The organism is Paraburkholderia acidisoli, from assembly GCF_009789675.1.
In the GTDB taxonomy this organism is placed as follows: Bacteria; Pseudomonadota; Gammaproteobacteria; order Burkholderiales; family Burkholderiaceae; genus Paraburkholderia; species Paraburkholderia acidisoli.
The window spans coordinates 631234-861919 of record NZ_CP046913.1 but is presented as its reverse complement, the minus strand read 5'-3'; the positions used below and the strand labels follow the sequence as shown (position 1 = coordinate 861919).

General features: G+C 66.3%; 190 protein-coding genes, 1 other RNA gene and 1 pseudogene (2 of these 192 running past the window's edge). 82 read left to right on the top strand and 110 right to left on the bottom strand.

The genetic code is table 11. The features are described 5' to 3' along the window. Together glnK and FAZ98_RS03680 are read right to left on the bottom strand one after the other, a co-directional pair. Nucleotides 1-90, bottom strand: the start of a protein-coding gene (gene glnK, locus FAZ98_RS03685; RefSeq protein WP_158948883.1) for a P-II family nitrogen regulator. 249 nt of this gene lie to the left of the window's left edge; only the first 90 of its 339 coding nucleotides appear in the window; the start codon lies at nt 88-90; its stop codon lies off the left edge, out of view. A gap of 75 nt (nt 91-165) precedes the next feature. Beyond that, complete coding sequence (locus tag FAZ98_RS03680; protein ID WP_158951857.1) at nt 166-2289, bottom strand: NAD(+) synthase; 2124 nt, start codon at nt 2287-2289, stop codon at nt 166-168. A gap of 179 nt (nt 2290-2468) precedes the next feature. Between FAZ98_RS03680 and FAZ98_RS03675 the strand changes: the two genes are divergently transcribed. Beyond that, nucleotides 2469-3638, top strand: coding sequence for a GNAT family N-acetyltransferase (locus FAZ98_RS03675; RefSeq protein WP_158948881.1), 1170 nt, complete (start codon nt 2469-2471; stop codon nt 3636-3638). An 81-nt stretch (nt 3639-3719) separates the two neighbouring features. Here FAZ98_RS03675 and FAZ98_RS03670 read toward each other — a convergent pair whose 3' ends face one another. The 3 genes from FAZ98_RS03670 to FAZ98_RS03660 all read right to left on the bottom strand — a co-directional run bounded on the left by FAZ98_RS03670 (nt 3720) and on the right by FAZ98_RS03660 (nt 7715). Beyond that, nucleotides 3720-5555: a M48 family metalloprotease gene (locus FAZ98_RS03670; RefSeq protein ID WP_158948879.1), complete on the bottom strand. Its 1836-nt coding sequence runs from the start codon at nt 5553-5555 to the stop codon at nt 3720-3722. Beyond that, nucleotides 5552-5980, bottom strand: coding sequence for a hypothetical protein (locus tag FAZ98_RS03665; RefSeq protein ID WP_158948877.1), 429 nt, complete (start codon nt 5978-5980; stop codon nt 5552-5554). The genes FAZ98_RS03670 and FAZ98_RS03665 overlap by 4 nt, the downstream gene beginning before the upstream one ends. Nucleotides 5981-6095: 115 nt before the next feature. Beyond that, nucleotides 6096-7715, bottom strand: coding sequence for a CHASE2 domain-containing protein (locus FAZ98_RS03660; RefSeq protein ID WP_158948875.1), 1620 nt, complete (start codon nt 7713-7715; stop codon nt 6096-6098). Between the two features lie 292 nt (nt 7716-8007). Here FAZ98_RS03660 and FAZ98_RS03655 point away from each other — a divergent pair, with 292 nt between their 5' ends. Beyond that, a complete protein-coding gene (locus tag FAZ98_RS03655) occupies nt 8008-8319 on the top strand; it encodes a GIY-YIG nuclease family protein (RefSeq protein ID WP_158948873.1) in 312 nt (103 codons plus the stop codon). A gap of 142 nt (nt 8320-8461) precedes the next feature. Beyond that, the gene (locus FAZ98_RS03650; protein WP_158948871.1) at nt 8462-11515 is read left to right on the top strand and encodes an EAL domain-containing protein; all 3054 of its coding nucleotides are present in this window, start codon (nt 8462-8464) and stop codon (nt 11513-11515) included. Between the two features lie 78 nt (nt 11516-11593). Here FAZ98_RS03650 and ppa read toward each other — a convergent pair whose 3' ends face one another. Further along, entirely contained in the window at nt 11594-12121 is a 528-nt protein-coding gene (ppa, locus tag FAZ98_RS03645; protein ID WP_158948869.1) for an inorganic diphosphatase, read from the bottom strand. Nucleotides 12122-12531: 410 nt separating this feature from the next. On the opposite strand from ppa, the gene FAZ98_RS03640 reads away from it, so the two are divergent. From FAZ98_RS03640 to FAZ98_RS03630, 3 genes are all read left to right on the top strand, one after another. Then, nucleotides 12532-13971 (top strand): aldehyde dehydrogenase family protein, encoded by a 1440-nt coding sequence (locus FAZ98_RS03640; RefSeq protein WP_158948867.1) that lies wholly within the window; start codon nt 12532-12534, stop codon nt 13969-13971. A gap of 91 nt (nt 13972-14062) precedes the next feature. Further along, nucleotides 14063-14821: an SDR family oxidoreductase gene (locus tag FAZ98_RS03635; RefSeq protein ID WP_158948865.1), complete on the top strand. Its 759-nt coding sequence runs from the start codon at nt 14063-14065 to the stop codon at nt 14819-14821. Nucleotides 14822-14967: 146 nt separating this feature from the next. Further along, nucleotides 14968-16287, top strand: coding sequence for an MFS transporter (locus tag FAZ98_RS03630; RefSeq protein WP_158948863.1), 1320 nt, complete (start codon nt 14968-14970; stop codon nt 16285-16287). Between the two features lie 122 nt (nt 16288-16409). Here FAZ98_RS03630 and FAZ98_RS03625 read toward each other — a convergent pair whose 3' ends face one another. The 3 genes from FAZ98_RS03625 to hemC are packed head-to-tail and all read right to left on the bottom strand — an operon-like array spanning nt 16410 to nt 20884. Next, nucleotides 16410-17609, bottom strand: coding sequence for a heme biosynthesis protein HemY (locus FAZ98_RS03625; protein WP_158948861.1), 1200 nt, complete (start codon nt 17607-17609; stop codon nt 16410-16412). A 3-nt stretch (nt 17610-17612) separates the two neighbouring features. After that, entirely contained in the window at nt 17613-19817 is a 2205-nt protein-coding gene (gene hemDX / locus FAZ98_RS03620; protein WP_158948859.1) for a fused uroporphyrinogen-III synthase HemD/membrane protein HemX, read from the bottom strand. Beyond that, complete coding sequence (hemC, locus tag FAZ98_RS03615) at nt 19814-20884, bottom strand: hydroxymethylbilane synthase (protein WP_158948857.1); 1071 nt, start codon at nt 20882-20884, stop codon at nt 19814-19816. Before hemC ends, hemDX begins: the two co-directional genes overlap by 4 nt. Nucleotides 20885-21391: 507 nt before the next feature. Here hemC and ppc point away from each other — a divergent pair. Continuing rightward, nucleotides 21392-24739: a phosphoenolpyruvate carboxylase gene (gene ppc / locus FAZ98_RS03610; RefSeq protein WP_199272290.1), complete on the top strand. Its 3348-nt coding sequence runs from the start codon at nt 21392-21394 to the stop codon at nt 24737-24739. A 97-nt stretch (nt 24740-24836) separates the two neighbouring features. Here the strand turns inward: ppc and FAZ98_RS03605 are convergent, their stop codons facing one another. From FAZ98_RS03605 to FAZ98_RS03590, 4 genes are all read right to left on the bottom strand, one after another. Continuing rightward, on the bottom strand, nt 24837-25307 hold the full coding sequence (locus FAZ98_RS03605; protein ID WP_158948855.1) for an Hcp family type VI secretion system effector: 471 nt from the start codon (nt 25305-25307) through the stop codon (nt 24837-24839). Next, on the bottom strand, nt 25297-25563 hold the full coding sequence (locus tag FAZ98_RS03600) for a hypothetical protein (RefSeq protein WP_158948853.1): 267 nt from the start codon (nt 25561-25563) through the stop codon (nt 25297-25299). The genes FAZ98_RS03605 and FAZ98_RS03600 overlap by 11 nt, the downstream gene beginning before the upstream one ends. Next, nucleotides 25560-26042 carry a DUF2778 domain-containing protein gene (locus tag FAZ98_RS03595; RefSeq protein WP_199272289.1) on the bottom strand — a complete coding sequence of 161 codons (483 nt, stop codon included), beginning with the start codon at nt 26040-26042 and terminating at the stop codon, nt 25560-25562. The genes FAZ98_RS03600 and FAZ98_RS03595 overlap by 4 nt, the downstream gene beginning before the upstream one ends. Before the next feature lie 103 nt (nt 26043-26145). Then, the gene (locus FAZ98_RS03590; protein ID WP_158948849.1) at nt 26146-26910 is read right to left on the bottom strand and encodes a class I SAM-dependent methyltransferase; all 765 of its coding nucleotides are present in this window, start codon (nt 26908-26910) and stop codon (nt 26146-26148) included. Between the two features lie 154 nt (nt 26911-27064). Between FAZ98_RS03590 and FAZ98_RS03585 the strand changes: the two genes are divergently transcribed. From FAZ98_RS03585 to FAZ98_RS03575, 3 genes are all read left to right on the top strand, one after another. After that, complete coding sequence (locus tag FAZ98_RS03585; protein WP_158948847.1) at nt 27065-27877, top strand: helix-turn-helix transcriptional regulator; 813 nt, start codon at nt 27065-27067, stop codon at nt 27875-27877. Nucleotides 27878-28016: 139 nt separating this feature from the next. Next, a complete protein-coding gene (argH, locus tag FAZ98_RS03580; protein ID WP_158948845.1) occupies nt 28017-29423 on the top strand; it encodes an argininosuccinate lyase in 1407 nt (468 codons plus the stop codon). Between the two features lie 361 nt (nt 29424-29784). Next, the gene (locus FAZ98_RS03575) at nt 29785-30753 is read left to right on the top strand and encodes a bestrophin family protein (protein ID WP_158948843.1); all 969 of its coding nucleotides are present in this window, start codon (nt 29785-29787) and stop codon (nt 30751-30753) included. A gap of 94 nt (nt 30754-30847) precedes the next feature. Here FAZ98_RS03575 and FAZ98_RS03570 read toward each other — a convergent pair whose 3' ends face one another. From FAZ98_RS03570 to apbC, 5 genes are all read right to left on the bottom strand, one after another. Continuing rightward, a complete protein-coding gene (locus FAZ98_RS03570) occupies nt 30848-31564 on the bottom strand; it encodes a lysozyme inhibitor LprI family protein (protein WP_158948841.1) in 717 nt (238 codons plus the stop codon). 17 nt (nt 31565-31581) lie between these two features. Further along, a complete protein-coding gene (locus FAZ98_RS03565; RefSeq protein WP_158948839.1) occupies nt 31582-33861 on the bottom strand; it encodes an arginine/lysine/ornithine decarboxylase in 2280 nt (759 codons plus the stop codon). Nucleotides 33862-33950: 89 nt separating this feature from the next. Further along, the gene (gene dcd / locus FAZ98_RS03560) at nt 33951-34520 is read right to left on the bottom strand and encodes a dCTP deaminase (protein ID WP_158948837.1); all 570 of its coding nucleotides are present in this window, start codon (nt 34518-34520) and stop codon (nt 33951-33953) included. 141 nt (nt 34521-34661) lie between these two features. After that, entirely contained in the window at nt 34662-35228 is a 567-nt protein-coding gene (locus tag FAZ98_RS03555) for a superoxide dismutase family protein (protein WP_158948835.1), read from the bottom strand. Between the two features lie 293 nt (nt 35229-35521). Next, the gene (gene apbC, locus FAZ98_RS03550; protein ID WP_158948833.1) at nt 35522-36610 is read right to left on the bottom strand and encodes an iron-sulfur cluster carrier protein ApbC; all 1089 of its coding nucleotides are present in this window, start codon (nt 36608-36610) and stop codon (nt 35522-35524) included. Nucleotides 36611-36949: 339 nt separating this feature from the next. Between apbC and FAZ98_RS03545 the strand changes: the two genes are divergently transcribed. Continuing rightward, complete coding sequence (locus FAZ98_RS03545) at nt 36950-37600, top strand: OmpA family protein (protein ID WP_158948831.1); 651 nt, start codon at nt 36950-36952, stop codon at nt 37598-37600. Between the two features lie 555 nt (nt 37601-38155). Next, nucleotides 38156-40306 (top strand): methionine--tRNA ligase, encoded by a 2151-nt coding sequence (metG, locus tag FAZ98_RS03540; RefSeq protein ID WP_158948829.1) that lies wholly within the window; start codon nt 38156-38158, stop codon nt 40304-40306. A 101-nt stretch (nt 40307-40407) separates the two neighbouring features. On the opposite strand, the gene FAZ98_RS03535 is transcribed toward metG, so the two are convergent. Beyond that, nucleotides 40408-44937: a translocation/assembly module TamB domain-containing protein gene (locus FAZ98_RS03535; protein WP_158951855.1), complete on the bottom strand. Its 4530-nt coding sequence runs from the start codon at nt 44935-44937 to the stop codon at nt 40408-40410. A 35-nt stretch (nt 44938-44972) separates the two neighbouring features. Continuing rightward, nucleotides 44973-46895 (bottom strand): autotransporter assembly complex protein TamA, encoded by a 1923-nt coding sequence (locus tag FAZ98_RS03530; RefSeq protein WP_456093741.1) that lies wholly within the window; start codon nt 46893-46895, stop codon nt 44973-44975. 531 nt (nt 46896-47426) lie between these two features. Between FAZ98_RS03530 and FAZ98_RS03525 the strand changes: the two genes are divergently transcribed. The 4 genes from FAZ98_RS03525 (at nt 47427) to panD (ending at nt 50203) form a co-directional block, all read left to right on the top strand. Further along, nucleotides 47427-47612 (top strand): DUF3460 family protein, encoded by a 186-nt coding sequence (locus tag FAZ98_RS03525; RefSeq protein WP_158948827.1) that lies wholly within the window; start codon nt 47427-47429, stop codon nt 47610-47612. After that, nucleotides 47612-48523, top strand: a complete 912-nt coding sequence (locus FAZ98_RS03520) for a segregation and condensation protein A (RefSeq protein ID WP_158948825.1) — start codon at nt 47612-47614, stop codon at nt 48521-48523. The genes FAZ98_RS03525 and FAZ98_RS03520 overlap by 1 nt, the downstream gene beginning before the upstream one ends. Before the next feature lie 287 nt (nt 48524-48810). Further along, nucleotides 48811-49653 carry a pantoate--beta-alanine ligase gene (gene panC / locus FAZ98_RS03515; protein WP_158948823.1) on the top strand — a complete coding sequence of 281 codons (843 nt, stop codon included), beginning with the start codon at nt 48811-48813 and terminating at the stop codon, nt 49651-49653. 163 nt (nt 49654-49816) lie between these two features. Then, complete coding sequence (panD, locus tag FAZ98_RS03510) at nt 49817-50203, top strand: aspartate 1-decarboxylase (protein ID WP_158948821.1); 387 nt, start codon at nt 49817-49819, stop codon at nt 50201-50203. Between the two features lie 121 nt (nt 50204-50324). Here the strand turns inward: panD and FAZ98_RS03505 are convergent, their stop codons facing one another. Continuing rightward, nucleotides 50325-50951 (bottom strand): ParA family protein, encoded by a 627-nt coding sequence (locus tag FAZ98_RS03505; RefSeq protein WP_158948819.1) that lies wholly within the window; start codon nt 50949-50951, stop codon nt 50325-50327. 281 nt (nt 50952-51232) lie between these two features. On the opposite strand from FAZ98_RS03505, the gene FAZ98_RS03500 reads away from it, so the two are divergent. Beyond that, on the top strand, nt 51233-51652 hold the full coding sequence (locus FAZ98_RS03500) for a PaaI family thioesterase (protein WP_158948817.1): 420 nt from the start codon (nt 51233-51235) through the stop codon (nt 51650-51652). 86 nt (nt 51653-51738) lie between these two features. On the opposite strand, the gene FAZ98_RS03495 is transcribed toward FAZ98_RS03500, so the two are convergent. Beyond that, nucleotides 51739-53463 carry a cobyric acid synthase gene (locus FAZ98_RS03495; protein WP_407672049.1) on the bottom strand — a complete coding sequence of 575 codons (1725 nt, stop codon included), beginning with the start codon at nt 53461-53463 and terminating at the stop codon, nt 51739-51741. 117 nt (nt 53464-53580) lie between these two features. Here FAZ98_RS03495 and cobU point away from each other — a divergent pair, with 117 nt between their 5' ends. Genes cobU through FAZ98_RS03475 form a run of 4 tightly spaced genes read left to right on the top strand, consistent with a single transcriptional unit; the run spans nt 53581 to nt 57068 of the window. Beyond that, entirely contained in the window at nt 53581-54144 is a 564-nt protein-coding gene (gene cobU, locus FAZ98_RS03490; RefSeq protein ID WP_158948815.1) for a bifunctional adenosylcobinamide kinase/adenosylcobinamide-phosphate guanylyltransferase, read from the top strand. Further along, nucleotides 54144-55079 carry an adenosylcobinamide-phosphate synthase CbiB gene (cbiB, locus tag FAZ98_RS03485; protein ID WP_158948813.1) on the top strand — a complete coding sequence of 312 codons (936 nt, stop codon included), beginning with the start codon at nt 54144-54146 and terminating at the stop codon, nt 55077-55079. Before cobU ends, cbiB begins: the two co-directional genes overlap by 1 nt. Continuing rightward, nucleotides 55072-56130 carry a threonine-phosphate decarboxylase CobD gene (gene cobD, locus FAZ98_RS03480; RefSeq protein WP_158948811.1) on the top strand — a complete coding sequence of 353 codons (1059 nt, stop codon included), beginning with the start codon at nt 55072-55074 and terminating at the stop codon, nt 56128-56130. Before cbiB ends, cobD begins: the two co-directional genes overlap by 8 nt. Beyond that, the gene (locus tag FAZ98_RS03475) at nt 56130-57068 is read left to right on the top strand and encodes a cobalamin-binding protein (protein WP_158948809.1); all 939 of its coding nucleotides are present in this window, start codon (nt 56130-56132) and stop codon (nt 57066-57068) included. The genes cobD and FAZ98_RS03475 overlap by 1 nt, the downstream gene beginning before the upstream one ends. A gap of 6 nt (nt 57069-57074) precedes the next feature. Here FAZ98_RS03475 and cobC read toward each other — a convergent pair whose 3' ends face one another. From cobC to FAZ98_RS03450, 5 genes are read right to left on the bottom strand one after another with little or no spacing between them, the layout of a single operon-like run. Next, nucleotides 57075-57671 (bottom strand): alpha-ribazole phosphatase, encoded by a 597-nt coding sequence (gene cobC, locus FAZ98_RS03470; protein ID WP_158948807.1) that lies wholly within the window; start codon nt 57669-57671, stop codon nt 57075-57077. Continuing rightward, nucleotides 57656-58432 (bottom strand): adenosylcobinamide-GDP ribazoletransferase, encoded by a 777-nt coding sequence (locus FAZ98_RS03465; RefSeq protein ID WP_158948805.1) that lies wholly within the window; start codon nt 58430-58432, stop codon nt 57656-57658. Before FAZ98_RS03465 ends, cobC begins: the two co-directional genes overlap by 16 nt. Before the next feature lie 19 nt (nt 58433-58451). Then, nucleotides 58452-59528 (bottom strand): nicotinate-nucleotide--dimethylbenzimidazole phosphoribosyltransferase, encoded by a 1077-nt coding sequence (cobT, locus tag FAZ98_RS03460; protein WP_158948803.1) that lies wholly within the window; start codon nt 59526-59528, stop codon nt 58452-58454. A gap of 49 nt (nt 59529-59577) precedes the next feature. After that, entirely contained in the window at nt 59578-60399 is an 822-nt protein-coding gene (locus FAZ98_RS03455) for an ABC transporter ATP-binding protein (RefSeq protein ID WP_158948801.1), read from the bottom strand. After that, entirely contained in the window at nt 60396-61397 is a 1002-nt protein-coding gene (locus FAZ98_RS03450) for a FecCD family ABC transporter permease (RefSeq protein ID WP_158951852.1), read from the bottom strand. The genes FAZ98_RS03455 and FAZ98_RS03450 overlap by 4 nt, the downstream gene beginning before the upstream one ends. Nucleotides 61398-61787: 390 nt before the next feature. On the opposite strand from FAZ98_RS03450, the gene FAZ98_RS03445 reads away from it, so the two are divergent. The 5 genes from FAZ98_RS03445 to FAZ98_RS03425 all read left to right on the top strand — a co-directional run bounded on the left by FAZ98_RS03445 (nt 61788) and on the right by FAZ98_RS03425 (nt 64220). Then, entirely contained in the window at nt 61788-62141 is a 354-nt protein-coding gene (locus FAZ98_RS03445) for an RND family efflux transporter (RefSeq protein ID WP_158948799.1), read from the top strand. Continuing rightward, complete coding sequence (locus FAZ98_RS03440) at nt 62138-62452, top strand: cell division protein ZapA (RefSeq protein WP_158948797.1); 315 nt, start codon at nt 62138-62140, stop codon at nt 62450-62452. The genes FAZ98_RS03445 and FAZ98_RS03440 overlap by 4 nt, the downstream gene beginning before the upstream one ends. A 96-nt stretch (nt 62453-62548) precedes the next feature. Then, a non-coding RNA gene (gene ssrS, locus FAZ98_RS03435) (6S RNA) lies at nt 62549-62729 on the top strand. Nucleotides 62730-62855: 126 nt separating this feature from the next. Next, nucleotides 62856-63314, top strand: a complete 459-nt coding sequence (locus FAZ98_RS03430) for an EVE domain-containing protein (RefSeq protein ID WP_158948795.1) — start codon at nt 62856-62858, stop codon at nt 63312-63314. Nucleotides 63315-63479: 165 nt separating this feature from the next. After that, nucleotides 63480-64220 (top strand): SIMPL domain-containing protein, encoded by a 741-nt coding sequence (locus tag FAZ98_RS03425; RefSeq protein WP_158948793.1) that lies wholly within the window; start codon nt 63480-63482, stop codon nt 64218-64220. A gap of 123 nt (nt 64221-64343) precedes the next feature. Here the strand turns inward: FAZ98_RS03425 and lgt are convergent, their stop codons facing one another. Together lgt and FAZ98_RS03415 are read right to left on the bottom strand one after the other, a co-directional pair. Continuing rightward, complete coding sequence (gene lgt / locus FAZ98_RS03420) at nt 64344-65270, bottom strand: prolipoprotein diacylglyceryl transferase (RefSeq protein WP_158948791.1); 927 nt, start codon at nt 65268-65270, stop codon at nt 64344-64346. Between the two features lie 246 nt (nt 65271-65516). Continuing rightward, nucleotides 65517-66506: a LysR family transcriptional regulator gene (locus FAZ98_RS03415; protein ID WP_158948789.1), complete on the bottom strand. Its 990-nt coding sequence runs from the start codon at nt 66504-66506 to the stop codon at nt 65517-65519. A 165-nt stretch (nt 66507-66671) separates the two neighbouring features. Between FAZ98_RS03415 and ilvD the strand changes: the two genes are divergently transcribed. Together ilvD and FAZ98_RS03405 are read left to right on the top strand one after the other, a co-directional pair. Beyond that, nucleotides 66672-68345 (top strand): dihydroxy-acid dehydratase, encoded by a 1674-nt coding sequence (ilvD, locus tag FAZ98_RS03410; protein ID WP_158948787.1) that lies wholly within the window; start codon nt 66672-66674, stop codon nt 68343-68345. A gap of 216 nt (nt 68346-68561) precedes the next feature. Then, nucleotides 68562-68954, top strand: coding sequence for a c-type cytochrome (locus FAZ98_RS03405; protein ID WP_158948785.1), 393 nt, complete (start codon nt 68562-68564; stop codon nt 68952-68954). A 39-nt stretch (nt 68955-68993) separates the two neighbouring features. On the opposite strand, the gene FAZ98_RS03400 is transcribed toward FAZ98_RS03405, so the two are convergent. The 3 genes from FAZ98_RS03400 to FAZ98_RS03390 all read right to left on the bottom strand — a co-directional run bounded on the left by FAZ98_RS03400 (nt 68994) and on the right by FAZ98_RS03390 (nt 71420). Next, complete coding sequence (locus tag FAZ98_RS03400; protein WP_158948783.1) at nt 68994-69389, bottom strand: DUF2486 family protein; 396 nt, start codon at nt 69387-69389, stop codon at nt 68994-68996. A 74-nt stretch (nt 69390-69463) separates the two neighbouring features. Continuing rightward, on the bottom strand, nt 69464-69880 hold the full coding sequence (locus FAZ98_RS03395) for a DNA polymerase III subunit chi (RefSeq protein WP_158948781.1): 417 nt from the start codon (nt 69878-69880) through the stop codon (nt 69464-69466). Nucleotides 69881-69908: 28 nt separating this feature from the next. Beyond that, entirely contained in the window at nt 69909-71420 is a 1512-nt protein-coding gene (locus FAZ98_RS03390; RefSeq protein ID WP_158948779.1) for a leucyl aminopeptidase, read from the bottom strand. A 134-nt stretch (nt 71421-71554) separates the two neighbouring features. Between FAZ98_RS03390 and lptF the strand changes: the two genes are divergently transcribed. Genes lptF through FAZ98_RS03375 form a run of 3 tightly spaced genes read left to right on the top strand, consistent with a single transcriptional unit; the run spans nt 71555 to nt 74234 of the window. Continuing rightward, nucleotides 71555-72655 (top strand): LPS export ABC transporter permease LptF, encoded by a 1101-nt coding sequence (gene lptF, locus FAZ98_RS03385; RefSeq protein ID WP_158948777.1) that lies wholly within the window; start codon nt 71555-71557, stop codon nt 72653-72655. 15 nt (nt 72656-72670) lie between these two features. After that, the gene (gene lptG / locus FAZ98_RS03380) at nt 72671-73819 is read left to right on the top strand and encodes an LPS export ABC transporter permease LptG (protein ID WP_158948775.1); all 1149 of its coding nucleotides are present in this window, start codon (nt 72671-72673) and stop codon (nt 73817-73819) included. 37 nt (nt 73820-73856) lie between these two features. Beyond that, nucleotides 73857-74234, top strand: a complete 378-nt coding sequence (locus FAZ98_RS03375) for a sirohydrochlorin chelatase (RefSeq protein WP_158948773.1) — start codon at nt 73857-73859, stop codon at nt 74232-74234. 129 nt (nt 74235-74363) lie between these two features. On the opposite strand, the gene cobA is transcribed toward FAZ98_RS03375, so the two are convergent. The 6 genes from cobA to FAZ98_RS03345 all read right to left on the bottom strand — a co-directional run bounded on the left by cobA (nt 74364) and on the right by FAZ98_RS03345 (nt 80592). Next, nucleotides 74364-75125 (bottom strand): uroporphyrinogen-III C-methyltransferase, encoded by a 762-nt coding sequence (gene cobA, locus FAZ98_RS03370; RefSeq protein WP_158948771.1) that lies wholly within the window; start codon nt 75123-75125, stop codon nt 74364-74366. Between the two features lie 47 nt (nt 75126-75172). After that, nucleotides 75173-76501: a sulfate adenylyltransferase subunit 1 gene (locus tag FAZ98_RS03365; RefSeq protein ID WP_158948769.1), complete on the bottom strand. Its 1329-nt coding sequence runs from the start codon at nt 76499-76501 to the stop codon at nt 75173-75175. Nucleotides 76502-76526: 25 nt separating this feature from the next. Continuing rightward, complete coding sequence (cysD, locus tag FAZ98_RS03360) at nt 76527-77489, bottom strand: sulfate adenylyltransferase subunit CysD (protein ID WP_158948767.1); 963 nt, start codon at nt 77487-77489, stop codon at nt 76527-76529. Nucleotides 77490-77574: 85 nt separating this feature from the next. After that, a complete protein-coding gene (locus tag FAZ98_RS03355) occupies nt 77575-78351 on the bottom strand; it encodes a phosphoadenylyl-sulfate reductase (protein WP_158948765.1) in 777 nt (258 codons plus the stop codon). Next, on the bottom strand, nt 78348-78881 hold the full coding sequence (locus FAZ98_RS03350) for a DUF934 domain-containing protein (protein ID WP_158948763.1): 534 nt from the start codon (nt 78879-78881) through the stop codon (nt 78348-78350). The genes FAZ98_RS03355 and FAZ98_RS03350 overlap by 4 nt, the downstream gene beginning before the upstream one ends. Before the next feature lie 31 nt (nt 78882-78912). After that, a complete protein-coding gene (locus FAZ98_RS03345; protein ID WP_158948761.1) occupies nt 78913-80592 on the bottom strand; it encodes a nitrite/sulfite reductase in 1680 nt (559 codons plus the stop codon). 252 nt (nt 80593-80844) lie between these two features. On the opposite strand from FAZ98_RS03345, the gene FAZ98_RS03340 reads away from it, so the two are divergent. Together FAZ98_RS03340 and FAZ98_RS03335 are read left to right on the top strand one after the other, a co-directional pair. Next, nucleotides 80845-81786, top strand: a complete 942-nt coding sequence (locus tag FAZ98_RS03340) for a CysB family HTH-type transcriptional regulator (RefSeq protein ID WP_158948759.1) — start codon at nt 80845-80847, stop codon at nt 81784-81786. A 137-nt stretch (nt 81787-81923) separates the two neighbouring features. Continuing rightward, the gene (locus FAZ98_RS03335; protein ID WP_158948757.1) at nt 81924-83117 is read left to right on the top strand and encodes an ABC transporter substrate-binding protein; all 1194 of its coding nucleotides are present in this window, start codon (nt 81924-81926) and stop codon (nt 83115-83117) included. A 22-nt stretch (nt 83118-83139) separates the two neighbouring features. Here the strand turns inward: FAZ98_RS03335 and FAZ98_RS03330 are convergent, their stop codons facing one another. From FAZ98_RS03330 to FAZ98_RS03300, 7 genes are all read right to left on the bottom strand, one after another. Then, nucleotides 83140-83292: a hypothetical protein gene (locus FAZ98_RS03330; RefSeq protein ID WP_199272287.1), complete on the bottom strand. Its 153-nt coding sequence runs from the start codon at nt 83290-83292 to the stop codon at nt 83140-83142. Beyond that, entirely contained in the window at nt 83289-84434 is a 1146-nt protein-coding gene (locus FAZ98_RS03325) for a Gfo/Idh/MocA family protein (RefSeq protein WP_233272653.1), read from the bottom strand. The genes FAZ98_RS03330 and FAZ98_RS03325 overlap by 4 nt, the downstream gene beginning before the upstream one ends. 29 nt (nt 84435-84463) lie before the next feature. Then, nucleotides 84464-85519: a sugar phosphate isomerase/epimerase family protein gene (locus FAZ98_RS03320; RefSeq protein WP_158948753.1), complete on the bottom strand. Its 1056-nt coding sequence runs from the start codon at nt 85517-85519 to the stop codon at nt 84464-84466. Between the two features lie 42 nt (nt 85520-85561). Then, nucleotides 85562-86530, bottom strand: coding sequence for a substrate-binding domain-containing protein (locus tag FAZ98_RS03315; RefSeq protein WP_158951850.1), 969 nt, complete (start codon nt 86528-86530; stop codon nt 85562-85564). Nucleotides 86531-86632: 102 nt separating this feature from the next. Next, complete coding sequence (locus FAZ98_RS03310; RefSeq protein ID WP_158948751.1) at nt 86633-87652, bottom strand: ABC transporter permease; 1020 nt, start codon at nt 87650-87652, stop codon at nt 86633-86635. Then, nucleotides 87633-89120 carry a sugar ABC transporter ATP-binding protein gene (locus tag FAZ98_RS03305; protein WP_158948749.1) on the bottom strand — a complete coding sequence of 496 codons (1488 nt, stop codon included), beginning with the start codon at nt 89118-89120 and terminating at the stop codon, nt 87633-87635. The genes FAZ98_RS03310 and FAZ98_RS03305 overlap by 20 nt, the downstream gene beginning before the upstream one ends. Before the next feature lie 145 nt (nt 89121-89265). Continuing rightward, the gene (locus tag FAZ98_RS03300; RefSeq protein WP_158948747.1) at nt 89266-90327 is read right to left on the bottom strand and encodes a LacI family DNA-binding transcriptional regulator; all 1062 of its coding nucleotides are present in this window, start codon (nt 90325-90327) and stop codon (nt 89266-89268) included. Nucleotides 90328-90638: 311 nt separating this feature from the next. On the opposite strand from FAZ98_RS03300, the gene FAZ98_RS03295 reads away from it, so the two are divergent. The 14 genes from FAZ98_RS03295 (at nt 90639) to ureG (ending at nt 103584) form a co-directional block, all read left to right on the top strand. Beyond that, a complete protein-coding gene (locus FAZ98_RS03295; protein WP_158948745.1) occupies nt 90639-91292 on the top strand; it encodes a protein-L-isoaspartate O-methyltransferase family protein in 654 nt (217 codons plus the stop codon). Nucleotides 91293-91324: 32 nt separating this feature from the next. Further along, the gene (locus FAZ98_RS03290) at nt 91325-91648 is read left to right on the top strand and encodes a rhodanese-like domain-containing protein (RefSeq protein WP_158948743.1); all 324 of its coding nucleotides are present in this window, start codon (nt 91325-91327) and stop codon (nt 91646-91648) included. Between the two features lie 466 nt (nt 91649-92114). Then, on the top strand, nt 92115-93416 hold the full coding sequence (urtA, locus tag FAZ98_RS03285) for an urea ABC transporter substrate-binding protein (protein WP_158948741.1): 1302 nt from the start codon (nt 92115-92117) through the stop codon (nt 93414-93416). A gap of 104 nt (nt 93417-93520) precedes the next feature. Further along, nucleotides 93521-95140 carry an urea ABC transporter permease subunit UrtB gene (urtB, locus tag FAZ98_RS03280; protein WP_158948739.1) on the top strand — a complete coding sequence of 540 codons (1620 nt, stop codon included), beginning with the start codon at nt 93521-93523 and terminating at the stop codon, nt 95138-95140. 2 nt (nt 95141-95142) lie between these two features. Then, nucleotides 95143-96324 carry an urea ABC transporter permease subunit UrtC gene (urtC, locus tag FAZ98_RS03275; RefSeq protein ID WP_158951849.1) on the top strand — a complete coding sequence of 394 codons (1182 nt, stop codon included), beginning with the start codon at nt 95143-95145 and terminating at the stop codon, nt 96322-96324. Continuing rightward, entirely contained in the window at nt 96321-97211 is an 891-nt protein-coding gene (gene urtD / locus FAZ98_RS03270; protein WP_158948737.1) for an urea ABC transporter ATP-binding protein UrtD, read from the top strand. The genes urtC and urtD overlap by 4 nt, the downstream gene beginning before the upstream one ends. Nucleotides 97212-97235: 24 nt before the next feature. Beyond that, nucleotides 97236-97931 (top strand): urea ABC transporter ATP-binding subunit UrtE, encoded by a 696-nt coding sequence (gene urtE, locus FAZ98_RS03265; RefSeq protein WP_158948735.1) that lies wholly within the window; start codon nt 97236-97238, stop codon nt 97929-97931. Nucleotides 97932-97997: 66 nt separating this feature from the next. Further along, the gene (locus FAZ98_RS03260; RefSeq protein WP_158948733.1) at nt 97998-98918 is read left to right on the top strand and encodes an urease accessory protein UreD; all 921 of its coding nucleotides are present in this window, start codon (nt 97998-98000) and stop codon (nt 98916-98918) included. 251 nt (nt 98919-99169) lie between these two features. After that, complete coding sequence (gene ureA, locus FAZ98_RS03255; protein WP_158948731.1) at nt 99170-99472, top strand: urease subunit gamma; 303 nt, start codon at nt 99170-99172, stop codon at nt 99470-99472. A gap of 19 nt (nt 99473-99491) precedes the next feature. Then, a complete protein-coding gene (locus FAZ98_RS03250) occupies nt 99492-99797 on the top strand; it encodes an urease subunit beta (RefSeq protein ID WP_158948729.1) in 306 nt (101 codons plus the stop codon). A gap of 44 nt (nt 99798-99841) precedes the next feature. After that, a complete protein-coding gene (gene ureC / locus FAZ98_RS03245; RefSeq protein ID WP_158948727.1) occupies nt 99842-101548 on the top strand; it encodes an urease subunit alpha in 1707 nt (568 codons plus the stop codon). Nucleotides 101549-101557: 9 nt separating this feature from the next. Beyond that, nucleotides 101558-102253, top strand: a complete 696-nt coding sequence (gene ureE, locus FAZ98_RS03240; RefSeq protein ID WP_158948725.1) for an urease accessory protein UreE — start codon at nt 101558-101560, stop codon at nt 102251-102253. Continuing rightward, nucleotides 102240-102920, top strand: coding sequence for an urease accessory protein UreF (locus tag FAZ98_RS03235; RefSeq protein ID WP_158951848.1), 681 nt, complete (start codon nt 102240-102242; stop codon nt 102918-102920). Before ureE ends, FAZ98_RS03235 begins: the two co-directional genes overlap by 14 nt. A 22-nt stretch (nt 102921-102942) precedes the next feature. Further along, nucleotides 102943-103584, top strand: a complete 642-nt coding sequence (gene ureG, locus FAZ98_RS03230) for an urease accessory protein UreG (RefSeq protein WP_158948723.1) — start codon at nt 102943-102945, stop codon at nt 103582-103584. A gap of 80 nt (nt 103585-103664) precedes the next feature. Here the strand turns inward: ureG and waaA are convergent, their stop codons facing one another. The 5 genes from waaA to FAZ98_RS03205 form a co-directional block, all read right to left on the bottom strand. Further along, entirely contained in the window at nt 103665-105002 is a 1338-nt protein-coding gene (gene waaA / locus FAZ98_RS03225; protein ID WP_158948721.1) for a lipid IV(A) 3-deoxy-D-manno-octulosonic acid transferase, read from the bottom strand. Next, complete coding sequence (locus tag FAZ98_RS03220; RefSeq protein ID WP_158948719.1) at nt 104996-105133, bottom strand: hypothetical protein; 138 nt, start codon at nt 105131-105133, stop codon at nt 104996-104998. Before FAZ98_RS03220 ends, waaA begins: the two co-directional genes overlap by 7 nt. Beyond that, nucleotides 105130-106014 carry a Kdo hydroxylase family protein gene (locus tag FAZ98_RS03215; RefSeq protein ID WP_158948717.1) on the bottom strand — a complete coding sequence of 295 codons (885 nt, stop codon included), beginning with the start codon at nt 106012-106014 and terminating at the stop codon, nt 105130-105132. The genes FAZ98_RS03220 and FAZ98_RS03215 overlap by 4 nt, the downstream gene beginning before the upstream one ends. Nucleotides 106015-106278: 264 nt before the next feature. Continuing rightward, complete coding sequence (gene waaC, locus FAZ98_RS03210; RefSeq protein ID WP_158948715.1) at nt 106279-107274, bottom strand: lipopolysaccharide heptosyltransferase I; 996 nt, start codon at nt 107272-107274, stop codon at nt 106279-106281. Nucleotides 107275-107548: 274 nt separating this feature from the next. Further along, nucleotides 107549-108946: a phosphomannomutase/phosphoglucomutase gene (locus FAZ98_RS03205; RefSeq protein WP_158948713.1), complete on the bottom strand. Its 1398-nt coding sequence runs from the start codon at nt 108944-108946 to the stop codon at nt 107549-107551. Nucleotides 108947-109213: 267 nt separating this feature from the next. Here FAZ98_RS03205 and FAZ98_RS03200 point away from each other — a divergent pair, with 267 nt between their 5' ends. Both FAZ98_RS03200 and FAZ98_RS03195 read left to right on the top strand, forming a co-directional pair. Continuing rightward, on the top strand, nt 109214-110476 hold the full coding sequence (locus FAZ98_RS03200) for an oligosaccharide flippase family protein (RefSeq protein WP_158948711.1): 1263 nt from the start codon (nt 109214-109216) through the stop codon (nt 110474-110476). Between the two features lie 29 nt (nt 110477-110505). Continuing rightward, on the top strand, nt 110506-111330 hold the full coding sequence (locus tag FAZ98_RS03195; RefSeq protein ID WP_233272652.1) for a glycosyltransferase: 825 nt from the start codon (nt 110506-110508) through the stop codon (nt 111328-111330). A 137-nt stretch (nt 111331-111467) separates the two neighbouring features. On the opposite strand, the pseudogene FAZ98_RS03190 reads toward FAZ98_RS03195, so the two are convergent. The 8 genes and pseudogenes from FAZ98_RS03190 to FAZ98_RS03155 all read right to left on the bottom strand — a co-directional run. Next, a pseudogene (locus tag FAZ98_RS03190) lies at nt 111468-111691 on the bottom strand (DDE-type integrase/transposase/recombinase); the annotation flags it as partial. 30 nt (nt 111692-111721) lie between these two features. After that, entirely contained in the window at nt 111722-112396 is a 675-nt protein-coding gene (locus FAZ98_RS03185; RefSeq protein WP_158948707.1) for a CmcI family methyltransferase, read from the bottom strand. A 398-nt stretch (nt 112397-112794) separates the two neighbouring features. Beyond that, on the bottom strand, nt 112795-114735 hold the full coding sequence (locus FAZ98_RS03180; RefSeq protein ID WP_158948705.1) for a glycosyltransferase family 87 protein: 1941 nt from the start codon (nt 114733-114735) through the stop codon (nt 112795-112797). 475 nt (nt 114736-115210) lie between these two features. Further along, nucleotides 115211-116848 carry a hypothetical protein gene (locus tag FAZ98_RS03175; RefSeq protein WP_158948703.1) on the bottom strand — a complete coding sequence of 546 codons (1638 nt, stop codon included), beginning with the start codon at nt 116846-116848 and terminating at the stop codon, nt 115211-115213. Between the two features lie 126 nt (nt 116849-116974). Then, the gene (locus FAZ98_RS03170) at nt 116975-118177 is read right to left on the bottom strand and encodes an acyltransferase family protein (protein WP_158948701.1); all 1203 of its coding nucleotides are present in this window, start codon (nt 118175-118177) and stop codon (nt 116975-116977) included. 81 nt (nt 118178-118258) lie between these two features. After that, nucleotides 118259-119401: an acyltransferase family protein gene (locus tag FAZ98_RS03165; protein ID WP_233272688.1), complete on the bottom strand. Its 1143-nt coding sequence runs from the start codon at nt 119399-119401 to the stop codon at nt 118259-118261. A 123-nt stretch (nt 119402-119524) separates the two neighbouring features. Then, on the bottom strand, nt 119525-120256 hold the full coding sequence (locus FAZ98_RS03160; protein ID WP_233272687.1) for an LrgB family protein: 732 nt from the start codon (nt 120254-120256) through the stop codon (nt 119525-119527). A gap of 2 nt (nt 120257-120258) precedes the next feature. Beyond that, complete coding sequence (locus FAZ98_RS03155) at nt 120259-120630, bottom strand: CidA/LrgA family protein (protein WP_158948697.1); 372 nt, start codon at nt 120628-120630, stop codon at nt 120259-120261. Between the two features lie 254 nt (nt 120631-120884). On the opposite strand from FAZ98_RS03155, the gene FAZ98_RS03150 reads away from it, so the two are divergent. From FAZ98_RS03150 to FAZ98_RS03130, 5 genes are all read left to right on the top strand, one after another. After that, complete coding sequence (locus FAZ98_RS03150; protein ID WP_199272285.1) at nt 120885-122057, top strand: glycosyltransferase family 4 protein; 1173 nt, start codon at nt 120885-120887, stop codon at nt 122055-122057. 29 nt (nt 122058-122086) lie between these two features. Further along, complete coding sequence (gene galE / locus FAZ98_RS03145) at nt 122087-123127, top strand: UDP-glucose 4-epimerase GalE (protein WP_158948695.1); 1041 nt, start codon at nt 122087-122089, stop codon at nt 123125-123127. A 276-nt stretch (nt 123128-123403) separates the two neighbouring features. Then, nucleotides 123404-123820 carry a GtrA family protein gene (locus FAZ98_RS03140; RefSeq protein WP_158948693.1) on the top strand — a complete coding sequence of 139 codons (417 nt, stop codon included), beginning with the start codon at nt 123404-123406 and terminating at the stop codon, nt 123818-123820. Beyond that, nucleotides 123817-125154 (top strand): FAD-binding oxidoreductase, encoded by a 1338-nt coding sequence (locus FAZ98_RS03135; RefSeq protein WP_158948691.1) that lies wholly within the window; start codon nt 123817-123819, stop codon nt 125152-125154. Before FAZ98_RS03140 ends, FAZ98_RS03135 begins: the two co-directional genes overlap by 4 nt. A gap of 1 nt (nt 125155) precedes the next feature. After that, entirely contained in the window at nt 125156-125905 is a 750-nt protein-coding gene (locus FAZ98_RS03130; protein WP_158948689.1) for an SDR family NAD(P)-dependent oxidoreductase, read from the top strand. Between the two features lie 105 nt (nt 125906-126010). Here the strand turns inward: FAZ98_RS03130 and FAZ98_RS03125 are convergent, their stop codons facing one another. Both FAZ98_RS03125 and FAZ98_RS03120 read right to left on the bottom strand, forming a co-directional pair. Then, nucleotides 126011-127435 carry a UbiA family prenyltransferase gene (locus tag FAZ98_RS03125; RefSeq protein WP_158948687.1) on the bottom strand — a complete coding sequence of 475 codons (1425 nt, stop codon included), beginning with the start codon at nt 127433-127435 and terminating at the stop codon, nt 126011-126013. 253 nt (nt 127436-127688) lie between these two features. Then, on the bottom strand, nt 127689-128954 hold the full coding sequence (locus tag FAZ98_RS03120; RefSeq protein ID WP_158948685.1) for a methyltransferase domain-containing protein: 1266 nt from the start codon (nt 128952-128954) through the stop codon (nt 127689-127691). 185 nt (nt 128955-129139) lie between these two features. On the opposite strand from FAZ98_RS03120, the gene cysC reads away from it, so the two are divergent. The 3 genes from cysC (at nt 129140) to FAZ98_RS03105 (ending at nt 132190) form a co-directional block, all read left to right on the top strand. Next, entirely contained in the window at nt 129140-129700 is a 561-nt protein-coding gene (gene cysC, locus FAZ98_RS03115) for an adenylyl-sulfate kinase (RefSeq protein ID WP_158948683.1), read from the top strand. Between the two features lie 380 nt (nt 129701-130080). After that, nucleotides 130081-130971 (top strand): hypothetical protein, encoded by an 891-nt coding sequence (locus FAZ98_RS03110; protein WP_158948681.1) that lies wholly within the window; start codon nt 130081-130083, stop codon nt 130969-130971. A gap of 145 nt (nt 130972-131116) precedes the next feature. Beyond that, nucleotides 131117-132190, top strand: a complete 1074-nt coding sequence (locus tag FAZ98_RS03105) for an NAD-dependent epimerase/dehydratase family protein (RefSeq protein ID WP_158948679.1) — start codon at nt 131117-131119, stop codon at nt 132188-132190. A 51-nt stretch (nt 132191-132241) separates the two neighbouring features. On the opposite strand, the gene FAZ98_RS03100 is transcribed toward FAZ98_RS03105, so the two are convergent. Continuing rightward, the gene (locus FAZ98_RS03100; RefSeq protein ID WP_158948677.1) at nt 132242-136093 is read right to left on the bottom strand and encodes a rhamnan synthesis F family protein; all 3852 of its coding nucleotides are present in this window, start codon (nt 136091-136093) and stop codon (nt 132242-132244) included. Nucleotides 136094-136763: 670 nt separating this feature from the next. Here FAZ98_RS03100 and FAZ98_RS03095 point away from each other — a divergent pair. Further along, nucleotides 136764-137963 carry a glycosyltransferase family 61 protein gene (locus FAZ98_RS03095; protein ID WP_158948675.1) on the top strand — a complete coding sequence of 400 codons (1200 nt, stop codon included), beginning with the start codon at nt 136764-136766 and terminating at the stop codon, nt 137961-137963. A 47-nt stretch (nt 137964-138010) separates the two neighbouring features. On the opposite strand, the gene FAZ98_RS03090 is transcribed toward FAZ98_RS03095, so the two are convergent. The 5 genes from FAZ98_RS03090 to FAZ98_RS35540 all read right to left on the bottom strand — a co-directional run bounded on the left by FAZ98_RS03090 (nt 138011) and on the right by FAZ98_RS35540 (nt 144565). Next, the gene (locus tag FAZ98_RS03090) at nt 138011-139891 is read right to left on the bottom strand and encodes a polysaccharide biosynthesis protein (protein WP_158951845.1); all 1881 of its coding nucleotides are present in this window, start codon (nt 139889-139891) and stop codon (nt 138011-138013) included. Further along, a complete protein-coding gene (locus FAZ98_RS03085) occupies nt 139881-140909 on the bottom strand; it encodes an MraY family glycosyltransferase (RefSeq protein ID WP_158948673.1) in 1029 nt (342 codons plus the stop codon). Before FAZ98_RS03085 ends, FAZ98_RS03090 begins: the two co-directional genes overlap by 11 nt. 5 nt (nt 140910-140914) lie before the next feature. Beyond that, complete coding sequence (locus FAZ98_RS03080; protein WP_158948671.1) at nt 140915-141892, bottom strand: UDP-glucose 4-epimerase family protein; 978 nt, start codon at nt 141890-141892, stop codon at nt 140915-140917. Further along, on the bottom strand, nt 141889-142710 hold the full coding sequence (locus tag FAZ98_RS03075) for a glycosyltransferase family 2 protein (RefSeq protein WP_233272651.1): 822 nt from the start codon (nt 142708-142710) through the stop codon (nt 141889-141891). The genes FAZ98_RS03080 and FAZ98_RS03075 overlap by 4 nt, the downstream gene beginning before the upstream one ends. A gap of 208 nt (nt 142711-142918) precedes the next feature. After that, a complete protein-coding gene (locus FAZ98_RS35540) occupies nt 142919-144565 on the bottom strand; it encodes a glycosyltransferase family 9 protein (protein ID WP_233272650.1) in 1647 nt (548 codons plus the stop codon). Here FAZ98_RS35540 and FAZ98_RS35535 point away from each other — a divergent pair. Beyond that, entirely contained in the window at nt 144512-144940 is a 429-nt protein-coding gene (locus FAZ98_RS35535; RefSeq protein ID WP_233272649.1) for a hypothetical protein, read from the top strand. The genes FAZ98_RS35540 and FAZ98_RS35535 overlap by 54 nt on opposite strands. Here FAZ98_RS35535 and FAZ98_RS03065 read toward each other — a convergent pair. Genes FAZ98_RS03065 through rfbB form a run of 10 tightly spaced genes read right to left on the bottom strand, consistent with a single transcriptional unit; the run spans nt 144874 to nt 157076 of the window. Further along, nucleotides 144874-148203 carry a glycosyltransferase gene (locus FAZ98_RS03065; RefSeq protein WP_158948667.1) on the bottom strand — a complete coding sequence of 1110 codons (3330 nt, stop codon included), beginning with the start codon at nt 148201-148203 and terminating at the stop codon, nt 144874-144876. The genes FAZ98_RS35535 and FAZ98_RS03065 overlap by 67 nt on opposite strands. Nucleotides 148204-148235: 32 nt before the next feature. Further along, complete coding sequence (locus tag FAZ98_RS03060) at nt 148236-150113, bottom strand: glycosyltransferase family 2 protein (RefSeq protein ID WP_233272648.1); 1878 nt, start codon at nt 150111-150113, stop codon at nt 148236-148238. Between the two features lie 16 nt (nt 150114-150129). Continuing rightward, a complete protein-coding gene (locus FAZ98_RS03055; RefSeq protein WP_158948662.1) occupies nt 150130-150879 on the bottom strand; it encodes an ABC transporter ATP-binding protein in 750 nt (249 codons plus the stop codon). A gap of 9 nt (nt 150880-150888) precedes the next feature. Next, nucleotides 150889-151671: an ABC transporter permease gene (locus FAZ98_RS03050; protein WP_158948660.1), complete on the bottom strand. Its 783-nt coding sequence runs from the start codon at nt 151669-151671 to the stop codon at nt 150889-150891. 59 nt (nt 151672-151730) lie between these two features. Further along, the gene (locus FAZ98_RS03045; RefSeq protein WP_158948658.1) at nt 151731-152651 is read right to left on the bottom strand and encodes a glycosyltransferase family 2 protein; all 921 of its coding nucleotides are present in this window, start codon (nt 152649-152651) and stop codon (nt 151731-151733) included. A gap of 1 nt (nt 152652) precedes the next feature. After that, a complete protein-coding gene (rfaD, locus tag FAZ98_RS03040) occupies nt 152653-153639 on the bottom strand; it encodes an ADP-glyceromanno-heptose 6-epimerase (RefSeq protein WP_158948656.1) in 987 nt (328 codons plus the stop codon). Between the two features lie 30 nt (nt 153640-153669). Beyond that, nucleotides 153670-154566 carry a dTDP-4-dehydrorhamnose reductase gene (gene rfbD, locus FAZ98_RS03035; RefSeq protein WP_158948654.1) on the bottom strand — a complete coding sequence of 299 codons (897 nt, stop codon included), beginning with the start codon at nt 154564-154566 and terminating at the stop codon, nt 153670-153672. 7 nt (nt 154567-154573) lie between these two features. Next, nucleotides 154574-155125, bottom strand: a complete 552-nt coding sequence (gene rfbC / locus FAZ98_RS03030) for a dTDP-4-dehydrorhamnose 3,5-epimerase (protein ID WP_158948652.1) — start codon at nt 155123-155125, stop codon at nt 154574-154576. Then, nucleotides 155110-156003, bottom strand: coding sequence for a glucose-1-phosphate thymidylyltransferase RfbA (gene rfbA / locus FAZ98_RS03025; protein WP_158948650.1), 894 nt, complete (start codon nt 156001-156003; stop codon nt 155110-155112). The genes rfbC and rfbA overlap by 16 nt, the downstream gene beginning before the upstream one ends. Nucleotides 156004-156014: 11 nt before the next feature. Further along, entirely contained in the window at nt 156015-157076 is a 1062-nt protein-coding gene (gene rfbB / locus FAZ98_RS03020) for a dTDP-glucose 4,6-dehydratase (protein ID WP_158948648.1), read from the bottom strand. Nucleotides 157077-157442: 366 nt separating this feature from the next. Between rfbB and FAZ98_RS03015 the strand changes: the two genes are divergently transcribed. Further along, entirely contained in the window at nt 157443-158294 is an 852-nt protein-coding gene (locus FAZ98_RS03015) for a symmetrical bis(5'-nucleosyl)-tetraphosphatase (protein WP_158948646.1), read from the top strand. Nucleotides 158295-158315: 21 nt separating this feature from the next. Here FAZ98_RS03015 and FAZ98_RS03010 read toward each other — a convergent pair whose 3' ends face one another. From FAZ98_RS03010 to FAZ98_RS02975, 8 genes are all read right to left on the bottom strand, one after another. After that, on the bottom strand, nt 158316-159122 hold the full coding sequence (locus tag FAZ98_RS03010; protein WP_158948644.1) for a lysophospholipid acyltransferase family protein: 807 nt from the start codon (nt 159120-159122) through the stop codon (nt 158316-158318). 55 nt (nt 159123-159177) lie between these two features. After that, nucleotides 159178-160467: a dihydroorotase gene (locus FAZ98_RS03005; protein ID WP_158951843.1), complete on the bottom strand. Its 1290-nt coding sequence runs from the start codon at nt 160465-160467 to the stop codon at nt 159178-159180. Between the two features lie 17 nt (nt 160468-160484). After that, the gene (locus FAZ98_RS03000; protein WP_158948642.1) at nt 160485-161525 is read right to left on the bottom strand and encodes an aspartate carbamoyltransferase catalytic subunit; all 1041 of its coding nucleotides are present in this window, start codon (nt 161523-161525) and stop codon (nt 160485-160487) included. Nucleotides 161526-161653: 128 nt separating this feature from the next. Continuing rightward, a complete protein-coding gene (gene pyrR / locus FAZ98_RS02995; RefSeq protein WP_158948640.1) occupies nt 161654-162175 on the bottom strand; it encodes a bifunctional pyr operon transcriptional regulator/uracil phosphoribosyltransferase PyrR in 522 nt (173 codons plus the stop codon). Further along, on the bottom strand, nt 162172-162603 hold the full coding sequence (gene ruvX / locus FAZ98_RS02990) for a Holliday junction resolvase RuvX (RefSeq protein WP_199272316.1): 432 nt from the start codon (nt 162601-162603) through the stop codon (nt 162172-162174). The genes pyrR and ruvX overlap by 4 nt, the downstream gene beginning before the upstream one ends. A gap of 59 nt (nt 162604-162662) precedes the next feature. Then, nucleotides 162663-163241: a YqgE/AlgH family protein gene (locus FAZ98_RS02985; RefSeq protein WP_158948636.1), complete on the bottom strand. Its 579-nt coding sequence runs from the start codon at nt 163239-163241 to the stop codon at nt 162663-162665. A gap of 339 nt (nt 163242-163580) precedes the next feature. Beyond that, complete coding sequence (locus tag FAZ98_RS02980) at nt 163581-165062, bottom strand: hypothetical protein (protein ID WP_158948634.1); 1482 nt, start codon at nt 165060-165062, stop codon at nt 163581-163583. Nucleotides 165063-165578: 516 nt separating this feature from the next. Beyond that, complete coding sequence (locus FAZ98_RS02975; protein WP_008342674.1) at nt 165579-165749, bottom strand: rubredoxin; 171 nt, start codon at nt 165747-165749, stop codon at nt 165579-165581. A 281-nt stretch (nt 165750-166030) separates the two neighbouring features. On the opposite strand from FAZ98_RS02975, the gene FAZ98_RS02970 reads away from it, so the two are divergent. Continuing rightward, nucleotides 166031-166912, top strand: coding sequence for a hydroxymethylpyrimidine/phosphomethylpyrimidine kinase (locus FAZ98_RS02970; protein ID WP_158948632.1), 882 nt, complete (start codon nt 166031-166033; stop codon nt 166910-166912). Nucleotides 166913-167077: 165 nt separating this feature from the next. On the opposite strand, the gene groL is transcribed toward FAZ98_RS02970, so the two are convergent. Both groL and groES read right to left on the bottom strand, forming a co-directional pair. Next, nucleotides 167078-168718 (bottom strand): chaperonin GroEL, encoded by a 1641-nt coding sequence (groL, locus tag FAZ98_RS02965; protein WP_158948630.1) that lies wholly within the window; start codon nt 168716-168718, stop codon nt 167078-167080. A gap of 45 nt (nt 168719-168763) precedes the next feature. Beyond that, entirely contained in the window at nt 168764-169054 is a 291-nt protein-coding gene (groES, locus tag FAZ98_RS02960) for a co-chaperone GroES (RefSeq protein WP_137333599.1), read from the bottom strand. Between the two features lie 793 nt (nt 169055-169847). Here groES and FAZ98_RS02955 point away from each other — a divergent pair. The 7 genes from FAZ98_RS02955 (at nt 169848) to FAZ98_RS02925 (ending at nt 188245) form a co-directional block, all read left to right on the top strand. Further along, nucleotides 169848-170741, top strand: a complete 894-nt coding sequence (locus tag FAZ98_RS02955) for a cupin-like domain-containing protein (protein WP_158948628.1) — start codon at nt 169848-169850, stop codon at nt 170739-170741. 70 nt (nt 170742-170811) lie between these two features. Beyond that, nucleotides 170812-171663, top strand: coding sequence for a methyltransferase, TIGR04325 family (locus FAZ98_RS02950; RefSeq protein WP_158948626.1), 852 nt, complete (start codon nt 170812-170814; stop codon nt 171661-171663). A 600-nt stretch (nt 171664-172263) separates the two neighbouring features. Further along, the gene (locus FAZ98_RS02945; protein WP_158948624.1) at nt 172264-173010 is read left to right on the top strand and encodes a methyltransferase, TIGR04325 family; all 747 of its coding nucleotides are present in this window, start codon (nt 172264-172266) and stop codon (nt 173008-173010) included. Nucleotides 173011-173321: 311 nt separating this feature from the next. After that, nucleotides 173322-174056, top strand: coding sequence for a 4'-phosphopantetheinyl transferase family protein (locus FAZ98_RS02940; protein ID WP_158948622.1), 735 nt, complete (start codon nt 173322-173324; stop codon nt 174054-174056). A 461-nt stretch (nt 174057-174517) separates the two neighbouring features. Beyond that, complete coding sequence (locus tag FAZ98_RS02935; RefSeq protein WP_199272284.1) at nt 174518-184585, top strand: non-ribosomal peptide synthetase/type I polyketide synthase; 10068 nt, start codon at nt 174518-174520, stop codon at nt 184583-184585. A gap of 2 nt (nt 184586-184587) precedes the next feature. Beyond that, complete coding sequence (locus tag FAZ98_RS02930; protein WP_158948620.1) at nt 184588-187068, top strand: condensation domain-containing protein; 2481 nt, start codon at nt 184588-184590, stop codon at nt 187066-187068. A gap of 19 nt (nt 187069-187087) precedes the next feature. Then, complete coding sequence (locus FAZ98_RS02925; RefSeq protein ID WP_233272647.1) at nt 187088-188245, top strand: SGNH/GDSL hydrolase family protein; 1158 nt, start codon at nt 187088-187090, stop codon at nt 188243-188245. Between the two features lie 163 nt (nt 188246-188408). On the opposite strand, the gene FAZ98_RS02920 is transcribed toward FAZ98_RS02925, so the two are convergent. Both FAZ98_RS02920 and FAZ98_RS02915 read right to left on the bottom strand, forming a co-directional pair. Next, nucleotides 188409-189485, bottom strand: coding sequence for a glycosyltransferase (locus FAZ98_RS02920; RefSeq protein ID WP_158948618.1), 1077 nt, complete (start codon nt 189483-189485; stop codon nt 188409-188411). Nucleotides 189486-189513: 28 nt separating this feature from the next. Further along, complete coding sequence (locus FAZ98_RS02915) at nt 189514-190608, bottom strand: glycosyltransferase family 4 protein (RefSeq protein ID WP_158948616.1); 1095 nt, start codon at nt 190606-190608, stop codon at nt 189514-189516. A 315-nt stretch (nt 190609-190923) separates the two neighbouring features. Here FAZ98_RS02915 and FAZ98_RS02910 point away from each other — a divergent pair, with 315 nt between their 5' ends. Beyond that, entirely contained in the window at nt 190924-192405 is a 1482-nt protein-coding gene (locus tag FAZ98_RS02910) for a flippase (protein ID WP_158948614.1), read from the top strand. A gap of 249 nt (nt 192406-192654) precedes the next feature. Continuing rightward, complete coding sequence (locus FAZ98_RS02905; RefSeq protein WP_158948612.1) at nt 192655-193710, top strand: acyltransferase family protein; 1056 nt, start codon at nt 192655-192657, stop codon at nt 193708-193710. A 65-nt stretch (nt 193711-193775) separates the two neighbouring features. Here FAZ98_RS02905 and FAZ98_RS02900 read toward each other — a convergent pair whose 3' ends face one another. From FAZ98_RS02900 to FAZ98_RS02860, 8 genes are all read right to left on the bottom strand, one after another. Continuing rightward, on the bottom strand, nt 193776-194870 hold the full coding sequence (locus FAZ98_RS02900) for an acyltransferase family protein (protein WP_158948610.1): 1095 nt from the start codon (nt 194868-194870) through the stop codon (nt 193776-193778). A gap of 46 nt (nt 194871-194916) precedes the next feature. Continuing rightward, on the bottom strand, nt 194917-195825 hold the full coding sequence (locus FAZ98_RS02895; protein ID WP_158948608.1) for a glycosyltransferase family 2 protein: 909 nt from the start codon (nt 195823-195825) through the stop codon (nt 194917-194919). Between the two features lie 177 nt (nt 195826-196002). After that, the gene (locus FAZ98_RS02890; RefSeq protein ID WP_158948606.1) at nt 196003-197406 is read right to left on the bottom strand and encodes a hypothetical protein; all 1404 of its coding nucleotides are present in this window, start codon (nt 197404-197406) and stop codon (nt 196003-196005) included. Between the two features lie 94 nt (nt 197407-197500). After that, nucleotides 197501-198727: a glycosyltransferase family 4 protein gene (locus FAZ98_RS02885; RefSeq protein ID WP_407672048.1), complete on the bottom strand. Its 1227-nt coding sequence runs from the start codon at nt 198725-198727 to the stop codon at nt 197501-197503. A gap of 98 nt (nt 198728-198825) precedes the next feature. After that, entirely contained in the window at nt 198826-199929 is a 1104-nt protein-coding gene (locus FAZ98_RS02875; RefSeq protein ID WP_158948602.1) for a glycosyltransferase family 4 protein, read from the bottom strand. A gap of 266 nt (nt 199930-200195) precedes the next feature. After that, nucleotides 200196-202442 carry a polysaccharide biosynthesis tyrosine autokinase gene (locus FAZ98_RS02870; protein WP_158948600.1) on the bottom strand — a complete coding sequence of 749 codons (2247 nt, stop codon included), beginning with the start codon at nt 202440-202442 and terminating at the stop codon, nt 200196-200198. 57 nt (nt 202443-202499) lie between these two features. Next, entirely contained in the window at nt 202500-203756 is a 1257-nt protein-coding gene (locus FAZ98_RS02865) for a polysaccharide biosynthesis/export family protein (protein WP_233272646.1), read from the bottom strand. 128 nt (nt 203757-203884) lie between these two features. After that, complete coding sequence (locus tag FAZ98_RS02860; protein ID WP_158948596.1) at nt 203885-204973, bottom strand: sugar transferase; 1089 nt, start codon at nt 204971-204973, stop codon at nt 203885-203887. Nucleotides 204974-205426: 453 nt separating this feature from the next. Here FAZ98_RS02860 and FAZ98_RS02855 point away from each other — a divergent pair, with 453 nt between their 5' ends. From FAZ98_RS02855 to FAZ98_RS02845, 3 genes are all read left to right on the top strand, one after another. Beyond that, complete coding sequence (locus FAZ98_RS02855; RefSeq protein ID WP_233272645.1) at nt 205427-206815, top strand: calcium-binding protein; 1389 nt, start codon at nt 205427-205429, stop codon at nt 206813-206815. A gap of 83 nt (nt 206816-206898) precedes the next feature. Continuing rightward, the gene (locus tag FAZ98_RS02850; protein WP_158948594.1) at nt 206899-208005 is read left to right on the top strand and encodes an MraY family glycosyltransferase; all 1107 of its coding nucleotides are present in this window, start codon (nt 206899-206901) and stop codon (nt 208003-208005) included. Nucleotides 208006-208184: 179 nt separating this feature from the next. Continuing rightward, the gene (locus FAZ98_RS02845) at nt 208185-208319 is read left to right on the top strand and encodes an entericidin A/B family lipoprotein (protein WP_158948592.1); all 135 of its coding nucleotides are present in this window, start codon (nt 208185-208187) and stop codon (nt 208317-208319) included. 102 nt (nt 208320-208421) lie between these two features. Here FAZ98_RS02845 and FAZ98_RS02840 read toward each other — a convergent pair whose 3' ends face one another. Continuing rightward, nucleotides 208422-209069 (bottom strand): pyridoxamine 5'-phosphate oxidase family protein, encoded by a 648-nt coding sequence (locus FAZ98_RS02840; protein WP_158948590.1) that lies wholly within the window; start codon nt 209067-209069, stop codon nt 208422-208424. 349 nt (nt 209070-209418) lie between these two features. On the opposite strand from FAZ98_RS02840, the gene FAZ98_RS02835 reads away from it, so the two are divergent. After that, on the top strand, nt 209419-209874 hold the full coding sequence (locus tag FAZ98_RS02835) for a host attachment protein (RefSeq protein ID WP_158948588.1): 456 nt from the start codon (nt 209419-209421) through the stop codon (nt 209872-209874). 83 nt (nt 209875-209957) lie between these two features. Here FAZ98_RS02835 and FAZ98_RS02830 read toward each other — a convergent pair whose 3' ends face one another. From FAZ98_RS02830 to FAZ98_RS02820, 3 genes are all read right to left on the bottom strand, one after another. Next, nucleotides 209958-210134, bottom strand: coding sequence for a DUF1427 family protein (locus FAZ98_RS02830; protein WP_158948586.1), 177 nt, complete (start codon nt 210132-210134; stop codon nt 209958-209960). Nucleotides 210135-210157: 23 nt separating this feature from the next. Then, entirely contained in the window at nt 210158-211126 is a 969-nt protein-coding gene (locus tag FAZ98_RS02825) for a quinone oxidoreductase family protein (RefSeq protein WP_158948584.1), read from the bottom strand. A gap of 157 nt (nt 211127-211283) precedes the next feature. Beyond that, nucleotides 211284-212159, bottom strand: a complete 876-nt coding sequence (locus FAZ98_RS02820; RefSeq protein WP_158948582.1) for an MBL fold metallo-hydrolase — start codon at nt 212157-212159, stop codon at nt 211284-211286. 134 nt (nt 212160-212293) lie between these two features. Between FAZ98_RS02820 and FAZ98_RS02815 the strand changes: the two genes are divergently transcribed. Both FAZ98_RS02815 and FAZ98_RS02810 read left to right on the top strand, forming a co-directional pair. Beyond that, nucleotides 212294-212671: an ArsR/SmtB family transcription factor gene (locus FAZ98_RS02815; protein ID WP_158948580.1), complete on the top strand. Its 378-nt coding sequence runs from the start codon at nt 212294-212296 to the stop codon at nt 212669-212671. 45 nt (nt 212672-212716) lie between these two features. Continuing rightward, entirely contained in the window at nt 212717-213952 is a 1236-nt protein-coding gene (locus tag FAZ98_RS02810; RefSeq protein ID WP_158948578.1) for an NAD(P)/FAD-dependent oxidoreductase, read from the top strand. Nucleotides 213953-214109: 157 nt separating this feature from the next. Here FAZ98_RS02810 and FAZ98_RS02805 read toward each other — a convergent pair whose 3' ends face one another. After that, nucleotides 214110-214490: a DUF5594 family protein gene (locus tag FAZ98_RS02805; RefSeq protein ID WP_158948576.1), complete on the bottom strand. Its 381-nt coding sequence runs from the start codon at nt 214488-214490 to the stop codon at nt 214110-214112. 258 nt (nt 214491-214748) lie between these two features. After that, the gene (rarD, locus tag FAZ98_RS02800; RefSeq protein WP_158948574.1) at nt 214749-215642 is read right to left on the bottom strand and encodes an EamA family transporter RarD; all 894 of its coding nucleotides are present in this window, start codon (nt 215640-215642) and stop codon (nt 214749-214751) included. A gap of 289 nt (nt 215643-215931) precedes the next feature. Between rarD and FAZ98_RS02795 the strand changes: the two genes are divergently transcribed. Beyond that, the gene (locus FAZ98_RS02795; protein WP_158948572.1) at nt 215932-216720 is read left to right on the top strand and encodes a sulfite exporter TauE/SafE family protein; all 789 of its coding nucleotides are present in this window, start codon (nt 215932-215934) and stop codon (nt 216718-216720) included. Nucleotides 216721-216899: 179 nt separating this feature from the next. Here the strand turns inward: FAZ98_RS02795 and FAZ98_RS02790 are convergent, their stop codons facing one another. After that, nucleotides 216900-217160, bottom strand: a complete 261-nt coding sequence (locus FAZ98_RS02790; protein WP_158948570.1) for a hypothetical protein — start codon at nt 217158-217160, stop codon at nt 216900-216902. A gap of 332 nt (nt 217161-217492) precedes the next feature. Then, nucleotides 217493-217846: a BON domain-containing protein gene (locus FAZ98_RS02785; protein ID WP_158948568.1), complete on the bottom strand. Its 354-nt coding sequence runs from the start codon at nt 217844-217846 to the stop codon at nt 217493-217495. Nucleotides 217847-218575: 729 nt separating this feature from the next. Between FAZ98_RS02785 and FAZ98_RS02780 the strand changes: the two genes are divergently transcribed. From FAZ98_RS02780 to FAZ98_RS02765, 4 genes are all read left to right on the top strand, one after another. After that, a complete protein-coding gene (locus FAZ98_RS02780) occupies nt 218576-220063 on the top strand; it encodes a TAXI family TRAP transporter solute-binding subunit (RefSeq protein WP_158948566.1) in 1488 nt (495 codons plus the stop codon). A 99-nt stretch (nt 220064-220162) separates the two neighbouring features. Continuing rightward, nucleotides 220163-220816 (top strand): 2-hydroxychromene-2-carboxylate isomerase, encoded by a 654-nt coding sequence (locus tag FAZ98_RS02775; RefSeq protein WP_158951840.1) that lies wholly within the window; start codon nt 220163-220165, stop codon nt 220814-220816. A 179-nt stretch (nt 220817-220995) separates the two neighbouring features. Then, complete coding sequence (locus FAZ98_RS02770) at nt 220996-221985, top strand: LysR substrate-binding domain-containing protein (RefSeq protein WP_158948564.1); 990 nt, start codon at nt 220996-220998, stop codon at nt 221983-221985. Between the two features lie 121 nt (nt 221986-222106). After that, entirely contained in the window at nt 222107-222304 is a 198-nt protein-coding gene (locus tag FAZ98_RS02765; RefSeq protein ID WP_158948562.1) for a hypothetical protein, read from the top strand. A 15-nt stretch (nt 222305-222319) separates the two neighbouring features. Here FAZ98_RS02765 and xdhC read toward each other — a convergent pair whose 3' ends face one another. From xdhC to FAZ98_RS02745, 4 genes are all read right to left on the bottom strand, one after another. Continuing rightward, nucleotides 222320-222937, bottom strand: coding sequence for a xanthine dehydrogenase accessory protein XdhC (xdhC, locus tag FAZ98_RS02760; RefSeq protein ID WP_407672047.1), 618 nt, complete (start codon nt 222935-222937; stop codon nt 222320-222322). A gap of 17 nt (nt 222938-222954) precedes the next feature. Beyond that, the gene (gene xdhB / locus FAZ98_RS02755) at nt 222955-225330 is read right to left on the bottom strand and encodes a xanthine dehydrogenase molybdopterin binding subunit (RefSeq protein ID WP_158948560.1); all 2376 of its coding nucleotides are present in this window, start codon (nt 225328-225330) and stop codon (nt 222955-222957) included. A gap of 43 nt (nt 225331-225373) precedes the next feature. Further along, on the bottom strand, nt 225374-226921 hold the full coding sequence (gene xdhA, locus FAZ98_RS02750; RefSeq protein ID WP_158948558.1) for a xanthine dehydrogenase small subunit: 1548 nt from the start codon (nt 226919-226921) through the stop codon (nt 225374-225376). Between the two features lie 162 nt (nt 226922-227083). Continuing rightward, a complete protein-coding gene (locus FAZ98_RS02745) occupies nt 227084-227326 on the bottom strand; it encodes a hypothetical protein (RefSeq protein WP_158948556.1) in 243 nt (80 codons plus the stop codon). A gap of 44 nt (nt 227327-227370) precedes the next feature. On the opposite strand from FAZ98_RS02745, the gene FAZ98_RS02740 reads away from it, so the two are divergent. After that, complete coding sequence (locus FAZ98_RS02740) at nt 227371-228618, top strand: MFS transporter (protein ID WP_158948554.1); 1248 nt, start codon at nt 227371-227373, stop codon at nt 228616-228618. 151 nt (nt 228619-228769) lie between these two features. Here the strand turns inward: FAZ98_RS02740 and FAZ98_RS02735 are convergent, their stop codons facing one another. Together FAZ98_RS02735 and aspT are read right to left on the bottom strand one after the other, a co-directional pair. Continuing rightward, nucleotides 228770-230437: a bifunctional aspartate transaminase/aspartate 4-decarboxylase gene (locus FAZ98_RS02735; protein ID WP_158948552.1), complete on the bottom strand. Its 1668-nt coding sequence runs from the start codon at nt 230435-230437 to the stop codon at nt 228770-228772. A 62-nt stretch (nt 230438-230499) separates the two neighbouring features. Continuing rightward, nucleotides 230500-230686 carry the 3' portion of an aspartate-alanine antiporter gene (gene aspT, locus FAZ98_RS02730; RefSeq protein ID WP_158951838.1) on the bottom strand. 1499 nt of this gene lie beyond the right edge of the window, so the window shows 187 of its 1686 coding nt (coding positions 1500-1686); its start codon lies beyond the right edge, outside the window; it ends in the stop codon at nt 230500-230502.

Here is a 230686-nt window from a genome sequence, read left to right as displayed (position 1 = left end):
GACGGTCAGGCCGGTGAGGCCGACTTCGGCGAGCGCCTCGCGCACTTCGTCGAGCTTGAAGGGTTTGATGACGGCAGTAATGCGTTTCATGGCGATCCTCGTCTCGTAATTGGATTGATCCGGTTTAGCGGAAAACTGGCGAAAAATTCAGAACGTAAGGTGATTTTACGCTGCGGGAGGCGCGGCCGCCGCAGCGGGCGCCGCAGTGGGTGCCATTTCGGGTACGCCGTCCAGCTCCGCGAGCCAGACCGTCGACTCGGAATCGCTCGGCGCGCGCCAGTCGCCGCGCGGCGAGAGCGAGCCGCCCGTGCCCACCTTCGGCGCGTTCGGAATGCAGCTGCGCTTGAACTGGCTCTGGCGGAAAAAGCGGTCGAGGAAAATGCGCAGATTGCGCTTGATGGCCGTGAGATCGTAGGCGTTGCGCGCCACCCTGGCGTTTTCCGGCCACGCGCCCTGCTCGCGGTCGCCCCACGCGTGATGCGCGAGGAACGCGACCTTCGAAGGCGCAAAGCCGAAGCGCAGCGTGTAGTAGAGGTTGAAGTCCTGCAATTCGTACGGGCCGATGGTGCTTTCGGTCTTCTGCTCCGGCGCGCCGTCCGATTTGCCCGGAATCAGCTCCGGGCTGATGTCGGTGGCGAGAATCGCCTCGAGCACGTCGCTGCCGCTCTCGCCGTTCTGGCCGATCTGGCCGGTTTCCGCGACCCAGCGCACGAGGTGCGTGATAAGCGTTTTCGGCACGCTCGCGTTCACGTTGTAATGCGACATGTGATCGCCCACGCCATACGTGCACCAGCCGAGCGCCAGTTCGGACAGATCGCCCGTGCCGATCACGATCGCGTGATTGAAGTTCGCGAGCCGGAACAGGTGATTCGTGCGCTCGCCGGCCTGCACGTTCTCGAAGGTGATGTCGTAGGTTTCCTGGCCTTGCGCGTACGGATGGCCGAGATCGGCGAGCATCTGGCGGCAGCTTTCGCGTATGTCGATCTCGCGCGCCGTGCAGCCCACCAGCGCCATCAGTTCGCGCGCCTGGCGCAGCGTGCGCTCGCTGGTGGCGAAACCGGGCATGGTGTACGCGAGGATGTTGGCGCGCGGCAGCTTGAGCCGGTCCATCGCCTTTGCGCACACCAGGAGCGCGTGCGTGGAATCGAGCCCGCCCGAGACGCCGATCACCACCTTCTTGAGGTTCGCCTGCGACAGCCGCTGCACGAGCGCCTGCACCTGAATGTTGTAGACCTCGTTGCAGCGCTCGTCGCGCCGCTTCGGGTCGGCGGGCACGTAGGGGAAACGCTCCACGCGGCGCGACAGCGCAAGCGTCTCGCGCGTCCACGCGCCCGTTTGCGGCAACTCGCACGTCACCACGCGGAACTTCGCGATTTCGCTGGCATGACGGCGGATCGAGTCGCCGAACGTGGTCTGGCGAATGCGCTCCTGTTGAAGCCGCGCGACGTCGACATCGGCATAAATGAGGTGCGAGTCGTCGAGAAAACGTTCGGACTGCACGAGCAGTTCGCCGTTCTCGCACACCAGCGCCTGGCCGTCCCACGCGAGATCCGTGCTCGATTCGCCCTGGCCCGCCGAGGTGTAGAGGTACGCGGCGAGGCAGCGCGCCGACTGCTGCGAGACGAGTTGCTGCCGATACCCCGCCTTGCCGACCACGACATTCGACGCGGAGAGATTCACCAGCACCGAAGCGCCCGCGAGCGCCGCGAACGACGAAGGCGGGATGGGCACCCAGACGTCTTCGCAGATTTCCACGTGAAAGCGCAGCCCCGCGACCTGCGGCACGTCGAACAGCAGCGCGGCGCCGAACGGCACATCCGCGCCCGCGAGGCGCACGCTCGTGACGCTCGCCGGGTCGGCGCAAGCGGCCGGACTGAACTGGCGCGCTTCGTAGAATTCGCCGTAGTTCGGCAGATAGCTCTTCGGCACGACGCCCGCCACGCGCCCGCCCGCGACCACCGCCGCGCAGTTGAAGAGCGAATGCCCCACGCGCACCGGCAAGCCGACGAGCAGCGCGAGCGGCAGCGTGGCCGAGGCTTCGACGATTTGCGCGAGCGCCTGTTCGCACGCGTCGAGCAGCGCCTGCTGATGGAACAGGTCGTCGCAGGTGTAGGCCGAAAGCCCGAGTTCGGGAAAGGCCACGAGCACCGCGCCCTGCGCCGCCGCCTCGCGCGCGAGCGCGAGCGTGGCGTTCGCGTTGAAGGCGGGATCGGCCACCCGGCAGCGCGGCACGCCGACAGCCACGCGCGCGAAACCGTGCGTATAGAGATTGAAGAAGCGCTCTTTCATTTCGATAACCGGTGACGACGGATGACGACCGTTGGTCTGGAGGGCGGGCGGCGCGGACATTGCGCGGCACGGCGCGCGCGTAGCGTTTGCTTTACCATGACCGCTTGCCGCAAGCGCCGGCGTCGCCGATCCACCGAAAGGCCGATGCCGGGATGCCGCCTTCACGCCAACGGGCACGCATGAATCAGGAACCTATCGATTATCGCACGGGCATTCTCGCCTCACCGTCCGAGGTCGACGCCGCCGAATGGAACGCGTTGCTCGCCAGCCAGGCGCAGCCCACGCCGTTCCTGCGCCACGAATTTCTCGCGGCGCTCGACGCCACGCGCTGCGCCGCGCCCGACGCGGGCTGGGGCGCGCAGTTCGTCACGCTCACCAACGCGCGCACGGGCCGCCTCGCCGCCGCCGCGCCGGTCTATCTCAAAGGCCATTCGTACGGCGAGTACGTGTTCGACTGGGCCTGGGCCGACGCCTACAAGCGCAACGGCCTCGAGTACTACCCGAAGCTGCTGTGCGCCGTGCCGTTCACGCCCGTGCAGGGCACGCGCCTCATGGCCGAAAACGCCCACGCGCGCCGCCATCTCGCGGCCACGCTGCTCGCGTTCGCGGAACAGGCGGATGTCTCCTCGCTGCACGTGCTGTTTCCGACCGAAGAAGACGCCGCCACGCTCACCGACCTCGGCATGATGGAGCGCGAAGGCGTGCAGTTCCACTGGCTCAACAACGGCTATCGCGACTTCGACGAGTTTCTCGCCACGCTCGAACAGAAGAAGCGCAAGAATATTCGCGCCGAACGCCGCAAGGTGCGGGAAGCCGGCGTGACGATGCGGCGCGTGCGCGGCGAGGAGATCAGCGACGCCGAGTGGCGCTTCTTCAGCAAGTGCTATCGGCAAACGTACCGCGAGCACTTTTCGTCGCCGTATCTGAATCTCGACTTCTTTCGCCGGATCGGCGAAACGATGCCCGAGAACCTGCTGCTCGTGATCGCCGAATACGAAGGCAAGCCCATCGCGAGTTCGCTCGTGGTCTGGCAGCGCGGCCCCGGCGGCAAGGGCGGCACGCTTTACGGCCGCTACTGGGGCGCCATTGAACACGTGCCCTGCCTGCACTTCGAGACCGCGTATTACCAGCCGCTCGAATTCTGCATCGAGGAAAAACTCGACGTGTTCGAAGGCGGCGCGCAGGGCGAGCACAAGATGGCGCGCGGCTTTCTGCCCACGGTCACGCGCTCGGCGCACTGGCTCGCGCACCCCGCGTTCGCCGACGCCGTGGCGCGTTTTCTCGAAAGCGAGACGAACCACATCCACGCCTACGTGCACGAGCTGAACGAGCGTAATCCGTTCCGTTGAGCCGGGGCGCAAGCGGCGTTGAGATTGCGTCGATGCGGGCGGCGCGCCGTGCGAGGCACGCCGCCCGTCATCGTCGCGCGCTCACTGCCTGAACAAGCGATGCGACACGTTATCGACGATCATCTTCGCGTGCGCGTCGGTTTTCGCCTTCATCTCCGCCAGCTCGGCGGGCGTCATGCTCGCGTTGCCGCACGCGCTCCGATAGTCGGCGTACTTCATGCCGCACGTGAGCGCGAGCTGCTTGCCGCGCTGCACCTCGCCCGTGTCGCGATAGAACGCGATCATGTCGGGCCACGTCTTCGGCGCCTCGCCGAAATACGCGAACTGGCTTTCGAGGAAACTGCGCGCCTGCGCGCGGTTGCTCGTCTGCATGGCCTCGGCGAGCGTCACCTGCAAGCGCCATGAGCGTTCCGGCGACTTGAGGTTGCGTGCGAGCACCTGCGCGGGCGCCTCGTTCGAGCGGGCGTGCGCGAGCGACTGCGCGTTGGCGAGATAGAAGTCCGGCGCGGCGTCGTTGGCGGTGGAACCCGAAGCGGCCTTCTGCGCGAGCTTGTACGCCTCCGGATAGCGGCGCTGCGCCTCGAGCATGTCGATGTCGCTCAGCATTGCGTAGTGCGCGAGCACCTCCTTCGTGTGCCGCTGGTTGCGCGCGGCGTCCCACGGCGCGGTGGTCGCGTCGGGGCGCTTGCCCGCGGTCAGGCTCGCGACCGCCTTGCTCAGATCGTCCTCGCGCGCCGCGCCCTCGGGGTGCGTGTCGCGCAACGAAGCCATGCCCTTCGCCACCGCCTGGTCGAGCATGCGCTGCGCGTCGAAGGCGCCGGTATTCAGGCTCACCTGCCCTTGCGCGACGCCCGCGTTGAGCTTCGCGAGCGCCTCGTCGATACCCTGAAACGCCTGCGCGATGCTCGACGGCTGTTGCGGCGCGGCGGCACCGCTCGCGGCCACCGGAGCCTGCGCCACCGTGGCCGACGCCCCGCTCGCGGGCGTGGCCGAAGCCGCCGCCAGCGCCTGCGCCTGGTTCTTCGGCAGCTTCGCGATGGTGTCGGCGCGGATCTTCGCGCGCGCCGCGTCGTCCTGCGCCTGTTGCAGCTTCTGGTCGCGCTCCTTCGCGGCGGTGTCGTAGCTGTCGATGCGTTCGAGAAACGCCTTGAAGCCGTAGAAGTACGAGTAGCCGCAGCGCAGGCTCACCGTCGCGCCGAACAGGTCGGCCTGTTCCTCGATACTGCGCTGCCAGGCCGGAATCAGCACCGAGGTGCCGATGCTCTGCACGAGTGCGATCTTGTCGAGACCGTTCCAGCCGCGATCGACCACGTGGCGATTCACCACCGACCACGTCACGCTCGCGAGTATCGCCGAGGCGTCGCCCGCATTGCGCACGTCGTACACGGCGTAGTGATTCAGATAGATATGGCCGTACTCGTGCGAGAGGATCGCGAAAATCTCGTCTTCCGATTCCGCCGACATGATCCAGCCGAGCGACACGTAGATGTGGCCCGCCGCCGTCGAGCTGCCGTTGAGCGCGGTGTCCGAGGTCACGTGCACGCTCACGGGCCAGTCGGTCGTGCCGGTGGCCACCTGGATCTTGTGCAGCAGGCCGTTGAGGTACTGCTCCATCTCGGGCATCGCCACGAGGCCCCAGCCGTCGGCGCGATGATCGTTGAGATCCTGCTTCGCGTCGGGCCACGTATGCGGCGGAGGCGGCGGCAGCTCGCCCGCCGTCTTCACCACGGGCTTGTCCGGACCGCCGCTGAGCGACGAAGACAGCGAAGAGATCGACGAAAGCGAATTGGGCATCGTCGCGCACGACGACAGCGCCAGCGCGACGGCGCCCGCGAGCACGGCGGTCGCGGCGCGCAGCAACGGCGGCCGGCCCTGCCTTGCCCGGCGCTCGCCCGGGCGTTGTGCGCGCGCGCTCATTGGCAGCGGTTCGTCGACGCCCCGAGATCGGCCGCGTTGATCGCGCCGCCCGCCGACTTCTCGCACTTCGCCTTGACCGCGCGGCTCAGATGCACGCTCATGCCGTCGACCCAATAGTTTTTGCCGTCGAGCTTCACGCGGAAGAACTGCTTCTGCGATTCGAGCACGTCCCACGGCAGGCCGGCCACGTGCGTCGTGGTCACGGGCTGCGCGTCGCCGGGCGCGGCGTACAGCGGCAGCGGATCGCTCTTCGCGCTCGTGATCTGCACGGTCTCCGCGGGGTTCGACGTGACGGTGGCCGCGGCCGCATCGCGCGCGCCGAGCGTGGCCGTCGCGCCGAGCAGCGCGAGCGCGAGCGGCAGCGCAACAGTCGCGCCGCGGCGCAGGCGTGTCGACAGCGGCTTCGTGGTGTGGCGAGTCTTCATGGTCATTCCCCGGTTGCTGGCTCAGTGGTGGTGGTCGTCGCAATGGACGCCGGTTCGTCGTGCGCCTTCGCTGGCTCGCGGGCGCGCGTTTTGTTCGTGTGCGGGTGCGCTTTTTTCAGGCGCGTTCCTGGTTCGCTTCCTGGTGCGCTGCTTTTTTGTTCGAGGCTGCTGTATTCGGGTTTTCGTCCGCGTCGTTTCGCGCTTCGTCTTCCGGCCCGAGCAGCCAGTCGACGAGCTTCTCGTTCCATTCGAACCATTCGGCCGCGAGCGCGAACACCGCGATATCGACCACGCTCAGAAAGCCGATGTTGAACACCGATTGCCCGATGGCGAGCAGGATGCCGACGAGCGCGATCGACGCAACGATTTCGATCAGGCTCATGCCAACCCAGACGATCGCTTCGCGCGTGCGCTGTCCGGCCCATGGCCAGCTCAATTCGAAGCGATCGCGCTCGCGCCGCTCTTCGTTACGCAGGCAGTTTTTCGCCACGCGCACCAGCACCACGGCAAGCAGCCCGCCGAACACGAGCACGAACAGGCTGCGGTGATCGCGGTCCAGGCTCGGCGCGAGCGCGGCCACGTGCTTGTACTGGTCGCCGAACGTGTCCAGGTTGTCGAGCGCCATCGCGTGCAGATACACGCCGGGAATGCGCCCGTGGATTGGTGAATTGACGTAGTCGTTCGAATAGCTGCGCGCGGTGCCGATCATGACCACACGGTTCGTGAGCGCGCGCTTGAGCATCGCTTCGCCTTCGTCGTCATCGTTGGCGAGGTCGTAGGCGTAGACGGTTTCGTGGAAAACACAGACGGGTTTTTCGGCGTCGTGGAAAAGCCATTGATGCGGCCCAAACGGCAGGATCTCCGCGAAACCGTGGTCGGTGCGGCAATACGGTTCGGCGGCTTCGGGCGCGCCGTCCTCGTTCGCCGCATTGGCTTCGCCGCCTTCCGCGGGCGCCTTGGGCGCGGGCGCCGCATCGCTCTCGCGCGCCTCCGGTTGCGCGAGCAGGCGCAGGCCGTCGGCGGCGGGCTCGAGGCCCCAGAGCAGCGCCATCGGCGTGCGGGCATCGGCGAGCGGCCGCTTCGCGAAATCGTCGTGGATGGCGAGCGCCGCGCTGCGTTGCGCCGGCCCCTCGCCCGTGCGTTGTTCGAGCGGATAGCTCCACGCGAGTTTGTCGATTTCGTCGGGCGAGTACGACACGGCCACGAGATCGAAGCAGCGCCCCGCGTATTGCGCGAGGCCGTCGCGTACGCGAAGCTTGCCGTGCGCATCGGGCGTGGCCGCGAGATAGACGCGCGTGCCGGCCTCGCGCAGCGCGCATAGCCCCTGAACGAACGGCGCCAGCGCGGGATCGGGCCGCGCGTCCTTGAACACGATGTCGAAGAACACCGCGCGCGGGTGATAGCTCTGCATCCCGCGCAACAGGCGCGCGTAGTAGCCATAGCTCGCGGGCCAGGTCTGCCCGGCCTGCGAGAGCGCGGCGTCGTCGATCAGCATCACGGAGATACCGTCGCGCGAGCCTGTGCCGTAAATCTGGCCGGCGACCGGCGCATAGACGCGCGCCGCCTTGCGCGTGGCGAATTCTTCGCCGAACACATGCGGCAACACGAGCGCCGCCACGATGCCCAGCACGATCGCGAGCAAGGCCTGCAGAATCGTGCGCTTCGACAGCGCTGCGCCGAGCTTGCGCTTGCGCTTGCGCGTGGCCCCGGACGCACCCCGTATACGTGCATTCATTATTCGTTCTTGTCGCTTTTACCGCGCCTGGTCCGTGCTCGTTACGGGCTCGGTCCGCGCTTGTTCTATGCAGATTGCATGTCGATACGGGCCGTTATGTGCTGAAGCCGGCGCGCTGCATATCTCATGGCTTTCGTCGGCTTAACGGCGGCTTTCATGCAAACTTGAGACCCTAATTTGCATACCATGCGCGGTCTGTGCGGGACTTAGCACAACAGGCGTCTTGTGGGACACTCACGCACGCGCTTCCCGCGCGCCCTGTTCGCCCTGTTCGCCCTGCAACGATCGCCTCATGCCCTGGTTTCTCTATCTGCTCGAATGCGCCGACGGCAGCGTCTACACCGGCATTGCCGTGGATGTCGATGCGCGCTTCGCCCAGCACGCGAGCGGCACGGGCGCGCGCTACACGCGCTCGCGCAAGCCGCTGCGCGTGCTCGCGCAATTCGAGCTGAGCGATCGCGCCAGCGCCTCGCGCGCCGAGTACTGGGTCAAACGCCTCACGCCGCGCGGCAAACGCGCGCTGGCGGCCGGCGAACGTACGCTCGAATCGGTCTTGCCCGCGCCCGCCGATACAGCGCCCGCTGAAGACGTCGCCGCCGAATAATGCGCGCCGCATCGCCGGAAGTCCGCGCGGCAAGCCTGCGCGAAATCATGCCGAATCCGCGCTAAAGCCCCCTGCCGCCACGCCGTTATTGCGCTCAACACGCCGCCTCCCCTGACGCGGCACACCGCCCCCGGTGAAGCGCATGAGACCCATTACCACGGAGACGACTGGCCATACCCCCGAGCCGCATCGCGCGCGACGCACCACCGTCGTGTTGCTGCCGCTCTGGCTGCTGGCGGCCGTGATGGCCGCGATCGCCTCGATCAGCGTGGCGATCATGGCGATCCTGCTCGCCTATGTGGCCGGCGAAAGCGACTGGTCGAAGGGCCAGAAGGACGCCGTGCACGCGCTCGAACGCTACGCGCGCACGGGCGCCGACGCCGACTGGCGCGCCTTCGAGGCGGGCATCGCGATTCCGCTCGGCGACCTCGCGGCCAAGCGCGAAATGAATCGCCCCACGCCCGACGACGTGGCCATGCGGCGCGGCTTCGCGCAAGGCCGCGTCGCGCCCGCCGACATCGACGGCATGATCTGGGGTTACCGCACGCTCAAGAACACGCCGTGGATGCGGCCCGCCATCGCGTTCTGGGACACGGGCGACACCTATATCCTGCGGCTCGCCGAAACGGGCGCGCGCCTGCACGCGCTCGCCGGCGCGGGCCGTCTCGGCACGCCCGAAGCCGCCGCGCTCGTGCGCGAAATGCAGGCGATCGACAGCGAGCTCGCGCCGATCGAAAGCGGCTTTTCGCGCGCGCTCGACGACGCGGCGCGCAACACGCGCTCGACGCTGATGCTCGTGCTGGCGTTCGCGGCGTGCGTGCTGCTCGGCGTGTTCACGCATTTCATCCGCCGCGCGCTCGCGCGCAGCGACCGTCTCGAAGCCGAAGTGCGCAAGAACGAGGAGCGCCTGACACTCGGCTTCGAAGGCATCAACGCGGGGCTCTGGGACTGGGAAATCGCGCGCCGCCAGTGCTACTTCTCCGACTGGCTCTATGCGCAACTCGGCTACGACGCGAACACGCCGTTCGACACCGCAACGGGCCTCGAGCCGCTCGTGCACGCCGACGACCTGCCGCGCGTGCAGCACGCGCTGCGCCGCCATCTGTCACGCGCGACGGCGTTCGACGTCGAATTCCGCCTGCGCACGCTCGCGGGCGGCTACCGCTGGTGCCGCGCACGCGGCCAGGCGCTGCGGGACGCGCGCGGACGCGCCGTGCGCATGGTCGGCTGCCTGTTCGACATCTCCGAGCTGAAGAGCGCCGAAGCGATGGCCTGCAACGAGCGCGAACTCGCCGAAGTCACGCTCGCCTCGATCGGCGAAGCCGTGATCCGCACCGACGCCGCCGCGCGCGTGACCTACTGCAACGCCGTGGCCGAACGCATGCTCGGGCGCCGCGCGGACAGCATGCTCGGCCAGCCGTTCGACGCGATCTGCGCCCTCTATTGCGACGGCGGCAGCGGCGGGAATGCCGGGAACGGCGGCAACGTCCATCACGGCGAGCATGGCGATTGGGGCGACCCTGGCGGCGAGGAAGGCGCGGCACGGCGCAACGCGCGGCGCGTCGACGTGTTCTCGGGCACGCACGCGGCGGGCAACGACGCGGCCGCCGATCTCCACGTCGTGCGTCCGGACGGCTCGCGCCTCGCGGTGGATTACTCGGTGTCGAATCTGACCGACGCGCGCGGCCAGCGTGGGCGTCCCGGCGCCGATCACGCGCAGGCGCGCGACAGCATCGGCCGCGTCGTCGTGCTCTACGACGTGAGCGCGCTGCGCGAGCACGCCGCGCGTCTCGCGTATCAGGCCACGCACGACGAACTCACCGACATCTACAACCGCCGCGAATTCGAGCGCCGGCTCGCCGCGCTGATCGACGAAGGCACGCGCGCGCCGTGCGAGATCGCCGCACATGGCGACGCGACGGGCCGCTGCGGCCATTCGGTCATGTTCCTCGATCTCGACCAGTTCAAGGTCGTCAACGACACCTGCGGCCACTCGACCGGCGACGAACTGATCCGCCAGGTCTGCGCCGCGTTGAAGAGCACGCTGCGCCCCGGCGACATCGTCGCGCGGCTCGGCGGCGACGAATTCGCCGTGGTGCTGCCGCACTGCGGCGGCGCGCTCGCATGGCGGCTCGCGGAGAATCTGCGCGAGGCGATCGCCGCGATCCGCTTCACGGGCGCGGGCCGCGTGGTGCAGACGAGCGTGAGCATCGGGCTCGTTGGCGACGCGGCGGGACTCGCCTCGGTCAAGGAAGTGATGAAGGCCGCCGACGTGGCCTGCTACATGGCGAAGGAAAAGGGCCGCAACCGCGTGCACCGCTTCCGTTTCGACGACGAGGAACTCTCGCAGACCCACACGCAGATGTCGTGGGTCGCCGACATCAAGGCCGCGCTCGAAAACGACCAGTTCTGCCTGTACGGCCAGCAGATTCTCGCGCTCGCGGGCCAACGCACGCGCGCCGTGCATACCCACGCGCATGACGCCGAAGCCGTGCACGTCGAACTGCTGCTGCGCATGCGCTCGGCCTCGGGCGCGCTCGTGCCGCCTTCGGCGTTCATCGGCGCGGCCGAACGCTTCGACCTGATGCCCGCGATCGACCGCTGGGTGATCGCGCGCGCATTCGCGCTGATCGCCACGGGCACGCATCGCTTCGAAACCTGGGCGATCAATCTCTCGGGCGCCTCGCTCGGCGACGAGCGGCTCGCCGACTACATCGAGGAACAGCAGCGCCGTTTCGCGATCCCGTTCGCGCGCGTGTGCTTCGAGATCACCGAAACGGCCGCGATCACCAACCTGCGCGGCGCGATCGCGCTGATCGAGCGGCTGCGCGCGCAAGGCTGCCGCTTCGCGCTCGACGACTTCGGCGCGGGCATGTCGTCGCTCAATTATCTGAAGCATCTCAACGTCGATTACCTGAAGATCGACGGCAGCTTCATTCGCGGCATTCTCGACAACCCGCTCGACCAGGCCATCGTGCGCGCGATCAACCAGGTCGCTCACGCGGCGGGCAAGCTCACGATCGCCGAGTTCGTGGAAAACGCGGCCATCGTCGACTGCATGATCGCGATGGGCGTGGATTTCGCGCAGGGTTACGGCGTCGGCCTGCCCGTGCCGCTCGACGAACTCGACACGGCCGAGGGCGCCAGAACGCCGCCGCACGCGCGCGCCGACGCCATCGCCATCGACGTAACCTGATTCACCGCACTCGGGCAGGCATGAAAAAACCGCACGGGCCTCGCGGCGCGTGCGGTTCTCGTGCGGCGGGAAACCGGCTTACTTCTTCGCGTTCGCGAAGCCTTCCGTGATTTCCTTGTGCGCGGCTTCGATGCCGACCCAGCCTTCGACCTTGACCCACTTGCCCTTTTCGAGCGCCTTGTAGTTCTCGAAGAAGTGCTTGATCTGGTCCTTGAGGTACTCGGGCACGTCGTCGAGCGACTTGATGTTCGCCGTCATCGGGCAAACCTTGTCGTGCGGCACGGCGATCAGCTTGGCGTCGACGCCCGACTCGTCGGTCATCTGCAGCATGCCGAGCGCGCGCGAACGGACGACCGAGCCGGCCAGCAGCGGGAACGGCGTGATCACGAGCACGTCGACGGGGTCGCCGTCGCCGGAGAGCGTTTGCGGAATGAAACCGTAGTTCACCGGATAACGCATGCCCGTGCCGACGAAACGGTCGACGACGAGCACGCCCATTTCCTTGTCGGCTTCGTATTTCACCGGATCGCTTTGCGCGGGAATCTCGATGATCACGTTGAAGTCGTGCGGCAGATCCTTGCCGGCGGGGACGTTTGCAAAGCTCATGAGCGCTCTCTGTTGAGAAGGGAAAAACGACGGCCGCGCGCTTGAGGCCAACCGCGCGCGAAACCGGACGATGGAGGATGGTCGCCATTATAGCCAATCGGTCGCGGGGTTCCGCCGGGAGGCCGCCGCGCCGATCCCACCCTTTGAAGCGTCTCCTGAAATCGCGCGCGCGGGCGTGAAACGGCGCGATAATGATTTGCGGCGGGCTTCGGGCGACCGGCTTCGGGCCTCGGGCGACCGGCTTCGGGCGACCGGCTGCGGGCATCGGGCATCGGGCAACCGGCTTGGCGTTGCCCCGGCCACGAGCGTCACACGCCGTGCCGCGTCTGACCTCTGCTGTTAGTAGCGTAAGTAGCGATTCGTCTTGCATTCCCCTTCCCTCGTTTCACCCAACTTTACGAGGCGCATGCATGGAAGAAGCGAAGCACTTCATCGACGGCGAGTGGTGCCCGCCCGCCAGCGGCGAGACGATCGCCGCGATCGATCCCTCCACCGGCCAGCCTTTCGCGCAACTCGCGCGCGGCAACGCCGCCGACATCGACGCGGCCGTGCACGCCGCCCGCCGCGCCTGTGAAGGCGCATGGGGCGCGACGAGCGCCGCCGAACGCGGGCGCCTGCTGCTCAGGCTCGCCAATCTCGTGAGCGCGCATCAGGAGGAACTCGCGCAATACGAGGCGCAGGACACGGGCAAGCCGCTCAAGCAGGCGCGCGCGGATGCCGCCGCGCTCGCGCGCTACTTCGAGTTCTACGGCGGCGCCGCCGACAAGCTGCACGGCGAAACCCTGCCCTACCAGAACGGCTACACGGTGCTCACGCTGCGCGAGCCGCACGGCGTGACGGGCCATATCGTGCCGTGGAATTATCCGATGCAGATCTTCGGGCGCAGCGTGGGCGCGGCGCTCGCCACGGGCAACGCGTGCGTGGTGAAACCGGCCGAGGACGCCTGCGTCTCGCTGCTGCGCGTGGCCGAACTCGCGCGCGAGGCGGGCCTGCCGCCGGGCGCGCTCAATCTCGTCACGGGCTTGGGCGAGGAAGCGGGCGCGGCGCTCGCCGATCACCCCGGCATCGACCACATCTCGTTCACGGGCTCGCCGCAAACCGGCAAGCTCGTCGCGCAACTGGCCAACGAACACCACGTGCCCGTCACGCTCGAACTCGGCGGCAAGTCGCCGCAAATCGTCTTCGCCGATGCCGATCTCGACGCCGCGCTGCCCGTGCTCGTGGCCGCGATCGTGCAGAACGCCGGGCAGACCTGCTCGGCGGGCAGCCGCGTGCTGATCGAGCGCGGCATCTACGAACCGTTGCTCGACCGGCTCGCCACGGCGTTCGGCAAGCTGCGCGTGGGTCCCGCGCAAGCCGACCTCGACTGCGGCCCGCTCATCAGCGAAAAACAGCGGCGGCGCGTGCGCGGCTTTCTCGACGAAGCGGCCCAAGCCGGCATTGCCACCGCCGCGCGCGGCCAGCTCGCCGCCGAAGCCCCCGAAGGCGGCTTCTACGAACTGCCCACGTTACTGCGCGACGTGCCGCCGCAAAGCCGTCTCGCCCAGGAAGAAGTGTTCGGGCCGGTGCTCGCCGCCATGCCTTTCGACGACGAAGCGCAGGCGCTCGCCCTCGCCAACGGCACGCCCTACGGGCTTGTCGCGGGCATCTGGACACGCGACGGCGCGCGCCAGTTGCGGCTCGCGCGGCGCGTGCGCGCGGGCCAGGTGTTCGTCAACAACTACGGCGCGGGCGGCGGCGTGGAACTGCCTTTCGGCGGCACGCGGCAGTCGGGGCACGGGCGCGAGAAAGGCTTCGAGGCGCTCTACGGCTTCACCGTGCTGAAGACCATCGCGATACGTCACGGCTGAGCGAGCGGCAAGGCTCATCGGCAAAAACAGCGGCAAAAACAGCGGCAAAAGCAGCGGCAAACACAGCGACAAACACAACAACGGAGACAGCATGCGACTCACCGGCAAGACGGCCGTCGTCACGGGCGCGGGCTCGGGCTTCGGCGAAGGCATCGCCAGAACCTATGCGCGCGAGGGCGCCAACGTCGTGATCAACGACCTGAACGGCGACGCCGCCGAGCGCGTCGCAAGCGAGATCGCGCACGCGGGCGGCAAGGCCATCGCCGTGCAAGGCGACATCACGCGCGAAGCCGACTGGCAGGCGCTGCGCGAAGCGGCCATCGCGGGCTTCGGCAGCGTGGAGGTCGTCGTCAACAACGCGGGCACCACGCATCGCAACAAACCCGTGATGGACGTCACCGAAGCGGAGTTCGACCGCGTCTACGCCGTCAACGTGAAAGGGCTCTACTGGAGCGTGCGCGCGTTCGTGCCGCATTTTCGCGCGCAAGGCGGCGGCGTGTTCGTCAATATCGCCTCCACGGCGGGCATCCGGCCGCGCCCCGGACTCGTCTGGTACAACGGCAGCAAGGGCGCGATGATCGTCGCGAGCAAGGCGCTCGCCGCCGAACTCGGCCCCGACCAGATTCGCGTGAACTGCGTGAATCCCGTGATCGGCGACACGGGTCTCACCGCCGACTTCATGGGCGTGCCGGATACGCCCGAGAATCGCCAGCGCTTTATCGCCACCATTCCGCTCGGGCGATTTTCCACGCCACAGGACATCGCCAACGCGTGCCTCTATCTCGCCTCCGACGAAGCGAAATTCATCACGGGCGCGTGTCTCGAAGTGGATGGCGGGCGCTGCGTCTAGGCGCTAGTCGCACGCACCTAAGTCATTGAAGCACTGGTGTTTTCCCCGATCGATACGCGCCGCCGCGGCCGGGCGGCGCGGTTAGAATGAGCGGACTGCTTACGGGCAGCTTCCTGCAAAAAATCAGAAACGATTCAGGAGACACCATGGCCAGTCCAGCGAATCACTTGCCGCAGGCGGGCGCGGGCGCGCCGCCCTCGGCCTTCGAGGAAGCCACGTATCGCAAGGTCGCGTGGCGGCTCATTCCGCTCTTGATGCTCTGCTACGTGGTCGCGTATCTCGACCGCGTGAACGTGGGCTTCGCGAAGCTGCAAATGAGCACGGCGCTCAATCTGTCCGATGCCGTCTACGGCTTCGGCGCGGGCATTTTCTTCGTCGGCTATTTTTTGTTCGAAGTCCCAAGCAATGTGATCCTGCACCGCGTGGGCGCGCGCGTGTGGATCGCGCGCATCATGGTCACGTGGGGCCTGGTGTCCATGCTGACGATGTTCGTCACCACGCCCACCATGTTCTACGTGATGCGCTTTTTGCTCGGCCTGTGCGAGGCGGGCTTCTTCCCCGGCATCATCCTCTATCTCACCTACTGGTATCCGGCGCAGCGGCGCGGCCGCATGACCACCTGGTTCATGACGGCCATCGCGCTCTCGGGCGTGATCGGCGGGCCGGTGTCGGGCTGGATCCTCAAGTCCTTCGACGGCGCGAACGGCTGGCAAGGCTGGCAGTGGCTGTTCCTGCTCGAAGGGCTGCCTTCGGTGATCGTGGGCGTGCTGGTGTTCTTCCGGCTCGACGACCGCATCGGCAACGCGCAATGGCTCACGGCCGAAGAACGCGCGCTGCTCGAACGCAACATCGCCGCCGAGGACGCCACCAAGGAAGACCCGCCGCTCATGACCGTGCTCACGAGCCCGCGCGTGCTGCTGATGAGCCTCACCTACTTCTCGTTCGTGATGGGCCTCTACGGCGTGAGCTTCTGGCTGCCGACCATCATCAAATCCACAGGCGTGAAGGACGCGCTCGCGATCGGCCTGCTTTCCGCCATTCCGTTCGCGGCGGCCGTGGTGGGCATGGTGCTGGTGGCGAAAAGCGCCGACCGCACGCGCGAACGGCGCTGGCATATCGCGATTCCGGCGGCGATCGGCGCCATCGGGCTCGTGCTCTCGGTCACCTGGGCGCACGACACCACGCTGGCCATGACGGCGCTCACCATCGCCACCTTCGGCATTCTCACCACGCTGCCGCTGTTCTGGAGCCTGCCCACCTCGTGGCTCGCGGGCGCGGGCGCGGCGGCCGGCATCGCGCTCATCAACTCCATCGGCAATCTCGCGGGCTTCCTGAGCCCCTATATGGTGGGCTGGCTCAAGCAGGTCACCTCGGCCAACGACTCGGGCATGTACATGCTCGCGGCGTTCATGATTCTGGGCGGTTTGCTCGCGCTCTCCGCGCCCGCGAAGCAGGTGAATCGCTGAGCGCTTCTTGCCGGATCGCCGCCCCAAAAGCAAACGGCCGCTCTTTCGAAGCGGCCGTTTTTTCATGTCGATGCGCGGAGTTGGCGCAATCCACGCGCCATCGACGCATCAGATCACCGGCATCACACCACGTTCATCGCCAGCGCGCTTTCGCGGTAATGCGTGGCGGCTTTCTCGCCGTCGCCGAGCTGCTCGTGCAGACGCGCGAGCGCGCGATGCGAGCGGATCTTGAGCGGTTCGTTGTCGTGCGCCTGCGCCGACTTGACGGCCGCTTCGAGGAACGACTGCGCCTTGCCCCACAGCTGTTGCTTGAGGCACAAACGGCCGAGCGCGAACAGCAGGTCGCCGTCTTCGGGGCGTTCCTTGCGCCACGCTTCCGCCTTCTGGATGAGCGGCAAGGCGTCGGGGCCCGCGGTGTCGGGATAGCGGCGCAGCAGGCGCGCGTCCCAGTTCTGCGCGAGCGCTTCTTCCACGATCTTGCGCGCGTCGGCCTGGCGTTCGAGCGCGACGAGCAGCTCGGCGGCGCAGTCGGCGAGACGCGGCGAATGGCGCTCGACCGGCGAGAGCGTGCCCCACAGTTCGAGCAGCGCGTCGGCGTTGTGACGGCGCTCGCGCAGCAGGTTTTCCGCCGCGAGCTGACGCAGGCGCACGGCCACGGCCGGGTGCAGCGCCTCGCGCTTTTCGAGCGTCTTCACGAGCTTGAGCACTTCGCCCCAGTTCTTGAGCTGCTGCTGCGCGCGCAGCGCGATCTGCTGCGCGTGAATGCGGCGGCCGCCTTGCGTGCGCATTTCGGTGAGCGCGGCGAGCGCGCCGTCGGCGTCGCGGCCGTCGGCGCGCATGTCGGCGGTCGCCATCAAGCGCGCTTCCTGCAGGTCGGCGTCATCCACCTGCGCGAGCCATTCGTCGCGGCGCGCATATTCATGCAGACGATGCGCGGCGTTCGCGGCGATCAGGCCGGCGGCGCCCTGATTTTTCTCGTCGGCGAGCGAATCGCGCGCGGCTTTTTCAGCGCGCGAGAAGCGGCCCGCATAGAGATTGCCCACGGCGTCGCGCAGCGCCGAGTTGGCCTTTTCCGTGCGCATGCGCGCGCGATAGGCGGCCACACGGCGCGGCATCGTCACGATATTGCGCACGAAACGCAGGATCGCGTAGAGCAGCAAAAACGCCACGACGATCCCCACCACGAACAGGTTCAGCGAAACGTCCACGCGATACGGCGGATAGACGAGCAGCACCTGCCCCGCGTCGAAGCGGCCGACCGTCGCGAGCGCGACGGCAATCACGAAGAGGAGCGCGAGCCAGAGAAGTCCACGGATCGCCATGTCTTACCCCCGGCTCCGGAATTGCTGGATCGCCTGCAGGCTCGTGTCGAGCGTGGGCAGCGCGACGGCAGCGGAGCCGGCGTCGACTTCCTTGAGCAGTTCGCGCACGGTCTGCACGTTCTTCGAGTTGGCGTCGAAGTAGCGCGCGAGCGTGGCGTCGGCGGTGGCGAGATCGGACTTGAGCGTGGCTTCGTTGCGCGAGAGCAGCGAGAGGCGCGCGGAAAGCAGGCGCAGCTTCAGGTTCTCGCGCACGAAGTAGCCCTGGTCGGGCGAGACGAGCATGGCGTCGGCGTTGTCGATGCGGCGCACCTGCACGAGGCTCGCGACCTGCTGGCCCACGCCCGCGACGAAGGTGTTCAGCCACGCTTTCCACTTCGGCTCGTTGGCGGCGGCGGCCGTCTTGCCGATGTCGGCGGGCTGCGGCGCTTCGGGCTTCGTGTGCGCGACGATGGCCTCGCCGGCAAGCGGCAGCGCGTCGATCTGGCCGAGCGCGGTGTCGAGCTTGATGGCCATGCCCGAGAGGTCGGTGGACGGCGCGGCCTTGAGCTTGTCGATGTCCTGCGCGATGGCCTTGCGCACGGCCAGCGCCTGCGGCGCGCTCGAGGCGGCGAGACGCGTGTCGGCGCTTTGCAGCGCGAACAGCGCGAGCTGCGTGTTGCCCGTGAGTTGCAGTTGCTCGCTCGCGCTGGACAGCATCTGGCCGACTTCGGCGAGCGACCAGTCGTCGCGATTCTTGGCGAGATCGGCGTACTGCTGCGAGAGCGCCTGCTGCGAGGTCTGCGCGTCGGCGATCTTGCCTTCGAGTTGCGCCATCTGCTTGTCGAGCTGCTGCGCGCCCTGGGCGGCCTGATCGGCACGCGCGCGCAACGCGGCGGTCTGCTGATCCGCCGCCTGCTGGCGCTGCACCAGTTGCGTGTCGAGCCGGTCGAGCTTGCGGTTGATCACGTAGCCGCCCGCGCCCGCGCCGGCCGCGACCAGCACCACGACGAGCCACAAGAGCGCCGTGCCCGCGCCGCCGCGGCGCGCGCCGGTGTTGTTCGGCGTGAGATTGCCGGTGCCGCCCGACGACGCGTATGTGGGCCGCGACGCCGCGCTGGCGCTCGCGCCGCTGCTGGCGTTACCGGCCGTGCCGGCCGAAGCGGCCGCGCTGCCGCCGCTGTTTTCCGGGGCGGCCGTGACGGCGCCTGAACGGGTCGTGCTGCTGGAATTGTTCGAATCAGTCATGCGAGAGTGAACCGGCGTTGCGGCCGGAGTGTTCTGAACCGGTTGAACAACGGGATCTGCGGCGGGACGGACCTGCGAGGAAACGAGACCCAGCAGCGTCTCGACGATGCGTTCGTCGCCCGCGCCGGACACCGTCATCCTATCAAAACCCATTGAGCGCGCCGTCTCGGCGATCCGCGGATGCGGCGCCACGAGCGGCGCGTGATGCAGCTCGACGACTTCGCCCGCCGTGAGATGCTCGCGCGCCAACTCGTCGAGATTGCGCACGCCTTCGGAACTGGTGACGAGCCACGCGTGCGGCGCGCCCTCGAGCAGCGCATGCACGCGCGTCCACGCGGCGATGGGCGGCTCCGGCACGACGCGCCGGTAGGCCGCGACGGTGTCGATTTCGGCGCCCGCTTCGCGCAGACGCTCGGCGAGCCATTCGCGCCCGCCGTCGCCGCGCACGATCAGCACGCGCTGGTCGGCGAAGCCGTTCGCGCCAAAGTGCGCTTCGAGCGCCGCGTAGAGCGATTCGGAGTCGAACCGCGCCGGTTCTTCATCGGCGGCGCCGGTCGGGCTGATCACCGTGTGGCCCGGCGTGGCGACGCCGTGGCGCGCGAGCGCGGCCACGCTGGCCGGGCCGACCACGGCCACCGGCAGCGCGGGCGGCCAGATCGACGAGATCGACGTATAGGCGGCGAAAGCGCGGTCCACGGCGTTCGGCGAGACGAACACCACGAACGCATAGCGTTCGAGCGCGTTCAGCGCGGCGCGCAGCGGCGCTTCGTCGGCGACCGGTGCAATGGCGATGAGCGGGAAGTCGAGCGTGGCGACGCCCGCCTGCGCGAGTTGCGCCGCGAGCGCTTCCGACTGACCGGCCGGTCGCGTGATGACGACGGTGAACGGCGCATTCGCGGACGCGCCCTGCGACGCGTCGGCGGGACCGCCCCACTCGTCGGGCTGCGCCTTGCCACCGGCGCGCGGCTGCCAGGGGGGCGTCATTGCAGCGAAGCCGGGTCGCCGCCCGGACGTGGTGCGGCATGGTTTTCGGCCGCTGCGCCGGCCGCGCCCGTGCGACCCGGCGCGACGTTCGGGCCTTCCGTGGCCGCGGCTTCGGCGAGCGCGCGCACGATCTCCAGCGCGCCCTGCGCGATCAGGTCGTCCGCGACGCGGCGGCCGAGCGCCACGGCTTCATCGACAGTCGATGCCGCCGTGACTTCCTGCGCGGCGAGCACGCGGCTCGCGTCGGGCGTGGCGATCGTGCCGCGCAGCGCGAGCTTGCCGTCCTGCCAGTGCGCGTAGGCCGCGAGCGGCACCGTGCAGCTGCCGCCGAGCGCGCGCGAGACCATGCGTTCGGCTTCCACGGCCTTCGCGGTGGCGTCGTCGTGCAGCGGCGCGAGCCATGCGGCGAGATCGGCGCGATCGCTGCGAATCTCGATGCCGAGCGCGCCCTGACCCGCCGCCGGCAGGCTGTCGGCCGGTTCGAGCAGCGCGCGGATGCGTGCGCCCAAACCCAGGCGCTTCAAACCCGCCGCCGCGAGGATGATGGCCGCGTAGTCGCCGCGATCGAGCTTGGACAGACGCGTGTCGAGGTTGCCGCGCAACGGCTTCACGTCGAGGTGCGGATAGCGCGCGCGAATCATCGACTCGCGGCGCAGGCTCGAAGTGCCGACCACCGCGCCCGCGGGCAACGCGGCGAGCGAGTCGTAGTCGTTCGACACGAACGCGTCGCGCGGATCTTCGCGCTCCATGATGGCCGAGAGCGTGAAACCCTCGGGCAATTCCATCGGCACGTCCTTGAGCGAATGCACGGCGAGGTCGGCGCGGCCTTCGGCGAGCGCCTGCTCCAGTTCCTTCACGAACAGCCCCTTGCCGCCGACCTTCGAGAGCGTGCGATCGAGAATTTGATCGCCGCGCGTCGTCATTCCGAGGATTTTCACCTCGCAGGATGGATATAATTTGTGCAGCGCAGCTTGCACATGCTCCGCCTGCCACATCGCAAGGCGGCTTTCCCGCGAAGCGATCACGAGTGTGCGGGGCATGGGCGCGGATAACGTCTCGGAGTTCATGGCAAGGACATCGAATGACGGGATGAAAAGCAGAATCGGATAACAGGCAATGTTAGCACGCGCCCCTTTTACGGCCCTTCCGGGCGTCGGCGGGGAGCGCGTGCGGCGGCAAGGAAGAGACCCGGGGCCGGCGGCGGCCTGGCATCGCGCCAGTTGGCAACGGCATGGTCCGGCTCGGTCCGTATACGTCATATGGATGAGCGTCATACGGACGAGGGGCCAGCGGCGACGTTCGCAGCAGCGACCGATCGCCCGCGTTGACCATGATTCGCCGCTCGCGGCGGCGACTTCCTTAGCAAGACCTGCACCCGGCGCTCCGCTTACGGCGGCACGCGCACGAACCGGGTGGCACGCGCGCACGAGGCGGCAGATCGGCGCGATGTGACACCTTCCGCCCTCTCGCGGTTGCACTGCGCTCAGGCCCGGCTCGCGCCGCGGCCACGCAGTTTCGTGCTGTTTGGCAGTTCCGATCAACATGCCCTCGCGGCTTGCTTTAAGGAAATCACCGTGAAGTCTTCAGGCTCGGCGCGCGCAGAGCGCCGCAACAACGCATCGCAGAACGCTGTTTCGAAGGCCGTCGACAAGACGTCCGCACCGTCCGCGAAACCGGCCAAAAAACCGCAGGCCACGAAGACCACGATAGCCTCGACGATCGAATCGACCGGGTTCGTTGCGCACTCGGGCGCGGACGTCGCCGCGAGCGGGCTGCTGGGCACGGCGCCGGTGGCCGCCGCCGATGCCGGGGCGAAGCCCGCGAAGGCCGCGAAGGTGGGCAACCCGGCCAAGGCGGCAAAGCCGTCCAAGGCCGAAAAGACGGAAAAGGCCGCGAAGTCGGACAAACCCACCAAGGCCGATAAAGCCGCGAAGCCCGCCAAACTCGAGAAAGCCGACAAGGCCGGCAAGCCCGTGAAAGCGCAGAAAGCCGCCAAGGCCGCGAAGGCCGGGCAAGCCGCCGCCGTCGACGAGACACCGCACACCGAAACGGCCGCGAAGCCGGTTAAAACCGCCAAGGCCACCCGGCCCGCGAAAGCCGCCGCCCGCGACGACAAGGATCAGCCGCTCTTCGAAGACATCCGCTATCTCGGCCGGCTGCTCGGCGACGTGGTGCGCGAGCAGGAAGGCGACGCCGTGTTCGAGGTGGTCGAGACCATCCGCCAGACGGCCGTGCGCTTTCGCCGCGAAGACGACAACGCCGCCGCGCTCGCGCTGGAGAAGCAGTTGCGCGCGCTCTCGCCCGAGCAGACCGTGAGCGTCGTGCGCGCGTTCAGCTACTTCTCGCATCTCGCGAACATCGCCGAAGACCGCCATCGCAACCGCCGCCGCCGCATCCACGATCTGGCCGGCTCGGCGCCGCAGGCGGGCACCATCGCGCATTCGCTCGAACGCCTCGCGCAAGCGGGCGCGGCCGCGACGCCCGTGCTGCAGCAGTTCTTCAACGACGCGCTGATCGTGCCCGTGCTCACCGCGCACCCGACCGAAGTGCAGCGCAAGAGCACGCTCGACTCGCAGCACGACGTGGCGCGCCTGCTCGCCGAACGCGACCAGCCGCTCACGCATCGCGAGCTGGAGCACAACGAAGCGCTGCTGCGCGCGCGCGTGACCTCGCTCTGGCAAACGCGCATGCTGCGCGACGCGCGCCTCACCGTGGGCGATGAAATCGAAAACGCGCTGTCGTACTATCACACGACCTTCCTGAGCGAGATTCCCGCGCTTTACGGCGAGATCGAAACCTCGCTGAAGGAGCACGGCATTTCGGCGCGCCTGCCCGCGTTCTTCCAGATGGGCAGCTGGATCGGCGGCGACCGCGACGGCAATCCGAACGTGACCGCCGCGACGCTCGAAGAAGCCAGCGAGCGCCAGGCGCAGGTGATTCTTCAGCATTATCTCGATCAGGTGCACCGTCTGGGCGCGGAGCTTTCCGTGTCGAACCTGCTCGCGGGCGCGAGCGACGAACTCAAGGCGCTCGCCGAAGCGTCGCCCGATCAATCGCCGCATCGCGTGGACGAGCCGTACCGGCGCGCCTTGATCGGCGTGTACACGCGGCTCGCCGCGAGCGCGCGCGTGCGGCTGGGCGAAGGCGTGGTCGCCGTGCGCAGCGCGGGCCGCAACGCCGCGCCCGTGCGCGCCCAGCCTTATGCCGATGCGGGCGAGTTCTCGCGCGATCTGCATGTCCTGCTCGATTCGCTCGGCGCGCATCACGGCGCCTCGCTGGCCACGCCGCGCCTCGCGCCGCTGTTGCGCGCGGTGGAAGTGTTCGGCTTCCATCTCGCGAGCATCGACTTGCGCCAAAGCTCGGACATTCACGAAGCCGTGATCGGCGAACTCCTTGCTCGCGCGGGCGTGCACGCCGACTACGCCGCGCTCTCCGAGGAAGCGAAGCAAAGCGTGCTGCTCGCGCAACTCGCCGATCCGCGCGCGCTGCGCTCGCCGTATCTCGACTACTCCGCGCTCGTGCAGAGCGAGCTGGGCGTGCTGGAGATGGCGCGCGTGACGCGTGAGAAGTTTGGCGCGCGCGCGGTGCGCAACTACATCATCTCGCACACGGAAACCGTGTCCGATCTGCTCGAAGTGATGCTGCTGCAGAAGGAAACGGGCTTGCTCGCGGGCCGCCTCGGTCCCGCCGACGATCCCGCGCAAGCCGCGCTCATGGTGATCCCGCTGTTCGAGACGATTCCCGACTTGCGCAACGCGCCGCACATCATGCGCGACCTGCTCGCGCTGCCGGGCATCGACAGCATCGTCGAGCATCAGGGCAACGAGCAGGAAATCATGCTCGGCTACTCGGACAGCAACAAGGACGGCGGCTTCCTCACGTCGAACTGGGAGCTGTATCGCGCGGAACTCGCGCTGGTCGCGCTGCATCGCGAACGCGGCATCACGCTGCGCCTCTTCCACGGCCGCGGCGGCACGGTCGGCCGCGGCGGCGGTCCGACCTACAACGCGATCCTGTCGCAGCCGCCGGGCACCGTCGACGGTCAGATCCGCCTGACCGAGCAAGGCGAGGTGATCGCCAGCAAGTTCGGCAATCCCGAGATCGGCCGGCGCAATCTGGAAACCGTGATCGCGGCGACGCTCGAAGCCACGCTGCTGCCGATGGGCCAGGCCGCGGGCAACGTGCCCGCCGAACTGCCGGAGTTCGAAGCGGCGATGCAAACGCTCTCGGACGGCGCGATGGCCGCGTATCGCTCGCTCGTGTACGAAACGCCGGGCTTCACCGACTACTTCTTCGCCTCGACGCCGATCACGGAAATCGCCGAACTCAACATCGGCAGCCGGCCGGCCTCGCGCAAGCTGCAAGACCCGAAGAACCGCAAGATCGACGACCTGCGCGCGATTCCCTGGGGCTTTTCGTGGGGCCAGTGCCGTCTGCTGCTCACCGGCTGGTACGGCTTCGGCAGCGCCGTGGCGGCGTATCTCGACGAAGCGGGCAGCGACGCCGAGCGCACGCGCCGTCTCGCGATGTTCCGCAAGATGTACAAGACCTGGCCGTTCTTCTCGAACCTGCTCTCGAACATGGACATGACGCTCGCGAAGACGGACCTCGCGGTGGCGTCGCGCTATGCGCAACTGGTGGCCGACAAGAAGCTGCGCAAGCATGTGTTCGAACGCATCGTGGCCGAGTGGGAGCGCACGACGCGCGTGCTCGACGAGATTACCGGTTCGAACGGCCGTCTCGCCGACAACCCGCTCCTCGCGCGTTCGATCAAGAACCGCTTCCCGTATCTCGATCCGCTCAATCACTTGCAGGTGGAACTGATCAAGCGGTATCGCGCGGGCGACCCGAGTCCGCGTGTGCGGCGCGGGATTCATCTGACGATCAACGGGATCGCGGCGGGGTTGCGCAATACGGGGTGAGGGTTTTGATGCACTGTTGACGCGTTTGCGTTGACGAAAACGGCGTCGTGTCTTCGGACACCGACGCCGTTTTTTATTTCGCTATTTTGTTCGAAAGCTAAGCGTTCACGCTGAAATTCGCCTTGATGTCGAAGGTGCCAGTGACGACGCCTTTGCTGCCGCCGAGTGCATTCTGCACGATGTACTCCTGCTTCACCTTCGCAAACGAGAGCCGGACCTGTTCATAGCTCGCCGACATTTCGACCGATGTCACGATCACATCGGACATCGTGATGCGCAGGAAATCGAGCGGCACGCCACCTGCCTTGCGCATCGTGAGCACGGCTTGTGAAACGTGCTTGCCGGTCAGGCAATACGACATCAGATTCGGGCTGGCGCGGTCCACCTCGTGAAAGAACACGAGGTCCTCGACCGTTGCCTTGGCCGCGCCGCCGCCGGCTCCGGACATCATTGCAGCGCGTTGCGACATTTTCCAGTTCCAGTTCACGACCTGAATTTCGCCGGGATGCGCGGCGTCCTCGGATTCGCCGGTGATGCCGTCGATTTTGATGAAGACGTCATTGGACATGGAGAGGCTTCCTTCGGTGGCGTTTCAAAAGCGCATTGGCAAGCGCAACCATCGCCAGTGCGAGGAGCAACGAAACCAGCAATACGGAATCGACGAGCGCATCGCCCGGTTCGCCGTCGCGGTCAAGTCCGACCCAGAACGCGGCGCGCGCAACGGCAGTCGCAACAGGCTCGATAAAAATCAATCGTCCGACCGGATACACCAGCGCAAGGAACAGCAGGATCGATGCGGCAGCGTTCACGAAGGCCTTTCTCATTGGACTTCCACGGTGCCGTAGGCAAACCCTTTCCCGCCTGGCAGCGCGATCGTCGGCGCGTGCAGCAGGCGTTTTCTCAGGCGATCGAAAGCAGCGGGATCGGCGAGTGTGATACAGCCTTCACTCACATTCGCGCGGCCATGCGGATGAAGCCGAAAGTGGCCGCGACCGACCCCGTTGACGAAGGTCCAGTCGTCGATCTCGCCATCGTCGCGATACAGCGCAAACCATTGCTCGCGATCGGTGTCGTTGACGAGATCCATGAGGCGATCGCGGATGTGCGTGAAAAGGCCGCCCGAGCCGCGATCGACGATGAAATAGCGGCCCGGCGGCAACGGCCCCGCATTGGGAATCGCCACGGCGGCGGGATCGTTTCGCAACCGATCCCTGCCTGAGAAAGCCGCGAAATCGCCCACTCCTTCGCAATACAAAACGGACATGGGCCGATGATTGAGACGAAATGTGCACTGAACAGGCATATCGATCGGGGGGGGATTCGATTGAAGCCTGTATCAGTACCACGCGCCCCATTCCTCCGGGTTGCGGCACGTCAATCTCATCGACGCCCGCGCGGGTAAGCCCTCACCCCCGCCGCGTCCCCTCCAGCATCAGCGCGTCCAGCTTGAAAGACAAATCGCTTTGCACGTCGAAGTATTGGCGCACTTCGTCGGGCGCGCGCTCCCACATCGAGCGGATCGCCGTCACGCGTTCGGGCGGCGTGCGCATGCGCGCGACCCACGAGTCGAAGTCCAGCGTGATGCGCCAGCGTTCGCTCACCTTCGCGTCGATACCCGCGGCGTCGAGCATCGCGAGCCATTCGTCGGCGCGATAGTCGCGAATATGCGAGGCGTCGCGCAACAGTTCGATCGCCTGAATATGCGTGTCGTAGAGCGGATCGTCGATGCCCGCGATATCGATGAACTTGATGCGGCCGCCCGGCTTGAGCACGCGCTGCACCTCGGCGAGCGCGCGCGGCACGTCGCGCCAGTGATGCGCGCTCATGCGGGTCACGACCCAGTTGAAGCTCGCGTCGGCGAACGGCAAGGTTTCGGCGGCGCCCTGCTGCGTGCGCACCGTCGCGAGCCCGCGCTCCTTCGCGGCGGCCTCGACCGTGGCGAGCATCTGCGGGGCGATGTCGTAGGCGACCACTTCGCGCACGTGCGGCGCGACGGCAAAGCTCGCGTGGCCCGCGCCGCAACCCATGTCCAGCACCGTCGCATTGCCGCAGGTGGCCGCGAAGGTCGCGGCGAGGTTCTCCAGGTCCGCGCCGCTCGCGTGGACCTGACTCGTGAGATAGGCGGCGGCGGTCGAGCCGAATGCGTCGGCGACCTGATCGTGATGCTTCATCGCGTGCTCCTTGTGCGGCGTTCGTGGGGAAAAGCTTCGTGTTCGTGGCGTTCGACGCGCGGGAACGGCCGCGTCTGCCGCTACAATAGAGGCCCGCTTGTACCAGTACAAGTTAAGCAATTATTCTGGTATCGCCAGCACCAGCCCACGTCCCATGCGCCACGATTCCGCCGATTCCAGCGAGACCACCCTCGACGCCACGCCCGCGCGCGCGCTCGGCGACTTCATCCGCGCGCATCGCGAACGGCTTTCGCCGCAGGAAGTCGGCCTGCCGCCCGGCCCGCGCCGCCGCACGCCGGGGCTGCGCCGCGAGGAAGTCGCGCAGCTGTGCGGCGTGAGCCCGACCTGGTACACGTGGATCGAACAGGGCCGGCCCGTTTCGGCCTCGGCGGACGCGCTCGCGCGCATCGCCGTCGCGCTGCGGCTCTCGCGCGCCGAACGCGCCTACCTGTTCGAACTGGCCGCGCAGCGCGACCCGGCCGAACCCGATCCCACCGCCGCCGACGCGCCCGCCACGCTGCTGCAAACCGTGCAGCTCGTGAACGCGCCCGCCTACGTGCTCGACCGCCAGTGGACCGCGCTCGCCTGGAACGAACCCGCCGCCGATCTCTTCACGGGCTGGCTCGACGGCGATCACGACCGCAATCTGCTGCGCTTCACCTTCACGGAGCCGCTCGGGCGCGAGTTGATCGTCGACTGGGAAACCCGCGCGCGCCGTCTCGCGGCCGAATTTCGCGCCGACTCGATCCGGCACCTGAGCGACGCGCCCACCCGCACGCTGATCGACTCGCTGATCGCCTCGAGCGACGAATTCGCGCGTTTCTGGGCCTCGCAGGACGTCTTCGAGCGCGAAGGCGGCCGCCGCGAGTTCCATCATCCGCGCCACGGCCGCATTGCTTACGACCAGATCACCTTCAAGCCCGCGCATCGCGAGGATCTGAAGCTGGTCGTGCTCGTGCGCCTTTGAGCGCCGGCGGTCCCTCGCCTGACGGGCGACGAGGAGCCGCGCCGGGCGCGGGTGGTAAAATCGTCAACTTTCTTGCCGCGCCGGCCCGCGCCAACGCGCCCGCGCGCGGCCCGCTTTCCATCGCCCACGGCCCATCATCATGACGTCCCAACTGCACAAAAAAGGCGAAGCCTGGTCGGCTCGCTTCTCCGAGCCCATGTCGGAGCTGGTCAAACGCTATACGTCGTCGGTGTTCTTCGACAAGCGTCTCGCGCTCGTCGACATCGAAGGCTCGCTCGCGCACGCGTCGATGCTGGCCGCACAAAAGATCATCTCCGCCGACGACCTCGCCGCCATCCAGGGCGGCATGGCACAGATCCAGGGCGAAATCGAGCGCGGCGAGTTCGAGTGGCAACTCGACCTCGAAGACGTGCACCTGAACATCGAAGCGCGCCTGACCGCGCTGATCGGCGACGCGGGCAAACGCCTGCACACGGGCCGCTCGCGCAACGACCAGGTCGCGACCGACATCCGCCTGTGGTTGCGCGGCGAAATCGACCGCATCGGCGGCCTGCTCGGCGACCTGCGCGGCGCGCTGCTCGACCTCGCGGAACAGCACGCGGGCACCATCATGCCGGGCTTCACGCACCTGCAGGTGGCGCAGCCCGTCACCTTCGGCCATCACCTGCTCGCCTACGTGGAAATGTTCTCGCGCGATGCCGAGCGCATGGCCGACTGCCGCAAGCGCGTGAACCGTCTGCCGCTCGGCGCCGCCGCGCTCGCGGGCACGAGCTACCCGATCGACCGTTTCGCCGTGGCGAAAACGCTGGGCTTCGACGGCATCTGCGCGAACTCGCTCGACGCCGTCTCCGACCGCGACTTCGCGATCGAATTCACGGCCGCCGCCGCGCTCGTGATGACGCACGTCTCGCGCTTCTCGGAAGAACTCGTGCTGTGGGTCAGCCCGCGCGTGGGCTTTATCGACATCGCCGACCGCTTCTGCACCGGCTCGTCGATCATGCCGCAGAAGAAGAACCCCGACGTGCCCGAACTCGCGCGCGGCAAGACCGGCCGCGTGAACGGCCATCTGATGGGCCTGCTCACGCTCATGAAGGGCCAGCCGCTCGCGTACAACAAGGACAACCAGGAAGACAAGGAGCCGCTGTTCGACACCGTCGATACGGTCGCGGACACGCTGCGCATCTTCGCGGAAATGGTCGCCGGCATCACGGTCAAGGCCGAGGCGATGCGCGCAGCCGCGCTGCAAGGCTTCTCCACCGCCACCGACCTCGCCGACTACCTCGTGAAGAAGGGCCTGCCGTTCCGCGACGCGCACGAAGCCGTGGCGCACGCGGTGCGGATCTGCGTGGACCGCAACTGCGATCTCGCCGACCTCTCGCTCGACGAAATGCGCGCGGAACTGCCGGCGGTCGCGCATCTGCTGGCCGAAGACGTGTTCGCAGTGCTAACGCTCGAAGGTTCGGTGTCGGCGCGTAACCATCCGGGCGGCACCGCGCCCGAGCAGGTTCGTGCAGCCATCGCGGCGGCGCGTGCGGCGCTGAAGTAACGGCACCGGCAGCCGGGCGGCGGCAATTTCGGCATAGCGGGAAGACGCCACCGCCCATCGGCACAAAAAAACAGTGCGATAGAAAGCGCGCGACGTTCCTCACGTCGCGCGCTTTTTCTTTTCGCCGATGCCGTGCGCCGCGCGTGCGGCCCGCGCGGCCTGGGCGGCCTCGGCGCGCCGCGCTGTATCCGCCGCGAAATGCCGCAGCTGTGCGCCCGCCCGACTCGCGCCATCGTCTACGATCTCGCGCGATACTGACGGAATGTCCTGTCGGTGTCCGGCGCCAGGCTGAGTTTGCCGACTCGTCTTGCCGCGCCGCCGCGTTTTTTGCTCACGCCCACGCTCCAGACCGTTCGCCCCGATGATCGTCCGCCCCCATCTCCACTGGTTCCGCATGCTGCTCGCGTGGCGCGGTTCCGTGCTGCCGCAACTGCTGCCGCGCCTCTTTCTCGTGCTGTGCCTCTCGCTCGTGGCCGTGGCCGCGCACGATCACATCTTCCGCGTCACGGTGAGTCTGAGCACCGTGCCGTTCTCGCTGATCGGCATCGCGCTCGCCGTGTTTCTCGGCTTTCGCAACAGCGCGAGCTACGACCGCTACTGGGAAGGCCGCAAGCTCTGGGGCGCGCTGCTCAACGACTCGCGCTCGCTCGCCCGCGAGGCGCTCACGTTGCCGCGCCCGGCTGCCGGTACCGCCGATGCCGCTGCCGATGCCGATGACGGCGACGGGCGCGCCGCGCATGAACGCGCCCGCGCCTTCGTGCAACTGCTGTGCGCACTGCCGCACGCGCTGCGCCATCAACTGCGCAACACCGACCCGCACAGCGATCTCGCCGCGCGCCTGCCCGCCCCAGTGCTCGAACGCGTGATGGCCTCGCGCTACCGCTCCGCCACGCTCATGCTGTGCGCGGGCGAATGGGTGCGGCGCGAGGCGCGCGAAGGCCGTCTCGACGGCTACGGCGTGCTCGCCTTCGAGCGCAATCTAAACGGCATTTCGGACGTGATCGGCGGTTGCGAGCGCATCGTCTCCACGCCGCTGCCGTTCGCCTACACGGTGATGATCCATCGCACCGTGTACTTCTTCTGCGCGTTGCTGCCGTTCGGGCTCGTCGACAGCATCGGCTGGCTCACGCCGATCTTCGCCGTGTTCGTGGCCTACGCGTTCATGGCGCACGAGGCGATCGCCTCGCAGATCGAGGATCCGTTCGGCACCGAGGACAACGACCTTGCGCTCAACGCGATGTCGGTGAGCATCGAAACCGCGCTGCGCGACCTGCTCGGCGAACCGACCTCGCTGCCCGCTCGCGCGCCGGAGCAGTTCATTCTCGACTGACGCCGCTCGAGGGACGCACAAAGCAAAACAGGCGCGAAGTTCGCGCCTGTTTCGTTTCGACATCGACATCGACAGAATTCGCCGCTGCCGAAGCTCAGCGGTTGTTCACCGTTTCGGCGAGCCGCTTCAAGGTGGCGAGCCGCGCGCCGAGCAGATCGAGCCGCGCATGATCGTCGATCAGCGGCGTGGTCGCGTCGCGATACGCGCGCCACGCGCTTTGCGCGCGCGACACCGTGAGGCGCGCGTGCCTGGGCATGCGCGCATACAGCTGGCGATAGTAGCGGTTGAGGTCGTAACTCACGTGCTCGCAACGCGCGTCGGCGCTGCACGCGCGGCCGCGCGGCAGCTTGCCGCCATTGTTGCCGGCGTAGCGGGTGGCCTCGTTGCGCAGCGCGAGCGCGCGGTCGCGCACGGGTTGCAGCCGCATGTCGGCTTCGTAAAGCTGATACTGGCTGCCGCTCGTGGTCGCGAACGCCGCGCCGAGCATGGTGTCCTCGGCGTCGCGCCACGCCACCCACTTCTGCTGGCTCAGGCGCCAGCGCTTTTGCTGCGCCGCCGGCACCTTCGCGAGCAGTTGCGTGAACGCCGCGTCGGCGGCGCTGCGCCACGCCGTGCGCGACTCGTCCATGCACTGGATCTGCCCCGCCGTCGACGACCGGTCGGCGCGCGCGAGACAGGTGCGCATGGCCGTGTCGATGGGGTCCGCCGCCGCGACTTCGGCGCGCGCGGGCGCACCGGCCGCCAGCATCAGCACGGCCGCCGCCGATAGCGCCGCCCTGCTTGCGAACCCGCGCAGACTCCGCACCGTCATACCGGCCGCCCCCACGCTCAGCCGCGCACGCAATCCACGAAATACTCGACGCGGCCGTTGATCATCTCGCCGACGAGTCCGTGGATATCGGTGTGGAAGCCCGGGAAGCGCTCGTTGAATTCGCGCGCGAACTTGAGGTAGTTCACGATCGTCTTGTTGAAGCGCTCGCCCGGAATCAGCAGCGGAATGCCCGGCGGGTACGGCGTGAGCAGGATCGACGTGACACGGCCTTCGAGTTCGTCGATAGGCACGCGGTCGATCTCGCGGTGCGCGAGCTTGGCGAACGCGTCGGACGGCTTCATGGCCGGTTCCATCGTCGACAGATACATCTCGGTCGTGAGACGCGCGATGTCGTTGGCGCGGTAGACGCTGTGGATCTGCTGGCACAGATCGCGCAGGCCCATGCGCTCGTACATCGGGTGCTGCGCGACGAACTCGGGCAGCACGCGCCACAGCGGCTGGTTGTTGTCGTAGTCGTCCTTGAACTGCTGGAGTTCGGTGACCATCGAGTTCCAGCGGCCCTTGGTGATGCCGATCGTGAACATGATGAAGAACGAGTACAGGCCCGTCTTCTCCACGATGATGCCGTGCTCGGCCAGGTACTTCGTGACGATGGCGGCCGGAATGCCCGAGTCGCCGAACTCGCCGTCCACGTCCAGACCCGGCGTGACGATGGTCGCCTTGATCGGGTCCAGCATGTTGAAGTTCTCGGCCAGCGCGCCGAAACCGTGCCAGTGATCGTTCGGGCGCAGCATCCAGTCGTCGCGCGAACCGATGCCTTCCTCGGCCAGCTCGTCCGGGCCCCACACCTGGAAGAACCAGTCTTCGCCGTATTCGGCGTCGACCTTGCGCATGGCGCGGCGGAAGTCGAGCGCTTCGGCGATCGATTCTTCCACGAGCGCGGGGCCGCCCGGCGCTTCCATCATCGCCGCGGCCACGTCGCACGACGCGATGATCGCGTACTGCGGCGAGGTGGACGTGTGCATCAGGTACGCCTCGTTGAAACGATGGCGGTCGAACACGCTGTCTTCGCTGTCCTGCACGACGATCTGCGAGGCCTGCGAAATGCCGGCGAGCAGCTTGTGCGTGGAGTGCGTGGCGAACACGAGCGCCTTGGTGCGCGGCCGGCCCGCGCCGATCGCGTGCATGTCCTGGTAGAACTCGTGGAACTCGGCGTGCGGCAGCCAGGCTTCGTCGAAATGCAGCGTGTCGAGCATGTCGCCGAGCAGGTCCTTGATCATCTCGACGTTGTAGACCACGCCGTCGTAGGTGCTCTGCGTGATCGTGAGAATGCGCGGCTTGAGGTTCGGATTCTTCGCGAGCGCTTCACGGGCGAACGGGTTCGCCTCGATCTTCTTGCGGATGTTCTCCGGCTTGAACTCGTCGCGCGGAATCGGGCCGATGATGCCGAAGTTGTTGCGCGTGGGCGTGAGGAACACGGGAATCGCGCCCGTCATCGTGATCGCGTGCAGGATCGACTTGTGGCAGTTGCGGTCCACCAGCACGATGTCGCCCGGCGCCACGGTGGCGTGCCAGACGATCTTGTTCGACGTGGAGGTGCCGTTGGTCACGAAGAACACGTGGTCCGCGCTGAAAATGCGCGCCGCGTTGCGCTCCGAAGCCGCGACCGGGCCGGTGTGATCGAGCAGCTGGCCGAGTTCTTCCACGGCGTTGCACACGTCCGCGCGCAGCATGTTCTCGCCGAAGAATTGGTGGAACATCTGGCCGAGCGGGTTCTTCAGGAACGCCACGCCGCCCGAGTGGCCGGGGCAGTGCCACGAGTACGAGCCTTCGTCGGCGTATTGCACCAGTTCCTTGAAGAACGGCGGCGCGAGCGCGTCCAGATACACCTTCGCTTCGCGAATCACGTGACGCGCGACGAACTCCGGCGTGTCCTCGAACATGTGGATGAAGCCGTGCAGTTCGCGCAGGATGTCGTTCGGCAAGTGGCGCGAGGTGCGCGTTTCGCCGTACAGGAAGATGGGGATGTCGGCGTTGCGCTTGCGCACCGCTTCCATGAACGCGCGCAGCGCGACGATGGCGGGCGCGTGCTCGGGCGCGTCGCCGTCGGTGCCTTCCACGTAGGGCAGCAGCTCGTCGTCGTCGATCGAGAGAATGAAGCAGGAGGCGCGGCTCGACTGCTGCGCGAACGACGTGAGATCGCCGTAGCTCGTCAGTCCGAGGACTTCCGCGCCCTCTTTCTCAATGGCTTCGGCGAGCGCCCGGATGCCGGAACCCGAGATGTTCTCGGAGCGAAAATCTTCGTCGATGATGACGACGGGAAAGCGAAACTTCATGGGCGAATCTCCAAAAGAAACGACCGCTGCATGTAACGCGCAGCGGTCCCCGTATGTCTTGAATCCAGTGGGTTAAGTGCGCTCGAACGTCAGGTCTTCGGCAAGGTCACGCCGTGCTGACCTTGATACTTGCCGCCGCGATCGGCGTAAGACACTTCGCAAATCTCGTCGCTCTCGAAGAACAACACCTGCGCGACGCCCTCGTTCGCGTAGATTTTCGCAGGCAAAGGTGTCGTATTCGAGAATTCGAGCGTCACGTAGCCTTCCCACTCGGGTTCGAACGGCGTCACGTTGACGATGATCCCGCAGCGCGCGTACGTGGACTTGCCGAGGCAGACGGTCAGCACGTTGCGCGGAATGCGGAAATATTCGACCGTGCGCGCGAGCGCGAACGAGTTGGGCGGGATGATGCAGACGTCGCCCTTGAAGTCGACAAACGACTTCTCGTCGAAGTTCTTCGGATCGACGATCGTCGAGTTGATGTTCGTGAAGATCTTGAATTCGTCGGCGCAGCGAATGTCGTAGCCGTAGCTCGAGGTGCCGTAGCTGACGATCTTGCGGCCGTCTTCCGAGGTGCGGACCTGGTCGCGCACGAACGGCTCGATCATCTTGTGTCCTTCGGCCATGCGCCGGATCCACTTGTCGGATTTGATTGCCATGTGTCGCTGCTAACGAAAAAAACGGGTCGGGAAAGCCGGCGGCAACGCGCCGCCGCTTGCGAAAGGCGCCTATTTTACGCGATTACGCGCGGGGGATCGCAGGTGTGCAAGGAACGCCAGCCACGGCGGCCGTGGAACGCCTCACTGGGCGCGAATCTGCCCGCAGGCGATGGCCGGGCCGGTGCCGCGCTGCGGGTAGGCGTACGGGTCGATGGCGTCGCGATGCACGACCACGGCGCGTTGCAGCACGGAGCGCACGCCGTCGAGCGAGACGTCGGGGGCAACGAGAAAGCCGGTGGCCACGCCGTTGGCGTCCGCGTGAATATTGCCGATGTCGCCTTCCACGCGCGCACCGTGCTTGAGGTGCTCGGCGGCGGGCGCGAACACGGCGCCGGCGCTGGACGCGTCGGTCGCGTAGCAGTCGCCGCGCTCGTGAATCTGCAGGGCGTGATCGCTGTCGGGCGGCAGGCCCGCGAGGTTGTAGCTCACCTGCACGCCGTCAGAGTGCTCGACGAACGACACGGTACCGCGCACCTGGCTGCCCACGGTGGGCTGGAGTTGCGCGCTGGCGCGCTTGTCCTGCTGGCCCATGAAACTCGTGCAGCCCGCGAGCAGCACCAGGCCGGCGAGCGCCAGCGCGCCCGCGCCATGCCCCACCCCGCGCGCGATCTGCCAATTCCCCGCTTGCCTGCCGTGTCCTCTTTCCATGCGATCCTCTTGCCAACCCGTCCCCGCCCGCTGCGGCCGCCGGGCCAGACCCGATGAAGCCCACATGATACCGCGCACGCGGCGCAGGGCGCGGCTATCTGTCCCCAAGCGCATGACGGGCTTCGAGCGGCTCCGGCCGGGATTCGCGGTGGCGTTCACCGTGCCTCAGCGCGTATCGAGACATCGGCACCGCGCGACAGGCGCGAGGAGACTCGCGACGGGACGCAGACCGCATGCCCGCCGCCGGGATGCCCGCTGCGGGCGGCCCCGCGCGCCTGCGCTGCGCAGACGACTCAGGTGTTCTGCACGACGATGGTCGGGAATTTCGACGTCATGTCGCGCGCGCGCTCGGCGATCTGGATCGCCACGCGGCGCGCGACCGCGCGATAAATGTCCGCCACGGGGCTGTCCGGCGCGGCGGCCACGGTGGGCTTGCCCGAGTCGGCCTGCTCGCGAATCGCGATGTCGAGCGGCAGGCTGCCGAGCACTTCCACGCCGTATTCCTTCGCCATGCGCTCGCCGCCGCCCGCGCCGAATACATGCTCGGCATGACCGCAGTGCGAACAGATGTGCACCGCCATGTTCTCGACGATGCCCAGGATCGGAATGCCCACCTTCTCGAACATCTTGAGACCTTTCTTCGCGTCGAGCAGCGCGATGTCCTGCGGCGTCGTGACGATCACGGCGCCCGTGACCGGCACGCGCTGCGAGAGCGTGAGCTGGATGTCGCCCGTGCCCGGCGGCATGTCGACGACGAGGTAGTCCAGCTCGCGCCAGTTGGTCTGGCGCAGCAACTGTTCGAGCGCCGAGGTCGCCATCGGGCCGCGCCACACCATCGGGTTGTCCTGCTCGACCAGAAAGCCGATCGAATTCGCCTGCACGCCGTGGCCTTCGAGCGGATTCATCGACTGGCCGTCGGGCGACTCGGGGCGGCCTTCGATGCCGAGCATCATGGGCAGCGAGGGACCGTAGATGTCGGCGTCCAGAATGCCAACCGAAGCGCCTTCCGCCGCGAGCGCGAGCGCCAGATTCACGGCGGTCGTGCTCTTGCCCACGCCGCCCTTGCCCGACGCCACGGCGACGATATTTTTCACGTTAGGCAAGAGTTTCACGCCGCGTTGCACGGTATGCGCGGCGATCTCGCTCTTCACGTCGACCCGGCTCGCGGCCACGCCCGGCACCGCGGCGAGCGCCGCCTCGACCTGCGCGCGCACGGCGGCGAACTGGCTTTTCGCCGGATAGCCGAGCACGATCTCGACGCCCACCGTCGCGCCGTCGATCGTGACGTTGCGCACGCCCTTGGCCGCCGCGTACGGCCGGCCCGTATTCGGATCCGTCAAGGCCGCGAGCGCGGCATCGACCGTAGACCGATCTATGCTCATTGAGACTCCGTGGGGAGATCCCGGCGGCACGCGCGGTTCCCGAAAGCCGGGGCCGGTCGCGCTAACGCCGGAAATCGAAAGAAATTGTTAAGCTGGATTGCGTAAAAGGGTCCAGCAAGGCACGCTTTGCGCCGATGCCGCGTCGACCGCCTGCGTCGACACCAAGACGTCAGGCGACACGCGCACGATTCATGCTGATGGCACCACGCTGTACGCCGTCATTGTAGTAGCTGCCGCCGCGCACCGTCCGAAGACCCTGAGATCAGTCGGCAGAATCGACACCCCAGGGCGATTTCGAACTCGCGCGCGCCGTCCGTTCCACTCAAGAGAGGAAAGCAAATGAACACAAGAATCCTGACCCGTCTGTCCGTCTTCGCCGTGGCCGGCGCACTCGTCGCCGGTTGCGCCACGCAACAAGGCACCAACACGGCCGTCGGCACGGGCGTGGGCGCGGGCACCGGCGCCGCGCTGGGCGCGATCTTCGGCGGCGGCAAGGGCGCGGCGATCGGCGCCGGCGCGGGCGCGCTGGTGGGCGGTATCACCGGTTACAACTGGCAAGCCATCCACAACAAGCTCTCGGGCGCCACCAAGGGCACGGGCACGCAGATCACGGAGCAGCCGGACGGCTCGCTCAAGCTCAACATCCCGAGCAACGTGACGTTCGATACGAACAGCTACGCGATCAAGCCGTCGTTCGCGCCGGTGCTCGACCAGGTCGCGCAGACGCTCCAGCAGAACCCGGAAGTCGTCGCCCAGGTCGTGGGCCATACGGATAACACCGGCCAGCCGGCCTACAACCAGACGCTGTCGGTCAACCGCGCCCAGAGCGTGGTGAACTACCTGGCGAGCCGCGGCATCCCGATGCAGCGCATGGCCGCCGAAGGCCGCGGCGACACCCAGCCGATCGCCGACAACAGCACGGAAGCGGGCCGCACCGCCAACCGTCGCGTGGAAATTTACCTGCGCGCCACGGCACAGCACGCACAGTAATAGCGTCTGACCTGCAACGACGCAGCGAGTGACGAAATTGCAGGAAGAAGGCGCCGGATCGCGTAGATTCGGCGCCGGATCGGCCGTGAAGGCGCACAGCGTGGATGCGAAACGGGTGACAAAACGGGTGGCAAAACGGTGAAAGCGCGGGCTGGATACAGTCCGAAACCCTGCCCGGCACCGGCTTTCGAAAGAATCGAAAAAATTTTCGAACTCTCCGAAAAAGCTGCTGTCTGTCTTTACGGTACGTGGCTGGCGATGCCGCCGCGTCACCATTCTCCTCTTGTCGTTGTTGCTCCGGGGCCATCTTCTTGCCCCGGTTTTTTTTGCCTGGCGATTGTGCATTGCAGCATGCATGTGCCACGCATTTGCCACATGCATTTGCCACATGCCGCGGCAACTAGCATTCGCGGTTCTCGCGGCGCAGCGCGTGCCGGCTCCTGCGCGCCCGCGTGCCGCCGCGCATTCGCGCCTCCATCCCCTGGCCGGGCGACGGGCCAGGCGCCCTGTTAAAATCGCGCTTTCGACCTCCCGCAACACCGGAACCCCCACTCTATGTCAGCACCCGCCACCGACCTCGTTGCCGCCGGCGCGTCTGCCGTCAACAGCGGCCGCCGCCAGATCCTCGTCACGTCTGCCCTGCCCTACGCCAACGGGCAAATCCACATCGGCCATCTGGTCGAGTACATCCAGACGGACATCTGGGTTCGCGCGCTGCGAATGCACGGTCACGAGGTCTACTACGTCGGCGCCGACGACACCCACGGCACGCCCGTCATGCTGCGCGCCGAGAAAGAAGGCCTCACGCCGCAGCAGTTGATCGCGCGCGTCTGGCAGGAACACAAGCGCGACTTCGACAGCTTCGGCGTGTCGTTCGACAATTACTACTCGACCGATTCCGACGAAAACCGCGTGCTCTCCGAGTCGGTGTATCTGGCGCTCAAGGAAGCGGGTTTCATCGAAACGCGCGACATCGAGCAGGCCTACGATCCGGTCAAGAACATGTTCCTGCCGGACCGCTTCATCAAGGGCGAGTGCCCGAAGTGCGGCGCGAAGGACCAGTACGGCGACAGCTGCGAAGTGTGCGGCTCGACCTACGCGCCCACGGACCTGAAGAATCCGTACTCGGTGGTCTCGGGCGCCACGCCCATCCGCAAGACCTCGACGCATTACTTCTTCCGCCTCTCCGACCCGCGTTGCGAGCAGTTCCTGCGCGGCTGGGTGGCCGGCCTCGCGCAGCCCGAGGCAACCAACAAGATGCGCGAATGGCTCGGCGACTCGGGCGAATCGAAGCTCGCCGACTGGGACATCTCGCGCGACGCGCCGTACTTCGGCTTCGAGATTCCGGGCGCGCCGGGCAAGTACTTCTACGTGTGGCTCGACGCGCCGGTGGGTTACTACGCGAGCTTCAAGAACCTGTGCGAGAAGCGCGGCCTGAACTTCGAAGACTGGGTGAAGGCCGGCTCGAAAACGGAGCAGTACCACTTCATCGGCAAGGACATCCTGTATTTCCACACGCTGTTCTGGCCGGCCATGCTCGAATTCTCGGGCCATCGCACGCCCACCAACGTGTTCGCGCACGGCTTCCTCACGGTGGACGGCGCGAAGATGTCGAAGTCGCGCGGTACCTTCATCACGGCCGAAAGCTACGTGACGACGGGCCTGAATCCCGAGTGGCTGCGCTACTACTTCGCCGCCAAGCTCAACAGCACGATGGAAGACCTCGACCTCAACCTCGAAGACTTCCAGGCGCGCGTGAACAGCGACCTCGTCGGCAAGTACATCAACATCGCGAGCCGTGCGGCGGGCTTCCTCATCAAGCGCTTCGACGGCCGCGTGCAGGACAGCGCGATGAAGCACCCGTTGCTGGAGCAGCTGCGCGCCGCCATTCCGCAGATCGCCGCGCATTACGAGGCGCGCGAATACAGCCGCGCGCTGCGTACGACGATGGAACTCGCCGACGCCGTGAACGGTTATGTCGATACGGCCAAGCCGTGGGAACAGGCGAAAGACGCGGCCAACGCGGTCGCGCTGCACGAAACCTGCAGCGTGAGCCTCGAAGCGTTCCGCCTGCTCTCGCTCGCGCTCAAGCCGGTGCTGCCGCAACTCGCGGAAGGCGTCGAGCAGTTCCTCGCGATCGAGCCGCTCACGTGGGCCGACGCGAATAACGCAATCTCGTCGCAACGTCCGATCAACGCGTACAAGCACTTGATGACGCGCGTGGACCCGAAGCAGATCGAAGCGCTGCTGGCCGCGAACCGCGACTCGCTGCAAGCCACGGCGGAAGCCCCCGCCGCCGAGGCGAACACGAAGTCGAAGGCCGCGAAGGAAGCGAAGAAGGCGGCCGCCGTGGACGAAACGCCGGGCGTGATTTCCATCGACGACTTCGCGAAGATCGACCTGCGCATCGCGCTGATCGTCGACTGCACTATCGTCGAAGGCTCGGACAAGCTGCTGCAACTCACGCTCGACGTGGGCGAGGAAAAGACCCGCAACGTGTTCTCGGGCATCCGCTCGGCGTACAAGCCGGAGGACCTGAAGGGCAAGTACACGGTAATGGTCGCGAACCTCGCGCCGCGCAAGATGAAGTTCGGCATGTCGGAGGGCATGGTGCTCGCGGCCTCTTCGGCAAACGAAAAAGCCGAACCCGGCCTCTACATCCTCGAACCGCATAGCGGCGCGAAGCCGGGCATGCGCGTGCGCTAAGCTTCTTCGCCGCGTTCGGCGCCAGTCAAAAAGCACACCCCCGGGTGTGCTTTTTTTTCGCCGACGCTACGGCGCGCGCGCCGCCGGCCCGCGCTCTCGCGCTACCAGCGAATGCGGTCGAAGCGCCGCGTGTAGAGAATGTCGGCGCCGTAGAACGTGCCGCCGTACGTGGCCACCGACCAGTAGCGCGAGAGGTTGAGCGTGGCCTTGATCGCGTTCGACGCGGATTGCAAGCCCTGCTCGTAGCCGATCACCAGCCGCTCGTTGATGGCCTTGGAGAGCATCACCACCTGCGGGTCGGTCAAGCCCACCTCGCTGCGCCCGATCGAGAATTCGTCGAGCCCGATGGACTGCGCGATGCGTTTGCCGCTCGTGCTGCCGAGCAGCGCGAGCGCCGTGGTCATGGCGCTCTGCTGCCCGAGGTTGTTGCCCTGGTCGGTGCCGTGACCGAACAGCAGCCACGAGAGCTTTTCGTTGTCGGGCACGTTCGGCTCGGAAATGAGCTTCGCAACCGGCGCCTGCACCGTGCCCGTGACCTGCACGCCCGCCTCGACCTGCTGGTTGCGGCGCATGGCGAGAATGTTGATGCCCGGGTTGCCCACCGGCCCGTTGAACGTGAAGAAGCCATTCTCGATGTTGAGCTTGCGGCCGAACGCCGAGTACGACGAGCCTTCCGTCACGCGCACGTTGCCCACCGCGCGCAGCGGCGTGTCGGGCGCGCTGGTCGCGGTGATGGTGCCCGCGAGGCCTAGGTCCGCGCCCTGGCCACGGAAGCGGAAGTCGCGGCCCAGATTGATGTCGATGTTGGCGCGCGGCGCGAATTTCGGCGCCGGTTTGGTCGACGCCGTTTCCTCGATGGGCGGCGGCACCCCGCCGCTCGTCGTGCCGTCCGGGCGCACGATCACCACGTCGTCGCCGAGCGAAGGCGCGGCCGACTCCGGCATGTCGAACAGCGCGTGATCGACGGTGAACTTGCCGTCGATCTGCATGCCGCCGAGCTTGCCGCCGTTCGCCACGCTCGCGCTGCCCGAGAGCGACAGGCGCCGGTCGGGCGAGGCGAACAGCTCGAGCTTGTCCGCGACGATGCTCGCCGTGAGGTCGGGCTCGTCGTTGTCGAGCCGCACGCGGCCCTGCGCGCGCAGCGTGCCGCTCGTCGCGCCGTGGAACTCGACCTGCTGGAAGTCGACGAGATTCTGCGAGAGCGCGATGCGGATCACGCCGTCTTTCAGCTGCACGCCCTGATCGACCATGGTGGCCGAAATACCGTCGCCGATCACCGAGCCCGTGAGGTTCGGCTTCGCGACCGTGCCGCCCAGCGCGAGGTTGAGCGCGATATGGCCGTCGAGCAGATAAGTCGGCCCGAGCAGCCCGCCCGTGGTACGCAGCGACGGCACGTTCGCCTTGATGGTGCCGCCGAGCGGCGATTCGTCCGCCACGGTGAGCATGCCGTCGCGCGGCGCGAGCGTGGTGTTCGCGTCGACATCGAGCACGCCCACGCGGCTCGCCTGCGCGTGCGCCGTGAGCGTGAGGCGATTGCCGTTGCTGAACGCCGCGCGCGCGTCGAGCGCGGAGATGCCGAGCGAGGCGAGACCGCGGCCGATTTCCGTGGTGATGTCGCCCGAGCGGCGCTTGATCTGCGCGTAGCCGGTGGCGGTCTGGCCCAGGGAGAAGTTCCAGTCGCCGTCGAAGATCAGGTCGGTGCGCAGCGTGGACGGCTCGCCCGTGAACTGCTGGCGCACCTGCATGAGGCGCGCGACCGAGACATTGGTGAGCGCGCCCGCCGACTGGATGCGGCCGTGATCGAGATCGAACGATTTCAGGTCGAGCGACATGCCTTCGGCCACGAGCCGCGTCGCGCCGAGCGTGACCTTGCCCGCGCCCGCGCTGACCTTGAGCGGCGCTTCGAGCTTCAGGTCCGGCGTGCCGCGATTCTCCAGTTGCGTGACGGTGCCGTCCCAGCGCGAGCCCTCGCGCGTGTCGGCGAGACCGCCGTTCGCGGCCACGGCGAAGTCGATCGGCTGGCCCTGCACCTTGCCCTTCGCGTTGGCCGTGAGCGTATGTTTCGCGCGCGTGCCGTTCAGACGCGCCGTGAGCGTGGCGATCTCGACGCCGCCCGCGGCGATGCCGCTCGCGTCGGTGCTGAAGGCGAGCGCGCCGTTCGCGCCGTCGCGCGCGAGCGCATGGCCTTCCGCGTGACCGACGCGGTTCTCGCCGAACGCCACGTGGTCCGCCTTGTAGTCGAGTTCGACGTTGGGATGCGCGAACGAGCCGGTCACGTCGCCGTTCGCCGCGAGCAGGCCCGCGACGCCGAAGCCGAGCCGGTCGAGTTGCGGCGCATCCACACGGAACCGCAGCCGGTCGCCCGGCGCGCCGAAGCTGCCTTGCAGATCGACGACGTTGCCCGCCACGGAAAGATTCGCGCGGCTCGGCAGGATGCGCGAACCGGCGAGCTGGATCAGCCCCTGCCCCGTGAGCGGCAGGTCGTCGTAGACGCTCGGGCCGAGCTTGAACTCGGCCTTCGTCGTCAAGGTGGGCGCGAGCATGCCGCTCGCGCTGAGCGTGCCGTTCACGCGCGCCTCGATGCGGCGCGCGGGCGCGGCCTTCGGCTTGGCGCGCGGCGGCGGCGCGGCGCTCGACTCGGTCTGCTTCGCGGTTTCGACACGCTTTTGCGCCTGCGCCTGCTCGCCCGTTTGCGCCGGGTTGAGCGACGGATTCAGCGCCGGATTGAGCGCGAGATTGCGTTTGGGATTGAGCGCGTCGCTGGTCGCCGCGTTGGACGTGCTCGCGCGCGGCGGCGTTTTGCGTGCGGGCCGGGACGTGGCCGAAGCAGCCGCAGCGGCAGGCTTCTTCTCGATCAGCTGCGAGGTGAGCGACAGCGGATCGAAGTTCGTCAGCGCCGCCTTCAACGTATAGGTGGAATTGGCGTCGTGCTTGAGCGCACCGGAAAGGTCGATGCGGCCCGCGCCCGAGGTCACGCGCACGTCGTTGAACGAGAGCCGCGCGGGGTCTTGCGTGACCTTGCCCTGCACGCGCAGCGCGGCTTTCGGATCGGCGAGGTCGAGCGTGACGCTTTGCACGTCGCCGTTCAGACGCACGCCGATCGGCCCCGCGAACTGCGTCGCGCGCACGCTCGACTGAATGGCGTTGAGGTCGAGCGCCGCCACGTGCAGGTCGAAGCGGCCGTCGTGTCCGCTGATCGTGCCGCCACCCGTGACCGTGGCGTTTTTCACGAGCCGCACGGCGAGCTTCGGGATGCGCTGGGTTTTGGCGTCGAGCACGACGTCGGCGTGAGCGTCCACGAGCGGCAGCAGTTTGTCGTCGATACGGCCCGGCTTCGCGTTGACGATCGAGACGTTGCCGGCCACGGTGAAGCCGGCCGCGTCGCTGTGCGCGGTGGCGGCGTTCGCGGTCTTCGCGGCCGACGCCGGGGACGCGCCCGAGGCCGCCGATGAAGCCGAAGCCATCGACGCAACCGCAACGGGCGCCGAAGCCGCCGCAGCCGCCGATCGCCTCGAAGCGGAAGCCGCCGAAGCCACGGGAACCACGGAAGACGCCGAAGCCGCCAGCGCCGCCGATGCGCCCGAAGCCGCCGCGGCCAGCGCCGCCGGCACGCCCGCCGCGCCGCCCGGCACGGGCTGCAACTGCGCACGCACGGCGAGATCGGCGAACGGCGCGCCCGGCGCGAACGCCTGCGGATTGACGTGATCGAACGCGAGCGTGGCGCGCTGCAACGGCACCGCGGCGAACGGCGTGGCTTCCACATGCGCGCGGCCCGTGAGCTTCATGCCGCTCGCGTCGATGTCGGCCGTGAGCGCTTCGAGCGAACCGCCCAGGGTGCCGTTCACCTGCACGCTCTCGCCGTTGACCTTGCCCGCGTAGCCGAGATTGCCCGCCAGCGCGAACGGCCGCACGCCGTCGAGCTTCGCCTGTGCGCTCACCGCGCCGAACGGCGTGTCGAGCCGCTCGACGGCGGCCTCGTGGTGCCGCCCGTCGCTGCGGCCATGGAACAGCAGGCGCGAAAACTCCGTGACCGACGTACCTTGATGCAGCGTGAGCTTGTCCACCTGCAAGTCGCGAATCTCGAGGCCGAGCGGCAATTGCAGGTTCCCGGGCAACGTCATGGGCTTGGACGGCGCGTTCGACGGCACGGCGCGCACATCGACATCGCCGATATGCAGATAGTCGACCACGAAGCGCCACGGCGCTTTGCCGAAGCCTTGCAGCGCCCACTGCCCGCTCACGCGGTCGACCTTGACCGTGGTGCCGTCCGAACCGCGCCAGCTCACGTCGCGAAAACGCACGCCAGTGGCGAGCGCGCCGCCTTCGAGCTTGCCCGCGAGCTGGCCGCCGAGCAGCTTGACCGCCGCCTGCCACGCGTACGCGGTGCCGCGCCCGGTCGTGAGCACGCCGTACAGCGCGCCGCCGGCGAGCACGACGAGCAGCACGAGCACGGCGGCGAGCCACGCGAACGCCTTGAGCCACCGATGACGGCGGCGCGGCGGCGGCGTACGGCCTTCGCCGCGCTCGTTGTCGCCGGCATTGCCACCGTCGTTGCCACGCCCGCCGCCATCGTTGGAAGACGCGCCCGGCGAGGCCTCGGGCGGCACGGCATGCGCACACGCCCACGACATCGGCGAAACGAAACGGAGAAAAGCGCGCGTGCCCATCAGAAAGCGATCCCGAGAGTCAGATACGGCCGCACGCTATGGTTGCGGAAGCCATAGGCGAGATCGACGTTGACGGGGCCGACCGGGCTGCGCCAGCGCGCCCCGATGCCCGCGCCCGGATCGAACTGCTTTTCGCCCCAGGTGTCGGTGGCGGTGCCCACGTCGAAGAACGCCGCGCCGCCCCAGTCGTGGCTGAACCAGTGCTGATACTCGGCCGAACCGGTCACGAGGTATTTGGTGGGCAAGATCGAGCCCGCGACATTGTTGCCGATGCTCTCGAAGCCGTAGCCGCGCACCGAGTTCGAACCGCCCGCGCGGAACAGCAGCGAGGCCGGAATCTCCGACGACGACCCGCTCGTGAACACGCCGCCCAGTTCGGCGCGGAACAGCATGATGTCGCTGCGCCCGATCGGCAGATATTGCTGGCCGCGCGCGTAACCGCGCACGAAGGTCTGGTCGGAGCCCGCGCCCTTCACGCCGAAACCGGCCTCCACGCGAATCAGGTTGCCGGAGCGCGGGAACAGCGGGTCGTCCACGTTGCGGCGCGTCCATGACCACGACGGCACGAGCGCATGCGCGCGCGTTGCCTCGCCGACGTTCTGCGTGATGCGGTCGTCGTAGAACATCAGCGAATAGGCGTAGTCGATGTTCTGCGAGGTGCGCGTGCGCTGCACGCCCACACGGGCGCTGTAGATGGTGGTGTCGGACACGTCCGTGGTGGTGTACGACGCGAGCACGCTGTTGGTCCACGCGCGCGGGCCCGGCGGCATCGACAACTGCACCTGGCCGTACTTCTGGATCTGGTCGAGGCGGCCCTGCATCTGGAACGGCCACGCCTTGCCGAAGGTGTCGAGATACGTGTAGCCGCCCTGCACGTGCGCGCCGGTGTCGGTCGAATAGCCCACGCCGCCGCGGAAGTTGTTGTACGGATACTCGCTCACCTTCACGTGCACGGGCGTTTCGTTCGGTTTTTGCGTGTTGTCGTCGATGTCGGTCGCCACGCTCGCGTAGTACGGCGTGTTCTGCAACTGGCGCTGCAGTTCGGTCACGCGGTTCACGTCGTAGATTTCGCCTTCGGTGAGCGGGTTGACGTTGTCGACGATCCACGCCGGATAGCGCCGCGTGCCCGACACGTCGAGCTTGCCCATCGTGAAGGTCGGGCCGCTGTCGAACGTTACGGAAAGTTGCGCCTCGTGCTTGAGCGGATCGACGCGCGCCTCGGAACGCGCGATTTTCGCGCCCAGATAACGGCGCGCCTGCAGCGCGCGCAGCGCGGCGCTCTTGGCGTCGTCCCAGCCCGATTGCGTGAACGCGTCGCCGTCGTGCAGCGAGAACGCGAAGCGCGCGGCGTTTTCCTGCGCGCGATCTTCGGTGAGCACGGGGCCGCGGAACGTGAGCTGCACCGAGGCGATCTGCGTGCGCGGTCCGGCGTCCACGCTCACCTTGACGTGGCGCTTGCCGTCGACGGTCTGCACGTCGGTACGCACGACCGGCGAAAAATAGCCGTCCGTCGAGGCGAGATCGCGCACCTGCTGGGGCGTGGCGGTCACGAGAAAGTCGAACTGGTCTTCGCTGACGTCGGCGCGCGTGGCGAAGCGCGCGATGTCGAGATGCGCCTCCAGCAGCTTGCGCAACTCGCGCGGCTCCGTGGCGATCTCGACGTTGTAGTAGGTCTTGGCGTGCGACCACGGCCAGAGGCTCGACAGGTCGGCGTGCGCGGGCGTGGCGGCGACCAGCCCGAACAGCGGCCCGGCGACGCAGCTCAGGAGAAGCGTGGAAACAAGGCGGCCGCGCGCGCCGGCAGCCGCTGGCTCGCGGTGCTCGAGGAACCCGGGACGGCCCGCGGTTGCGGCGTGCCGTGGCCGCGCCGCACGCGTGGTGCGGCGCCATGCGCGCAACGCTTCGATCACCCATCCCGCCAAACAAGACCTCCGGCTGTCGTAGAACTGGTTTCGCCGAAGGCGCCGGCGTCATCGGCTGGCGCGCAAGGCGGCGGCGAGCGAGGACACGGGCGCGCACGAGCGCAAACGCGATATTTCACCACATCATCGCGTGATTACCCCAGGACGCTGCGCAAAGTTGAGGACGATGCCGACGCGGGCGCCGGTGCGGCCGCCCGCTGTGGCCACCCTGCGTCACCGGAATGTCATGCGCGCGCAACCGGGTCGTAAGCCCGGCGCGGCGCTTGCGGCGCTTGCGGCGCGAGTCCGGCGCGAGTCCGGCGCGGAGCCACCGTGGACGCGGTGCCTATCGCGCCCGGAATCAGACTGGAGCCCGCCCGGATCGATTCCGGATCGATCCCGGAGCAATCGGGGCGCGATTGACCGACGGCCGTGTTGCACGGCCCCGCCCGCGCGGATGTTCCGCCGCCTTGCCTTGCGGTAAAATTGCCGCCGACAGAATTCGCGGCGCGGCGCCAGCCCGCGCGCCGTCTCACCAACCGGACGTCAGCCATGTATCAGTCGGACATCACGCAATTCATCGCCCAGCTCAAGCAGCAGAAGCCGCAGCTCGAAGAGCAGCAACGCAAGGGCCGCTCGCTTCTGTGGGACAAGCAGCCGATCGACCTCGACGAACGCGAGCGCCAGCAGGCGTCGCGCGTGAACCAGACGTCCTACGTCTACTACCAGAACTTCTGATGGCCGAGGCCGACGGAGCCGGCGCGCCGCCGCAAGGCGAGCACGCGGCGGGTCCCGCCAGAGCCGCCGGGCCGACGCCCGGCGAGGCTCTGACCACGCCCGCCACCGACTCGACGCCCGACACCGTCGACGGCGTGGCCTTCGCACGCCTGTACGGCGAGCCGCTCTTCAAGCTGCCGCAGGATCTGTACATCCCGCCGGACGCGCTCGAAGTCTTTCTCGAGACCTTCGAAGGGCCGCTCGACTTGCTGCTGTACCTCATCCGCAAGCAGAACTTCAACGTCCTCGACATCCCGATGGCCGAGGTCACGAACCAGTATCTCGGCTACGTCGAGCAACTGCGCAAGACCAATCTCGAACTCGCCGCCGAATATCTGCTGATGGCGGCCATGCTTATCGAGATCAAGTCGCGCATGCTGCTGCCGGTCAAGAAGGCCGACACCGGCGAGGAAGCCGAGGACCCGCGCGCCGAACTCGTGCGCCGCCTGCTGGAATACGAGCAGATGAAGCTCGCCGCCCAGCGCCTCGACCAGTTGCCGCAGCTCGGCCGCGACTTTCTGCGCGCCGAGGTCTTTATCGAGCAGAGCATCACGCCGCGCTTCCCCGACGTGGACAGCATCGACCTGCGCGCCGCGTGGGCCGACGTCATCAAGCGCGCGAAGCTCGTGCAGCATCACAAGATCTCGCGCGAGGAACTCTCGGTGCGCGAGCACATGAGCACGATCCTGCGGCGGCTGCAGGGCGAGCGCTTCATGGAGTTCTCGGAACTCTTCGACGTCACGCGCGGTGTGCCGGTCGTGATCGTGAACTTCATCGCCATGCTCGAGCTGTCGCGCGAATCGCTGATCGAAATTACCCAGGCCGAACCGTTCGCGCCAATCTACGTGCGCCTCGCCTATCTGCCGGCCTGAACGCGCCGGCGCCTGTCTATTCGTTCCACATCGCCACGAACCGGCGGCGATCCGCACAGCGGAACCTCGGGATAAACCCCCACCCGACACGGCTGCGCCACGCTCACAAATCCACTACAATCGCCGCGCCTGCCCGGCTAGAGCGCGTCACGCGCGGCCGGGCGCGCCCCGTCCGCACGCCGCCCACACGGGATGTTCCCCGGAATTCGCGCCTGCGGCCGAGCAACCGGCTCGCCGGTTGCTGCAACCTTAGTCTTGCGATTTTGCGAGACATCAAGCATCCGATCATGAAAGTCATCAGCTCGATTCAGGAATTGCGCGACCAGTTGCGCGGCCAAAACCGCACCGCGTTCGTGCCGACCATGGGCAACCTGCACGAAGGCCATCTCTCGCTGATGCGCCTCGCGCGCCAGCACGGCGACCCGGTCGTGGCGAGCATCTTCGTGAACCGCCTGCAGTTCGGCCCGAACGAGGACTTCGACAAATATCCGCGCACGCTCCAGGACGACATCGAGAAGCTGCAAAAGGAAAACGTCTACGTGCTGTTCGCGCCAACCGAACAGGAGCTGTACCCGCAGCCGCAGGAGTACCGCGTGCGCCCGCCGCACGATCTCGGCGACATTCTCGAAGGCGAGTTCCGCCCCGGATTCTTCGAGGGCGTGTGCACCGTCGTCATGAAGCTGATGTCGTGCGTGCAGCCGCGCGTGGCCGTGTTCGGCAAGAAGGATTACCAGCAGCTGATGATCGTGCGCGCGATGTGCCAGCAGTTCGCGCTGCCGACCGAGGTGATCGCCGCCGAAACCGTGCGCGATGAAGACGGCCTCGCGCTCAGCTCGCGCAACCGCTATCTTTCCGCGCCCGAGCGCGCCGAGGCGCCGCAACTGGCGGGCGCGCTGCGCGAGATTCGCGAGGCCGTGCTCGCGGGCCGCCGCGACTTCCAGCAGCTCGAACTCGAAGCGATGGCAAAGCTCGCCCAGCGCGGCTGGAAACCCGACTACATCGCGATCCGCAAGCGCGTGAACCTGCTGCCGCCCGCGCCGGGCTCCGACGCCGACGCCCAGGCGCCGCTCGTGGTGGTGGCCGCCGCGAAGCTCGGCGCCACGCGCCTCATCGACAATCTCGAGATCTGAGCGCGCGCCGATCGCCGCTTTTGCCTCCGTTTTTGCCGCCGCTTTTACCTCTTTCGCCGCGTGCTGGCCGCCGACTGCGCGGCCGCCGGTCACGCCGCCTTACCGTATTGAAGCGCCACGCGCCGCCGGCCCCGCCGCGCGCGTTGCGCAAAAGGAGAACGCCATGCAACGCCATATGCTCAAGTCGAAGATCCACCGCGCCGCCGTCACGCACTGCGAGCTGCATTACGAAGGTTCGTGCGCCATCGACGAAAACCTGCTCGAAGCCGCCAATATCGTGGAAAACGAGCGCATCGACATCTGGAACATCAACAACGGCGAGCGCTTCTCGACCTATGCGATCAAGGGCGAGCGCGGCAGCGGCATGATCTCGCTGAACGGCTCGGCGGCACGCCGCGCGCAACTGGGCGACCTCGTGATCATCGCGGCGTTCGCCAACGTGGAAGAAGAAGAACTGAAGGCCGGCTGGAAGCCCGACCTCGTGTTCGTCGACGAAAACAACCGCATCAAGGGCAGCCGCGACCACGTGCCGACGCAAAGCTGGACCTGAGCGCTCGCGCAGCCCGACGGCGGCTTCGTCTCACGGCGCGCGCCGTATTGCGCGACGCGCGCCGCCACGAGCCAGCGGGGTTTTTTACTGATTTCCCGCGGGAGCGTCGCGCGTTTCCCGCTTACTTCTCGTTAAGCCAGTCGATGATCGACTGCCACTGATCGAGATCCTTCTCCACGCGGCTCTTCGCCACGTCCCAGAGCGTGAGGCCGTGCGCCGCGAGCTGCACGTAATTCTGCGTGTCGCGCAGCCAGCCCAGCACGGGCAGGTCGAGCCCTTCCACGAAGCGCTGCAACTGCTCGGCCGAGCGCGTGCGGGCATCCACGCGCATGCCCACCACGCCCACCTTGATCGCGCCCTTGCGCACCGCCTTTTCCTTCGCCAGACGGTCGAGGAAGTCCTTGGTCGCGAGAATGTCGAACATCGATGGCTGGAGCGGCACGACCACGCGGTCGGCCAGCTCGATGATCGCGCCGAGGCGATTGCCGTGCAGGCCCGCCGGCGTGTCGATGACGGCGTGCTCGAGGCCCTTGGGCGGCTTCACCGGATTGTCCAGATCGACCTTCCAGCTTTCGATGGGCGGCAGCGTTGCGGGCCGCATGTCGAGCCACGCGTGCGCCGACTGCTGCCGGTCGAGGTCAGCGAGCGCGACCCACTCGCCTTGCGCGGCGAAATAGCCCGCCAGATTGGTGGACAGCGTGCTCTTCCCCACGCCGCCTTTGGGATTCGCCACCACGATTACCGTCATGAATGCTCCCGTCAGGATGGCTGGCGCTCGGCCAGCCGGATTGCCGTGTTCTTGATGCCAGGTGTTGCTCGATGCTTCGTGTTGCTCGATGCCTGGTGTTGCTGACCGACCGACGCCCTTCGCGCGGTTTCCCTTCGGAGTTCGAAGCGCGATTCCGCCGGATTTCGCACCCGGGATCCTGCATACGAGCCGGCGCCAGGCATCGACCGTCCGATATTATCGGCGAATCGCGCGAGATCGCAGCGCAATCATCCCCAACGACGACAAGGAGATCCCCGACCATGAGCACGTTACGCACCGACGTCACGATCGAAACGCTGCTGGAGCGCCAGCGCGGCCGCCTGCCCGACCTGCTCGGGCTGCGCCCCATCGCCCTCGAACAGGGCCAGTTGCGCGCCGAACTCGACATACGCAGCGAACTGCTCGCGCCCAACGGCTTCCTGCACGCGGCCACCGTAATCGGCCTCGCGGATACTGCCTGCGGCTACGCCTGCCTCGCGCATCTGCCGCCCAACGCGAAGAATTTCACGACCATCGAGATCAAGAGCAACCATCTCGGCACCGCGCGCGAAGGCACGATTTCGGCCGTCGCCACGGGCGTGCATCTCGGCCGCAGCACGCAGGTCTGGGACGCCACCGTGACGGGCCCGGACGGCAAGACCATCGCCCTGTTCCGTTGCACGCAGATGGTGTTGTACTAACGTACTAACGCCGCAGGGCCACGCGGCACCGAACGCGCCCGGGCGCAAGCGGCCAACGGCCGGCGCGCATCCATAACCCGCCACACTCAGCCGCGCGCCTCGCGAATCGCGCCGAACAAGCGCGGCAGGTCGAGGCTGGCCGCCAACGTGTCGGCGAGTCGGTCCAGCGAGGCTTCGCGCAGCGCCGGGTAGTCGACCGCGGTGGCACCCGCCAGCCCCGCCCAGCGCAGCAGCGCCGCGCAGGCTTCGGGCGTGTCGAACAACCCGTGCACGTAGGTCGCGAGAATCTGTCCGTCCGCCGAACGCGCGCCGTCGGCACGGCGGTCATTGCGCCGTTCGCCCGGGTTATCGGCAAGACCCGGGGTATCGGCGAGATACAGCGCGGGTGTTGCCAGCGCCGGCCCGCGCGTTTCGCCCATGTGAATCTCGTAGCCGCTCACGCGCGCCGCGCCCCCGCCTTCCGCCGAAGCGTCCAGGGCGAGCGCGCCCGTAACGTTTTTCAGCGTTTTCTCGCGCGTGAGCTCGGTCTCGTAGTCGAGCCAGCCGAAGCCCGCCACCGCGCCGGGCTCGCCCTCCACGCCGTGCGGGTCGGTAATCGAGCGCCCCAGCATCTGCATGCCGCCGCAAATGCCGATCACACGGCCGCCGTAGCGCAGGTGCCGCGCGAGCGCCGCTTCCCAGCCCTGCGCGCGCAGCCAGGCAAGGTCGTCGCGCACGTTCTTCGAGCCGGGCAGGATCACGAGGTCGGCGGCGGGCGGCGTCTCGCCCGTGCGCACGTAGCGGAAATCGACCTGCGCGTGCGCCCGCAGCGCGTCGAAATCGGTGTGATTGCTGATGTGCGGCAGCGCGGGCACCACCACGCGCAGGATCTCGCCCGCGGCGCACGCGCCGCTGTGCGCGACGCCGGGCAGCATGTCCTCGGCGTCGAGCGTGAGGCCGTGCAGGTACGGCACGACGCCGAGCACGGGCTTGCCCGTTTGCGCTTCGAGCCAGTCGAGGCCGGGCTTGAGCAGCGCGGGGTCGCCGCGAAACCGGTTGATGACAAAACCCGCCACGCGCGCGCGCTCGCTTTCCGAAAGACACGCGAGCGTGCCGAGCAGATGCGCGAACACGCCGCCCCGGTCGATGTCGGCGACCAGCACGACGGGGCAATCCACGGCTTCGGCAAAACCCATGTTGGCAATGTCGTTGGCGCGCAGATTGATCTCGGCGGGACTGCCCGCACCCTCCACGAACACGGTTTCGTAGCGCGCGCGAAGCCGCCCGTACGATTCGAGCACGGCCACGCGCGCGAGCGGCTTGTAGTCCTGATAGGCACGCGCGTTGAGATTCATGCGCGCCTTGCCGTGGATGATGACCTGCGAGCCGAGGTCGCTATTGGGCTTGAGCAGCACCGGGTTGAGGTCGGTGTGCGCCTCGATGCCCGCCGCGATGGCCTGCAGCGCCTGGGCACGGCCGATCTCGCCGCCGTCCACGGTCACGGCGCTGTTGAGCGCCATGTTCTGCGGCTTGAACGGCGCGACGCGCACGCCCGCGCGGCGCGCGAGCCGGCACAGCCCGGCGACGAGCGTGCTCTTGCCCGCGTCGGACGTGGTGCCCTGGATCATCAGCGCGCCCCGGGGAACGGCGGGGATCGAGGCCGAGGCAGGAGCAGGCGCGGCAGTTGGCGTGGCGGTCATGAAGCGCGAAACCCGGTGAATACGAGTGCGCATTATCCCATTGCCCGGCGCGGCTTCGTGGCACGCGGCGCGAACGTTAGCCGTCCGGATAAGGCCCATTCGCGCGCGATCCGCACGCGGCGCGGGCCGGATCGGCTTGTCATCCACGGGGTTTCAACGGGTATTCCACGCACGAACGCGACGAGATCGGCCCGCGATAGCGGCGCCAGCGACCCGCGAACGACATCCCGCAGCCGTTACAATCACGCGATGATTTCGCGCGATCTCACCTTCATCGTCGGCGGCGCGCGCTCGGGCAAGAGCGCTTACGCCGAGCGCCTCGCGGCCGAAAGCGGCCTCGCCGTCACCTACGTCGCCACGGCACGCACGAGCGACGACGCCGAATTCGCCGCGCGCATCGCTCATCATCGCGCGCGCCGGCCCGCGCAATGGGGCTTCGCGGCCGCGCCGCTCGACCTCGCGGGCGCGCTCGACGCGGCCGCCGCGCCCGGCCGCTGCGTGCTGATCGACTGCCTCACGCTCTGGCTCGCCAACCTGCTCTGCGCGCCCGATTCCGTCGATGGCGCGACGCCGCTGCCCGACTGGCGCGAGCGTATCGACGCCTTCGCCGCCGCCTGCGAGCGCGCGCGCGGCACCGTGCTCGTGGTGAGCAACGAGATCGGCATGGGCGTCGTGCCGATGGGCGCGGCCACGCGGCTTTATGTCGACGAACTCGGCCGCCTGAACCAGCGCATCGCCGCGCTCGCCGACCGCGCCATGCTCGTGGCCGCCGGGCTGCCGCTGGTGCTCAAGGCGCCGCTCAAGGATTCCTGATGCTTTCGCTGACTGTCACCGCCGCGCTCGCCGTGGCCGGCTTCGCGGCGGACCGCCGCTTCGGCGAGCCGCGCCGCGCGCATCCGCTGATCGCGTTCGGCCAGTTCGCCAACCGCGTCGAGGCGCGTTTGAACACGGGCCGCCGCGGCCGTCCGCTCGGCCTGCTCGCGTGGTTCGCCGTGGTCGGGCCGCCGGTGCTGCTCGCCGCGCTGCTGTGCGCGCTGCTGCCCTGGCCGCTCGCGTGGGCGCTGCACGTCGCGCTGCTGTGGTTCGCGCTCGGCGCGCGCAGCCTCGCCGAACACATCGCCCCGATCGGCGCGGCGCTCGCGCGGCGCGATCTCGCCGCCGCGCGCACGCTGACCGCGCGCATCGTCTCGCGCGACACCGCCGAGGCCGACGCCACCGCGCTCTCGCGCGCCGCCGTCGAGTCGGCGCTCGAAAACGGCAACGACGCGATCTTCGGCGCGCTGTTCTGGTTCGCCATCGCGGGCGGCCCCGGCGCGCTCGCGTTCCGCCTCGCCAACACGCTCGACGCGATGTGGGGCTACCGCACGCCGCGCTTCCTGCGCTTCGGCTGGGCGGCCGCGCGTATCGACGACGTGCTCAACTGGATTCCCGCGCGCCTCACGGCCGCGAGCTATGCGCTGCTCGGCGACACGCGCTGCGCGCTGCGCTGCTGGCGCGATCAGGCGCGCCGCTGGGACAGCCCCAACGCCGGCCCGGTGATGGCGGCGGGCGCGGGCAGTCTCAACGTGCTGCTCGGCGGCGCGGCCGTCTACCACGGCGCGATCGAGGAGCGCCCGACGCTCGGCGCGGGCGCGCCGCCGCGCGCGCAGGACGTGGACGCCGCGCTGCGGCTGGTCGAGCGCACCACCATTCTCTGGCTCGCCGCGCTGCTGGCGCTGGCTTTCGTGAGCGTAGCGACGCATGGCTGAATCGACGCACCGCAACCCGCACGCGCTCGTCGCGCACGGCGGCAACCTGCACGAGGCGGCAGAGCGCTACGGCATCGCGTGGGACGACTGGATCGATCTCTCGACCGGCATCAATCCGCACGGCTATCCGGTGCCGCCGGTGCCCGCGGCGGCATGGCGGCGCCTGCCCGACGAAGGCGACGGTTTCGCCGCGTGCGCCGCGCGCTACTACGGCGCCCCCGACGCGCGGCACGTGCTGCCGGTCGCGGGCAGTCAGGCGGCGATCCGCGCGTTGCCCGTGCTGCTGCCGCGCGCGCGCGTGGCGATCGCGCCGCTCACCTACGGCGAGTACGCGCCCGCGTTCGCGCAGGCCGGGCACGAGGTCGTGTCGCTCGATCTGGCCGATGAAGCGTTCGCCGAGGCCTTGCCCGACACCGTCACGCATGCCGTCGTCGTCAATCCGAACAATCCGACCGCCACGCGCCTCGACGCCGCGCGGCTGCGGCGCTGGCATGCGCAACTCGCGGCGCGCGGCGGCAGCTTGATCGTCGACGAAACCTTCGCCGATGCCTTCGAGACCTCGCCGGATCGGCACGACGCGACGCTCGCCGCCGCCACGCATCTGGCCGGGCTCGTGGTGCTGCGCTCGCCCGGCAAGTTCTTCGGCCTCGCGGGGGCGCGCTGCGGCTTCGCGCTCGCCGCGCCCGGCTGGCTCGCCACGTTGCGCGCGCAACTGGGCGCGTGGACCGTGAGCGGCCCCGCGCGTCACGCGGTCACGCACGCGTTCGGCGACGTGGCATGGCAAGCCGCCATGCGCACGCGTCTCGCCGCCGAAAGCGCGCGCCTCGCCGCGCTGCTGCAGGCGAACGGCTTCGCGCCGCACGCCACGCCGCTGTTCGCGTGGATCGTCGATGCGCGCGCGAGCGCCTTGCAGGACGCGCTCGCGCGCCAGGGCATCTGGACGCGCCGCTTCAGCGCGCCCGAGAGCCTGCGTTTCGGCCTGCCCGCTTCGGCGCCCGAATGGCAGCGCTTCGAACACGCGCTCACGCAAGCAATCCAGGAGATCGGCTGATGCGTCCTGCGGCACTCACGCGTGCGGTGTCGGCCCCGGTCGTATCGGTGCTCGTAGCCGCGTTCGTGGCGAGTTTCGCGGGCGCGGCCAACGCCACGGTTTCCGCCGTCGACGACACGGGCCAGACCGTCACGCTCGCCGCGCCCGCGCAGCGCGTGATCAGCCTCGCGCCGCACGTGGCCGAATTACTCTACGCGGCGGGCGGCGGCGCGAAACTCGTCGGCGCGGTGAGCTATAGCGACTACCCGCCACCCGCGCAAAACGTGCCGCGCGTGGGCGACAACCGCGCGCTCGACCTCGAACGCATCGTCGCGATGAAGCCCGATCTCATCGTGGTCTGGCGTCACGGCAATGCGCAGCAGCAACTCGACCGGCTGCGCGCGCTGCACATTCCGCTGTTCTTCAGCGAGCCGCGCCAGCTCGACGACGTGGCGACCTCGCTCACGCGTCTGGGCACGCTGCTCGGCACCGAACCCGCCGCGCAGGCCGCGGCCAACGCGTATCGGCACGACATCGCGCAACTGCGCGCGACCTACGCGCAACGTACGAGCGTGAGCGTGTTTTACGAAGTGTGGGATCAGCCGCTGATGACGATCAACGGCACGCACATGATCAGCGACGCGATCGCGCTGTGCGGCGGCCGCAACGTGTTCGCCGCGCTCGATCCGCTCGTGCCGACAATCTCGACCGAAGCCGTGCTCGCCGCGAATCCCGACGCGATCGTCACGACCTCGCAAGGCGCCACGGCGCCGGATCGTCCTTTGCCAAGCCTCGAGCGCTGGCGCGCGTGGCCCGCGCTGCATGCGGTCGCGCGCGGCAACCTGTTCGCCATCGACGGCGATCTGCTCACTCGGCCGGCGCCACGGCTCGCGCAAGGCGCGGCGCAACTGTGCAAGGATCTCGATCTTGCGCGCACGCGCGACGCGGCCGCGCGCTAAACCACGTCAAACGTTCCAGCGCGCGAGCAGCCATTGCGCGCTCGCGAAGTCGTAACGCAGCCAGACAATCGCCGCCATTTCCAGCGGCCAGCGCACGCAGTTCGCGAGCGGCAAGCCCAGCGCGCGCGCCGCGATCGCGCGGATCACGCCCGCATGCGCGACGGCCCACGTCGTGGTTTTTTCATCGGCGGCTTTCATGTCGAGCGTCGCGAACCACGCGCTCACACGCGCATCGAACTGCGCGACGCTCTCGCCGCCATGTTCGCGCGCATGCTCGAAATTCGCGGCCCAGGCGTCGATCTGCGCGCGCTCGATTGCCTCCCAGCGCTGCATTTCCCACGCGCCGAAATCCATCTCCGCGAGACGCGCATCGACCGAAGCCTGCTGCCGATGTCGCGCCGCGAGCGCATCGGCAATGCTCGCGCAACGCGACAGCGGACTCGTGAAGATGCGTTGCGGCGCGCGCACCTGCAAGGCCTCGAGCCGCGCGGCGATCGACGCGGCTTCGTGCGCGGCATCGCCCTGCAACGCGACATCGCTCGCGCCGTAACACACGCCCGCCTCCACGGCCACGGCGGCATGACGAATCAGTACGAGATCCACGCGAGCCCCACGAGATAGAGGGCGATTTCGAAAACCTGCTGCGCGAAGCCGAGGCAATCGCCCGTATAACCGCCAATACGCCGCACGAAGTAACGCCCGAGCGCGAAGCGCAGCACGGCGAGCACCGCGAGCATCGTGGCGCCCAGCCGCCAGTCGGCTGCGCCCTGCCACGTGGGCCAGAACAGCCACGGCAAGCCGAACACGCACGCGCACAACCAGGCGCCCACGCTCATGCGTTGCGCGACGGGCTTCGCCTTGCCCTCGGCGCGCACGTAGTCGAGCGTGACGAGATAGCTGATGGCCGCGGCGCGGCTCGCGGCGTGGCCCGCGATCATCAGCAGCGCGGCGCGCGCGGGCGGCAGCGCGGCGAGCGTCTGCCACTTGAGCGCGAGCGCCACGACCAGCGCGATCGCGCCGAATGCGCCAATACGCGAGTCGTGCATGATGCGCAGCACGTCCTCGCGCTGGTACGCGCCGCCGAAGGCATCGCAGCAATCGGCGAGACCGTCTTCATGGAACGCGCCCGTTGCGAGCAGCGTGACCGCCATCGACAGCAACACGGCCACGCCCGCTGGAAACACGTGCAGCGCGGCAACATAGACGAGCGCCGCAAGCGCGCCGATCAACGCACCGACGAGCGGAAAATAGCGCGCCGCCGCGTTGAGCCACGCGGGATCGAAACCGACCCAGCGCGGCACCGGCACGCGCGTGAAATAGCCGAGCGCCGTGAAGAAGTAACGCAGTTCCGCGAGCGGATTCATGGGCGATGTGCGGTGAGCTTCACGCGTGGCGAGGTTGATCGCCGCTGGCGCGATCGTCCACGCCCGCCTGCTCGAAGCTCGCCATCTCGTTCACGAACGCGGCGGCCGCGCGCAGCAGCGGCACCGCGAGCGCCGCGCCCGTGCCTTCGCCGAGACGCAGATCGAGCGCGAGCAACTCGCGCGCGCCGAAATACTCGAGCATGCGCCGATGCCCCGCCTCGTTCGACGCGTGCGCGAACACGCAGTACTCGCGCACGTTCGGCGCAAGCGCGTGCGCGACGAGCAGCGCGGACGTGGCGATGAAACCGTCGACGAGAATCGTCATGCGCGAGCGCGCCGCCTGAAGGAACGCGCCCGCCATCATCGCGATCTCGAAGCCGCCGAACGCGGCCAGCACGTCGAGCGGTTCGCGCGCGTCGGCGTGCAACGCGAGCGCGGCCGCGAGCACGGCGCGCTTCTTCGCGAGGCCCGCGTCGTCGAGGCCGGTGCCGCGCCCGACGCATTCGTCGATCGGCACGTCGCACAGGCGGCTCATGAGGCACGCCGCCGCCGAGGTATTGGCGATCCCCATCTCGCCGAAGCCGATCACGTTGGTGCCGAGCGCCGCGTGATGACGCACGCGCGCCGCGCCCGCTTCGAGCGCGGCCAGCGCTTCGTCGCGCGTCATGGCGCGCTCGCGCGCGAAGTTGCGCGTGCCGCGCGCGACGGGCACGTCGACCAACGCGTTCGACGGCGGCAACGGCGTCGCCACGCCCGCGTTGACGATTTCGAGCGTGAGCCCGGCCACGCCGCTGAACGCGTTGATGGCCGCGCCGCCCGCGAGGAAGTTGGCGACCATCTGCGCGGTCACCGCTTGCGGGTACGGGCTCACGCCTTCGGCGGCAATGCCGTGATCGCCCGCGAACACGATCATCACGGGACGCTCGACGCGCACTTGCGTGCCGCGCTGGATCAGCCCGAGTTGCAGCGCGAGCGCTTCGAGACGGCCGAGGCTGCCGGGCGGCTTCGTCTTCGTGTCGATGAGATGTTGCAGCGTGTCGCGCAACGCCAGATCGAGCGGGTCGACGGTGAACAGGTCGGAAAGCGGTGACGTCATGATGATTTCGATTCGATAGGAAGCAGGTAACGGCGCGCGAAGTATCGCATTAGCGCGCCGTATCGGCGGACAGCGCGGGCACGAGCGCCTCATGCGCGCCCTCGCGGATCAGCACGAGCGGATGACCGAGGGCGGCGCTCGCGCGCTCGGGCGTGAGCACCTCGCGCACGCGACCCGCGTGATGACCGCCGCGGCCGTCGAGCAGGAGCGCATGCGTGGCGTAACGGCGCGCGAGATTGAGATCGTGGCACGAGAACACGATCGCGCGCCGTGCGGCTTCGGCTTCGGCGCGAACCCATTGCGTGAGCGCTTCGAGGCACGCAATCTGATGATGCAGATCGAGATGCGCGAGCGGTTCGTCGAGCAGCAACAGCGGCGCGGCCTGGCACAGCGCGGCCGCGAGCGCGACCCGCTGGCGTTCGCCGCCCGAGAGCGAAAGCACGTCGCGCGCGGCGAACGCTTCGAGGCCCAGCGTCGCGAGCGCGGCGTGCGCGGCGGCGCGGTCGTCGGCGCCTTCCCAGCCCCAGCCCGAAAGATGCGGATAGCGGTTGAGCAGCACGGTGTCGAGCACGCTCGCGCTGAACGCGTCGCGCACGTCTTGCGGCATGAGCGCGCGACGCCGCGCGAGTTGCACGGGCGACCAGTCGCGCAGCTCCACGCCATCGACCTCGACCTGTCCCGCCGCGCCCGCATGCAGACCCGCGAGCGCGCCGATCAGCGTGGTCTTGCCCGCGCCGTTCGCGCCTGCCACGCACCAGATCTCGCCCGCGTGAACACGGTGCGTGAGCGAATCGACGAGCGTGCGCGCGCCCGCTTTCAACGTGAGCGCGCGGGTGGCGATGAGCGGCGGATTTCGTGAGTCCGGCTTCATCGCGCGCGCCTGCCGAGCAGCATCCACAGGAACACGGGCACGCCCGCGAGCGCCGTCACGACGCCCACCGGCAATTGCGCGGGCGCGGCCACGGTGCGCGCGGCGAGATCGGCGGCCATCACCGCGACGCCGCCCGCGAGCGCGGAGGCCGGCACGAGCATGCGCTGATCGTTGCCGAACGCGAGCCGCAACATGTGCGGCACGACCAGCCCGACGAAGCCGATGGTGCCGCCCGTCGTCACGGCGGCGGCGGCGGCGAGCGAGGCCGCGAGATAGATGCCCACGCGCAGGCGCAGCACCGGCACGCCGAGCGCGTGCGCGGCGGCGTCGCCACGCAGCAGCACGTTGAGCATGGGCGCGATGGGCACGACGCCCGCGAGCACGAACGCCAGCGCGGCCAGCGCGGGCCACGGCATGGCCGCGCCGTTGAGGTCGCCGGTGAGCCAGAACAACATGCCGCGCAGGCGCGTGTCGGGCGCGAGCGTGAGCAGCAGCGTGATGAGCGCGCCCCAGCCCGCCGCCGTGACCGCGCCGGTGAGCAAGAGGCGCGGCGAGCTGTCCTGCGGTTCGCCGCGCCAGAGTTCGCGGCGCGCGAGACCGAGCACGAGCAGGATCGAGACGAACGCGCCCGCGCAGGCGCTCGCCTGCACGCCCCACCACGCGACGCCCGCGATCATCGCCACGAGCGCGAACGCGGCCGCGCCGCCGGAGACGCCGAGCACGTAGGGTTCCGCGAGCGGATTGCGCAGCAGCACTTGCAGCAACGCGCCCGCGAGCGCGAGCAGTCCACCGCAAGCGAAGCCCGCGAGCGCGCGCGGCAGGCGCAATGTACGCACGATTTCGGTGGCCATGTCGCTCGCGCCGTGCGCGGGCACGAGCGCATGCAGCGCCTGCGCGAGCGTCACGCTCACACTGCCGCTCGCGAGCGACGCGACGAACACGACGAATGCGGCGCCCGCCAGCACGGCCCAGATCGCACTCGCGCGACGCGCGTTCATCGAACGGCGCGGCACGCCGTGCGTCTCGCGCACGTCGTGGCGTTCATCGCGGCTTGCGGCGCGCATCGCGGCAACGCACGAGGCGCGGCATCGGCAAAGAGAAGGACATAGCGCTGAAAATACGAGAGATTCGTGGAATGCGAGATGTTATAACGCGCGGCCCGCTTGCGGATTTCGCACGCGGCGCGCGGGCGGCAAATTGCGTTCCCGCCGCGCGATATTGCGTTTTGCAACCTGCCGATGACATTCGCGTTGAAGCCGGCATTCGGAAAGCCCGCAATAACGCACACGAAGCGCACACGAAGCCGGGTTGTTACGTCTGGAAACGACACAATTACCTAAATACGTCGTAATCCGCGCTAGAATGCCTGTCTTTAGAGGACGCAGCCCATGCTCAACGAACTCGAAACACTCTCACAGAATATCGGGCGGCTGATCGAGATCAATCAGCGCCAACACGAAGCGCGCCTCGCACTCGAAGAGCAACTTGCGCAACTGCGTACGCAATGCAGCGCCACGCAAACGGACCTCGACCAGATGCGCGAGGAACGCAACGCGCTGCAAGCGGAACGTGACGCGCTCTCGGCCAAGATCGACGACGCCCAGGTGCGCCTGAACGCCATCCTCGAAAAGCTGCCGCGTGCTCGCGCCAACGCCGAACGCGACAACCAGCTCGATCTGCTCGAACCGTCGCCCGCCAGCGACGACGACAGCAACGCGGCCCGCCACGGAGAAAATGCATGACCACCAAGCAGATCGAAGCGACGATACTCGGCCAGACCTATCGCCTCGTCTGTTCGCCGGAAACGGAGCAGGCGTTGCTCGACGCGGTCGCGCGCGTCGACAACGAAATGACCAGGATCCGCGACCACAGCAACGTGCGCGGCACCGATCGCATCGCGGTCATGGCGGCGCTCTCGCTCGCTTCGGAACTGCTGCGTTTGCAGACGAGCGTGCGTCATGGGGAAGCATTCCCAGCGGAAGAAATCCGTCGTACAATGCGCCAAATGAACGAACAACTCGGCACCGTCATCCAGCAGTACGGCGTGCAGTGAGCGAGCGGTTCGAGGAAATGCAGTGAGGCGTGAATGATTCCGCTCCAGCGTTTCCAAACGAGTTAAGTTAAAGCGATTTACGTACAAGTTAAGTCAGCTTCCCTGCCTGGTTCGCCAAGGTCATATATTCCTTGAACCAATGCCATGTGCACGGTTGCGGAAATTTGTAGCACGGGTGTGCGCGTCACTAGTCTGATGTACCCGAAGTGCTGCTAACTGCGACCAATTCTGAACCTTCGGTTCAGGATGCCGGCCTAGCGGCTAAGGCGGGGACCTATACCAAAACGGCATCGGACCAACGTCCGGTGCCGTTTTCCATTTGGGGCGGCGTTCACGCGCTTTGCACGCGTTTTGCACTGATCGTGCGCGCCACGCCGCTCCCCTACCGCGTCATCTTCGACTCATGCGCTACTGGCTGATGAAGTCCGAACCCGACGAAGCAAGCATCGACGATCTCTCGAAGGCGCCGCATCGCACCTTGCCGTGGACCGGCGTGCGCAACTATCAGGCGCGCAACTTCATGCGCGACATCATGCAGATCGGCGACGGCGTGCTCTTCTATCATTCGAGCTGTCCCGAACCGGGCATCGCGGGGCTCGCGCAGGTGTCGTCCACGGCGTATCCCGATCCCACGCAGTTCGACGCCAAGAGCCCGTACTACGACGCGAAATCGACGCAGGAGAATCCGCGCTGGATGCTCGTCGATGTCGTGTTCGAGAAGAAATGCCCGCTGATCCCGCTTGCGGCGTTGCGCGAGCATGAAGAACTTGCCGATATGCGCGTGCTCGCCAAAGGCAATCGTCTTTCGATCACGCCGGTCACGCCGGCCGAGTGGAACTTCATCACGAAGCAACTCATGTGATACGCGCACATCGCGAGCGTCTGGATGCGTGATGCGATGCGCGCGAGTTTCACAACACCTTACAGATGCGGGAACCATCCGCGCGGCACGCCCGCCTAAAGGGCACGCGCGCGACGTCATGGCGAAGCCCGTTCGCGCGCGAATCCCGTTCTGCAAGGAGCCACAATGAACAAGAAGACCGCCGTCACGCTCGCTGCCGCGACCGCCACCGCCATTGCCGCCGCCGTGCCGCTCGCCCTGGCCGTCGCGCCGCAAGCCGCTTTCGCGCAGAGCGACTCGCACTATCAGCCCGCGGGCGTGCTTTCGCTTTCCGCGCAGGCGAGCGCCGAGGTACCGCAGGACGTCGTCACGATCACGCTGTTCTACGAGCAGGAGGCCAACGATCCGGCCACGCTCACGAACACGCTCAACCAGCGCGCCGACGCCGCGTTGCAAAAGGCGCGCGGCACCTCGGGCGTGACCACGCGCTCGGGCCAGTTCTCGATCTATCCGTCCACCGACCGCGACGGCCGCATTTCCGCCTGGCGCGGTCGCACGGAGATCGTGCTCGAATCGCACGATTTCGCGGCGGCCTCGAAGCTCGCGGGCGATCTGTCTTCGGTGATGCAGGTCGGCAACGTGCAGTTCTCGCTCTCGCCCGAAGCGCAGCGTGCCGCCGAACAGAAGCTCTCGGGCCAGGCGATCGCCTCGTTCCGCGATCAGGCCACGGCCGCCGCGCGCGCGTTCGGCTACAGCAGCTATTCGATCCGCGACGTCAGCGTGGGCCACTCGGGCGTGCCGCCGCGTCCGATGATGATGATGGCCGCGCGCGCCTCGGTGGACGCGAAAATGTCCGCGCCGGTCGCGCTCGAAGGCGGCACGTCCACGGTCACCGTCAACGTGTCGGGTTCGGTGCAGATGAAGTAACGCGGCCAACGCGCCGCGGGCCGCGCTTCATGCGGCACCGCTCTCCATCGACGCCAAACAAAAAGGCCACGGTATTCGCCGTGGCCTTTTTCATGCGGGGCGCGACACCGCGCGGCCGCGGGTTCAGCTCTTGACGCCCGCTACCTGCGCGTCGCCGTTGCCGTTCTTGCTGCCCTTCTTCGCGCGGCGATACGACCATGCCATCAGGCCGATCCCGGCGATGATCATCGGCAGCGAGAGCCATTGACCCATGGAAAGACCGAGCGCGAGCAGGCCGAGGAAGTCGTCGGGTTCGCGCGCGAATTCCACCGTGAAACGCGCGAGACCGTAGCCGATCAGGAACATCGCCGAGATCGCGCCCACCGGACGCGGCTTGCGCGAGAACAGGATCAGCACGAGGAACAGCGTGATGCCTTCGAGCGCGATTTCATACAGCTCGGACGGATGGCGCGGCAGCAGGTGATACTGCGCGAACACTTCGTTGAGATGCCATTGCGCGGCGAGCTGCGGATGCGCGACGAGCCACGCGGCGTCGTCGTTGGCGGCGCCCGGGAACAGCATCGCCCACGGCGAGTCGGGCGAGGTCACGCGGCCCCAGAGTTCGCCGTTGATGAAGTTGCCGAGGCGGCCGGCGGCGAGGCCCGTGGGCACCATCGGCGCGACGAAGTCGGTGACTTGCAGCCACGTGCGGCCTCGCTGCCACGCGAACAGCACCATCGCGAAGGTCACGCCGAGGAAGCCGCCGTGGAACGACATGCCGCCTTCCCACACCTTGAAGATGTCGAGCGGGTGCGCGAAGTACCAGCTCGCCTTGTAGAACAGCACGTAGCCCAGGCGGCCGCCCAGGATGGTGCCGAGCACGCCGTAGAACAGCATGTCGTCGATGTCCTTCGCGGTCCAGCCTTGCGCGGCGACGTAGGGCAGGCGCAAGCGCAGGCGGCCGATCACGATCGCGAGAATGAAGCCGACGAGATACATGAGACCGTACCAGCGCACGGCGAGCGGCCCCAGATGAATGGCGACGGGGTCGAAGTTCGGGTGGATGAGCATCGTTCGTGGAAGTGAGTCGTAGCGGCGATGGGGTGAAATCGAATGAAATCGGCGTGTCATCGACAACGCCTCGGGGGCGTCGTGGCGTGACATTATCGCCGACGCGCGGGCCCGCGAGCCAAAACGCACCGAAATGCCTTGTTTTCGCGCGCTCGAGCCGGGCCGCCGGCGGGGTTGGCGGCCGGGTTGCTGCCCGCCCGGCCGCCGCAGTCTAACGGTGCCAGATGAAACGCCGCTTTACCGGCGCTACCGGCGCGTCACGGCGCTGTCCGGCGGCGCCACGTTGACCGCATGCGCGCGCACGATCTCGATGAACGCCGCGAGCACCGGGCTCACCTCCTCCGTGCGCCACACGAGCCCCGTTTCGACGGCGCGCACCGCTTCGGCGAGCGGCCGGTAGCTCACGCCGGTGCGGCGCAGATGCGTGAGCGACTGGGGCACGAGCGCCACGCCCATGCCCGCGGAGACGAGACTCACGATCGTCTGCATCTGGATCGCCTCCTGGCCGATCTGCGGCACGAGCCCGGCCGCGCCGTAGCAATCCATGATGGTGTCGTAGAAACCCGGCGCGAGCTGGCGTGGAAACACGATCAGCGGCACGCCGGCGAGTTCGCGCAGGCTGACGGGGCGCGCGTCCCGATCGGCGTCGGCCTCGAAATCGGCGCCGCTCGCGGGCGTGCCCAGGCGCGCCGCGAGTGCGCCCGGCATGGCGATCACGAGCGGCTCGCGCGCGATCGGCAAATACGCGAGCTGCGCGGCATGGCGCGGCGGCAAGGGCGCGATCACGAGGCCCGCGTCGATGCGCCCCGCGATCAGCTCGTCCACCTGCACGTCGCTGGTGGCCTCGGTCAGCTGCAAGCGCACGCGCGGATACCGGGCGCCGAAGTCGCGCAGCAACAGCGGCAGCAGCCCGTAGTCGGCCGTGGACACGAACGCGAGCGCGAGCACGCCCGCCTCGCCGCGCGCGAGGCTCTGCGCCAGCGGGCGCAGCGCTTCTGCGCCCGCCAGCAGGCGCCGCACCTCGGGCAGCAGGTCCGCGCCCACGGGCGTCAACTCCACCGAACGGCGCGTGCGCGCGAAGAGCGCCACGCCGAGCGTGTCTTCCAGCGCGCGGATCGCCTGCGAGAGCGGCGGCTGCGTCATCGAGAGGCGCGCGGCGGCGCGGCCGAAATGCCGTTCCTCGGCGACGGTCACGAAATAGCGCAGCTGGCGCAAGTCGGGCATCGACGAACTCATGCGGCCCCTCCCGAGTGACGGATTGATATGTTTTTCGACTCAATAAGCCACGAATAATATATTGGACATTCGCTTCGCAGGCTCGCATTCTGTGCCGACATGCCGGCACGTTCGCGCAGAAAAACTTCCAGGCCCGGCATCGAGACAAATCCCCACGGAGGTCCCATGCCCCACAACCGTCGTTCGAAGCACATCACGCAAGGCATCGCCCGCTCGCCGAATCGCTCGATGTATTACGCGCTCGGCTACGAGAAGGCCGACTTCGACAAGCCGATGATCGGCATCGCCAACGGTCACTCCACCATCACGCCGTGCAACGCGGGCCTGCAGCGCCTCGCCGACGCCGCCGTGACCGCCGTCAAGCGCGCCGACGCGAATCCGCAGACCTTCGGCACGCCGACGATCTCCGACGGCATGTCGATGGGCACCGAAGGCATGAAGTACTCGCTCGTCTCGCGCGAAGTGATCGCTGACTGCATCGAGACCTGCGTGCAGGGCCAGTGGATGGACGGCGTGGTCGTGATCGGCGGCTGCGACAAGAACATGCCCGGCGGCATGATCGCGCTCGCGCGCATCAACGTGCCCGGCATTTACGTGTACGGCGGCACGATCCGCCCCGGCAACTGGAAGGGCACGGACCTCACGATTGTTTCGGCGTTCGAGGCCGTGGGCGAATTCACGGCCGGGCGCATGAGCGAAGAGGACTTCGAGGGCGTGGAGAAGAACGCGTGCCCGTCCACGGGTTCGTGCGGCGGCATGTACACGGCGAACACGATGAGCTCGTCGTTCGAGGCGCTCGGCATGTCGCTGCTCTATTCGTCGACGATGGCGAACCCCGACGAGGAAAAGGTCGACTCGGCGGCCGAGTCGGCGCGCGTGCTCGTCGAAGCCGTGAAGCAGGACCTGAAGCCGCGCGACATCATCACGAAGCAGTCGATCGAGAACGCCGTGGCGCTCATCATGGCGACGGGCGGCTCGACCAACGCCGTGCTCCACTATCTGGCCATCGCGCACGCGGCCGAGATCGAATGGAGCATCGACGACTTCGAGCGCATCCGCAGGAAGGTGCCGGTGATCTGCGACCTGAAGCCGTCGGGCCATTACGTGGCGACCGATCTGCACAAGGCCGGCGGCATTCCGCAGGTGCTGAAGATTCTGCTCGACGCGGGCCTGCTGCACGGCGACTGCCTCACCATCACCGGTAAAACGCTTGCCGAGGAACTCAAGGACGTGCCGTCGAAGCCGCGCGCCGACCAGAAGGTGATTTTCCCGATCGACCAGGCGCTGTACAAGCAAGGCCATCTCGCGATCCTCAAGGGCAATCTCGCGCGCGACGGCGCCGTGGCCAAGATCACGGGCCTGAAGAATCCGGTGATCACAGGCCCGGCGCGCGTGTTCGACGACGAGCAGAGCGCGATGGAAGCGATCCTCGCCGACCGGATCCGTGCGGGCGACGTGGTCGTGCTGCGCTATCTCGGGCCGAAGGGCGGACCGGGCATGCCGGAAATGCTCGCGCCCACTTCGGCCATCATCGGCAAGGGGCTGGGCGAGTCGGTGGGTCTCATCACCGACGGGCGCTTCTCGGGCGGCACGTGGGGCATGGTGGTCGGCCACGTGGCGCCGGAAGCGTACGAAGGCGGCACGATCGCGCTCGTGCAGGAAGGCGATTCGATCACCATCGACGCGCACAAGCTGCTGCTGCAACTGAACGTGGACGACGCCGAACTCGCGCGCCGCCGTGCCGCGTGGCAACAGCCGGCGCCGCGCTACACGCGCGGCGTGATGGCGAAATACGCCACGCTCGCGCGGCCCGCGAACGAAGGCGCGGTGACGGGCTGAAGCCGGAGCCCGGCCACTCGCCGGGTGACCGGGTTAGGTGCGGGTTGCGTGCGGGTTGCGTGCGGGTTGCGTAGGGGTTCCGGCGCGCACGCTCGCACGTTACGTGCGCCGCCGCACCCGCCGCACCAAAGCCAAAGGGCGCACGGCAAGCCGTTGCGCCCTTTGCTCTTATAATGCGTCGACATACAGCCGGCGCCCACGCTGGCGGAGACCAGCATGAAACGGAAGTCGCAAGCGAACAACAAGACAGCGACGCTCACCGTGGCACGCCTCGTCCTCGCGACGATCGGCGCGGCCGCCTTGAGCACCGCGCAGGCGCAGAACCCGCAGAACGCACCGGGCGCCGCCAACGCCGCCAGCAGCGGCCTCGCGCTCGCCCAGCAGCAAAACTGCATGAGTTGCCACTCGGTCACGCGCACCTTCATGGGCCCGGCCTTCCACGACGTGGCCGCGAAATACGCGGGCAAGCCCGAGGCGCAGAGCTATCTCACGCGCAAGATTCTCGAAGGCAGCACCGGCGTGTGGGGCATGGTGCCCATGCCGGCCAACACCCAGCTCAACCCGGCGCAGGCGGCCTTGCTGGCAAGCTGGGTGCTGTCGCTGAAATAACGCTCGAGTCGAACTGGAATGAAGCCTGGATAACGCGGCTCACGCCGATGGCGCCTGACCCGCGCGCGCGGCGAGTTCCTCGCGCACCGCCGACTTGACCCACGTCTTCAATTCCGTTTCGAGCGCGAGACCGATCTCGCGCGAGACCTGGCCCACGAGCCAGTTCGAATGCTCCTGCATCGCGGCGGCGCAGCGCGCCTCGATCACGGCGCGGCCTTCCCCCGTCAGCCAGTTCAGGCAACGTCCGCGCAGGCGCTCCACGAGCGCGTCGGCGTCGTGCGCGTACAACCCTTCCGGCTCCGAGACGGCGGCCATCACGGCGGCGGCCGTGACGCTCCTGGCCTGCGCGCCGTCGTGACCGTGCAGCGGATTGCCCGGCTTGAGCACGTCGCTCAGAACCGGAATCGAAGTATCTTCGTCATGCAAGCTCGACATTACGACCTCCCGTCGATCGACAGCGGCAGGAACGCAGGCGCGCGCCGAGGCTAGGCCCCGGCGCACGACCGGCTCTAGCCGCCCTGCTTGTAGTTGTTGAGCGCGTAACCGCGGTCGCGGTAGAAGCGATAACGCTCGCGGCCCGCGGCGAGTTCCTCGGGCGCATTGCCGATCACCTCGAGCAGGCGCTCGAAGCGCGCGAACTGCGGCGGCACGCTCGCGCCCAGATTGAGCAGCACGCGATGATGCGGCGTACGTTCGAGACTCGCCGCAAGCACGATGGGCGTTTCGCCCGCGTGCGCGCTTTCGGCCATGCAATGCGGCACGAAGTCGAGCGGCGAGAACGTCCACAGCATCTCGTCGAACGCGCGCAGGCGCGCGGCCTCGGCCAGCACGACCGCCTGCTGGCCCGCCTGATACGCCTTGCGCACGAGGCGGCACGCGTACAGCAGCGAGTCGCCGACGTTGGTGTGAAAGTCGATGCGCGTCATGCCCGCACCACCGCGAACGGCTTGCGCATCATGCGCTGGCGCGGTCGATCAGGAACTGCGCGAGCAGCGGCACGGGACGGCCCGTTGCGCCCTTCGCCGCGCCGCTCTTCCACGCGGTGCCCGCGATGTCGAGGTGCGCCCACGGGTAGCTTTCCGTGAAGCGCGACAGGAAGCACGCGGCCGTCACGCTGCCCGCCGGACGCCCGCCGATATTGGCGAGATCGGCGAAATTCGACTTGAGCTGATCCTGATACTCGTCGTCGAGCGGCAGGCGCCAGGCCGGGTCGCCCGCTTCGCGCGAGGCGTCGAGCAACTCGCCCGCGAGCGCGTCGTCTTTCGAGAACAGGCCACTGTTGTGATGGCCGAGCGCGATGATGCAGGCGCCCGTGAGCGTGGCGATGTCGATCACGGCGGCCGGCTTGAAGCGTTCGGCGTAGGTGAGCGCGTCGCACAGGATCAGGCGGCCTTCGGCGTCCGTGTTCAGCACTTCGACCGTGAGGCCGGCCATGGTCGTGACGACGTCGCCCGGTTTCGTGGCGTTGCCCGACGGCATGTTCTCGCAGGTCGGGATGATGCCGATGACGTTGAGCTTGAGCCCCATTTCGGCAACCGCGCGCAGCGTGCCGAGCACCGAGCCCGCGCCGCACATGTCGTACTTCATCTCGTCCATGCCCTCGCCCGGCTTGAGCGAGATGCCGCCCGTGTCGAACGTGATGCCCTTGCCGACCAGCACGATGGGCGCGGCCTTGGCGCTGCCGCCCTGATAGTGCAGCACGATGAATTGCGGCGGCTCGACCGAGCCTTTTGTTACAGAAAGAAACGATCCCATCTTGAGCGCTTCGATCTGACGCTGGCCCAGCACTTCGGCCTTGAGCTTCCAGTCGCGCGCGAGCTTCTTGGCGGTGGCGGCGAGGTAGGTGGGCGTGCAGACATTGCCCGGCAGATTGCCGAGGTCGCGCGTGAGGTCCATGCCGTTGGCGAGCGCGACAGCCTGCTTCGCGGCGAGCTTCGCGGGCTTGTCGTCGGCGGCGTCGACGCTGAACACGACGCGCTTGAGCGCGCGCGGCGTGACGTCGGGCTTGCTCTTCATCTGCGTGAAGCGATAGGTCTCGTTGCGCAGCGCGAGGATCGCGGCGCGCACGCCCCAGTCGCTCGTGCGCTCCTTGACCGGCAGTTGCGCGAGCGAGAACGTTACTTGCGCAATGCGCGTGCCGAGAATGGCGCGCCACACCGCGCGCACCGCGTCGCCATAGGCCTTCTGGCCGAACGCATCCTGCTTGCCGAGTCCCACGAGCAGCACGCGCGAAGCGCCGATTCCGGTGACTTCCGGCAGGAACAGCGTGGAACCCGCCTTGCCGTCCATGTCGCCGGCCTTGACGACGCGCGCGATGGCGCCGCCGATGGCGTTGTCGATTGCAAACGCCGCGCCGGAGAGGGTTTGCGCCTCGAACACGCCGACCACGACGCAGTCCGATTTGCCGGTCAGGAAGGAGCCCTCCCCGCCTTTGCTCCAATCACAGGCTTTTATGCTAAAGTCCATCGCGCTTGTCCTCGGATAAAATCAGGGCTTAGGATGAAAGCCGCAATTATCCGCTATTTTTCCCGCGGCGGCTCCAGGGCGGATGCGCGAGGCGCGCGCCCGCCGGCACAGGCCGCCCGCCCTGCCCATCTAGAATGATCTTCGAACGTTCCCTGCAGCGCGAACTCGCGTACACGGCCGGCGCCGTGTTCATGGTTCTGCTCACGATCATGCTGACGACGATGATGATCCGCATCGTCGGTTTCGCCGCGTCGGGCCAGGTCGACCCGCGCGACGTGCTGGTGCTGATCGGGCTCACCGTGATCGGCTACATGGCCGTGATGCTCATCGTCACGCTGTTCGTGTCGATCCTGTTCGTGCTCACGCGCTGGTACAAGGATTCCGAAATGGTCGTGTGGCTCGCCTCCGGCGTGAGCCAGACGCGCCTCATCAAGCCCATCGGCCTGTTCGCGGCGCCCATCATCATCCTGATCGTGTTCTTCGCCTTCGTCGGCTGGCCGTGGTCGAACGCGCAGAGCAAGCTGATTCGCGCGCGCTTCCAGCAGCGCGATGAAGTGTCGCTGCTCGCGCCCGGCCAGTTCCGCGAATCGCCCACCACGCACCGCGTGTTCTTCATCGAAAGCATGAGCCCCGACCAGGGGCGCGTGGAGAACGTGTTCGTCACGAGCACGGAAAACGGCAAGGTCAACGTGATCGTGTCGAAAACCGGCCACACGGAAACAATGAAAGGCGGCGACCGCTTCGTCGTGCTCGAAAACGGCCGCCGCTACGACGGCGAGCCCGGCCACCCCGACTTCCGTATCAGCGAATTCGCGCGCTACGGCGTGAAGATCACGAGCCAGCCCGTGGTGAACACGCCCACCTCGAGCACCACGTCCACGCCGGGTCTGCTGCGCAACCCGACCAACGACAATCTCGGCGAACTCGCGTGGCGCGCCGGCCTGCCGCTCATCGCGATCAACCTGATGCTGCTCGGCATTCCGCTCGCGTACCAGAACCCGCGCCGCAGCCGCACCATCAATCTGGTGATGGCGGTGCTGATCTATCTGACCTACTCGAACCTGCTCAACGTGGTGCAGTCGCAGATCGAGCAAGGCAAGATGTCGTTCGGTGTCGGCCTCGTTTCGCTGCACATCGTGGTGTTCGCGCTCGTGGTGTTCATCTTCTGGCTGCGCGTGCGCAACCGCCCGCTCTTTTCGCGCGCGATGTTCCAGCGCGCCTCTCAAAGCCGCTGAGAGGACCCCTGACCGATGCGCATCTACGAAAAATATTTCGCTCGCCAGGTTTACCTGACGTTCATCTTCATCCTGTTCGCCTTCTCCGGCCTGTTCTTCTTCTTCGACCTCATCAACGAGCTGAATTCGGTCGGCCACGGCAACTACAAGTTCCAGTACGCGGTGCTGCGCGTGGCCCTGCAGGCGCCCTCGCGGCTCTACGAAATCATTCCGGTCGCGGCGCTGATCGCGGCCATCTACGTGTTCGCGCAAATGGCCGCGAACTCGGAATACACGATCTTTCGCGTCTCGGGTCTCGCGACCAACCAGGCGCTGCGCTCGCTGCTCAAGATCGGCGTGCCGCTCGTGCTGCTCACCTATCTGATCGGCGAAGTGATCGGGCCTTACACGGACCAGCTTTCCGAGCGCGTGCGGCTGGAGGCGCTCGGCTCGGCCGTGTCGTCGAACTTCCAGTCGGGCGTGTGGGTGAAGGACACGCTCACGGCGCGCGCGGACGGCGAACAGGTCACGCGCTTCGTCAACGTGGGCGAGCTGGCGCCGGACGCGACCATCACGAACGTGCGCATCTACGAGTTCGACTCGCAGTTCCGCCTCTCGAACGTGCGGCTCGCCAAAAGCGGCAAATACCAGCCGCCGGGCCACTGGCTGCTCAAGGACGTGACGGACACCGAGCTCATCAGCGTGCCTCCGCCGCAGAACCAGCCCGCCGACGCGCTCAACCCGGTCTATCGCGCGCAGCAGAGTTCCGCGCCCGAATATTCGCTGCGCTCCGAACTCACGCCGCAGATTCTCTCGGTGCTGCTGGTTTCGCCGGACCGGATGTCGATGTTCAACCTGTTCCGCTACATCCAGCATTTGACCGAGAACCATCAGGACACGCAGCGCTATGAAATCGCGCTGTGGCGCAAGCTGCTCTACCCGTTCGCGGTGTTCGTGATGCTGGTGCTCTCGCTGCCGTTCGCGTATCTGCATACGCGCGCGGGCGTGGTGGGCGTGAAGGTGTTCGGCGGCATCATGCTCGGCATGAGCTTCCAGCTCGTGAACACGCTGTTCTCGCACGTGGGCAACCTGAACACCTGGCCCGCGCCGCTCACGGCGGCAACCCCGGGGCTCATCTATCTGGCGCTCGGGCTCATCGGCCTCAAGTGGGTCGACCGGCACTGACGCCGCCCGGTCCAGTCATACGCGGGAGATCGCACGCATGGGCACGCACGGCATGATTCTGTTCGGCCACGGCGCGCGCGACGCGCGCTGGCAGGAGCCGTTCCAGCGGCTCGCCGCGAAGCTCGGCGCCGCCCGCGGCAATGCCGGTCCGGTCAGCCTCGCGTTTCTCGAACTCATGACGCCGAGCCTGCCCGACGCCATCGACGCGCAGATCGCCGGCGGCTGCACGGCCATCACGGTCATTCCCGTGTTCTTCGGCCAGGGCGGCCACGTGCGGCGCGACCTGCCCGCGCTCATCGACGCCTGCCAGGCGCGGCATCCCGGCGTGACGCTGCGTTGCGCGGGCGCCGTGGGCGAGGACGACGCGGTGCTCGACGCCGTCGTGCAGTTCTGTCTGAGGAATGACGCCGATTAAGCACGGCAGTACGCGCTACCCGCACCGCAAAGCAAAAAGGCCGCTGACTCGAAATCAGCGGCCTTTTGCTTTTGGCGAATTTTCGTCGACAGATTCCGTGGATAAAACCGGTCGATACCCGCGCGGCGTTCAGGCCGCCGCGCGTCGCGTGGTTCCCTCTTCATCGCTCGAAGCCTGCCCCGCTCGCTCGGCGAACGCGTCGCCGATCATCAGCAGGCTCGGCTGCGCCGGATCGAGCCAGGCCTGCGCCTCGCCCGCCGCCAGACCCGCCAGCGTGAGCGTGAGCGTGCGTTCGCGCGCGGTGCTGCATGCCTCGACGATCGCCACCGAGGTCGCGCCCGCGCGGCCCGCGTCGATCAATTGCCGCGCGATCTCGGGCGCGCTGTCGCGGCCCATGTAGAACACCAGCGAGTCGGCGTTCACCTGCTCGCGGATCGCCTCGGTGTCCGGCGCGCGCGACCAGGTGGCGAGCGCGACGCTGCGCGACACGCCGCGCAGCGTGAGCGAGCGTTGCAGCGTGGCGGCGCTCGCGAGCGCCGCCGTGATACCCGGCACCACTTCGAACGCGATGCCGGCCGCTTCGAGCGCGCGCATTTCCTCGTCGGCGCGGCCGAACAGCATCGGATCGCCGCCCTTCAGGCGCACGACCACGGCGTGTTCGCGCGCCGCGTCCACGAGTTGCTTGTTGATGAAGTGCTGCGCCGTGGAACGCTGGCCGCAACGCTTGCCGACCGCGATGAACTTCGCGTCTTTCGGCGCGTAGTCGAGCATCGCGGGCTCGACGAGCGCGTCGTGCAGCACGACGTCGGCGCGCTCGAGCAACCGTGCGCCGCGAACCGTGATGAGGTCCGCCGCGCCCGGTCCGGCGCCGATCAGATAAACCTTGCCCATGTGTTTCCGAATCCCTGTTGCCGGCGCGCCCGGCCTGCCCATCAACTTCAGGCCGGGAACGCGCGGATCATGCCCGCGGCCACCGTGTGATGCGTTGCTTCGTCGATGAGAACGAACGCGCCGGTGCCCGGATTCGCATCATACAGGTCCGCGACGAGCGGCTTCTGCAGCGAAAGCGTCACGCGGCCGATATCGTTCATCGCGAGGTCGTGGCGGTCGGTCGCGTGCGAAAGCGTATGCACGTCGAGCACTTCCTTGATCGCGCCGATCTTCGCGAACACCGTGCTCGTGGTCTGCTTGAGCAGATACTTGCGCTGCGGCGAGAGCGGCTCGTCGTCGAACCAGCAGAGGTCGGCTTCGATCTTCTTCGCCGGTTGCGCGGCATCCGCCGCCGGCACGAAGGTGTCGCCGCGCGAAACGTCGACGTCTTCCGTGAGGCGGATCGTGACCGTCTGGCCCGCGAACGCGCGGTCGACCTGCGCCGTGCCGCCCGGCACCGGCGCGATGATTTCCGCGACCGTGGCTTTGCGGCCCGCCGGCAGCACCGTGATGGCGTCGCCGACCTTCACTTCGCCCGACTCCACGCGGCCCATGTAGCCGCGGAAGTCGTCGGCGCTCGAACCGTCCTGACGCGCGACCCACTGCACCGGGAAGCGCAACGCTTCCGCGGTGGCCTGCGCGACCGGCAGTTGCTCCAGCACGTCGAGCAGCGGCTCGCCCGCGTACCACGGCATGCGCTCGCTTGCCGAGACGATGTTGTCGCCCTTGAGCGCCGAAACCGGCACGAAACGCACGTCCTGCAAACCGAGCTGGCGCGCGAGTTCGACATACGCCTTGCGGATCAGGTCGAAGGTCGCTTCGCTGTAATCGACCAGATCCATCTTGTTGATGGCGACGATCACGTGCTGCAGGCCGAGCAGCTTGACGATGGCGCTGTGGCGCTTGGTTTGCGGCAGCAGCTGCGTCACGCCGTTCTCGACCGTCACGCGCGTGGGGTCGATCAGGATGATCGCGGCATGCGCCGTGGAAGCGCCCGTGACCATGTTGCGCGTGTACTGCTCGTGGCCCGGGGTATCGGCGATGATGAACTTGCGCTTGGCCGTGGCGAAATAGCGGTACGCCACGTCGATCGTGATGCCCTGCTCGCGCTCGGCTTCGAGGCCGTCGGTGAGCAGCGAAAGGTCGATTTCGTCGCCCACGGTGCGCTTGTTCTTCGCGCGCGAGAGCGCCGAAAGCTGGTCGCTCAGCACCGCCTTGCTGTCGTACAGCAGGCGGCCGATCAGCGTGCTCTTGCCGTCGTCCACGCTGCCCGCGGTGATGAAGCGCAGCACGCCGAGGTCTTCAGGTTGGTGCGCAGTTGCGTCGATGCTAACCATGTTCAATCTTTCCTCTGCGTGCTCTTTAGAAATAACCTTGCTTCTTGCGCTGTTCCATCGCGGCCTCGGACGTCTGGTCGTCCATGCGCGTGGCGCCGCGTTCCGTGATTTCCGTCACGGCGGTTTCGGCGATGATCTTCTCGACGTTGTCGGCATCGCTTTCCACCGGGCAGGTGCAGCTGATGTCGCCCACCGTGCGGAACCGCACGAGCGCCATTTCGCTGACATCGCCATCCTTCTTCGGCGTGAGCGGCGTGACCGGCACGAGCAAGCCGTTGCGGCGCACGATCTCGCGCTGGTGCGCGTAGTAGATCGACGGCAGTTCGAGCTTCTCGCGCTCGATGTATTGCCACACGTCGAGTTCGGTCCAGTTCGAGATCGGGAACACGCGCAGGTGTTCGCCGTTGTGCAGGCGCGCGTTGTACAGGCTCCAGAGTTCCGGGCGCTGCGCCTTGGGATCCCACTGGCCGAATTCGTCGCGGAACGAGAAGATGCGCTCCTTCGCGCGGGCCTTCTCTTCGTCGCGGCGCGCCCCGCCGATCATGGCCGTGTAGCCGTATTGCTCGATGGTTTCGAGCAGCGTGACCGCTTGCGCGGCGTTGCGCGAATCGGTTTCGCGGCGCAGGCGCACGGTGCCGCGCTTGATCGAATCTTCCACGTGACCGACCACGAGTTCCGCGCCGATTTCCTTCGCGCGGCGATCGCGGAAGTCGATCACTTCGTCGTAGTTGTGGCCCGTGTCGATGTGCACGAGCGGGAACGGCAGCGAGGTCTTGCGGTTCGCGCCCAGGCCGAACGCCTTCAGTGCGAGCGCGAGCACGACCACCGAATCCTTGCCGCCCGAGAACAGCAGCGCGGGCTTGCTGCATTCGGCGACCAGTTCGCGCAGGATATGGATCGACTCGGCTTCGAGCCAGTCGAGATGGTCCATGCGGTTGGCGGTGACCTTGAGCGGTGCGTTCACTGCGGTATCGAGCGTGGTGCTCATGTTCGGATCCTTCGTTGATTCGCGCCCCGGGAGGCGCGGTACTCGGTATTCGATGCGTGCCCGCCTTGAGCGAACACGCCAGACTTCAGGCCGGCTTCTGGCCGATGGGCGACGACAACGCCGACGCTTCCACCACCGGAATCGCCGACACCGACGTGATGTGCAGACCGCACTCCTTCGTGTCGCGCGACTCCCACCACCAGCGGCCGGCGCGGCTGTCTTCGCCGGGGCGAATCGCGCGCGTGCACGGCTCGCAGCCGATGCTCGGATAACCGCGCGCATGCAGCGGATTCACCGGCACGTCGAACGCGCCCAGGTACGCCCAGACGTCGGCTTCGGTCCAGTCCGCGAGCGGATTGAACTTGTCGATGCCGCGCGCTTCGTCGCGTTCCTCTTCGTGCAGCTCCGCGCGCGTGACCGACTGCTCGCGGCGCTGGCCCGTGACCCACGCCGACACACCCGAGAGCGCGCGGTTGAGCGGCTCGACCTTGCGAATTTCGCAGCAGCGCTTGCGCAGGTCGACGCTCTCGTAGAACGCGTTCAGGCCGTGCTTTTCGACGTATTCGTCCACCGCATCCTGCTGCGGAAGGAACTGCTCGATCGCATAGCCGTAACGCTCGCGCACCGTGTCGATCATGCCCACGGTTTCCGCGTGCAGACGGCCCGTGTTCAGCGAGAAGATGCCGATTTGCACGTTGCGCGACAGGATCGCGTGCGTGAGCAGCATGTCCTCGGCGGCGAGGCTGCTGGCTAGCTTCACCGCGGCGTGACGTGCGGCGATCGAATCGAGCAGCGCGTCGAGGCGCTCGATCTTCGCCTGCAGGTCGGCCGTGATTTCGCTGGCTACGTTGGGCGTGCTCATGCGGCGGCCTGGGCAGCGCGGCGGCGGAACAGCGGCGACGGCTCGTCGTACGCGCCCTGATATTGGACCGTGAACTCGGTGAACGCCTTGAGCGCGTCGTCGAGATCTTTATCGGCGCGCACGGCGTACGAGTCGAACCCGCAGCGCTCGTAAAAGCGCAGCTGGTCGCGCAGCACGTCGCCGATCGCGCGCAGTTCGCCCTTGTAGCCGAAGCGCTCGCGCAGCAGGCGCGCGCTCGAATAACCGCGGCCGTCGCGGAACACGGGGAAGTCGATGCCGATCAGCGCGAGCTTCTCGAAGTCGGCGGCCAGTTCGGCCGGTTCGCTGTCCGGCGCGAGCCACACGCCGAGTTCGGCCTTGGCGCGCGAGGCGACCAGCGCGTCGCGGTGGACTTGCCACAGCGCGAGCGGCACCAGCACCTTGCCGGCCGGCAGCGCGTCCAGTTCGGGCAGCGAGCCGTCTTCGGCGGCGCGCACGACGTGCCAGGTGTCCTCGACGATTGCGCGTTTCCTGATGATCAAAGAAGCCATGTTTGCTTAACTCTCGTATCTCGTTGCGGACTCAGGCGTGGGCCGGCTGGCGCGAGGCGTACACGCGCTCCTTGAACGGGGCCATGCCGATGCGGTCGTAGGTGTCGATGAAACGCTCGCCGTCGATGCGATGCTCGACGAACGTGTCGATCACCTTCTGTACGACGTCCGGCATTTCCTCGGCCGAGAACGACGGTCCAATCACGCGGCCAAGGCGCGCGCCGTTGGCGCCGGTGCCCTGCTCGCCGCCGAGCGTGACCTGGTACCACTCCGAACCGTCCTTATCCACGCCCAGCACGCCGATATTGCCGACATGGTGATGACCGCACGCATTGATGCAGCCCGAGATGTTGAACGTCAGGTCGCCGAGATCGAACACGAAGTCGAGGTTGTCGAAACGCTCCTGGATCGCCAGCGCGATGGGGATCGACTTCGCATTCGCGAGCGAGCAGAAGTCGCCGCCCGGGCACGCGATGATGTCGGTCAGCAAGCCGATGTTGGCCGTGGCGAAACCTTGCGCCTTCGCCTTTTCCCACAGCGCGAACAGGTCGCGCTTCTTGACGTCGGCGAGAATCAGGTTCTGCTCGTGCGAGACGCGGATCTGACCGAACGAGTATTCGTCGGCCCAGTCGGCCACGGCTTCCATCTGCGCGTCGGTGGCGTCGCCCGGCGCGATGTCGCGCGGCTTGAGCGAGAGCGTGACCGAGGCGTAGCCCGTCACGCGGTGCGGGCGCACGTTGCGCTGGACCCAGCGCGCGAACGCACGGTTTTCCAGCAGATGCTTTTCGTAGGACGCGTCGGTGTCGGCGAGCTTCTCATAGGCCGGCGGCGCGAAGTACTGCGAGACGCGATCCACTTCGGCCTGGGTCAGCGTCGAAGGACCGTCCTTCAGGTGCTGCCATTCTTCCTCGACCTGCTCGGCGAACTTCGCCGGCGAGAGCGCCTTCACGAGAATCTTGATGCGCGCCTTGTAGAGGTTGTCGCGGCGGCCGTAGCGGTTGTACACGCGCAGGACGGCTTCGCAATAGGTCAGCAGATGCTGCCACGGCAGATCGCGCTTGATGATGGCGCCGACGATCGGCGTACGGCCGAGACCGCCGCCCGCGAGAATGCTCGCGACGACTTCGCCCTGCTCGTTGCGCTCGAGATACACGCCCAGATCGTGGATCTGCACGGCCGCACGGTCTTCCTTCGAACCCGACACGGCGATCTTGAACTTGCGCGGCAGCCACGCGAATTCGGGGTGGAACGTGGACCATTGACGCATGATCTCGGCCCACGGACGCGGGTCGATCACTTCGTCGGGCGCGACGCCCGCGAACTGGTCGGCGGTGATGTTGCGGATGCAATTGCCCGACGTCTGGATGCCGTGCATCTGCACCGACGCGAGCTTGCGCAGGATTTCCGGCGTTTCTTCGAGCTTGATCCAGTTGTACTGGATGTTCGAGCGCGTCGAGAAATGGCCGTAGCCGCGGTCGTGCTCGCGCGCGATCTGGCCGAGCATGCGGAGTTGGTCGCTGCGCAGATTGCCGTACGGAATCGCGATGCGGTGCATATAGGCGTGGCGCTGGTAGTACAGGCCGTTTTGCAGACGCAGCGGACGGAATTCTTCTTCGCTCAATTCGCCCGACAGGCGGCGGCGAACCTGGTCGCTGTATTGCGCGACGCGTTCGTCGACGATGGTCTGGTCGTACTGATCGTATTGGTACATTCGGGGACCCCAGGGTTGGTTCATCGCGGCGTTCCGGTTACGCCGCGCTCCGACTACTTCGCACTCTTCTGACTACGCACTTCCTGTTCCGGCCTGCCTGACAGACCCGCGGCCTTCAACCCGCCGGTCATTTGCTAATGACCAAAACAGATATCCATATTGGAAAACTTGCTGGAATGGTAATAAACTCGCTATATATTTCAAACGACTCAAAAATCAGGTCGATATGCAAACAGGTTATAAGGATTTTCCATGAACCTGCACCAGTTCCGGTTCGTGCGCGAGGCCGTGCGCCAGAACTTCAATCTGACGGAAGCGGCTAAAGCGCTGTATACGAGCCAGCCGGGCGTCTCGAAAGCGATCATCGAGCTGGAAGACGAGCTTGGGGTCGAAATCTTTACTCGACACGGCAAGCGCGTGCGCTCGCTCACGGAGCCGGGCCGCATCATCCTCGCTTCGGTCGAACGCATTCTCCAGGAAGTGGAGAGCCTGAAGCGGGTGGGCAAGGACTACGCGGCGCAGGATCAGGGCAATCTCGTGATCGCCGCCACGCACACGCAGGCGCGCTACTCGCTGCCGGGCGCCATCGCCGAATTCAAGCGGCGCTTTCCGAAGGTGCATCTGTCGATCCTGCAGGGCAGCCCCACGCAGGTCGCGGAAATGGTGCTCCATGATCAGGCCGATCTCGCCATCGCCACGGAAGCTATCTCTAATTATAAAGAGCTAGTCTCGCTGCCGTGCTTCACCTGGCATCACCTCGCCGTGATGCTGCCCGACAATCCGCTGCTCGAACGCAAGCCGCTCTCGCTCGACGATCTGGCCCAGGTGCCGCTCATCACCTACGACGCCGCGTTCGCGGGTCGCAGCAAGATCAACGAAGCGTTCCGCCTGCGCGGTCTTTCGCCGGACATCGTGCTCGAAGCCATCGACGCCGACGTCATCAAAACCTACGTGGAACTGGGCATGGGCGTGGGCATCATGGCCGACATCGCCTTCAACGCCGAGCGCGACCGGCACCTGCGCGCGCTGCCCGTGGGGCATCTGTTCGGCAGCAACGTGACGCGCGTGGCGCTCAAGCAAGGCGCGTATCTGCGCAGCTATGTGTATACGCTCGTCGAACTGCTTTCGCCGAGCCTGAACCGCAAGCTGATCGAGCAGGCGCTCAAGGGCGAGCACGAATCTTACGAGCTGTAAATTACGCGCAGTCCATCACGAGCAGAAGCGCGGCGCGTGCCGCGCGGCCGCCCGGTTGTCGTAAACAAGCAAGAACGAAGAACGAACGCATCACAACAATCACTTCCCGCGTTACTTTTTGCCTGGAGACTCATCGGATGAAGCCGTCGTTTGTGTTCACTCGCTTTGGGCGCGCGTGGCGCCCGCTCGCCACCTCGGCCGCGGCCGCGCTCGCGTTCGCCGCGTTCGCGCCCGCCGCGCACGCCGACCTCAAGGTCGGGATCGACCTGTCCGGCACGGGGCCGGCCGCCGCCATCGGCATCACGAGCAAGAACGCCATGCTGATGTGGCCCGCGACCATCGCCGGGCAAAAGGCCGATTACATCTTTCTCGACGACGGCTCCGATCCGGGCGCTGCCGTGCGCAATATCCGCAAGCTCATCAACGAAGACCACGTGGACGTGATCGTCGGGCCGAACGTCACGCCGGCGGCGCTCGCCGCGCTCGACGCCGTGGCCGAAAGCAAGACGCCGATGATCTCGCTCGTGGGCTCCGGCTCCGTGGTCGAACCGCAGCAAGGCGCGCGCGTGTGGGCGTTCAAGATGGCGCAGACCGACGCCGCCATGGCCGACGTGCTCACGCGCTATATGGCCGCGCACGGCGTGAAGACGGTGGGCTTCATCGGTTTCGCGGACAGCTACGGCGACAGCTGGCTCAACGAATTCACGAAATTCGCGAAGGAACGCAACATTCAGATCGTCGCCACCGAGCGCTTCAACCGCACCGACGCGAGCGTGACGGGCCAGGCGCTCAAGCTGATCGCCGCCAAACCCGACGCCGTGCTGATCGCGGGCGCGGGCACGCCGACCGTGCTGCCGCAGCGCACGCTGGTCGAGCGCGGCTACAAGGGCGCGATCTACCAGACGCACGGCATCGCCACGCCGGAATTCATCAAGCTCGGCGGCAAGGACGTGGAAGGCACGCTGTTCCCCACGCAACCCGTGGTGGTGGCGCGCACGCTGCCCGCCGACCAGCCCTCGCAGAAGGCGGCACTCGCGTTCGTGGACGACTACGAGGCGAAGTACGGCGCGGGCACGGTCACGCAGTTCGCGGGCGACGCGGCCGGTGTGTACCCGCGCCTCGCCGACGCCGTGGCGCGCGCGCTCAAAACCGCGCAGCCGGGCACCGAAGCGTTCCGCGTGGCACTGCGCAGCGAGCTCGAGCACGCGCACGAAGTGGTCGTGCCCAACGGCGTGGTCAACACCACACCGCAGGACCACGTGGGCCTCGACCAGCGCGCGAGCGTGATGGGCACCGTGCGCGGCGGCAAGTTCGTGTATCTGGGGCAGTGAGGCCGGGCCAACGCAACTAGCGCTATTCGATCCTGCGCGGCCAGCGGCGGGCGCCGTGCAGAATGCGCAGGATCGTAAGCGCGGCGTCACCCCAGGACGCCTTCAGCCGATAGACGACGATGAACGGCGTGCCCTCCACCCGGCCAACGTGGCCGAGTTCGGGAAACGCCGTCAACGCCCGATCTCCCGCCACGCCCCATTCGCCGCGCTACTCGCCAGCACGGCTTCGATAAAGCGCAAACCCTCCACGCCGTCGTCGACCGTCGTCAGCAAGCGGCTCTCGGGCGGGACCGGTTCGCCCGCGTCCCGCGCGCGGATCTGCGCGGCCGCATCGCGATACAGCTGCGCGAACGCCTCGAGATACCCCTCCGGGTGCCCGGCCGGCACGCGCGTCGCATCGCGCGCCGCCGCGCCGTTCACGCGTGCGCGCGTGAGACGCAGGGCCTCGCCGCCTTGCGGCGTGAACCACAACTCGTTGGGCGCTTCCTGGTCGAACGCCAGCGACGCCTTCGTGCCGTACACGCGCAACCGCAGCGCGTTTTCCGCGCCGCTCGCCACCTGGCTCGCCCACAGCATGCCGCGCGCGCCGTTCGCGTAACGCAGCATCGCCTGCACGTGATCGTCCACGCGCCGCCCCGGTACGAAGGTGTGCACTTCCGCGGCGAGCGCCTGTGGCACGTGCCCGCTCACGAAGGCCGCCAGCTGATACGCGTGCGTGCCGATATCGCCGAGACAACCCGCCGGGCCCGCCAGCGCGGGATCGGTGCGCCAGTTCGCCTGGCGGTTCGCGCCGTCCTGCTCCACGGGCAGCGCGAGCCAGTCCTGCGCATACTCGACCTGCACGACGCGCACCTCGCCGATCTCGCCCGCCGCAACCATCTCGCGCGCGTGCCGCACGAGCGGATAGCCCGAATACGTGTGCGTGAGCGCGAACACGCGTTGCGTTTCGCGCGCGCGCCGTGCGAGCGCCTCGCTCTCCGCCAGCGACACCGCGAGCGGCTTGTCGCAAATGATGTGGATGCCCGCGTCCATGAACGCGTGCGCGACGCTCGCATGCAGATGATTGGGCGTGACGATCGCCACGGCGTCGATGCCCTCTTCGAGCGCGCCTTCCACGCGCGCCATCTCGCGCCAGTCATCGTAGCTGCGCGCGAGGCCCAGCGCCTCGGCGCTCGACCGCGCGCGCAAGGCGTCGGACGAAAGCGCGCCCGCCACGAGTTCGAACGCGTCGTCGAGCCGCGCGGCGATCCGGTGCACCGCGCCGATAAACGCGCCCTCGCCGCCGCCGACCATGCCGAGCCGCAATCTCCGTGTCATGTCGATGTCCTCGTGCGTAGCATCGTGAGTTATCGCGACAAACCCAGCACGCGCTCGACCTGCGCCGCGTCCACGCCGCTGCCCGCGAAGTCGTCGAACGCATGCTCGGCCACGCGAATCAAGTGCCGCTTGATGAATTCGGCGCCCTCGCGCGCGCCGTCGTGCGGATGCTTGAGCGCGCATTCCCACTCCAGCACGGCCCAGCCCGGATAGTCGTACTGCGTGAGCTTCGAGAAGATCGCGCCGAAGTCGATCTGGCCGTCGCCGAGCGAGCGAAAGCGCCCCGCGCGCTCGACCCAGCCGCTGTAACCGCCGTACACGCCCTGCTTGCCCGTGGGGCGGAACTCGGCATCCTTCACGTGAAAGGCCTTGATACGCGCGTGATAGATGTCGATGAACGCGAGGTAGTCGAGCTGTTGCAGCACGAAGTGGCTCGGGTCGTAGAGGATGTTGGCGCGCGGATGATCGCTCACGGCCGCGAGAAAACGCTCGAACGTCACGCCGTCGTGCAGGTCCTCGCCCGGATGCAGCTCGTAGCAGACGTCCACGCCCGCCGCGTCGAACGCGTCGAGAATGGGCCGCCAGCGCTTCGCGAGTTCGTCGAACGCCGCCTCGACGAGACCCGCCGGCCGCTGCGGCCACGGGTACACGTACGGCCACGCGAGCGCGCCCGAAAACGTCACGTGCGTGTTCAAGCCGAGGTTCTTCGAGGCGCGCGCCGCCAGCATCAACTGCTCGACGGCCCACGCCGTGCGCGCCTCGCGGTCGTTGCGCACGTGCGGCGGCGCGAAGCCGTCGAACAGCGTGTCGTACGCGGGATGCACGGCCACGAGCTGCCCTTGCAGATGCGTGGACAGCTCGGTGATCGTCACGCCCGCGTCGTCGGCCTGCTGGCGCAGGTCGTCGCAATACGCCACGCTCGACGCGGCTTGCGCGAGATCGATCAGCCGCGCGTCGGTGGGCACCTGGATGCCTTTGTAGCCGAGCTGCGCGGCCCATTCGGCCATGTGCGCGAAGCTGTCGAACGGCGCGTCCTCGCCGAGGAACTGCGCGAGAAAAATCGCCGGACCCTTGATCGTTTTCATCGGCTCTTGCCTCCCGGTGCGCTGGCTATGAACAGGTTTCGATCAGAACGGCGAATCCGGGAAATAGAACTGCTTCGCGTTGTCCTTCGTGATGAGCACCGAAGGAATGATCGTCGTCGCGGGCAGCGGCTTGCCCTGCAGGCGCGCTTCGGCCGTGAGCTTGATCGCGTCGTAGATGAACTTCGGCGAATACGACACATCGGCCTTCACGAGCGGATCGCCGTCCATCACGCGCTTGACCATGTCTTTCGAGCCCGCGCCGCCGAACACGATCTTGACGTCGGTGCGTTTGGCCTGGTCGATGGCCTTCATCACGCCCACGGCCATGTCGTCGTCGGCGGCCCACACGGCGTCGATATGCTTGAAGCGCGTGAGGTAATCCTGCATGGTGCGGAACGCGTCGTCGCGATTCCAGTTCGCGTACTTCGCGTCGAGAATCTTGATGTTCGGATAACCCTTCAACACGTTCGTGAACGCGGTCCAGCGCTCGTTGTCGAGCGTGGTGGGAATGCCGCGCAGCGCGACGATATCGCCTTTGCCGTTCAGCTGCTTCGCGAGATATTCGGCTGGAATCTTGCCGAACGCCGTGTTGTCGCCGGCTACGTAGGCATCTTGCGCGCTGGTGTCGGTCAGGCCGCGATCGACCACGGTCACGTACACGCCCTTCTTCTTGACCTGCGCCACCGGCTGCGTGAGCGAAGCCGATTCGAACGGGAAGATCACGAGCGCGTTGATCTTGTTCACCGTCACGAGATCCTGCAACTGGTTCGCCTGGTCGGGCGCGTTGGCGGCCGTCTTGACGATCACCTTGAGGTCCGGGTGCGCCTTCTCCAGTTCCTTCTTCGCCTCGTTGGCCCACCACACGATACCGCCCGTGAAGCCGTGATCGGCGGTGGGAATCGCCACGCCGAGCGTGACCTTCTCGTCCGCGCGCGCCACGCCCGCACCGAAGGTTGCCGCCACGCCGAGCGCCAGCGCGCCCGCACTCATTGCCCGCAGTACCGTCTTGATCGTCGTCTTCATGATGCCGTCTCCTTGCCGCTTTCGCGTTGATTGTGGGTCATGCGAGGTTATTTCGTCATCCGAATCAAAAGCCGAACTGCCATCGAATCCTTACCGCCTGCCACGCTGCAGGAACGCCACGGCGATGATCGCCACGCCCTGCACCGCCGCATTCAGATACACGCTGATGATGCTCGTGAGATTGAGGATATTGGCGATCACCGAGAGCAGCACCGCGCCCACCACCGTGCCCGCCACGCGCCCCTCGCCGCCCTTGAGCGCCGTGCCGCCCACCACCACGGCCGCGATCGCTTCGAGTTCCCAGAGCAGCCCGGTCGTGGGCGTGGCGGAACCGAGGCGCGGCACGTAGAGCACGGTCGCCACGCCCACGCACATGCCTAGCAGCACGTAGGTCGCGCACTTCACGCGATCGACGCGGATGGCCGCATAACGCGCCACGAGTTCGTTCGAACCGATCGCCTGCACGTGCCGCCCGAACGCCGTGCGATTGAGGATGAGCGCGCCGCCCGCCGCCGTGAGCGCGAACACCCACACGGGCACCGGAATGCCGAACAGGCTCGCGTAATACACGGGCCCGTACAGATCGGCGAGATGGTTCTGCAGCGTGAGCGCGCCGCCGTCGGCGAGCCACGTGAGCACCGAGCGGAAGATGCCGAGCGTGCCCAGCGTGACAATGAACGGTTCGATGCGCCCGCGCGTGATGAGCAAGCCGTGCGCGAGGCCGAACACGGCGCCCAGCACCAGCGCGATGACGATGCCGAGCGCGACGATCGCGAACGGCGCCAGCGCATTGGCGTTGGCGAGCGTGTTCATCGTCCAGATCATCACGCCCGCGATGAGCGCGGCCATCGAGCCCACCGAGAGATCGATGCCGCCCGAGATGATCACGAAGGTCATGCCCACCGCGATGATGCCGATGAACGAGGTGCGCGTGAGCACGTTGAGCAGGTTGTCGACGGTCGCGAAGTCGCGGTTGAGCAACGTGCCGAGCACGCAGAGCAGGATCAGGCCGATGAGCGGCCCGATGCTCGCGAGCCGGTGGACGAAGCGCGCGGCGGCGGCGCGCGCCCCGCGCGCTTCGGGCGTCGCTTCAGTGGGTGCCGGTTGCATGGGCGATCAGCTCCTCTTCGTTCAGGTGCTCGCGGCCGAGCGTGGCGACGAGCGTGCCCGCGCGCATCACGGCCACGCGGTGCGCGAGGCCGATCAATTCGATCAGCTCGGACGAAATCACGACGACCGCGCGCCCCGAGGCCGCGAGCCGCTGGATCAGGAAATAGATGTCGCGTTTCGCGCCCACGTCCACGCCGCGCGTGGGTTCGTCGAGCACGATCACGCGCGGGTCCGGTTGCAGGAACTTGGCGAGCGCGAGCTTCTGCTGGTTGCCGCCCGAGAGCATGCGCGCGCGGGCGTCGAGGTTGCCCGTGCGAATGCCGAAGTCGCGCACCGCTTTTTCGAGCGCGCGGCGCGCGGCCTTGAGGTCGAGCAGCGGGCGCCCGTAGTGTTCGAGCGTCATGAGCGTGAGGTTGTCCTGCAGGCTCAGGTTCATGTGCAGGCCGCGCCCCTTGCGGTCCTCGCTCAGATACGTGAGGCCGTGGCGCATGGCGTCGCGCGGGTGGCGCAGCGTCACCGCGCGCCCCTCGATTTCGATCTCGCCCGCGAGCTTGCGCCGCAACCCGACGATCGCCTCGAACGCCTCGCTGCGCCCCGCGCCCACGAGTCCCGCGAAGCCGAGAATCTCGCCCGCGCGCACCTCGAAGCTGAGATCCTCCACCCAGTCGGGCACCGAGAGCTGCTTCACGCGTAGCGCCACGGGCGCGCTCGCGCTCACCTCGGTTTTGTCGGGGAACATGTCGGAGACGTCGCGGCCCACCATCAAGTTGGCCATCTGCTGCCGCGCGAGCCCGGCGGTCGCGCTCGCGGCCACGAAGCGGCCGTCGCGCATCACGATCACGTCGTCGGTGATGCGCTCGACTTCGTCGAGCTTGTGCGAGATGTAGACGAGCGTGGTGCCGCCCGCGCGCAGCTTCGTCATCAACGCGAACAGGCGCGCGGTTTCGGACGGCGTGAGCGTGGCCGTGGGCTCGTCCATGATGAGCAGGCGCGCGTGCCGCGAGAGCGCCTTGGCGATTTCCACGAGCTGCTTTTCAGCGACGATCAGCTCGCGCACCTTCGTGTCGGGGTCGCGCGCGAGGCCGACTTGCGCGAGCAGCTCGCGCGCTTCGCGGCGCATCGCCGTATCGTCGACGAGCAAGCCTTTGCGCTTCTCGTGACCGAGAAAGATGTTCTGCGCGATGCTCAGGTGCTCGGCGAGATTGAACTCCTGATGGATCAGCACGATGCCCGCGGCTTCGGCGGCGCGCGAACCCTCGAAGTCGCGCGCCACGCCGTCGACGAGACACTCGCCCGCGCTCGCGCGCTCGTAGCCCGCGAGGATCTTCATGAGCGTGGACTTGCCCGCGCCGTTCTCGCCGAGCAAACCGTGGATGCGGCCGGGCGCGAGCTCGAAGCTCACGCCGTGCAGTACGCGCACGGGACCGAAGTCCTTGCGGATGTCGTTGAACTTCACGGCGACGCTCATGGGCGTGCGCTCCTCCTCGAAGTTGTCGGCTAGCAGTGCGAGGCGGATGGCTCGCCGGCCACCCGCCCTGCCACACCACGGGTCTCCACCGCTAATTCACCTGCTCCTTCACCTGCTTCTTCATTCACCTTCGTCATCGCCTTCCTCAGCCGCTCGCGCGCACCACGAGCCGATGCGGCAGCAGCACGCCCGGCACCCTGGCGCGCGGCTCGGCGAAGCGCCGCAGCAAGAGCCGCGCGGCCGTCTCGCCGAGTTCGCGCATGGGCTGCGCGATGGTCGTGAGCGGCGGATCGATCTGCGCGGCCAGCGCGAGGTCGTCGAAACCCACCACGGCCACGTCGTGCGGCACGCGCCGGCCCACGCCGCGCAGGCCGTTGAGCACTCCCACGGCGAGCGTGTCCGAGACCGCGAAGATCGCGTCGGGTGCCTCGGTCGCGGGCAACTGCATGAGCGCGGCGGCCGCCTGCGCGCCCGCGTCGTAGTCGAGACAGTTCACGTTCACGCGCCACGCGTCGCGCGCGGCGATGCCCGCTTCGGCGAGCGCGTCGCGCCAGCCGTCGCGGCGCTGCTGCGCGTACCCATAGTGTTCGTCGGAATTGATGAGCGCGACGCGGCGACGCCCCCGCGCGATCAAGTGCCGCACGGCGTCGTGCGCGGCGCGGTAATTGTCGATGCCCACATACGGCACGCCCATTGCCGGGTCGTACTCGCAGCACGCGACCCACGGCAGCGCCGTGGATTCGGCCGCGAGCGCGTGCTGGACCGTGGCCGGATCGAGACAGATCGCGCCGTCCGCGCGATGGCGGCGCAGCAGGTCGAAGTAGCTGCGCTCGCGGCCCGCGTCGGCGCCGGTGTCGCACAGCAACATGAAATAGCCGTGCTGACGCGCGACGCTGTCGATGCCGCGCACGATCTCGGCGTAAAACGGATTGCCGAAGTCGGGCACCATCGTCAGCAACAGGCGGCTTTCGGCCGTGCGCAGGTTGCGCGCGAGTTCGTTGATGCGGTAGCCGCTCGCCTCCACTTCGGCGAGCACGCGGGCGCGGGTGGCGTCGCGCACGTTGGCGTGGCCGTTGAGCACGCGCGAGACCGTCGCCACCGAAACGCCCACGCGCTGCGCGACCGCCGCGATGGAGTCGGCGCGCACCGCGCCCTCCCCGGCGGCCTCGGGCGTATGGTCTGACGATTGCGGCGATGACAGCGGCATGTCGGCGATCGAAGCCTCGGATGTAATCGATTACATTTTTGGTGCTTCCTGCGCAAAACCGCAAGGCGTTCGTGGCCAGGATAAACACCGAGTCGGCGCCTTGGCGACATCGGCAAACCGCGTCCGAGGCGAATCCGGCCCCAACCCGCCGCCGCAGGTCATGGAATCCGCTCATTTGCCCTGTTAGCGGCAAGGCGCGGCCCAAAGCCGGTTTGCTACAATTCTGCGGTTGCCCGGCGGCGTTCCGCATGCCGCGCCGGGCGCCGGAATCCCCGCTCTCGAACCGATTCGAACCATAACGCCGAGTGACCATGAACATCGAACAAGCGCGTTTCAACATGATCGAACAGCAGATTCGCCCCTGGGACGTGCTCGACCAGGACGTGCTGAACCTGCTTTCCATCGTCAAGCGTGAGCATTTCGTTCCCGCGGCCTATACCGAGATTGCGTTCGCCGACCTCGAACTGCCGCTGCCCAACGGCCAGCACATGCTGGCGCCGCGCGTCGAGGCCCGCGTGCTGCAGGAACTCGCCGTGAAGAAGCACGAAAGCGTGCTCGAGATCGGCGCGGGTTCCGGCTACATGGCCGCGCTGCTCGCGCACCGCGCGCAGAAGGTGCTGACGGTGGAGATCGACACGGAACTCGCCGAGTTCGCGCGCGCCAACTTCGTGAAGAACGGCGTGCTGAACGCCGAAGTCGTGGCCGGCGACGGCGCGCGCGGCTGGGCCACGAACGCGCCCTACGACGTGATCTGCGTCTCGGGCGGCCTGCCCGTGGTGCCGCAGGAACTGCTGGAACAACTCAAGGTGGGCGGCCGGCTCGCCGCGTTCGTGGGCGGCGCGCCGGTCATGGAAGCGCAGATCATCACGCGCATCGACGAAAAACAGTTCCGCATTGCCGCCGTGTTCGAAACGTATGTCGAGGCGCTGCAAAACGCCGTGCAACTGCCGCGCTTCAAGTTCTAATCTTTCGCCTGACTTCATCGACCGAGTTTGCCATGCAGAATCTGACCGCCCCCGCCCTCGCCGAATGGCTCGCCGATTCGTCCCGTCCCGCGCCCGTCCTGCTCGACGTGCGCGAGCCCTGGGAAATCGAAACGGCGAAGATCGAAGGCAGCGTCTCGATCCCGATGCGCGAGATTCCCGCGCGCAGCGAAGAACTCGACGACGAAGCGCAGATCGTGTGCGTCTGCCACCATGGCGCGCGCAGCGCCCAGGTCGCGATGTTCCTGGACTCGCGTGGCTTCACGAAGGTGTTCAATCTGCAAGGCGGCATTGACGCGTGGTCGAAACAGGTCGACCCGAAGGTGCCCACCTACTGATCGTCGCCAACAAGCTGATCGGCGGGACGTTGCGCCCGCAACGAACACGCTGATTGAGTCCGACTAAGCGCAGGGCGCGGTTTCACGACCGCGCCCTGCGTCATTTCTACGCCCATCCAATCGCAAGCCTCGCCGCGCGCCGCATGCACAACGATGCAGCGCGCGCTCGCGCGCCGCTTGCGCCCACGCGCCATCCTTGCGCGCCCATTACGCACTGAGACGAGGCAACGCGCCCGAACATGCGTCGCCCTGCACCACGATCGCACCGCCTTCGTGCGACGGCGCATGCTCGCCGCATCGCTTGACGCCTGATGGGGCAAGCGCGGCCCCTTGCGTGTGAACTGGCATCAAGCTTGCAGAAGAGGACGCGCAAGACTGGCCATACCAACGGGCGGCGCGCGACTTCCGGCTTCCAGGCGGCGCGCCCAGACCCACGACTGAATACTTCCACGCAAGGGGCAGATACATGAAACGTCGCAGTCTGTTGAAACTCGGAACGATGTCGGGCGCACTCGCGGTGGCGGGACGCGTGCCGTTCGCGCAGGCCGCGGACGCCGGCACCGGCCCGATCAAGGTCGGCATTTTGCATTCGCTCTCGGGGACCATGGCCATCTCCGAGACGTCGCTCAAGGACACGGCGCTCATGACGATCGCCGAAATCAACAAAAACGGCGGCGTGATGGGCCGCCAGCTCGAACCGGTCGTGGTCGATCCGGCTTCGAACTGGCCGCTGTTCGCCGAAAAGGCGCGTCAGCTCATCACCCAGGACAAGGTCGCGGTGGTGTTCGGCTGCTGGACCTCCGTCTCGCGCAAGTCGGTGCTGCCCGTGTTCGAGGAACTCAACGGTCTGCTGTTCTACCCGGTGCAGTACGAAGGCGAGGAAATGTCGCGCAACGTGTTCTACACGGGCGCCGCGCCGAACCAGCAGGCGCTGCCCGCCACCGAATATCTGATGAGCGCCGAAGGCGGCGGCGCCAAGCGCTTCTTCCTGCTCGGCACCGACTATGTGTATCCGCGCACGACCAACAAGATCCTGCGCGCGTTCCTGCACTCGAAGGGCGTGCAGGACGCCGATATTCAGGAGGTCTACACGCCGTTCGGTCATAGCGACTATCAGACCATCGTCGCGAACATCAAGACCTTCGCGCAGGGCGGCAAGACCTGCGTGATCTCGACCGTGAACGGCGACTCGAACGTGCCGTTCTACAAGGAACTCGGCAACCAGGGCGTGAAGGCGACCGACGTGCCCGTGGTCGCGTTTTCGGTGGGCGAAGAGGAGTTGCGCGGTATCGACACGAAGCCGCTCGTGGGCAACCTCGCGGCGTGGAACTACTTCATGTCGCTGCGCAATCCCGAGAACACGAAATTCAAGGCGATGTTCGCCGACTGGGTGAAGAAGAACAATCTGCCCGGCGGCTCGAAGCGCGTCACCAACGACCCGATGGAAGCGACCTTCGTTGGCATGCACATGTGGAAGCAGGCCGTGGAGAAGGCGAAGAGCACCGAGGTGGACAAGGTGCGCGTGGCGATGATCGGCCAGAAGTTCGCCGCGCCTTCGGGCTTCACGCTGGAGATGGACGGCAACCACCATCTGCACAAACCGGTGATGATCGGCGAAGTGCGCGCCGACGGCCAGTTCAACGTCGTGTGGCGCACCAAGACCACGATTCGCGCGCAGCCGTGGAGCCCGTACATTCCGGGCAACCAGGGCAAGCCGGACGTCGTGAGCTCGATTCCCGAGTTCCTGCGCCGCCGCCGCGTGGCGTAACGCGCACGCCGGAAAAGCCGGGCACGGTTTCATGGGCCGTGTGCGGCTTTCCGGCACCGCAGTTTCATCGCAGGTCTGACACTGAAGTACTACCGGCTTCGAACATGACACTACGCCACTGCCTGCGCGCCTTATGCGCGAGCGCGCTGCTCGCCTGCCTCAGCTCGACGGCGTTCGCGCTCGATGCCGCCGATGTCGCGCCGCTCGGCGCCGACGACTTCGACGCGAAGTCCGCCGCCATCGACAAGCTCATCGCCACGCACGACGCCGCCTCGCTCGCGCTGTTGAAGGCGCTCTCCGAAGAGAACGTCACCGCCACCGATTCCGGCGAAGTGCTGGTGCAGGACGGCGACACCGCGAAAGACGCAGCGACCGGCAAACCCGTTTCCGCCGATGTCGCCTCCAGCGCGCAACCCATCACGCTCAACAACCTGCTGCGCTCGAAAGTGGCCGGCGCGCTCTCGGGCCTGCAACTCGGCTCGCCCGATCTGGAAACGCGCCGCGCGGCCGTGGCGGCGCTGCTGAAGAATCCCGATCCGTCGATGAAACCGCTGATCGACGCCGCCCGCGCGAAGGAAACCGACGCCGCGCTCAAGCGCCGCCTCGACACGCTCTGGGCCATGACCGCGCTGCGCGACCCCAACGCCGACACGCGACTCGAAGCCACGCAACTCGTGGCCGCGCGCCACGATCTCGACATGTACGAGCTGCTGCGTCCGCTCGTCGCGAAGAACGCGAGCGGCGCGTTCAACGAACCCGACGCGCGCGTGCGCGCCGCCGCGCAAGCCGGCATCGATTCGCTCGACTCCATCCAGCGCCGCAGCGAGATCGCGGGCACGCTGTTCGCCGGTCTCTCGCTCGGCAGCGTGCTGCTGCTCGCCGCGCTCGGCCTCGCCATCACCTACGGTTTGATCGGCGTGATCAACATGGCGCACGGCGAGTTTCTGATGATCGGCGCGTACGCCACCTACGTCGTGCAAACGCTCGTGCAACGCTATGCGCCGGGCGCGTTCGACTGGTATCCGCTGTTCGCGATTCCCGCCTCGTTCGTGGCCGCCGCGCTGGTGGGCGCCGTGATCGAGCGGCTCGTGATTCGCCATCTCTACGGCCGCCCGCTCGAAACGCTGCTCACGACCTTCGGCATCAGCCTGATCCTGATTCAGGCCACGCGCATGATCTTCGGCGCGCAGAACGTGCAGGTGCAAAACCCTTCATGGATGAGCGGCGGTCTCACCGTGCTGCCCAACCTGATCCTGCCGTACAACCGCCTCGCGATTCTCGCGTTCGCGCTGATCGTCGTGGCGATCGCGTGGGGCGTGCTCACCAAAACGCGCCTCGGCCTGTTCGTGCGCGCCGTCACGCAGAACCGCCGCATGGCCGCCTGCGTGGGCGTGCGCACGGCGCGCGTGGATGCGTGGGCGTTCGCGTTCGGCGCGGGCATCGCCGGTCTCGGCGGCTGCGCGCTCTCGCAGATCGGCAACGTCGGACCCGACCTCGGCCAGAGCTACATCATCGACTCGTTCATGGCCGTGGTGCTCGGCGGTGTGGGCCAGATCGCGGGTACGGTGATCGGCGGCTTCGGCCTCGGGCTCGTTTCCAAGGCGATCGAGCCGTTCTGGGGCGCGGTGCTCGCGAAGATCGCCGTGCTCGTGCTGATCGTGCTGTTCATCCAGAAGCGTCCGCAGGGCCTGTTCGCCCTCAAGGGCCGTAGCGCGGAGGCTTGATGATGACGCTCGCGACTTCCACTTCTCCCGCGCGTCACGCGCCCGACGGCGCCCCCGACGATCGCGCGGAAACCTTCGCGCTCGGCCTGCCCGCGCGCCCCGCCCTGCTCTCGCCGCGCGCGTGGCTCGCGCTGATCGTGCTGATGCTCGTGATGGCGATCGGCGTGCCGCTGTGCGCGCTGGTGCTGCCGCAATCGAGCGCGCTGCATCTTTCCGCCTACGCGATGACGCTCGGCGGCAAGTTCATGTGCTACGCGATCGCCGCCCTCGCGCTCGATCTGGTGTGGGGCTACTGCGGCATCCTGAGCCTCGGCCACGGCCTGTTCTTCGCGCTGGGCGGCTACGCGATCGGCATGTATCTGATGCGCGCGATCGGCCACGAAGGCGTGTACGGCAGCAATCTGCCCGACTTCATGGTGTTCCTGAACTGGCACAGCCTGCCGTGGTATTGGGAAGGCACCGACCATCTCGCGTATGCCTTGCTGCTGGTCGTGCTGGTGCCTGCCGTGGTCGCGTGGGTGTTCGGCTTCTTCACGTTCCGCTCGCGCGTGAAAGGCGTGTATCTGTCGATCATCACGCAGGCCATGACGTTCGCGGCCATGCTGCTGTTCTACCGCAACGAAACCGGCTTCGGCGGCAACAACGGCTTCACGGACTTCAAGCGCATCGCCGGCATGCCCATCACGCATCCGGGCACGCGCGCGACGCTGTTCCTGCTGACCTTCGCCGTGCTCGTGGCGGCGTTTCTCGCGGCGCGCGCGATCGTCACGTCCAAGCTCGGCCGCGTGGTCACCGCCGTGCGCGACGGCGAAACGCGCCTCATGTTCCTCGGCTACAGCCCGCTCGGCTACAAGCTGTTCGTGTGGACGCTTTCGGCGGTGCTGTGCGGCATCGCGGGCGCGCTTTACGTGCCGCAAGTGGGCATCATCAACCCGAGCGAGATGTCGCCCGCGAACTCGATCGAAATGGCGATCTGGGTGGCCGTGGGCGGACGCGGCACGCTGATCGGGCCGATCATCGGCGCATTCGCCGTGAACGGCGCGAAGAGCTTCTTCACCGCCTACTTCGCCGAATACTGGCTGTTCTTCTTAGGCCTCATGTTCGTGCTCGTGCCGCTCCTGTTGCCCAACGGCATCATGGGATTGTTCGAACTCCTCAAGCGCCGCCGGAGCCCACGCCAATGAACGGCCATTCGATCCTCAACGATCCGCTCAACCACAATCCGTTCGACAACGCGGATAACGCCGAAGACGGCGAAGCGCTCACGCTCTCGGGCGTGGCGGGTCTCGGCCACGTGGTCGAGCCCGGCGCCATCGACATCTCGCATGGCACGATCCTCTACCTCGAAGACGTGACCGTGAGCTTCGACGGTTTTCGCGCGCTCAACCAGCTTTCGCTCACGATCGACGTGGGCGAGCTGCGCTGCATCATCGGCCCGAACGGCGCAGGCAAGACCACGATGATGGACGTGATCACGGGCAAGACCTCGCCCGATTCGGGCAAGGTGTTTCTCGGCCAGACGCTCGACCTCACGCGCATGAACGAACCGTCGATCGCGCGCGCGGGCATTGGCCGCAAGTTCCAGAAGCCCACCGTGTTCGAGCAGCACCCTGTGTGGGAAAACCTCGAACTGGCGATGAAGGCCGACAAAGGCTGGTTCGCCACCTTGCGCGCGCGCCTCGGCCGCGAAGCGCAGGCGAAGATCGAGGAGACGCTCGAAGTGATCCGGCTCGAGAGCGACGCGCGGCGGCTCGCGGGCGAACTCTCGCACGGCCAGAAGCAGCGCCTCGAGATCGGCATGCTGCTGATGCAGAAGCCGCAACTGCTGTTGCTCGACGAACCCGCCGCGGGCATGACCGACGACGAGACGATGGAACTCGCCACGCTGCTCAACCGCCTGCGCGGCAGTTGCTCGATGATGGTGGTCGAGCACGACATGGAGTTCGTGGCGGCGCTCGCGGGCGAGACGGGCCGCGTGACCGTGATGGCCGAAGGCAGCGTGCTCGCGCACGGCACGCTCGACGAGGTGAAGCGCGACGAAACCGTGATCGAATCGTATCTGGGCCGCTAGCCCCCTCTTGCCACTTATTTCGCCATGCTAACCATCGAATCGCTGAATCAATACTATGGCGGCAGCCACATCCTGCGCAATGTCTCGATGACGGTGCCCGAAGGCGAACTGACCGTGCTGCTCGGCCGCAACGGCGTGGGCAAGACCACGCTGCTGCGCTGCCTGATGGGCGTCGTGCCGACGAAGAACGGCGCGATCGCGTGGCGCGGCGAGACGCTCACGAAGCTGCCCACGCATGCGCGCGTCGCGCACGGCCTCGCCTACGTGCCGCAGGGCCGCGACATCTTCCCGCGCCTCACGGTGGAAGAAAACCTGCTGGTGGGCGCGGCGAGCAAGAAGCGCATGCCCTCGGGCGTGCCCGCGCACATCTACGAACTCTTTCCCGTGCTCAAGGACATGAAGTCGCGGCGCGGCGGCGATCTCTCGGGCGGCCAGCAGCAGCAACTGGCGATCGGCCGCGCGCTCATGAGCGACCCCACGCTGCTGATTCTCGACGAGCCGACCGAAGGCATCCAGCCGTCGATCATCCAGGACATTGGCCGCACGCTGCGCCGCCTCGTGGAAGAGATGCAGATGACGGTGCTGCTCGTCGAGCAGTACTACGACTTCGCGAAAGCCATTGCGGACCGCTACTGGGTGATGAGCCGCGGCGAGATCGTGGCGGGCGGCACGGGCGCGAGCATGGACACCGACGGCGTGCGCGAGATGATCGCGGTGTAACGCACGAGCGGCGTTTTTTCGCGTGGTATTCTCCCGGCCACGAATCGCTCCGCCCACACTGCCCGCATGTCGCTTCACGAAGATCACGCCGCACTCGCCCGCACGACCGCGGCTGGCACGCCTCGAACGGCGGCTCAACCCGAATGGGCCGCGAAGCTCGAACTCGGTTTCGAGCAGCAGGCGAGCGGGCGCAGCGCGCTCACGCACAAGCGGCACGTGGGGCCGCTGCGCGTGCAACGCCCGCTCTACCCCGAAGGCGACGCGATCTGCCATACGGTGATCGTGCATCCGCCGGCGGGCATCGCGGGCGGCGACCGGCTCGACCTCGACGTGAAGGTGGGCGAGCGCGCGCATGCCGTGCTCACCACGCCCGGCGCGACCAAGTGGTACAAGTCCAACGGCCGCGTGGCGCGCCAGCGCATTCATATTCACGTGGGCGAGAACGCGAAACTCGACTGGCTGCCGCAGAACAATCTCGTGTTCGATCACGCGCACGCGGAACTCGAATTCGCGCTCACGCTGGCCGAAGGCGCGACCGCCATCGGCTGGGACGCCACGCAACTGGGCCGCCAGGCCGCGGGCGAGCGCTGGTCGGCGGGCATGATGCGGGCCGTCACACGCGTGATGCGCGCGGCATCGAATAACGAAGACGCTACCGACCTCCTCTGGTTCGAACGCGCGCTGATCGACGCCGCCGACCCGCTGCGCGACGCGCCGCAAGGTCTCGCGGGCTATCCGTCGTTCGGCGTGCTGTGGGCGATCGGCCCCGCTTGCACGGATGCGCTCGCGCAGGATCTCGCGGCCACGCTGCCCTTCGACGACGCGTTGCGCTCCGGCGCGAGTTGCGTGGCGCCGGGCGTGCTGCTCGTGCGCGTGGTGGCGCGTTCGATGGAACCGTTGCAGCACACGCTCACGCAATGCTGGTCGCAACTGCGGCCGTTCGTGCATGGCGCGAAGGCCGCGCCGCTGCGGCTGTGGAATACCTGACAAGGCGCGATCACGCACCAACACAAGGCGCGCACGCACCACGTTGCGCCGCAGCATGTTCGCCATGGCGCATGACCTGCACGAACACGGTGCACATCAAGCCACTTCCCCTACTGTCCCCATCATTGGCATATAGCTTGCTGTGAGCTTGCACGCGCGAGCACCGCGAATGCACGCTCGCGCGCGCCCGAAATGCGTCCGTAAATTGGCTCCGCTATGCTGGGCCGATCGTCTCCCACCGACACCACACGATGAAGCTCACGCCACGCGAGAAAGACAAGCTCCTGATCTTCACCGCCGCGCTGCTCGCCGAAAGGCGCCGCGCGCGCGGCCTCAAGCTCAACTACCCGGAAGCGGTCGCCTTTATCAGCGCCGCGCTGATGGAAGCGGCGCGCGACGGCAAGACCGTCGCCGAGGTCATGCACTACGGCACCACGCTGCTCGCGCGCGAAGACGTGATGGAAGGCGTGCCCGAGATGATCCCCGACATTCAGGTGGAAGCGACCTTCCCCGACGGCACCAAGCTCGTCACCGTCCATCACCCGATTCCGTGAACAGGCAACGCACCCGACCATGATCCCCGGCGAAATGCTCATCGACGATGGCGAAATCGAACTCAACGCGGGCCGCGAAACCGTTAGCGTGACGGTCGCGAACACGGGCGACCGCCCCGTGCAGATCGGTTCGCACTACCACTTCTACGAAGTCAACGAAGCACTCGCGTTCGACCGCGAAGCCGCGCGCGGCTTCCGCCTGAACATCGCGGCGGGCACGGCCGTGCGCTTCGAGCCCGGCCAGGAGCGCACGGTCGAACTCGTCGCGCTCGCGGGCGATCGTGCCGTCTACGGCTTCAACGGCAAGGTGATGGGTCCGCTCTAGGCGGCCGCCTTGCGCCCACGCTTCGAATTCATCAGGAATCCGACATGACATTGAAGATCGGCCGCCGCGCCTACGCGGAGATGTTCGGCCCCACGACCGGCGACCGCGTGCGTCTCGCCGACACCGAGCTCCTCATCGAAATCGAGCGCGACTACACCGTGTACGGCGACGAAGTGAAGTTCGGCGGCGGCAAGGTGATCCGCGACGGCATGGGCCAGTCGCAGCGCGTGCACGCCGAAGTCGCCGATACCGTGGTCACGAACGCCGTGATCGTCGATCACTGGGGCATCGTGAAGGCCGACATCGGCATCAAGGACGGCCGCGTCTGGAAGATCGGCAAGGCCGGCAATCCCGACGTGCAACCGGGCGTGACGATTCCCATCGGCGCGGCGACCGAAGTGATCGCGGGCGAAGGCCAGATCGTCACGGCGGGCGGCATCGACACGCACATCCACTTCATCAGCCCGCAGCAGATCGACGAGGCGCTCGCCTCGGGCGTGACCACCATGCTCGGCGGCGGCACCGGTCCCGCCACCGGCACCAACGCCACGACCTGCACGCCGGGACCGTGGCACATGGAGCGCATGCTGCAAGCCGCCGACGGCTGGCCGATCAACCTGGGCTTTCTCGGCAAGGGCAACGTGAGCCTGCCGAAGCCCGCCGAGGAACAGATCGCCGCGGGCGCGATCGGCCTGAAGCTGCACGAAGACTGGGGCTCGACGCCCGCCGCGATCGACAACTGCCTCACGGTGGCCGACGCCACCGACACGCAGGTGGCCATCCACACCGACACGCTCAACGAAGCGGGCTTTCTCGAAGCCACCGTCGGCGCGTTCAAGGGCCGCACGATCCACACGTATCACACCGAGGGCGCGGGCGGCGGCCATGCGCCCGACATCATCGCGGTGTGCGGCGAGCCAAACGTGCTGCCCTCCTCGACCAATCCCACGCGCCCGTACACCGTCAACACGCTCGACGAACATCTCGACATGCTGATGGTGTGCCATCACCTCGATCCGTCGATTGCCGAAGACATCGCGTTCGCGGAGTCGCGCATTCGCCGCGAAACCATCGCCGCCGAGGACATCCTGCACGATCTCGGCGCGCTTTCGATGCTTTCTTCGGATTCCCAGGCAATGGGCCGCGTGGGCGAAGTCATCATCCGCACGTGGCAGACCGCGCACAAGATGAAGGTGCAGCGCGGCGCCCTGCCCGAAGACAGCGGGCGTCACGACAACTTCCGCGTGAAGCGCTACGTGGCGAAGTACACGATCAATCCCGCGCTCACGCACGGCATCGCGCACGAAGTGGGCTCGATCGAGCCGGGCAAATGGGCCGACCTCGTGTTCTGGGATCCGGCGTTCTTCGGCATCAAGCCTTCGCTGATCCTCAAGGGCGGCATGATCGCGCTCGCGCAGATGGGCGACCCCAACGCGTCGATTCCCACGCCGCAGCCCGTGCACTATCGCGAGATGTTCGCCACGCGCGGCCGCGCGCTCGCGCAGACCTCGCTCACGTTCGTCTCGCAGCTCGCGCTCGACAAGCGTGTGACCGAGCGCTACGGGCTGCAAAAGCGCGTGGTCGCGGTGCGCAACTGCCGCAACGTGACGAAGGCCGACATGATCCACAACGCGTGGCAACCCAATATTCGCGTCGATCCGGAAACGTATCAGGTCGTTGCCGACGGGCAGTTGCTCACGTGCGAGCCCGCCACCGTTCTGCCGATGGCGCAACGTTACTTTTTGTTCTGATGGTTTGATATGCGCACGATCGACAAACGACTCAACGCCAGGCTCGCGGACGTGCTCGTCAAGCGCGCGCCCACGCTCACGCTGGCGTACGACGCGCGCTGCAAGAGCCGCTTCGCGGCCACGCTCGACAGTGGCGAGGAAGTGGGTGTCGTGCTGCCGCGCGGCACGGTGCTGCGCGACGGCGACGTGCTCGTGGCCGACGACGGCGGCCTCGTGCGCGTGATCGCGGCGGCCGAAAGCGTGCTGCTCGTGCGCGCGCCCGATCGCCTCACGCTCATGCGCGCCGCGTATCACCTCGGCAATCGCCACACGCCCGTGGAAGTGGGCGTGGACGCGCTCAAGCTCGAAGCCGATCCCGTGCTCGAAGACATGCTCAAGCGCCTCGGCGCGCAGGTCGAACGCGCCGAGCTGCCGTTCCAGCCCGAAGCGGGCGCTTATGGCGGCGGGCATCGGCATGGTCACGACGCAACCTTCGCGGAAGACTACGCGCTCGCGCAAAGCGTGTACGACGAGCATCACGGGCATGCGCATTCGCACGATCATGGTCATGCTCATGCGCATGACCACGGACATTCGCACGACCACGCGCACGCGCACGCTCACGATCACAATCACGACGATCACGACCACCATGATCACGAATGCGGTCACGACCACGGCCATTGCGACGGTCACGCGCACGACCACAGCCATGAACATCGCTGAACTCACGGCGCTGCTGCACCTCGCTTCGCCGGCGCTGCCGATTGGCGCGTTCAGCTACTCGCAGGGACTCGAAGCGGCCATCGAAGCGAACCTGATCGCCAACGCCGAAGACGCTTCACGCTGGATCGCCGCCGGTCTCGACACCGTGCTCGCGCCCGGCGAACTGCCGTTTCTCGCGCATCAGCTCGAACGCTGGCGCGCGCACGACGCCGCGGCGCTGATCGAGGCGAACGCGGAATTCGTCGCGAGCCGCGAATCGGCGGAACTGCGCCGCGAAACTTCGCAGATGGGCTGGTCGTTGCGCCAGCTATGCGCGCAGCTCGAATGGGGCGATACCGAACGCCGCGCCACGCTCGATCGCATGACGCCCGTGGCGCAGCCCACGGCGTTCGCGTTCGCGGCCTTCGCGCACGACGCCGCCGCCGATGCCACGCTCGCCGCCTACGCGTTCAGCTGGGTCGAGAACCAGACCGCCGCCGCGCTCAAGGCCGTGCCGCTCGGTCAGGTCGCCGGGCAGCGCATTCTCGTCGCGCTGCGGCCCGCGATCGAACGCGCCGTGGCGCGCGCGCTCGCCACCCCGCCCGACTCGCTCAACACGTTCGCGCCGCAGCTCGGCATTTTGTCGTCGCGGCACGAATCGCAGTACTCCCGACTGTTCCGCTCCTGAATCGCTTCGCCACTGACACACCATGAATTCGCACGCACCCAGCAAACGAACCAAGAAACTGCCGCCGCTGCGCGTCGGCGTCGGCGGCCCGGTCGGCTCCGGCAAGACCACGCTGCTCGAAATGCTCTGCAAGGCGATGCGCGAGCGCTACGACCTCGTCGCCATCACCAACGACATCTACACCAAGGAAGATCAGCGCTTGCTGACGGTGGCGGGCGCGCTGCCCGCCGAGCGCATCATGGGCGTGGAAACGGGCGGCTGCCCGCACACGGCCATTCGCGAAGATGCGTCGATCAACCTCGAGGCTGTCGACCAGATGCTCACGCGTTTCCCCGACGCCGACATCGTGTTCATCGAGTCGGGCGGCGACAATCTCGCGGCCACCTTCAGCCCGGAGTTGTCGGACCTCACCATCTACGTGATCGACGTGGCGGGCGGCGAGAAGATTCCGCGCAAGGGCGGCCCCGGCATCACGAAGTCGGACCTGCTCGTCATCAACAAGACCGACCTCGCGCCGCTCGTGGGCGCGAATCTCGACATCATGGCGTCGGACGCGAAGAAGATGCGCGGCGAGCGGCCCTTCGTGATGTGCAACCTGAAGGCGCTCGACGGGCTCGATCAGGTGATGGGCTTCATCGAAAAGAAAGGGTTGCTGGTCGGCTGAGTTTTTTTCCGCCGATTGAGTCGAGATTTCGGCGAGATTTCGTCGATAACGCGCGGCACGCAAGCCTGCGTGCCGCCGTTTCAGATCAGCGCGGAGAGCACGTCCACCGTGCGCGCGGTCGCGCCGCGATGGCGTGCCGCGAAGGCCGCCGCCGCCGCGCCCATGGCGACGCGGCGCGACTTGTCCTCGAACAGTTCGCGCAAGGCGCGCGCGAGGTCGGCCGGGTCCTGCACCTGTTCGCAGGCACCGGCCGCTTTGGCGTCGGCGGTGGCTTGCGTGAAGTTGAACACGTGCGGGCCGATGAGCACCGGCACGCCCACCGCGCACGCTTCGATCAGGTTCTGGCCGCCCAACGGCAGCAAGCTTCCGCCGATGAACGCGAGATCGGCGGCGGCGTAGTACGCGCCCATTTCGCCCATCGAATCGCCGAGCAATATGTTCACGTCGTGCGGCAAGGCGTTGAGCGCCGCCGACGCCGCTACGGATACCGCCGATGCCTGTGACGAGCCGCCTTGCGCGTTCTTGCCCGGCGCCGCCGGTGCCCATTTCGAGCGCCGCGCGAGCTTCAAGCCCTTGCGTTCGACCAGCGCCGCCACTTCGTCGAAGCGCTGCGGATGGCGCGGCACGAGAATCAGCAGGGCGTCCGGCATCTTCAGCGCCTCGAACGCCTGCAACACGAGTTCTTCTTCGCCCTCGCGGGTGCTGGCCGCGACCCACACGGGCCGCGTGCCGATTGCGCGACGCCAGTCGCGGCCGCGTGCGATCAGCGCGGGCGGGCTCGCCATGTCGAACTTGAGATTGCCGAGCACGGCCACGTTGCGCGCGCCGAGCGCGCTCAGGCGTTCGGCGTCGGAAGGACTTTGCGCGAGCACGCGCGTGAAGCCGCCGAATACCTCGCGCGCGCCCGCGCCGAACTTCGCCGCGCGCTTCGCCGAACGGGCCGACATGCGCGCGTTGGTGAGCACGAGCGGCACGTCGGCGTGCTTGCATTCGTCGATGAGCGTGGGCCACACCTCGGTTTCCATCACCAGGCCGAGCGAGGGGCGCCACGCGCGCAGAAAGCGCCGCACCGCGTGCGGCATGTCGTAGGGCAGATAGCAGCGCAGCACGCGGTCGCCGAACAGCTGCTCGCCGGTGGCGCGGCCGCCCGGCGTCATGTGCGTGAGCAGGATGCGCGCGTCGGGGCGTGCGGCCAGCAGCGCGTCGACGAGCGGTTGCGCCGCGCGCGTCTCGCCCACGGACACGGCGTGCACCCAGATCAGCGGCGTGTCGTCCTCGGGCAGGCGCCCCGCCGAATAGCCGAAACGTTCGCCGATATGCTCGCGATAACCGCGCTCGCGCCGCGAACGGATGTAGAGCCGCAGCACCGCGAGCGGCGCGATCAGCCACCAGGCCGCGCGATAGATCGCTCTCAGCATCGGGCCTCCGCGCGCGCGGCGGCAATGGCAGGAGCGGCGGCATCGACATCGACGACATCGACATCGACATCGACGTAAAAAATCGGCGCCGCCGCGCGAACGGCGGCGGCCATCGTCACGCGCGCGCTCAAACCAGTTCCTTGCCTTTGAGGCGTTCGAGAATGCCGAGCGGCGCCCATTGCGGATGCACCATGTCTTTCGCGGGCAGGAAGAAGGTCTGTTCCATCATGAACTGCCCGGACATCACGGCGTGCGAGGTGTGATCGGAGAAGCAAACCCACACGCTGCCCGGCGGAAACCCGATGGTCTCCTGCGGGCACACCTTCTGATAGTCGAGGTCGGCCTTCATGCCGTCGTGCAGGTTCAGCATGAGATGGTCGTACTCGCTGCGCGCCGACTTGGTGATGTGCAGCAGATGCTGGAGCCACGCGGAGCCCGGCAACTGCGGCTTGATGTTGGGCAGGAAGCGCTTCGCCATGTCTTCGAACGGCTCGCCCACGCGCCACACGCGCGGCACGCCGTGCGGGTTCACGTTGGTGAAGACGCGCAGGATGCGCTCGCCGTAGTTGGGCCGCGACGGAAACGCATCCACGTGCAGACGCGAATCGTCCTTGCGCCACGAGGTCTGGCGCGTTTCCACCTGATGCAGACGCAGGCTCGTGGGCGCCACGCGCAGCTTGCCCGTGTACTCGGGAAAGAGGCCGTCCACCAGCGTGCGCGCGTTGGTCTGGTAACGCGCGATCAGCGCGCGCACGGCGGCCTGCGCGTTGGCGTCGCCGAGCACGCCGTGCAGCGCGCCGCCGTTCGGGTCGAGGCTGATGTTCTTGCGCTTGGGATCGGCGATAGCCGGGTCGAGCAGCGCGCGCTCATGACCTTCGATCGCGAAGGCCAGGTTCGGGAAGTACAGCACCTTGCCCTGCTCGACGGCGTCGAGGAGCGTCTCGCGCGGCTGCGAAAGCTGCTGGCCGTGCCAGTCGCCGGAAGTGATTTCGATGATCTGGGATTCGTTCATGGTCGCCCCTGGAAGCGATGGACCGGCATGGGTCCGCTTTGATCTGTGATCTGAATGCACGCGTGGCGCGTCGGCCTCGGGGCACAACGTGCCGTGTTGCGTCGTTGCGTGTTGCCTCGGCGCGTGTTGCGTCGTTGGCTACGCGCTGACTCGCGTGCGCGAGCCGATTTTTATACCCGCAGGTTCCGTGCGCCGCCTTGATACTTCGCAGCCGGTTTCGTCGCCGAAGCCGCCGCCGGTCAAGGCGCGCGCGATTCCCGCCGGTCAGAGCAGGCCGAAGCCCGCGAGCGCGCCCTTCACCTGCGCGAGCGTCGGCGGCTGGCCGGCCGTGCCCAGATTGACCACGTTCGGCGACCAGTAGCCGCCCGTGCGCCAGGCGGTCGCGAAATTGTACAACTCGACGGTCGGCCGCTTGAGCGCCGCCGCAATGTGCACGAGGCCCGTGTCCACGCCCACGGTGGCCGCCGCGCCCTCGATCAGCCCGACCACGGCGGGCAGCGACAGCCTCGGCGGCACGATTGCCGCTTCGCCGAATTCGCGCGCGAGCCGCTCGCTCGTCGCGCGCTCGGCCTCGCTGCCCCACGGCAGCACCAGCGAGGCGCCGCGCCGCACGAGCGCCTGCCCCAGCTCGATCCAGTTGGCGTCGGGCCATTGCTTGTCGGCGCGCGAGGTCGCGTGCACGAACACCACGTAAGGCACCGGCAGATTCAGCCCGACGCCCGCGAGCGCCTGCGCCGCGCGGAACGTGTCGATACCGAAGTCGATCTCGTCGCCGGGCGTGGGCGCCGGCAATTCCAGCGCGCCCGCCACCAGCTGGCGCGTGCGCTCGACCACGTGCGTGCGCGGCTCGATGCGGATCGCGCGGTCGTAGAAGAAGCGCACCGGCCACTCGTAGCCCGCGCCGTCGGTGCGATTGCCGAGGCCGACCAGCGGCCCGCGCGCCCAGCTCGCGACCCACGCGGTCTTGATGAGCCCCTGGCAGTCGATCACGAGGTCGTAGTTTTCGGCGGCCAGCGCCCGGCGAAACCCGCCAATCTCGCGCCAGTTCGCGCCCGAGAGCAGGCCCTTGCGCCAGCGGCGCAGCGAAAACGGAATCGCGCGGCGCACGCCGTGCACCAGCTCGACGAGCGACTGGAAGCTCTCTTCGACGAGCCAGTCGATCTGCGCGTCGGGATAGCGCCGGCGGATGTCGGCGATGGCGGGCATGTTGTGGACGACGTCGCCTAACGACGACACGCGCACGATGAGAATCTTTTGCACGCTCAAGCTCAAGGGGCGGACAGAGGAAAAAGGTCCGCAATTTTAGCGCGCCGGGCGCAGGCGCCGCAGGGAAAAGACGGAATGCGGCGAAAAGCGCGACGAAATGCGCGGTATTGGCAGCGAATTCACGCGTGAAAGCGGGCGAATTGCGTGCAGGATCGGCGCCCGGATGAAAAAACGGCGCCGCGCGAGCGGTGTCGCGCGGCGCCGTTTGATCCACGGATCAGCCGCCGGGCAGTGCAAAACGCGGCGGCAAACCCGGTGGCGAACGCCCTTAGAACGGCAGCTTCGCGTCCGGCTTTTCGGCGAGAATCACGCGCTTGAAGTCGGCCTGGATGCGCGCGAGCGCGGCGTCGTTGTCGGCTTCGAAGCGCATGACCACGACCGGCGTGGTGTTCGACGAACGCGCGAGGCCAAAGCCGTCCGGGTATTCCACGCGCAGACCGTCGATGGTGATGACTTCGTCGGCGCCCGTGAACTGGGCGTTCTTCTGCAGCTTGCCGATCAGCTCGAAGTTCTCGCCTTCTTCGAGCTTCAGTTGCAGTTCCGGCGTGGCGTGCGAGTTCGGCAGATCGTTGAGCAACTGGCTCGGATCCGGCACGCGCGAGAGGATTTCAAGCAGACGCGCGCCCGTGTACAGGCCGTCGTCGAAACCGTACCAGCGGTCCTTGAAGAACACGTGGCCGCTCATTTCGCCCGCCAGCGGCGCGCCGGTTTCGCGCAGCTTCGCCTTCACGAGCGAGTGGCCCGTCTTCCACATCAGCGGCTCGCCGCCCTTTTCCTTCACCCACTTCGCGAGGTTACGCGTGCACTTCACGTCGTAAATGATCTGCTTGCCCGGATTGCGCGAGAGCACTTCCTCGGCGAACAGCATGAGCTGGCGATCCGGGTAGATGATCTGGCCGTCCTTCGTGACGACGCCCAGGCGGTCGCCGTCGCCGTCGAACGCGAAGCCCACTTCGGTGTCCGCGTTGTCTTGCAGCGCGCGAATCACGTCCTGGAGGTTTTCCGGGTGCGCCGGGTCCGGGTGATGGTTCGGGAAGGTGCCGTCGACTTCGGTGAAGAGTTCGACGAGGTCGCAGCCGAGCGCCTTGAACAGACGCGGCGCGAGACCGCCCGCCACGCCGTTGCCCGTGTCGACGACGATCTTCATCGGGCGCGCGAGCTTCACGTCGCCAACGATGCGATCGACGTAGGCGTCGACGATGTCGTACTGCGTGTAACTGCCCTCGCCCGCGTCGAAGCGCTCGGCCACGATGCGTTCGTAGAGCGCCTGGATCTGCTCGCCGTAAATGGCCTTGCCGCGCAGGACCATCTTGAAGCCGTTGTAGTCGGGCGGGTTATGGCTGCCCGTCACGACGATGCACGAGTCGACGTTGCGCTCGCCGCCCGCGAGCTTGAGCGGCACGCTCGCCGCGAAGTAGCCCACGGGCGTGGGCACCATGCCAACGTCGACCACGTCGACGCCCGCTTCGCACAGGCCGTCGGCGAGCGCGTGCGAGAGTTCGGGGCCCGAGAGACGTCCGTCGCGCGCGATCACCACCGCGTCGCCGCCCTGTGCACGCACCTCGCTGCCGAATGCGCGGCCGATGGCGCGCGCCGTATCCGCGTCGAGCGTCTTGCCGATCACGCCGCGAATGTCATATGCCTTGAAAATCGATCTGGAAGTCATGTTGAGGCTCACCGTGCAGATGGAGGGATTCGAATTCGGGGTCTATTCGTAACACAGCCGCGTGACGCAACCTGCCTGCCGTTACGAAAAGTGGGATCCGTTACAAACTATAATTGCGGTCTTTCGGCCGTGGTATGTACCTATTTTAATGCGTCGCCGCCCCCTTTCATCGCCATTTTGTCCGCCAAACGGGGCGGAGATAGCACGCACGCCGCGTGCCCGGGATTTTTTATGCGCGACGCTTCGTCAGGCGCCTCACGAGGCGCAATGCTGAGCCTCAAACGCTTCACCAACCCCGACGTCGCGCGCGCGTTCGCGAACATCGTGTGGCTCGGGCTCGAACGTCTCACGCAGATCGCGGTGGCCATCGTCATCAGCGGGGTGCTCGCGCGCTATTTCGGCCCCGATGTGTTCGGCAAATGGCAGTACGCCAACACGCTGCTGCTGGTGCTCTCGCCCATCACCTGGGTATGCGGCGCCGAGATTCTCGTGCCAACCATCGTCAACCGGCCGCCGCAGGAACTCGGCACCGTGCTCGGCAGCGCGTTCGCGTTGCGCATCGGTGTCTCGGCGGCGGCGCTCGTGCTCACGTGGATCGGCATTGCGCTCGGCGCGACCGACCCGCTCGTGGGCGCCATGCTGGCCGGGCTTGTCGTGACGATGCTGTTCCGCGAGCCGTTCGTGGGCGTCATCAACGCGTGGCTGCAGAGCATGACGTACAGCAAGCCGCAATTGCTCGCGAGCATGACCACGGCCGCGATCAAGGCGTTGCTCGTGTTCCTGCTCGCGCGTGCCGCGTTCGCACCGGCGGCGTTCGGCTGGCTCTGGGCGCTCGAATCGGCGGCCATCGGCGCGGTGCTGCTGCTGTATTTCCGGCGCCGTCACGGCGGCAAGCTAGGCTGGCATGTGGACCGCGCGCTGTTCAGGCATTTCGCCACGGCGGGCACGGTGTTCTGGCTCGGCCTGATCTGCATGTACCTCTTTCTCAAGCTCGACCGGCTGATGCTCGAGCGCACCATTTCGTTCGCCGATCTCGGCCGCTACTCGGCCGCGCAGCAGCTCAACGAAAACTGGATCACGCTCGCGCTGATGCTCTCGCAGACCATTGCGCCCGCCTTCGTGTATCGCGTGCAAGAGACCGCGCAACTGCGCCGCAATCTCGTGCGCCTCTTCGCGCTCACGGCGCTCGTGATGGTCGCGGGCGCGCTGCTGCTCGACGCGCTCGCGGGCTTTATCATCGGCCGCGTGTTCGGACCGGCGTACGAAGGCGCGATCGGCATATTCCGCTGGGCCGTGTGGCTTTCGGTGCCTGCGGGGCTCGAAGCGATCGGTAATCTCGTCGTGCTCAAATATCAGGCGAAGTACGTGCTGCTCGCGAAATGGCTGCTCGCGCTCGCGGTGGCGTTCGCCGTCAATCTCGTGGCGATCGCGCGCTTCGGCGCCTATGGCGCGCTGCTGGGCCTCGCCGCCGGTTATCTCGCGGCGGCCTGCGTGAACCTCTACTACATCCGCTTCAAGCTCGCTTCATGACGAATTCCGTTGCTGGGTCGCCTCCTCAGATGTTTGCCCAGGTGTCCGGCCGCCAAGGCGCGCTCGCCGACGTTGCCGTGCTCATGCCCGCCTACAACGGTCAGGCCGATGTCGAGCGCACGCTTGCTTCGTTCGCGGAAGACGCGCCCCTCTACGCGCTGATCGTCGACGACGGCAGCGCGCCGCCGATCGTCGCGCCGAACGTGCCGGGCATGCAGGTGGAAGTCGTGCGGATGGCGCAAAACGGCGGCATCGAGCGCGCATTGCAGGCCGGCATCGAGGCGCTGGCCGCGCGCGGCTTTCAGTACGCGGCGCGTATCGACGCGGGCGATCTGGCCGTGCCGCACCGGCTCGCGAAGCAGCGCGCGCGCATGGAAGCCGAGCCCAGACTCGCGGCACTCGGCACCTGGACGCAGGTCGTAAATCAGGCGGGCGAGCCGCTATTCATGCTGCGCCCCGCCGCCGACGCGCTCACATTGCGCCGCACGCGCCTGCTCATCGCGCCGCTCGTGCATCCTTCGGTGATGCTGCGTGTGGCGGCCGTGATCGACGTGGGCAACTATCGCGTGCAGTATCCGGCCGCGGAAGACCTCGACCTGTTCCTGCGCCTCATGGAGCGCTACGACTGCGGGAATCTGCCAGAACTCGGGCTTTATTACGAGTTGAACGAAGGCGGGATCAGCGCGACGAAGCGGCGCAAGCAGATTACGTCGACGTTGCGGTTGCAACTGCGTTACTGGAATGTGCTGAACTGGCGGGATTGGGCTGGCATCGCGAAGACCTTGCTGCACTTCGTGACGCCGTATCGGATGTTGCAGAAGGTGAAGCGGGCGTGGTTCGGGCGGGGCGTTTAGGCTGAAACGTTCAAGCGCATCGAGCCACTCTTGCGGCTTACCAACTTCGTGTCCGGCGTCGAGGTGTTCGAGCCGCGCGACTGCAACGCGGCCGCCTACGCGAGCGCTCGCCGATAGCGACGCAGGTACGCAGCCGCGATCAAGGTTTCGTCGTCGCGTGGGCGTCGTGCGTAAAGCGCCCGTTCAAGTGCATCCGGAACGAAGCCCTGGTCATCGAACGGCTGACTCGCCAACCGACGATACGGCGAGCGAACACATCGATCACGAAAGCCACATACGACCCGCCCGGCTACGTCGAAACGTAGGTGAAATCCGAAACCCAGAGCGGGTTCGGCCGTGCCGTCTTCTCGGGCCGTGTTACGAGCCGAACCAAGGTGGTACCGCTAAAAAATCAAGCCCCGCCCTGCCACTCCGTAATACTTTGCGTGATTGGCGCCTGCCGCATTCCCTGTTGCCTGCGCTCGAAAACCACGACGCTGTCATAGCACACGATCGAATCAGTCGATTTCGTAAAATTCGAGATCGGCACCGCGCCTCTTGAATGAATTGCATTTAATTCATCCATTTTATTTTTTGTAAATTCCATAAAACTTCCCGGCTCGCGAAGACCACCTTGATATTCCGGCCAGTAACACGTATGCGTGTCCTCGACAATATAAACGCCATTCCGATCGACTCTTTCGTACATCAAATCGAATGAAGTTGTCATATGCCGCATCATATGGCTTCCATCATCCAGAACAATATCGACATGTGGATATTTTTTGAATATCTGGTTGATGAGATCCGGATCATCTTGGCTTCCAATAAAAATCTCGATGCCTTCCGCTTCATGGGCCTTGCAATCGGGATTGATATCAATCCCGATTATTTTACAATCCTGCCCGAAAAACTCCTTCCACATGGCAAGCGACCCTCCTCCGAAAACACCTATCTCGATCATGACCGGCGCCTTACCTCTGAAACGAGCTAAATGTCGCTCATAAATATCAAAATAATGAACCCATTTATGAAGTCGTTTATGGGAATTATTCAGAAAGTATTTATGCAGAAACCCGTCAGTCATGCACGTCACCTTTATCAAAGATAGCCAGTGGAGTGTTTAAACGACAAGAACCATCATATACCATGCTTCGCGATCGAAGCGTTTTAACCAAGGCCCGGCTCGCTCAACGCCTCGAAAGAACAGGCGTCACCTTCATTGAGGTTGCCACGGGTTTCGTGTATCTGCCTGCCATTCTCGCTGCCTGCAGCCGGAATACCCGGCTATGCCGTCTCCCAGCGGATTGACACTGGCTTACGCTCGCTGCGTTGAGTGCTGCGAGGCACGACGTATCCTCCAATCAACTGAAATGACTCTGACCGCGCCGTTCAGCCTCTGGGGTTCACTCCACTTACGTATCTGCGTTCTGTTGACTCGCATACGGTGACACGCCCGACGCGTCACCGTATGCAGCATTCATCTCATTGGGACACCATGATCGTTTGTTTGGCCGCGCAAACGAATCCTTGATTTCCAGACTGAACGATAACGCTGATCCCATACTGCCCGGGAGTCAACGAGCTAAGGTTCGTACGTGCCTCATAGCCGGCGTCGGCAAGCGTGGACGGCAACTTCAGGCCCTCGGGTATATCCGGCCGATAAAGTCCAAGCTTTGCGTTTGCGAAATATGACTTGCCGTTTGAGGATTCGAGTCGAATGAAAACCGCGTCCGGCAAACGCACGTTCTTTGCGTCGATGGCCCAGCCGGTCAGCGATATCGTATCCCGCGTCGAGACGGTGGGCACGCCCACGTAGCCCCGATTGTTAAGCATGTCAATGCTGCAAATTCCGGGACTCTCTGTCTGCGCCATCGTGAAACCCGTTGGCACTTGCGCCGAGGCGGGTGCGGGCGGCAAATATCGCTGGCAGTCGACGAGCGACTTGCAACTGGTCTTGACAGGGAATACCACGCCACTGATTTGGCCTACCACATCTTTTCGCGCGTACACGGTATAGAAGTAGTTTCCCAGGTCCGCGAAGGTGCGGTCGAAGATTTTGACCGGCACGTAGTCAGGGCTGTAGTTGTACGGCGTCATTGGCGTGGTGCCAGGCGCGTTCTCGAGAATCACGATCTCGGGATGATATTTCTCGAGCAGCGGCGCAGACTCGTACTTTCTATTCAGGAACGATGCGTCATACACATATCGATGTGAAAAATACGCAGGGTTGCCCCACATCGTGAGAACCCGGAAGGAAGGCGGAGTATGCTCCGCCACCCATTTACCCGCATCGGTTCGATCTCGCTCTTGATATGCCAGGAACAACTTGTAATCTTGAGCACGAGCCATTTGCGGCTTAACCTGAATACCCACTGTCAGCAGCAACATCAGCGCGACCAGTATGGCCGCGGGAAATGCCGCCGGACGGCGCTGCCACCGGCTGAACGCGTTGGCGATTTCCGCTACGCCCACGCTTCCAAGCAGGAAGAGCGTGTAGAGCGACGGCATGCTGTACCAATCGTACGGTTCGAACGGATGTTTCGCCGTGTACGCAATGACATGCGTCACGAGAGTGCCGAGCGCAAAGATCGTCAAAGACGCGCGCTGCCGTCCACACCGCAGTATCCCGAAAGCGGCGAACGCCGTGACTATCCAGTGGCCGGTCCCCCAAAGAACCAACTTCGAGAACCAGCCCGTGCCGATGATTTGCGGCATGTCCTCTTGATGGAGCGCTTTGGTCAGAAAAGAGTTGGGGACCGGTGCGCCGAAATAGATCCACGCGAACAGATACCAGGCGAGCGCGATAATGGCCGCGATTACGAGCGACCGAACGGGTATGCGCAGCCGTTGATTCTGGAGAGCGTGCGCGATAATAAGCAGTGCACCGAGGGGAATAAGGTCCAGCTTGTGAATCATTAGCAAGCCGGCCGAGATGCCTACGGCTACATCACCACGCCGATTGAGAATGCAGTCCAGCGCCAACGTCATGAGCGCGAAGGTCAGCGGCGTCTCAAGTCCGTTTCCCGCGTAGAACATCGCGCTGGAATCCAACGCGAAAAAAACGACGAATGCCGTGGCCGCCACCCAATCTAACCGTCTCAGCAGCAACGTCGACGTGTAAGCGAGACTCACTACTGACAGCGCCACGCTGCCCGCGACGAGTGCAACGGTAGGCTCGACGCCCAGTCGAATCGGCAACGCGAGAAGCAGAGCGAAAAACGGTGCGCTGGCTCCCCAGATTGGCTTTTCACCCGGATTCCAGACCCAAAACTCACCGTGGGCCATGTTTTCCGCGTATCGCAGGAAAAAGGCCGCGTCATCGGGAATCTCAACGCCCAGGCGTATTTTTATGGCGAATAGAAATATCGCGGCCACGGCCACAAAGAAAATCACGTCCCGCCTGGTGTGGCTTTGAATATCCACGTTTGAGCCCCTCTGATCGATTCTGGAGAAGATGAAATTTTTGCGGCGCATTGGGCGCTACGACGGGTAGCGGCGCGGGTCGCCCGTAAGATTTCCCGCGCTACCCGAAAACGGACCACGGCATTATACGGTAGCGAAATGGTGCATCCCGCGCCGGGCACGCGATGGGCTTCAGGCCACCAGGCCGCTGAAAATGGACGGCGGGACGATGTCGCGGATTCAACTGCATAGCCTCTCCTGACGATCGGCCAAGAGGGCCAACTCAAGGGGAAGCTTCGTAACCGGGGCGCGCTTCCCCCGCGCCTGGCAATTCATCGCCGCGCTTGTCGATTCGCGGTGCGCAACGTTTCATGAGCGCTCGATAAAGCGCGAATCGTGCGCAAGCTATTACCGGCGTGGCATCGGAGTGGCGACCCGCGCCACGCCCATTTTGGACGGAAACGCCTCCCGCCTCGTCTTCGGATCGAAGGCCCCCTCAGTCGCTGGAGACGCGGCAGAACCGTCCGGTGCGATAGACGAATGCCTGAAGTCCGTGCGCTCCGGGCCGCGCGAAACCAATCCAGCCGCTCTCCGACCCCGAGCCCTTCATGATGGCCGCCACGTCCGGGCGCTTACGGCCAACCAGCCCGTAGCCTACGGTTTTGCCGCTGCCGTCCGTCAAAACGATCAGGGTGTCGCGTTTCGCGAGGACCCAACCGGACGCCACCTGGACGCCATCCGCATCGGTCGTCGATCGATCGAAGTGGCCCACGCAATCGGTCGCGAGCTTCTGCGGATCGAACCGTACGACACCCGCGTCTTGCAGCCATGCCTGGCTAAAGATTCCGAATCGGTGCGCCGCAGCCCACTTCGTATAGTCGACAAAGCGGGTTCGCCACGGCTCCGCTTGCGGGAACGAGAGCAGCAGATACCCCTCGCGGTCCAGACCGATCTTGTTGCTCAGCAGCCCCAGTTTGCGCTCGTAAATATACGAATTGTCGGCGAACGCGCCTTTTTGCGAGACCGCCGTCACGGCGGCCAGAAGCAGCATGAGCACTGTCACAATGCGTCGCGGCCGCAGCGGCAGCACATCATAGGCCAGCATGGCGAACGCGAACCAGACCAGCAGCGAGCCCGTGGCGTAGCGGCTCAGCACCGCTTGAGAGTAGCCGCCGCCCGAACGGCCGAGCGTCACCATCACCACGCACGCCACGGCAAAAAGCCAGACGCCGATCAGAAAACCGCGGTACCAGGTGACCCGCTTCCTCAACCAGAGCCACGCCACCAATACGAGGCTCGCGACAAACGTCATGGCGCCGACCAGCATGCTCACCGAGATTGCCGCGTTAATCTGGCAGAGCGGGTTTCCCAGTGTCAACGCGAAAAATTTCAGCAAAAACAGCAGATGCGAACCCGCTTCCGATTCCGGCCGCGGGCCGTCGGCGGGCGCCAGGTGATAGAAGTACGGCGGAATGGTGACGACAGCGATGAGCAGCGCCGCAAGGCCCTCCTTCAATGGACGTCGCAATACCACTGTCAGCGCCAGTAGAACGAGCGGTACGCCGAGACCGTTTCCCATCGACAATTCGGAAAGGATCGACATGACCAGCGCAATGCCGAATCGCCTGTATGCAGACCATTCTTCGCGCGTAAAAGCGTATATCGACCAGACAGCGAAAAAATACGCCGACGTAACCTGAAAAACAAAACCCCAGGTCAGCGATTCCGATTGCGACCAGGAATACAGCAATGCGGCGCCAAGGCCGATTGCCAGCACGCGAGCGGCACCGGCACTCCGTTTAGCGATGAAATACACGACGCCGCCCAGTGTGACCAGTTCACCGATAAACAGAATGGCATGGCTGCCGTGAAACAACGTGATATCCAGCCATGCGAGCACGCGCGTCGTGAAAATGCGGTGCTGAACGTGATTCTCGAACCACGGGCTGACGCCACCCACTTCGTGAATGCGGCGATAGAAGCCGAGGTAGCCGTCCCACTCGTCCCAGAAAATGGTGGCCGAGCCGAAACGCCAGACGCCCACACAGGTCGTCACCGTGACGAATGCCCCGAGTAACAGGGCGAAAAGTGTGATCGTCCGATCGATGCCGACGCCGTTTTTTGCTTGAGTCATCTTGTTCCCACGAAAGGCGGAACGATAACACGCCCTATCTGCCGCTTTGGCGAACGCGGCTTGCGAATCTGGAGCGCCGCGCGGCCCGGCCTTGAGCGAACGAAGCACGCGTTACGCAGGAATCCACTACCGCGCCGAACCCGACATGGCCGCAGGCGAGGCACTTTCCGTGCGCTCCCCGGGTACCCGCATTTTCAGGAACGGATATTCAACGAAACGATACGTCACGGCGGACAACCCGATCACCACGACGGCAACGCTACCGGTAATGACCCAGAACACGTGGACAGGCAAAGTCTGCACATCCCGGAAGTGATTGACCAGCCGGAACGTGAGATACAAAAGATAGTTGTGCGTCAGATAAACGCTATAACTGATCATCCCGAGAACACGCGCAGCCCGCGAAGTGAGAATGCCAAAGAACGAATTCCCGGATGCGACCACGAGAAAAATGCCAAAGAATAGCGGTGCATATCTGGGATCATAAGCCGTTGGTGTTTCATGCAGAATCGCCGCACTCATTACGACAATGAGCAATGAACCCACTACGCCGCGCAAGACATTCTTGATTTGCGGAAACTGAAAGAGCAGCGTTGCGGTCAGCGCGCCATAGAGGAAATACCACTCGACGTTATTGACCGAATGCCAGGCGATCAGCAACGCCGAAACCACAAAGAGAATCCAGCTTCCTCGACGGTTCGCGAAGAACATCATCAACGGAAAAAGCAGATAGAAGTCCCACTCGTACACCAGCGACCAGTACACCGTGTTGATGTATTTTGTGTTCACCATGCCGTTCACATCGGGTTGCCCCGGAAGCGTGAACAGCAGCCAGGACGTGATATCCCTGAAAAGCTGCATCAGCGGGTAATTCAGGCGGAAATGCGTGAGCGCCAACGCCGTGACGATCAATGCACCCGACGACACCACGTACATCGGCACCATGCGGGTAATGCGCGACCAGAAGAACCGCCGCAGATCCATGCGGCCTTGCGCCTTGAGCGCGCGCGTCCAGAACAGCAACGCCGTCACCATGAAGAACATCGCGACGGCGCCTTGACCGAGCAAGGTGCCGAGTCTCGAAGGAGGCACGTCCCAACGGCCGGTCGCATAGTAAAAATAAGTGATCACCGCGTGGTGATACATGACGGCAATCGCCAGGAATCCGCGCAGTCCGTCGATGGAATGAAAGCGCGTGGCCGACAACTCCTCGTCGACCTGTTGCCGATAAAACGACGATCTTCTATCAATGACTTTCGCGATCAGAAACAGGAGCGCCGTGACAATCAGCGTGGGCAAGACGAGCCCAGGAAAACCGGCAAGAGGCATCGATTCCTCAGAATGAATAGGGCAGCAGACAGGTAGCGCACTTCGAACGCGCAGACCGACGTAACAGGCGAGACGCGCGGGCTACGGCCGACCCTTTGTTTCAGAGGCGGCCGCGCGCGAGGGGTTCAGCACGCCAACGTCACGCGCGAGACAAACCCGGGAGAACCATCGCGACAGGCGTATCGAAGCGGATTCGACAGGCAGAAATGCGATGGCGCCCAGAAGACAAAGCGGCACGGTTGCCATGACCACATAGTTGGCCGCCGCCTGCTTGCCGAGACCATGCGACTCGAGGGTCAAGAAGAACCATGACGTGAAGCTCAGCAACACAAACATGTGCGTCAGGTAAAGCGGAAAGGAAATATGTCCGAGGGAGCGCGATATCGGCCACTCGAACACACGCCGGGCTGGCGCGCAGAACGAGACGGACAGTACCGAGAACGCCGCTAGCATCGAAAGAAAACGCGCGTCGCGGGGATAAGGCGTGTAGATCGATGCGGCGACACAGCCGATCAACGTGAGCACGGCGAGATACGGTGCGACCGACTCCAGCACGGAACGCAACCGGCTGCGCGCGTGATACGTGTCCGCAATCACAATGCCAAACACAAAGGCGAGCAACGGACTGTTGATCAGCGCGCAAACCAGCGCGGCGCCCAGATAGGCAATCACACGGTTCGACACACCGAATACGGCGAGCAGACCGACCACCAGCATCGAACCATACAGCTCGATACTCATCGTCCAGAGCACGCCGTTATACGAATGCTGCGGATCGTAGTTGAAGAACACGTCGAACAGCGCGAACTTCAGGCAATCGACAAAAGACGCAGTGAAGCCGTAGGCCGAATCGAGCCACGGACTATTGACCGCCGCCGCCGCCGCGTGATTGAACATGAGCCCCGAGCGCCACACGAGAAAGCCGATCAGTGACGATGCGAGAATCGGCAGCGTCAAGCGCGGATAGCGCTTTACCGCCAGCGACGTGAGTGATTTGACGCTTTTCGTCGAAAAGTATTGCCAGGACAGGGCAAAACCCGACACCACGAAAAAAACGTACACGGCGAAGTCGCCGTCGGTCGGAAACAGCAAAAACGGCTTGTTCAACGCGGGCGCCGCCGTGGATGCCACGCCTCGAATCAGATGCGCCAGCAGAACCATGATCGCAGCCCAACCGCGCAAGCCATCCAGGAAGCCATTTCTCTGCGTGGTCGGGCCGTTCATCTCGGACACATTGAGTCACCTTTCTGGACGAAGCGGACATCATAACCGCTCGTCCTTGGCGGGTCGGCAGTTTCGAGGAGCAGCGGCCGCTGAGACGATGCCAACCTGTTTTCAAGCGCGCCCTCAAATCCACCGCAACAGCACGGGCAGCAACACGGGCACGACGAACGCCGTGAACACGCCGTTCAGCCCCATGCCGAGCCCCGAGAACGCGCCCATTTCCTCGCTGACCTGAAACGCGCGCGCGGTGCCAATGCCGTGCGACGCCACGCCGATCGCGAAACCGCGCACCTCGGTTTCTTTCACGCGAATCGCGTTGAGAATCCAGCGCGCGGTGACCGCGCCGAACACGCCCGTCGAGATCACCAGCACCGCCGTGAGCGAGGGAATGCCCCCCACTTTTTCGGCAACCGCCATGGCGATGGGCGTGGTCACCGACTTCGGCGCGAGCGAGGCCAGCGTCTGATGCGAGGCGCCGAACAGCTTCGCCACGGCCACCGCCGAAACGATGGCCGTGAGCGAACCCGCCACGAGCCCGCCGAGCAAGGGCAGCGCGCCGCGCTTCAGCTTGTCCCACTGGCGATACAGCGGCAACGCAAGCGCGACCGTCGCCGGGCCGAGCAGAAAGTGCACGAACTGCGCGCCTTCGAAGTAGGTGCGATACGGCGTGTCGGTGAGTTTGAGTGCCGCCACGACGAGCGCCACCGCGATCAGCACCGGATTCGCGAGCGGATTGTGCTTCGCGCGCGCATAGACGTTGATGGCGACGAGGTACGCGACCAGCGTGAGCGTGAGCCCGAGCAGCGGGGACGCGGCGAGATAAACCCAGATGGCGTCGAGTTTCGTCAGCGGCAGATTCACGATGCGCTCTCCACGTCGGTCATGCCGCGCCGTTGACGGCGCAACAGCGCACGCGTGACGAGCGCCGTCACGGCGATACCGAGCGTCGTGCTGACCACGAGGCTCGCGATCACGGCCAGCGCCTCGCCGCGCAGCGCCTGCGCCGACACCATGATGCCCACGCCCGCCGGAATGAACAGCAGCGAAAGGTGGCGCAACAATTCGAGCGCGGTCGGCTCGATGGCCTCGGCGGCGGCGGGCCGCATCATCGCGAAGGCGAACAACAGCAGCATGCCGATCACGGGACCGGGCACGGGCAGCGAGAACACGTAGGACACGCTCTCGCCGAGGCACTGGAAAATCAGCAGGGCGGCAAGGGAACGAAGCATCGGCGGAAAAAGGCTGCGATTCAAAAAAGGGGCGCGGGCAGTGTAGCCGAGACACGCTGCCCGTGCAGCCCGACATCTTACGCCGCGAGCCGGGGCCGCCAATGCAGTGCAGGAACGGCGTCCAAGCCGCAACGGGCCGCCCGAGCGGCCGCGCGCGCGTGGCCGTCGGCTAAAATGTGCGCCCGGCCCGACCCGCCGCGCCTTGTTCGCGCCGCACGACCCGGCTTCCCGTAACGACGACGCCCTGCCCTTTCGTGAACTCATCGCCCGACCGCACCGCCGCCGCGCCTGCCTCCCGTCACTCGCCGCTGCACATCGCCCTCGTATGCAACACCGCGTGGGCGATCTACACCTACCGGCGTGGCCTGCTGCGCGCACTCACCCAGGCGGGCGCGCGGGTCACCGTGATCGCGCCGCGCGACCGCACGTTCGAGCCGCTCACGGAAATGGGCTGCCGCTGCGTGGCATTGCCCGTGGCCTCGAAAAGCACCAATCCGCTCGACGATCTGCGCACGCTGCGCGATCTGCTCAAGCATTACCGCGCGCTCCGGCCCAACGTGGTGTTCCATTACACGATCAAGCCCAATATTTACGGCTCGATCGCGGCGTGGCTCGCGCGCACGCCTTCGGTCGCGGTCACCACGGGCCTCGGCTACGTGTTCATCCAGAAGAGCCGCGCCGCGCAGATCGCCAAGCGGCTCTACCGCTTCGCGTTCCGCTTCCCGCGCGAAATCTGGTTTCTCAATCGCGACGACGAAACCGCGTTCCGCGAAGAAAACCTGCTCGCGCATCCCGAACGCGCGCGCCTCTTGCACGGCGAAGGCGTCGATCTCGACGACTTCCCGTTCACGCCGCTGCCCGCGCGCGACTCGTTTACCTTCGTGCTGATCGGCCGGCTGCTGTGGGACAAGGGCGTGGGCGAATACGTCGAAGCCGCGCGCGCGCTGCGGGCGCGCTATCCGCACGCGCGCTTCCAGTTGCTCGGCCCGGTGGGCGTCGATAACCCGAGCGCGATCTCGCGCGACGAAGTCGCCGCATGGGAACGCGAAGGTGTGATCGAATACCTGGGCGAAACCGCCGACGTGCGCCCCTATATCGCCGCCGCCGACTGCGTCGTGCTGCCCTCGTACCGCGAAGGCGTGCCGCGCACGCTGATGGAAGCGAGCGCGATGGGCCGCCCGATCGTCGCCACCGACGTGCCGGGCTGCCGGGAAGTGGTCGCCGAGGGCGTGAACGGCCTGCTCTGCGCGGCACGCGACGCGGCTTCACTCACCGATGCGCTCGCGCGCATGCTCAACCTCGGCAACGCCGAACGGGCGGCTATGGCCGGGCGCGGACGAAAAAAAATCGAAAAAGAATTCGATGAACGCGTTGTGGTACAACGCTACCGGGAACTGATCCAGGGCATTGCCGGATCGACGTTTTAATGCTTCCAACGTTTGCACGGGACCATCGCATGAGCGCAACGAATACGAAAAGCACGAAAGGCACCATTCTCGTCACCGGCGGTGCGGGCTTTATCGGCTCGCATACCTGCGTCGAGCTGCTGAACGACGGCTACGACGTGATCGCCGTCGACAACCTCGTCAACAGCCGCAGCGAGTCGCTCAAGCGCGTGGAGCGCATCGCAGGCAAGGCCGTCACGTTCTATCAGACCGACGTGCGCGACGCTGCGGCGCTCTCGAAAATATTCACCACGCATCAAATCGACGGCGTGATCCACTTCGCGGCGCTCAAGGCCGTGGGCGAATCCGTCGCGAAGCCGATCGAGTATTACCTCAACAATCTCGACGGCCTGCTCGTCGTGCTCGACGTGATGCGCAAGCACGACGTGAAGCAGTTCGTGTTCAGTTCGTCGGCCACGGTATATGGCGTGCCGCAAAGCTCGCCCATCGACGAAAACTTCCCGCTTTCGGCGACCAACCCCTACGGCCAGTCCAAGCTGATCGCCGAGCAGATCCTGCGCGACGTCGCGATCTCGGACCCGTCGTGGCGCATTGCCGTGCTGCGCTACTTCAACCCGGTGGGCGCGCACGAAAGCGGGCTGATCGGCGAAGATCCGGCCGGCGTGCCGAACAATCTCATGCCGTACGTCGCGCAAGTGGCCGTGGGCAAACTCGAGAAGCTGCGCGTGTTCGGCGGCGATTACCCGACCGTGGACGGCACGGGCGTGCGCGACTACATCCACGTGGTCGACCTCGCCAAGGGCCACCTGAAGGCGCTCGACGCGCTCGCGGCGCGCGGCGAAGGCTTCATCGTCAATCTCGGCACGGGGCGCGGCTACAGCGTGTTGGAAGTCGTGAAGGCGTTCGAAGCGGCGTCGGGCCGGCCGGTGCCGTACGAGATCGTGGCGCGGCGCCCCGGCGACATCGCCGAGTGCTACGCGAATCCGGCCACGGCGGAAAAACTGATCGGCTGGAAGGCGCAGTACGGGATCGAGCGCATGTGCGTGGATCACTGGCGCTGGCAGGAGCAGAATCCGCGCGGATTCGAGTAACGCCCCTCTAACGGCACAGGACGGTTTTCGGGCCGTCCTGTGGCGCGCATCGCACGCATCGCCGCACATCGCCACATAACGCGTTTTGCGCAAAAAATCAGGGCCGCATTGCCGTTTCGCGCGCCCGTAAGGGATTCAATCCACGACGGCGGTCGATCGCCCGGCTCACGGGCCCCAGCGCGAAAAACCGCGCCAACCGTCATCCGCGGCACCGTTCGGGCGAGCCACATACAGTATGATTGCCGGTCTCCCCTTTCCGGCACCGCCCACTTCACGATGCTTTTCGCCACCACCCGGCTCGCGACTGTCTATGCCGTGCTCGCGCTCATCGCGACCGCGGCCAATATCGGCGCGCAGGATCTCTTTGTGCGCGCGTGGTCCGGTCCGTACGCCATTGCGCTTTCGGTGATCGTCGGCACAGGTGTCGGGCTTGTCGTGAAGTACGTGCTCGACAAGCGCTATATCTTCCGCTTTCGCGCGAACAATGCGGCGCACGACCTCCAGACGTTCTTTCTCTACACGGTGATGGGACTGGTCACGACCGTCATCTTCTGGGGCTTCGAATTCGGCTTCGAGCATCTGTTCCACACCAGCACGATGCGCTATGTCGGCGGCATCATCGGTCTCGCGTTCGGCTATGTCGCGAAGTATCACCTCGACAAGCGCTTCGTTTTCGGGGCGCGCGCCGCATGAGACCCGTCAACTCGTGGGGACGCCTGAGCGCCGACGCGCACGACGTCATCCCGCTCACCGACCTGAACAGCGCGCCCGTTGCCCTGCGCGGCGAGCCCGGGCGCGATCCGCACGATCCGAACGCGGCGCGCGGTCTCGCCCACGGCATGGGCCGCAGCTACGGCGACGCCTGCCTGAATCCCGGCGGCGTGCTCTGGACGACCACCGGGCTCGACCACCTGATCGCATTCGACGCCGAAACCGGTCGTCTTGTCTGCGAAGCGGGCGTGTTGTTACGCGATATCCAGCGGCTATTTATCGCGCGCGGCTGGATGCTGCCGGTCACGCCCGGCACGCAACTGGTGACGGTCGGCGGCGCGATCGCCAACGACGTGCACGGCAAGAACCATCACGCCGTGGGTTCGTTCGGCGACCACGTGCTGCGCCTCACGCTCGCGCGCACGAACGGCGAGCTCATCGAATGCGGCCCCGACCTGAACCGCGAGTGGTTCGCGGCAACGGTAGGCGGACTCGGGCTGACGGGTGTGATCCTCAAGGCGGAACTGCAATTGCGCCGCACCGCCGGTCCCTGGCTCGACACTGAAACGCTGCCCTTTGCCAGCCTCGCTGAATTCTTTCCGCTCGCCGATGCCTCCGAGGCCGATTGGGAACACACCGTGGCATGGATCGACTGCGTGGGCAGCGCGGCGGGACGCGGCCTTTTCATGCGCGCGAATACGGCTGCGGTGCAGGCGACCGAGCGGCGCGTCGAACCGCGCGCGAAAAATCTGCCGATGCCGCTCGTGCCGCCGGTTTCGCTCGTCAACCGGCTGACGCTGCCGCCCTTCAACGCCGCGTACTTTCATTTGAAGAAGTGGCGCGCCGGACGGGCACTCGCGCATTACGAACCGTTCTTCTATCCGCTCGACAGCATCAGCGACTGGAACCGCATGTACGGCCCGAAGGGCTTCTATCAGTATCAGAGCGTCGTGCCGCGCGCGGCCGGTTTCGAAGCCACCCAGGCCATGCTCGGCGAAATCGCGAAAAGCGGCAACGGCTCGTTTCTCGCGGTGCTGAAAACGTTCGGCAACCGCTATCCGGTCGGCATGCTGAGCTTTCCGCAGCCGGGCGTGACGCTCGCGCTCGACTTTCCGAATCAAGGCGCGAGCACGCTTGCGCTGTTCGAGCGGCTCGACGCCATCGTGCGCGAAGCCGGCGGCCGCATCTATCCCGCCAAAGACGCGCGCATGCCGCGAGACCTCTTCGAAGCAGGCTATCCGGCACTCGCCGATTTTTCGACATTCCGCGACCCCGGCATCAGTTCCGGGCTGTCGCGACGCCTCATGGGGAGCTAACTTGAGCGGCAAGAAAATAGTCATCGTCGGGGCAACGTCCTCGATCGCCCAACATTGCGCGCGCGCGTGGCTCGCCGCCGGCGCGGCGGAACTCGTGCTGCTCGGCCGCGACGCCGCCCGACTCGAACGGGTTGCCGCCGACCTCGCGGTGCGTGCGCCGCAAGCCGCCATCCGCGTGGCCACCACCGATTTCGTCGATCCGGCCGCCATTCAGGCGACGGTGGACGGTATCGCGGCGGCCGGCCTGCCCGACATCGTGCTGATCGCGCACGGCTCGCTGCCCGACCAGTCCACCTGCCAGAACGACCTGCAGGCCAGCCGCGAAGCGCTCGAAGTCAACGCGATCTCGCCCGTGCTCTATGCGGAAGCATTCGTGCAGCACATGGCGCGCGCGAACCGCGGGACGATCGCCGTGATCGGCTCGGTGGCCGGCGATCGCGGCCGCAAGTCGAACTACGTCTATGGTTCGGCGAAGGGTCTGGTCACGCGCTACGTGCAAGGCTTGCAGCATCGGCTCGCCGGTACGGGCGTGGCCGTGTGCCTCATCAAGCCCGGCCCGACCGACACACCCATGACCGCGCACATGAAGGGCACGGGCGCCAAGCTCGCCCCGGTGGAACAGGTGGCCACGCAGATCGTGAGCGCCGTGGACCGCAAGCGGCCCGTGGCTTATGTGCCGGGCAAGTGGGCGATCATCATGATGATCATCCGGCATTTGCCTGCGTTCGTTTTCAACAAGATGAATATTTGAGTTGGGCGGCCTCTGGCGGAATTTGCCGCGCCCCGTACGGCTGCACCGTCAAGGCCAACCGCGCGTGAACGGATCGAGCAGCGCGCGCAGCTTCTGGCGACGAGATTAGATCGCCGCCCAGAAGACCAGGCCGCACAGCGCAACCACCGCGAGACTCACGCGGTCGCGCGCCGCGAACACGATGGGATCGTCATGCATCTGGCCGCGGTGCGCGATGATCCACGTGCGGCTCACCCAGTAAAGCAGCAGCGGGCACGCGAGCCAGATGACCTGGGTGTGACGATAAAGCTTCGCCGTGGCGCCGTCCTGGATGTACATCGCGAGCACCAGTACCGCCAGATAGCCGGCCGCCGTGCCGAGCGACGAGATCAGCGGCAGATCGTCGGCGAGATAACCGCGACCGCGCGTCTTGACCTGGCCGCGCGCCTGCATCGAATGCAGTTCCGCGTAGCGCTTCACGAGCGCGAGGCTCAGGAAGATGAACATCGAGAACGCCAGCAGCCAGAACGTGAGATGCGCGCCGATCGCCGCAGTGCCTGCCACGATGCGGATCGTGTAAAGCATCGCGAGCACCACGACATCGACCATCACCTGGCGCTTCAAAAACATCGAATAGGCCAGCGTGAGCGCGTAATAGCCGAGCAGCACGATGCCGAACCGCACGGGTAGATACAGCACGGTCAGCGCGAAGGCCGCGAGCAGCAGCACCGGAAAGATGCCGATCCCCCACGTCAGCGGCAACGCCCCCGAAGCGAGCGGACGCCGGCGTTTGGTCGGATGGTGGCGATCGTCTTCGAGATCGAGCAAGTCGTTGAGCAGATAGACGCTCGACGCACACAGCCCGAACGCGAAAAACGCGAGCAGCGCCATCACGATGAGGGCGGGATCGGTGATCCGGTGCGCAGCCAGCAGCGGCACGAAAATCAGCAGATTCTTGAGCCATTGATGCAGCCGCAACGACTTCATCCACGTCTTGAGCGTGGGCGGCCGCGTCTCGATCACACGCTCGACGTTGCCGAGCTTGCGCGCCGCGCGCTCCACGCCGCTGTCCGGATTGACGACATAGGCCCGCCCCGCCGCTTCCCAGACCGCGACGTCGTCGCGCGAGTTGCCGGCGTAGTCGAAATTCTTCTCGCCGAATTCGGCTACGAGCTTGTCGCGCTTGCGGCGCGCGGAGAGATTCACGCCGTCGGCGGTCGCGAAAGTGGCGTCGAACAGACCCAGGTGGTCGGCGATCGCATGCGCGTAACGTTCATGGCTGGCCGTCGCGAGTACGATCTCGCGCCCCGCCGCCCGCTCCTCCTTGAGCCATTCGACGACCGTCGCGTCATACGGAAGCACGGTGACGTCGACGTTCGTGTGTTCGGCGAGGCCCGCCTTGAGCGCGGGCTTGCCGCCGCGCGCAAGCCACAGAAACGGCTTGTAGAAGCTGAGCGGCGCCGATTTCAGGAACGCGAATCCCGATTCGACCAGCACGTCGGAACGGATCAAAGTACCGTCGAGGTCGACAACGAGCGGATTTCGACGCATGGTTTGGACAGCAGAGACCAAAGTGATGAATTAACCGGGCAGGAAGGTGCGCCAATGGCAAGGCGCCACTTTACAGTTTATGGATTGTGCCCACAACCGCGGCACGGCCGGAACGGCGCGGGCATGGACCGCGAGTTCCGCTACCCGCTGCAATGAGGAACGCCCGGAAGCGGGATCTGTGCGAAGAAGCCAGCGTTAATCGTGTGAACATTTGAGGAAATGTCTAACGCCTGGCTTCCCGCCCACTTCACGCTCAGTTCATGGGCGCCTTTTTGCTCAAGGCCTGCTTGACCTTGCGAATTGGCGCGGTGATACGCCAACTGGTCGATTCTCTAAGATCCGCTATCGACGCATTCAAATGGCGCTCTTTCTCGCGGCTTTCGGCCACTTCGCGCTGCAACGCGAGCCGCTCGGAACGCGCGTAACTGGCCGCGCGTTCGGTTTCGCCGAGCTGGGCCTGGAGCGCGCTCACCTGGGCACGAAGTTCGTTGGACTCGCGCTGTAGCTGCGCCAGCGCGTCGGCGTCGGCGCTACCGGCATCGCGGCCGGCCTGCACCATGCGCTCGACCTGCTGCTGATCGAGCCCGCCCAGCAGGTGGCCGATTTTCGACGTCTGCGCGGCTTCCTCGAGCACGCGGTGCAGCAAACGCTCGCGTATTGCCGGGTAGTCGGCCGGCCGCGCATCTTCGACACTCCGCAACCGGCGCAGATGAACAAAGATATCCACGCCCGGCGAGTGATAGATCTCGACGACTTCGAAGGGAATGAGCCCGAGCCACGCACTGTCGCGCAGAAGCAATTCGAGCGAGGCCGGCGTGAAGACCGAGCAATGCGCGTCGTGGTATTCCGCGTCGTTCGCTTTCAAACGATCGCGCCACATCGCGAAGTCTTCCTCGAACGTCATGGCCGCCGTAATGAGTGCCGGGTCGGCGCCCTGGAAGAAACTGCCGTAGGGCACGCCGTGATGATCGTAACTGGCCCGCACCCAGCGCTCGTCGAAGGATTGCGCATAGGTGGGTCTATGCCGATCGGTCAACCATGCGTCGAGCCAGTCGGCGAGCCGCGTCACCGGGCGAAAATAATCGTAGCAGGCGCGCCGATCGGGAATCGCCATCGAAATGATCCCCTCGGGCTTCAGCACTCTTGCGCAGCCCTGCAGGAATCGCAGCGGATTGGGGAGATGTTCGAAATTGTGTGAGGAAACGATGTAATCGAACTCGCCGAGACGGCCTTCGCGCTCGATGACGTCGTCGATCAGCGTGCTGGAACCCACGAGGTCGATGTCCTCGATGCCCGCCAGAACCTCGGCGGTGAAGGTCGGGTTCTCCGCCGCCCGCGCCCTCGTGGTCGCCGTATCGAATACGTCCATGACGAGGCACCGGTAGCCGTCGCGCTTGGGCGTGAGCGGCCAGCAGTACGGGCCGATCTCGATACCGAGCTGTTCTTTCCCGATGTATTTCAAAATCTGATCGCGTCGATCCATTTTGCATCTCATCCCAAGGAACGTGACGCCCATCATATAACGCATTGGAATTTCAATAATGCGAACTGCATCAGGGTCGAAATAATGTGAGCGATTGTTCCAATGTAAACAACGGCTCGCGGGCAGTTGTTGCGGTTTATTTCAGAAAGGTGTCAGCTTGCCGATTGAAGCTAGAATGAAAAATCAAACCGATTTTTTGCGTCGCTCGCGGGGATTTTTCAATGGAAATGCGAACTGGCGTCGTGGTGTGGATGACGGGTATGTCGGGTGCCGGCAAGTCGACCATTGCGCGTGAACTGGTCGTCAAATTGCAGAACGAAGGTGTGCGCGCCATCGCGCTCGACGGCGATGTGCTTCGGGCCGGACTCAATTCGGATCTGGGTTTCAGCGCGGCGGACCGCAGTGAAAATCTGCGTCGTGTCGCGCACGTCGCCGCGCTCTTTTGCGATGAAGGATACGCCGTCATTACGGCCACCATTTCTCCCGAGCCCGAACATCGGCAAAATGCGCGGCGCATTGCGGGTAGCAAAAGATTTATTGAAGTTTTTGTCGACACACCGCTGTTCATCTGCGAAAGCCGCGATCCGAAGGGGCTCTATAAACGTGCGCGCGGTGGCAGTATCGCCGGCTTCACCGGCATCGACTCACCCTATCGCGCGCCCACGAACCCCGACATCGTGCTTCGCACCGCCGACCGCAGCGCCGAGGAATGCGTGCAACAACTCTACGCGGCGCTCCCGCTCCAACGCTGCCTTGCCCAGGTTGAACGATCGCCATGCTAGCCGCAACCGCCCCTTTTCCCGCCCTCGCCACGCGCACGCTGATCATCGTGCTGGGAATGCACCGCAGCGGCACGAGTGTGGCAACGCGAATGATGGAAGCCATGGGCGCGAGCCTCGGCAACACGCTCTGGCCCGCCGGCCCCGACAACCCGAAAGGCTTTTTCGAAGACAGCGACATCATCCGGTTGAATATGGAGCTGATGGAGGCAGCGGGCGTGGATTGGCAGGCGCTGCCTTCGCCGCACCTCGATCGTTTGAGCCGAGACCAGCTCGGCGCTTTCGAGCAACGCGCGCTCGCGCTGCTCCAGGCCAAATGCGCGAACGGCACGTTTGCGTTGAAAGATCCGCGTATCGGCCGCCTGCTGCCATTCTGGCAGCGCGTGTTCGACCGCTTCGGCGCGAGCATGCGCTACGTCGTGCCCTTCCGCCATCCGCTCAGCGTGGCGGACTCGCTGGCCAGCCGTAATAAGATCCCGCGCGGCAAATCGCACATGCTTTGGCTCGCGCACGTGGTGCCCGCGCTGCGCTTTACCGAGGCGCAACCGCGTGTGCTGCTAGACTACGACCGGTTGATGGAAGCTCCGGGCGCCGAATTGCGCAAACTCGCGCAAACGTTTGCTCTACCGGTGGACCCGGCCAAAGCGCAAATCTTCGAGCAGGACTTCCTGGAACAGGGCCTACGTCACTCCGCTTACGGAATCGACGATCTCGAGCAGGACGACGCCGCGCCCGCGCCGATGAAAACGCTTTTTTCGGCCATGGTGGCGGCCGCTCGAACGCCAACGCCGGTTCGCCGGGCGGCGCTCACGGAAGCGCTGGATATCGCGGAACGGTTCTTGCTCAGCTCCGAGGCTTTGCTTACTTATGGCTGGGACCTCGAGCTCGATATCCGCAAACTGCACGTTGCGCTGGACATCGAGCACAAGCAGTCCGTTGCCTTCGAGCAAGCCGTGCTCAACGCCGCTAACCGCGAAGCGCAACTGCACGCCGAACTCGAGCAAGCGAACGCGCGCAGCGCGGCGGTGGCCGAAACGCACGCGCGGGAAATCGCCGCGCGCGATGCCGCCATGCAACGCAGTCAAGCAACGATTCGCGAGTACGAAACCCGGCTCACGACCTGTGGCAGTGAACTGGCTTCCCGCGAAGATCAAATCGCGCAGCTCAACTCACAGGTGACGGCTCGCGACGCGGAAATCAGCTCGTTCGTCAACTCCACATCATGGCGCGTGACGGCGCCGCTGAGGTTCGCGCGCCGGTGTTTTCGCCGCTAGCCGTGCGATCGTCGTGGAAAGCAGTACGTTTAATGGAAGTCAAAAATGAATCTCGTGCAAAATGGTTTGACCTCGACGCAGCAGTGCGGCGCAAAGCGCCCGCGGTCAGCCTCGCACCTCAATCTGTCCCCATGGGCGCACCGATTTGTCCGCATGGCGCCACGCCACAGCGGCCGATCCGCCTGAACGCTCCGGATACCTAATGGAATCTCAATACGCCACGCAATCGCGCCCCAACGACGTTCTCGCGCCGCGCACGGGACGGCCGGCTTCGCAGCGCACGTTTCTGGTGACGGGTAGCACGGGCTTTCTGGGCCGGGCATTGATCGCGCGCCTTTTGTCTGAGGGACACACCATTCGGACCGCAGGGCGCCCGGTGGACGCGGCCAACGCCAGCGCATCGGCCTCGATCCGTCTCGACGCGAGCGTTGAAGAGTGGCGCGATGCGATCGATGGCTGCTCCGGCATCTTCCATTTCGCCTGGTCTACCGTGCCCGGCACGGCCAACGCCGACCCGCTCGGCGATCTGGACACCAACATGATGGGCACGGTGCGCTTGCTGGAAGCGCTTCGTTCCTCGCCGCAAGTGCCGGTCGTGTTCGCCTCGTCGGGCGGCACGGTCTACGGCGCGGCGGAGACGCTGCCCATCGCCGAACACCATCCGCTGCGCCCGCTCACCGCTTACGGCGCATCGAAAGTGGCGGCGGAGCAATACATGCTGCTCTATCGGCGCACGTGGGGTGTGGACGCGCGCATCGTTCGTCTGAGCAATCCCTTTGGCCCCGGCCAAAACACCAATGGCCAGCTGGGTGCCGCCTCCATTTTCGCGGCGCGTGCGCTCAATAACCAACCCATCGAGATTTGGGGAGACGGCAGCGCGATTCGCGATTACATCTATATCGACGATGCCATCGCGGGATTCCTGGCGGCCATGCAGGCGCCGCGCAGCCGCTTCGGCGTTATCGAACCCATCATCAATATCGGTGCGGGGCGCGGCATCTCGTTGCGAGAAATCGTGAGCTTTTTGAGCCATATTCTCGAACGGCCGGCAAACGTTTCGTTCACGCCGGGCCGAGGCTTCGACGTACCCGCCAGCGTGCTCGACATCACGCGCGCGCGCAGTATTCTCGGCTGGTCGCCCACCGTTAGCTTCGAAGAAGGCATGTCGCGTTACATCACGTATCTCAAGGAACTGCCCGGAATACGCGGGGAATGGTGACGCGTTACGCGGTTCGCTGGCGAGTAAGCAAGCGAACCGCGATAGCGAGGGTTACCGGGTGAATTCCGGCAGGTAGGTCGTTGCGATTCCATACCCGGCATGCACGACCGCGCAGGGAATCAGCCGTTCGATTGCGTGCAGGATCGTGCCGTCGGTGGGCACCGGCTCCTCGGGATAATCCTCGTCGGACAGTCCAAGCGCCAGCAAGTCGCGCAAAGCCTGAGGACGCGCCCAGAACATCGTTCCAACCGGGAAATCCAGCGTAGCCGGCAGCGGCGACTGCCAGCCCATCTTCGCCGCAAGCTCTGCCGCGACTTCCGTATTCTCTTCCCAGCCGATCAAATGCGGGTCTTCCGGAAACACGAGACCCAAACGCGAATCGTCGGCAAACGCATGCATGACGTGATCGATCATCGGTGCGCTGTCGCCGATCAGATGCTGCCAGAGGAACGTGCGCCAGCGTTCACCAAAATCGGAGGCCACGTTTTCCGTCGTCAGGCTTCGCTTGCCGTGCACGTGGCCAATCACGTCATATTGATCGCCGATTTCGCTCAACACCTTCAGGAACGGCCCCACGTCGCGCCCGCGATTGGCGACCACCTTCACGTCAGCGGGCACGCCGTATCGTTCGGTCAGCAAATTGATTTCCGCCGCCTTTTCCAGCGAGTCGGTCGTGAGAATGAGGCGACAAGGCTGCGCATTCGCGGCCACGGCATCCAGCAACTCGCTCACCAGCTCGGTGTAGAAAATATGCGCGTGCAACGCGACCTTCAGTGCGGTCGCCGGGCGTTTCGTTTTTGCGTCTTCCGCTGACGCGTCCACGCGAATGACCGGATGCGCCCAGGCTCCCGCCGGCTTTCCCGAGCGCAGCCAGCGCGCGAACGGCTCGCCGCGCTCTCGCTCGCCGGCCGCGACGCCAGCGCGCCCGTACGTGTAAGGGTTGAAGCCCGCGGCCGGCCGGCGCGTGTACGCGCCCGATACGGGCAAAGCCGCATAGTCGAGCTTCGCCGCCTGCGCGACGTATCGGCGTACCGCCCGCTCGAGCGGCACCTGGCTCGCGCTCGCGCCGAGGAACTGCGGCGCGTCGAAGGCGCCTGATTCGAGAATGGTCTGGACGTCGGCTTCCGCCTGCTCCATCGCCGAACGTGCGCCGCTCCCCAGCGCATCGATCGATTGGACGTAGCGCTCCATGTCGAAGCGCTCGCGCGCCAGCGTTTGCACCGCGTCGCCAAGCGCCTGCAACTGGTTGCGGTCTTCCGCGAGCCTCGCGATGACATCGGCCGCGGCGCCCGCGTCGAGGTGAGGGACCACGAGCGAGCGCGTGGTTTCCGAAGCGGCGAGGATTTCGGCCGTACCGCTCGCATCGGCGAAACAGACGACGGGAATGCCGCGCAATGCCGCGTCGATCGAAACGTTGGGCAGCGGATCGAGACGCGAACTCAGGAACAAAACGTCGGCCTGTTCGTAGATGTCTTCGACGTTCTCCACCGCATCCACGAACGCGAAGCGATTTCCCACGCCCGAGCGTTCGACCTGCTCCGCCAGATACGACGCGATATCCAGTGCGTCGGACACCTTGAAGCCGTGCCCCACCCAGACGAAACGCACGTTCGCACGGGGGTAGCGACCCACCAGCGAAGTGAGCGCGCCCACGAAAAGATCCACGCCCTTCCGCCAGTCGACGAACCCCATGCCCACGACGAGCAAGGCTTCTTCCGCACCCGGCGGACGCAGCCTGGCTCGCACGTCGACAACCTTCGACGCCGACGCGGTCTTCGTTTTTTTCACCGCGGCCTTGGGGACTTCGGAAGGCCCTTGAGGCAGCACGTGCGCGTGACGCAACCGCAGGATCGGATAGTCGGCCTCTGACGAGCGGCGCACGATGTCCGCGGGAAACACGACTTCGGCCGCATGTTCGTAGAGCGCCTGCAGGCTGCCGACCGGTTTGGTATAACCCGAAAACTCATGGACGAGCGCCACCGTGGGCACACCGCGATCGGCAAGCCCCGGCACGAGCGAACGGGTTTCGACGCTGTTGGCGATCACATAGCGCAGCCCGTACACCTCGGCGAGGCGGGCTCCGAAATGAAACCCGTCAATGGCATTGAACAGGTCCACCTTTTTTTCGCCGGCCACCGAGCCCACCACGACGTTCGCCACCTCGGCGAACGACGACTCCAGCGCGCCGCCGGGTCGCAGCACCACCGCCACCACATTGAAGCGCTGCTTCAGCACTCGCACGATATTCCAGCCGAGAATCGGCGCGCCCGTGCGAGAAGCTTCGTGCACGACGACCGCCACCGTCGGCCTGGCCGGGTCGATGTTGTCGACGGGCATCGGAATGGTCGCGGTCAGGGACATGCCGTCACGACCTTCGGTGCGGCCTCGCTCTATGTAGTGGCCAAGCCGGTTGCCGCCCCACGCCACGATGTCCGGATAGCGGTCGCCGTAATAGCCGGGATCGAAGCGGTCCGAGGGGGCGAGGCCCTGCGCTTCTCCGTACAGAACGTAGTGCAGCGCCGGCTCGATGCCGCTCGCACTGGCACCGCTGAGCGCGTCGTAGCGCGCTTCGTCGAAATATTCGCTATGCCGGATAACCTGCGCGAGACGCAATTGTTCGGGACTCGCCTTCGGCGCGCCAACACGGGCCGGCGGGTTGATCGCCGCGCTATTCGGGCTTTCCTGCTTCACCGGCTCCGCGACGGTCTCGACCGCGCGCGCATCGAGCGCGCTGCGCTGCGCCAGGATGCGCCGTTGCGCGTTGCGCCACGGCGTAAGCGTGCGCCAACCGAAGCGCGCCGTGCGGCTCAAGCCGCTGCGCAGATCCGCAGGCAGCGCGCGGCCGATCACGCGCAACGGAGCACTGACGCGCCAGCTCATCGACGAGTAGACGAGTTGCACTTGCGCGCGCGCATCCGCGAGTTGCACCGACGCTTCGCGCAGCGCTCTCGACAGTTCGCGCCCGCGTGCGTCTTCGCCCGATGCCTGGTCCGAACGCAGCTTGAGAAGCGCTTCGTTGGCGCGCCGCGTGTCGTCGCTCATCGCCACGTTTTCAAGCCGCAAGCGGGCGACTTCGCGCTCGACATCGGCCAGACTTTCCTGCTTGCGGTGGAGGTCGCCCTGAAGCTGACCCACGTGCTGTTCGAGTTGCGCAACGTGCTTCGCGCGGCTCGCGACTTCGTCGCGCAACGAATGCGCTTCCCGCTCGACATCTTCGACGCGCTGATGCTCGGCTTCGTAACGCGCCGACGATTCGCGCAGAATCGAATCGCGTTCGTTGAGCGCCTCGCTAATGCGTTCGAGGTTGGATTCGAGCCGGCGGTCGGCGTCTGTATCAACGGCTGAGCCAACGGCTTGCGACAGCTCGGCGCGCACCGCGTCGAGCGCCTCCTGCGCGGCGCGATCGTCGGGATTCCTCACCAGGGCGAGCGCCGCCCGCCACGCGCGGCTCGCCAGTTCGCCCAGCTTATCGTCGCCGTGTGGCTCGAACGCATCGGAGGCTCGCGAACGCGCGCCCAGCAATACGCGCGCGGCCATGGCGTGCTTCGCTTCGTCGATGGGCGGAAACGGCACATCGAGTCGCGTTGCGATAGCACGCAGCGGCGCCTGCCAGTCGGCGAGCAGATCGTGATGGCGCACCCACACGCGCGGACGGCCACGCGACGCCAACTCGGCGCTCAGCAACGCATCGAGCCACACCGCAAGCGCCAACGGACGCGCTAGCGCGTCGCGCAGCCAGCACGAGGTGAGCGTGTCTTCGGGATGTCGCAGCGCGATGACGGTGAGCGTATCGCTGTGCAGCAGCTGCGCCGCCTTGTACCAGAGCGGCAAGGTTCGGGCGAGTCCCGCTTGTTCGACGACCTGCGTTCCGCCTCTTGCCGTCTCGACGAGCAGGGTCTGCACAGCGCGCGGAAATGTTGCGCTTTCTGCCGTTCTTTCGAAACGGATTGCCGGAATCGGACGCGGATCGTCCCATGACGAGTCGAGCGCAGCGAACATATGACGCTGGAAAACCTCGGACTCGCCGGCATTCGATCCCACTGACACATCGTCCAGTGCTCCGGAATCCGGGGACGCTGTCACGAGCCTGAGCAGACTCGCCAACTCTTTATTTCCACCTCGCGGCGGCCCCGCCACCAGAATGAGAATCCGATGTTGTTCCGGTAAGTTCATAAGCCTCTTGCTCAGGGAATTGTCTGGATAGAGAGTACGTTCGCTCGAGCCTGACTCGACTCGACGACCCGCGCGTCATCACGTACCCGGTTGACCCGAATCACAGCAGTATAAATGCGCCCTGGCGGCGGCAGGCCCAAGGCGTGCGAAACGCGGATACACAGCGAGCGCCAATGCAGGGCGCGCGGGCCGTGCGCAACGCCAGTAACGGACTTCGACACACCAACGGGATGACGTGCCCCAAACGCAGGCAAACCTACCTGTTGTGCTATATTTTTTTACCACCTGCTTCACGGCAGCGCGTCTTGCCGCATCGACACTCTCACGACATCTTCATCGATCGCCGCTCGCAGTCGTAGCCCATTCCCGGTTCATTCAAGGCGAGCAATCAAGGACTGCCATGACGATCAACACCTATCGCTTTCGCGACCCGCTTTCGTATCCGCACATCAGCGCAAACGCGCTCGCGAGCGGCGAAGAAGGCGTCTGGATCGAGCCGCCCGGCACGCCGTCGACGCGACTTCGCATTCCGCCGGTCTTCCACGACGTGCCCGCGGCGCCGAGCATCTTTCCCGATCTCAGCACGCGCCCGCCTATTGTCTATCCGCCGGTGTTTGCGCTGGCGCGCAACGCGGTCACGCTCACCGGGTATCGCACGGTACTCGGTCCGGACGGCACCTTCTGCTCGGACGTGGCTTTCGTCGATGACCGGACCCGCGTCAACGCCTTGGAGCGCCTCGCCTCGCCCGACGATTTCCACAACGAATCGACCGGCCTCGTGCGAGTAGAAGGCAGCAGCGACGAATTCCGCTTCGAGCCGCGCGAGCGCCCCGTGATCGCTCATAACGAGCCCGTCGCGATTCTCTCTTCGACCGAGCCGTCGAACTATGGCTCGTTTTTGTTTCGCGCGCTGCCCAAGCTTCGCTCGCTGCAGGAAGCGGGCCTCGATCTTCCCGTGCTCGCGCCGGTGTACGCGAAGTCCATGCAGGATCTGCTCGTGCTCGCCGGCATCGATCCGTCACGAATCATTCCGCACTACGCCAACGCCATTTACCACCTCGACCGCGCCGTCATCCTGAGCCTGCGCAATCACGAAGGTTTTCTCGACGACGCCACCCTCGCCTTCTACGCCGAGATGCGCGCGAAACACGGCGTTGCGTCTCAAGGCCGGCGCCTGTACATCACGCGCCGGAACATGGACCGTCCTTCGATGGCGGCAGGCGGGCGCCGCATGCGCAACGAGGAAGAACTCATTCACGCGCTGGAGGCGCACGGCTTCGAAATCGTCGAACCGTCGAGAATGACCGCGGTGGAACAGATTCGACTTTTCTCGTCGGCCGGCACGATTGTCGGCCCGTCGGGTTCCGCGATGTTCAACGCCGTGTTCTGCCATCCCGGCACCACGCTCGTCGACATTGAATCCGAGCCGCACTGGATTCACGCGCATATGTCGCTGTTCGGCTCGCTGGGACTGCGCTATGGCATCTTCGAAGCCAGCGCCGACGACCGCGATTTTCGCGCCGCGCACAAGCCGTTCACGGTGGATGTCGAAGCGCTCATGGAGCGCGTTCTCGCGCGGGAGCCGCAGTCGGCCCAGTGATATCGCCGTGACGCAAGACACGGCCGGCGCACTGCGCCGCGCCGTCTTCAGCCTGCTGCCCGCCCTACCTCGGGAACACTTTGCAGAACCGGCACCGTGGCCGGGCTGTAGTCGGGCACCCAGCGTCGCAAGTCACGCCGCACTTCGTCGTCGCCGGGAATGCGGTGCTGCATCAGCCAGGGCAGCAATTCGTCGAGAAGATTGTTGGGCACTTCGCGCGCGCGCGCGATGCGCAACTTCGGATGCGGCGTGCGCGTGGTCGTTTCGTCGTCCGCGAGCAATTCTTCGTAGAGCTTTTCGCCAGGCCGAAGCCCCGTGAAGGCAATGTGAATCTGATCTTCGTTGAAGCCATACAGGCGGATCAGATCGCGCGCGAGGTCGACGATCTTCACGGGCTGCCCCATGTCCAGAATAAAGATCTCGCCGCCGTGCCCCATGCTCGAAGCCTGCAACACGAGTTGCGACGCCTCCGGAATGGTCATGAAGAAGCGCGTGATTTCCGGGTGCGTGACCGTTACCGGCCCGCCCTTCGCGATCTGCTGCTGGAACTTCGGGATCACACTTCCGGCGCTGCCCAGCACGTTGCCGAAGCGGACCGTCTCGAAATGCGTATGGTCATTCGTCTGCTGTAATGCCTGGCACGCCATTTCCGCGAGGCGCTTGCTCGCGCCCATCACGTTCGTCGGGTTGACGGCCTTGTCGGTCGAAATCAGGACGAAGTGGCGGACCTTATGTTTGATCGCCGCGCGCGCCACGCGATACGTGCCCAGGACGTTGTTGCGAACCGCCTGCCACGCATTCAGTTCCTCCATGAGCGGGACGTGCTTGTAGGCCGCCGCATGAAACACGATGTGCGGCGTGTAGCGCGCCATGACCTGGTCGAGCAACAGCGCGTCTTTGGCATCGCCCACCACGGGCACCAGCGAAAGCTCGGGGAAGCGCTCCCGAATTTCTTCGGTGAGCTTGTACATGGAATATTCGGAAAGATCGAGCGCCACGAGCTGCGCGGGCGCGAAGCGGAGAATCTGGCGGCACAGTTCGGAGCCGATCGAGCCGCCGGCACCCGTCACCATGACCACGCGGCCACGCAACAGCGCTTCGACGTGCGGCGTGTCGATCTTGACCGCGTCGCGGCCGAGCAAGTCCTCGAGGTCGATGTTGCGCACCTGCGAGAGAAAGCCCGCTCCCGGCAAGAGCTCTTTCAATGCGGGCAGGACGAGCGCCTTGACGCCCGCGCGCACACACTGGGTGGCCGCGCGGCGCTGCGCTTCGGCCGATGCCGACGGTATCGCGATAATGGCGAAGTCGCACCGGAGCGCCTGCGCCCAGTGCGCGACGTCGCCGATCGCGCCCAATACCTTGTAGCCGTAAATCTCGCGCCCTTGCTTGGCCGGGTCGTCGTCGAGCAAGCCGACAAGACGCCACTCGGCGGAGCGCGACAGTTCGCGCGCCAGGCTCGCACCGGCGCCGCCGGCGCCGATCACGATCACGGGCTTACCTTGCGCAACCAATGCGCCGTACAGGTAAAACTCCTTGGTCGCGCGATAAAGCGCCCGGGAGCCGCCCATGATGAAGAAAACGAGGAGCGGCGAGACGATCAACACGGAGCGCGGAATGATCGGGGTCGGTTGCAGCATGACCGACACGATCATGGACAGCAGCGCGGCCGAAGCAATCGCTTTGGTAATGCGCATCAGGTCGGGCAGGCTCGCGAACACCCACATGCCGCGATACAAGCCGAAGCAGCGGAACATGACCGCGTAGATGGGCAGCACCCAACGCAGCGTGTCGATTGCGCCACGCCAGAAGTCCGTGGGAACCGAGGCGTTGAAGCGCAGCAGATAGGCGACCAGCCACGCAGCGGCCACCGCGCTGATGTCGAATAGAAACGCGCCGAACGATAGCCATCCGGCCTTATTACGGAGCATCAGCATTCACCTCACGTTGTCTTGCTGGGGATTGAAAACTCCGCCAGCGAACGTCAATTGCCAAGCCCATCACCACAAGGATGGCTACCCAAGCCCCGACGATTGCCCACTGCAGAGCGGGCGAACGCCCAAGAGACCAGACAGCAAGCGCCGTGCCCAGTCCCATCACCACGTACCATATCAGCGCCGTGGCGGCATGGCCAGTGCCGGAGCGGACCATACGCTGATAATAGTGTTCGCGATGGGCCTGCCAAAATTTTTCGCCACGCGCGAGACGCTTCAACAGCGTGGCGGAGGCGTCGGCGATGAACGGCGAAAACACCAGCGCCGGGAACCAGATCGCCCAGACGCCGGTACGCCACCCCCAATAGCCGAGTGCTCCGGCCAGAAAACCCGTGGGAATGGAGCCGGCGTCGCCGAGAAATACTTTGGCCGGATGGAAGTTGAACAGCAGAAATCCCGCCGCCGAGCCCGCGATCGCGGCGGCGGCCCAGCCTAGCGCGGGAAGCGGATGCGGCCCGGCGAGCGCCGCGAGCGCGTAACCGCCGAAGCCGAAGAGCGCCATGCCTCCCGCGAGGCCGTCCGAGCCGTCCATGAAGTTGTAGAGATTGACGAGCCACAGCATCAGGAACGCCACCACGGCGGCGCACCACCATGGCACCGGCGCGGGATACACCAGGACCAGCGCGCCCACGGCGACGAAATGCGCGGCGAAGCGCACGCGCGCAGGCAAACCGCGGCGGTCGTCGATTTGCGAAATACCCATCAGCAGCAGCGTGCCGAGCGCGATCAGCCAGAGCGACGGCGCCAGCAGAAGGATCGCGGCGACGGCGACGGGCATCATGCCCCAGCCGCCCACGCGCGGCGTTGGCCGAACGTGCAGCGACCGGTCATTGGGGATGTCGGTCGCGAGCCGCCACGCCAGCCCGCTTTTCAGCAGAACGGCGAGAATGGCCGCGCATAACGAAGCGCAAACCAGGGCGATCAATACGGCAACTGCCGGTATGGAAACATGCATGGTCGTTACGTGTGTGAATGGCGCGTCGCTTGCGTCTCACGATACCAGCGCGCGGTTTTCGCAAGTCCCTCTTTGGCCGTGAACGGCGGCTGCCAATCCAGCTTCTCGCGAATCAGCGAGGTGTCGAGCCGCAAGTCGGACGTCAGCCGCTGGATCTGCGCCGAGCGCCCCGTCAACCTGCCCGCCACGCTCAGCAGACCAGGCGGAACCGGAATCAGGCGCGCGGGTTTGGCCAGGTCGTCGGCGAGTACGCGCAGCAATTGGGAGACCGAAAGATCGTCGGTATCGGCCACATGGAAGCACGCGTTCGCGGCGCGGGCGTCGGTCGCGCATCGCATGAGCGCATCGGCGAGATTCTCCGCGTAGACCATGCTGCGCCGCGCGTCGATGGCGCCGAGCGGCAGCGGCATACCGCGCCACAATGCACTCATCATCTGCAAGAAGTTCGCGCGCACGCCCGGTCCGTACACGAGCGGCGGTCGCACGACCACGATCTCCAGCGAAGTCTGGGCGCCCAGCGCCCAGAGCGCGTCTTCCGCCTCGCGCTTCGAGCGGCCGTACGGGTCGAGCCAACCGGGCGCCGCCGACTCGGCGAGCGGCGTTCCGCCGTCCGTCTCGCCAACCGCCTTGATGCTGCTCGCGAACACCAGCCTTCGCACGCCGCGCGCGTGAGCGGCGCGCGCCACGCGCAACGTCCCTTCGACGTTCGTGGCATGGAACGCCTTCCCGGGATCGGGCGACTCGTCGCGCATCACGTGCACGCGCGCGGCAAGATGAACGACGCAATCGGGCGTCAGGTCGTCAGGCCAGGCTTCGAGCAGGCCAGCGAAGTCGGGCGCATCGTGGCGCCATTCGCGCACGCCCGCCATACCCAGCGTGCCGCGCCGCACCAACGCCGTGACATCGTGGCCATGACGCACCAGCGTTTCGCACAATGCGCGGCCCACGAAGCCGTTCGCGCCCGTCACCAATATCCCGCTCACAGCCACTTCCATCCAAACCGGTTATAAAACTTGCACGCGGACGAAAGGAACATCCGGATATGCGCGAAGCCCTTGCGCGCGGCGCCGCCGCCGTGATGCAGCACCCGCACGGAGGGCATGTAGACGACGCGCGCCAGTTCATGCGCGCGCAGGCTGAGATCGTAGTCCTCGAAATAGAGGAAATAGCGGTCGTCGAAGCCGCCGAGCTTTTTGAGCACCGCGGTCTGGAACAACATGAAACAGCCACTGATGATCGGCGGGTCCCACAACGTATCGCGCTCGTTGATCTGCGCGCGCATTTCATAGCGCGCCAGCCGCCGGTCGAAAAGACGCCGCGCCGCACGCGGGAGAAAGCCGCGCACGAACAGGTCGACCAGCGTCGGATACTGACGGCACAAATACTGCAACCGCCCACGGTCGTCGACGATAGCGGGCGCCAGCAATCCGGCTTCCGGATGCTGGTCGAGAAACGAGATCGCCTCGATCATCGCGCGCGGTTCGAGGTCGACGTCGGGATTGAGCACCAGGTGATACCGGCTTTGCGCCTGCTGGATCGCGAGATTGTGTCCGCGCCCGTACCCGACATTGCCGTGACCGCTGATCACGGTGTACGCGATGCCCGCGGCCGACAACATGGCAAGGTCGCGCCGCAAGTCGGGCATGCCGCCGTTATCGACGAGATAAAGGCTTGTTGAGGCGCCTGGACGCTCACGCGCCAGTTCCACGGCCGCCCGCGCCAGGCTCTCGAAGGTGCGGGAAAGCAACGCCGCATCGGGATAAAAAAACACGACCGATACGGACAACGTGCCGTGATCCATGCCAGCTTCCGCACTCGAGGTCATAGAGGAATCGAAACGATCCGGCGCCGATATCAAGCGATCTGCTGAAATCGGGGCCGATGGGTTAGTGTGCAAAAAATGCGCCGCGCCGGCAATCAGGTTTGCGCTTTGTTACCCGGGGGTCGGGTCGTCGTTACGACGAACACCGACGAATCCGGCGTGCTGCCTTTCCGCGCCTTTCACGCCATTACGAAGCCTTCCTCAGCTCCGGTTCGCGTGCCGCGGTGCCGGTGAGAAAATCGGCAAGCGCCGCGCGATCGATGGCGTAGCCCGTGCAGTAGTTGCGCTCGGGCCACGCCACGCAGCTCAGCGAATTGCAAGGCGAGCAATTGACGATCGGCCCGAGATTCAGGCAGGGGTTTTCCTGATCCTGAAACCAGCGCTTGGAACTCACATGAACGGGATTCGTCGATCCGTACAGGCAGATCTGCGGGGTATCCAGAATCGCGCCAAAGTGCGAAGTCCAAGAGTCCACGCCAACCAGCGCGCGACCGAGCGCCAGAATCGCCCGCCACTGCGACGGCATGAAGTTCTGCAGAATCGCACCGTCCGTGTGCTCGACGCGGCGGTCGTTCGCGGCGCCGATCTGGACGAGCTTGAACCCGGCGCCGCGCATCTCGTGCGCGAGTTCCGCCATGATGTGAGGCGGAATGGACTTGAGATGCCAGCCGCCCAGCGGATGAACGAAGACAATCTTTCCGCCGATCGCGTCCACCAGTTCGCGCGCGATGCGGCGCTGCTCGTCGCTGCTCTCGGGCCGAAGATTCGCCAGCCGCGTGTCGGGCGGCAAGCCGACCTCTTCCAGCATGTAGTCGACGAGATTGCGCCCCGTCTCGGAAAGGCTGCGACTCGGATGACAGCGGGCGATGCGCGGCGCGCCATCGCTGCGCAAGCACACGTACTGGTAAGCATCGAGCAAGACGGGATAGGTGTCCTGCGCCGCCGCGACCGGCACGGGAACGGCGTGGACCTCGATACCGCCGCCGAACTCCTGCGCCCAGGCGACCAGCGCTTGCGCCACATGCAAACGGACGCGCTTGCCGGCCGACGCCGCGCGCGCGGCGACCTGAACCGCGAGGATCACGTCGCCGCGATGGAACGGGCACACGATATCGATGAGTTCGGACGCGTCATCCGGCAGCGCCGGGACCGGCTCATCGAGGCGCCGCAAATCGTGAATCGCCTCCCATGCGGGACCGCCGTCGGTCAGCCGGTGGAGTATCGACCGCGAGAACGCGATACCGCTGCGCACTATGGGCACGCCCCGCCGCCCGAGCCGTCTCGACCATTCCGTGACGGACAGGTTCGTGATCAAGCGCGTATCGAATCCGCAGGCGCTTTCATCCAGCAAACCGGTTCGCGGGCCGCCGAATATGCCTTCGGCAAATTCGCTCACCGCCTCGCTGGGCGGCAGCGCGCCGCGGCGCACGGTGGTGGCGCGCACGGCGGCCGCGAGCAACGCCTCGCTCTGTTCCCGCCGAAGAACGACAGGCTCAAGACCCGCCCGATCGAGCGCGCCGATCTCGACGTGCCGCACGCTGGCGTCCGGCGCGGCCGTGCCCGACACCACGATCACGTCGCCCGTGTGCGCCAGCAGGGTCTTGAAAAGCGCGCTGAAGCAGCCGGCGAGCGGCACGTCGTAACGCCCGACCGTCCACAGATAGCGCCCGGTGGCTTCGCGCCAGCCGGTCATGTTCGCGTCCGCGTAACGGAGATCTTGCCGCGCGTAGGGGACGACCTTGAAGCGCGTGAGCGGCAGCAGGCGCTTCCAGGTTTCGACATGATCGCGGATCGCGACGAGCCGTGGCGTTTCCGACGTGGCATCGACGATCACCAGTTCGGCGACGGCGAGCTTCTCGGCCCGCAACGCTTCCACGAGCGCGAGGACGTTATCGAACGGCGCATGTCCCACCACGACCACCGACGACTGCGCGGCGACTTCGGCCACGCGCGCCGCGTCGATCGGCTCGCGGGCGTCGAACGCGTGTTGCGCCTGGCGGATTCGCCCCAGCAGATTGCCGAACCGGGCGGCGTCGAATGCGGCCTCGCCCGGCTGCCCGCGCAACGCGAGGCTCAGGCGGTTCGCAAGACCCGGCGCCGCGCGCCGGACGATGCGCTTCAAGGCGCGTTTCGCGGTCGCTTTCATGCTGCGCCCTCCCCTGCGGTCTTCCACGGCCTGGCCGCCCGCGGCGGAAACGCCAATGCGTAGTTCTCGCCCGCGATCGTCAGATTGGGGCTGTAAAACGGATCGTGCGCGATGACTTCGGGCCAGCGCGCCAGCATGTAGGCGCGCTCGTGCGCATCGCGTTCGATCTGCGCGGCCGAAAGATTCGCACCGCGCGAAATCGATTCGAGGTGGTACAGCTCGGCGAACGGCGTGTAGACGATGTCGTAGCCCGCTTCGCGAATCTTCAGGCACAGGTCGACGTCGTTGTAGCCCACCGTCAGATTGACTTCGTCGTAACCGCCGATCTGCTCGAACACGTCTTTACGCACCAGCATGCAGGCCGCCGTCACGGCGGACATGTTCTGCACCAGCATGGGCCGGCCGAAATAACCGATCGTGTTGCGCGGAAAATGCCGGTGCGGGTGCGCCGCCACGCCATAGAGGCCGAGCACCACGCCCGCGTGCTGGATCGTTTCGTTGGCGTAGTAGAGCTTCGCGCCCACCGCGCCGACATTGGGCTGCGCGAGCTGCGTGACCATCTCGAGCAGCCAGTCGGGATGAATGATCTCGATGTCGTTGTTGATGAAGCCGATCACCGAGCCGCTGGCGATCTCCACCGCGGCGTTGTTCAGCGCGGAGAAGTTGAACGGCGCGCGGATCGTCAGGACCTTGACGCGCGGATCCCGCTGGATCTGCGCGAAATAGTCGAGCGTTTCGGCTTCCTGGCTGTCGTTGTCGACAACGATGATCTCCAGGTTGTCATAGTCGGTGGCGTGCATCAAACCATCGACGGCCGCGCGCAGCACGTCCACCCGGTCCCGCGTGGGCACGACGAGCGACACGCGCGGCAGCAGCGCCGGCGGCTGACGCTTGATGCGCCACCAGCCGGGGAATTGGTCGATGCCCACCACCTGCGACGTGGGCTCCACCGCGGCGAAATATTCGACCATCGCGCGGCGCGCCGTATCCACGGAAGCATCGGGATTGTCGGTCGAGAAGCTGGCGACGCCCGGGAAAATGCGCCAGTGGTAAAGCACGTGCGGAATGTGGCGGATCCGGCTGCCGTCCGTGTGCTGGAGAAAGCGCAAGGCAAAATCGTAGTCCTGACTACCTTCGAAGCCCACGCGAAATCCGCCGATCGCGCGCACGATGGAAGTGCGGTACACGCCCAGATGCGCGATGAAATTCTGCGAATAGAACAGTTCGCGATTCCAGTCGGTTTTGAAATGCGGATCGTGACGCTGATCGTTTTCGTCGACCTTGTCCTCGTCCGTGTAGATCAGATCGACGTCGGGATGGCGGTTGATTTCGGCGGCGATCAGGTAGAGCGCATGCGCGGGCATCGCGTCGTCGTGATCCATCAGCGCGACGAATTCGCCCTTGACGATCTCAAGCGCGGAATTACTCGCCGCCGAGATATGCCCGTTCGTTTCCCGGAACACCACGCGAATCCGCGCATCCTTGCGCAGGTACTCTTCGAGCACCGCGCGGATTTCCGGGTTCGGCGACTTGTCGTCGGCGATGCACAGTTCCCAGTGCGGGTAGGTCTGCGCGATCACGCTGTCGAGCGCCTTGCGCAGGTACCTGGGTCGCGTGTTGTAGACCGGCATCACGACCGAGATGAGCGGCGTGTTCGGCAACGCGTCGCCCAGTTCGCGCAAGCGCGCGAGGTCGTCGGGCGTGAGCGTGTCGTACGCTTCCACCCACGCGCGATATTCGCCCATGTCGTATTTGCCGACGATGCCCGAGCGCACGAGCGTCTTCGCGAGGCGTAGCCTGCCGCGCAGCAACGCGCGCCACACTTCCGCGCGTTGCGCGGGGGCGAGCGCGGCGTAGCCTTCGCGCACGAGGCCCAGTCGCCCCACATTGCGAACGCTCACGGCGTTGAGCCGGAAGCGGACGTCGCGACGGTCGGTCGGGTCGAAGCGCAGCGAACGGACGTCGGGCGGCAGCACGATCAAGCGCTTCTCGCGCCCCTTGCCGTAGCCGGGCATCGTATAGGACGACACCTGTGCGCCGTCGTCGCCGTGAAAGGCGTACAGCGTCGGGTTCAGACTCGCTTCGTCCGAATCCATGTCGACGGTGAACACCGCCCAGCCAGGACGCAGACCGGACCAATGCGGCGCGACCGTCATCTGCGGATCGGCGCCGGTGGAAATGAAACCGCCGCCCGGCGCCGGCGCGAGGTCTTGCGTCGGCGCGAAGGTCGGCGCGGAACCCGAGCGCGCCATGGCACGAAGGCCGCGCGCGAGGCGCCGTGCGACACGCGCGGCGCGCCCGGCGATGCGCACGGGCGCCGTGATTTTCCAGCTCAGCGACGAGCGATACGCATGCACGGCGGCATTCAGTTGCGCGACCGACGCGCCGAGCCGGGACAGCGAATTTTCGAGTTCCTGCTTTTCGGTCTCGAGCCGCTTCGAAGCCAGCCGGTTCGCCTGCGCCGCTTGACGCAGCGCGTCGAGTTCCGCCTTCTGCGCCTCGACCTGCGCCAACGCCGCCTCGAGCGCCTTCGGCGCTTCGCCCAACCCGACCAGGCCGTGATCGCGCGCGGCGATCGTCTCGGCAAGGGTCTCCTTGAGACGGACCACGGTTTCCGCTTCGTCGATGCTGGTTTCGAACACGCCCGAGCACAGCACGGGCAGCGCGCCATCCGAAGCAACCGCGATCACATACATCGGCGCGACGAGACCGGCGCCGCGCTCGATGCCCGCTTCGGTCTTGCGGAAACTCGCCACGCGCGCGGCTTCCTCGGCGAGCAATGCCGACGCATAGACCACGCCCTGCCCGTAGATCGCCACGTTGCGAAACGAACCGCGGATCAGGCTTTCGAACTCGGGCCGCGACAGTTCCTTCACGTGCCAAGGATTCTGAAAACCAGTCAGTTCCGAGTAGACGCGGCGGTCCGGGCTGGACATGATGAGCACGCCGTCCGGGCGCAGCACCCGGCGGATCTCGGCCATCATCTGCGCGTGCTGATCGTGATGCTCGATCGTTTCGAAACTCACCACGACGTCGACCGATGCGTCGTCGAGCGGGATCGTTTGCGCGGAACCCTGGCGAAACTGAAGATTCGCGGCGGTGTGATGCCGCGCCGCATGCTCGATCGTCTCCGGCGAAATGTCGACGCCGATCACCGAGGCCGCCTCGTCCGCGAGCAGCGCGGAACCGTATCCCTCGCCACAGGCGATATCGAGCACGTCCTTGTTCGCGCACACTTCAGCCGCGCAGCGATACCGATGCACGTGTTCGAGCTCGATACCGCCTGTCTGATCGGGCAAAAAGCGTTCGCCGGTAAATTTCATCATGGGTACGTTATTGGAGTTCCGCTAATCGGGTTCTAGTCGAACTGACCTATGCGTGGAGAACTCGCCAGGCTGAAAAATCGTCCTCCCTCGATCTCGAGGTTGGGATTGTGCGAAGGATCGCGAAAGAGCCGCTCACCCCAGCGCTGCCGCATCCACGCCGCCTCGCGGGCGAGGCGCGCCGCGCGCTCCCCGCTCATATCCGAGCCGCGCGAAGCGGACTCATGATGGTAAAGATTCGCGTACGGCACGTACAGGTTGCAATATCCCGCGGCGTTCAGCTTCAGGCACAGATCGACATCGTTATAGGCAACGCCGAGATGTTGTTCGTCCAGGCCGCCCACCTGCTCGTAAAGCGATTTCCGTACCACGAGGCACGCGCCCGTGACGGCCGCGACTTGCTGCGCCAGCAACGCGCGGCCGAAGTAGCCCGCTTCCTCGCGTCCGATCATATGGTGAAGGTGACCCGCCACCGCTTCGCCCGCCAGCGCAATGCCGCCGTGCTGCAAGCGTTCGCTGCCATACCAGAGCGCCGCACCAGCGGCGCCGCTTTCCGGCTGCAATGCGTAGCCGACCAGAATCGAGAGCCACGCGGGATCGCGAACTTCGATGTCGTTGTTGAGCAGGCACAGCACGCTGCCGCGCGCCAACGCCGCCGCCCGGTTGTTGAGCGCCGAGTAGTTGAACGGCGAGTCGTCGCGAATCACACGGATTCTGTCCGTTGCGCGCAACGAAGCCAGCAGTTCGAGCGCGCGCGGATCAGTCGAACCGTTATCGACGATCAGGATTTCGAAGTTTTCGTACGACGTATGGCGCATCACACTATGGATGCATTGCGCCAGCAGTTCGGGCTTGTCGCGCGTGGGCACGAGAATCGACACGAGCGGCGCCGGCGCGGGCACGTCGAACACCACGCGCAGCATCGACGACGTTTCGCGCAGCGGTTCGACGCGCGCCGCGCGGCCCGTTCTCGCGAGATGCTCCGTCACGGCGCGCACGGCCGCCTCGCGCACATAAGGCTTGGCCGCCACCTCGCGCGACGTGCTTTGCGCACCGATCCGCCAGTGATAGAGAACGTGCGGGATATGCACGATGTCTTCGCGCGCGACTTTTTCCGCGCAACGCAGTACGAGATCCAGATCCTGGCTACCCTCGAATCCCACGCGAAAGCCACCCACCGCGAGCACGAGATCCCGCGCCAGCACGCCGAGGTGCGAAAACACGTTCTGACCGAGCATCAGCAGCGGATCCCAGTCCGGCTTGAAGTACGGCTCGACGCGCTCGCCCTGCGGCGTGAGCTTGTCTTCGTCGCTGTACAGCAGCTGCGCCGTGGGGTGACGTTCGAGATACTGCGCGACGATCAGAAGCGCCTGTTCGGGCAACACGTCGTCGTGATCGAGCAAGGCGATGAACTCGCCCGTCGCCAAGGCGAGCGCGTCGTTACTGGCCGCGCAGATATGGCCGTTGGTCTCGCGCCGCACGGTCTTGATGCGCGCATCGCGACGCGCGTATTCGGCGAGGATTTCGCCCACATGCGCCTGCGTCGAGGCGTCGTCGCACAGACACAGTTCCCACTCCGGGTAGAGTTGCGCGCACACCGAGTCGAGCATCGCGCGAAAGTCGGACGCCGGCGGATTGAACACGGGCACGACGATCGAGATGCGCGGCCGGCGCGTCAGCGCGGCGAGTTTGCCGCGTAGCGCCTCGCGACGCGGGCCGTCGATCGTGTCGAATTTGAGCCGCCACGCGGGGTAATCGTCGGCGTTGACGGCGCGCTGGAACAGCCCGCGCACGCCACCGAGTCCCTGGCGGCGCACGATCGCCAGCACGGCGCGCGCGACCGGCAACACACCGCCCCTGGCGTGGATCGTCTGGCGGGCCGCCAGCCACGCCCGACGCGCGGATCCGGCCAACGACCTTGCCCGCATCTCAGCCAACCTGCGCTTCGTACGCCGCGACGACTTCCTCGACAGGACCGAATGCGCGCACGCAGCCGCCGTCCATCCACAGCGCCTTGTTGCACACGCGGCGAATTTCCGAATTCGCGTGCATGGCCAGCACAACGATCTCGGCGCGGCTGTGCAGATCGTGCAGACGCTCCTGCGCCTTGTGCATGAAGGAGGCGTCGCCCACGCCCATCACCTCGTCGAGCAGCAGGATTTCCGCATCCACGGCCGTCGACACCGCGAACGCGAGACGCACGCGCATCCCGCTCGAATAGGTCCGCAGCGGCAGGTCGAGGTAATCGCCCAGCTCGCAAAATTCCACGATGCTTTGCGTCTTCTCCTTGATCTCGGCGTCCGTCATGCCGAGCAGCAGGCCGCGAAGACGAATGTTCTGCATGCCCGTGGAGTTGTCGTCCATGCCGAGGCTGATATCGAGCAGCGGCACGATCTTGCCTTCGCTTTCCACCGAGCCGAGCGTGGGCGTATAGATGCCGGCCATGGTGCGCAGCAGCGTGGACTTGCCCGCGCCATTGCGGCCGATCAGGCCGATGCGGTCGCCCGCCTCGAAGCGCAGATCGACGTTATTGAGCGCGCGCACGACGATCACGCCCTCGCTGTCTTCGGCGATGGTGTTGCGGCGGCCCATGCGAAGCACCTGCTTCTTGAGCGAGCGGCCCTGCACGTCGTAAATCGGCAGGTCGAGAGTCGCACCTTTGAGTTCAATGTACGCCACGGTGCTCTCCTAGACCCAGTAAGGAATACGTTTGAGAAAACGGCCCGTCATGGCCAGCGCCAGCGTCCAGCCAACCACGGCGAGGCCGAGCGAGACGAGCCAGGTCGTCATGGACGGCATCTGGCCGATCAGCGGCGAGCGAACCAGCTCGATCAGATGCGCGAGCGGGTTGAAGTCGACGATGAAGGAAAAACGCTTGAGCGCGTCCGGCCGATAAATGATGGGCGTGACGTAGAACGCCACCTGGATGAGCGCCGAAATGATCTGCGGCAAGTCGCGGAACCGCGCGGACAGCAGCGCCGCGATCATCGCGATCCACATGGCGTTGAGCAGATACAGCACCAGCGCGGGCACGAAAACCGCCAACGCCAGCCAGTTCTTCACGCCGAAAATGACGATCAGCGCGAGGACGATGATGAAATTGTGCGCAAGGATGACGAGATTGCGCCAGACCACTTGCAGGATATAGATCAGCTTCGGCGTGGCGGCCTGGCGAATGTAGGTCGCACTGTTGATGTACGCGAGACTGCCTTCCTGAACGGTCTGCGAGAACATCGTCCACATCACGAGGCTGATCGACAGAAACGGCAGGTAGTCGCTCATCTTCATGCCGAAGAGCGAACCGTACACAATGCCGATCGACCCGATCATCACGCCCATGCTGATGGTCAGCCAGAACGGACCGACTCGCGAACGCGCGTAACGCTGTCTGATTTCGAGCCAGCCGAGCAAGGTCCACAAGCGCCAGGAGACGGCGCTCTGCTTCAGGTCTGAAAATATCAAGTTGAACATATCTGTTTTCGACGATTTGCAATACGCGTCAGAGCCCGTTGGCTCCAACGCGTGCCTTTTCAATGGACAGCGGTCAGCGGGCCACCCCGACCCATCAAACCATGCCAGATGCCGAGGAACGCCATCTGGAGATGACGCCGCCGCGGCTTGAGCCAGATGCCATAGATCGCGAGACGAAACGGCATCTTCAGCAGCTCGTTCGCCTTCCACTGCCACGGCACATAGGACCTTTTCATCAACGCCACCGCGTTTCGGAAGAGGTAGTAGTGCCGCAGCGGCGAATGGCCAGGATACGTGCGCCCGAGAAACTTCACGGGCTCGCCCCCGAGTTCGTGCGTGAGCCGCAGCCACGGCACGCCCGCCACGCGAAAGCCTGCGGCGCGAGCCCGCACGCACCATTCGAGATCGACGAAGTCGATGAACAGCGCGTCGTCCATCGGGCCGATTGTCGCCCAGGCGCCCAGGTTCACGCAGGAACCCGAGGTGATCAAAAAATCGACATCGATCAGTTGCGAGCCTTCGGGCGCGATGCGCTGCAAGGCCGGAAACCCGAACCGCACGAACGCCGCGGTGCCGCCCAGCCGGCCGTCCTCGTAGGCGGGACCGATCAGCGCGAAGTGACGGCCCGCGTCGATCTCGCGGCGCATCGTTGCCGGCAGATCGCGCAGCAGGACCTCGCCGGGCTCGCTATCCTGGTCGAACAGCAGCGCGACGCGGCAATCCGCGCGCAGCAGTATCTCCACGCCCTGGTTGAGCGCGGTTGCGATCCCGCGGTTCTCGCCGTTCGCCACATAGGTGATGGCCGCGTCGAGCGCCGGTTGCACGTTGTGCGCCGCGGCGCGCTCGCGCTCCGTGTTGTCGATCACGACACAGTGCCCGAAGGCCGCGAGCCGGTTGGCGCGCGCCACGCACGCTTCGTCCGGCCGATAAAACACCACGACGATGCCGGTATCGACGTGACCCTGGCTGGCAAGCGGCACGTTATTTCGCCAACCAGCGGACGTAACGATCCACGCCTTCCTGAACCGTCAGGAACGGCGCGTCGTAGCCCGCCGCGCGCAGCTTGCTCTGGTCCGCCTGCGTGAAGCACTGGTACTTGCCGCGCAGCGCGTCCGGGAACGGGATGTACTCGATCAGGCCTTCCTTCACCTGTTCTTCCAGCGAAAGCGCGCCTTTGCCTTCCATCGCGCGCAGCGTGTTGACCACGCTCGTGGCAATGTCGTTGAACGGCTGGGCGCGGCCGCTGCCCAGATTGAAGATGCCGCTCTTCTCCGGATGATCGAAGAAGAACAGGTTGACCTTCACCACGTCTTCGACCGAAACGAAATCGCGCGTCTGCTCGCCCGGCGCGTAGCCGTTGTACTCGCCGAACAGCTTGACCTTGCCTTCGGCGCGGAACTGGTTGAAGTTGTGGAACGCCACCGAAGCCATGCGCGCCTTGTGCGTCTCGCGCTGGCCGTACACGTTGAAGTAGCGAAAGCCCGCGATCTGGCTCTTCGCCGTGGGCAGCACGCGGCGGATCACCTGGTCGAACAGGAACTTCGAATAGCCGTACACATTGAGCGGCGCTTCCACTTCGCGGTCTTCGACAAAGCGGCTCGAGCCGCCATAGATCGCCGCCGACGACGCGTAGAGAAACTGCACGCCTTGCGCGAGGCACGTGTCGAGCACGGCGCGGCTATAGCGGAAGTTGTTGTCCATCATGTAGCGGCCGTCGGTTTCCATCGTGTCCGAGCAGGCGCCTTCATGAAAGATCGCGCGGACCTTGCCGAAGTCGCCGCGCGCGAAGCGTTCGACGAACTCGGTCTTGTCGATGTAATCGTCGATCTCGCAATCGACGAGATTACGGAATTTATCCGCGCGGGTGAGATTGTCGACGGCGATGATGCGGTCTTCGCCGCGTTCGTTGAGCGCCTTGACGATATTGCTGCCGATGAAGCCGGCCGCGCCGGTGACGATGAGGGTCATGATGTTCGAGTTTGCGTGCCGCCAACGGCGTCACACGGACTGCATGCACAGACGCAACGCGTCTTTCCAGTTCGGCGCCCGCACGCCAAATACCTTGGCGAGCTTGTCGTTCGAGATGCGCGAATTGGCGGGCCGCTTCGCGGGCGTGGGCCACGCCGAGGCGGATATCGGCTTCACCACGGGCTTGTTCTCCAGCGCGGCGAACTCGAAGATCGCTTCGGCGAAGCCATGCCACGAAGTCGAGCCGTCCGCCGTCAGGTGATAAACGCCCGAATGCTCGGCCCACCATTGCGCGGCATCCGTCGCACCGGCCGCTTGCGCGAGCACGTTCGAGGTCAACGCGGCAATCGTGTTCGACCAGGTCGGCGCGCCGATCTGGTCGGCGACCACGCTCAACTCCGGACGCTCGGCACCGAGCCGCAGCATGGTGCGCATGAAGTTGTTGCCGCGCGCGCCGTACACCCAGCTCGTACGGAAGATCAGGTGCGCGCAGCCCGACGCCTCGATCGCCTGCTCGCCCGCGAGCTTGCTCCGGCCGTACACGTTTTGCGGATTGGTCGCGTCGGTTTCGAGATACACGCCGTCTTTGGCGCCGTCGAACACGTAGTCGGTCGAGTAATGCACGAGGCCCGCGCCAAGCTGCTTCGCCGCTTCGGCCAGCGTGGCCGGCAGCTCCGCGTTCAGGCGCATCGCGAGGTCAGGTTCGCTCTCGGCCTTGTCAACCGCCGTGTGCGCCGCCGGATTCACGATCAGTTGCGGTCCGACCTCGCGTACGACGCGGCGCACTTCGTCGAGATTCGACAGATCGAGCGCGCTGCGGTCGAGCGCGACGACCTTGCCGAGCCCCTGAAGCGTGCGGGCGAGTTCGAAACCAACCTGCCCCGTCACGCCAGTCAGCAAGATCGTGGGTTGCGTGTGGGATGTCATCGCGCCCTCACGCATAGACTTCGGCTTCGTTCAGCCGCTTGCCCGCGGCATCTTTCGCGGCCAGCACCGGCTCGAAGTCGACAGGCCATTCAATGCCGATATCCGCGTCGTTCCAGACAATGCTGCGCTCGTGCTCGGGGAACCAGTAGTCGGTCGTCTTGTAGAGGAATTGCGCCGACTCCGACAACACGACGAAGCCGTGCGCGAAGCCCGGCGGGATCCACAACTGGCGATGGTCGTCGGCGGAAAGATGCACGCCCACCCATTTGCCGAAGTTCGGCGAGCTGCGGCGGATATCCACGGCGACGTCGAAAACCTCGCCCTCCACCACACGCACGAGCTTGCCCTGCGCGTGCTCGACCTGGTAATGCAGGCCGCGCAGCACGCCTTTCGCCGAGCGCGAATGGTTGTCCTGGACGAAGTCGATGTTCTCGCCCACGAGTTCGCCGAACTCACGAGCGTTGAAGCTTTCGAAGAAGAAGCCGCGGGCATCGCCGAACACCTTCGGCTCGATGAGCTTGACTTCGGGCAGCGCCGTAGCAGTTACCGTGATGGCCATGCAACTTGATCCGTCAAAAGGTTCTTCAAATACTTGCCGTAGCCGTTCTTCGCGAGCGGCGCGGCGAGCTTTTCGAGTTGCTCGGCGCTGATCCACTTGCAGCGGAACGCGATTTCCTCGGGGCAAGCCACCACCAGACCCTGGCGCTTTTGCAGCGTGGCGATGAACGTGGCCGCTTCGATCAGCGAATCGTGCGTGCCGGTATCGAGCCATGCATAGCCGCGGCCCATGATCTCGACATTCAAGGCGCCGTCGCGCAGATAGCGCGAATTGACGTCGGTGATTTCCAGCTCGCCGCGCGGCGAAGGCTTGATGTCCGCGGCAATGTCGCAAACCTGGTTGTCGTAGAAGTAGAGGCCCGTCACCGCGTAGTTCGAGCGCGGCTTCGCGGGCTTTTCCTCGATCGACAGCGCGCGGAAGCCCTGGTCGAATTCGACCACGCCGTAGCGCTCCGGATCGTGCACGTGATACGCGAACACCGTCGCCCCCGACTCTTGCGAGTTGGCGCGCTCGAGCTGCTTCGCGAGGTCGTGGCCGTAGAAAATGTTGTCGCCGAGCACGAGCGCGGAAGGATCGTTGCCCACGAACTCCTTGCCGATGATGAAGGCCTGCGCGAGACCGTCGGGCGAAGGCTGCACCGCGTACTGGATGTTCATCCCCCACTGGCTGCCGTCGCCGAGCATGGCTTCGAAGCGCGGCGTGTCCTGCGGCGTCGAGATGATGAGCACGTCGCGAATGCCCGCGATCATCAGCGTCGAAAGCGGGTAGTAGATCATCGGCTTGTCGTACACGGGCAGCAGCTGCTTCGACACCGCATGCGTGATCGGATAGAGCCGCGTGCCGGAACCGCCCGCGAGAATAATGCCTTTACGTGCCATGTCAGCCGCCTTTACGTACGCGTCGCGTAGTTGGTCTCGACCCACTTGCGATAGTCGCCCGAGGCCACTTCGTCCGACCATGCCTGGTTGTCCAGGTACCACTGCACCGTCTTCGCCAGACCCGTCTCGAAGGTTTCAGCGGGCTTCCAGCCCAGCTCGCGCTCGAGCTTGCGCGCGTCGATCGCGTAACGGCGATCGTGGCCCGGGCGGTCGGTCACATAGGTGATCTGATCGCGATACGAGCCAGCGGCCTTCGGGCGGAATTCGTCGAGCAGGTCGCACAGCGTGTGCACGACTTCCAGGTTCTTCTTCTCGTTCCAGCCACCGACGTTGTACGTCTCGCCAGCCTGACCGCGCGCGAGCACTTCGCGAATCGCGCTGCAGTGATCGCCCACGTACAGCCAGTCGCGCACGTTCTGGCCATCGCCATAAACGGGCAGCGGCTTGCCGGCGAGCGCGTTCGCGATCATCAGCGGAATGAGCTTTTCGGGGAACTGGTACGGGCCGTAGTTATTCGAGCAATTCGTGGTCAGGACGGGCAGACCATACGTGTGGTGATACGCGCGCACGAGATGATCGGAACCGGCCTTGGTCGCCGAATACGGGCTGTTCGGCGCGTAAGGCGTGGTTTCCGAGAATTGCGGATCCGTTGCCGAGAGCGAGCCGAACACTTCGTCCGTGGAAACGTGCAGGAAGCGGAAGGCGGCCTTTTTTTCGGCGCCCAGGGCGTTCCAGTACTGGCGCGTGGCTTCGAGCAGCGTGAACGTGCCGACCACATTGGTCTGAACAAAGTCGGCGGGACCGTGGATCGAGCGGTCGACATGGCTTTCGGCCGCGAAGTGCAGAATCGCGCGCGGCTTGTGCTCGGCCAGCAGCGCGTCGAGCGCTGCACGATCGCAGATGTCCACCTGAGCGAAGATATGGCGCGAATCGCCCTTGAGCGACTGCAGCGTACCGAGATTGCCCGCGTAGGTGAGCTTGTCGACGTTCACGACGGGCTCGTCCGATTGACGCAGCCAGTCAAGCACAAAGTTGGCGCCGATAAAGCCGGCACCGCCCGTAACCAGGATCATGGAACTCCTCTTTGGCGCGAGTGATGTATTAGCAAACCTGGCGATGTGAATCCCCGAAGCCAGTTTGCTCTGGAAGCGTACCGTGAGTCGCTTCCGTGGGAAAAAAGCGTCCGTTTTATCTGACTAGCATAGTCCGGCGCGGATTTTGTACCGAGAGATTATAAGGATAGCCGGAGCGAAAGCTATCCCCCTAACATCTTGAAACAGCTTGACAAAATCCCGCATCGCATCTTTCGTGCCAATTCCACGAGTCGGGCGCGGGTCAAGGTCATGGCGAAACCGCTCTACCGCGCCGCACCACGATCGCCGTCCTGTGATAACTTCACACCCCAACTCTGCGCCGTACACCGAACTCATTTCAACCCGATGAAGAAGCAAGCGTCGTTCCCGGCCCCGCTCGCCTTCGGCGATCTGCAAGGCTGCCTCACCCCGTTTCGCCAGTTGCTCGCCAAGGCGGCGCCCTCGCCCGACGCGCCGCTGTGGTTCGCCGGCGACCTCATCAACCGCGGCCCGGCCTCGCTCGAGACGCTGCGCGAAGTGATCGCGCTCGGCGAGCGCGGCGTTGCCGTGCTGGGCAATCACGATTTGCATCTGCTGTCGGTTTCCGCGGGCATTCGCAAGTCGAAAAAGGGCGACACCATCGACGACATCCTCAACGCGCCCGACGCCGAGGATCTCCTGCACTGGGTGCGCCACCGGCCGATCGCGCACTTTGAAAACAACCTGCTGATGGTCCATGCGGGCGTGCTGCCGCAATGGGACGCCGACATGACGATGGAACTCGCGCACGATCTTGAGAAAGCGTTACGGCGCGACGACTGGAAGACGACGCTCGCGGGTCTCTACGGCAACGAGCCGAACCGCTGGTCGGACGATCTGAAGGGAATCGACCGCCTGCGCGTCACGTGCAGCGCGCTCACGCGCATGCGCTTTTGCAACGCCGAAGGCGTGATGGATTTCACGACGAGCGGCGGCCTCGATTCCGCGCCCGCGGGCTATATGCCGTGGTTCGACGTGCCGGGCCGCAAAACCGGGAACGTCACCGTGGTGTTCGGCCATTGGGCCGCGCTCGGCCTCACGTTGCGCAAGAATCTGATCGGACTCGATTCGGGATGCGTGTGGGGCGAACGGCTCTCCTGCGTGCAGCTCGAAGCCGACCCGTGGCAGCGCGTGTTGACCCAGGTGCCCTGCGAAAGCTGCCGCGCGACGAGCCACTGACCGCCTTAGCCAGAATTCAGGTCAAGCCTGAGCGCCCTGTGCGCCAGGCAACTCCCCCGACACGACCGGCACCTCGCCCGTCACGCCCGCCACCACCGGCCCGCGCATCGCCTCCAGCGCCCCATTCACCGCTTCCTGCGCGCGCGCCGCCAACGTGCGGCGATCTTCCGCCACGATCGGCTCGCCCACGTACACGTGCGCCGTGATCGCGCCCGCCCCGAGCATCGCGTCGAGCGACTGCTTGAGCGAGAGATCGTCGATATACGCGGGCGCCGTGGTCTGCCGCCCCTGCGCGTCTTCGTAGTAAATGCACAGCGGCTGCACCGGCTTGCCCGCCGCCACCGCCGCCTGGAACATGTTCGAATGGAACGGCAAGAGCGCCACGCCGCTCGACGTCGTGCCTTCCGGGAACACGCACATCAGTTCGCCGCGCTCGAGCCGCGAGGAGAGTTCGTTCATGATGCGGCGCGCGTCGCTGCGTTTCTCGCGCTCGATGAACACCGTGTCGAGATGCTTCGCGAACCAGCCGATCAGCGGCCAGTTGCGGATCTCGGCCTTCGAGACGAACGGCGTCGGGCGCCACGCATTGATCACGTAGATGTCGATCCACGAGATGTGATTGCTCACCACGAGCGCGCCCGCGTCGAGCCGCGCCGAATCGTTGTGCACGACGAGCTTCATGCCGCACAACTGGAGCATCTTGAGGGACCACGCGCGGTTCAGCGCGTGTCGCACGTCGACGCTGGCGCGCGGAAAGCGCGTGGCGACGATCCAGGCGCCGCGCAGCAGATGCGCGAACAAACGGGTCTTGCGGATGAAAAGGCTCATTGTCGACGTCAGGCTGAATCGGCGGATGCTAGCAAAGTTACATGACACAAATCTGTCACGCGTGCTGATGCGCGCGCTCGAAACCCACGCGCCCCGCCACGAGCGTCGCGCGCACCACGGCGGGCAGTTCGTAACCGAGGAACGGCGTGTTGTGGCCCTGACTGCGCAGCGCGCGCGGTTCCACCCGCCAGTGCGCGTTGGCGTCGAACACGCACAGGTCCGCGTTCGCGCCCACGGCGAGGCGCCCCGCGTCTTTTTGCACGATCGCCGCCGGCGCCGCGCTCACGAGCGCGAGCGCCTTTGCGAGCGGCACGCCCGCGTCCTGCGCCCATTTCACCGTGAGCGACAGGAACAGCTCCAGCCCGGTCGCGCCCGGCGTGGCTTCGGCGAACGGCAGCAGTTTTTCGTCGTCGTCCACGGGCGTGTGCTGCGAGCAGATCGCGTCGATGGTGCCGTCGAGCAGCCCCGCGCGTATCGCCTCGCGGTCGCGCTGCTGGCGCAACGGCGGATCGAGCCGGAACTGCGCGTCGAAATAGCCGATGTCCATGTCGATCAGATGCAGATGGTTGATCGTCACGTCGCAGGTCACGGGCAAGCCCTCGGCCTTCGCGGCGCGCATCAGCGTCACACCCGCCGCCGACGACACGTGCTGGATATGCACGCGCGCGCCGGTCACGCGCATCAGCTCGAACAGCGTGTGCAGCGCGATGGTTTCCGCGCTCACCGGCACGCCCGAAAGCCCCAGCCGCGACGCCAGCGCGCCGCTCGCGGCCACGCCGCCCTTCGAGAGATACGCGTCCTGCGGACGCAGCCACACCGCGTAGCCGTAGGTGCTCGCGTATTGCAGCGCGCGCAGCATCACCTGGGTGTCGGCGATGGGCGTATCGGCCTGCGTGAAACCGATGCAGCCCGCTTCCGTGAGCGACACCATCTCCGTGATCACCTGCCCTTTCAGGCCGACCGTGAGCGCGCCGAGCGGATGCACGTTGGCGCGCGCGAGCTTGCTCACGCGATGCTGCAGCATCTCGACGAGACCCGCCTCGTCCAGCACGGGATCGGTGTCGGGCGGGCACACGAGGCTCGTCACGCCGCCCGCGAGCGCCGCGTGCATTTCCGAGTCGAGCGTCGCCTTGTGCTCGTAGCCCGGCTCGCGCAGTCGCGCGCTCAGATCGACGAGACCGGGCGCGACCGTCAAGCCACGCGCGTCGAGGGTTTTGTCGGCGTGAAAACCGGCGGGCGCCGCGCCGATGGCCGCGATCTTGCCCGCTTCGATAAACACGTCCTGCCGGATTTCGGTGCCCGCCGCCGGATCGATCAGCGTGCCGCCTTGAATGTGGATCTTCATGCTCATGCTGTTCCGCGTTAGTCGTGGTTGTCGGCGTTATTGCCCGCGACGATGCCCATCACCGCCATGCGCACGGCAATGCCGAAGCTCACCTGATTGAGGATCACCGACTGCGGGCCGTCCGCGACCTGCGAGTCGATTTCGACGCCGCGATTCATCGGCCCCGGATGCATGACGATGGCGTCGGGCGCGGCGAGCGCGAGACGCTCGGGCGTGAGGCCCCAGCTCTTGAAATACTCCTGTGCCGAGGGCAGCAGCGCGCCGCTCATGCGCTCGTTCTGCAGGCGCAGCATGATGATGACGTCCACGTCCTTCAACCCTTCGTCGAGGTTGTGGAACACGCGCACGCCCATCTGTTCGAGGCCGCCCGGCAGCAGCGTGCGCGGGCCGATCGCGCGCACTTCGGGCACGCCGAGCGTGGTGAGCGCGTGGATGTCGGAGCGCGCGACACGCGAATGCAGAATGTCGCCCACGATCGCCACGCGCAGATTCGTGAAGTCGCGCTTGTAGTGGCGGATCGTGTACATGTCGAGCAGCCCCTGCGTGGGGTGCGCGTGACGACCGTCGCCCGCGTTGATCACGTGCACGTGCGGCGCGCAATGCTCGGCGATCAGATACGGCGCGCCGCTCGACGCGTGACGCACCACGAACATGTCGGCATGCATCGCCGAGAGATTGCCGATGGTGTCGAGCAGCGACTCGCCCTTGCTCGTGGACGAAGCGTTGATGTTCAGATTCAGCACGTCGGCCGAAAGCCGCGTTGCCGCGATCTCGAAGGTCGTGCGCGTGCGCGTGGAGTTCTCGAAGAACAGGTTGAACACCGACTTGCCGCGCAGGAGCGGCACCTTCTTCACTTCGCGGTCGGTGACGCTCACGAACTGCTCGGCCGTGTCGAGAATGTGCGTGACGATCGACCTCGGCAAGCCTTCGATCGACAGCAGATGCTTCAGCTCGCCGTTTTTCGTGAGCTGCGGGTTGCCTTTGAGAAAGCCGTAGCGAAAGCGCGCATCGTCGCGCGCGGCGTTCAGCGGCGCGTCGGGCGTGGACTGTGTGTTCATCGCGTGAATCCTGGAGATAAAGCCGGGGCAAAGCGTGAGGCGCGGCGCGGTTCGCTCACCGTGGGTTGGCAAATGACGGGCGATTCCATGTGGACTCGCTGTCGATTTACCGGCGAGCGCCGCGCGCGTCAGGCGTTGCCGCGCGGCTCGAGATGAAAGGCGAAGCGGCCGTCGTCGCCGCGTGCGAGCACGAGATTGGCGTCGTCGGGCAGGCTCACCGCGCCGCCCGCGAAGCGCGCCGCGACCGGCAGTTCGCGGCCGCCGCGATCGGCGAGTACGGCGAGTTCCACCGCGGCCGGGCGGCCGTAATCGTAGAGTTCGTTGAGCGCCGCGCGCACCGTGCGGCCCGTGGAGAGCACGTCGTCGACGAGCAGGATGCGGCGCCCCGCCACTTCGAACGGCAAGGAGGTGGGCCGCGCCTGGCTGTGCAAGCCCTTCTTCGCGTAGTCGTCGCGATGCAGCGCCACGTTGGCCACGCCCCATTGCGCGGCGTCGAGGTCCTGCGCGAGCCGCTCGGCCACCCACGCGCCGCCGCTATGAATGCCGACGATGGCGATGCCTTCGGGCGCGCTGAACGCGTCCGCCGCATAGCCCGCGCGGATCTGGTCGAGGACGGCGCGATAGAGCGCTTCGGCGTCGGGTGTGCTCATGGGAGTTCGTCGAGATATTGCTGCAGGATCACCGAGGCGGCTTCGGCATCGACATGCACGTCGCGCCCCGTGCGTTCGCCGCGCTCGCGCATGCGCGCTTCGGCATCGACGGAAGAATAGCGCTCGTCGACCCACACGACCGGCAGATTGAAGCGCCCGTTCAGCTGATTGCCGAAGCGCTGCGCCTGTTGCGTCATGGCGTGCGGCGTGCCGTCCGGATGACACGGCAAACCGACCACGAGCACATTGGGCTGCCATTCGCGCAGCAAGTCGCCGATGGCTTCGAAGCGATAGTCGCGGCTTTTATTGGCGATGACCGTGAGCGCGCGCGCACTGCGCGTGAGCACGTTGCCGAGCGCCACGCCAATGCGTTTTTCGCCGTAATCGAACGCCAGCAGGGTGGCGTCGCCGGTCAGGGCGCGGCTCACCGCGCCTGCCGTCTGACCGTGGCCGGACTGCCCCTGGCCTTGGCCCTGACCCGCCACGCTCATGCGTGGCCCGCCTCGCCCGACAACATGGACGACGAAATGCCGAGCAGCGCGAGCGCCGCTTCGAGGCGATCCTCGGCGGGCACGTCGAACACGATCTTCGGGTCGGCTTCGACCGTGAGCCAGCCGTTCTTCGAGATTTCCTCTTCGAGCTGGCCCGCGCCCCAGCCCGCGTGGCCGAGCGTGAGCAGGAAGCGCTCGGGACCGCTGCCGTTGGCGACGGCTTCGAGCACGTCCTTCGAGGTGGTCATTTCGAGGCCGCCCGGCACCGACATGGACGAGGTGTAGTTCGTGCCTTCGGCGGGCGCGTGCAGCACGAAGCCGCGCTCGGTCTGCACCGGGCCGCCGAAGTAGACGGGCACGTGCAGCAGCGGTTCGATTTCGAGCTTGAGGTCGATGCGCGAGAACAGCGCTTCGAGGTCGATGTCGGTGGGACGATTGATAACGAGACCGAGCGCGCCGCGCTCCGAATGATCGCAAAGGTAAACCACCGTTCCCGAAAACGTGGGGTCCGCCATGCTGGGCATGGCGATCAGGAACTGGTTCGTGAGATTGATGCGATCGGTACTCTTGGACATGGTCTGAATTCTAGCAAAGGCGATGCGCGGCGGCGGCGCGCGGGCAAAACGGCTGCGGCCGCCGTATCGCGCATGGCAGGGGAATGACTCACTCTAACACGCGCGCGCCCAGGGGCTGCACGGCGTGCGGCCGCGATTCGCGTCACATGGCGATTTGGCCGATAAAAGGCGCCAAATCGCGTATTGGCGCGCTGTTGAGACGCACCAACATGCTGCATTCGCAGGCAAAAGCGATACCCGGCCGATGCCCGCTTTCGCCGATCGAGTTCGCCGCGCCCACCGCACTTCGCATTGCCGCACTTCGCATTGCCGCGCTTCACTTCGCGCAGCGTCAAGCCTTCAATGCAGCACGCTGCCCGCGATCGCCGTGCCGAGCGCGCGCACGGCGGGCGTGGCATCGGGTTGCGCGACCCCGGCCGCGACCTTGTGCAGCATCGCGCGCAGCGCCTCGCTCGCTTCCTCGATCGCCTCCGCGCCGGGCGCGGCAACATTCGGCGCGACCTGATCGGCGTGCGACACCTCCGCGTGCGCGCCGAGCGTCGCGGCGTGCGCGGTGCGACGCCAGGCGAGGCCGAGCGCGTCGGCGAGCAAGCCCACGTGGCCGAGGCCGAGCGCCCATGCCGCCGCGCCGATGCGGTACGCGGCGTTGGCCGCCACCAGCGCCTCGGCCGGATCGGCGTGCCCGCCTTCGCCGCGCGCGGCGAGCGTGCGCGAATGCGCGCCGATGGCGAGCATCGACGCGTCGGCGGTCTGCAAAAAGTCTTCGTACGCGTTGCCGTTGACGACCAGCGCACCGAGATCGCGCGAGTGCGCCACGCGCGACGCCGCCGCGCTGGCCTCTTCGCTTGCGGCTTCCCAGAGCGCCTCGGACGCCTGCGTACCGGCCACGTGCCAGTCGACGGTCAAGCCATAGTCGTGCAGCAGTTCCACGTCGTCGGTGTCTTCGGCCGCCGCGCCGAACAGCGCGTAGTCACGCCAGAGCTGCGCGAGCGTCGAGCGCACCAGCGATTGCGGCGCAAAGCGCAGGCCGCGCGCGTGTTCGCCGATCAGCAGATTGCAGCGCGCGTAGAAGCGCCGCACGCCCTCGTCGCCCCACGAGTCCACGCCCCGCCGCAACACGCGGCCGCAGGCGGCGGCAAGCCGCCAGAAGTCGTAGGGATCCGCGCTCGCGAGTTCGCTCATGCAGGCGTCCATGTCGTCGAAGGCGGCCAGCGCGAACGCGTCGCCGGAGCCGCCGTTGCTCAGCCGCGCCTTGAGCGCGGGCAGCAGCGCCGCCTCGTAACGCGCGCGCACCTGGCCGAAGCGCTGCGCCGGCTGCGCGCGCAGCGTGGCGGGCGCGAGCGGCCGGCCGTGCAACGCGACTTCGTCGTAGGCGAGCGCGACGCCGGGCATGTGCTCGCCGAGCGCCGCGACGAGCGCGTGCTGGCGCGCGTAGAGCGCCGGTGAACACGCGAGTTCGCGCAGATTGTGGCGGTCGAGCGCGGCGACGAGCGCTTCGAGCGCGTCGCGAAACGCGTCGCGGACTTCGGCGCCTTCGGGCTCCTCCTGCGCGTGCAACGGCCGCGCGGGCAAGCCCGGCGGCGGCGCGACGGGCACCGGCGCGGCGAGCGCGAGCGGCGAGGCGAGCAGGAGCGTGTCGGCGAAACGCGCGGCGGCGAGCCAGCCGGCGTCGCGCAGCGTGCGCGCGGCCTGGCGCAGCGGGCGGGCGACGTCGCGCTGGTCGTCGAGCGCGGCAAGCGCCTGGGCGAGCGCGCCGTGCGCGAACGGCACCTGGCCACCACGCGGGTTGGGCAACGCTTCGAAACGGGGAGACAGATTCATGGGCAGCGCCGGAAACGATTGCGGGCCGACCTCGCCGGGAAACCGCGACGTCGGCGCAACAGCGGCACCGGGTCTGCGACGGCGGGCGGAGCGAAAGATAGCGGCGTGCCGGACGATGGCCGCACGTGAACGCCGCGCGCGTCACGCAAATGGTGGCACGCCGATGCGCATTCCAGCATCGAAAGCGACATCGCGCCGTGCGCGACAGCACAGTCCGGGATCGAGCGTTGTGCGCGGAGGCGCCCGGTGCACGACATCTGCGCGAATTAAAGAGGCTGACAGCAGCGGCTGACAGCAACGCTGGCGCAGTGAAAACCGCTTCGAAGGGCGCGCAATTCTGGTGCCTGTCGATGCCGACCGGTCACGCACCCCGGTTGCTTCAATCAAGCCAATCGACGAAACCAGCGGAAAAAACAGCGCCGGCGCGCGAGCGCGCCGGCGTTGGGATCATCGACACATAGTCAGCCGGTTGCGTTGGCCACCCGAGAGTGGAAATGGCTACCGGCCTCCACGGCCTCAGATCTGGACCATCTCGAAGTCTTCCTTGCGCGCGCCGCACTCGGGGCACGTCCAGTTGATGGGCACATCCTCCCAGCGCGTGCCGGGGGCGATGCCTTCGTCCGGCAAACCGGCTTCTTCGTCGTAGATCCAGCCGCAGATCAGGCACATCCAGCTTCTATATTCCATTCTTATGCCGCGTGAAAAAGTCAAAAGCAGTGGGGAGAAACGAGAGCCATGATGGTACCGTGTTGGCGTTTTTATGCCTAGCGCGCCGGCCCGCGAAACGCCCGCCGCGCCGCTCTGGCGCAGGTCGGATAATGAAATGGCGCGAATGAACGTGGCGCGTTGCGCAAAAATCCGCACCGCGCGCGAGCCATCCGTCCCCGGAAGACGCATAATTGGCATCTGATGCAGCGCGGGTGCAGCAGTTCGCGCCCGCTCGACGTTCCTCTTCTTTCGCTACGTTCATGCCCAGCGACACCCCTCCCATCGTCCTGACCTTCGGCCTTTCCGATCCGACCGGCGGCGGCGGCCTGCAAGCCGACCTGCTCACGCTCGCCAGCATGGGCTGCCACGGCGTTTCGGCGCTCACCGGCTACACCGTGCGCGACTCCGCGGGTTGCGACGAAGTCACCGGCCTCGACCCCGAAACCGTCGCGACCCAGGCGCGCATGCTGCTCGAAGACATGCCTATTGCCGCCTTCAAGGTGGGCGCGGGCGCGCGCGCCGAAGTCGTGAGCGCGATCGCCGAAGTAGTCGCCGACTACGACGACGTGCCGCTCATTCTCGCGCCCGACTTCACGCTCGACGACGAACACGTGCTCGCCGCCGACGAACTGCGCGAGGCCATGGCCGACCTGCTCGTGCCGCAAACCACGCTGCTGGTGGCCGACGTCTCCACGCTCATCGCGCTCGCGCAACCCGACGGCGACGCCGACGCGCCCGGCGTGGACGCGGCCATCGCGCACCTGCTCTCCACCGGCTGCGAGTACATCCTCGCGATGGAAACGGGCTCGCACCGCATCGTCAACACGCTCTACAGCGAAGACGGCCAGGTGCGCCAGGATCTGTGGGACCGCAATCCGCAAGCGATGATGGGCGTGACCGACACGCTCGGCGCGGCCATCGCGGCCTTGCTCGCCAACGGGCAGGAGCCGCCCGAAGCCGTGCGCGAGGCGCAGGAATATCTGTATCAGGCCGTGCAGAGCGCGTTTCGGCCGGGCATGGGCGCGTGGCTGCCCGACCGGTTTTTCTGGGCGCGCAGCAACGACACCGAGGAAGACGGCGAAACGCCGCCGGGCGCCGGTGCCGCCGAGCACCTGCCGCCGCCGGGCGAAGCCAAGCATTGACGCCGCTTTGAACTGATCACCGCGCCGTGCGCGCGGTGTATCGACAAAACGTACAGACGAAAAAAAACCCGCATCGCTGCGGGTTTTTTCTTTTCGGGCGATGGAAACACGCCGCGAGGCGTATCTCCATCAGCACTTCGATGTAACTCGCGGCGTAAGCCGAGATTACATGTCCATGCCCATGCCGCCCATGCCGCCGGGCATGCCGCCGGGCATCGGTGCATCTTCCTTCGGCACTTCGACAACCGCTGCGTCCGTCGTCAGCAGCAGGCCTGCGACCGAAGCTGCGTTTTGCAGCGCCGTGCGCGTGACCTTCGTCGGGTCGACCACACCGGCTTCGACCATGTCGACGTACTCGCCCGTGGCTGCGTTGTAGCCGTAGTTGCCCGAACCTTGAGCAACCGCTGCCACCACGACCGACGCTTCTTCGCCACCGTTCGTGACGATCTGGCGCAGCGGTTCTTCCATGGCGCGCAGAACGATCTTGATACCAGCGTCTTGATCGGCGTTAGCGCCCTTCAGGCCCGTGACGGCAACGCGAGCGCGGATCAGAGCAACACCGCCGCCGGGGACGATGCCTTCTTCAACGGCAGCGCGCGTAGCGTGCAGCGCGTCTTCCACGCGTGCCTTCTTTTCCTTCATTTCGACTTCGGTCGCAGCGCCGACCTTGATCACTGCCACGCCGCCTGCCAGCTTGGCAACGCGCTCTTGCAGCTTTTCACGGTCGTAGTCCGACGTTGCTTCTTCGATCTGCGTGCGGATTTGCTTCACGCGCGCTTCGATGCCCGTGGCTTCGCCTGCGCCGTCGATGATCGTCGTGTTTTCCTTGCCCACTTCGATACGCTTCGCTTGACCGAGTTCGTTCAGCGTTGCCTTTTCGAGCGTGAGGCCCGTTTCTTCAGCGATGACCTGGCCGCCGGTCAGGATCGCGATGTCTTCGAGCATGGCCTTGCGACGGTCGCCGAAGCCCGGAGCCTTGACGGCGACGGTCTTCAGGATGCCACGGATGTTGTTGACGACCAGCGTAGCCAGGGCTTCGCCTTCGACGTCTTCAGCGATGATCAGCAGCGGACGGCCAGCCTTCGCGACTTGTTCCAGAACCGGCAGCAGATCACGGATGTTCGAGATCTTCTTGTCGAACAACAGGACGAACGGGTTGTCGAGAACGGCAACTTGCTTGTCCGGGTTGTTGATGAAGTACGGCGAGAGGTAGCCGCGGTCGAACTGCATACCTTCGACGACTTCGAGCTCGTCTTGCAGCGACTTGCCGTCTTCGACGGTGATGACGCCTTCCTTGCCGACCTTGTCCATCGCTTCAGCGATACGGTCGCCGATCGACGAATCGCTGTTCGCCGAGATCGAGCCGACTTGCGCGATTTCCTTGTTGGTCGTGCAGGGCTTGCTCAGCTTGCGCAGTTCTTCGATGGCTGCGCCCACTGCCTTGTCGATGCCGCGCTTCAGGTCCATCGGGTTCATGCCCGATGCGACGTACTTCATGCCTTCGCGAACGATGGATTGCGCGAGGACGGTTGCCGTCGTCGTGCCGTCGCCTGCGTTGTCGCTGGTCTTGGAAGCCACTTCCTTGACCATTTGCGCGCCCATGTTCTGGAGCTTGTCTTTCAGCTCGATTTCCTTCGCGACCGAGACACCGTCCTTGGTGACCGTCGGGCCGCCGAACGAGCGCTCGAGGACCACGTTGCGGCCCTTCGGACCCAGCGTGACCTTCACTGCGTTGGCGAGAATGTTCACGCCTTCAACCATCTTGGAACGGGCGGAATCGCCGAACACGACGTCTTTAGCTGCCATCTTCTAACTCCTTGGGATTCTTGATGAATGTGCGGTGGGCGAAGCTTACTTCTGCACCACGGCCATGATGTCTTCTTCGCGCATCACGAGCAGTTCGTTGCCATCGACCTTGACGGTCTGGCCAGCGTACTTGCCGAACAGGACGCGATCGCCAACCTTGACGTCGAGGGCGATTTGCGCGCCCTTGTCGTCGCGCTTGCCCGGGCCGACTGCCAGGACTTCGCCTTGATCCGGCTTTTCAGCCGCTGCGTCCGGGATCACGATGCCCGAAGCGGTCTTGGTTTCTTGATCCAGGCGCTTGACGATCACGCGATCATGCAAAGGACGAAGGTTCATGGATAGATCCTCTATCTTGATTGGGACTTGAGAAGAGACTCAAGAAAACCTGGCTGCCGACAACCGTCAGCCAGAGGTATGGTTGCACCGAGCGTTGTTAGCACTCTCATGCGGTGAGTGCTAATTATATGGACGGGGAATGACAAATTCAAGAACCGGGACAGATGGGATTTTGCGCACGGAGTTCCCCGGGACGGGATGCGTCGTGCATGAAATTCAAGGCGATGGGATGTCGACTCGCGCACTCGATCGAAGATCGACCATCCTGAATATAGCTAGAAAAATCAAATAATTAAGATGCACATCGCGATCCCGAAAATGCGTCACGGAGCGATTCCCGCCACAATTTCAGTAACGTCACGACACGCCAATTAAAGCTGTCGTTCGACATTAGGGGTAAACACTCGTTACATCCCAGTTGATTGATCGCGCCCCGGAAAACCGCTGCAACGGGTGACCCAAACCGGGCTCGCCGTGCCTATCGGCTCGTTTCTCCCTTTCCTCACGCAATCTGATTCCGATTCGATCGACGCGGATCCCCCGGACGCTGCGCCGCGAACCGGTAGTTCTGACCCTTCAGCGCGCCGTAGCGGTAAGTTGTGCGGAGTGAGTGACGGCGAACATTCGCGGCAAATCGCATCGGCCAAACTGCCGCGCATATGGCTGGCGTCGCGCGGTATTCGGCTCGGCGCAGCCCGCACTGCAACCAGCACGGCATTGGCCGGGTCGCGGCACTCGCCGCCCTGCGGCTTTCGAAATCTTTGTCGATATTTCCTGCGTCTGGAGTCGATCCATGTTGACCCGTACCGTCCCTGGCACGTCCCATACGCAATGGGGCACCGTCGATTCGTTCACCGCGTCCTGCGCCGCGCTCCACAAGCAGCCGTTCGCGGCGCAACATCCGCTCGCCGGCCATCCGCTGTTTTCGATCGAGGCGTTGACGAAGGTGGCCGAGGCGGCCTCGAAGCGCGAGGGCGACGTGTATGTCGACGCGGGCGATCTCAGTCTGGCCGACAAGTGGGGCACCACGCCCAAACCGAACATGACGATCCCCGAGATCATCGACCGGATCGAAACGGCGGGCGCCTGGCTCGTGATGAAACACGTCGAACTCGACCCGGCCTACAAGGCGCTGCTCGACGAGTACGAGGCCTTCGTGCGCGAGCTGGCCGGCCCGGAAGGATCGCGCCTGCTGAGCAACGCGGAAATGCTCGTTTTCATTACGTCGCCGGGCCGCAAGACGCCCTATCACTTCGACGCCGAGGTGAATTTCCTCGTGCAGATTCAAGGCTCGAAAGACCTGTGGGTGTGCGACCCGATGGACCGCAGCGTGACCACCGAGGAAGAAATCGAGGAGTACTACTCAGTGTCGATCACGGCGGGCACTTACAAGCCGCATGCGGAAACCGTGGCCCGCAAGTTCACGCTGCATCCGGGCGACGCTGTGCACATTCCCACGCACGCGGCGCATTGGGTACAGAACCACGACAACGTGTCGATCTCGCTCAGCCTGAACATGGAATTCCCGCGCCGCTACGGCGACGTCTATCGCGCGAATCACAAGCTGAGAAAGCTGGGGCTCGTGCCGCGGCCGCCGCAGCCGCCGGGAGCGCCGGCATTCGTCGATAGCTCGAAGGTGGCGGCGCTCAGCGGATTCCGGCGTGTGAAGTCCCTGATCTCGCGATAGTGCCGATCGCCCCCAGCCACGCTATTGATCGGCGCCGCTCCGTGCCGGAAACCGTGTCTCTGGAAACGCCATGAAGAACGTTCTGAAAGCCATGTTCATGCACAGCCAGGTCGGCAGCTGGGTCGGCAAGATTCCGGGCGTGCCGCAGTTCTATGCGCGGACGGTCTGGTCCAAACGCATGAATCCCTTCTTCGGTCTGTACGGCAGTTTCGAAGACGCCGAGCGCGCCGCGACCGACCTCAATCATGTCGGCTGGAACGACGAAGGCATTGCCAGGGTGCTCGTGCACGAAGAGACCCATGAAGCGCCGCAGCCGTTTCAGACTTCGCAGTTCGCCGTGCTGCTCTGGCTGAGCAAACTGCTCAAGTCCGGCAGTACCGTGCTGGATATCGGCGGCGCCGGCGGCATCTTCTATGAAATCTGCACCCGTTACGACCTGCTCTCCATGCCGTTGCGCTGGCACGTGGTGGATATGCCGGAAACGGTGAAGCGCGGCATCGCGCGTCACGAGGAACTGAAGTCGACGATGATCACGTTCGGCACCGATCTCGCCGAGGCGCCGATGTCGAGCATCATGCTGATGCTGGGCGTCATACAGTATCTGCCCGACCCGTTGGGCGAGAAAGGGCCGGGCGTACTCGAAAGCGTCGAGACGCTGCCGTCGCACATCTTCGTCAACAAGGTGTCGCTCACCGACGACGGCGAAATCTGGACGATCCAGAACTACATCACCACGGCCACGCCGTATCGATTCTTCAGCCGCAAGAAGTTCATGGCGTATTTCGAGTCGCACGGTTATCGGCTGCGCGACCGCTGGCTGGTGCCGGAAATCAGCGTGTCGATTCCGTTTCACCCGGAGCGAACGCTCTCGTGTCTCGAAGGGTTTTATTTCGAGCGTCAACCGGAAGCGCAGACGCAATGAGACCGTGGGATCGGGATCGGGACCCCATCGAATGGGCCGCTTTCGAGCAGGCGTAGACGCGCTTTAAGGCGTCCTGTCGTCACGCCCGGATCGATGGGTTGGTGCGATTGCGCACGGTTCACGCGTTGCGCACGCCGTAGTGTGTTGCCATGGATGACGGGGGGGGCACGAGGCACAAGCGTGCTGCCCCCAACGCGAGGAGACTCCTATGCGCCTGTACGTCGCCCGAACGGTCGATGCGCACGACCCCACGCCTCGTGGGCCGCGTGCCGCTATTGCGCTAGCGACGACTCACTGTCACGCCGCGCACGGCGCAATCCACTCCCAGACACGCCTTTTCCGCGAACGTCGCACCGCAACCGGGCGACGACGCCGCCCACTTCACATCGGCATGACGCACTGATTTTTCGCGCGTTGCGTGAAAGTCGGGCTCACGCTGGCTGGCACCGTCATCGGCTCTCGCGCTGCGGGTGAGACTGGTGCATTTTTCCTCTCTGTCGGAGCATGGTTATGCAAACGCAGATCAGACTACGGGACATGCAAATCGTCTCGGCAGCCAAGCTTTTTCGGGTATTCGGTAGAACGCAATACGGGCGCCGCGTGATCGAAGGAACCGGTCGCACACGCTTCGGCGCGACCCTCGTCGGCTGGATGCTGGGTTACCGTCGCAGCTTCCGCACGCTCGGCGAAGCCGAAAGCGCGGTCCGGCCGTTCGCGAAAGGCGGCCACGAGAATCCCGCCAATGCCGCCTGGCATCTCGATCGCGCGGCCGGCACCAGCGACTACGCCGCGTTTTATTACCTGCGAGATCGGCTGAGCGGCGTGCGCAAGATCTTCGACATGGGTGGCAATGTCGGAAATCTCTACTACTGCTACCGCAATTACCTGCCTTTGCGCGACGACGTCACCTGGACCGTCTACGATCTGCCCGAGAATATTTCGCGAGGCCGCACGCTGGCGAGCGATCGCGACGCGCGCAATCTCTCGTTCACCGACGACTTCAGCAACATTGGCGAAGTCGATCTGTTCATTGCGAGCGGCTCGCTTCATTATTTCAGCAAGCCTTTGCCGGAGTTAATTGCAAGCATCGCGCATCGCCCGCAATACATACTCATCAATCGCACCCCGCTCATCGACGGCAGCGACTTCGCCGTGGTGCAGGACGTCGGGCATATCCGGGTTGCGTGCATGCTTTACAACCGCGCCAAGCTTATCGACGACTTCAGGCGTCTCGGCTACGGCGTACTCGGCGAATGGCGCGCGCCGGAGTTCGGCATTCCCGTGCCCGACCATCCTTCCGCCAATGTGATCGCGTACACGGGACTGTGGCTCGAGCGGCTGCAATAGCTGCGCAACACCGTTCGCGCCCACGGCGCAGCGGGCACGTTCGCGCGTGCCTCGCTGCCTGTCTCCTCCTGCCGTGATCGCAATCGCTGTCGTCATTGGGCGTCCACTCGTCTTGTCCGAACGATGTCTGTCTGCGAAATTGCTGCGTATGCGCAGTGCAGTGCAATGTGGGCCAATCGTAAGCGACGTTCCGAAAGCGATCTGTGGGGTTGATAACAAACCGGCGCGTATTGCTAAGTAGAATCGCCTGGTAGATCGAAACATCGATCGATCCCAGCTAGATAGTCCGCTTTCACTCGCCCACGCCCGCCATGCCATCGTCCCTTCTCGCGCCGCCCGCTCCGCACGTTGTGCACGTGTGGCAGTGGGATCTGGACGACCACGCCAGCGAGCGTGAGATCGACCAGTACTGGGCGACGCTTTCCCCCGAAGAACGCGAGCGCGCCGGCAAATTCCGTTTCGACATCCATCGCCGCCGCTACGTGGCGGGACGCGGCGCAGCGCGCAGCCTTCTCGCGCGCTATCTCGCGCTGCCGCCGCACGCGGTGGCCATCGATTACGGTCCGGAAGGCAAACCGCGCTGCGCGACGCAGGCGGCGCACTGGACACTCCACTTCAATCTCAGCCACAGCGAACACATCGCGGCGCTCGCGGTGGCGAACGGATTTGAAATTGGTATCGACGTGGAAAACGTGCGCGTGATCGAAGAGAGTTTGCCGACGCAAGTCTTCTCGTGGCGCGAACTCGCGGCCTTCGACGCATTGCCGCACGCCGAACGCGAAGCGGTGTTCTTCGAAACGTGGGCGCGCAAGGAAGCGTGTCTGAAAGCGCTCGGCACCGGCTTCATTCTGCCGCCCGATCATTTCGAATTCGATCTCGGCGCCCATGGCGACACCACGCCGCGCTACGTGGGCGGCGACGCGCAGGAAGCGGCGCAGTGGCGCATTCGCGCCCTGGCCGTGAACCCGGCGTGCGCGGGCGCGGTGGCCGCGCGGCGCACGGACTGGTCCATCGTCCGCATGAATGGCGTCAGTGGCCTGAACTGAGCGCCAATCGTCACGCGCGCAGCGTGAGATGTTTCATAACTGAATCGCATCGTCCCCGTTTTACCCGCCGCTTTTCGGCCTCGAAACGGCCGGGAACGCGTTCGCGGTTTTTTCACGACCCGCGCCCCGCCTTGCTCTGCGCCCCGTTATGCCATTTGTGCAATGTGCAGTTGATTTCCCCGTGTGTGCGTAGGCGAACGGACAACCCATCCGCCAAAACTTAAATTTCACTTACAGGAAATTACCGCGGTGGCCACACCACCACCACGGCGCACCGGGGGACGAGTCGATGAATCTAGCTGCGCTCATGAGCGGCCTTGACCGGCGTTCAGCTCAATCCGAACCAGACATCGTGTCCCGCCTTCCTTTTGGCTACCTGCGTACCTCGATAAGCGTGGCGTGGATCGCCCGCCCGGCATGACCCGTACGAGGCCATTACCAAAACGATCGGAGAGCGACAGATGTCACTCATAGAGGGGTTTTCAGGAGACACGCCTGAATCGATGCATCACGCGGCCGGCGTGATCGCTCGCTTCGAGGCCACGGTCGCGCAGTTCGGCGATCGCATTGCCGCCGTCGACGCCACGGGTGAAGACACCTACGCCTCGCTCGACGCGCGTTCGGCGCGCCTCGCGCACGTGCTGGCCGAGCGCGGTCTCGCGGCCGGCGAGCGCTGCGCGATCATGGTCCCGCGCAGCCGCGACACGCTCGCGCTGATCCTCGCGATCCTGCGCGCGGGCGCTGTCTACGTGCCGCTCGATCCCGCGTATCCGAAAGCGCAGCTCGACTTCATCGTGGCCGATTGCGCGCCGAAGCTGATCGTCGCCGATAGCGCGGCGCTCGCCAGCATCGGCGATCTCGAAGGCAACGTAATCGATCTCGCCGATCTGCTGGCCGCGTCCGCGCACGCCGACGCCGCTGCAACGCAAGCGCGCCACGGCGACGACGCGGCGTACATCATGTACACCTCGGGCTCGACGGGCAAGCCGAAGGGCGTGATCGTGCCGCACCGCGCGATCTCGCGTCTCGTGCACGGCCAGACGTTCACCGAACTCGCGCCGCACACGCGCTTCCTGAATCTCGCGCCGCTCGCCTTCGACGCCAGCACGCTCGAAATCTGGGGCCCGCTGCTCAACGGCGGCTGCGCCGCGATCATCGGCGACGTGCAACCCTCGCTCGACGTCATCGCCGCCGAAATCGCGCGCCTGAACGCGACCACCGCGTGGTTCACGGCCGGTCTCTTCAACGCGCTCGCCGACTACCGGATCGAAGCGTTCGCGCCGCTCAAGGAAGCGCTCACGGGCGGCGATGTGCTCTCGCCCGTGCACGTGCGCAAGGCGATGGACGCGCATCCCGCGCTGCAGATCGTGAACGGCTACGGCCCGACCGAGAACACGACCTTCACGTGCTGCTACCGCGTCGTGCGCGGCAGCGAAGCGCTCGCGAACGGCGAGGCGATTCCGGTGGGCTACGCGATCGCGGGCACGACCGTGCATATCGTCGATGAGAAACTCGCGCCGGTCGCCGCAGGCGAAGTGGGCGAACTCGTCGCGGGCGGCGCGGGCGTGGCGCTCGGCTACCTCAATCGCCCCGAACTGAGCGCCGAGAAGTTCGTCGACGATCCGTTCGCGCCGGGCGGCAAGCTCTACCGCACCGGCGACCTCGTGCGCCGCCGCGCCGACGGCGCGATCGAGTTCCTCGGCCGCAACGACCGCCAGATCAAGATCGCGGGCAAGCGCATCGAACTCGACGAGATCGAGCACGCGCTGCGCGTCGCGCCCGGCGTGGCCGACGCCGCCGTGGCCGCGTTCGAGAACGCGCGCGGCAAGGCCATCGCCGGCTTTGTCAAATCCAGCGCCGCAAACGTTACCGCTGCCGCCGCAGCGATCCGCGCGCATCTCAAGGCCGCGCTGCCCGACTACATGATGCCGACGGAACTGCGCGTGTTGCCGGACTTTCCGCTCACGCCCAACGGCAAGATCGATCGTAAAGCGCTGCTCGCGAGCCTGAATAAAACTGATTCGCATACCGAAGCATCGACCCCGGCCGGCACCGACATCGCCGCGAAACTCGCCGCCGTGTTCGAACAGCTGCTCGGCAAACCTGTCGATCGCCACGCGAACTTCTTCGATTTGGGCCTGCGCTCGCTCGACCTGATGCGCGCGCACGCGATCATCGCGCGCGACGTGACGGCCGGGCTCGCGCTCGTCGACCTGTTCCGCCATCCGAACGTGGCAGCGCTGGCCGCGCAGCTGCACGAGGCGAACGACGCGGCGCCGGGCGAATCGCTCCCGCGCCGCGCCGCGACCTCGAGCGGCGCGATCGCCGTGGTCGGCATGTCGGGCCGCTTCCCGGGCGCGCGCAACGTGGGCGAGCTGTGGGCGAACATTCTCGCGGGCCGCGACTGCGTCACGCATTTCGACGTGACCGAACTCGAAGACAGCTTCGACGACAAGTCGCGCCGCGACGCGAGCTACGTGAAGGCGCGGCCGATCCTGCCCGACGTCGATCGCTTCGACGCGGGCTTCTTCGGCATGCTCGCGCGCGAAGCCGCGCTCACCGACCCGCAGCAGCGCCTGTTCCTCGAAATCGCGTGGGAAGCGTTCGAAGACGCGGGCTACGATCCGGCGGCCATCTCGGGCGCGGTGGGCGTGTTCGCGGGCACCTCGATGAACACGTACTTCCTCAAGCACGTGTTGACGGACCGCGCCGTGATCGACGAATTCACGAGCCAGTTCCAGATCGGCGAATATCAGAAGCTCGTGGGCGCGGGCGATTTCGTCGCCACGCGCACCGCCTACAAGCTCGGCCTGACCGGCCCGGCGGTGTCCGTGCAAACGGCGTGCTCGACCTCGCTCACGGCCATCGGCCTCGCGGTCGAGAACCTGCGCGCGGGACGCTGCGAGATGGCGCTCGCGGGCGGCGTGTCGATCACGTTCCCGCAAAAGCGCGGCTACTTCTACCAGGAAGGCGGCATGGGCGCGCCCGACGGCGTGTGCCGGCCGTTCGACGCGAACGCGCAAGGCACCGTGTTCGGCAGCGGCGCGGGCGTGGTCCTGCTCAAGCGCCTCGAAGACGCCATCGCCGACGCCGATCCGATCTACGCCGTGATCCGCGGCGTGGGCATCAACAACGACGGCGCCGACAAGGTCGGCTTCACCGCGCCGAGCGTCGACGCCCAGGCGCGCGCCGTGGCCATCGCCCATGCCGAAGCGGGCATCGACCCGGCCTCGATCGGCTATATCGAAGCGCACGGCACGGCCACGCCGCTCGGCGACCCGATCGAATTCGCGGGCCTCGTGCAGGCGTTCCGGCTGGGCGGCGTGGATGGCGGCCAGCGCGGCCAGTTCTGCGCGCTCGGCTCGGCCAAGGCCAACGTGGGCCATCTCGACGCGGCCGCGGGCGTGACCGGTTTGATCGCCGCGTCGCTGGCGCTGCGCCATCGCACGCTGCCGCCGCTCACGCACTTCAGCGCGCCGAACCCCGCCATCGAACTCGCGAACAGCCCGTTCTTCTTCAACGTGGCCGCGCGCGCGTGGCAAGCGGGCGAGGCACCGCGCCGCGCGGGCGTGAGTTCGCTGGGCGTGGGCGGCACCAACGTGCACGTCGTGCTCGAAGAAGCGCCGGAGTACACGAGTGCGAATGCCGCGAACGATGCGGACGAAGCGCACGATGCCGATAACGCGCCGCAAATCCTGCCGGTTTCGGCCCGCAGCGCCGCCGCGCTCGAACGCGCGAAAGCGAATCTCGCCGCGCACCTGAGCACGCATGCCGACGCCGCGCTCGCCGACGTGGCCGCCACGCTGCAAACGGGCCGCCGCGCGTTCACGCATCGCGCGGTGGTGGTAGCCGAGAACACGGAGCAAGCGCAGGCCAAGCTCGCGAAGGGCGCACTCGAAGCGCAGGCGCCGCAAGCCGCGCCGCCCGTCGTGTTCATGTTCCCCGGCCAGGGTTCGCAATATCCGGGCATGGGCGACGCGCTCTATCGCACGCAGCCCGTGTATCGGCAGTGGATCGACAAGGGCGCCGAAGTGCTCGCGCCGCATCTCGGTCTCGACATCCGCACGCTGATGTTCAGCGCCGCGCCCGAAGGCGATGACACCCCGCACCCGATCCGCTCCACGATCTACGCGCAGCCCGCGCTGTTCCTCGTGGAATACGCGCTCGCGCAACTGTGGATCGCGCGCGGCATCAAGCCCACGGCGATGATCGGCCATAGCGTGGGCGAACTGGTCGCGGCCTGCGTGGCCGAGGCGATCGCCTTCGAAGACGCGCTGTATCTGATCGCGCAACGCGGCGCGCTGATGCAGGCCGCCGAGCCGGGCGCGATGCTGGTCGTGCGTCTGCCCGAAGCCGAACTCACGCCGATCCTGCCCGCCGACGTCGATCTCGCCGCGCTCAACGCGCCCTCGCTGAGCGTCGTGGCCGGGCCGTTCGCGGCCATCGAGGCATTCGAGGCCACGCTCAAGGCCAGCGACATCGAACATCGCCGCCTGCATACGTCGCATGCGTTCCACTCGCGCATGATGTCGGGCGTGGTGGACGAACTCGCCAAGGTCGCCGACACGCTCACGTTCGCACTGCCGAAGATTCCGTACGTGTCGTCGGTGACGGGCGAATGGGCGTCCGCGCAAACGCCCGTGACGGGCCACTACTGGGCGACCCACTGCCGCAACGTCGTGCGCTTCGGCGACGCGCTCGCCACGGCCACCGCCAGCGCGGACAGCAAGCCGCTGCTGCTCGAGATCGGCCCCGGCCGCACGCTCGCGACGTTCGCCACGCAAGGTTTGGCGAAGGATCGTTATCAGGCCGCCATCGCCTCGCTGCCCGACTTCTCGCTGCGCGAGCGCGAACTGGCGCTCTTCGCGGAAGCCACGGGCCGCCTCTGGCTCAACGGCGTCACGCCCGACTGGAAAGCCGTTCAACCGCATGCCGCCCGGCGCGTGTCACTGCCGACCTATCCGTTCGAACCCGAACGGCACTGGATCGACGCGCCCGCCGCCGCCTCTTCCGTTCCGAACCCGCTCACGATCACAACGACGACCACGACGACGCAAGCCGCGACGCTCGCCAGCGCCAGCGCCGCACCTGCATCGACCGACGCCAACAACGACATTCCTCAGACCGCCATGGACCAAATCGCTCAAATCGACCGCAAACCGCGTCTCATTGCCGAACTGGCTGCGCTGCTCGCCGAAATGTCCGGCGAAGCGCCCGACACGTCGAACCCCGACGTGACCTTCTGGGATCTCGGCTATGACTCGCTCTTCATGGGTCAGGTCTCGCGCCAGCTGCGCCGCCGCTACGACGTCACGATCAGCTTCCGCCAGATCATGAGCGACTACCCGACGCTGCCCGCGCTCGCCGGTTTCCTCGACGGTCAGTTGCCGCCCGACCCGGCACCGGTGGCTGCGCCTGCGCCGGTTGAAGCGGCCGCACCGGCCGCCGCTGCGACTCCGGCTGCCACACCTGCCGCGGCCGTGGTGACCGCGGTCGTCGCACCGGTCGCTGCCGCACCGCTTGCCGTGCCGTTCGCCGTCGCGCCGGCCACGGGCGACCTGCAATCGGTGATTCGCGATCAGCTCGCCGCGATGCAAATGGTGATGGCGCGTCAGCTCGACGTGCTGCAAGGCGTGCCGCTCGCCGCCGCGCAACCGGCCGTGGCCGTGCAGGCGCTTGCCGCGCCGGTTGTCGCACCGCTTGCCGCGCCGGTCGCCGCAGCCGCCGTGGCCGCACCGGCACCGGCCGCTGCGCCCGCCCACGCCGCCGGTCCCGAGATCAAGTTCGAGGAAAACCGTCCGTCGCGCTTCACGGCCTACAAGCCCGGCGTCACGCCTTCGGCGCAAACCACCGACGCGCAAACGGCCTTCATCGCCGACTTCGCGAAGCGCTACTCGGCCAAGTCGCCCACCTCGAAGTCGCGCACGCAAACCTACCGCGCCGTGCTCGCCGACCCGCGCACCGCGAGCGGCTTCCGCGAAGAGTGGAAGGAACTCGTCTACCCGATCGTCGCGCAACGCTCGAAGGGCTCGAAAATCTGGGACATCGACGGTAACGAATACGTCGACGTCGTGAACGGCTACGGCCAGACCGCGTTCGGCCACACGCCCGACTTCGTCGTGGACGCCGTCAAGGCGCAGATGGACGAAGGCTTCGCGATCGGGCCGCAGTCGCCGCTCGCCGGTGAAGTCGCGCAAATGTTCGCCGACATGACCGGCCATCAGCGCGTGACGTTCTGCAACACGGGCTCGGAAGCGGTGATGGCGGCCATGCGTCTCGCGCGCACCGTCACGGGCAAGGACAAGGTGGTCTGCTTCGACGGCGACTACCACGGCCAGTTCGACGAAGTGCTCGTGAAGCCGGGCAGCGAAGCGGGCGTGCCGCGCGCGTTCCCGCTCGCCCCCGGCATCCCCTCGCAGTCGGTCGGCAACATGGTCGTGCTGCCCTACGCGAAGGCCGAAAGCCTCGAATGGATCAAGGCCAATATCGATGATATCGCCGCCGTGCTGATCGAGCCGGTGCAGTCGCGTCACCCGAACCTGCGTCCGAAGGAGTTCGTGCAGCAACTGCGCGAAGTCACGGCCGCGAACGAGTCCGCGCTGATCTTCGACGAAGTGGTCACGGGCTTCCGCGTGCACCCGGCCGGCATGCAGGGCTACTGGGGCATCCAGGGCGACATGGCGACCTACGGCAAGGTCGTGGGCGGCGGCCTGCCGATCGGCGTGCTCGCGGGCACCGCGCAATACATGGACGCGCTCGACGGCGGCCAATGGCAATTCGGCGATGCCTCGGTGCCCGAAGTCCCGCCCACGTTCTTCGCGGGCACCTTCGTGCGCCACCCGGTCGTGCTCTCGGCGATGAAGGCCGTGCTGCTGCATCTGAAGGAAGCCGGCCCGGCGCTGCAGGAAAAACTCGGCGCGCGCATGGAAGGCCTCGTGCAGCGCATCAACGCGCACCTGGAGAAGGTCGGCATCGCCACGCGCGCCGAAACCTTCTCGAGCTGGTTCTACGTGAACCTCGCCGGTGAAGATCGCCTCGGCAGCCTGTTCTATCCGTACATGCGCTATCTGGGCGTGCACATCATGGAAGGCTTCCCCTGCTTCCTGACCACGAGCCATAGCGACGAAGACATCCGCAAGATCGGCGACGCCTTCATCGAGGCCATCGACGCGCTGCAACGCGTGGGCATCTTCGGCGGCAAGGTCGAAGCGGCGCAAACGCCCGCGCTCGCCCCGGCTGTTGCGCAACTCACGCAGGCGCCGCTGACCGAGCCGCAGAAGGAAATCTGGATGTCGGCGCAGCAAAGCCACGAAGCCTCGTGCGCGTTCAACGAATCGTTCACGCTCGAACTCTCGGGCAACCTGAACGAAGCGGCGTTCGAGCGCGCCTTTGCGGCCACGGTCGCCCGTCACGACGCGCTGCGCGTGCACTTCTCGCGCGTGGGCGACACGATGATCGTCGATCCGGCCACCACGGTGCCGCTCGTCACCATCGACCTCGCCGGTCACGCGGACGCGGCGGGCGAACTCGCGGCGATCGTCGACGGCGAAGCGCGCGCGGTGTTCGATCTCACGCGCGCCCCGCTGGTGCGCGCCGCGCTGATCCGCCTCGAAAGCCAGAAGTGGGCCTTCGTGTTCACGGGCCATCACATCGTCTGCGACGGCTGGTCGATCAACATCATCCTGCGCGATCTCGCGGCGCTCTACGAAGCCGACGTCTCGGGCAAACCCGCCGAACTCGACGAAGTACAGAGCTTCCTCGCCTATGCGAAAGAACAGCACGACCTGGGCGTGGATGCCGAAACGCGCGACTTCTGGCTCAATCTGCATCGCGAACCCGCGCCGCAACCGGAATTGCCCGGCGACCGCGCGCGTCCCGAGATCAAGAGCTTCAACGGCGCCTCGACCACGCGTCACCTGAGCGCCGACCTGCTCAAGCAGGTGAAGACGGCTTCGTCGAAGCAAGGCTGCTCGCTGTTCGCCACGCTGTTCGGCGCCGCGCAAGTGCTGTTCGGCCGCCTCGCCAACAACGACGACGTGGTGATCGCCGCGCCGATGGCCGGTCAGTCGCAAGCGGGCGAAGCGCTGCTCGCGGGCCACTGCGTGAACTTCCTGCCGCTGCGCGTGAAGTTCGACCGTCAGCAACCGTTCGCCACGCACATGAAGGCCGTGCGCGACCACGTGTACGACGCCGGCGATCGCCAGAACTACACCTACGGCGCGCTGGTGCGCGACCTCGGCATCAAGCGCGACTTCAGCCGCCTGCCGCTCACCGACCTGCAGTTCAACCTGGAAAAGGTCGATGGCGAACTCGACATGGCCGGCGTCACCACGCGTTTCGCGCCGAACGCCAAGGCCTATAGCAACTTCGATCTGTTCCTGAACGTGATCGAGTCGGCGCAAGGTCTGCGTCTGGATTGCGACTTCATCACCGATGTCTACGACGAAGCCACCGTGCAGCGCTGGCTCGGCCACTACGAGACGCTGCTCGCCGCCATCGCCGCCGACGCCGACACGCCGATCGCCGCCCTGCCGCTCCTGAGCGACGCCGAGATCCACCATCTGCGCGACGAACTGAACGCCTCGCAGCGCGATTTCGACCTCACGCAGACGACGCCCGCACTGATCGCCGCGCAAGCGCAACAGACGCCGGACGCGCCCGCCGTGGCCGACGCCGCCACGCGCCTCAGCTACGCCCAGCTCGACGCGTGCGCCAACCAGATCGCCCGCGCCCTGGTGGCGGCCGGTGTGACGCCGCGCTCGCGCGTGGCGGTGGCCATGAGCCGCGGCGCCATCACGGTGGCCGCGATGATCGGCGTGTGGCGCGCGGGTTGCGCCTACGTGCCGCTCGACATGACGATGCCGGCCGCCCGCCTCACGCAGATCCTCGACAACGCCGGTATCGCCGCGATCTTGAGCGACGGCGCGAGCCGCGCCGTGCTCGAAGCGGGCACGCACCGCGTGCTGGAAGTCGAGGCGCTGCTCGCCGCCGACACCGCCGCAACCACGCTGCCCGCGGTGGCGGATGCCGATTCGGCCTACGTGATCTTCACCTCGGGCTCGACCGGTCAACCGAAGGGCGTGGAAATCGGCCATCGCGCGCTGAGCAACTTCCTGCTCTCCGTGGCGCAGGCGCCGGGCTTCACGGCCAGCGACCGCATCGTCGCCGTCACCACGTTCTCGTTCGATATCTCCGGTCTGGAGCTGTTCCTGCCGCTGATCGCGGGCGGCCAGACCTTCGTGGCCGGCCACGAGGAAGTGCGCACGGGCTTCGAGCTGGTCACGCGTCTGCACGACGAAGCCGCCACGGTGCTGCAAGCCACGCCTTCGCTGTGGCGCATGCTGCTCGAAGCGGGCTTCAAGGCGCCGCAAGGCTTCAAGATCCTGTGCGGCGGCGAACCGCTGCCGCGCGATCTCGCCGATGACCTGCTCGCCACCGGCGCCGACGTGTGGAATCTCTACGGTCCGACCGAAACGACGATCTGGTCGTCGGCGTCGCGGGTGGCCGCCAGCGGTCCGATCGTGATCGGCGCGCCGCTCGCCAACACAGACCTGCACGTCCTCACCGAGGACCTGCGCCTCGCGCCGGTGGGCGTGACGGGCGAACTGTGGATCGGCGGCGAAGGCCTCGCGAAGGGCTACTTCAACGGGCTCGTGCTGACCAACGCCGCGTTCCAGACCGTCGCGATCGAAGGCGCCGCGCCGCGCCGCCTCTATCGCACGGGCGACCTCGCGAAGCGTCTTGCCGATGGCTCGCTCCAGCATCTCGGCCGGCGCGACCAGCAGATCAAGCTGCGCGGCTTCCGCATCGAGATCGAGGACATCGAAGCCGCGCTGCGCAAGTCGCCGGGCGTCACGGCCGCCGCTGTGGCGCTGCACACGGTGAACGGCAGCGCGCGTCTCACGGGCTATCTCGTGGGCACGGTCGATCAGGGCGCGGTGGCCGCGCAACTGGCCGAACGCCTGCCGGCCTACATGGTGCCGACGCTGTGGATGACGCTCGACGCGCTGCCGCAAACGAGCAACGGCAAGCTCGACCGCAAGGCGCTGCCGGTGCCCACCGCCGAGATGGTGGCCGCGCCGGTGCGGCACGCACAACCTACGCTGAAGGCGGTGGAAACGGTTGCGGCGGTTGAACCGGTTGCAGCGGTCGAGGCCGTCGAGGCGGTCGAGCCCGGGCAAGCCAGCGCGACGGAAGCGGTGGCAACGGTGGCGGCAGCTGAAGTCGCGCCGACGGCAACCGAAGCCACGCTCGCCGCAATCTGGGGCGAAGTACTCGGCCTCCAGCACGTGGGCACCGACCAGAAGTTCTTCAGCCTCGGCGCGGACAGCCTGCAACTCTTCCGCATCGTCGCCCGCATGAACGAACGCGGCTTGAGCGTGGATGCGCGTCAGCTGATGAAGAACGTCACGATCGCCGAACTCGCCGCGACGCTGGACGGCAAGGCGGCGCAGGCCCCGGCCGAAGCCGCTCCCGCGGCCCGTCCGTCGATCCTGAACTTCAAGCGCAGAGTGGCCGAAGGAGTTTGAGCATGAACGGAATAGCCCTGAAGCTCGCCACGTTCGACGACCGCGAAGACGGCGCCGCGAACGAGGCGATCGAAGCGAGCCACGCCCTCTTCCCGGCAACCGCGTGCCAGACGCGGTTCTGGAACGAGCAGGCGGCGTCGCCGAACGCATCGGCCCTCAACATCGCGTTCCGGCTGCAGCTGTCCGGGCCGCTCGACACCGCGAGCCTCGAGCAGGTGCTCGGCGCCCTGGTCGCGCGGCATGAAGTGCTGCGCACCGGCTTCCTGATGACGGGCGCGGGCCTGCGTCAGCAAGTCTGGAGCCGCGTGCCGTTTCGGCTCGACGTGGTCGACCTGAGCGGCCTCGACGAGCCCGCCGCGCGGGCCGAGGCCGAACGCGTGGGCGGCCAGCAGGCGCGCACGCCGTTCGCCCTGACCTCGCCCGCGTTCTTCCGCGCGGTGTGGTTGCCGCGCTCGGCGACGCAAGGCGAGTTGCAGCTCACCTTCCATTCGCTCGTGATGGATGGCTGGTCGTTCGCGATACTCGTGCGCGAACTGGTGCAGGGGCTGGCCGCGCGCCATGCGGGCGTCGAAGCCGGCTACGCCGAAGTCGACCTGCATCACGGCGACTACGCGATGTGGAAGGGCGAATTCCTCGCAAGCGGCGCGCTCGACCGCGCGCGGGCGCACTGGCGCGGCGAGCTGCGCGATTTCAGCCGCTTCGACGTGCCCGGCGATCGTCCGCGCCCGCAGGCGCGCGGCTTCCAGGGCGCGATCCGCTCGATCCTGCTGCCGTCTGCCCTGAGCGACCGTCTGATCGCCGCGGCCAAGGCGCAAGGCGTGACGCTCTTCAGCGTCGCGGCGGCGGGTCTCGCGATGGCGCTCAACAAGGCCACGGGCGCGAGCCGCGTGGCGCTCGGCACGCAGATGTCGGTGCGCGACCAGCAGGAACTCGAAGGCGTGGTCGGGCCGCTCATCAACACGGTGATCCTGCGCCTCGACGTGCAGCCGGGCAGCACGCTCGCCGACGTCACCGCGCAATGCGGCGCGAAGCTCAGCGACGCGATCGAGCATCTGCACGTGCCGTTCGAAGAGATGATGACGATGGCCGGTGAGCCGGCCAGCGCGAACCGGCCGCCGCTGTGCTCGGTGAACTTCGCGTTGCAGCAGAGCTTCGTGGGCGGCGGCGACGAAGTGCGGCGCGACGCCTTTGCCGCGACGACCTCGCCGTCGTTCAACGCGGGCGCGCTCTACGACCTCAACTTCTTCATGGTGCATCGCCCGGACGGCTGGCGCATCTCGTGTGAAGGCGACACCGATCTTTACGACGTCGCCACCATCGACGCGCATCTGGCGACCTGGCGCGACGTGCTGGAAACGGCCGAGATCGCGCCGGCCCGCGCCGCCGCGCCCGTGGCGCAACTCGCCGCGGTCATGTCGCTCGCGTCGGTTGCGTCGATCGCGGACGCACGCAGCGCCGCCACGGCCGCCGGTAACTCGGCCGCCGCCGCGCAGAAAGCCTGCGCGCCGGGCGTGGGCGTGAGCGGCTTCATGAGCGCCGCCGACCTCGCCGCGCAGGCGGACAACATCGTGCAGTTCAACGAGGACGCGCCGGGCACGCCCATCATCGTGCTCAACAACACGGCCGTGTTCTACGAGCTGGCGAAACAGGTGGGCACGGCGCGCCCCATCATCGACATTCCGATGGTGCCGCGCGGCGAGCCGCGCACGTTTCCCGACCGCGCCTACCAGGATATCGCCGCCGACGCCGTGCGCCTGATTCGCATGGCGCGCCCGCACGGTCCGTACATCCTGATGGGCCACTGCGTGCTGGGCGCGCTCGCGCTCGAAGCCGCGCATCAGCTGCGCCGCGAAGGCGAAACGGTGGAGCTCGTCGTGCTCAACGACTCGTGGTGCCCGGGCTACCGCGAGTCGATGCCGCTGTTCGACAAGCTCATGCGCAAGGTGCGCGTGCGCGCGTACGACATTCCGCGCGACTTCCGCGCGGCGCGCCGCCGCGAGACCTCGATGAAGGTGTTCCTCAAACAGTTCCGCACCGTGCGCGCGCTGCGCCTGCTGCCGCTCGCCACGCGGCTCGGCCTGTTCAAGAACGACGGCCCGAACAACGAACTGGCTGAAAACCTCTGGTATATCGGCCATCTGCGTGAACAGCAGGTTCGCTATCGCGCCGCGCCCTATGACGGCGACGTGCAGATTTTCCGCAGCGCCCAGGTGCTCAAGGGACGCCAGTTCGCGTGGGATCTCGGCTGGGACAAGGTCGTGACGGGCAAGCTCGTGGTCACGCCGGTGCCGGGCATGCACGACGCGATGTTCCGCGCCGAGAGCGCGGCGGTCATCGGCAAGCAGTTGCACGAGCGTCTGGGCGGGATCGAGGCGCGCGTGGCTCACGAGGCGAGCGGCGCGACGGCCATGGCGGACGGCGCGGCGGGTGCGGAAGGCGCGAATGCCGCCACGCCCACGTTCCTGAGGCACGCCAGCGCGTAACGCGCGGCATGCTCGGCCGATGCTGCGGACTCGTCACGTGTTGCTGATCGCGTTGGGCGGCGTGCTGATCGTCGCCGGTTTCATGTGCGCGAAACTCGCCCTGCCCGGCCTGTTTCGCCGCATGCCGGCGGCGCTCGCCGCCGAAGCGCCCGCGCCGGACAAGATCCGGCTCGCCGTACTCGGCGACTCGGACAGCCAGTCGTACCACGACACGCTCATGCTCGGCGACCCCGGCGCGCGCGGCGGCCCGTGGCGCGCGACCACATGGCAGTGGACCGAGGTGCTCGCGCAACTGCGCGGCGGCCAGATCGATCTCGGCGCGTGGGGCGCATGGGGCAGCGGCAAGTATCGCGCGTATATCGAGGAAGCCGCCGGCGCTTCCGCGCGTACGCCGCGCAAGCAGGACTATCGCTACGACTACGCGGTGAGCGGCTCGAACTGCAGCCAGTTGATGGGGCGCTCGCAGCGCCAGGCGATTCGCCTCGTCGAGCTGATGGACGCCGATCCGCAAGGGTGGCGCGGCAGCGTCGTGCTGATTCGCATGGGCGTCAACGATATCGGCGCGCACGACGTGCTCGACGAGCTGTCGCGCGATCCGCACGCGGCGCGTCCGCTCGCGATCATCGACGCCTGCGTGAAAGCGATCGGCGACACCGTCACGCTGATCCGCAAGTCGCACCCCGACACCCGCGTCGCCTTGATCGGCATCCTCAGCAACGCCGACTGGTCGACGGAATTCGACAGCTGGCAATCGGGCCGCGCGATCGCCAATATCGACGCCGGGCTGGATCGCTACGACAACGGCCTGCGCCAGATCGCCGCCAACGATCCCCACGTGGCGTTCTTCGACGACCGCGCGTGGTTCCGCGGCCTGTGGGGCGCGCGCGACGACCATGGCCGCCCCGTGTACAAGACCGTGACGCTGGGGCCGGGTGTGGGCTCAACTGCGGGGTCAACCGCGGGATCAACTGCGGGCTGGGCCGTCACCAACACCTCCGGCGACGACCCGCACAACGCCGTGCTCAACGACGGCCACGCAGGCGTGGTCTGGAACGCGTTATGGGCCCAGCATCTCGTGGCCTCGCTCGACAGCGCCTTCGGCCTGCACATCGCGCCCATCACCGACGCCGAAGTCGTGCGCTTCTTGCAGCCGAGCTTTCGCGACGTGCCGAAGTAGCGCGAGGCTAGCGTTTGACGAGCCGCTTCACGGCGCGAAGCGGCGACTTCAGCCGGTTCATCGGCGCGAACACGATGTCGGCGTAGGTTGCGACGTATGCGCGTGCAACGCAAACGCGCAGGTGTGATCTCACACCTGCGCGCAATCGCCCGAATACCCCGCCTCAGCCGATCTTTTCGATCAAGGCGCGCCAGCTCGCGAGAATGGGTTCGCGCGCGAAGTGGCGCAGATGTCCGCGCGCCTGGGCGAGCCGGCGCGCGCGCTCGGTGCCGGACAAACCGGCGAGCGCATGCAGTCCCGCGGCGATCGAGTCGATATCGAGCGGGTCCGCGTCGAGCATCGCCGCGCCGCCCACCTCGGTCAAAATGCTGGAGCGCGACACGAGGCACGGCAAGTCGTATTCGATCGCCTCGATCACGGGCATGCCGAAGCCTTCGAGCAGGCTCATCAGCACGAAGCCGGACGCGTTGCGATACAGCCAGCGCAATTCGTCGTCGGTGGTATAGCCCGGCATGACGACGCCGGGCGTGGCCTTCGCGAGTTGAATGGCGGCGTCGGCGCCAGGCTCGCGCCCGCCCACGATCACGTATTGCCAGCCTTGCTCGGCGAGCCGGCTCGCGGCGAACGCTTCGATCGAACGCACCTGGTTCTTGCGGTCGCCCACGCTGCCGACCGTGAGCAGGAAACGCGCAGCGATACCGTCCACGGCGCGCCCGGCGCCGTCTTTCACGCCCAGCCGGGTGGGAATGTAGATCACATCCGAAGACGGGAACGCGTCGCCATAAAGCTTGTGGAATTCCTGCTGCGAGGTTTTGCTGACGAACACCATATGCGGCTTGATGCGCTGGATCTGGTCATACGCACGCACGTACATCTGCTCCACGCCGGGCGCGAAATACTGCGGATGCGTGATCGGCCCGACGTCGTGACACAGCACGATGTCTCGCGGCTCCAGCCGGTGCCGCACGACGCTGAGTGGATCGAGATGCAGCGTGGCGCGCGGATCGCGAATGACCGGCAGCAAGGCCGCCGCGCGATGCCGGTGGACCCGCGCGAGCGTTTCCTTGTGCGTCAGGCGGCCCACCACGCGACGCATGAAATCATGGCGCGGGAATTCGTGGAACCGCCCATAGCGCACGCGCGACACGCGATTGCCGAGCGACGAGATGATGTCCTTGCCGAGAAACAGCTTGCCGGTACGGTCGTTCAATGCCAGTGAAAAGTCGATGTCGATAGACATGGCGCGGTCCGCAATGTTGCAGGTGAAATTAGCCGTTCACGGCCTTGACGATGTCGCACAGCCGGTGCGCGGCTTGCTGCCACGTGAATTCGCCGGCCTGGCGACGCCCGGCTTCGACGAGCGTCTCGCGCGTGGCGGGGTCGTCGATTGCCTCGAGCAGGGCCGAACGCCATGCCTCCGGGCTGAACGGGTCGGCATAGAGCGCCGCGTTGCCGCACACTTCCGGCAGCGCGCCGAACGGCGCCGCGACGACCGGGCAGCCCAGCGCCATCGCCTCGAGCGGCGGCAGGCCGAAGCCTTCGGTAAGCGACGGGAAAGCCAGCGCACCGGCGTGGGTCATCAAGCCCACGAGTTCGGGGTCGCTCACGCGGCCCGCGAAGCGCACGTTGCGCGGCACAGCGTGGCCGAGCTGCTCGAAGTCGGCGCGCGTCGCGCCGCCGAACAGCACCAGTTCGACGTTCTCGAGTTCCTTGCCCGCGAATGCCTTGAGCAGCACGCCGATATTCTTGTGCTTTTGCGTGTTCGCGAGCGCGAGCACGTAGCGCGCGGGCTTGAGATTCAACGCGGCGAGCGGGCTCGTGTCGGGCAGGATCTGCAACACGTGATCGCAGCCGTTATGCACCACGAAAATCTTGTCGGCGCTCGCAATGCCGTAGCGAACGATTTCCTGTTTGGAAAACTCCGAGACCGTGAAGATGATCTTGTGACGTTTGCCGATGAAGAAGAACAGAAACTTGTACCAGAGCCGGAATCCCCGCGAGTACGATTCGGGCGCGGAATACACCTGCGCGTCGTGAATCATCGTCGCGGAATCGCGGTGCAAGAGCGGCCCGAGATTGCAGAGATTGAGGATGAAATCCTTTCTGCGGCTAAAGGGAAAGTAAACCTGTTCCCACGCGATCCGGTGCATCCTGCGCACGCGCGGGCTTTCCCGCACGCAGGCAATCGCGCGAAACGGCGGCACCTTCACGCAATCTCGCACCACCACCGCGTAATCGGCTTCTTCGGCGGCCGCGCGCCCGGCCAGCAGCGCGTCGGTGGCGGCCATCAGTTGCTCGGCCACGCGATGCACGCCCGTCGGCGCCGCGCCGAAAAACTTGCCGTTGAATGCTATCGTCTTCATGGCTCTCTCGCGTCGTCGCGAACTCACTCGTCAATCGTGCGGCTACGGTAGCCGTTCGCCTCGGGCGGCACTGCTGGCTAACGAACCAATGAGTGCAAGAGAGTGCAAGAGAGCGCAAAAGAACGCCATGCGCCGCGAAACTTCGGCAACCCGCGCGCCTGCGCGAGCTATGCCGGGCGTTTCGGAACGAATTGCCGACTGCGCACGGAAAGGCCTTCGAATCCGGTAATCAAGCAGCCCCGAATGCGTGCGGCTACGCACAAACGCTCCAGATCGCCTCGGCCAGAATGTACGGGACGCGCACCGGACCTTCCCATGACCGCAAAACCCAGCCTGAAACGCAGTGCCACGTTCAATTTCGTCGGTGGCTTTCTGCCTATGGTGGTCGCATTCGCGACGACCCCTATCTATCTCCATCACATTGGCGCGGCGCGTTATGGCGTGCTCGCCATCGTCTGGATGGTGCAGGGCTATTTCGGTTTTCTCGATCTGGGGCTTTCGTCGGCCACATCCAACCGCATCGCGCAACTCGGCGAGGCACCGCACCACGAGCGCGAGGCCGTGCTGTGGACGGCGCTGATCCTCAACGCCATGCTCGGGCTCGCCGGCGGCGTCGCGCTATTCGCGGTCATGCACGTGTTGCTCGCGTATTTCGACATGGGCGCGTCGCTGCGCACCGAGTTGCTGCCCGCGCTGCCGTTCGTGGCGTGCCTCGTGCCGCTCTCGAATCTCATCAGCGTATTGAATGGCACCTTGATCGGGCGCGAACGCTTCGGCACGCTCAATGCCGTGTCGTTTCCCGTCACGCTCATGTATCAGCTCGTGCCGCTCGGCGCGGCCCTGCTGTTCGGGCCGGATCTGTTCTATCTCGTGTGCGGCACGCTCGTGGCCGGCATTGCCGCGCTCACGCTGACCGCCGTGGTGGTGTGGCGCGCTTTCCCGCTCACGTTCAAAAGCGGCCCGCGCCGCGAACTGGTGCGGCCGCTGTTCTCGTACGGCGCGTGGATCAGCGTGACCACGCTCGCGCAGCCGCTGCTCGAAACCGCCGACCGCCTGATGATCGGTCACGCGCTCGGGCCGCAGGCGGTCACTTACTACCAGGTGCCGTTCAATCTCGCGGGCCGCGTGCGCCTGCTGCCCGCCGTGATCGTGCGCGCGCTATTCCCGCGGCTCTCCTCGCTCGACAGCGCGAGCGCCGCCACGCTTTCCGCCGACAGCATGCGCGGCCTCGCCGCCGGCCTCACGCCGATGATGGTGTTCGGCATCTTCCTCATGCAGCCCTTTCTCACCTTGTGGCTGGGCGCGGAATTCGCCACGCGCGCGGCCTCGGTTGGCGAAACCATTCTGGTGGGCATCTGGTTCAACTCGATCGCGATGATTCCCACCTGCCATTTGCAGGCCACGGGACGCCCCGGCATCGTCGCGCGTTTTCAGACCTACGAGATGCTGCCGTTCTTCGCCTTCCTCTGGTGGATGATGCAGGACTTCGGCGTGTTCGGCGCCGCGCTCGCGTGGAGCGCGCGCTGCCTCGTGGACGGCATCCTGCTGATTTACGTGGCCCGTCTCGACGCCCGGCCCGCCCGCATGCTCGCCGCGCCCGCGCTGATCCTCATGGCCGCGTACGCCGCCACGCTCGTCTTCGCGCCGCTCTCGTGGCAAAGCATTGCCGCGTGTATTGGCACGACCGCCGTTTCGCTCGCCTGGAGCGCACGGGCCCAGCCACGCGCATGGTCGCGCGTGCGCGACCTCTTCACGTCGATGCGCAATTACACGCGACGCTGGGCACAGAGCCAGTAACGGCCGCCCCTCCCATCCTCCGAAAAAAAGAAACGCGGCAGGCACACCAAAAAAACACCACGCAGCCGCAGCGCTCATAACAACAGCAATTCGCAGTCGTTCATAAAACTTACTACACGATTCAGCCTATGTTTGCGAACCAGGGTATTAGCCGCGCATTTCCCGTCACCCGCCATGTCGGCCCGGCCGCCGCGATGCGGCAGTTCTGCACCGACCGACATTGTCGAACCATGAGACTGCGACCTCTCGATGAACAAGCTACGCTCGCTCACCGTGCTGCGCGCCATCGCCGCAACCACGGTCATCGTCTTTCACATCTTCACGAACACGCCGCGCACCTTCGGTGAGTTCGGCGTCGACATCTTCTTCGTTCTCAGCGGCTTCGTTATCGCGCTCGTGCTGGAGAATCGCGAGATCACCGCCCGGCGCTTCCTCGCCGACCGCATCGCCCGCATCGTCCCCCTGTACTGGTTGTTGACCGGCTGCGTATTCGCCGCCACGCTCGTCGTGCCCGCGCTGTTCAATTCGACGACCGCCGACCTCGGCAATCTCCTCAAGTCGCTCCTGTTCATTCCGTATCGCAAGGAAAGCGGCCAGCTCTTTCCCATGCTGTTCGTCGGCTGGACCTTGAACTACGAGATGATGTTCTATCTCGTGGTCGCGCTCTCGCTCGTCGTCATGCGGCGCTATCGGCTGCTGTTCGCTTCGGCCGCGATTCTCGTGGTGTACGGCGTCGCGAAGATGAGCGGCTCGAATGGCGTGTTCGCCGCGTTCTACGCCTATCAGCGCGTGTTCGAATTTCCACTCGGCTTCTTCGTGTGGTGGCTATGGCGGCGCGGTTTTCGCATTCGCCCCGCGCTCGCCGTGCCCATGATGATCGGCGCTTACTTGACGATGGCCTGGCTCGACTGGCACGTGCTGGCGCAAATGCAGCTGCTGTGCTTCGGCCTTCCCGCGGTCCTGATGGTGCTCGGCGCGCTGAGTCTCGAAACGTCGCTGGGCAACGGGCCGCTCGCGCGCGGCCTGATCTTCGTCGGCGACGCGAGCTATGCGGTGTATCTGAGTCATCCTTATTGCGTCGAAGCCGCGCGCAAACTGCTGCCCCGCCTGCTGCCCGGTTTCGAGGCCACCACGCCCGCGGGCGCGGTGGTGATCGTCGTGATCGCCACGGCCGTGGGCGGCGTGCTGTATCAGTTCGTCGACCGGCCGCTGCACCGGCGCGCGCGTGCGCTCTTTCAGGCGTCGAAACGCAGGACGGGCGGCGCAACGGAGGGCGGCGTGCCGATCGAGCGCAACGTGAGTTGAGTGGGCTGCGCGGTAAAAGAAAAACGGGCGCGAGGCCCGTTTTTCTTGCTCGCCGCGACCGGCATTCAGGTGCCCGCCGCCGCGCCGCCTTCGGCCACGGCCGGCTTGGTGAGCCAGCCGCGCAGCACGCGCCGGCCGAGCCGCATGGTCGGCACTTCGAACTTGCGGTACGAGAGGATCGAGAGCCCCACCGCGGCCGGAATGAAGATCGCGAAGAACACCACGGGCCGCAGCGCGGGATTCATCGGCAGATGATTCACCGCGAGCGAGGTAGCGCGCATGACGAACAGATGCGTGAGATAGAGGCTGTACGACGCATCGCCGATCAGCAGCAGCAGCTTCGGGTACGCCGCTTCGCGCCGGCCCAGCACGACACCCGCGAAGATCAGCGCGGCGGGCGGTCCCCAGACCAGACCGCGCAGGTCGAATTCGCCGTGGATCGGCAAACCCGTGAGCAGCCAGCCCGCCACGCCCGCCGTGAGGAGCGCGAGTTGCACCGGCAAGCCCACGCGAACGCCCGAGAGCCGCAATTGCGCGAACAGCACGCCGAACATGAATTCGAGAATGATCGTATGCGTCCAGCTCTTGAGCACCACGCTCTCGGGTTGCAGCACCATGCCGAGCGCGACGAGCGCGACGAATACCGCGATCAGCGCGAGATACACGCGCCGGATGCCGAGCAGCAGCACGCACGAAATGACGACGTAAAAGAACATCTCGTAGTTGAGCGTCCAGCCAAGGCCGAGCACGGGCTCGGGCGCCCCCGTCATCGGGTTGCTCGACGGCACGAAGAACATCGAGCGCAACACGTAGGGCAGCGTAACGAAGCTCTTGTGCTTGAGCGCGGGCACCACCACGCCCACGGCCACCGAGAGCAGCGTGGCGACCCAGTACAGCGGCACCACGCGCACGATGCGCTCGCTGATGAACCACGTGGCGCTCGTGCCGCCCGAGCGCTGGCCCGAGATGATGTACATCATCACGAAGCCGCTCACGACGAAGAAAATATCGACGCCGAACTGCCCTTTCGCGTTCACGAGCAGCCACCAGTGCGAGGCGGACGCGGAGGTGCCCACGTCGACCTCGGTGGCCGCGTGGCAGACCATCACCAGCAACGCGGCCACCGCGCGCAGCGCCTGAATCGAGTCCAGTCTCTTCATTGCCTTGCTCCTCGATGCCGATGCGGATAACCGCGCGCGCCGGCGTTCATAGCCGCGCCGCGCGCTCGGGCGTGAGCCGCCCGCGCACGAAATCCCACAGGCCGATCAGGTTGCCGCCCAGCCGCCCGCGCCGGTCGATCCACGGTTCCGGCGCGAAGCTCTTCAAGACGTTGCTCGCCACGTTGCGCATGACGTGGTCGAGCGCGTCGCGCATCGGCATGGTCTTCTTGCTGACGAGATAAAGCGGATTGATGACCTGCGAGTAGCCGAGCTTGCGGCCCGACACGCGGCCGCGCTTCACGCCGAGATGCACGCCGAGCGCCGTGTTGATGCGCACGACGCGGTCGCCGCGATTCCAGATCTGGCCGCCGAAATCGCGGTCTTCCTGCCAGCCGTAGAGCACGAGGCGCTCGTCGAAACGCAGGCCCGCGATGCTGCGCGCGCGAAACGCCATGTTGCAGCCGTAGGGGCCGCCCGTCGACGTGATGTTCATGTGCGGCGGCACGTCGCGCGTGCGCGCGAGGATCGCGCGGCCTTCCTCCACCGAGTAGCCGGGGCCGTGAATGCCGTCGGCGACCACGGTGCCCGTGACGCAGGCGATCGACGGGTCGGCGTCGAACGCCTTCACCACTTCGGCGATCCACGTGGGATGCATCAGGAAGTCGTCGTCGAGAATGATCACCACGTCGATGTCGGCGGGCACGTGGTCGAACGCGTGATTGCGCTGCACGGTGCTGCCGGGCGCGCCCTGGATCACGAGCAGACCGGGGCGGCGCGCGAGGCCCGCAACGTCCTCGTCGGAAACGCAGGACACGATGATCAGCTCGGGCTTGACGGTCTGCATGTCGACGAAGTCGACGACATGCGCGAGCACGGCGGCGCGGCCTCGCGTGGGAAAGATCACGCAGACTTTGGCCGGTTTCCCCAACAGTGGCGTTTGGTTTTCTTTCGTCATGGTCACTCGTGAATACCCGCTCGAATCCATCCATCGCCTCGCCGGCCTCGCGCCCCGATCCTCTCGAATCCGCGTCCTCAGCCGCCTTTTAATCGCTTACCGGAAGGCATCTTATCGATACGTAAAACCCGCGAATGCTGGCTGCCCCACGCAAGCACGGCATCTCGCGTTCGCGCGTCATTCCTGCACGCGCTGCGGCACCCACACCTCGCGCGCGGGCACGCGGCGCGGCGAACGCGCGGGCAACGCGCCGGCCGCCGCCGCCAGCAAATAGAAGCACGAACCCAGCTCGAACACGCCCGCCGAGATCGACGCCACGATCAGCGTGGCGATCATGCCGTGGCGCGCGGCGTAGCACACGGCGCGTTCCGTGAACGGATAGTGCTCGGCCACCGAAGAGAACATCGACTTGCCGAGAAAGAGCGCGTAACACACCACGCCCACGATGCCGAGATTCGCGAGCAGCACCACGAGAAAGCTCGAGGTGCGAATGCTGCCGAGTCCCACGCCAATCCCGTAGGTGTCGAAAAAATTGGTCACGCCCTGCGTGTTCCAGCTCATGCGCTCGACACCCGAGGAGCTGTCGGCCTTGCCGAACACCGTCGTGTTGACGAAGTCGGTGAGCACGTTCGCCACCACCGGCAGGAACAGCACGACGTAGAGCGAGCCGAGCAGCCCCGCGCACCCCGCGATGATCCACATGCGGCGCTTGCGCGGACCGGCGTCGGACGAAACGCGGCCCGGGCGGCTGAACAGCTGCACGAACATGTAGGCGCCGAGGCCCACGTAGGCGGTGCCCGAGGTCGACAACAGCAGCAGCGCCCCCGCGCCCAGCGCGATCGCGCCGGACAGTTTCGGCCGATAGCCGACCAGCCAGAGATTGAGGCAGAACACGAACAGCGGCAGCGTGAAGGTCGAGAACGCCGAGGTCTCCGGAAAGGTGCCCGTGATACGCACGAGCCCGCCCATTTCCTCGCCGCTCAGGTCGGCGTATTGCGCGGTCTTGATGACCGACATCACGTCGAGGCCAACCGCGTGCGTGCCGATGTCGATAATGCCGGCGGACACGTCGAGGGCCGCGAGCAGCAGCACGGCGCTCGCGAGCGCGCGATACGCGCCGCGATACTTGAGCAGCGCGTACATGCACGCATACACGACCACGTCGCCCACACAGTAGAACGCCTGCGAGAGATTGCCCGAGACCGGGCCGAGCGGCTGTAGCAGAACCGAGCCGCCCATGTCGTGGTCGACGGGAAACACGAGCGTCGAGCCGCGCAACAGGCGCGGCAGCAGGATCGCGCCGAACACGCCCCAGATGCAGGTGCAGAGCAGCCAGAAGCCGGGCTTGTCGAGCGAGAACGCGTCGGCGATGCGCTTGCCGCCCGCGAGATTGAACGCGCGCACCGCGAAGAACGCGAGAAAGAGCTGCGCCGGCATGATGCCGATGCCGCCGAGTCCCAGCGCGAGCGTCGCGCCGAACAGGCAGCACGCGGCCATGGCGTACACGGCGCCGCGATACGAGGTATAGAGCGTGGCCAGTCCGATAACGAAGACGGCCACGCCGAATAGCGATAGTTGCATCTGGCTTCACCCCCAGCCGCTGCGCGCACGGTCCTGCGCGGGCGGCGTTTCGTGACCGGGCCGTAAGCTCGGCCCTCGTTGCTCGCTGGCCGTATCAGGCCGAACGCCAGCGGCGCACTTCCGGCCCGGCTTCGGCCGTGACATCGAGATCGACGTCGACAGGCTCGCGCGCCGCATCCACGGCCCGTTCCACCACGCCGATGAATTCGCGCTTGAAGCGCTCCGCCGTGAAGCGCAGCGCGTTGCGGCGGCACACCTCCGCGCGAAACGCCGGCGCCTGCTCGAAACGCTCCACCGCGTCGATGATCGCTTCCACGCTCTGCTCGTGGAAAAAGAGGCCGGTCGCGCGTTCGGGATCGGCCGACTCCACGACGATCTCGCGCACGCCGCCGCGCCCGAGCGCCACGACCGGCGTGCCGCACGCCTGCGCCTCGACCACCGAAATGCCGAAATCCTCTTCCGCCGCGAACACGAAGGCGCGCGCGCGCTGCATCCAGTCCACCAGCACCGCGTCCGGCTGGAAGCCGAGCAAGGTGACGTTGGGCGCCGCGATCGCCTGGCAGCGCGCGAGATCCGGGCCGTCGCCGATCACCACGAGGCGGCGCTGCGGCATCTTCGCGAAGGCCTCGACGATCAGCGGAATGCGCTTGTACGGCACCATGCGCGACGCGATCAGATAGACGTCCTCGCGTTGCGTGCCGAGCTGAAAGCGTTCGACGTCGACGGGCGGATACACCACGGTCGCGTCGCTGCCGTATGCCTTGTGGATGCGCCGGCCCACGAACGCCGAGTTGGCGATAAACGCGTCCACGCCGTGCGCCGTGCGCTGATCCCAGATGCGCATGTAGTGCAGCAGCGCGCGCACGATCCAGCTTTTCGGGCCGCGCCGCATGCCGGCTTCGGCCAGATACTGATGCTGGAGATCCCATGCGTAGCGGATCGGCGAATGCACGTAGCTCACGTGCACCTGATGCGGCCCGGTCAGCACGCCCTTCGCCACCGCGTGATTCGACGAAATCACCAGATCGTAGGACGACAGATCGAACTGCTCGATTGCGAGCGGCATCAGGGGCAGGTACGCGCGAAACGATTTGCGCGCGCGCGGCAGATGCTGGATGAACGAGGTGCGGGCGCGTTTGCCGCCCAGCACGCTGCGCTGCTCGTCGGGGAAAAAGTCGACGACGCTGTAGAGGTCGGCGTCGGGGAACAGTTGCAGGATCTGCTCGACAACTTTCTCCGACCCCGCGTAAGTCGCGAGCCATTCGTGCACCACCGCCACGCGGCCGAAGCGGCGCGTGTCGAAGGCGGGCGGCACCGGCACGACCGACGCGACGGCCACCGGAGCAACCGGCGCCACGGGGGCGACCGGCGCCACGGGCACCACGGGCGCGGCGGACGTTACCGGCGTTACTGCAAGCGTTACATTAGCCACGGCGAGATCTCCTCGATCAATCTGGCAGCGGTCGCGCGCCAGGTGAGTTCTTCTGTACGTGCGCGGCCACGCTCGCGAAGGCGCGCGCGCAGCGCGGCGTCCGCGGTGATTTGCTGGAGCAGTTGCGCCAGTTCGGCGGGATTGTCGGGCGAGGTGTAGAGCGCGGCGTCGCCGCACGCTTCCTGCACCGCCGGCAAGCGCGATGCGATCACGGGGCAGCCGAGCGCGAGCGCTTCCACCGGCGGCAGCCCGAAGCCCTCGTAGCGCGACGGATAGACGAAACACGCGGCGCGCCGGTAGAGCGCGGCCAGTTCGCCGTCGCTCACGTAGCCGAGATGCTTCACGAACGCCGGCAGCGCGTCCTTGCCCGTGCCGTACACGCGCGCGTCGCCGCCGCCCACGACCACGATGTCGAACTGCGCATCGCCGATCTGGCGCGCCGCGTCCGCGACGAGCTGAAAATTCTTGTGACGATTCAGGCTGCCCACGGCGAGCACGAACGGCCGCCCGTTGAGCTTGGGCGCCACGGCCGCTTCGTCGGCCTGCACGCGCAGCATGTGCTCGCCGCTTTCCGACACCACGCCGATCTTGGCGTGCGGAATGCGGTAGGCGTCGCTGATCTCGCGCCGCGAAAACTCCGAGACCGTGATCACGCGTTGCGAGACGCGGCCGATCTGCGGCGCCATCAGCCGGTACCACGCGACGAACGAACGGCTGTAGCTGTCGGGCACGCGCGTGGGCGCGGCGTCGTGCAGCACCGTCACCTGGCGCCGGTACATCAGCGGGCCGGAATTGCAGAGGTTGAGCAGGAGGCGGCCGCGCGCGGCCTGCGGCAAACCGAGCTGCTCCCACCGCACGCCGCCGCCTTTGCCGCTCGCGCGCAGGCTCACGTGCCGGAACGGATTCGCGATGCTCGCCATCGCCTCGGGCACGACGATCTCGCCGCGCAGACCGGCGACGAGCGGATCGCGCATTTCGATGAGTTGATCGAGCGCGCGAATGGTCTCGAACGCGAAGCGATCGACGCCGGTCGCGCGCCGGCCGAGAAAGCGGCCGTTAATCAGCAGATTGGGAGCTTGCACGTGTTTCATCGATCGGGTCCAGGGCGGTGCTCATGCGCTGGCCCCGTACGCGCGGCGGCACCGCAACGCACGTTCTGATCCGAGAGGCCGCACATCTGTTTTCGTATGACATCGAGTGTGGGCGAACTTCCCCATGGCGAATGTTCGCCGTCGCTCATGCCATGCGAAATCGCGCGAATGCCCCTTGTTTCATGCAGCAAAAGCAAAAAGGCCGTCGCGCGCTTTCACGCACGACGGCCTGCTTCCACGACGCCCGAAGATCGGGCCGCGCGAACTTATTGCTGCGCCACCTTCGCGTCCTTGGCGAAGCCGTAGCTCGTATAGCCGTAGGCCGCGTAGTCGCTGCCGTAACGGCCGGGGCGCGAGGTCATGTCGTTGAAGATCACGCCGCGGATCGGCACGCCGACCTGCTCGAAACGGCGCACGGACTCGCGCAGCTCGGCCACGCTCGTGGCGCCCTGGCGCGCGACCATGAACACCGTGCCCGCGACCTGGCCGATGATGCCCGCATCGGCGACCGGCAGGACCGGCGGCGCGTCGATCAGCACGAGGTCGTACACGCTGTTGGCCCAGTCGACGAAGTCGGAGAACGTGTGCGCGCGCAGCAGTTCGCTCGCGTTGGTCACGTAACCGCCCGTGGCGACGAAGTCGACGCCCGGCATCACGTCCTGATGCACGATCTCGCTGTACTCGAGGTCGCCCGCGACGATGTTCGTCACGCCCGGCGTGCTGGGCACGCTCACGTGGCGATTGAGCGTGCCGCGGCGCAGGTCGGCGTCGATCAGCAGCACGCGCTTGCCCGCCGCGCCGAACACGGCCGCGAGATTGACCGAGACGAACGACTTGCCCACCATCGGCGTCGGGCCCGCGAGCAGCACGACGCGATTGTTGGCGTCTTCGAGCGCATGTTCGAGCGCGCTGCGGAAGCTGCGCAGGCTTTCCACCGCCGCGTCGAACACGGCCGTGTGCGCGAGCACCGTGTTCGTGCCCATGGGCTGCTGCGGCAGGCGGCGCGTCATGGTCTGCTGGATGCGGCTGCGCGGCACGGCGGCGAACACGGCGAGACCCGTACCCACTTCGATCTCGTCCACCAGCGTGACGCCGCGGTTCAGACGCTGGCGCAGCAGCACGATCGCGATGCCGATAAAGAGGCCCGTGAAGAGCGCGGCCACCACGAGCACGGCGCGCTTCGGACGCACCGGGCTTTCCGCGGGCACGGCCGCGTCGATCATGCGCACGTTCGACACGCGGCCCGCTTTCAGCAAGCGCAGCTGTTCGCGATTGTTGAGCAGGTTCGTGTAGATGTTGGTGTCGACCGTCACTTCGCGTTGCAGGCGCACGAGGCCTTGCTCGATCGGCGGCAGCGCGCGCGTTTGCGCCGAAAGCTGGCCGAGCGCCTTCTGCGCTTCGCCAAGCTCGCCGTCCACGGCCACGAGCGCCGGGTTGTCGGGCGTGAAGCGCGCCATCAACTGCGCGCGCTGCTGGCGCAACTCGGCAATACGCTGCTGCGCGGTGGACGAACTCTGCAACAGCGCGGCCGCTTCGGCGCCCAGATTCACGGCGCCATGCGCGGAACGGAACGTGTTGTATTCGTTCTCGGCCTTTTCGAGCTGCGCCTTGAGCACGGGCAGTTGCTTGTCGAGGAACGCGATCGACTTTTCGGCTTCTTCCTGCGTGCGTTGCGCGTTCTGCCGCACGTATTCATTGCCGATGGCGTTGAGAATGGTGGCTGTCAGCACCGGTTCGGCGCCGTCCAGCGACACGCCGATCACGTCCGACTCCTTGCCCTTCTCCGAGATCATCAGCGAAGCCTGCAGCGCCTGGATCGCGCTCAGTTCCGAATCGCGCGCGATGTCGAAGCGCACGCCCGGTTGCCCGTCGATATGATTCACGAGCAGGTCGATCGCGCCGCCCGCCACCTGTTCGTGCAGCGTTTCGCCCACATGACCGTCGACCTTCAGGCCGTTGCCTTCGAGCGTATAGAGGCCTTCGCCGTGCCAGGTCAGCACGAACGGCTTGCCGTGCAGGCGCTCCGGCACGTCGAACTGCGTCACGTCGATGGCCTCGTCGCCCCACGCGTAACCGCCCTTGCCCGACCAGCTCGCGAGCCCGAGATGATGCGCGACCCAGCGCCCGATCACCGGCAGATAGCGCGGCGCCGTGCGGATATACAGTTTGGTCGCGCTCACCGCCGACGACACCACGAGCCGCGAGCGCAGCACTTCGATTTCCGCCGAAGCGCCGGTCTTGATGGCGAACTGCGACGACATTTCAGCAAGCGCCGTCTTGGCGGGATTCGGGCTTTCCTCCACCTGGATCAGCATGTCCGATTCGTACACCGGACGGGCGAGGCTCGCGTACAGCACGCCGATCAGCGTGGCGACCGCCGTGGCGATCAGGATCGTCTTGCGTCCCGCGTACAGCGTGTCGAGCAGACTGCTCATGTGCCCGCCTTCGGTGGAAGGCGAGAGCGGTATCACCGTCTCCGCCGGGCCCTCGAGCAAAAATTCGCGCTGCTTCATCTTGTCCTCTCTCGCTGGTAGTCGTGCCGCTCGTTGCGGCTAATAGACGTGCTGGCCTCAGTAACCCACTGCGCGGCTGGCCGCCGCTGCCTGGGTCGTCGGCAAAATCAGGCTGATGACACGGCTCCATTTCACGAGAGAAGACGTATCGACGAACACGACGTCGTTGGGCTTCAGCTCGAACGAGTCGGCGGTCGCCATCGCGGAAGCATTGCTCGCGTCCAGATGGAACACGGTCGGCTTGGCCGTGTCCTGGCCGCGCACGACGTACACCTGCGAGGCGTCGCCCGACGCCTGGCTGATGCCGCCCGCGTTGCCGAGCGCCTGGTTGAGCGACATGCGGCCGTTGTTGAACATCACGCCGCCGGGGCGCTCCACTTCGCCCACCACGAATACCTTGCTGTCGGCCTGCGCGAACACGCGCACGAGATCGCCGTCGTGCAGGATGATGCGGTCGGGGTTGTAGCCCTTGCGGATCATCTCCGGCATGTCGATCACGACCGTCGAGTCGCCACGCGTGACCGCGACCTGCGAGCGGTCGGCCGTGCTCGTGAAGCCACCCGCGCGGTTGATCGCTTCCGGCAGCGTCATGGGGCGGTCGTTGAGCACTTCCACGCCCGGCGTCTTCACTTCGCCGTCCAGATACACGCGCTTGCTGCGATACGTCACGATGCGCACGGTCACCTGCGGCTGCCGCACGTACTTCGCGAGCTTGTCCGCCAGCACGTCGCGCACGCCCATCTCCGACATGCCTTCGACCTTCAACGGGCCGATATACGCGTACTGGATGAAGCCGTTGGTGTCGACGGTATAGCCCGAGGACACCGAGGTCGAACCCGACTGCTGGTCGGTCTGGGTCACGTTGCCCATGGACGGCATGTTGAGTTCGGGGTGATCCCACACCACGATGCTCAGAATGTCGCCCGGCCCGATCTGATACGGCGCCGGCGTGCCGAACAGCTTCTGGATCTGCGGCGAGATGCCCGTCGGGCGGTCCGCGCGCTCCTTCGCCACCAGTTCGCTCGTGATCTCCACGAGCTGGCCCGCACCGGCGCCATAGCCCTTGGCCGTGAGGCTGTCGGGCACGACCGCGCCCGAGGCGCCGTCCGCCGACGCGGCGGTGGTGGCGGCCGTGGCCGCGGCCGTCGCGTTGCCCTGCTGGGCGTTCTTGTCGCCGCCGGCGAACGACATGCCCGGCGCGAGCGCGCAACCGCTCAACGCCGCCACGGCAACGCAGGCGATGCCCGCCACCGCGCGGCGCCAGCCGCTCCACGCGCGCTCGCGCGCTCCCTGTGCCGGCGTCGCTTCGGTCAAGCCGCCGGCTCCGTTTTGCGAATTCGTTTCCATTGCCCTACCCCCATCCGGTTACATGCGTTCCAGGCCATTACGTGTGGCGCGGATACAAGGTCTGTCATATGCAGTGCAACCCCTGTCCCATCCTGTCAATACGCACCGCTGCCGCGAATCACCACGAAAAACGTCTTGAAGAGAATTCCCATGTCGCGCCGGAAGGTCCAGTTCATCACGTAAGTGACGTCGAGCAGGACGCGCGTCGCGTAGTCGATGTCGTTGCGCCCGCTCACCTGCCACAGGCCCGTGATGCCCGGCGTCGCCATCAGGTAGTACTTGCTGTCCTCGCCGTAGCGCTCCAGTTCCTTGTCGACGATGGGACGCGGGCCGACGAAGCTCATTTCGCCGCGCAGCACGTTCCAGATCTGCGGCAGTTCGTCGAGACTCGACTTGCGCAGGAAGCGGCCGATGCGCGTGATCCGCACGTCGTTCTTGAGCTTGAACTCGCGGTCCCACTCGGCGCGCGCTTCGGGGTCGCGGGCGAGCAGCTCGGCCAGCACCTGCTCCGAATTCACCACCATCGAGCGGAACTTCAGGCAGCGGAAAGTCTTGCCGTGCCGCCCCACGCGCTTGTGGCCGTAAAGGATCGGGCCGCCGTCACGGCGCACCATCAGCGCGACGCAGAGCAGCACCGGCGAAAGGATCACGAGCGCGCACACGGCGGCGACGATGTCGAAGCCGCGCTTGAGCGCATGACCGACCACCGCATTGCGCACGGCGCTGCGCGGCTCGACGTCGAGCGGCTCGCGATGCAGCCAGGCGCGCGTGAGACGCAGCACGCTGAACTCGGAGAAGAACAGCGTGTGCGAGCCCAGCAGCGAAATACCGGTGGTGAGCGTCCAGTAGATGAACCACGGCAGTTGCAGCAGATGGTCGTGGTGAATCGCGTAGAGCAGCACGAGGCCGCAAAGCTGCACGCAGAGCCAGGCCACGGCCGTGCGGCCGGCCACGCCGAACAGCGAGCGGTTCTTGCGCGAGCCATACGCGCCGAACGCGGGAAACACCGACAACGCCAGCGCGGCGCAAAACGCCACCAGCGTGGGATCGGGATGATGCGGCTGGCCGATCTGTGAATTCAGATTCAGGTGCACGGCGCAAATCGCGCCCAGCACGATCAGCGCGATGTCGGTGACACGCTGGATCAGCGCAGTATCGGTTGCACGCTGTGTTAACTCGGACATTTCCCTACCCCATTGCGTGTAGCGGTCGGCGATTTTCGTTTGATTGGCGAGGTGTGCTGCTGAGAGCGCAGGCGGCAATCGCGCGATCGCCGTCTGCGCCTCGAAACTCCACGTCGACAGATTACGAAGCGGGCGACAAAGGGTCCGTGCGCAATCCCACAAAGTTCTCGCGATCCCTGCCTCGCAACGCGTCATGCGTGCGATATCGATCGCGCCGTCGCGCGCAAAAACGCTGACGTCATGGGGGATTACGTCTTATGAACTGAAGGAAGGCGCCAATGTGCGGTGGCTCACGTGCGCAATGTAGTCGCGCGCACGCCGCCGATCTGTGGGTCGTCGCACACACGCCGCACGTCGTGGCACGTCAGAATTGCGCAGCATCGAGAGACGTTCCGCGACGCCGGGTTGGGCGAGGCAACCGGAACCGCTGGCCGCCCATGCGAGGAATGTGCTGTGGAATACGCTGTTGATCTCACCGGGAAGTGGAAGACGGCGCGCACGCAAACGCGCGCGCGGCAACGTACGACGAAGCGCGGGACGAAGCCGTCGATAGCCGCGCGGCTCGCGCTCGGCCTGTGCGCCGCCGCGCTCGCCACGGCCGCGCAAGCCGCGCAAGCCGCCGACGCCGTGCGCGCGATGCCCGCCGACGCCTTCATCGACACGCTCGCCGTCAACACGCACATCAACTATCTCGACGGCGCGTACGCGAATCTCCACAACGTCGCCGACGATCTCGCCTGGCTCGGCATTCATCACGTGCGCGAATTCACGCCCGGCAACGCCGCGCCGCTCTCGAGCTACGTATTTCTCGCGCAGCGCGGCATCAAGTTCAATCTGGTGATGCACCAGGACGTCGAGGCCGCGGTGAAGGAAGCCGCGCGGCTGGGCGCGGCCGCGCCGGGCAGCGTCGCGGCGCTCGAAGGCTACAACGAGATCGATCACTGGCCCGTCACCTATGGCGGTCAGACCGGCATGGCGGGCGGCCTCGCCTCGCAGCGCGCCGCCTTCACACAGGTGCGCGCGAGCCCGGCGCTCGCCGGCGTGGCCGTGTACGACCTCACGGGCTACGATCCGAAAACCATCGCCACACGCGCGGATTCCGCCGACTACGTGAATCTGCACGTGTATCCGCAGAACGGCGAGCAACCCACCTGGAACGCGAACGGCGACAAGTGGATGCCGCCCGCCATCGAAACGTTCAAGAAGTACGGCCTGCCCGCCGTGATCACCGAGTTCGGCTATTTCTCGCTGCCGCAGGCGGGCTGGTACATGCTCGGCGTGGACGAAGCCACCCAGGCCAAGGGCGTGCTCAACGGCTATATGGATGCCGCCGCCGCGGGCGTGAAGCGGACCTACGTCTACGAACTGCTCGACGAAAAGCCAGACCCGGAAGGCAAGAACAACGAGATGCACTACGGCATGTTCCGGATCGACAACAGCCCGAAGCGCGTCGCCCAGGCCATCCGCAATCTCACCTCGATCCTGAATGCGGGCGGCGCGGCGCCCGTGAATCGCGCGGCGCACGGCGCGCTCGGCTACACGCTCACCGATCTGCCGCCCTCGGCGAACCGTCTGCTGCTGCAGAAGAAGGACGGCCGCTTCGTGCTGGTGCTCTGGAACGAAACGCCGATCTGGAATCGCGAGAAAGGCACGCCGCTCGAAAGCGCGCCCGCGCCCGTGCAACTCGATTTCGGCGCGCTGGCGAGCCGCGTGGACATCTACGACCCGCTGGTCGCCGACACGCCGCGCGCGAGTCACCGCAACGTGCGCCAGCTCGAGGTGGCCATGCCCGACCATCCGCTGCTGATCGAGGTGACGCTCGCCGCCGCGCCGCGCGCCTGACCTGCCGCCTCGCCCCGCTCCGAACCCGCCACCGCGCCTTTGTATAATCCCGCATTCCCTCTTCTGGTCGCGGTCGCTCGTTCATGCTCAGTTTCGCACTCGGCTTTCTCGTCTCTTTGCTGGTCACGCTGCTGATCGTGCGTTACGCGCATCTGCATGAACGGTTTTCCGTCGACTCCGACCTCGAAGGCGTGCAGAAATTCCACGCGCGGCCCGTGCCGCGCATTGGCGGCACCGGCATTCTCGCCGGGCTGCTGGTGGGCGCGGTGCAGTTGCACGGCACCTATCCGGCCGTCTCGAACGGCATTCTCGGCATCGTGGCGTGCGGCATTCCGGCATTCGCCTCGGGCCTCGTGGAAGATCTGACGAAAAAGGTCTCGCCGCTCGCGCGCCTCGTCTGCACCATGGCGGCCGCCGCACTCGCTTACTTCATTCTGGGCATCGCGGTCACGCGCATCAGCGTGCCGGTGCTCGACGTGCTGCTCTCCTACGCCGTCGTCTCGTGCGTGATCACCGTGCTCGCGGTGGCGGCGCTCGCCAACGCGGTCAACATCATCGACGGCTTCAACGGCCTCGCCTCGATGGTCGCGCTCATGATGTTCGCCTCGCTCGCCTACGTGGCGTTCCAGGTGCACGACCCGGTCGTGCTCTCGGCGTCGTTCATCATGATGGGCGGCGTGCTCGGCTTTTTCCTCTGGAACTTCCCCGCCGGGTTGATCTTCCTCGGCGACGGCGGCGCGTACTTCATCGGCTTCATGCTGGCCGAACTGTCGATCCTGCTCGTCATGCGCAACCGCGACGTTTCCGCGTGGTATCCGGTGCTGCTGTTCATGTACCCGATCTTCGAAACCTGCTTCTCGATCTACCGGAAGAAGTTCGTGCGCGGCATGTCGCCCGGCATTCCCGACGGCGTCCACCTGCACATGCTCGTCTACAAGCGGCTGATGCGCTGGGCCGTGGGCGCGCGCACCGCCCGCGAACTCACGCGCCGCAATTCGCTCACTTCGCCGTATTTGTGGCTGCTGTGCCTGATCGCCGTGATTCCCGCCACGCTGTTCTGGCGCCACACGCTGCACCTGTTCTGCTTCGTGGTGGTGTTCGCGCTGACTTATGTGTGGCTCTACGTGAGCATCGTGCGGTTCCGCTCGCCGAAATGGCTCGTGGTGCGCAAGTCGCACCGGCGTAGCTGACGGCTTTTCTTGCAACGATCACGCCCGCTTCCTGACTTGCCACGAATCGAAAGCCATACGAAAGATCGGCGCGCTGCGCATACGACGTGCCCGCTCGCCTCGCAGTGCGGCTACACTGCGTATCGCGGTGCCGCATCGGCCCGCGTGCGATTGATCTTTTCGAATGAGGAAGCGTCGATATGAGCCGTTATCTTGCCATCGCATGTGCACTGTTCACCCTGTCGCTTGCCGCGTGCAACACCATCGCGGGCGCGGGCGAGGACATCTCGAAGGGCGGCAACGCCATTTCGAACACGGCTGAAAAAGCCAAGTAACACCCGCAATATGTAGCAACCGTAGCGACGATCAAAGCAAAGGGCGGCCTCGGCCGCCCTTTTTCATTGGCGCGCGCGTCGTCGGGAAGCGCGGCGCCGGTTTCATGCCGATGCCGGTTCGCCCACGGCTTTCAGCCGCGCCACTTCCGCCTCCAGTTCGCGAATGCGCGCGTCGCGCTCGTCCAGCGCCGCCTTCACGTCCGCCGCCTCGAAACGCTGCGGAATGTGCTGCGGGCAGTTCAGGTCCCACGCGTCCACGGTGAACACGATCGCCCGCTCGGCGCGCGCCTTGTAGCCTGGCGCCATCAGCCGGTCGATCAGTTCGGGATCGTCGTCGACAACGCGCGCGCGGCCCCAGATCTTCACGCGCCGGCGCCGCGCGTAATCGATCAGAAACAGCTGCGCGCGCGGGTTCTCGCTGAGATTGCCGAGCGTGATGTATTGCTGATTGCCGATGAAATCGGCGAACGCGATGGTGCGGTCGTCGAGCACGCGCAGGAAACCGGGCGCGCCGCCGCGATGCTGCACGTAGGGCTGGCCGTCGGCGCTCGCGGTGGCGAGAAATGCGCTGATCTGCGCTTCGACGAACGCCTCGATATCGGGTTCGAGCGCGACGCCCCAGCCATGCTCGCGCTCCACGCGCCCATACAGCTCGCGCGAACCGAAGCGCGTCTGCATCGCCTTCACGGCCGGCGAAAACGCGACATCGCTGGGATAGCGGCGGGTGGGCCAGTCAGGGGACGAGTTCATGGCGAGCTCCGTGAAAAGGCGGGGAGCTTCCAGATTAGGCTTTCCGCAGGAAAAGAGAATTGCCCGAATGCGGGAATCATCCTCCCGAAAAACGGGAAGCACGGCGAATGCGCCAGGCGCGGCACATGCGGACTCGGCCCCAACGCGCCACCGTGCCGGTCTGCGTGCAAGCTCGAGTGCAAGCCGAAGTGCAGGAAGGAGTGCAGGAAGGAATGCAAGCGGGAATGCAAAACGGGGCGCAAATCCGCGCGCGAACCGCGCCGGCACGTTCGCGCGCCGCGCGCCGCGATCGCGCTACCCTTGGGGCTCACGCCGCGTGGCGCGAGTCCATTCGATCCCGGGAGGAACCATGTCGAAAACGATCTGGATTGTCGTCGCCAATCGCGTGACCGCGCGCATCTTCGCCGCCGAAAGCCCGCTGGGCGCCATCGACGAGATCGAAACGCTGCTGCATCCGCAGGGCCGCGTGCCCGACGAGGACCTCGTCACCGACAAACCGGGACGCACCTACGACCGCGTGGGCCCCGGCCGCAGCGCATCCGATCCCGACACCACGCAGCACGAGCACGAAGCCACCGTATTCGCGGGCGAAATCGCGCAGATGCTCACGAAGTCGCGCAACGAGCAGCGCTACGGCACGCTCGTGCTCGCCGCGCCGCCCGCATTTCTGGGCGCGCTGCGCAAGGCCATCGACGCGCAAACGCGCAGCCTCGTCACGCTCGAACTCGACAAGGACCTCGCGCAGTTCGACGCCCGCGCGCTGCGTGCGCATCTGCCCGAGCGGCTCGTGCGCGCCGAGGCCTGACGCGCCGCGCGGGCGCGGCCACGCGCGGTTGCGTTGCGCGCCGCACGCCGCACAGTCGTCGCCCATTCATCGCACGCCGCGCCCTAGCCCGCCAGGTGCGCGACACAGGCGCGGATAAAGCCGATCGCGTTCTCGCCCGCGAGCATGCCGAGCAGGCCGACGAGCGCGATCGTCGGCGGCGCGGGCGAGCGCACCTGCACGAGGTGATAGATCAGCCCGACCAGCGCGCCCACCGCGAACGACACCAGATACGCCTTCATCGTTTGTCTCCTCGCTCGTCCGCTTATTCCATGTCGATGACGACGCGCCCGCGCGTGCCCGCCGCGACCGCCTCGTAGGCTTCGCGCGCGTGCGCCAGCGGATAGTGCTCCGCCACGACCGGCGCCTCGAAACGTCCCGCGTCGAAGGCCTCGGCGATCGCGCGCATCAGCGGCGCCGACTCGGCCACGCCGAGCTTCGCGCTGTCCGCGCCGAGCAGCTGCGTTTCGTTGTGATAGAAGTCGATGAGGTCGAACTCCACGCGGCGCTTGCCCGTGGCGCTGATCTCCACCACGCGGCCGCGCCGTTTGACCAGCGAGAGCGCGAGTTCGAACGCCACGCCGCCCACGGCGTCGTAGACCACGTCCACGCCCGCGCCTGCGGTGAGTTCGCGCACGCGCGCGGCGGTGTGCTCGTCCATCGGCACGAAAGCGTCGATCAGGCGCGCGGCCGGCGAGCCTTCTGCGGGTGCGTCGCGGCCCACGCCAATCACGCGCGCGCCGCGCGCCTTCGCGATCTGCGTGACGGCGCCGCCCACGCCACCCGAAACGCCGATCACGGCGATCGTTTCGCCCTCGCTCAGGCGCGCGTAGTCGACGGTGCCGAGCCACGCCACCACGAAGTTCACGCCGATCGACGCGGCCTGCGCGTGCGTGAGCGCGGCGGGCTTGCGTGCAAGCGCGGCCACCGGCACTTCGAGGTATTCGGCGTGCGTGCCGTCGCGCGTGAAGCCGATGTCGCCGCCCGTGCCCCAGACTTCGGCGCCCAGCCATTCGGCCGGACCCGCCGCGACGACGCCGCTGAAGTCGCGGCCCGGCACGCGCGGCGGCACGGTGTGATCGAAATGGCCCGAAACGTTTTTCACGTCGCTGGGGTTCACCGAGGCGCTCACGACCTTCACGAGCGCATGGCCTTCCGCCGGAACGGGCGTGGGCAGGTCGAGATACTGGAGAACCTCGGGTTTGCCGAAGGACTGGAACTGGATGGCTTTCATGCTGGACTCCGTCAGTGTCGGGGAAACATGAACGCAGTCTAGATTGCCGACGTTCCGGCGAGTGGACAGATGCTTTCGAATATCGGACAACCGCAGCCCCAAAAACGCAACCCGCCGGTGCGCGGCGGGTTGTGTTTTTTGCAGGCGGGGAACGGGCTTACAGCGCGTTCAACGGAATCTTCAGATAGCGCACGCCGTTGCTTTCCGGCTCGGGGAAATGCCCCGCGCGAATATTGAGCTGGATCGACGGCAGGATCAGGTTGGGCATGGAGAGCGTGCGGTCGCGCGTGGTGCGCATCGCCACGAATTCGCCCTCGCTCACGCCTTCGTGCAGATGGATGTTGCCGTGGCGCTGCTCGTCCACCGTGGTTTCGAAGCGCGGCGCGCGCGACTCGGGCGGATAGTCGTGGCACACGAACAGGCGCGTCTCGCCCGGCAATTCGAGCAACCGATGCACCGAGCGATACAGCGTGTGCGCGTCGCCGCCCGGAAAGTCGCAGCGCGCCGAGCCCACGTCGGGCATGAACAACGTGTCGCCGACGAACACCGCGTCGCCAATCTGGTACGCGAGGTCGGCGGGCGTGTGGCCCGGCACGTGCAGCGCGCGCGCCTGCAACTCGCCCACGGCGAAGGTCTCGCCGTCGGCGAACAGATGGTCGAACTGGCTGCCGTCCACGGCCAGCGCGGCGCCGAGATTGAACACGTCGCGAAACACGCCCTGCACCGTGCGGATGTGCTCGCCAATAGCGATCGTGCCGCCCAGTTCCGCCTTCAGATACGGCGCCGCCGAAAGATGGTCGGCGTGCGCATGTGTCTCTAGCAGCCATTGCACGGACAAGGCATGCTCGCGCACGAACGCGATCACGCGATCGGCGGAACCGGTGGTGGTGCGGCCGGCCTTGTGGTCGTAGTCGAGCACCGGGTCGACGATCGCGCAGGCCGAGCCGCGCCCCGCGTGAACGACGTACGTGACGGTGAAGGTCGCCGGGTCGAAGAACGGCTCGACGAAGGGGTTGCGGGCGGTTGAGTGCATGGCTGCTGCTTATCAGTAAGAACGACGCAGTGAGAACAACACAGTAACAACGCCGAAAGCGACGTTATATTGAATCACATTTTATGAATAGATATAATGTTTCAACCAACTATTTCGCATCGTTTGCGCGACATATGAACTCACCGCTCACCCCTGAATCGCTTTCGGCGCTGCGCGAATCGGCCGAAAAGTGCTGCGCGCTGCTCAAGGCGCTCGCGCACGAAGACCGCCTGCTGCTGCTCTGCCAGCTCGTCGAGGGCGAGCGCAACGTGGGCGAACTGGAGGCGCTCGTGGGCGTGCATCAGCCGAGTCTGTCGCAGCATCTGGGCGTGCTGCGCGAGGAAGGTCTCGTCGAAACGCGCCGCGAGGGCAAGTACATCTATTACCGCCTCGCGAGCATCGAAGTCATTCAGGTCATGCAGACGCTGTCGAGCCTCTATTGCGGCCGCCTCAAGGCTCAACCGGCAGAAGCAGCTCAAGCGGCACCGGCCACGCAGGCGCCCCAGGCCTGACGCGTCCCACCCTGCTCAATTTTCTTTTCGGGAGTGTTCGAGTCGATGCAACACCAGCAGAACCAGCAAGCGTGGGACGTCGTCGTGATCGGCGGCGGCACGGCCGGCATTGCGGTCACGTCGAGTCTTCTGCGCCGCGCGCCGGGGCTGAAGATCGCCATTGTCGAGCCCAGCGAACATCACGACTATCAGCCCGCGTGGACGCTCGTGGGCGGCGGCGCGTTCGACGTGAAGAAAACGCGCCGGCCGATGGCGAGCGTGATGCCCGCGGGCGCGAAGTGGATTCGCGCGGCGGCGGTACGCGTCGAGACCGCGGAAAACGTCGTGGTACTGGCCAACGGCGAGCGCGTCGCGTATCGCCAGCTCGTGGTCGCGCCGGGGTTGCGGCTCGCGTGGGAGCGCATCGCGGGTCTGGCCGAAACGCTCGGGCAGAACGGCGTGACCTCGAATTATCGCTACGATCTCGCGCCGTACACGTGGCAGCTCGTGCAGCAAACGAAGCGCGGCACCGCGCTCTTCACGCAGCCCGCCATGCCGATCAAATGCGCGGGCGCGCCGCAAAAAGCCATGTATCTCGCGTGCGATCACTGGCTGCGCGCGGGCGTGCTCAAGGACATCGAGGTCGAATTCAACTTGCAGGGCGCGGCGCTGTTCGGCGTGGCGACCTTCGTGCCGCCGCTCATGGCCTACGTCGAGCGCTATAAAGCGAAGCTCGCGTTCACGTCGAATCTCGTCGCCGTGGACGGTCCCGCGAAGCTCGCCACGTTCGAGGTGAAAGACGCGGCGGGCAACGTCGCGCGCGTGCAGAAGCGCTTCGACATGCTGCACGCGGTGCCGCCGCAAGTGGCCCCCGGCTTCATCGCCGAAAGCGGGCTCGCCGACGCCGCGGGCTGGTGCGAAGTCGATCACGCGACGCTCCAGCACACGCGTCACGCCAACGTGTTCTCGCTCGGCGACGTGTGCTCGGCGCCCAACGCCAAGACCGGCGCGGCGGCGCGCAAGCAGGCCGTGATCGTCGCCGAAAACCTGCTGGCCGCGCGCCAGGGCGCAGCGCTCGCGTATCGCTACGACGGCTATGGCTCGTGTCCGCTCACGGTGGAAAAAGGCAAGGTGGTGCTCGCGGAATTCGGCTACGGCGGCAAGCTGCTGCCCACCTTCCCGCTCGATCCCACGCAACCGCGCCGCCTCATGTGGTTCCTGAAAGCCACGGTGCTGCCGAGCTTTTACTGGTGGGGCATGCTCAAGGGCCGCGAGTGGCTCACGCGGGCCTCGCGCGGCTGAGCGTGCCGGCGCGTGCCTGCGCGGGTGAGTTACGTCGATGCGTGGCGCGGTTCGCTGCACGGTGAGTCGCGCCGCCGACCGCGTTAGCCGCGTGGTGAATCGCGCGCTGAATCGCGCCGCTCGATCGCCCGCTGGATTCCGCCGATAAACCGGCGCTTCAGCCTTCGAAGTCGAGCCCGCCGAGCAGCACTTCGGGCTCGGCTTGCGTGCGCGAGGCAAAGTCCACGGGCCGCGCCGTTTCCCATGCGGCAATCTTGCGTTCGAGCGCGTCGAGGTAATGCACGAAGCGCGCTTCGCCGTCCGGCTCCAGCAAACGTTCGATTTCGTCGACGTCCCACGTGAGCGCGACGTTGAGCGCGTACGCATAAGGATGGCGCGGGCTCTCGGGCGCGGCGCGGATCAGCACGCGCGTGGGATGGCCGCGGCCTTCGCAAGGCACGACTTCCACGCGCACGTTCGCGCCGAACTGGCGCGCGAGCGTCGCGGCAATGCGCGGCGCGAAACTTTCCTCGAAGCGATGAACGGCGTCGGTACTCATGCGCTGGGCGCTCCACGATCGGTGGCGCTGGCTGGCGCCAGCGTCGATTGCCTAAGCGCGCATCCTACCGCGCAGCAGGCCGATGAGCCAACGAATGTCGGAGCTTGCCGATAACAGCGGCTCGTCGGCGGTCAGGCATCCGGTCACTCGCCGTGCGCCGCTTGCCGTGCGCCACTCGCCACGCACCACTCGCCACGCACCACTCGCCGTGCGCCACTCGCCGTGCACCTCTCGTCACGCACCACTAGCCGCGCACCACTAGCCGTGCGCCACTCGCCGCTCCCGGGCCGCCACGACGCTGCGCACGCCTTCGAGCGAATACAGCGCGAGCGCGATCCAGATCGCGCCATAGCCGATCGCGCGCACCGCGCCGAACGGCTCGCCGTAGATCACCACCCCGGTGAGCAGTTGCAGCGTGGGCGTCACGTACTGGATCAGCCCCAGCATCGACAAGGGAATGCGCCGCGCGGCCGCGCCGAACAGCAGCAGCGGAATGGCCGTGACCGGCCCGGACAGCACGAGCAGCACTTGCAGGCCGGTCGGCGCCTGCGAGAAGTGGCTCTGGCCCAGGAGCGCGTCGATCGACAGATACACGACCGCCACCGGAAACAGCAGCAGCGTCTCGAGCGTGAGCCCTTCGAGCGCGCCCAACTGCGCGGTCTTGCGCATCAGCCCGTAACCGCCGAAGGTCGCCGCGAGCGCGAGGCTGATCCACGGCGGCGCGCCGTTCTGCCACGTGAGCCACGCCACCGCCCCCGCCGCGATCGCCACGGCCAGCCACTGGAGCGGGCGCAACCGCTCGCCGAGAAACGCATAGCCGAACAGCACGTTGATGAGCGGCGTGATGAAGTAGCCGAGACTCGCCTCGACGATATGCCCCGCGTTCACGGCCCAGATATAGATGCCCCAGTTGCCCGAAAGCAGCGCCGCGCTGCCGATGAAGCGCAGCACCACCCGCCGGTCGCGCAACGTGGCGGCGAGCCAGCGCCAGTGCCGGCGCGCGATCAGCACCGCGACCACGAACAGCAGCGACCACGCCATGCGGTGCGCGAGCATTTCGAGCGCGGGAATCTGGTGGAGCGTCTTGAAGTAGACCGGAAACAGGCCCCAGAGAACGAAGGCCGTGAAAGCGTAGAGAATGCCGGGATTCATGTCGGGTTGGGGTGATGGGCGGCCCGCACCCTGCGTTGGGCCGCCGGTTTTGCGACAATAGCGGATTTTCGCCGCCAGCCAGGGCCGTTGTCCAGCCTGACGCGACGCTTACGGCGCGCGGGTTCGCACTTCACCCGCCGCGCATCGTTCGCGGGCCGACGGCGAGAGCGCTGGCCGCTCGAACACCCGATTTCGTCGATTGCGCTCGATTCCGGTCGATTGCGCTTGCTTGCGCTTGCTTGCGCTTGATTGCACTCGATTCCCGCTTGACCCCGTCACCTGGCACGCGATGTCCCTACCCCATATCGATTGGCTTTACTCCGTCTCCGGCCTGTTCGTCGGCTTTCTGGTCGGCTTGACCGGCGTGGGCGGCGGCTCGCTGATGACGCCGATCCTCGTGCTGGTGTTCAACGTGCATCCGGCCACGGCCGTGGGCACCGACCTGCTCTACGCGGCCGCGACCAAGTCGGCGGGCACGCTCGTGCACGGTCTCAAGGGTTCGGTGGACTGGCGCGTGACGCTGCGCCTCGCGACGGGCAGCGTGCCGGCCGCGACCGTCACGCTGATCCTGCTGCATCGCTACGGCATGGACACGCCGCGCGCGGGGCACCTGATCCAGGCGGTGCTCGGCATCGCGCTGCTGATCACGGCCGTCGCGCTGATGTTCCGGCCGCAACTCGCGGCCTTCGCCTCGCGGCATCGGCATGAAACCGGTGAAGCGCGCACGCTGTTCTTCACCATCCTCACGGGCGCGATTCTGGGCGTGCTGGTGTCGCTCACCTCGGTGGGCGCGGGCGCCATCGGCGTGACGGTGCTGCTGCTGCTCTATCCCGCGCTGCCCACGGTGCGCATCGTCGGTTCGGACGTCGCGCACGCCGTGCCCCTCACCCTGCTCGCGGGCGCGGGCCACTGGCTGCTCGGTTCGATCGACTGGCACATGCTGCTGTCGCTGCTGTGCGGCTCGCTGCCCGGCATCGCGATCGGCAGCATGCTGTCCTCACGCGCGCCCGAACGGCTGCTGCGCGTGTTGCTCGCCGCGACGCTCACGCTCGTGGGCGCGCGGCTCGTGATCGCCTGAGTATCGATACACGTCGCCAGGCTGCGGCTCGACGATCGATTCGCGATCCTTCACGTCGCCAGGCGTGGATATCCGTCGATATCCGTCGATGCCGAATCGATTCGCGCCGAGGAACGTCGATTTGCATCGACAGGCACCGTGGCGCGCGAATCCGCATCGATCCCGCATCGACGAAAAAATCACACGCTCGGCGCCTGACGAAAGAATTTGCCGTTGAGGTCGACTTCGAACTGCCGCAGCCACTGGCCGCGCGGATCGATGCGATACGCCTGCGCCCATTGTCCGCGCCGCACGATGAGAAACTCGCCGTGCTCGGGGTCGTTGGGATCGGGTTCGCCGGTGACGTCGAAGTGGATCGGGGCAAAGCCGTGACGCGCGCAGGCAAGCTCGAACGCGGCACGATCGACGAGAGGCAAGTCGGTATAGGTATGGATGGTCATGGCGTTTTCCTGCAAGCGGGCCATTGGAGCCTACGTGTGTCTGACAGACGCACGTGCAACATCCACGGTACACCCCTTACGAGGCAAAAACTGTGTGTCACGCCACATCTCTTCGCGGCGTGAGCCTGCGGGAAAACGTATGAGGCTCGCGGCAAACCGGGCAATCGCCCGCGCAGCAGGACTTCGCGGCCGATGCGCCAAAACCCCGTGCGCGCAAGACAATGCGCGGCGCCCTTGAAGCGACGAAAAAAAGCCCCGGACGCGCCGGGGCTTTTTCTTTACGGCGTGTGCTGCAAGCGCATAAAACCGCCGCCGCAACCGCGCCGTGCCACTTATTGCTGCATGACCGTCAGCTTGTTGCTGACCGACTTCACGCCCGCCACGCCTCGCGCGACCGAGCCGGCCTTGTCGATCTGACCCTGATCCGGCACCGTGCCGCTCAGCGTGACCGCGCCGGCGCGCGAACGCACCGTGATGTTCGACACGTCGACGCCTTGCGTCTTCGACAGCGCCTTGCGGACCGTGTAGCCGAGCTTGCGGTCGGCCTTTTTCGCGGTGGGCGCCGGCTTGGCCGATGCCGTGGCGGCGGGTGCGCTCGCCGAGTTGTCTTGCGCGTAGGCCGCGCCGCCTGCCACCGTCAGGGCGAGTGCCAAGCCCAGCGTCTTGAGAATAGCGACCGATTTCATATGTTCTCCTTGTTTCTTCGCGTTGTTGCCTTGATAGGACCGCCTTTCCTGCTGCCAGGCGGCGCGAGGGCCGCATGTCAGTCGGGATCTGACGGTTTCGTTACGACTACCGATGGCGGTCGCGCCCAACGCGCCATGCGCGCGCGGACAGCGCTGCCAGGGTCTGGACACGCCTATGCGAGAGGCAAGGATGAGGGACGCGCGTTTGTTGCGTCCCGGCAGGTCTTGAGCCTGCTTGCGAACTGCTTTGATGCTGGTTTTGCTCGTGGTGCTCTTTGTGCTTGCGGTGCTCGTTGCCCACACCGCCGCACTGGTCAGACTATTCACACGCCGATGTCCTGCGCGAGCACCGTCCCGGTGCACCACCGGCGCGGGCCGGATCGCGGCTGAAGCTCAATGCCGATACGGCTCGCCGGGCGTTCCGGCGAACGTCAATTTAGCCTGGCTTCCGGACAAGCGCAAAGAGTTTAGCGCAGGCGCGCCACGCATGCGCTTAAGGCGGGAAGCGCGGGAAAACGCCGCGCGGATGAGCGGCAAGCGGCGGACAAGCGGCGCGCAACCCGGGCGAACCCCGCGCCGCCGCGGCGCCGAATCTCATGTACCATCGGCGCTCTATGTCCCGCGCAGGCGCAGGCCACCGACCGATGCGTCTTCAGCAAGTGCCGAAGTCGAGCGGCGGGGCAAGCGGCATGCGTCCACCCAGGAACCTTCGAGGCCCGCTTTACCCCGATGAAGTCCCCGACCGGCCGCAAACCTCCTCCCCGTCTCGTCGCGCGTTTCGTGGCGATTTCGTGGCGTGACCTGGCGGTCTCGTTCGGCCCGATCCTGCTCGTGAGCGTCGCCGCCATCTGGCTCGCCGTGCGCCTGATCCAGCCCGCGCCGCCCAACACGCTCACCATGAGCGCGGGCCCCAAGGGCAGTACGTTCTGGAACGCCGCGCAGAAGTACAAGGGCATCCTCGCGCGCAACAACATCACGCTCGTCGTGCTCGAGTCCGAAGGCTCGGCGCAGAACCTCGAACGGCTCTCCGATCCGTCCGCCCATGTGGATGTCGCGTTCGTGCAGGACGGGCTCGCCAGCAAGGTGCCGGACGGGCTCGTTTCGCTCGGCAGCGTCTCGTACGTGCCGCTCGCGGTCTTCTATCACAACCCCGTCGCGCTCACGCGGCTCTCGCAGTTCGAAGGCATGCGGCTCGCCATCGGCGCGGAGGGCAGCGGTACGCGCGCGCTCGCGCTCGCCTTGCTGAAGTCGAACGGCATCGAGCCGGGCGGCGCGACCAAACTGCTGCCGCTGTCCGGCGACGACGCCGCGCGCGCGCTCGTGGCCGGCAAGATCGACGCGGCGTTTCTCGCGGGCGACTCCGCGCAGCCGCCCGTGATGGGCCGCCTGCTGCGCATGCCCGGCGTGCGCTTCTTCGACTTCACCCAGGCCGACGCCTACGCGCGCCGCTTCCCGTATCTCACGGCCATCACCATGCCGATGGGCGCGTTCGACCTCGGCCGCAACCTGCCCGCCACGCCGCTGCACATCATCGCGCCCACGGCCGAGCTGGTCGCGCGCGACTCGCTGCATCCCGCGCTCTCCGACCTGCTGATCGAAGCAGCGAAGGAAGTGCACGGCCGCTCGTCGCTGTTGCAGCACGCGGGCGAATTCCCGGCGCCGCGCGCGCAGGACTTCCCCATCAGCGACGACGCCGCGCGCTACTACAAGTCGGGCAAGAGCTTTCTCTACCGCATCCTGCCGTTCTGGCTCGCGAGTCTCGCCGACCGCCTGATCGTGCTGATCGTGCCGATCGTCGTGGTGCTGATTCCGGGCTTGCGTCTCGTGCCTGCGCTCTACGCCTGGCGGGTAAAATCGCGCATCTACCGCTGGTACGGCGCGCTCATCGGCATCGAGCGCGGCGTGATGGCCGATACCTCGCCCGACGAACGGCGCGCGCTCGTGCGCAAGCTCGACTCGATCGAGGAATCGGTGAACGGCATGAAGATGCCGCTCGCCTACGCGGACCAGTTTTACGTGTTGCGCGAACATATCGGCTTCGTGCGCGCGCGGCTCGCGGCGGTGCGCGAAGCGGGCGACGAGACGAAGGACGAGGCGAAGCAGGAAGCGAAGCAGAAAGCGAAAGACGAAGCGCGCGACGATCGGCAGAACGAGCCGAACGCGGCCGCCAGCAGCGACACCCCGCAGCCGGAACGACCGGACGGGCGCACGCGCTGACGCCGCATGAAGTAGCACAAGCGAAGCACAAGAATCTTGAACCGATGACGGGCCGCTCGAAGAACGGCCCGCATGATGCGTAAAAAAGCGGAGGAAACCATGATCGACGGCATCGACGCCAACCAGCCCGCCTGGTTCTACGACTTCGTGTCGCCGTTCTCGTATCTGTTGCTCGAACAGCACGAGAAGTGGCCCGGTTTCGACTTCGTGCCCACGCCCGTCCAGCTCACGGAACTGTATCGCTATTGGGGTCAGCCGCTCGGCGCGGCGGTGCCGGCCAAGCGCATCTTCACGTACCGGCACGCGCTGTTCCGCGCCGAACAACTGGGCATTCCGTTCAAGATGCCGCCCGCGCATCCGTTCGATTCGATCAAGCCGATGCTGCTCGCCATCGCGGCGGGCGGCGAATTCGCCTGCGTGCGCGAGATCTTCCGCTTCATCTGGCGCGAAGGCCGCGACCCGTCGAGCGAGGAAGGCTTCGAGCAGTTGTGCGAGCGCGTGGGCATCGCGCACGGCGAATCGATCATCGAAGAAGAGAGCGTGCGCGCGCAACTGCGCCGCAATACCAACGACGCGATCGCGATGGGCGTGTTCGGCGTGCCCACGTTCTGGATGAACAAGCAGCTGTTCTGGGGCGAGGACGCGCTGCCGATGCTGCTCTACTGCGCACGCAGTCCGAACTGGTTCGAGTCGCGCGAAGTCAAGCGCATCAGCACGCTGCCTTCGGGCATTCTCAAGACCGTGGAAGACTGAGCGCGCCGCCTCGCGAGTTGCCGAGGCACGCGCACGACGCCGTGCGTTATACGCGCCGGGCATATCGACCTGATGCTCGCCATAGCGCGCGGGCTATGGCGGCGGCGCGCGTGGCGGCTTATGGTTACGGCTGAGCGCGTGCGCGCCAGCCTGCCACGCCCCCACGACCGCCCCGCCCCATGGACGACGATTCCGCCCTCACACTCGACATCTGGCTCGTGCGCGTGCTGCGCACGCTGCTGGTCGAGCGCAGCGTGACGCAAGCCGCGCTGCGCCTGAACCAGACGCAGCCGGCCATCAGCACCGCGCTGCGGCGGCTGCGCGAGATACTCGGCGACCCCATCCTCGTACGCGGCAAGGCGGGCATGGTGCCCACCGAATACGGCGAGTCGCTGCTGCAATACGCGCAACGCGTGCTGCGCGACGTCGATTTCGTGGCCACGCCGCACGGCGACTTCGATCCCGAGCGCTCGAAGCGCACCTTCCGGCTCGCCGCGCCCGACTATCTCAACGACTTCTTCATGCCCACGCTGATCGCGCGCTTTCGCGAAGCGGCGCCCGCGGCACGGCTCGAAATTCTTTCGCTTTCGCCCACGCTCGACCATCACGGCGCGCTCGACGCGGGCGAACTCGACCTCGTGATCGGCAACTGGCCGAAACCCGATGCGCGTTTCGCCCGCAGCGACCTGTTCTCCGACAAGATCGTCTGCATGATGCGCGCCGACCATCCGCTCGCGCGCCGCGAACTCACGCGTGAGGCGTATCTCGCCGCGCCGCATCTCGCGCCCACGCCGTACACGGGCGCGCGGGCAAGCGCGATCGATCTGGGGTTCGCGAAGGCGGGCGCCGAGCGCCGTATCGTCGCCACGCTGCCCTACTTCGGGCTGGTGCCGCAGGTGCTGCTGCAATCGGATCTGCTGTTCACGACCACGCGGCGGTTCGCGCAGCACTACGCGAAACTGCTGCCGATTGCCGTGGTCGACACGCCCATCGCGTTTCCGCGCATTCGCTGCTATCAGATGTGGCATCCGCAGCCGGACCGCCCCGGCGACGTGGCGTGGCTGCGTGCGTTGATCGATGAGGTCTCGGGGATGTTGACGGAACGCGGCGCGAAAAGCGCGCGCCCGAAGTCGCGCACGCACGAAGCGTTGCCGGTCGACGCGGCTTGAACGCGGGTTGAACGTGACCCGCGGCCTGGCGCCACGGGGGAATGGATCCGCAAGAAACGGCTAGCCGCGCGCCTGTGCGGCCGATACCGTCTGAAACACCGACGACTATCGGAGTCCGGCCATGCTGCCCCTGCTCTCTTTGCACGACCTCGCGACCTCGCGCGGCGACGGCTTGCGTCCCGAACTTTTGGCGCTGTTCAGGCGCCACGCGCTGGCGAGCGCGGGCCTGAGCGCACAACTGGAAACGCAGGTGTGCGAAGCCTCGCCGCCGGAACATCGTCAGGCGGAAAAAGACGAGGCGAACGCGCCACCGCGCTAGCGCGGCGCCCCCGCATTACGCTCTTGCGTGTTGCCGATCCATCGCGACATCGGCAGCCATCTCCGTCGCGACCGGCGCCGTCATGCGCAGCGGTATGCGCATCTGCATCAACTGCGCGGCCACGGCCACCGCAATCGCCGAAGGCGCCTTGTCGACAATGCCCGTCACGCCGATCGGACACGTCATCTCGTCCATGCGCTCCGCGTCGAAGCCGCGCTCGATCAGCCGCCGCTCGAACTTCACGCGCTTGGTCTTCGAGCCGATCAAGCCGAACCACGCGAAATCGCGCCGCCGCATGATGCGCTCGGTCAGCTCGAAATCGAGCGCGTGATTGTGCGTCATGACGATGAAGTAGGCGCCGGGCGGCGCCTCGTCGACGATCGAGGCGGGCGTGTCGGTGGCTTCGACCTGCACGTTGGCGGGCACTTCGTCGGGGAACAGTTCGTCGCGCTCGTCCACCCATTGCACCACGCACGGCAGCATGCCGAGCAGCGTCACGAGCGCGTGGCCCACGTGGCCCGCGCCGAACAGCACGACGTGCATCGGCCCGTATTGCGGCACCGGCGTGCTGCGCCGGCCGATCACGACGCGGCCACGCTCGTCGACCCGCATGCAATGATTCGGATTGCTCATCATGTCGGGTTCCTCGCTCAGCCGCGTGCCATCGCTTGCACCGCGCGCACGCCCTTGAGGATTTCCTCGGCGGTGGCGGGCGCGTTCATCGGCGGATTGAAGCGGTAGTCGGCCACGCTCGCCACCGCGTCGCGAATCGCGAAGAACACGGAGAACGGCAGCAGCAGCGGCGGCTCGCCCACGGCTTTCGAGCGATGGATGCTGTCCTCGGCGTTGCGGTTCTTGAACAGCTTCACGTTGAACTCGGCGGGCGTGTCGTTCACGGTGGGGATCTTGTACGTGGAAGGCGCGTGCGTCATGAGCTTGCCGTCCGGCTTCCACCACAATTCTTCAGTGGTGAGCCAGCCCATGCCCTGGATGAAGCCGCCTTCGACCTGCCCCACGTCGAGCGCCGGATTCAGCGAGGCACCCACGTCGTGCAGCGCGTCGGCGCGCAGCACGCGCATTTCGCCCGTGAGCGTGTCGATCACCACTTCCGAAACCGCCGCGCCATACGAGTAGTAATAGAACGGCCGGCCGCGCAGCGTCGCCTGATCCCAGTAAAGCTTGGGCGTGGCATAGAAGCCGTCGGACCACAGCTGCACGCGCGCGAGATACGCCTTCGACACGAGCGTTTCGAACGGCACCACGGTTTCGCCTACGACCACGCTCTCGTTCTCGAAGCGCACGTCGGCGGCGCTCACTTCGCCCTTGCCATACGTGGTCGCGGCGAGCGCGGCGAGGCGTTCGCGCAGCTGGCGCGCGGCGTCCTGCGCGGCCTTGCCGTTCAGGTCGCTGCCCGTGGAAGCGGCCGTGGCCGAGGTGTTCGCCACCTTGCTCGTGTCGGTCGCGGTCACGCGCACACGGGCGAATTCGATGCCCAGTTCGTGCGCCACCACCTGCGCGACCTTGGTGTTGAGGCCCTGCCCCATCTCCGTGCCGCCGTGGTTCACGAGCACGGAACCATCGGTATAAATGTGCACGAGCGCGCCGGCCTGATTGAAGTGCGTGACGTTGAACGCAATGCCGAACTTCACCGGCGTGATCGCAATGCCTTTCTTGAGCACGGCGTTGTTCGCGTTGAATTCGCGGATCGCGGCGCGGCGCGCGCGGTAGCCGCTCGTCTCCACGAGTTCGTCCATCAACTCGTGGATCACGTTGTCTTCGATCACCTGACCGTACGGCGTTTCGTTGTTCTGCGTCTTGCCGTAGAGATTGCGGCGGCGCACATCCAGCGAATCGAGGCCGAGCGAGCGCGCCACGTCGTCCATGATGTATTCGATCGCGAATGCGCCTTGCGGGCCGCCAAAGCCGCGAAACGCCGTGTTCGACTGCGTGTTGGTCTTGCCGCAGAAACCGGCGATCGACACGTCGGGCAGCCAGTACGCGTTGTCGAAGTGGCAAACGGCGCGCGTCATCACCGGGCCCGACAGGTCGGCGGAAAACCCGCAGCGCGAGGTCATGTCGACACTCACGCCTTCGATCGTGCCGGCGTCGTCGTAACCCACTTCGTACGTGTAGTGGAAGTCGTGGCGCTTGCCCGTGATCATCATGTCGTCGTCGCGGTCGGGGCGCAGCTTCACGGGGCACAGCAGCTTCCACGCGGCGAGCGCCGCGCAGCACGCGAAGATGCCCGACTGCGATTCCTTGCCGCCGAAGCCGCCGCCCATGCGCCGGCACTCCACGAGCACGTTGTGCGAATGCACGCCCAGCACGTGCGCCACGAGATGCTGCATTTCGCTCGGGTGCTGCGTGGAGCACCACACATGCATGCCGTCGTCGTCTTTCGGCACGGCATAGGCGATCTGCCCTTCCAGGTAGAACTGCTCCTGACCGCCCAGCAGCATTTCGCCTTCGTGGCGATGCGGCGCGCGCGCGGCGCGCGTGGACGCTTCGCCGCGCGCGAGCTTCATCGGCGGCAACACGGATTGGTTGGCGGCGCGCGCCTGCTGCGCCGTGAGCACCGCGGGCAATTCTTCGTACTGCACCTCGGCGCGGCGCGCGGCGAGGCGCGCCGTATCGTGCGAGGTGGCCACGACGATGAACATCGGCTGGCCGACGAACTGCACGACGCCGTCGGCGAGCACGGGATCGTCGTGGAGGATCGGGCCGCAGTCGTTCACGCCGGGAATGTCCTCGGCGGTGAGCACGGCCACGACGCCGGGCGTCGCGCGCACCTTGGCGAGATCCATCGCGACAATGCGCGCATGCGGCTTCTGCGAGAGCCCGAGCGCGGCGTGCAGCGTGCCCGCGACCACGGGAATGTCGTCGGTATAAGTGGCGCGTCCGCTCACGTGCAGATGCGCGGATTCATGCGGCCGCGAGACGTGCACCTGCGCGAACGGCTCATGCGTGGTGACGGCTTCTTCGCGTGCCTTGGCTTCGTCCAGGAACGGTTCGGCTTGCTGGTTCATGGTTCGTTCTCCGTATCTTTTTCGCTTCGTTCTCGTTACGCGCTCAGGCGCTTTCCGCCACCACGGCGCGCACGTTCAGCGCCTGTGGCGCGAGCGGATTCTGCGCGCGCGTTTCGAGCCAGAAGCGATACAGCGTGTTCTTCGCCGCTTCGAGCCGGTAGTCGCTCGTCGCGCGCATGTCCGAGAGCGGCGCGTAGTCCTGGCCGAGCGCGATCATCGCGGCCTGCGCCGTGGCTTCGTGCCACTGCGCGCCGGCGAGCACGGCTTCGGTTTTCTCCGCGCGTTTGGGCGTGGCCGCCATGCCGCCGAACGCGATGCGCGGCTCGCGGATCACGTCGCCGTCGGCGAGATACGAGAACGCGGCGCACACGGCGGAAATGTCGGAGTCGAAGCGCTTCGAGATCTTGTAAGTGCGAAAGCGCAGGTTCGCGCGCGCACCGCTGCGTGTGGGCACCTTGAGCGCGAGCACGAACTCGTGTTCGGCCATGTCCTTCTTCTGGTACGCGAGATAGAGATCTTCGAGCGGCAGTTCGCGCGTGACGTCGCCGCCGCGCAGCACCACGCGCGCGCCGAGCGCGATCAGCCCCGGCATCGAGTCGCCGATGGGCGAACCGTTCGCCACGTTGCCGCCGAGCGTGCCCGCGTTGCGGATCGGCAGCGAGGCGAAGCGCTGCCACATCTCTTCGAGTTCGGGATAATGCTTCGCGAGTTCGGCATAGGCGCGCTCGACGCTCACGGCCGCGCCGATCTCGATGAACGCGTCGCTCACCTCGATCTTGCGCATGGCCTCGATCTGGCCGACATAGACGATGTCGCCCAGCTCGCGCATCTGCTTCGTGACCCACAGCCCGATGTCGGTGCTGCCCGCGAGGATGCGCGTGGCCGGGCGCGCGGCCTTGAGCGCGGCGAGCGCGTCGACGGTGCGCGGCGCGTCGTACTGCTGGCCTTTGTGCTCGTAATGGAAGGTGTCGGCGCGCTCGAGCGTGGCGAGCGTTTGCGCGACGGCCTCGGCGTTCACGGGCCGTTTGGGCGCGTCGGTCTTGAACATCTGCTCGGCGGCGTCGAGGATCGGCCGATACCCCGTGCAGCGGCACAGATTGCCCGTGAGCGCGTTGGCGATCTCGTCGCGCGAGGGCGTGGAGCAGGCGCTCTTGCCCCCGCACGCGTGCCCGCCTTGACCTGCTTGCCCCGCTTGCTCGTGCCCGTGCTTCTCGTAGAGCGCCCACATCGACATGACGAAGCCCGGTGTGCAAAAGCCGCACTGCGAGCCGTGGCAATCCACCATGGCCTGTTGCACCGGGTGCAGCGAGCCGTCGGGCTGGCGCAGGTCTTCTACGGTGAAGAGCGCCTTGCCGTCGAGCGTCGGCAGAAACTGGATGCACGCGTTGACGGCCTTGAAGCTCATGCCGCCCGCGGCGTCGCGCTCGCCGACCACGACCGTGCACGCGCCGCAGTCGCCTTCGGCGCAGCCTTCCTTGGTGCCGGTGCAGTGCGCGTCTTCGCGCAGATACTGAAGGACAGTGCGGGTCACGCCCGCGCCGCTGACTTCGCGAACGGCGTTGCGGTGATAAAAGCGGATCGGCTGGCTCATGTTCTCTGGCTCATCGTTGATGCAGTGGACGATTCGAAAACTATCACCGCCAATATTGGCAACCCATAGGCACAGGAGCATGGGCGACATATCGCTGACGCGATAAAACCGTCTGCCGCGCGGGCCATGCGCTTATTCTGGTGTGGCGGGATTGCCGATTTTTCACGGCGAAAGCGCAAGAATGGCCAGCCGCGCCCGATTTTGCCGATACGCCGTGCGCCACTCGATAAAGCGCCTCGCCGCACTTGCGACCCCAATTCCCGTCATTCCGCTGACAAATCCTGGCAACATCGCGCTTCGCCCATCGCGCGCATACAAACCGTTGTGCGCAACCCACAAGGTGGGAAAAAACGAGTTCCGCTTACCGGAACAGCTTTTCAAAATCTGCAGAAAAACCGGTTCCATGGGACAATCGCGCTTTCCCGCCGTTTTCCATCCTCGTTTTCCCCATGTCCGCTGATTCTGCGCCCGCGCGCAACGGGTTTTCGACGACGCTACAGATCATTCCGGTCGTCTTTTTCACGTTCCTCTGCTACCTGACCATCGGCATTCCGCTCGCGGTGCTGCCCGGTTATGTCCACAACGATCTCGGCTTCAGCACCGTGATGGCGGGCGGCGCGATCAGCGTGCAGTACATCGCCACGCTCTGCTCGCGCGCGCTCGCGGGCCGTTCGGCGGACACGCTCGGCCCCAAGAAAACAGTGAGCCTCGGCCTGATGCTGTGCGGCGCGAGCGGCGTGATGCTGCTGCTCGCCACGCTCGTCGATCACTGGCCCGGCCTCTCCATCGCGCTGCTCGTGTGCAGCCGCCTGTTGCTCGGTTGCGGCGAAAGCCTCTGCGGCACGGGCGCGATTCTCTGGGGCATTGGCCGCGTGGGCACCTCGCACAATGCGCGCGTGATCTCGTGGAACGGCATCGCCACCTATGGCGCGCTCGCGATCGGCGCGCCGCTCGGCGTGGAAATGGTGCACTTCGTGGGCTACTGGACGCTCGGCATTTCGGTCATCGCGCTCGCGGCGCTCGGCTACTGGCTCGCGCGCCCCATCGCCCCGGTGCCCATCGTGCACGGCGAGCGCATGTCGTACCGCAGCGTGTTCACGCGCGTGCTGCCGCACGGCATTGGCCTCGCGCTGGGCTCGGCGGGCTTCGGTTCCATCGCCACGTTCATCACGCTGTTCTACGCGGCGCGCCACTGGCCCAACGCGGCGTTCACGCTCACGCTGTTCGGCCTCATGTTCATCGGCGCGCGTTTGCTGTTCGCCAACACGATCAAGCGCTTCGGCGGCTTCCGCGTGGCCATTGCCTCGTTTTCGTGCGAATGCGCGGGCCTGCTGCTGCTGTGGCTCGCGCCGGTGCCGAACGTGGCGCTCGCGGGCGCGGCGCTCACGGGCTTCGGCTTCGCGCTGGTGTTCCCGGCGCTCGGCGTCGAAGCCGTCGGTCTCGTGCCGCCCGCGAGCCGCGGCGCCGCGCTCTCGGCGTACTCGGTGTTCCTCGATCTGTCGCTCGGCATTACCGGCCCGCTCGCCGGTTACGTGGCGAACGTGTTCGGCTACGGCTCGGTGTTCCTGTTCGCGGCGATCGCGGCGGCGGCCGCCGTGGCGTTGTCGGTGTCGCTGCATCGGCGCAGCGTGCAGGGCGCTCAGTCGGCGCCGGTTGCATCGGCGGCGAATGCTTCGACCGTTCAGCAAACGGAATAGCGCACAGAAGAAAAGCGGACGAAACCGCAAGCACATCGACACAAACCGCCGCGCGCTTCGCGAGAACGACACGGCTTGCGTCACGAAAAAAACGGCGGCCTCGCTTTCACGCGACGCCGCCGTTTTGCATTGATACGCGTAAAGATCGCCGCTACTTCGTGACCTTCTGCTTATCGAGCTTCTTGCCCGTGGCCTCGTTATAGCGCTGCACGTATTCCTCGGTGAGCTTGCGCAACGCGCGGCCGATCTTGCGGTAATCCGACTCGTTGAGATTCGCGAGCGACACGCGCCCCGAAGGATGCGGCGTGCCGAAGCCCTTGCCCGGCAGCAGCACGACGCGCGCTTCGGCCGCGAGGCGGAACAGCAGTTCGTTGGGCTTCAACTGCTTCATGAGCCAGTCGACGAAGTCGCGGCCGTAGAGCTTCTCGCCCATGTATTCCATGTCGAGGATCGTGTAGTAATCGACCTGATTCGGATCGTCCTCGTCGTAGCTCACGCCCATCTCTTCGAACAGCGCGCGCTTGCGGCTGCGAATCAGACGCTTGAGCGCGTTCTTGTACGCGTCGGGCGTGTCCATCAGCGAGAACAGCGAGAACAGCACCATCTGCACTTGCTGAGGCGTGGACAAACCGGCCGTGTGATTGAGCGCGACGGTGCGGCTGTCGGCCACGAGACGGTCGATGAACTTGAGCTTGTCGGGCTCCGTGGTGATCGACTCGTAGCGCTTGTGCAGGATCTGCTTCTGCTCCTTCGGCAATTCGCCGAGCAGCCGGTCGAGCACGTTGTCGCGATGCGTGGCGATCGCGCCCAGCCGCCAGCCCGTCGCGCCGAAGTATTTCGAATACGAGTACACGAGAATGGTGTTCTTCGGCGCGAGCGCGAACAGCGAGACGAAGTTGTCGGCGAAGGTGCCGTACACGTCGTCGGTGAGCAGAATGAGGTCGGGGCGCTCCTTGATGATGTCGGCGACGTGCTCGAGGCTTTCGTCGTCGATCTTCACCGAGGGCGGATTGCTCGGGTTCACGAGGAAGAACGCCTTCACCTTCGGGTCGCGCAGCTTGTCGAGTTCCTTCTTCGAGTATTGCCAGTTGTCCTTGACGTCGGCATTCACGTGCACGACTTTCAGCTGATAGTCGTTGAGTTCGGGAATCTCGATGTACGGCGTGAAGATCGGCATGCCGAGCGCGATGGTGTCGCCCGCCTCGATCAGGAAGTTCTCGCGCATCGTGTTGAAGATGTACGTCATGGCGGCCGTGCCGCCTTCCACCGCGAACACGTCGAACTCGCCCACGAACGGATGCCTGCCGATCATCTCGCGCCGCAAATACTGCCCGACGATGATCTCCGTATTCTTCAGAATGCGGTCCGGCACGGGATAGTTGCACGCGAGAATGGCTTCGCACATCTCGTAGAGAAAGTCCCCCGCCGACAACCCGAGCTGATCGCGCACGTACGAGACCGCGCCCGCGAGAAACGGAATGCCCGCTTGCCCCTTGTTCTCGCGCACGAACAGATCGAAGCGCTCGACAATGCCGTCGCGCTGCGGAAAGCCGCCCACGCCCTCCGGCATGTAGGCGAACGAACGCTCGGACTCGCGCATGGCGAAGAGGCCGAGCTGCCAGAAGCCGTGGCGGGGAATGGTCGCGAGAAAGTTGGGATTGCCGCGCCCCGCGTTCAGCATGGAGAGATTCGCGGGCCGCGCCGCCGCGCCGCCGCCCGCCGCCTTGATGAGCTCGTCCTTCAGTTCGAACGGGCTCAGCGCGGCGAGTCCCGCCGCTTCCTTGTCCTTCTCACCGTTACCCTTTGCTTTCGATGCCATGGTGATCTCCGTTGGAAGACGTGGCGCGGGCCGGCGCATGCGCGGCCCGCCTGCACTTCGAGTCATGCGAGACCGACGACGAGCGGCCCGAGCAGCGTGAGCAGCACGTTGGCGATCGCGTAGGTGATGGCGAACGGCACGGTCGGCACCGCGCTCTCGGCTTTGTCCAGGATGCCGCCGAAGGCCGGGTTCGCGCTGCGCGAACCCGACAGCGCGCCCGCGAGAATGGCCGCGTTGTTGTACTTGAGG

Coding starts and splice junctions, on each gene's coding strand:
- FAZ98_RS03675 (WP_158948881.1), top strand. CDS start 2,469: ATGAATCAGGAACCTATCGATTATCGCACGGGCATTCTCGCCTCACCG.
- cysC (WP_158948683.1), top strand. CDS start 129,140: ATGGAAATGCGAACTGGCGTCGTGGTGTGGATGACGGGTATGTCGGGT.
- FAZ98_RS03320 (WP_158948753.1), bottom strand. CDS start 85,519: ATGAAAACGATCAAGGGTCCGGCGATTTTTCTCGCGCAGTTCCTCGGC.
- hemC (WP_158948857.1), bottom strand. CDS start 20,884: ATGAACTCCGAGACGTTATCCGCGCCCATGCCCCGCACACTCGTGATC.
- FAZ98_RS03355 (WP_158948765.1), bottom strand. CDS start 78,351: ATGAGCACGCCCAACGTAGCCAGCGAAATCACGGCCGACCTGCAGGCG.
- FAZ98_RS02875 (WP_158948602.1), bottom strand. CDS start 199,929: ATGAAACACGTGCAAGCTCCCAATCTGCTGATTAACGGCCGCTTTCTC.
- FAZ98_RS02845 (WP_158948592.1), top strand. CDS start 208,185: ATGAGCCGTTATCTTGCCATCGCATGTGCACTGTTCACCCTGTCGCTT.
- FAZ98_RS03570 (WP_158948841.1), bottom strand. CDS start 31,564: ATGACGGTGCGGAGTCTGCGCGGGTTCGCAAGCAGGGCGGCGCTATCG.
- FAZ98_RS02935 (WP_199272284.1), top strand. CDS start 174,518: ATGTCACTCATAGAGGGGTTTTCAGGAGACACGCCTGAATCGATGCAT.
- FAZ98_RS03215 (WP_158948717.1), bottom strand. CDS start 106,014: ATGAACGAATCCCAGATCATCGAAATCACTTCCGGCGACTGGCACGGC.
- FAZ98_RS02905 (WP_158948612.1), top strand. CDS start 192,655: ATGAACAAGCTACGCTCGCTCACCGTGCTGCGCGCCATCGCCGCAACC.
- FAZ98_RS02860 (WP_158948596.1), bottom strand. CDS start 204,973: ATGTCCGAGTTAACACAGCGTGCAACCGATACTGCGCTGATCCAGCGT.
- FAZ98_RS02900 (WP_158948610.1), bottom strand. CDS start 194,870: ATGAAGAGACTGGACTCGATTCAGGCGCTGCGCGCGGTGGCCGCGTTG.
- FAZ98_RS03260 (WP_158948733.1), top strand. CDS start 97,998: ATGTCGCTTCACGAAGATCACGCCGCACTCGCCCGCACGACCGCGGCT.
- galE (WP_158948695.1), top strand. CDS start 122,087: ATGAGCGCAACGAATACGAAAAGCACGAAAGGCACCATTCTCGTCACC.
- FAZ98_RS02775 (WP_158951840.1), top strand. CDS start 220,163: ATGATCGACGGCATCGACGCCAACCAGCCCGCCTGGTTCTACGACTTC.
- FAZ98_RS02840 (WP_158948590.1), bottom strand. CDS start 209,069: ATGAACTCGTCCCCTGACTGGCCCACCCGCCGCTATCCCAGCGATGTC.
- FAZ98_RS02785 (WP_158948568.1), bottom strand. CDS start 217,846: ATGAAATCGGTCGCTATTCTCAAGACGCTGGGCTTGGCACTCGCCCTG.
- FAZ98_RS03400 (WP_158948783.1), bottom strand. CDS start 69,389: ATGTCGAGCTTGCATGACGAAGATACTTCGATTCCGGTTCTGAGCGAC.
- FAZ98_RS03170 (WP_158948701.1), bottom strand. CDS start 118,177: ATGCCTCTTGCCGGTTTTCCTGGGCTCGTCTTGCCCACGCTGATTGTC.
- lgt (WP_158948791.1), bottom strand. CDS start 65,270: ATGCTCATCCACCCGAACTTCGACCCCGTCGCCATTCATCTGGGGCCG.
- lptF (WP_158948777.1), top strand. CDS start 71,555: ATGATCTTCGAACGTTCCCTGCAGCGCGAACTCGCGTACACGGCCGGC.
- FAZ98_RS03005 (WP_158951843.1), bottom strand. CDS start 160,467: ATGAAGATCCACATTCAAGGCGGCACGCTGATCGATCCGGCGGCGGGC.
- FAZ98_RS03155 (WP_158948697.1), bottom strand. CDS start 120,630: ATGCTTCGTTCCCTTGCCGCCCTGCTGATTTTCCAGTGCCTCGGCGAG.
- cobD (WP_158948811.1), top strand. CDS start 55,072: ATGGCTGAATCGACGCACCGCAACCCGCACGCGCTCGTCGCGCACGGC.
- FAZ98_RS02925 (WP_233272647.1), top strand. CDS start 187,088: ATGCTGCGGACTCGTCACGTGTTGCTGATCGCGTTGGGCGGCGTGCTG.
- FAZ98_RS03600 (WP_158948853.1), bottom strand. CDS start 25,563: ATGAGAAAGGCCTTCGTGAACGCTGCCGCATCGATCCTGCTGTTCCTT.
- FAZ98_RS02740 (WP_158948554.1), top strand. CDS start 227,371: ATGTCCGCTGATTCTGCGCCCGCGCGCAACGGGTTTTCGACGACGCTA.
- rfbD (WP_158948654.1), bottom strand. CDS start 154,566: ATGACATCCCACACGCAACCCACGATCTTGCTGACTGGCGTGACGGGG.
- FAZ98_RS03250 (WP_158948729.1), top strand. CDS start 99,492: ATGATCCCCGGCGAAATGCTCATCGACGATGGCGAAATCGAACTCAAC.
- FAZ98_RS03175 (WP_158948703.1), bottom strand. CDS start 116,848: ATGACTCAAGCAAAAAACGGCGTCGGCATCGATCGGACGATCACACTT.
- FAZ98_RS03660 (WP_158948875.1), bottom strand. CDS start 7,715: ATGAATGCACGTATACGGGGTGCGTCCGGGGCCACGCGCAAGCGCAAG.
- FAZ98_RS03290 (WP_158948743.1), top strand. CDS start 91,325: ATGCAGAATCTGACCGCCCCCGCCCTCGCCGAATGGCTCGCCGATTCG.
- FAZ98_RS03340 (WP_158948759.1), top strand. CDS start 80,845: ATGAACCTGCACCAGTTCCGGTTCGTGCGCGAGGCCGTGCGCCAGAAC.
- FAZ98_RS03310 (WP_158948751.1), bottom strand. CDS start 87,652: ATGCAACCGGCACCCACTGAAGCGACGCCCGAAGCGCGCGGGGCGCGC.
- xdhA (WP_158948558.1), bottom strand. CDS start 226,921: ATGAGCCAGCCGATCCGCTTTTATCACCGCAACGCCGTTCGCGAAGTC.
- FAZ98_RS02830 (WP_158948586.1), bottom strand. CDS start 210,134: ATGAAGGCGTATCTGGTGTCGTTCGCGGTGGGCGCGCTGGTCGGGCTG.
- FAZ98_RS02980 (WP_158948634.1), bottom strand. CDS start 165,062: ATGAATCTGTCTCCCCGTTTCGAAGCGTTGCCCAACCCGCGTGGTGGC.
- FAZ98_RS02870 (WP_158948600.1), bottom strand. CDS start 202,442: ATGAAGCAGCGCGAATTTTTGCTCGAGGGCCCGGCGGAGACGGTGATA.
- FAZ98_RS03135 (WP_158948691.1), top strand. CDS start 123,817: ATGAGACCCGTCAACTCGTGGGGACGCCTGAGCGCCGACGCGCACGAC.
- FAZ98_RS02920 (WP_158948618.1), bottom strand. CDS start 189,485: ATGTCTATCGACATCGACTTTTCACTGGCATTGAACGACCGTACCGGC.
- FAZ98_RS03205 (WP_158948713.1), bottom strand. CDS start 108,946: ATGACTTCCAGATCGATTTTCAAGGCATATGACATTCGCGGCGTGATC.
- FAZ98_RS03455 (WP_158948801.1), bottom strand. CDS start 60,399: ATGAAGCCGGACTCACGAAATCCGCCGCTCATCGCCACCCGCGCGCTC.
- FAZ98_RS03305 (WP_158948749.1), bottom strand. CDS start 89,120: ATGAGCGTCGCCGTGAAGTTCAACGACATCCGCAAGGACTTCGGTCCC.
- FAZ98_RS03650 (WP_158948871.1), top strand. CDS start 8,462: ATGAGACCCATTACCACGGAGACGACTGGCCATACCCCCGAGCCGCAT.
- FAZ98_RS03575 (WP_158948843.1), top strand. CDS start 29,785: ATGATCGTCCGCCCCCATCTCCACTGGTTCCGCATGCTGCTCGCGTGG.
- FAZ98_RS03095 (WP_158948675.1), top strand. CDS start 136,764: ATGACGATCAACACCTATCGCTTTCGCGACCCGCTTTCGTATCCGCAC.
- cbiB (WP_158948813.1), top strand. CDS start 54,144: ATGCTTTCGCTGACTGTCACCGCCGCGCTCGCCGTGGCCGGCTTCGCG.
- FAZ98_RS03325 (WP_233272653.1), bottom strand. CDS start 84,434: ATGACACGGAGATTGCGGCTCGGCATGGTCGGCGGCGGCGAGGGCGCG.
- FAZ98_RS02745 (WP_158948556.1), bottom strand. CDS start 227,326: ATGGAACCGGTTTTTCTGCAGATTTTGAAAAGCTGTTCCGGTAAGCGG.
- FAZ98_RS03475 (WP_158948809.1), top strand. CDS start 56,130: ATGCGTCCTGCGGCACTCACGCGTGCGGTGTCGGCCCCGGTCGTATCG.
- hemDX (WP_158948859.1), bottom strand. CDS start 19,817: ATGACGCCCCCCTGGCAGCCGCGCGCCGGTGGCAAGGCGCAGCCCGAC.
- FAZ98_RS03655 (WP_158948873.1), top strand. CDS start 8,008: ATGCCCTGGTTTCTCTATCTGCTCGAATGCGCCGACGGCAGCGTCTAC.
- FAZ98_RS02770 (WP_158948564.1), top strand. CDS start 220,996: ATGGACGACGATTCCGCCCTCACACTCGACATCTGGCTCGTGCGCGTG.
- argH (WP_158948845.1), top strand. CDS start 28,017: ATGACGTCCCAACTGCACAAAAAAGGCGAAGCCTGGTCGGCTCGCTTC.
- FAZ98_RS03430 (WP_158948795.1), top strand. CDS start 62,856: ATGCGCTACTGGCTGATGAAGTCCGAACCCGACGAAGCAAGCATCGAC.
- FAZ98_RS03595 (WP_199272289.1), bottom strand. CDS start 26,042: ATGCCTGTTCAGTGCACATTTCGTCTCAATCATCGGCCCATGTCCGTT.
- dcd (WP_158948837.1), bottom strand. CDS start 34,520: ATGGCAATCAAATCCGACAAGTGGATCCGGCGCATGGCCGAAGGACAC.
- FAZ98_RS03300 (WP_158948747.1), bottom strand. CDS start 90,327: ATGCCGCTGTCATCGCCGCAATCGTCAGACCATACGCCCGAGGCCGCC.
- FAZ98_RS02835 (WP_158948588.1), top strand. CDS start 209,419: ATGTCGAAAACGATCTGGATTGTCGTCGCCAATCGCGTGACCGCGCGC.
- FAZ98_RS03585 (WP_158948847.1), top strand. CDS start 27,065: ATGCGCCACGATTCCGCCGATTCCAGCGAGACCACCCTCGACGCCACG.
- panD (WP_158948821.1), top strand. CDS start 49,817: ATGCAACGCCATATGCTCAAGTCGAAGATCCACCGCGCCGCCGTCACG.
- FAZ98_RS03590 (WP_158948849.1), bottom strand. CDS start 26,910: ATGAAGCATCACGATCAGGTCGCCGACGCATTCGGCTCGACCGCCGCC.
- FAZ98_RS03415 (WP_158948789.1), bottom strand. CDS start 66,506: ATGAGTTCGTCGATGCCCGACTTGCGCCAGCTGCGCTATTTCGTGACC.
- FAZ98_RS03075 (WP_233272651.1), bottom strand. CDS start 142,710: ATGGATCACGGCACGTTGTCCGTATCGGTCGTGTTTTTTTATCCCGAT.
- FAZ98_RS02790 (WP_158948570.1), bottom strand. CDS start 217,160: ATGACCATCCATACCTATACCGACTTGCCTCTCGTCGATCGTGCCGCG.
- groL (WP_158948630.1), bottom strand. CDS start 168,718: ATGGCAGCTAAAGACGTCGTGTTCGGCGATTCCGCCCGTTCCAAGATG.
- panC (WP_158948823.1), top strand. CDS start 48,811: ATGAAAGTCATCAGCTCGATTCAGGAATTGCGCGACCAGTTGCGCGGC.
- FAZ98_RS03345 (WP_158948761.1), bottom strand. CDS start 80,592: ATGTACCAATACGATCAGTACGACCAGACCATCGTCGACGAACGCGTC.
- FAZ98_RS02820 (WP_158948582.1), bottom strand. CDS start 212,159: ATGCACTCAACCGCCCGCAACCCCTTCGTCGAGCCGTTCTTCGACCCG.
- FAZ98_RS03630 (WP_158948863.1), top strand. CDS start 14,968: ATGGCCAGTCCAGCGAATCACTTGCCGCAGGCGGGCGCGGGCGCGCCG.
- FAZ98_RS03450 (WP_158951852.1), bottom strand. CDS start 61,397: ATGAACGCGCGTCGCGCGAGTGCGATCTGGGCCGTGCTGGCGGGCGCC.
- FAZ98_RS03065 (WP_158948667.1), bottom strand. CDS start 148,203: ATGATGAAATTTACCGGCGAACGCTTTTTGCCCGATCAGACAGGCGGT.
- FAZ98_RS03000 (WP_158948642.1), bottom strand. CDS start 161,525: ATGAACACACAGTCCACGCCCGACGCGCCGCTGAACGCCGCGCGCGAC.
- urtA (WP_158948741.1), top strand. CDS start 92,115: ATGAAACGTCGCAGTCTGTTGAAACTCGGAACGATGTCGGGCGCACTC.
- cobA (WP_158948771.1), bottom strand. CDS start 75,125: ATGGGCAAGGTTTATCTGATCGGCGCCGGACCGGGCGCGGCGGACCTC.
- cobT (WP_158948803.1), bottom strand. CDS start 59,528: ATGACGTCACCGCTTTCCGACCTGTTCACCGTCGACCCGCTCGATCTG.
- FAZ98_RS03165 (WP_233272688.1), bottom strand. CDS start 119,401: ATGAACGGCCCGACCACGCAGAGAAATGGCTTCCTGGATGGCTTGCGC.
- FAZ98_RS02890 (WP_158948606.1), bottom strand. CDS start 197,406: ATGCAACTATCGCTATTCGGCGTGGCCGTCTTCGTTATCGGACTGGCC.
- FAZ98_RS03235 (WP_158951848.1), top strand. CDS start 102,240: ATGAACATCGCTGAACTCACGGCGCTGCTGCACCTCGCTTCGCCGGCG.
- FAZ98_RS03445 (WP_158948799.1), top strand. CDS start 61,788: ATGCTCAACGAACTCGAAACACTCTCACAGAATATCGGGCGGCTGATC.
- FAZ98_RS03010 (WP_158948644.1), bottom strand. CDS start 159,122: ATGAGCCTTTTCATCCGCAAGACCCGTTTGTTCGCGCATCTGCTGCGC.
- xdhB (WP_158948560.1), bottom strand. CDS start 225,330: ATGAACCAGCAAGCCGAACCGTTCCTGGACGAAGCCAAGGCACGCGAA.
- FAZ98_RS03405 (WP_158948785.1), top strand. CDS start 68,562: ATGAAACGGAAGTCGCAAGCGAACAACAAGACAGCGACGCTCACCGTG.
- metG (WP_158948829.1), top strand. CDS start 38,156: ATGTCAGCACCCGCCACCGACCTCGTTGCCGCCGGCGCGTCTGCCGTC.
- FAZ98_RS02970 (WP_158948632.1), top strand. CDS start 166,031: ATGCCCAGCGACACCCCTCCCATCGTCCTGACCTTCGGCCTTTCCGAT.
- waaA (WP_158948721.1), bottom strand. CDS start 105,002: ATGCTGAGAGCGATCTATCGCGCGGCCTGGTGGCTGATCGCGCCGCTC.
- FAZ98_RS02815 (WP_158948580.1), top strand. CDS start 212,294: ATGAACTCACCGCTCACCCCTGAATCGCTTTCGGCGCTGCGCGAATCG.
- urtB (WP_158948739.1), top strand. CDS start 93,521: ATGACACTACGCCACTGCCTGCGCGCCTTATGCGCGAGCGCGCTGCTC.
- cysD (WP_158948767.1), bottom strand. CDS start 77,489: ATGAGCACCACGCTCGATACCGCAGTGAACGCACCGCTCAAGGTCACC.
- FAZ98_RS03050 (WP_158948660.1), bottom strand. CDS start 151,671: ATGTTCAACTTGATATTTTCAGACCTGAAGCAGAGCGCCGTCTCCTGG.
- FAZ98_RS03200 (WP_158948711.1), top strand. CDS start 109,214: ATGCTGAGCCTCAAACGCTTCACCAACCCCGACGTCGCGCGCGCGTTC.
- lptG (WP_158948775.1), top strand. CDS start 72,671: ATGCGCATCTACGAAAAATATTTCGCTCGCCAGGTTTACCTGACGTTC.
- FAZ98_RS03140 (WP_158948693.1), top strand. CDS start 123,404: ATGCTTTTCGCCACCACCCGGCTCGCGACTGTCTATGCCGTGCTCGCG.
- rfaD (WP_158948656.1), bottom strand. CDS start 153,639: ATGACCCTCATCGTCACCGGCGCGGCCGGCTTCATCGGCAGCAATATC.
- FAZ98_RS02930 (WP_158948620.1), top strand. CDS start 184,588: ATGAACGGAATAGCCCTGAAGCTCGCCACGTTCGACGACCGCGAAGAC.
- cobU (WP_158948815.1), top strand. CDS start 53,581: ATGATTTCGCGCGATCTCACCTTCATCGTCGGCGGCGCGCGCTCGGGC.
- FAZ98_RS03635 (WP_158948865.1), top strand. CDS start 14,063: ATGCGACTCACCGGCAAGACGGCCGTCGTCACGGGCGCGGGCTCGGGC.
- rfbA (WP_158948650.1), bottom strand. CDS start 156,003: ATGGCACGTAAAGGCATTATTCTCGCGGGCGGTTCCGGCACGCGGCTC.
- FAZ98_RS02795 (WP_158948572.1), top strand. CDS start 215,932: ATGTCCCTACCCCATATCGATTGGCTTTACTCCGTCTCCGGCCTGTTC.
- FAZ98_RS03545 (WP_158948831.1), top strand. CDS start 36,950: ATGAACACAAGAATCCTGACCCGTCTGTCCGTCTTCGCCGTGGCCGGC.
- ureC (WP_158948727.1), top strand. CDS start 99,842: ATGACATTGAAGATCGGCCGCCGCGCCTACGCGGAGATGTTCGGCCCC.
- rfbC (WP_158948652.1), bottom strand. CDS start 155,125: ATGGCCATCACGGTAACTGCTACGGCGCTGCCCGAAGTCAAGCTCATC.
- FAZ98_RS03375 (WP_158948773.1), top strand. CDS start 73,857: ATGGGCACGCACGGCATGATTCTGTTCGGCCACGGCGCGCGCGACGCG.
- FAZ98_RS02780 (WP_158948566.1), top strand. CDS start 218,576: ATGAAGTCCCCGACCGGCCGCAAACCTCCTCCCCGTCTCGTCGCGCGT.
- FAZ98_RS03665 (WP_158948877.1), bottom strand. CDS start 5,980: ATGAAGACTCGCCACACCACGAAGCCGCTGTCGACACGCCTGCGCCGC.
- FAZ98_RS03680 (WP_158951857.1), bottom strand. CDS start 2,289: ATGAAAGAGCGCTTCTTCAATCTCTATACGCACGGTTTCGCGCGCGTG.
- rfbB (WP_158948648.1), bottom strand. CDS start 157,076: ATGATCCTGGTTACGGGCGGTGCCGGCTTTATCGGCGCCAACTTTGTG.
- FAZ98_RS03365 (WP_158948769.1), bottom strand. CDS start 76,501: ATGGTTAGCATCGACGCAACTGCGCACCAACCTGAAGACCTCGGCGTG.
- FAZ98_RS03125 (WP_158948687.1), bottom strand. CDS start 127,435: ATGCGTCGAAATCCGCTCGTTGTCGACCTCGACGGTACTTTGATCCGT.
- FAZ98_RS03390 (WP_158948779.1), bottom strand. CDS start 71,420: ATGGACTTTAGCATAAAAGCCTGTGATTGGAGCAAAGGCGGGGAGGGC.
- FAZ98_RS03120 (WP_158948685.1), bottom strand. CDS start 128,954: ATGATGGGCGTCACGTTCCTTGGGATGAGATGCAAAATGGATCGACGC.
- pyrR (WP_158948640.1), bottom strand. CDS start 162,175: ATGAGCACACCCGACGCCGAAGCGCTCTATCGCGCCGTCCTCGACCAG.
- ureG (WP_158948723.1), top strand. CDS start 102,943: ATGAATTCGCACGCACCCAGCAAACGAACCAAGAAACTGCCGCCGCTG.
- FAZ98_RS03395 (WP_158948781.1), bottom strand. CDS start 69,880: ATGACGCGCATCGACTTTCACACCAACGTCGGCGACTCGCTGCTGTAC.
- FAZ98_RS02955 (WP_158948628.1), top strand. CDS start 169,848: ATGTTGACCCGTACCGTCCCTGGCACGTCCCATACGCAATGGGGCACC.
- FAZ98_RS02765 (WP_158948562.1), top strand. CDS start 222,107: ATGCTGCCCCTGCTCTCTTTGCACGACCTCGCGACCTCGCGCGGCGAC.
- FAZ98_RS03295 (WP_158948745.1), top strand. CDS start 90,639: ATGAACATCGAACAAGCGCGTTTCAACATGATCGAACAGCAGATTCGC.
- FAZ98_RS03195 (WP_233272652.1), top strand. CDS start 110,506: ATGTTTGCCCAGGTGTCCGGCCGCCAAGGCGCGCTCGCCGACGTTGCC.
- FAZ98_RS03350 (WP_158948763.1), bottom strand. CDS start 78,881: ATGGCTTCTTTGATCATCAGGAAACGCGCAATCGTCGAGGACACCTGG.
- FAZ98_RS03670 (WP_158948879.1), bottom strand. CDS start 5,555: ATGAGCGCGCGCGCACAACGCCCGGGCGAGCGCCGGGCAAGGCAGGGC.
- rarD (WP_158948574.1), bottom strand. CDS start 215,642: ATGAATCCCGGCATTCTCTACGCTTTCACGGCCTTCGTTCTCTGGGGC.
- FAZ98_RS03535 (WP_158951855.1), bottom strand. CDS start 44,937: ATGTCGTGGGCGTGTGCGCATGCCGTGCCGCCCGAGGCCTCGCCGGGC.
- FAZ98_RS02950 (WP_158948626.1), top strand. CDS start 170,812: ATGAAGAACGTTCTGAAAGCCATGTTCATGCACAGCCAGGTCGGCAGC.
- ppa (WP_158948869.1), bottom strand. CDS start 12,121: ATGAGCTTTGCAAACGTCCCCGCCGGCAAGGATCTGCCGCACGACTTC.
- FAZ98_RS02940 (WP_158948622.1), top strand. CDS start 173,322: ATGCCATCGTCCCTTCTCGCGCCGCCCGCTCCGCACGTTGTGCACGTG.
- FAZ98_RS02825 (WP_158948584.1), bottom strand. CDS start 211,126: ATGAAAGCCATCCAGTTCCAGTCCTTCGGCAAACCCGAGGTTCTCCAG.
- FAZ98_RS03555 (WP_158948835.1), bottom strand. CDS start 35,228: ATGGAAAGAGGACACGGCAGGCAAGCGGGGAATTGGCAGATCGCGCGC.
- FAZ98_RS03500 (WP_158948817.1), top strand. CDS start 51,233: ATGAGCACGTTACGCACCGACGTCACGATCGAAACGCTGCTGGAGCGC.
- apbC (WP_158948833.1), bottom strand. CDS start 36,610: ATGAGCATAGATCGGTCTACGGTCGATGCCGCGCTCGCGGCCTTGACG.
- urtD (WP_158948737.1), top strand. CDS start 96,321: ATGAACGGCCATTCGATCCTCAACGATCCGCTCAACCACAATCCGTTC.
- FAZ98_RS02810 (WP_158948578.1), top strand. CDS start 212,717: ATGCAACACCAGCAGAACCAGCAAGCGTGGGACGTCGTCGTGATCGGC.
- FAZ98_RS03505 (WP_158948819.1), bottom strand. CDS start 50,951: ATGACGGTAATCGTGGTGGCGAATCCCAAAGGCGGCGTGGGGAAGAGC.
- urtE (WP_158948735.1), top strand. CDS start 97,236: ATGCTAACCATCGAATCGCTGAATCAATACTATGGCGGCAGCCACATC.
- FAZ98_RS02985 (WP_158948636.1), bottom strand. CDS start 163,241: ATGTCCAAGAGTACCGATCGCATCAATCTCACGAACCAGTTCCTGATC.
- FAZ98_RS02915 (WP_158948616.1), bottom strand. CDS start 190,608: ATGAAGACGATAGCATTCAACGGCAAGTTTTTCGGCGCGGCGCCGACG.
- FAZ98_RS03625 (WP_158948861.1), bottom strand. CDS start 17,609: ATGGCGATCCGTGGACTTCTCTGGCTCGCGCTCCTCTTCGTGATTGCC.
- FAZ98_RS03335 (WP_158948757.1), top strand. CDS start 81,924: ATGAAGCCGTCGTTTGTGTTCACTCGCTTTGGGCGCGCGTGGCGCCCG.
- ureA (WP_158948731.1), top strand. CDS start 99,170: ATGAAGCTCACGCCACGCGAGAAAGACAAGCTCCTGATCTTCACCGCC.
- FAZ98_RS03440 (WP_158948797.1), top strand. CDS start 62,138: ATGACCACCAAGCAGATCGAAGCGACGATACTCGGCCAGACCTATCGC.
- xdhC (WP_407672047.1), bottom strand. CDS start 222,937: ATGAGCAATCCGAATCATTGCATGCGGGTCGACGAGCGTGGCCGCGTC.
- FAZ98_RS03605 (WP_158948855.1), bottom strand. CDS start 25,307: ATGTCCAATGACGTCTTCATCAAAATCGACGGCATCACCGGCGAATCC.
- FAZ98_RS02895 (WP_158948608.1), bottom strand. CDS start 195,825: ATGACGAAAGAAAACCAAACGCCACTGTTGGGGAAACCGGCCAAAGTC.
- FAZ98_RS02910 (WP_158948614.1), top strand. CDS start 190,924: ATGACCGCAAAACCCAGCCTGAAACGCAGTGCCACGTTCAATTTCGTC.
- FAZ98_RS02805 (WP_158948576.1), bottom strand. CDS start 214,490: ATGAGTACCGACGCCGTTCATCGCTTCGAGGAAAGTTTCGCGCCGCGC.
- FAZ98_RS03425 (WP_158948793.1), top strand. CDS start 63,480: ATGAACAAGAAGACCGCCGTCACGCTCGCTGCCGCGACCGCCACCGCC.
- FAZ98_RS03525 (WP_158948827.1), top strand. CDS start 47,427: ATGTATCAGTCGGACATCACGCAATTCATCGCCCAGCTCAAGCAGCAG.
- FAZ98_RS02850 (WP_158948594.1), top strand. CDS start 206,899: ATGCTCAGTTTCGCACTCGGCTTTCTCGTCTCTTTGCTGGTCACGCTG.
- FAZ98_RS03090 (WP_158951845.1), bottom strand. CDS start 139,891: ATGCTCCGTAATAAGGCCGGATGGCTATCGTTCGGCGCGTTTCTATTC.
- ureE (WP_158948725.1), top strand. CDS start 101,558: ATGCGCACGATCGACAAACGACTCAACGCCAGGCTCGCGGACGTGCTC.
- groES (WP_137333599.1), bottom strand. CDS start 169,054: ATGAACCTTCGTCCTTTGCATGATCGCGTGATCGTCAAGCGCCTGGAT.
- FAZ98_RS03015 (WP_158948646.1), top strand. CDS start 157,443: ATGAAGAAGCAAGCGTCGTTCCCGGCCCCGCTCGCCTTCGGCGATCTG.
- FAZ98_RS03640 (WP_158948867.1), top strand. CDS start 12,532: ATGGAAGAAGCGAAGCACTTCATCGACGGCGAGTGGTGCCCGCCCGCC.
- urtC (WP_158951849.1), top strand. CDS start 95,143: ATGACGCTCGCGACTTCCACTTCTCCCGCGCGTCACGCGCCCGACGGC.
- FAZ98_RS03185 (WP_158948707.1), bottom strand. CDS start 112,396: ATGACTGACGGGTTTCTGCATAAATACTTTCTGAATAATTCCCATAAA.
- FAZ98_RS02735 (WP_158948552.1), bottom strand. CDS start 230,437: ATGGCATCGAAAGCAAAGGGTAACGGTGAGAAGGACAAGGAAGCGGCG.
- FAZ98_RS03085 (WP_158948673.1), bottom strand. CDS start 140,909: ATGCATGTTTCCATACCGGCAGTTGCCGTATTGATCGCCCTGGTTTGC.
- FAZ98_RS03565 (WP_158948839.1), bottom strand. CDS start 33,861: ATGAAGTTTCGCTTTCCCGTCGTCATCATCGACGAAGATTTTCGCTCC.
- FAZ98_RS02975 (WP_008342674.1), bottom strand. CDS start 165,749: ATGGAATATAGAAGCTGGATGTGCCTGATCTGCGGCTGGATCTACGAC.
- FAZ98_RS35535 (WP_233272649.1), top strand. CDS start 144,512: ATGATCGCGGATCGCGACGAGCCGTGGCGTTTCCGACGTGGCATCGAC.
- FAZ98_RS03520 (WP_158948825.1), top strand. CDS start 47,612: ATGGCCGAGGCCGACGGAGCCGGCGCGCCGCCGCAAGGCGAGCACGCG.
- FAZ98_RS03465 (WP_158948805.1), bottom strand. CDS start 58,432: ATGAATCCGCTCGCGGAACTGCGTTACTTCTTCACGGCGCTCGGCTAT.
- ilvD (WP_158948787.1), top strand. CDS start 66,672: ATGCCCCACAACCGTCGTTCGAAGCACATCACGCAAGGCATCGCCCGC.